143 protein-coding genes and 2 tRNA genes are annotated in these 175,879 nt (G+C 40.6%); 38 read left to right on the forward strand and 107 right to left on the reverse strand.

Annotation, left to right across the window (positions count from 1 at the left end; all coding sequences use genetic code 11):
* Positions 1 to 773 precede the first annotated feature (773 nt).
* The 3 genes from csrA to recA all read right to left on the reverse strand — a co-directional run bounded on the left by csrA (position 774) and on the right by recA (position 5,723).
* Positions 774 to 974 (reverse strand): carbon storage regulator CsrA, encoded by a 201-nt coding sequence (gene csrA / locus LMH66_RS05895; RefSeq protein WP_102526966.1) that lies wholly within the window; start codon positions 972 to 974, stop codon positions 774 to 776.
* A 485-nt stretch (positions 975 to 1,459) separates the two neighbouring features.
* Positions 1,460 to 4,084: an alanine--tRNA ligase gene (gene alaS, locus LMH66_RS05900; RefSeq protein ID WP_229368911.1), complete on the reverse strand. Its 2,625-nt coding sequence runs from the start codon at positions 4,082 to 4,084 to the stop codon at positions 1,460 to 1,462.
* Positions 4,085 to 4,664: 580 nt separating this feature from the next.
* Complete coding sequence (recA, locus tag LMH66_RS05905) at positions 4,665 to 5,723, reverse strand: recombinase RecA (RefSeq protein WP_102526964.1); 1,059 nt, start codon at positions 5,721 to 5,723, stop codon at positions 4,665 to 4,667.
* A 412-nt stretch (positions 5,724 to 6,135) separates the two neighbouring features.
* Here recA and mutS point away from each other — a divergent pair, with 412 nt between their 5' ends.
* Entirely contained in the window at positions 6,136 to 8,715 is a 2,580-nt protein-coding gene (gene mutS, locus LMH66_RS05910) for a DNA mismatch repair protein MutS (RefSeq protein ID WP_229368912.1), read from the forward strand.
* Between the two features lie 81 nt (positions 8,716 to 8,796).
* Here the strand turns inward: mutS and LMH66_RS05915 are convergent, their stop codons facing one another.
* From LMH66_RS05915 to rlmD, 14 genes are all read right to left on the reverse strand, one after another.
* Positions 8,797 to 9,204 carry a hypothetical protein gene (locus LMH66_RS05915; protein WP_229368913.1) on the reverse strand — a complete coding sequence of 136 codons (408 nt, stop codon included), beginning with the start codon at positions 9,202 to 9,204 and terminating at the stop codon, positions 8,797 to 8,799.
* Between the two features lie 76 nt (positions 9,205 to 9,280).
* Positions 9,281 to 10,258 (reverse strand): RNA polymerase sigma factor RpoS, encoded by a 978-nt coding sequence (gene rpoS, locus LMH66_RS05920; RefSeq protein ID WP_102526961.1) that lies wholly within the window; start codon positions 10,256 to 10,258, stop codon positions 9,281 to 9,283.
* Positions 10,259 to 10,335: 77 nt separating this feature from the next.
* On the reverse strand, positions 10,336 to 11,208 hold the full coding sequence (locus LMH66_RS05925; RefSeq protein WP_229368914.1) for a peptidoglycan DD-metalloendopeptidase family protein: 873 nt from the start codon (positions 11,206 to 11,208) through the stop codon (positions 10,336 to 10,338).
* A gap of 55 nt (positions 11,209 to 11,263) precedes the next feature.
* Positions 11,264 to 11,899 (reverse strand): protein-L-isoaspartate(D-aspartate) O-methyltransferase, encoded by a 636-nt coding sequence (locus LMH66_RS05930; RefSeq protein WP_102526959.1) that lies wholly within the window; start codon positions 11,897 to 11,899, stop codon positions 11,264 to 11,266.
* Positions 11,896 to 12,645, reverse strand: coding sequence for a 5'/3'-nucleotidase SurE (surE, locus tag LMH66_RS05935; RefSeq protein ID WP_229368915.1), 750 nt, complete (start codon positions 12,643 to 12,645; stop codon positions 11,896 to 11,898). Before surE ends, LMH66_RS05930 begins: the two co-directional genes overlap by 4 nt.
* Positions 12,642 to 13,805 (reverse strand): tRNA pseudouridine(13) synthase TruD, encoded by a 1,164-nt coding sequence (gene truD, locus LMH66_RS05940; protein WP_229368916.1) that lies wholly within the window; start codon positions 13,803 to 13,805, stop codon positions 12,642 to 12,644. Before truD ends, surE begins: the two co-directional genes overlap by 4 nt.
* 108 nt (positions 13,806 to 13,913) lie before the next feature.
* Positions 13,914 to 14,396: a 2-C-methyl-D-erythritol 2,4-cyclodiphosphate synthase gene (ispF, locus tag LMH66_RS05945; RefSeq protein WP_102526956.1), complete on the reverse strand. Its 483-nt coding sequence runs from the start codon at positions 14,394 to 14,396 to the stop codon at positions 13,914 to 13,916.
* Positions 14,397 to 14,477: 81 nt separating this feature from the next.
* The gene (gene ispD / locus LMH66_RS05950) at positions 14,478 to 15,212 is read right to left on the reverse strand and encodes a 2-C-methyl-D-erythritol 4-phosphate cytidylyltransferase (RefSeq protein ID WP_229368917.1); all 735 of its coding nucleotides are present in this window, start codon (positions 15,210 to 15,212) and stop codon (positions 14,478 to 14,480) included.
* 5 nt (positions 15,213 to 15,217) lie between these two features.
* The gene (gene ftsB, locus LMH66_RS05955; RefSeq protein WP_102526954.1) at positions 15,218 to 15,520 is read right to left on the reverse strand and encodes a cell division protein FtsB; all 303 of its coding nucleotides are present in this window, start codon (positions 15,518 to 15,520) and stop codon (positions 15,218 to 15,220) included.
* Between the two features lie 94 nt (positions 15,521 to 15,614).
* The gene (gene eno, locus LMH66_RS05960; RefSeq protein WP_229368918.1) at positions 15,615 to 16,916 is read right to left on the reverse strand and encodes a phosphopyruvate hydratase; all 1,302 of its coding nucleotides are present in this window, start codon (positions 16,914 to 16,916) and stop codon (positions 15,615 to 15,617) included.
* 233 nt (positions 16,917 to 17,149) lie between these two features.
* On the reverse strand, positions 17,150 to 18,787 hold the full coding sequence (locus LMH66_RS05965; protein WP_102526952.1) for a CTP synthase: 1,638 nt from the start codon (positions 18,785 to 18,787) through the stop codon (positions 17,150 to 17,152).
* A gap of 251 nt (positions 18,788 to 19,038) precedes the next feature.
* A complete protein-coding gene (gene mazG, locus LMH66_RS05970; protein ID WP_229368919.1) occupies positions 19,039 to 19,878 on the reverse strand; it encodes a nucleoside triphosphate pyrophosphohydrolase in 840 nt (279 codons plus the stop codon).
* A gap of 99 nt (positions 19,879 to 19,977) precedes the next feature.
* Positions 19,978 to 22,185, reverse strand: coding sequence for a GTP diphosphokinase (gene relA, locus LMH66_RS05975; RefSeq protein ID WP_229368920.1), 2,208 nt, complete (start codon positions 22,183 to 22,185; stop codon positions 19,978 to 19,980).
* A gap of 302 nt (positions 22,186 to 22,487) precedes the next feature.
* On the reverse strand, positions 22,488 to 23,870 hold the full coding sequence (rlmD, locus tag LMH66_RS05980; RefSeq protein ID WP_229368921.1) for a 23S rRNA (uracil(1939)-C(5))-methyltransferase RlmD: 1,383 nt from the start codon (positions 23,868 to 23,870) through the stop codon (positions 22,488 to 22,490).
* 101 nt (positions 23,871 to 23,971) lie between these two features.
* Here rlmD and barA point away from each other — a divergent pair, with 101 nt between their 5' ends.
* From barA to recN, 4 genes are all read left to right on the forward strand, one after another.
* Positions 23,972 to 26,800: a two-component sensor histidine kinase BarA gene (gene barA / locus LMH66_RS05985; protein WP_229368922.1), complete on the forward strand. Its 2,829-nt coding sequence runs from the start codon at positions 23,972 to 23,974 to the stop codon at positions 26,798 to 26,800.
* Positions 26,793 to 27,404 carry a YjaG family protein gene (locus LMH66_RS05990; RefSeq protein WP_229368923.1) on the forward strand — a complete coding sequence of 204 codons (612 nt, stop codon included), beginning with the start codon at positions 26,793 to 26,795 and terminating at the stop codon, positions 27,402 to 27,404. The genes barA and LMH66_RS05990 overlap by 8 nt, the downstream gene beginning before the upstream one ends.
* Positions 27,405 to 27,749: 345 nt before the next feature.
* Positions 27,750 to 28,715: an AEC family transporter gene (locus tag LMH66_RS05995; protein WP_229368924.1), complete on the forward strand. Its 966-nt coding sequence runs from the start codon at positions 27,750 to 27,752 to the stop codon at positions 28,713 to 28,715.
* A gap of 138 nt (positions 28,716 to 28,853) precedes the next feature.
* The gene (gene recN, locus LMH66_RS06000; RefSeq protein ID WP_102526945.1) at positions 28,854 to 30,512 is read left to right on the forward strand and encodes a DNA repair protein RecN; all 1,659 of its coding nucleotides are present in this window, start codon (positions 28,854 to 28,856) and stop codon (positions 30,510 to 30,512) included.
* Between the two features lie 152 nt (positions 30,513 to 30,664).
* Here the strand turns inward: recN and LMH66_RS06005 are convergent, their stop codons facing one another.
* From LMH66_RS06005 to LMH66_RS06050, 10 genes are all read right to left on the reverse strand, one after another.
* The gene (locus LMH66_RS06005) at positions 30,665 to 31,156 is read right to left on the reverse strand and encodes a phosphatidylglycerophosphatase A (protein WP_102526944.1); all 492 of its coding nucleotides are present in this window, start codon (positions 31,154 to 31,156) and stop codon (positions 30,665 to 30,667) included.
* Positions 31,156 to 32,112, reverse strand: coding sequence for a thiamine-phosphate kinase (thiL, locus tag LMH66_RS06010; protein WP_229368925.1), 957 nt, complete (start codon positions 32,110 to 32,112; stop codon positions 31,156 to 31,158). The genes LMH66_RS06005 and thiL overlap by 1 nt, the downstream gene beginning before the upstream one ends.
* Before the next feature lie 93 nt (positions 32,113 to 32,205).
* On the reverse strand, positions 32,206 to 32,610 hold the full coding sequence (nusB, locus tag LMH66_RS06015; protein WP_076543020.1) for a transcription antitermination factor NusB: 405 nt from the start codon (positions 32,608 to 32,610) through the stop codon (positions 32,206 to 32,208).
* 14 nt (positions 32,611 to 32,624) lie between these two features.
* Complete coding sequence (ribE, locus tag LMH66_RS06020; protein WP_055023789.1) at positions 32,625 to 33,104, reverse strand: 6,7-dimethyl-8-ribityllumazine synthase; 480 nt, start codon at positions 33,102 to 33,104, stop codon at positions 32,625 to 32,627.
* Positions 33,105 to 33,225: 121 nt separating this feature from the next.
* Positions 33,226 to 34,329 carry a bifunctional 3,4-dihydroxy-2-butanone-4-phosphate synthase/GTP cyclohydrolase II gene (gene ribBA, locus LMH66_RS06025; RefSeq protein ID WP_229368926.1) on the reverse strand — a complete coding sequence of 368 codons (1,104 nt, stop codon included), beginning with the start codon at positions 34,327 to 34,329 and terminating at the stop codon, positions 33,226 to 33,228.
* 55 nt (positions 34,330 to 34,384) lie between these two features.
* Positions 34,385 to 35,041 carry a riboflavin synthase gene (locus LMH66_RS06030; RefSeq protein WP_102526941.1) on the reverse strand — a complete coding sequence of 219 codons (657 nt, stop codon included), beginning with the start codon at positions 35,039 to 35,041 and terminating at the stop codon, positions 34,385 to 34,387.
* A 96-nt stretch (positions 35,042 to 35,137) separates the two neighbouring features.
* Positions 35,138 to 36,283, reverse strand: coding sequence for a bifunctional diaminohydroxyphosphoribosylaminopyrimidine deaminase/5-amino-6-(5-phosphoribosylamino)uracil reductase RibD (gene ribD, locus LMH66_RS06035; protein WP_229368927.1), 1,146 nt, complete (start codon positions 36,281 to 36,283; stop codon positions 35,138 to 35,140).
* A gap of 56 nt (positions 36,284 to 36,339) precedes the next feature.
* A complete protein-coding gene (nrdR, locus tag LMH66_RS06040) occupies positions 36,340 to 36,789 on the reverse strand; it encodes a transcriptional regulator NrdR (RefSeq protein WP_102526939.1) in 450 nt (149 codons plus the stop codon).
* Positions 36,790 to 37,029: 240 nt separating this feature from the next.
* A complete protein-coding gene (gene glyA, locus LMH66_RS06045) occupies positions 37,030 to 38,286 on the reverse strand; it encodes a serine hydroxymethyltransferase (protein ID WP_229368928.1) in 1,257 nt (418 codons plus the stop codon).
* 322 nt (positions 38,287 to 38,608) lie between these two features.
* The gene (locus LMH66_RS06050) at positions 38,609 to 40,372 is read right to left on the reverse strand and encodes a DUF3943 domain-containing protein (RefSeq protein ID WP_229368929.1); all 1,764 of its coding nucleotides are present in this window, start codon (positions 40,370 to 40,372) and stop codon (positions 38,609 to 38,611) included.
* Positions 40,373 to 40,634: 262 nt separating this feature from the next.
* Here LMH66_RS06050 and ettA point away from each other — a divergent pair, with 262 nt between their 5' ends.
* From ettA to LMH66_RS06085, 7 genes are all read left to right on the forward strand, one after another.
* Positions 40,635 to 42,302 (forward strand): energy-dependent translational throttle protein EttA, encoded by a 1,668-nt coding sequence (gene ettA / locus LMH66_RS06055; RefSeq protein ID WP_102526936.1) that lies wholly within the window; start codon positions 40,635 to 40,637, stop codon positions 42,300 to 42,302.
* A gap of 554 nt (positions 42,303 to 42,856) precedes the next feature.
* Positions 42,857 to 44,044: a hypothetical protein gene (locus LMH66_RS06060; RefSeq protein ID WP_102526935.1), complete on the forward strand. Its 1,188-nt coding sequence runs from the start codon at positions 42,857 to 42,859 to the stop codon at positions 44,042 to 44,044.
* A 307-nt stretch (positions 44,045 to 44,351) separates the two neighbouring features.
* Positions 44,352 to 45,536: an efflux RND transporter periplasmic adaptor subunit gene (locus LMH66_RS06065; RefSeq protein WP_324295159.1), complete on the forward strand. Its 1,185-nt coding sequence runs from the start codon at positions 44,352 to 44,354 to the stop codon at positions 45,534 to 45,536.
* A complete protein-coding gene (locus LMH66_RS06070; protein ID WP_229368930.1) occupies positions 45,536 to 48,640 on the forward strand; it encodes a multidrug efflux RND transporter permease subunit in 3,105 nt (1,034 codons plus the stop codon). The genes LMH66_RS06065 and LMH66_RS06070 overlap by 1 nt, the downstream gene beginning before the upstream one ends.
* Before the next feature lie 79 nt (positions 48,641 to 48,719).
* Entirely contained in the window at positions 48,720 to 49,193 is a 474-nt protein-coding gene (locus LMH66_RS06075; protein WP_229368931.1) for an NYN domain-containing protein, read from the forward strand.
* A 254-nt stretch (positions 49,194 to 49,447) separates the two neighbouring features.
* Positions 49,448 to 53,200, forward strand: a complete 3,753-nt coding sequence (locus LMH66_RS06080) for an EAL domain-containing protein (RefSeq protein WP_229368998.1) — start codon at positions 49,448 to 49,450, stop codon at positions 53,198 to 53,200.
* A 141-nt stretch (positions 53,201 to 53,341) separates the two neighbouring features.
* Positions 53,342 to 53,770, forward strand: a complete 429-nt coding sequence (locus tag LMH66_RS06085) for a thioesterase family protein (RefSeq protein ID WP_267869098.1) — start codon at positions 53,342 to 53,344, stop codon at positions 53,768 to 53,770.
* A 62-nt stretch (positions 53,771 to 53,832) separates the two neighbouring features.
* Here the strand turns inward: LMH66_RS06085 and LMH66_RS06090 are convergent, their stop codons facing one another.
* Together LMH66_RS06090 and LMH66_RS06095 are read right to left on the reverse strand one after the other, a co-directional pair.
* Positions 53,833 to 55,341 carry a putative bifunctional diguanylate cyclase/phosphodiesterase gene (locus tag LMH66_RS06090; RefSeq protein ID WP_229368932.1) on the reverse strand — a complete coding sequence of 503 codons (1,509 nt, stop codon included), beginning with the start codon at positions 55,339 to 55,341 and terminating at the stop codon, positions 53,833 to 53,835.
* 75 nt (positions 55,342 to 55,416) lie between these two features.
* Positions 55,417 to 56,259, reverse strand: a complete 843-nt coding sequence (locus LMH66_RS06095; RefSeq protein ID WP_102526929.1) for an HDOD domain-containing protein — start codon at positions 56,257 to 56,259, stop codon at positions 55,417 to 55,419.
* 231 nt (positions 56,260 to 56,490) lie between these two features.
* Here LMH66_RS06095 and yegQ point away from each other — a divergent pair, with 231 nt between their 5' ends.
* Both yegQ and LMH66_RS06105 read left to right on the forward strand, forming a co-directional pair.
* Positions 56,491 to 57,888 (forward strand): tRNA 5-hydroxyuridine modification protein YegQ, encoded by a 1,398-nt coding sequence (gene yegQ / locus LMH66_RS06100; protein WP_229368933.1) that lies wholly within the window; start codon positions 56,491 to 56,493, stop codon positions 57,886 to 57,888.
* A gap of 5 nt (positions 57,889 to 57,893) precedes the next feature.
* Positions 57,894 to 58,145 (forward strand): YfhL family 4Fe-4S dicluster ferredoxin, encoded by a 252-nt coding sequence (locus tag LMH66_RS06105; protein WP_229368934.1) that lies wholly within the window; start codon positions 57,894 to 57,896, stop codon positions 58,143 to 58,145.
* 127 nt (positions 58,146 to 58,272) lie between these two features.
* Here LMH66_RS06105 and ubiT read toward each other — a convergent pair whose 3' ends face one another.
* Positions 58,273 to 58,794 (reverse strand): ubiquinone anaerobic biosynthesis accessory factor UbiT, encoded by a 522-nt coding sequence (gene ubiT / locus LMH66_RS06110; protein WP_229368935.1) that lies wholly within the window; start codon positions 58,792 to 58,794, stop codon positions 58,273 to 58,275.
* A 136-nt stretch (positions 58,795 to 58,930) separates the two neighbouring features.
* Here ubiT and ubiU point away from each other — a divergent pair, with 136 nt between their 5' ends.
* Together ubiU and LMH66_RS06120 are read left to right on the forward strand one after the other, a co-directional pair.
* On the forward strand, positions 58,931 to 59,932 hold the full coding sequence (gene ubiU, locus LMH66_RS06115; RefSeq protein ID WP_102526927.1) for a ubiquinone anaerobic biosynthesis protein UbiU: 1,002 nt from the start codon (positions 58,931 to 58,933) through the stop codon (positions 59,930 to 59,932).
* Positions 59,933 to 59,942: 10 nt separating this feature from the next.
* Entirely contained in the window at positions 59,943 to 60,830 is an 888-nt protein-coding gene (locus tag LMH66_RS06120; protein ID WP_229368936.1) for a U32 family peptidase, read from the forward strand.
* A 23-nt stretch (positions 60,831 to 60,853) separates the two neighbouring features.
* Here the strand turns inward: LMH66_RS06120 and LMH66_RS06125 are convergent, their stop codons facing one another.
* Positions 60,854 to 61,561 carry a hypothetical protein gene (locus LMH66_RS06125; RefSeq protein ID WP_229368937.1) on the reverse strand — a complete coding sequence of 236 codons (708 nt, stop codon included), beginning with the start codon at positions 61,559 to 61,561 and terminating at the stop codon, positions 60,854 to 60,856.
* A gap of 511 nt (positions 61,562 to 62,072) precedes the next feature.
* On the opposite strand from LMH66_RS06125, the gene LMH66_RS06130 reads away from it, so the two are divergent.
* Together LMH66_RS06130 and LMH66_RS06135 are read left to right on the forward strand one after the other, a co-directional pair.
* A complete protein-coding gene (locus LMH66_RS06130) occupies positions 62,073 to 63,350 on the forward strand; it encodes a YjiH family protein (RefSeq protein WP_102526969.1) in 1,278 nt (425 codons plus the stop codon).
* A gap of 292 nt (positions 63,351 to 63,642) precedes the next feature.
* A complete protein-coding gene (locus tag LMH66_RS06135) occupies positions 63,643 to 64,002 on the forward strand; it encodes a PilZ domain-containing protein (RefSeq protein ID WP_229368938.1) in 360 nt (119 codons plus the stop codon).
* 31 nt (positions 64,003 to 64,033) lie between these two features.
* On the opposite strand, the gene LMH66_RS06140 is transcribed toward LMH66_RS06135, so the two are convergent.
* Together LMH66_RS06140 and radA are read right to left on the reverse strand one after the other, a co-directional pair.
* Positions 64,034 to 64,885 carry a hypothetical protein gene (locus tag LMH66_RS06140; protein WP_229368939.1) on the reverse strand — a complete coding sequence of 284 codons (852 nt, stop codon included), beginning with the start codon at positions 64,883 to 64,885 and terminating at the stop codon, positions 64,034 to 64,036.
* Positions 64,886 to 65,113: 228 nt separating this feature from the next.
* The gene (gene radA, locus LMH66_RS06145) at positions 65,114 to 66,487 is read right to left on the reverse strand and encodes a DNA repair protein RadA (RefSeq protein ID WP_229368940.1); all 1,374 of its coding nucleotides are present in this window, start codon (positions 66,485 to 66,487) and stop codon (positions 65,114 to 65,116) included.
* Positions 66,488 to 66,695: 208 nt separating this feature from the next.
* Between radA and LMH66_RS06150 the strand changes: the two genes are divergently transcribed.
* Positions 66,696 to 69,092, forward strand: coding sequence for a PilZ domain-containing protein (locus tag LMH66_RS06150; protein ID WP_229368941.1), 2,397 nt, complete (start codon positions 66,696 to 66,698; stop codon positions 69,090 to 69,092).
* Between the two features lie 49 nt (positions 69,093 to 69,141).
* On the opposite strand, the gene LMH66_RS06155 is transcribed toward LMH66_RS06150, so the two are convergent.
* Together LMH66_RS06155 and serB are read right to left on the reverse strand one after the other, a co-directional pair.
* Complete coding sequence (locus LMH66_RS06155; RefSeq protein ID WP_229368942.1) at positions 69,142 to 70,044, reverse strand: alpha/beta fold hydrolase; 903 nt, start codon at positions 70,042 to 70,044, stop codon at positions 69,142 to 69,144.
* 273 nt (positions 70,045 to 70,317) lie between these two features.
* Positions 70,318 to 71,304 (reverse strand): phosphoserine phosphatase SerB, encoded by a 987-nt coding sequence (serB, locus tag LMH66_RS06160; RefSeq protein ID WP_229368943.1) that lies wholly within the window; start codon positions 71,302 to 71,304, stop codon positions 70,318 to 70,320.
* Between the two features lie 87 nt (positions 71,305 to 71,391).
* Here serB and LMH66_RS06165 point away from each other — a divergent pair, with 87 nt between their 5' ends.
* Complete coding sequence (locus LMH66_RS06165; protein ID WP_229368944.1) at positions 71,392 to 72,264, forward strand: AhpA/YtjB family protein; 873 nt, start codon at positions 71,392 to 71,394, stop codon at positions 72,262 to 72,264.
* A gap of 119 nt (positions 72,265 to 72,383) precedes the next feature.
* On the opposite strand, the gene deoD is transcribed toward LMH66_RS06165, so the two are convergent.
* From deoD to prfC, 9 genes are all read right to left on the reverse strand, one after another.
* Positions 72,384 to 73,094: a purine-nucleoside phosphorylase gene (deoD, locus tag LMH66_RS06170; RefSeq protein WP_102526917.1), complete on the reverse strand. Its 711-nt coding sequence runs from the start codon at positions 73,092 to 73,094 to the stop codon at positions 72,384 to 72,386.
* A gap of 125 nt (positions 73,095 to 73,219) precedes the next feature.
* Positions 73,220 to 74,434, reverse strand: a complete 1,215-nt coding sequence (locus tag LMH66_RS06175) for a phosphopentomutase (RefSeq protein WP_229368945.1) — start codon at positions 74,432 to 74,434, stop codon at positions 73,220 to 73,222.
* Positions 74,435 to 74,446: 12 nt separating this feature from the next.
* Entirely contained in the window at positions 74,447 to 75,778 is a 1,332-nt protein-coding gene (gene deoA, locus LMH66_RS06180; RefSeq protein WP_229368946.1) for a thymidine phosphorylase, read from the reverse strand.
* A gap of 185 nt (positions 75,779 to 75,963) precedes the next feature.
* Positions 75,964 to 76,737: a deoxyribose-phosphate aldolase gene (deoC, locus tag LMH66_RS06185; RefSeq protein ID WP_229368947.1), complete on the reverse strand. Its 774-nt coding sequence runs from the start codon at positions 76,735 to 76,737 to the stop codon at positions 75,964 to 75,966.
* Between the two features lie 451 nt (positions 76,738 to 77,188).
* Complete coding sequence (locus LMH66_RS06190; RefSeq protein WP_229368948.1) at positions 77,189 to 78,049, reverse strand: outer membrane protein OmpK; 861 nt, start codon at positions 78,047 to 78,049, stop codon at positions 77,189 to 77,191.
* A gap of 363 nt (positions 78,050 to 78,412) precedes the next feature.
* On the reverse strand, positions 78,413 to 79,675 hold the full coding sequence (locus LMH66_RS06195) for a NupC/NupG family nucleoside CNT transporter (protein ID WP_229368949.1): 1,263 nt from the start codon (positions 79,673 to 79,675) through the stop codon (positions 78,413 to 78,415).
* A 182-nt stretch (positions 79,676 to 79,857) separates the two neighbouring features.
* On the reverse strand, positions 79,858 to 80,619 hold the full coding sequence (locus LMH66_RS06200) for a TatD family hydrolase (RefSeq protein WP_229368950.1): 762 nt from the start codon (positions 80,617 to 80,619) through the stop codon (positions 79,858 to 79,860).
* Complete coding sequence (locus tag LMH66_RS06205) at positions 80,612 to 80,872, reverse strand: hypothetical protein (protein WP_229368951.1); 261 nt, start codon at positions 80,870 to 80,872, stop codon at positions 80,612 to 80,614. The genes LMH66_RS06200 and LMH66_RS06205 overlap by 8 nt, the downstream gene beginning before the upstream one ends.
* 120 nt (positions 80,873 to 80,992) lie before the next feature.
* The gene (prfC, locus tag LMH66_RS06210; protein ID WP_102526909.1) at positions 80,993 to 82,576 is read right to left on the reverse strand and encodes a peptide chain release factor 3; all 1,584 of its coding nucleotides are present in this window, start codon (positions 82,574 to 82,576) and stop codon (positions 80,993 to 80,995) included.
* 262 nt (positions 82,577 to 82,838) lie between these two features.
* Here prfC and LMH66_RS20465 point away from each other — a divergent pair, with 262 nt between their 5' ends.
* A complete protein-coding gene (locus tag LMH66_RS20465) occupies positions 82,839 to 83,504 on the forward strand; it encodes a LuxR C-terminal-related transcriptional regulator (RefSeq protein ID WP_229368952.1) in 666 nt (221 codons plus the stop codon).
* A gap of 8 nt (positions 83,505 to 83,512) precedes the next feature.
* Here LMH66_RS20465 and LMH66_RS06220 read toward each other — a convergent pair whose 3' ends face one another.
* The 8 genes from LMH66_RS06220 to pnp form a co-directional block, all read right to left on the reverse strand.
* Positions 83,513 to 84,424 (reverse strand): hypothetical protein, encoded by a 912-nt coding sequence (locus LMH66_RS06220; protein WP_229368953.1) that lies wholly within the window; start codon positions 84,422 to 84,424, stop codon positions 83,513 to 83,515.
* Complete coding sequence (locus LMH66_RS06225) at positions 84,414 to 86,870, reverse strand: fimbria/pilus outer membrane usher protein (protein WP_229368954.1); 2,457 nt, start codon at positions 86,868 to 86,870, stop codon at positions 84,414 to 84,416. Before LMH66_RS06225 ends, LMH66_RS06220 begins: the two co-directional genes overlap by 11 nt.
* Positions 86,871 to 86,872: 2 nt before the next feature.
* Complete coding sequence (locus LMH66_RS06230; RefSeq protein WP_229368955.1) at positions 86,873 to 87,682, reverse strand: hypothetical protein; 810 nt, start codon at positions 87,680 to 87,682, stop codon at positions 86,873 to 86,875.
* Positions 87,683 to 87,742: 60 nt separating this feature from the next.
* Positions 87,743 to 88,480, reverse strand: coding sequence for a hypothetical protein (locus LMH66_RS06235; RefSeq protein WP_229368956.1), 738 nt, complete (start codon positions 88,478 to 88,480; stop codon positions 87,743 to 87,745).
* Positions 88,481 to 88,535: 55 nt separating this feature from the next.
* Entirely contained in the window at positions 88,536 to 89,024 is a 489-nt protein-coding gene (locus LMH66_RS06240; RefSeq protein WP_229368957.1) for a hypothetical protein, read from the reverse strand.
* A gap of 97 nt (positions 89,025 to 89,121) precedes the next feature.
* Positions 89,122 to 89,625 (reverse strand): hypothetical protein, encoded by a 504-nt coding sequence (locus LMH66_RS06245; protein ID WP_102526902.1) that lies wholly within the window; start codon positions 89,623 to 89,625, stop codon positions 89,122 to 89,124.
* A 584-nt stretch (positions 89,626 to 90,209) separates the two neighbouring features.
* A complete protein-coding gene (gene nlpI, locus LMH66_RS06250; protein WP_102526901.1) occupies positions 90,210 to 91,118 on the reverse strand; it encodes a lipoprotein NlpI in 909 nt (302 codons plus the stop codon).
* Between the two features lie 269 nt (positions 91,119 to 91,387).
* Positions 91,388 to 93,490 (reverse strand): polyribonucleotide nucleotidyltransferase, encoded by a 2,103-nt coding sequence (gene pnp / locus LMH66_RS06255; RefSeq protein ID WP_229368958.1) that lies wholly within the window; start codon positions 93,488 to 93,490, stop codon positions 91,388 to 91,390.
* 383 nt (positions 93,491 to 93,873) lie between these two features.
* Here pnp and LMH66_RS06260 point away from each other — a divergent pair, with 383 nt between their 5' ends.
* Positions 93,874 to 95,913: a putative bifunctional diguanylate cyclase/phosphodiesterase gene (locus tag LMH66_RS06260; protein WP_229368959.1), complete on the forward strand. Its 2,040-nt coding sequence runs from the start codon at positions 93,874 to 93,876 to the stop codon at positions 95,911 to 95,913.
* Positions 95,914 to 96,028: 115 nt separating this feature from the next.
* Here the strand turns inward: LMH66_RS06260 and rpsO are convergent, their stop codons facing one another.
* The 14 genes from rpsO to rlmE all read right to left on the reverse strand — a co-directional run bounded on the left by rpsO (position 96,029) and on the right by rlmE (position 109,489).
* Positions 96,029 to 96,298 (reverse strand): 30S ribosomal protein S15, encoded by a 270-nt coding sequence (gene rpsO, locus LMH66_RS06265; protein ID WP_055023715.1) that lies wholly within the window; start codon positions 96,296 to 96,298, stop codon positions 96,029 to 96,031.
* Positions 96,299 to 96,424: 126 nt separating this feature from the next.
* The gene (gene truB, locus LMH66_RS06270) at positions 96,425 to 97,369 is read right to left on the reverse strand and encodes a tRNA pseudouridine(55) synthase TruB (protein ID WP_229368960.1); all 945 of its coding nucleotides are present in this window, start codon (positions 97,367 to 97,369) and stop codon (positions 96,425 to 96,427) included.
* A complete protein-coding gene (gene rbfA / locus LMH66_RS06275; protein ID WP_102526898.1) occupies positions 97,369 to 97,809 on the reverse strand; it encodes a 30S ribosome-binding factor RbfA in 441 nt (146 codons plus the stop codon). The genes truB and rbfA overlap by 1 nt, the downstream gene beginning before the upstream one ends.
* Positions 97,810 to 97,870: 61 nt before the next feature.
* Positions 97,871 to 100,519 (reverse strand): translation initiation factor IF-2, encoded by a 2,649-nt coding sequence (gene infB / locus LMH66_RS06280; protein ID WP_229368961.1) that lies wholly within the window; start codon positions 100,517 to 100,519, stop codon positions 97,871 to 97,873.
* Positions 100,520 to 100,544: 25 nt separating this feature from the next.
* Positions 100,545 to 102,044 (reverse strand): transcription termination factor NusA, encoded by a 1,500-nt coding sequence (nusA, locus tag LMH66_RS06285; RefSeq protein WP_102526896.1) that lies wholly within the window; start codon positions 102,042 to 102,044, stop codon positions 100,545 to 100,547.
* Between the two features lie 29 nt (positions 102,045 to 102,073).
* Entirely contained in the window at positions 102,074 to 102,529 is a 456-nt protein-coding gene (gene rimP / locus LMH66_RS06290) for a ribosome maturation factor RimP (RefSeq protein ID WP_102526895.1), read from the reverse strand.
* Between the two features lie 170 nt (positions 102,530 to 102,699).
* Positions 102,700 to 102,776: transfer RNA gene (locus tag LMH66_RS06295), tRNA-Met, on the reverse strand.
* A gap of 82 nt (positions 102,777 to 102,858) precedes the next feature.
* A tRNA-Leu gene (locus LMH66_RS06300) sits at positions 102,859 to 102,943 on the reverse strand.
* 100 nt (positions 102,944 to 103,043) lie between these two features.
* On the reverse strand, positions 103,044 to 103,376 hold the full coding sequence (gene secG, locus LMH66_RS06305) for a preprotein translocase subunit SecG (RefSeq protein WP_102526894.1): 333 nt from the start codon (positions 103,374 to 103,376) through the stop codon (positions 103,044 to 103,046).
* A gap of 4 nt (positions 103,377 to 103,380) precedes the next feature.
* Positions 103,381 to 104,163 (reverse strand): triose-phosphate isomerase, encoded by a 783-nt coding sequence (gene tpiA, locus LMH66_RS06310; protein ID WP_102526893.1) that lies wholly within the window; start codon positions 104,161 to 104,163, stop codon positions 103,381 to 103,383.
* Between the two features lie 169 nt (positions 104,164 to 104,332).
* Positions 104,333 to 105,757, reverse strand: coding sequence for a phosphoglucosamine mutase (gene glmM, locus LMH66_RS06315; protein WP_267869100.1), 1,425 nt, complete (start codon positions 105,755 to 105,757; stop codon positions 104,333 to 104,335).
* Positions 105,758 to 105,826: 69 nt separating this feature from the next.
* A complete protein-coding gene (gene folP / locus LMH66_RS06320) occupies positions 105,827 to 106,666 on the reverse strand; it encodes a dihydropteroate synthase (protein WP_229368962.1) in 840 nt (279 codons plus the stop codon).
* Positions 106,667 to 106,846: 180 nt separating this feature from the next.
* Entirely contained in the window at positions 106,847 to 108,814 is a 1,968-nt protein-coding gene (gene ftsH / locus LMH66_RS06325) for an ATP-dependent zinc metalloprotease FtsH (protein WP_324295160.1), read from the reverse strand.
* A 45-nt stretch (positions 108,815 to 108,859) separates the two neighbouring features.
* Positions 108,860 to 109,489 carry a 23S rRNA (uridine(2552)-2'-O)-methyltransferase RlmE gene (rlmE, locus tag LMH66_RS06330; RefSeq protein WP_102526889.1) on the reverse strand — a complete coding sequence of 210 codons (630 nt, stop codon included), beginning with the start codon at positions 109,487 to 109,489 and terminating at the stop codon, positions 108,860 to 108,862.
* Between the two features lie 90 nt (positions 109,490 to 109,579).
* On the opposite strand from rlmE, the gene yhbY reads away from it, so the two are divergent.
* Positions 109,580 to 109,879, forward strand: a complete 300-nt coding sequence (yhbY, locus tag LMH66_RS06335) for a ribosome assembly RNA-binding protein YhbY (RefSeq protein WP_055023703.1) — start codon at positions 109,580 to 109,582, stop codon at positions 109,877 to 109,879.
* Positions 109,880 to 110,032: 153 nt separating this feature from the next.
* Here the strand turns inward: yhbY and greA are convergent, their stop codons facing one another.
* The 9 genes from greA to dnaK form a co-directional block, all read right to left on the reverse strand.
* Positions 110,033 to 110,509 (reverse strand): transcription elongation factor GreA, encoded by a 477-nt coding sequence (greA, locus tag LMH66_RS06340; RefSeq protein ID WP_102526888.1) that lies wholly within the window; start codon positions 110,507 to 110,509, stop codon positions 110,033 to 110,035.
* 266 nt (positions 110,510 to 110,775) lie between these two features.
* The gene (carB, locus tag LMH66_RS06345) at positions 110,776 to 114,000 is read right to left on the reverse strand and encodes a carbamoyl-phosphate synthase large subunit (protein ID WP_229368964.1); all 3,225 of its coding nucleotides are present in this window, start codon (positions 113,998 to 114,000) and stop codon (positions 110,776 to 110,778) included.
* 27 nt (positions 114,001 to 114,027) lie between these two features.
* On the reverse strand, positions 114,028 to 115,185 hold the full coding sequence (carA, locus tag LMH66_RS06350; protein WP_102526886.1) for a glutamine-hydrolyzing carbamoyl-phosphate synthase small subunit: 1,158 nt from the start codon (positions 115,183 to 115,185) through the stop codon (positions 114,028 to 114,030).
* A gap of 180 nt (positions 115,186 to 115,365) precedes the next feature.
* Positions 115,366 to 116,178, reverse strand: coding sequence for a 4-hydroxy-tetrahydrodipicolinate reductase (gene dapB, locus LMH66_RS06355; RefSeq protein WP_102526885.1), 813 nt, complete (start codon positions 116,176 to 116,178; stop codon positions 115,366 to 115,368).
* A 52-nt stretch (positions 116,179 to 116,230) separates the two neighbouring features.
* On the reverse strand, positions 116,231 to 116,845 hold the full coding sequence (locus tag LMH66_RS06360) for an FKBP-type peptidyl-prolyl cis-trans isomerase (protein ID WP_102526884.1): 615 nt from the start codon (positions 116,843 to 116,845) through the stop codon (positions 116,231 to 116,233).
* 101 nt (positions 116,846 to 116,946) lie between these two features.
* Entirely contained in the window at positions 116,947 to 117,744 is a 798-nt protein-coding gene (locus LMH66_RS06365; protein WP_229368965.1) for a M48 family metallopeptidase, read from the reverse strand.
* A gap of 187 nt (positions 117,745 to 117,931) precedes the next feature.
* The gene (locus tag LMH66_RS06370; protein ID WP_229368966.1) at positions 117,932 to 119,173 is read right to left on the reverse strand and encodes a DEAD/DEAH box helicase; all 1,242 of its coding nucleotides are present in this window, start codon (positions 119,171 to 119,173) and stop codon (positions 117,932 to 117,934) included.
* A gap of 143 nt (positions 119,174 to 119,316) precedes the next feature.
* Positions 119,317 to 120,450, reverse strand: a complete 1,134-nt coding sequence (gene dnaJ / locus LMH66_RS06375) for a molecular chaperone DnaJ (protein WP_102526881.1) — start codon at positions 120,448 to 120,450, stop codon at positions 119,317 to 119,319.
* A gap of 87 nt (positions 120,451 to 120,537) precedes the next feature.
* Positions 120,538 to 122,457, reverse strand: coding sequence for a molecular chaperone DnaK (gene dnaK, locus LMH66_RS06380; RefSeq protein ID WP_229368967.1), 1,920 nt, complete (start codon positions 122,455 to 122,457; stop codon positions 120,538 to 120,540).
* A gap of 274 nt (positions 122,458 to 122,731) precedes the next feature.
* On the opposite strand from dnaK, the gene LMH66_RS06385 reads away from it, so the two are divergent.
* Both LMH66_RS06385 and LMH66_RS06390 read left to right on the forward strand, forming a co-directional pair.
* Positions 122,732 to 123,655 carry a DMT family transporter gene (locus tag LMH66_RS06385; RefSeq protein ID WP_229368968.1) on the forward strand — a complete coding sequence of 308 codons (924 nt, stop codon included), beginning with the start codon at positions 122,732 to 122,734 and terminating at the stop codon, positions 123,653 to 123,655.
* A 96-nt stretch (positions 123,656 to 123,751) separates the two neighbouring features.
* Entirely contained in the window at positions 123,752 to 124,102 is a 351-nt protein-coding gene (locus tag LMH66_RS06390; protein WP_229368969.1) for a hypothetical protein, read from the forward strand.
* Between the two features lie 173 nt (positions 124,103 to 124,275).
* Here the strand turns inward: LMH66_RS06390 and LMH66_RS06395 are convergent, their stop codons facing one another.
* The 4 genes from LMH66_RS06395 to LMH66_RS06410 form a co-directional block, all read right to left on the reverse strand.
* The gene (locus LMH66_RS06395) at positions 124,276 to 125,544 is read right to left on the reverse strand and encodes a glutamate-5-semialdehyde dehydrogenase (protein WP_229368970.1); all 1,269 of its coding nucleotides are present in this window, start codon (positions 125,542 to 125,544) and stop codon (positions 124,276 to 124,278) included.
* Positions 125,534 to 126,673 carry a glutamate 5-kinase gene (gene proB, locus LMH66_RS06400; RefSeq protein WP_229368971.1) on the reverse strand — a complete coding sequence of 380 codons (1,140 nt, stop codon included), beginning with the start codon at positions 126,671 to 126,673 and terminating at the stop codon, positions 125,534 to 125,536. The genes LMH66_RS06395 and proB overlap by 11 nt, the downstream gene beginning before the upstream one ends.
* Positions 126,674 to 126,965: 292 nt before the next feature.
* Complete coding sequence (locus LMH66_RS06405; RefSeq protein WP_229368972.1) at positions 126,966 to 128,255, reverse strand: NCS2 family permease; 1,290 nt, start codon at positions 128,253 to 128,255, stop codon at positions 126,966 to 126,968.
* A gap of 845 nt (positions 128,256 to 129,100) precedes the next feature.
* Positions 129,101 to 130,633, reverse strand: a complete 1,533-nt coding sequence (locus LMH66_RS06410) for a M17 family metallopeptidase (RefSeq protein ID WP_229368973.1) — start codon at positions 130,631 to 130,633, stop codon at positions 129,101 to 129,103.
* Between the two features lie 238 nt (positions 130,634 to 130,871).
* Here LMH66_RS06410 and LMH66_RS06415 point away from each other — a divergent pair, with 238 nt between their 5' ends.
* Positions 130,872 to 132,332: an aminoacyl-histidine dipeptidase gene (locus LMH66_RS06415; protein ID WP_229368974.1), complete on the forward strand. Its 1,461-nt coding sequence runs from the start codon at positions 130,872 to 130,874 to the stop codon at positions 132,330 to 132,332.
* 97 nt (positions 132,333 to 132,429) lie between these two features.
* Here LMH66_RS06415 and dinB read toward each other — a convergent pair whose 3' ends face one another.
* Positions 132,430 to 133,506: a DNA polymerase IV gene (dinB, locus tag LMH66_RS06420; protein ID WP_229368975.1), complete on the reverse strand. Its 1,077-nt coding sequence runs from the start codon at positions 133,504 to 133,506 to the stop codon at positions 132,430 to 132,432.
* A gap of 259 nt (positions 133,507 to 133,765) precedes the next feature.
* On the opposite strand from dinB, the gene LMH66_RS06425 reads away from it, so the two are divergent.
* Positions 133,766 to 135,676, forward strand: a complete 1,911-nt coding sequence (locus LMH66_RS06425; protein ID WP_102528442.1) for a methyl-accepting chemotaxis protein — start codon at positions 133,766 to 133,768, stop codon at positions 135,674 to 135,676.
* A 148-nt stretch (positions 135,677 to 135,824) separates the two neighbouring features.
* Here the strand turns inward: LMH66_RS06425 and bfr (LMH66_RS06430) are convergent, their stop codons facing one another.
* From bfr (LMH66_RS06430) to LMH66_RS06495, 14 genes are all read right to left on the reverse strand, one after another.
* Positions 135,825 to 136,292 carry a bacterioferritin gene (bfr, locus tag LMH66_RS06430; protein ID WP_102528441.1) on the reverse strand — a complete coding sequence of 156 codons (468 nt, stop codon included), beginning with the start codon at positions 136,290 to 136,292 and terminating at the stop codon, positions 135,825 to 135,827.
* A gap of 12 nt (positions 136,293 to 136,304) precedes the next feature.
* Positions 136,305 to 136,775, reverse strand: coding sequence for a bacterioferritin (gene bfr, locus LMH66_RS06435; protein ID WP_229368976.1), 471 nt, complete (start codon positions 136,773 to 136,775; stop codon positions 136,305 to 136,307).
* Positions 136,776 to 137,168: 393 nt separating this feature from the next.
* On the reverse strand, positions 137,169 to 137,390 hold the full coding sequence (gene nqrM / locus LMH66_RS06440) for a (Na+)-NQR maturation NqrM (protein ID WP_102528439.1): 222 nt from the start codon (positions 137,388 to 137,390) through the stop codon (positions 137,169 to 137,171).
* A gap of 72 nt (positions 137,391 to 137,462) precedes the next feature.
* Positions 137,463 to 138,476 (reverse strand): FAD:protein FMN transferase, encoded by a 1,014-nt coding sequence (locus LMH66_RS06445; RefSeq protein WP_102528438.1) that lies wholly within the window; start codon positions 138,474 to 138,476, stop codon positions 137,463 to 137,465.
* A 136-nt stretch (positions 138,477 to 138,612) separates the two neighbouring features.
* On the reverse strand, positions 138,613 to 139,860 hold the full coding sequence (gene nqrF / locus LMH66_RS06450) for an NADH:ubiquinone reductase (Na(+)-transporting) subunit F (protein ID WP_229368977.1): 1,248 nt from the start codon (positions 139,858 to 139,860) through the stop codon (positions 138,613 to 138,615).
* Positions 139,861 to 139,906: 46 nt separating this feature from the next.
* Positions 139,907 to 140,515 (reverse strand): NADH:ubiquinone reductase (Na(+)-transporting) subunit E, encoded by a 609-nt coding sequence (gene nqrE, locus LMH66_RS06455; protein ID WP_102528436.1) that lies wholly within the window; start codon positions 140,513 to 140,515, stop codon positions 139,907 to 139,909.
* Positions 140,516 to 140,520: 5 nt separating this feature from the next.
* A complete protein-coding gene (locus LMH66_RS06460; protein WP_102528435.1) occupies positions 140,521 to 141,153 on the reverse strand; it encodes an NADH:ubiquinone reductase (Na(+)-transporting) subunit D in 633 nt (210 codons plus the stop codon).
* Positions 141,153 to 141,947, reverse strand: coding sequence for a Na(+)-translocating NADH-quinone reductase subunit C (locus LMH66_RS06465; protein ID WP_229368978.1), 795 nt, complete (start codon positions 141,945 to 141,947; stop codon positions 141,153 to 141,155). The genes LMH66_RS06460 and LMH66_RS06465 overlap by 1 nt, the downstream gene beginning before the upstream one ends.
* On the reverse strand, positions 141,937 to 143,139 hold the full coding sequence (locus LMH66_RS06470) for an NADH:ubiquinone reductase (Na(+)-transporting) subunit B (protein ID WP_102528433.1): 1,203 nt from the start codon (positions 143,137 to 143,139) through the stop codon (positions 141,937 to 141,939). The genes LMH66_RS06465 and LMH66_RS06470 overlap by 11 nt, the downstream gene beginning before the upstream one ends.
* A complete protein-coding gene (locus LMH66_RS06475) occupies positions 143,139 to 144,473 on the reverse strand; it encodes a Na(+)-translocating NADH-quinone reductase subunit A (RefSeq protein WP_229368979.1) in 1,335 nt (444 codons plus the stop codon). Before LMH66_RS06475 ends, LMH66_RS06470 begins: the two co-directional genes overlap by 1 nt.
* 430 nt (positions 144,474 to 144,903) lie before the next feature.
* Positions 144,904 to 146,979 (reverse strand): TonB-dependent receptor, encoded by a 2,076-nt coding sequence (locus LMH66_RS06480; RefSeq protein WP_229368980.1) that lies wholly within the window; start codon positions 146,977 to 146,979, stop codon positions 144,904 to 144,906.
* A gap of 195 nt (positions 146,980 to 147,174) precedes the next feature.
* Positions 147,175 to 147,684, reverse strand: a complete 510-nt coding sequence (luxS, locus tag LMH66_RS06485; RefSeq protein ID WP_102528431.1) for an S-ribosylhomocysteine lyase — start codon at positions 147,682 to 147,684, stop codon at positions 147,175 to 147,177.
* Positions 147,685 to 147,991: 307 nt separating this feature from the next.
* The gene (locus LMH66_RS06490) at positions 147,992 to 148,291 is read right to left on the reverse strand and encodes a BolA family protein (protein WP_102528430.1); all 300 of its coding nucleotides are present in this window, start codon (positions 148,289 to 148,291) and stop codon (positions 147,992 to 147,994) included.
* A gap of 153 nt (positions 148,292 to 148,444) precedes the next feature.
* Positions 148,445 to 149,083, reverse strand: coding sequence for an alpha-ketoglutarate-dependent dioxygenase AlkB family protein (locus LMH66_RS06495; RefSeq protein ID WP_229368981.1), 639 nt, complete (start codon positions 149,081 to 149,083; stop codon positions 148,445 to 148,447).
* A 333-nt stretch (positions 149,084 to 149,416) separates the two neighbouring features.
* Here LMH66_RS06495 and LMH66_RS06500 point away from each other — a divergent pair, with 333 nt between their 5' ends.
* Positions 149,417 to 151,132, forward strand: coding sequence for a sensor domain-containing diguanylate cyclase (locus LMH66_RS06500; protein ID WP_229368982.1), 1,716 nt, complete (start codon positions 149,417 to 149,419; stop codon positions 151,130 to 151,132).
* A 70-nt stretch (positions 151,133 to 151,202) separates the two neighbouring features.
* Here LMH66_RS06500 and LMH66_RS06505 read toward each other — a convergent pair whose 3' ends face one another.
* Entirely contained in the window at positions 151,203 to 151,580 is a 378-nt protein-coding gene (locus LMH66_RS06505) for a winged helix-turn-helix domain-containing protein (RefSeq protein ID WP_420709406.1), read from the reverse strand.
* A gap of 164 nt (positions 151,581 to 151,744) precedes the next feature.
* Between LMH66_RS06505 and LMH66_RS06510 the strand changes: the two genes are divergently transcribed.
* On the forward strand, positions 151,745 to 152,566 hold the full coding sequence (locus LMH66_RS06510) for a PH domain-containing protein (protein WP_229368983.1): 822 nt from the start codon (positions 151,745 to 151,747) through the stop codon (positions 152,564 to 152,566).
* Complete coding sequence (locus LMH66_RS06515) at positions 152,559 to 154,187, forward strand: PH domain-containing protein (protein ID WP_229368984.1); 1,629 nt, start codon at positions 152,559 to 152,561, stop codon at positions 154,185 to 154,187. Before LMH66_RS06510 ends, LMH66_RS06515 begins: the two co-directional genes overlap by 8 nt.
* Positions 154,188 to 154,405: 218 nt before the next feature.
* Here the strand turns inward: LMH66_RS06515 and LMH66_RS06520 are convergent, their stop codons facing one another.
* Entirely contained in the window at positions 154,406 to 154,837 is a 432-nt protein-coding gene (locus LMH66_RS06520; protein ID WP_102526158.1) for a universal stress protein, read from the reverse strand.
* 490 nt (positions 154,838 to 155,327) lie between these two features.
* Between LMH66_RS06520 and LMH66_RS06525 the strand changes: the two genes are divergently transcribed.
* The 4 genes from LMH66_RS06525 to LMH66_RS06540 all read left to right on the forward strand — a co-directional run bounded on the left by LMH66_RS06525 (position 155,328) and on the right by LMH66_RS06540 (position 160,008).
* On the forward strand, positions 155,328 to 156,752 hold the full coding sequence (locus LMH66_RS06525) for a coniferyl aldehyde dehydrogenase (RefSeq protein ID WP_102526157.1): 1,425 nt from the start codon (positions 155,328 to 155,330) through the stop codon (positions 156,750 to 156,752).
* Positions 156,753 to 156,893: 141 nt separating this feature from the next.
* Positions 156,894 to 157,583 carry a TetR/AcrR family transcriptional regulator gene (locus LMH66_RS06530; protein WP_102526156.1) on the forward strand — a complete coding sequence of 230 codons (690 nt, stop codon included), beginning with the start codon at positions 156,894 to 156,896 and terminating at the stop codon, positions 157,581 to 157,583.
* 129 nt (positions 157,584 to 157,712) lie between these two features.
* Positions 157,713 to 158,807 carry an alkene reductase gene (locus tag LMH66_RS06535; protein WP_229368985.1) on the forward strand — a complete coding sequence of 365 codons (1,095 nt, stop codon included), beginning with the start codon at positions 157,713 to 157,715 and terminating at the stop codon, positions 158,805 to 158,807.
* Between the two features lie 112 nt (positions 158,808 to 158,919).
* Positions 158,920 to 160,008 carry an alkene reductase gene (locus LMH66_RS06540; protein ID WP_229368986.1) on the forward strand — a complete coding sequence of 363 codons (1,089 nt, stop codon included), beginning with the start codon at positions 158,920 to 158,922 and terminating at the stop codon, positions 160,006 to 160,008.
* A gap of 169 nt (positions 160,009 to 160,177) precedes the next feature.
* Here the strand turns inward: LMH66_RS06540 and LMH66_RS06545 are convergent, their stop codons facing one another.
* Entirely contained in the window at positions 160,178 to 160,561 is a 384-nt protein-coding gene (locus LMH66_RS06545) for an MAPEG family protein (protein WP_229368987.1), read from the reverse strand.
* 519 nt (positions 160,562 to 161,080) lie between these two features.
* Here LMH66_RS06545 and LMH66_RS06550 point away from each other — a divergent pair.
* From LMH66_RS06550 to LMH66_RS06560, 3 genes are all read left to right on the forward strand, one after another.
* Positions 161,081 to 161,539, forward strand: coding sequence for a hypothetical protein (locus tag LMH66_RS06550; protein WP_102526152.1), 459 nt, complete (start codon positions 161,081 to 161,083; stop codon positions 161,537 to 161,539).
* Between the two features lie 140 nt (positions 161,540 to 161,679).
* Positions 161,680 to 162,633, forward strand: coding sequence for a DUF692 domain-containing protein (locus tag LMH66_RS06555; protein ID WP_229368988.1), 954 nt, complete (start codon positions 161,680 to 161,682; stop codon positions 162,631 to 162,633).
* Positions 162,630 to 163,427, forward strand: coding sequence for a DNA-binding domain-containing protein (locus LMH66_RS06560; RefSeq protein ID WP_229368989.1), 798 nt, complete (start codon positions 162,630 to 162,632; stop codon positions 163,425 to 163,427). Before LMH66_RS06555 ends, LMH66_RS06560 begins: the two co-directional genes overlap by 4 nt.
* A gap of 88 nt (positions 163,428 to 163,515) precedes the next feature.
* Here LMH66_RS06560 and LMH66_RS06565 read toward each other — a convergent pair whose 3' ends face one another.
* From LMH66_RS06565 to LMH66_RS06610, 10 genes are all read right to left on the reverse strand, one after another.
* The gene (locus LMH66_RS06565; RefSeq protein WP_229368990.1) at positions 163,516 to 163,962 is read right to left on the reverse strand and encodes a DUF3291 domain-containing protein; all 447 of its coding nucleotides are present in this window, start codon (positions 163,960 to 163,962) and stop codon (positions 163,516 to 163,518) included.
* A 30-nt stretch (positions 163,963 to 163,992) separates the two neighbouring features.
* Positions 163,993 to 165,333 carry an ATP-binding protein gene (locus LMH66_RS06570; protein WP_102526148.1) on the reverse strand — a complete coding sequence of 447 codons (1,341 nt, stop codon included), beginning with the start codon at positions 165,331 to 165,333 and terminating at the stop codon, positions 163,993 to 163,995.
* Positions 165,334 to 165,380: 47 nt separating this feature from the next.
* On the reverse strand, positions 165,381 to 166,748 hold the full coding sequence (locus LMH66_RS06575) for a sigma-54-dependent transcriptional regulator (RefSeq protein ID WP_229368991.1): 1,368 nt from the start codon (positions 166,746 to 166,748) through the stop codon (positions 165,381 to 165,383).
* 171 nt (positions 166,749 to 166,919) lie between these two features.
* Positions 166,920 to 168,128, reverse strand: a complete 1,209-nt coding sequence (locus tag LMH66_RS06580) for an ABC transporter permease (RefSeq protein WP_229368992.1) — start codon at positions 168,126 to 168,128, stop codon at positions 166,920 to 166,922.
* Positions 168,129 to 168,150: 22 nt separating this feature from the next.
* Positions 168,151 to 169,464 carry an ABC transporter permease gene (locus tag LMH66_RS06585; RefSeq protein ID WP_229368993.1) on the reverse strand — a complete coding sequence of 438 codons (1,314 nt, stop codon included), beginning with the start codon at positions 169,462 to 169,464 and terminating at the stop codon, positions 168,151 to 168,153.
* Between the two features lie 20 nt (positions 169,465 to 169,484).
* A complete protein-coding gene (locus LMH66_RS06590; protein ID WP_229368994.1) occupies positions 169,485 to 170,234 on the reverse strand; it encodes an ABC transporter ATP-binding protein in 750 nt (249 codons plus the stop codon).
* Between the two features lie 91 nt (positions 170,235 to 170,325).
* The gene (locus tag LMH66_RS06595) at positions 170,326 to 170,559 is read right to left on the reverse strand and encodes a hypothetical protein (protein WP_102526143.1); all 234 of its coding nucleotides are present in this window, start codon (positions 170,557 to 170,559) and stop codon (positions 170,326 to 170,328) included.
* Between the two features lie 46 nt (positions 170,560 to 170,605).
* Positions 170,606 to 171,865, reverse strand: a complete 1,260-nt coding sequence (locus LMH66_RS06600) for an efflux RND transporter periplasmic adaptor subunit (protein WP_229368995.1) — start codon at positions 171,863 to 171,865, stop codon at positions 170,606 to 170,608.
* Between the two features lie 338 nt (positions 171,866 to 172,203).
* Positions 172,204 to 173,010 (reverse strand): cobalamin-binding protein, encoded by an 807-nt coding sequence (locus tag LMH66_RS06605; RefSeq protein ID WP_324295161.1) that lies wholly within the window; start codon positions 173,008 to 173,010, stop codon positions 172,204 to 172,206.
* Positions 173,011 to 173,247: 237 nt separating this feature from the next.
* A complete protein-coding gene (locus LMH66_RS06610) occupies positions 173,248 to 174,285 on the reverse strand; it encodes a DUF2235 domain-containing protein (protein WP_229368996.1) in 1,038 nt (345 codons plus the stop codon).
* Between the two features lie 285 nt (positions 174,286 to 174,570).
* Here LMH66_RS06610 and LMH66_RS06615 point away from each other — a divergent pair, with 285 nt between their 5' ends.
* Complete coding sequence (locus LMH66_RS06615; RefSeq protein WP_229368997.1) at positions 174,571 to 175,113, forward strand: hydrolase; 543 nt, start codon at positions 174,571 to 174,573, stop codon at positions 175,111 to 175,113.
* The last annotated feature ends 766 nt before the right edge of the window (positions 175,114 to 175,879 follow it).

The raw sequence follows: 175,879 nt of genomic DNA on the forward strand, positions 1-175,879 counted from the left end.
AAAGCCCATACTCCCTTAGCAGGGGAGCGCCTTCGGCCACTCGGCCACCTCTCCGTTTCTTGGGCGGTATATTACTGTTTGAAGAAAATAAGTCAAACCCTTTTTCAGAAACATATATTCATTTGAACTGTTTTTAATCATATTGCCGACTTAAGCCACAAATATTTTCAATTCACCCTACCGATTTTTGTTTTTTTGCTTTAAAACAATTCATCACTATTTAAAGTCGTGACGTTTCAGTTTATCCACTTCTGCAATCGACAACGATTTTATTGTCCTTAAAAGTACACTTAGCCACATCATGATATTAAGCCTTCTTTATATAACAGCACCAAAGCATGCAACGTGAGAATAACCATGAATTGAAGAGTGAATTGAAGAGTGAATTGCAGAATGGATAGAAGAAGGAATAGCGGAGTGGATAAAAGAAGGAATAGTAGAATGGATAGAAGAAGGATTAGCGGAGTGGATAAAAGAAGGAATAGCAGAGTGGATAGAAGAAGGAATATAAAACGAGTACAACGATGAGAGAATCAGCAAAACCTGAGTAAGCTTTGGGGGACCTAAAGTGCTATACAGTATAATCGAATCATTAAAAGATTGTTCATGGCATACAGAAGTAACACAAACCGAAACACAACGAACTCATTCAATAATAGCTGGTTCGGTTTTATTCAATGCTCATAATCAAAGGTTGGTTCATTTTTGTGTCAGACACAAAAAAGCCAGCTTTCACTGGCTTAAATGGTATAACGCTGAACAATTCTGATTTATCAGAAATTGCCACCCTCAGGGGTGCTATTTCCAGATTTTTCAGACTGGATACGTTGATAAATTTCTTCACGATGAACTGATACTTCTTTAGGTGCATTCACACCGATACGTACTTGGTTACCTTTAACACCCAGTACAGTAACAGTCACTTCATCACCTATCATTAATGTTTCGCCTACACGGCGAGTCAAAATCAGCATTCGATTGCTCCTTTAGTCCAATCAGCATACACCAGCTTCTATCCGTAATATGCGCGTTTAATAGTGTTAGCTTAATACAAATCATTAGTGACGACACTAAATCAATAAAATTTTTAAGCTTTTTAGCGTAAAAAATCGAAAATCAAAGAATTTTGGCATTTTAAAAGTCTGCTCGTATCAAGCTGTTAACATTTGCAGACCATTCTTTAGACAAAGCTAAAACAGAACTTTCGCATCAAGTTGCTGCTTTTATCATCAAATTAGCATAAAAATCTATAACCAATTAATTTGTAGTGCTTTGAACCAGATTATACAAAATATTGATGTTGGTTAACTTATTAACCAACATCAATAAATCTACTATGCCAAACCTTAAACAATCACTCAAGCCATAAAGCGACTGAGATCAAAAGATGATGAAATAAAACAGTTTAATCTCTTAAATCATCACCTAAACTATCCGTTAGAACAGTTTTGGTTCATTACTAGCTTAAACGTTCTGTTAACCATGGTTGTACTAACGCTAACGCTTCATCAAGTTTCTCAGGCTGAGTACCACCAGCTTGAGCCATATCAGGACGCCCACCGCCTTTACCGCCAACTTGCTGAGCAACCATAGCAACTAACTCACCCGCTTTCACTTTACCTACAAGATCTTTGCTCACACCGGCAATTAAGTTCACTTTGCCTTCGTTTGCAATACCTAATACGATAATCGCTGAATTAAGCTTTTGTTTTAATTCATCTTGCAAACCACGAAGTGATTTAGGGTCTGCACCTTCAAGTTTTTTAACTAATACTTTAACGCCGTTAAGATCAATGGCTTCGCCAGCAATATCTGCGCTCGCTGCTGCCGCCAACTTGTCTTTAAGCTGAGACATTTCTTTTTCAAGCTGCTTCACTTTATCAAGCTGTGCTTTTAGTTTTACAACCACAGAAGCTGAATCAGACTTAAGTAATGAAGCCGCTTTATCAAGCTGAGCTTGTTGCTCTGCTACATAAGCCATTGCTGCTGCACCAGTTACTGCTTCAATACGACGAATACCCGCAGCAATACCACCTTCTGATGTGATTTTGAATAAACCAATATCACCAGTGCGGCCCACATGAGTACCACCACAAAGCTCGATAGAGAAATCGCCCATGGTAACGACACGTACTTCGTTGTCGTACTTCTCACCAAATAACGCCATAGCGCCTTGCTCTTTGGCTTCATCAATCCCCATTACTGCGGTTTTCAGTTGATGATTACGACGAATTTGAGTGTTAACCATTTCTTCAACTTGCTTAAGTTCTGCTGCAGTAACAGCTTCAAAATGTGCAAAGTCAAAACGTAAACGTTCAGGGTTTACTAATGACCCTTTCTGGTTAACATGGGTGCCCAATACATTACGTAATGCAGAATGTAATAAATGCGTCACTGAATGGTTTAATTGAGTACGATGACGTAGTTTTTTATCCACTTCAGCGTTAACGGTTTGACCAAGGGTTAAGGTTCCAGCAGTTAACTTACCTTCATGACCAAAAGCCTGACCGAAAATTTGAGTGTCAGCGACAGTAAATACCGTCTCATCAACAGACAGTTGACCTTTATCACCAACCTGTCCACCAGACTCAGCATAAAACGGCGTGTTATCTAATACGATGACAGCGTCTTGTCCTGCGACAAGTGACTCTACTGCAACACCTTCAACGTAGATTGCTGTTACAGCACCTTGACCATTTAATTCGGTGTAACCACAGAATTCAGTCTCACCTTCGATTTTCAGGCCGCTGTTATAATCAGTACCAAAGTTACCAGCTGCTTGTGCACGGCTTCTTTGCTCTGCCATTGCTGCTTCGAAACCTGCTTCATCAACAGTAATATCACGCTCACGACAAACATCTGCCGTTAAATCAACAGGGAAACCATAAGTATCGTAAAGTTTGAATGCGGTTTCACCGTCTAACACATTAGTGCTTAACTCGTTTAATGCAGCATCTAGAATGCCTAAACCACGCTCTAGAGTTCTTGCAAACTGTTCTTCTTCCGCTTTCAACGACTTTTCAATAATCGCTTTCGCTTCAACAAGGCCTTTACCCGCATCGCCCATCACTTCGATAAGTGTAGGTAATAACTTGTAAAAGAATGTCTCAGTCGCCCCTAGCTTATTACCGTGACGAACTGCACGGCGAATGATTCGGCGTAGTACGTAACCACGACCTTCATTTGATGGCATAACACCATCAGCAATCAAGAATGAACAAGAACGAATATGGTCGGCAATAACGCGCAATGATTTATTTTCTAAATCTTGTACATTGATAATTTCAGCGGCTTTTTTGATTAAGGCTTGGAATATATCGATTTCGTAGTTTGAGTGTACACCTTGCATAATTGCTGCAATACGCTCAATGCCCATACCAGTATCAACTGAAGGTTTTGGTAACGGCTGCATTTCACCATCAGCTTGACGGTTATACTGCATGAATACGATATTCCAGATTTCAATGAAACGATCGCCATCTTCTTCAGGTGTGCCTGGGCGGCCGCCCCAAATGTGCTCACCGTGATCATAGAAAATTTCAGAACATGGACCACAAGGGCCAGTGTCACCCATTTGCCAGAAGTTATCTGAAGCGTAAGCTGCGCCTTTGTTGTCACCAATGCGAATAATATTTTCAGCTGCAACGCCGATTTTCTTATTCCAAATTTCAAATGCTTCATCATCAGTATCATAGATAGTGACGCATAATTTTTCTGTCGGTAATTTCAATGTTTGAGTTAAGAAGTTCCATGCAAATGAAATGGCTTCTTCTTTAAAGTAATCGCCAAAGCTGAAGTTACCTAACATTTCAAAAAACGTATGATGACGAGCGGTATAACCGACATTGTCTAAATCATTGTGTTTACCACCAGCACGAACACAGCGCTGTGATGTTGTCGCTCGAGTATAACCACGGTTTTCCAAGCCAAGAAAAGCTTCTTTAAACTGGTTCATACCCGCATTAGTAAACAATAACGTTGGGTCGTTATGCGGCACTAATGAGCTACTGTCGACAACTTGGTGTCCGTTGTTACCAAAATACGCTAAAAATGCGCTTCTTAATTCTGTGGTGGTCTGAAACATGAAATCGCCCTAAATGGATAAATTCTATTTATCTTGAAGCTGTATAACAGCTCGAATATTGGCAACATTATATACTTAAACAAACTGAAGGTGCGAGAATCTAGCGGCTTAGATTAGCGATTTTCTTACATTTGGGAGCGATTATGTTAATCGACAATTCAATTTTATGGCCTAAATAGTCCAAATCAAAATTGAAAGGAAGCGTTATGACAATATTGCGATAACTTAAATAGTCTTTATTTCACGAACCACATGATAACCAGCCTTCATCAACCTTGACCAGGGAATCATTTGTAATTCACTAATTACCCTAGCGATTTGATGGTGATAGCAAGATCTTAGGGTTATATTCTGAATAATTCATAGCAGTTCGAAAAGGCAATACTCTGTTCTAGTTTTAAAGCATTTTTACTAATGACTTACACGCATTACAAACTATTTCAAAATATAAAAAAATCGCGATTGGCAAAACCAATCGCGATTTATTAATTTCAAGTAAGCTGTAGAGAAACTCGTTTAACGATAATTTAGTTTATAGCTGTTCGAGTTAGCTTCCTGCTACTCAGGATTTAAACTCGATTTAAAAAACTTCACCTGTTTCTAAATCAATATTTTCATCAGACTCTGCAGGAGCGGCTTCTTTTTCTTTGCTTAATAGCATTTGACGTAAATTAGTTTCAATTTCTTCAGCTATTGCTGGGTTTTCAACTAAGTATTTACCAGCATTAGCACGGCCTTGACCGATTTTATTGCCTTGGTAGCTGTACCATGCTCCCGCTTTTTCAACAAGCTTATGCGCTACACCTAAATCAACTAACTCGCCAGTACGGTTAATCCCTTTACCATAAAGAATTTGGAATTCAGCTTGTCTAAATGGCGCAGCAATTTTGTTCTTAACCACTTTCACGCGTGTTTCATTACCCACAACAGCATCACCATCTTTAATCGCACCTGTACGGCGAATATCAAGACGAACTGAAGCGTAGAACTTAAGTGCATTACCACCCGTTGTGGTTTCTGGGTTACCAAACATAACACCAATTTTCATGCGGATTTGGTTAATAAAGATAAGCAGTGTGTTTGATTGCTTAAGGTTACCAGCAAGTTTACGCATTGCTTGGCTCATCATACGTGCCGCTAAGCCCATGTGCGAATCACCAATCTCACCTTCGATTTCCGCTTTAGGTGTTAATGCAGCAACCGAATCGACAATAATTACATCAACAGCGCCAGAGCGTGTTAATGCATCACAAATCTCAAGCGCTTGCTCACCCGTATCAGGCTGAGAACATAAAAGGTTATCAATATCTACGCCTAAGTTTTTCGCATAAATAGGGTCAAGTGCATGTTCAGCATCAATAAAGGCACAAGTTTTACCTTGGCGCTGCGCTGCTGCAATCACTTCAAGTGTTAAGGTTGTTTTACCAGAAGATTCAGGACCGTAGATTTCTACGATACGTCCCATCGGTAAACCGCCAGCACCTAGTGCAACATCCAATGAAAGTGAGCCAGTAGAAATTGTTTCAACATCCATTGTGCGATCTGCGCCCAACTTCATGATTGAACCTTTACCAAATTGCTTTTCAATTTGACCTAATACGGCATTTAACGCTTTCTCTTTATTTGGATCTGCTTTCATTCTCTTTATCCCTTTAAGGTGACTCAATTCGACATGCGAACTTGGTAACGAATAAATTTGTCTGTCTAACAATATGAGCTCAGTATACTGTATAATCATACAGTATCAATAGTCACTGTATACTTTTTTGACATTATTTCATTCTTATAATATTTTTATCTTATTAATCAATAACTAATAACCAAAATAAGTTTTAAAACCTCAAAGACCTCATTAAACAAACTACTGTATACACTAGTATGAGCGAATGTAAATTATCGAGTTTTCAAAGATTTAATTCGTAATAAATAACAGTACTTGTCTTTCTAAAAGTCACTGTATGAACATCGCTTATTGGGAATCAAACTAAATATTGTTAAGATGAGCCCCGTTTATTATTCCGTATTAAAGCCAGATTAAGAGCAACTACTTAATGACCGTAAATGAAGACCCAAGTTTAGAAAAGCATACCCCAATGATGCGTCAATATTTGACGCTAAAAGCACAGCACCCAGAGATGCTTTTGTTTTATCGTATGGGAGACTTTTATGAATTATTTTATGAAGATGCCAAACTGGCTTCTGAACTATTAGGGATTTCACTTACTGCTAGAGGCAAGAGTGGCGGCAATGCAATACCTATGGCAGGTTTACCCTATCACGCCGTTGAAGGTTATCTCGCCAAGCTAGTACAGATTGGTCAATCAGTCGCTATTTGTGAGCAGATTGGCGATCCCGCTACCAGTAAAGGTCCAGTAGAACGAAAAGTCGTTCGTATTGTTACCCCTGGCACCTTAACTGACGAAGCCTTATTACAAGAAAGACAAGACAACTTACTCGCTGCGGTTTACCAAGGTAAAAATGGCTATGGCTACGCAACCTTGGACGTGTCATCAGGTCGATTTGTCATTGTTGAACTTGAGAATTCAGAAACATTAGAAGCTGAGTTGCAGCGTACTAGCCCTGCAGAGCTTTTATACAGTGAAGATTTAGCTGATAGGCATCTTATCGAGAACCTTAAGGGGATTAGACGTCGCCCTGAATGGGAATTTGATTACGACACTAGTATCCAGTTATTGTTGGAACAGTTTGGCACAAAAGACCTTCATGGCTTTGGTGTTAGCCATGCGCGTTTATCTTTACAAGCCGCTGGCTGTCTTATGCAATACGTAAAAGACACCCAAAAAACAGCTCTACCCCATATCAGCAGCATTACCATGTTTAACCAAGCTGATACAATAATTTTAGATGCCGCAACTAGGCGAAATCTTGAGTTGACCGTTAATCTTTCGGGTTCTCGTGATAACACTCTTGCTTGGGTATTAGATAAAACGGCTACGCCTATGGGCAGCCGAATGTTACAGCGCTGGATCCATCAGCCTCTTAGATATCAGCAGCACATTAGTCAACGTCAGCAAGCGGTTTCTGAGTTAATAGAAACAGGCTTATTTGCTGACTTACACCAACAATTAAAAGCCTTAGGCGATATCGAACGTATCATGGCTCGCCTTGCTATTCGTAGTGCTCGTCCTAGGGATTTTGCACGCCTGCGCCAAGCCTTAGATTTGTTGCCTGAAATCCAACAAACACTCAGTCACTGCAAACAAGCAGAAATGCAACGCTTAGCAGCTTTATTAGGTGAATTTCCTGAGCAACAACAATTGTTGCAATCAGCCATTGTTGATAACCCGCCAATGCTAATCCGTGACGGTGGCGTTATCCGTTCAGGATATAATGCTCAGTTAGATGAGTGGCGTGGCCTTAGCGAAGGTGCCAATGATTATTTAGTACAAATGGAAGCCCGTGAAAAAGAACAAACTGGCATTAATACGCTAAAAGTTGGCTATAACCGAGTGCACGGCTATTACATTGAAGTCAGCCGGTTACAATCTGATCAAGTACCATTAAGCTATCAACGTCGCCAGACTCTTAAAAATACTGAGCGATATATCACCCCTGAGCTTAAGGAATACGAAGAGAAAGTACTTTCAAGCCAAGGCAAAGCTTTGGCAATTGAAAAGCAACTTTGGGAAGAATTGTTCGATTTACTTTTACCCAAGTTACATGAATTACAGCAATTTGCTCAAGCTGCATCGGAGTTAGATGTACTTAGTAATTTTGCTGAGCGTGCAGAAACATTAGGGTATAACTGCCCACAAATTAGTCATGAAATTGGTATCCATATAGAAGCGGGTCGTCATCCAGTCGTTGAACTAGTCAGCCAAAGTCCATTTATCGCCAACCCAGTTGCACTGGCACCAGAGCGACGTATGCTGATTGTCACTGGGCCTAATATGGGCGGTAAATCAACCTATATGCGCCAAGTCGCGCTAATCACGCTTATGGCACATATAGGCAGTTTTGTGCCTGCGCAAAAAGCTGTGATTGGCCCCATTGATCGCATATTCACCCGTATTGGCGCATCTGACGATCTGGCATCTGGGCGTTCAACTTTTATGGTTGAAATGACTGAGACAGCAAACATCCTTCACAATGCGACAGCGAAAAGCTTAGTATTAATGGATGAAATTGGCCGAGGAACATCAACCTATGATGGACTATCGCTTGCGTGGTCTGCAGCTGAATACTTAGCTGAAAAAGTGGCAGCGCTAACCTTATTTGCAACTCACTATTTTGAGTTAACTCAACTACCTGAACAAATATCAGGCGCTGCCAATGTGCATTTAGATGCCGTAGAACATGATGACACCATCGCCTTTATGCATGCTGTGCAAGAAGGCGCAGCAAGTAAAAGTTATGGATTACAAGTCGCATCACTTGCAGGCGTACCAGCTCATGTCATAAAAGCTGCCAAGCAAAAACTGCATATGCTTGAAAGTCGTGATTTAGCGAATACACAGAATGTCCCTATCCAAGAGGCACTTAATCTTACCATGCCTGAGCCGCTATCATCAGCTGCGACAAAAAAGCTCGCACAGATTAATCCTGATGATTACAGCCCTAAACAAGCTTTAGATATGCTGTATGAACTAAAGCGATTAACTAATCTGTAAGACGCTATTGGTTAACTATTCGATGATAAGCCGCAACAGTAAAATGTAGCGGCTTTTTAATCTGAAGATTTGCTTTAACTATTAGTTTTCAAGTGATTTTAATCCACTCGTATCAACACCTTTCATAACTTCTCGCTCTAGCGCGTGTTGCTCAGCTAGCTCATTAGTCTTTCTCTGCTGCTGTAAATTTTGTTGCTCAATGCTCATTCTTACCTGACGCTGTATCGATTCTTGCTCAGTTTCACATTGACGAAATCCATCAGACCAACCTTGAGCATAATCTGTTTCACTATTAAAACGGGTTACATCCTTTTTAAATTGATCAAATAAACTGCCCCCAGCTTTATTTCCGCTATCACAACCATCCTGAAAACCATCGGCATAAGCTAAAGGGTAACCTTGCTCGACCATACTATCGCGAGTACTTTGACAAGCTGTAATAATTAATAAGCTCAATGGAATTAATAATAGAATAATTTTACTTTTCATCTTAAACCTCCAGTTTCTGAACATTCAGGCAATAAAAAAGGGCATTAATGCCCTTATTTCACTATATTTCAAAGCACTAGCTTCTAAATAATGCTTCTACTGACAAGCCTTGAGCCCCTAATACGTCTTTCAATCTTTTTAATGCTTCTACTTGAATTTGACGCACACGCTCACGCGTTAAGCCAATTTCAGCACCCACATTTTCTAGTGTAGAAGGTTCATAACCCAGTAATCCAAAACGTCTCGCTAATACTTCTCTTTGTTTAGTATTTAGCTCGTTTAACCATCCTACAATTGAATGAGATAAATCTTCATCTTGTACTTTATAATCTGGCCCAACTGAATCATCATCAGCAATGACATCAAGTAAGGCTTTGTCATTATCGCCACCTAACGGTGTATCTACTGAGGTAATTTTTTCGTTCAGCTTTAACATGCGGCTTACATCGCTGGTAGAGACATCTAAAGTGTCAGCAATTTCTTCTGCCGTTGGCTCATGATCAAGTTTTTGAGCTAGCTGTCTCGCGGTACGTAAGTACACATTAAGCTCTTTAACGACATGAATAGGTAAACGAATGGTGCGGGTTTGATTCATGATAGCTCTTTCGATGGTTTGTCTAATCCACCAAGTCGCATAAGTTGAAAAACGGAATCCTCGCTCTGGGTCAAATTTTTCGACCGCGCGAATAAGCCCAAGATTACCTTCTTCAATAAGATCAAGTAACGCTAAGCCTCGGTTGTTATACCTTCTGGCAATTTTGACAACCAAGCGTAAATTACTTTCTATCATGCGGTTACGAGACTTCTCGCAGCCTTTGAGTGCTTTACGTGAAAAGAAGACTTCTTCTTCTGCACTAAGCAAAGGGGAAAAACCGATCTCACCTAGATATAGCTGAGTGGCGTCAAGATTCTTTTGCAAATCATCTTGAACTTGTTGATCAATATCGGATTGCTGCCCTTCTTTGGCTTTTCCTGCCTTCGGCGCAACCTCTTGTGGTTGTGTGGCTAAATCCATAAGCTCTACTGCGACTGCAGCATTGTTTTTTTGGCTCATATGGTGCTCTCCCAAACCTGGTAAATTTAAGTAACTAGTGCACTTGCCTATCCTCCGTTTTAATGTGAACTAAACAGTTAACGTTTAGGTAAATAGTTTAATGGGTTTACTGACTTACCATGGAGACGTATCTCAAAATGAAGCATCACCTGGTTGGCCCCTGTACTACCCATTTTCGCAACTGTCTGTCCGGCATTTACATATTGCTTTTCTTTGACCAATATTGAATCTGCATGAGCATATGCACTTAAAAAATCATCGTTATGTTTGATAATCACTAAATTGCCATAACCACGAAGCGCATTACCAGCATAAACAACTCTTCCATCAGCAGCGGCTTTAATGATATCGCCACGTGTACCTGCAACCTTAATACCTTGGTTGCCCTGCTGCGTTGTAGAGAAATACCCTATTATCTTGCCTTTATTCGGCCAGTTCCACTTACTTACTTTATCAGGTAAGCCTGAAACAGGATTTTTCGCTACTTGAACCGTCTTTTCTGGGGTAGTTTTTACAGAATACGCAGGCTTCGCTTTGTGATCAAGCTCTTTTTTTGTACTGTTTTTGTTAGCTGTGCCATTAGCTTGTTTTGTTACTGTGGTTTGTTTTGGCACAGTTTTCTTTACTGGCTTGGGTTTGGCGTTCGCTACAGCAACCGATTTAGATGTGGATTTAACTGTTGTAGGCTTGTAGAGTTTTAAGGTCTGACCAGGGTAGATGGTATATGGCGCTTTGAGCTTATTATAAGCCGCAATATCATTAAAATCTTTACCCGCTCCCCATGAGATAGAGTAAAGAGTATCACCTCGTTTGACTTTATAGCTTCCAGAAGTAATTGAGCCTTTATTATATTTAGGGCCTGCAGAGGAGGAAATGCTTTGCACAGGCGCAGGTGTATGAGCTTGAAAGCTACAGCCTGATAAAAAACTCACGAATAAAAAGACATACAACCAATTGTGATACTTCAATCACTCTCTCCAGCTAAGATGGGAAATATCACCCTAATTAAGCAAGTTCACCATTAATTAATGGCACAAATTTAACAGCTTCAATGATTTGCGAGTTAAACTCATTATTTTGACGGGTTATTTTTAATAGCTGCTGTGAATCCTCACCTACTGGTATCACTAACACACCGCCTTCAGATAACTGGGTTAATAAAGCCTCAGGTACTGATGCCGCCGCAGCAGTAACCATAATCGCGTCAAATGGCGCTTTATTTTGCCAGCCCTTCCAACCATCACCGTATTTAAACGATACGTTATGTAAGTCTAAGCGCTTTAATCTTTGTCGCGCTTGGATTTGCAGTGCTTTGATCCGTTCAATTGTACATAGCTGCGGTACAAGTTGGGCTAAGATAGCCGCTTGATAACCAGAACCCGTACCAATTTCCAACACTTTAACGGGATTATGTTGCAGGAGTAATTCGGTCATTCGCGCGACTATATATGGCTGAGATATCGTTTGCCCTTGGCCAATTGGAAGTGCTGTATTCTCATAAGCTTTATGGGCAAGAGCACCATCTAAGAACAACTCTCTTGGCGTATTAGACACAGCCTCTAATACGGCGCTATTGCTGATGCCTGCTTCATGCAGTTTTCTCGCTAAATTGATAGCTACAGTTGAGGCTACCTGACTCATAATTTGTTTATCCAGTTCTCTAGACCAGCAAGCTGGTTATATGCAGTTAAATCGACGGTTAGCGGCGTAATGGACACGTAACCTTGTTCAACTGTACCAAAGTCAGTATCTGCGCTCGCATCTTGTTCTTTTCCTGGCGGGCCAAGCCAATAGATATCACGCCCAGCAGGATCTTGGGCTTTGATCATTCCTTCAGCTTTATGTCTTGAACCTAAACGAGTGACTTTCATGCCCTTTATTTGCTCTAAAGGTAAGTCAGGAACATTTACATTCAAAATCTGATCGCTATCAATCGGGTGTTCAAGTAGTCCTTGGACAATTTTAGCGGCATATATTGCGGCGCTTCGATAATGGATAAGTTCTTTACCCACAAGGGAGACTGCAATAGCAGGTAACCCCAAGAAACGACCTTCAGTTGCTGCGGCAACAGTGCCAGAATAAAGGGTATCATCACCCATGTTAGCGCCAGCATTAATGCCTGAAACAACAATATCAGGCTCAATTTCGCACAGCTCTCTAATCGCTAAATGAACACAATCAGATGGCGTTCCATTAACTGCAATATAACCATTCTCTAAGTTATTAATTCTTAATGGATTAGTCAAGGTCAAAGAATTACTTGCGGCTGAACAATTACGATCAGGTGCGACAACCGTAATATTCGCAATTTGGGCTAATTCTTCAGCTAACGCTTTAATCCCTGGTGCTGTTACACCGTCATCATTACTGACAAGTATATTAATCACGAGTTAGACTCTTGGTTCGTTGCTGTAGCTTCGGCAAGTTTTTGTTGCTGTATCAGTGCATTTTGCTCAGCAACCATCTGTTGACGTTGCACTTCTTGCACATCTTGATAATCCAGTAACTCTCGAAGAACGGATGTCGCGTAACTTCCTGCAGGTAAAATAAATTCGATAACTAAACTGTCCTGTTCAAATCGATACTTCATTGCTTGTGGCTTAAGCAATAATGGGCGGCGTTCCTGTTCTAAACCTGCTTGTTCAAGACCGGTTAAATCTTGGGTTAGCTCTGCTAATGCAGTTTGTTCTACTAACGCTGCATCAGCTTGAGGAAGTACCGAGCCTCGTCCCCACAATGGCGCAGATAATTGAATATCATTATCAGACAAACGCTTTAACGTTGCTGGATCCCACTTTTCAGCCACAAAAAAGCTTTTACTACCTGCAAGCATAACGCAATCTCCCGTAAGGGGCGCAACACTGTGATGGTGTAATCGATAAGAAACTACCTGATTAAATACATTCGATCTTACAGCCGATAAATAGATACTACGCTTTTTGCGATCCTTCACTTTTTTACCAGCCAGCATTTGTTGACCAAAGATTAAGTTTTTACCTTGATGGCCAAAACGTTGTTCACCAAAGTAATTAGGAACGCCAGTTTCCATGACTTGTTGAATGCGCTTTTCAAGGGCATCTTTATCTGACACATTACGTAATGTCAGCTCAAAGCGATTACCTAATAATGCACCGATGCGTAATTTTTTACTGTGTCGCTGACTAGACAGAATCGTCAATCGAGTTTGATTCTGATGAGTTTCATCATTGACATTCCCAACAGAAACTTCATCAACAGGCGTTGATAACGATTGCCAATCTGGGGTTTCTTTACCTGGTATGCGCGCACCAAACCACTGCTCAGTCACTGCATTTCTGTCTTTTTGACCTGCATAAGTCACTTCTTTTTGATGCACTTTGGCAAACTTTGCTAGAATTTCAGCGACCTGATTTGTATTCAGGCCTTCTTTGCGAACATGGATCATATGATGCTCACCTTCGCCTGTTGGGCTAAAAGGCAGCATTTCCTTCACGATAAAATCACTATTAAAAGTGCGTAAATCTGCAGTGCAGGTGGGTTTATCAAAAAGGTAATGTAACGAACTCATGTTTTATTCTCAAAGTATGAAATCAATTTATAGTAAGCGGCTAACTCATCAAGCAAATGGCTAACTTACACAGATAAAAGTTTAAAAGGTAAATCTTAACGGGCAGGTTTATACCAGTTTATTCATTAAGACGACAGACTCAACCGCTATACCTTCTTTACGGCCTGTAAATCCTAACTTTTCTGTAGTCGTGGCTTTAACGTTAATATTTTCAATATCGGTTTCTAAATCTTCTGCTAAACACATTCTTATCGCTTGAATATGCGGTAACATTTTCGGTGCTTGGGCAATAATAGTGACATCGAGATTACCAATAACAAACTGTTTCTGTTTGGCTAGATTAAAACAATGCCTTAGTAATACACGGCTATCAGCTCCTGCAAATTCCGCATCGGTATCAGGGAAATGCTTACCAATATCCCCCATTGCCATCGCCCCTAAAATAGCATCTGAAATAGCGTGCAAAACAACATCACCATCAGAGTGGGCTATTAAGCCTGTCTCATACGGAACTGTAACGCCGCCAAGAATCAGTGGCTTATCACCTCCAAACTTATGTACGTCAAACCCATGGCCAATTCGAATATTCATTATCTTAGATTACCGTTTATTATATGACTGTTATTGCACAATATTTTTATGAATTTACTATTATTAATTAACTCACCCTATTTAAAGCGACTGAATGTTGGCTAAAAACAACTTAGCCAATTGTAAATCGTCAGGATGTGTAACCTTTATATTATCAGCTCTACCTGATACTAACCCAGGATTTACACCCGCCCATTCCATAGCACTGGCTTCATCAGTAATTTGTACGCCTTGCTCAAGTGCTGCTACTAAGTTGTTCTTAAGTTGCTGACAAGGAAATAACTGCGGTGTTAAGGCATGCCATAGGTTTTCTCGACACACAGTTTCTGCAACTTGAGCTGAGTTGGCCTCTTTAGCAACGATACTTCTTTTCATCGTATCTCGAACTGGCATGGCCAATATTGCACCTTGAGGGTGATGCTGGCGAGACTGTAGAAGCTTATCGATATCAGTTTGAGTCAGGCAAGGTCTTGCTGCGTCATGCACTAACGCCCATGTATCACCCGTTGCATTTACTTGATTAACGCTTAGTTCGTTTAAGGCTGCAAGAACAGAATCAGCACGTTCATTACCACCAATCACGGTCATGACTTTCGCATGATTAGCTTGGCTAAGGTTGGCAAAAAACTCGTCTTCGGGATGCAGTGCTACAATGACTTTACTGATATTTGGATGCGAAATTAAACTGTCTAACGTGTGGGCTAAAATAGTTTGTTCACCGAGCATTAAATATTGTTTGGGAATAGATGCGCCCATTCTGGCGCCAATACCTGCAGCAGGTACAATTGCTACAACTGATTGCTTTGCAGAATTCATATAAATTACTGACCGAAAGTTGAATTATTACGAGGGTTATTTCCAACAACGCGATAAAAAGTCTCACCTTCTTTGACCATACCCAGCTCGTTACGAGCACGCTCTTCAATGGCTTCTGTGCCACTTTTTAGATCGATAATTTCGGCTTTAAGCACTTGGTTACGGGCGATGAGTTTATCGTTGCTTTCTTGCTGACTGGCAATCTGCTTTTGCAGATTCATATACTGGGAAAGATTGTTCTCGCCTAACCAAAGTCGATACTGCAACAAGCCTACTAAGATAATCAGTAATAGTAAAAGTCGTTTCATAAATCGGTTATCAGCGATAATTATTAGTAATAGTAACGCTATAGTACAACAAAAAAGGCCACCTAGTGGTGGCCTTTTTAAGATTTAGTAAAGATTAAGCTTGGCCTTTCACTTCTTTAAGACCGTTGTAAGGTGCTTTTTCACCTAATGCTTCTTCGATACGAAGTAATTGGTTGTACTTAGCAACACGGTCACTACGGCTTAAAGAACCCGTTTTGATTTGACCTGCAGCAGTACCAACAGCTAAATCAGCAATGGTTGCGTCTTCAGTTTCACCACTACGGTGAGAAATGACAACAGTGAAGCCTGCATCTTTAGCCATTTTGATTGCTGCTAAAGTTTCAGTCAGTGAACCGATTTGGTTGAACTTAATTAAGATTGAGTTAGCAATACCGTTATCGATACCACGTTTTAAAATCTTAGTGTTCGTTACGAATAAATCGTCACCAACCAATTGGATTTTGTCACCCATCAATTTAGTTTGATGCGCAAAACCTTCCCAATCAGACTCATCTAGACCATCTTCAATAGAAACGATTGGGTATTCTTTCGTCAAATCTTGTAAGAAGTAGTTAAACTCTTCTGAAGTGAATTTCTTACCTTCACCTTTAAGATCGTAGATATTGGCTTCTTTATCAAAAAACTCTGATGCAGCACAATCCATCGCTAAGGTGATGTCTTTGCCTAGCTCGTAGCCAGCATTAGCAACAGCCACTTTAATTGCAGCTAAAGCAGATGCATTTGATGGAAGGTTTGGTGCAAAACCACCTTCATCACCCACAGCTGTAGAGTGACCATCAGCTTTAAGTACTTTCGCTAAACTATGGAATACTTCAGCACCCATACGTAAACCTTCGCGGAAGTTAGCTGCGCCAACAGGTTGAATCATAAATTCTTGGATATCTACGCTGTTATCAGCATGCTCACCACCATTGATGATATTCATCATAGGTAATGGCATAGAGTAAACACCTGGAGTGCCGTTTAAGTCAGCAATATGTGCGTATAAAGGAACTTTCTTTGAAATTGCTGCTGCTTTAGCTGCAGCTAAAGATACTGCTAAGATAGCGTTTGCGCCAAACTTAGCTTTGTTTTCAGTGCCATCTAGGTCAATCATGACTTGGTCAAGTTCAGCTTGAGCCAATGCATCTTTACCTTTTAACGCTTCTGCGATTGGGCCATTAACGGCTTCAACCGCTTTTAATACACCTTTACCTAAGTAACGCGCTTTATCGCCATCACGTAATTCTAACGCTTCACGAGAACCAGTAGATGCACCTGATGGTGCTGCAGCCATACCGATAGAACCATCTGCAAGATGCACTTCAGCTTCAACCGTTGGGTTACCGCGTGAATCCATGATTTCGCGACCAATGACATTAATAATGTTAGCCATAACTTCCTCGATAAATGTAAGATAAAATTAAAATAGAAAATCAATACCATTAATCAGCAACATTCTTAGTATTGAAGATTGATTATTGGTATTTCACTTTCAGTTTGGTAATTAACTGTCAACTTGATACATAGCATAGACCTATTATCTTGATGCTTCAACTATCAAAGTACCAAGTTGGAATCTGCCATGAAAAAAAAGCCATTGATGGAGTCATCAATGGCTTTCGTTATTTAGCTTGCTTCACCTTTTTGATGCGCTGCAGCTGCTGCTACAAAGCCTTCAAATAAAGGGTGACCATCACGTGGTGTTGAGGTGAACTCTGGGTGGAATTGACCAGCAACAAACCAAGGGTGGTTTGGTAACTCAATCATTTCGACTAGCTTGCGATCAGATGATAAACCACTGAATATCAGTCCCGCTTTCTCTAAACGCTCAACGTAGTTGTTGTTCACTTCAAAACGGTGACGATGACGCTCAACACAGGTATTCGAGTTATAAGCTGCAGCAGCTTTTGTGCCTTCAGCTAAATGACATAGCTGGGCACCTAAACGCATTGTGCCGCCTAAGTCAGACTCTTCATGGCGAGTTTCAACATTACCTTCTTCATTGATCCACTCAGTGATCAAACCAATCACTGGGTGCTCAGTTTTAGAGTTAAACTCAGTAGAATGGGCATCTTCAAGTTTAGCAACATGACGAGCAAACTCGATAAGCGCAACTTGCATACCTAAACAAATACCGAAGTAAGGAATGTTGTTTTCACGTGCGTACTGAGCCGCAAAAATCTTACCTTCAACACCACGCTCACCGAAACCACCAGGAACCAAAATGCCGTCTAAGCCAGTTAAGACTTCTGCACCTTTGGCTTCAACAGTTTGTGAGTCTACATATTGAATGTTTACTGTAACGCGGTTTTTTAGACCTGCATGTTTTAATGCTTCATTAACTGACTTATATGCATCAGGTAATTCAATGTATTTACCCACCATACCAATGGTGATTTCACCAGTTGGGTTAGCTTCTTGGTAAATAACATTTTCCCATTCTGATAAATCAGCTTCTTTACAATCAATGCCAAAACGCTTGATCACTAATTCATCAAGGCCTTGTGAGCGAAGTAAAGCTGGGATCTTGTAGATACTGTCTACATCTTTTAATGAAATAACCGCTTTTTCTTCTACATTACAGAATAACGAGATTTTCGCTTTTTCGTTTGCAGGAATTGCGCGGTCACCACGACAAACTAAAACGTCTGGTGCGATACCAATTGAGCGTAACTCTTTTACAGAGTGCTGTGTTGGCTTGGTTTTAATTTCACCCGCAGCGCCCAAGAATGGCACTAAGGTTAAATGCATGAATAAAGTGCGATCACGTCCTAGCTCAGCACTTAATTGACGAATAGACTCTAAGAAAGGTAGTGATTCAATATCACCCACTGTGCCACCGATTTCTACGATAGCAACATCATGGCCTTCACCACCTTCAAGCACTTTTTCTTTAATCGCATTAGTAATATGCGGGATGACCTGAATAGTTGCGCCTAAATAGTCACCACGACGTTCTTTACGAAGCACTTGCTCATAAATTCGGCCTGTAGTGAAGTTATTACGACGATTCATTTTGGTGCGAATAAAACGTTCGTAATGACCTAAATCTAAATCAGTTTCAGCACCGTCTTCAGTAACGAAAACTTCACCATGCTGAGTTGGACTCATGGTTCCTGGATCAACGTTAATGTATGGGTCCAGTTTCATAATGGTTACATTGAGGCCACGCGCCTCTAAAATTGCTGCTAGAGATGCTGCTGCAATGCCTTTACCTAGTGATGAAACAACGCCACCAGTTACGAAGATATACCTTGTAGTCATGCTGAACCTGAGAATGTGAGTTTGAAAAATACGTGCTTGTAAGAAAGCACTAGGACGGGGCGACATTCTACCAAATTAGCCCGATAACAACAAACAATAAACTCATAAAATTGCGTTAATAACGTTTAATTAGCCAACAGCTTCATTCAATGCGATTTTTAGATTAATAACATAACCGCAGTTATCGCTACAATGCGATTAAACCAACTAACAATGAAGTCACCATTAGCATCAGCTTTACTTTGCAAAAGTTATTTTGCTTTTTCCTGCTGTTTAACCTTGTCCCAGTATGCATCTAGCTCTTCTAAAGAATGTTCATCGATTGATTTACCACTTTGCTCGGCACACGCTTCTACGCCTCGAAAACGTCGTTCAAATTTTTGATTAGCTTGTCTTAAGGCTTGTTCTGGCTCTACGCCTAAATGCCTTGCCATGTTTGCAACGGCAAATAACAAGTCGCCCATTTCATCAACCACTCGCTCGTGGTACTTTTCTGGCTCAGTATTAAGGTGCTTTGCTTCTTCCATCACCTCACCTATTTCTTCGTGCACTTTCGCCACCACAGGCGCTAAATCAGGCCAATCAAACCCGACCTTGGCCACCCTTTTTTGAATCTTAATTGCGCGGTTCATTGCGGGTAGAGTGACAGGAATATCAGCCAATAATGAAAACTGCTGTTTTTGCTCTCGCTCAGACTGCTTTATCGCATCCCAAGATTGTTTAACCTTTTCAGCACTTACAAGAGCAGAATCTGTATTATCAGTAGGAAACACATGAGGGTGACGCCTCGTCAGCTTGTCACAAATCTTCTCGACCACGGTTGAAAAGTCAAACATGCCCTGCTCTTTCGCTAACTGACAATAAAACACCACTTGAAATAACAAGTCACCTAATTCATCAGGTAAGGAGTCAAAGTCAGCTTGTTCGATTGCATCTGCAACTTCATATGCTTCTTCGAGGGTAAAAGGCACTATCGTCTTAAAGTTTTGCTGTTTGTCCCATGGGCAACCAGTTTCAGGATCTCGCAGCTTTTCCATGATGGTTAAAAGCGGTTGGATAATATTGTCAGTTTTCGATTGGCCTTTTGGCATGGGGAAATATCCAATTAATGAGCGGGATTAAACAAAAAGGTGGTAAACCTAATGATTTACCACCTCAATTAACAACGAGCTTATTACAAGCTTTAATCTTTATAGACGTCTTGCTTCTATTACGCCTTCAATTTGGCCAAGCTTAACTAATATACGGGACAAGCCATCGAGATTATAAAGTTCAAGCTCCAGATCTACCGCTGCAGTTTGATTCTTTTCATCTGATGTAGAGCTCATCGCCATCACATTCGACTTTTCTGCTGCCAACACGGTAGTCACATCACGTAATAAACCGCTTCTGTCATGGGCACTGACTTGAACCTTAATCCGATAACCACCAGAATAATTCTCGCCCCACACCACTTCAACACTTCTTTCTGGATGAGCGCGCATTAACTCTTTCACTTGTGCGCAATCACTGCGGTGAACCGACACGCCGCGTCCCATTGTTATATAGCCGAAGATTTCATCACCAGGAACCGGTTTACAACAGCTGGCAATATGGCTGAGTAGATTACCCACACCATTCACTTCAACTTGCCCCTTACCTTTACGAGGCGCTCTGGTATGCGAGCGTTTAATGATTTCTTCAACAATTTCTTGCTCTGAATTTGGCTCTTTACGCAAGCTGGTTTCAATAAAGTTAACCACTTGATTAAGACGTAAATCGCCACCGCCAATTGCTGCTAACATGTCGTCCATGCTGTTCATGTTAAATCGTTCTACCGCGACTTGAGCATCTTTAATTTTTAACGATACTCGCGTCAATTCAGCTTCAAGTAATTCTTTACCTGCAACCATATTTTTATCGCGATCTTGTTGCTTGAACCAATGTTGGATTTTAGAGCGTGAACGCGACGACTTAATGTAGCCTAAATTAGGGTTTAACCAATCACGTTTTGGGTTAGGATGCTTTGAGGTAATAATTTCAATGCGTTCACCCGTTTCGACTTGATAAGTAAACGGCACGATACGACCATCCACTTTAGCGCCAATGCACTTATGTCCCACATGCGAGTGAATATAATAAGCAAAATCAAGCACCGTTGACCCTAGCGGTAAATCAACCACTTCGCCATTAGGGGTAAAAACATATGCTCGGTCCTCAAAAACCTGACTACGTACTTCTTCAACTAAATTGCCGGTTTCAGCAACATCTTCTTGCCAGAGTAAAATTTTACGTAACCAGTTAATTTTCTCTTCATAGCCACTTTGCTTACCACCAGCTGTGCCTTCTTTATACTTCCAGTGCGCTGCAACGCCAAGCTCAGCATCTTGGTGCATGGCTTCTGTACGGATTTGGATTTCGACCGTTTTACCTTCAGGGCCTACGACGACGGTATGAATTGACTGGTAGCCATTGGGTTTAGGATTAGCCACATAGTCATCAAATTCACGTGGGATATGATGCCAAAGCGTATGAACGACACCTAATGCGCCATAACAATCCTGAAGTCGGTCTGTGACAATACGCACTGCACGTACATCAAACAGTTCATCGAACTTAAGATCTTTGCCTTTCATTTTGCGCCAGATACTGTAGATATGCTTTGGACGGCCATAGACCTTAGCGCGGATCTGATCAGCATCTAATCGCTCTTGTAACTGGGTCACAAATTTATCAACAAATACTTCCCTGTCGACACGCTTACCGTCGAGCTGTTTCGCAATATCTTTATAGACAACGGGGTGAAGATAGCGAAATGAGATATCTTCTAACTCCCATTTAAGTTGACCTATACCCAATCGGTTTGCCAATGGCGCATAAATGTCTGCGACTTCACGGGCTACAAGCACACGCGTTTCTTCATCGACATTTTTAATTTCTCGAAGTAAACGCAAACGCTCAGCAAGTTTTATCACTACAGCACGAACATCCTCTACCATTGCCAAAAGCATTTTTCGAATATTGTCTATTTGCGGCTCTGCAGTACGAGAATCTTGGCTGACTTTTAATGCCCCAATCGCTTCCATTGTCACCACACTGGCGACAAGCTTACTTAAATTTTTACCGAATTTTTCTTCAATATCTTCAATCGACAAAATGCCTTCATCATGAACGATGAATAACAAAGAGGCTTGGAGCGTTTCGATGTCCATGTTTAAAGGCGCAAGGATTTCGACCATTTCGCGAGCACGATCTAATAAACCGCGATGTACATCAGGTGAAGGAGTTGGCAGCGCATCTAACTGTTTAATAAGATCCAGCAACATTTGGGCTTCCTCGGCATTATCAATATAACGCGTCACCCATTCGTCGATATTGAAATCGGCTGAATTAAAATGTGCTTCTCGAACTGAGACCATAATTAACTTCCTTATTGGTACCTAATTGCTACCAGTACTAACAAACCAGCTTAAAAGTTCAATAAACTGGTTATTGCAGATGCGCTCTACATTATTACAAAAGAATCATCTTGAATGTTCAGTAATCTATGTCAAATTATTATTAATCATTTTACAAATTCTTACTGAAAAAACCGATATCAGTACAATGTTTCATCGTTTTCTAGTTAAAACAAGATTAGCGTATATCAGATATCAATAATAAAGCATCAAGTTACTAACGAATGTTCTACAGGCAACACATAGTACACCTAAGCGATGATTCACTTTATTTCGAACAAGGCCATGGCTTCAATATGATGTGTTTGAGGAAACATATCGAGCATCATCAATTGTTTTAGTTTATAGCCTTGATCTATCAATACTTGACTGTCTCTGGCTAAACTTGCTGGATTACACGACACATAAACGACCTTCTTAGGCTTCATTTTAGAAAGCCATTGTAAACTTTCATATGCCCCTGCTCTGGCAGGATCAAGCAGTAACTTATCGATACGTCCAAGCCACGATGCTTCTGATAAATCAGCGCTCAAATCGGCATGAAAGAAACTTAAATTGGTTAAATTATTATCCAGTGCATTTTGTTTTGCTTGAGCCACCATTTCAGGTACGCCTTCAACACCAATAACATCTGCAGCTTTGGTAGCCAGTGGCAAACTAAAGTTACCAACACCACAAAATAAATCTAAAATACGCTCATTCGCTTGGGGGGCTAGCCATTCAATAGCTTGCGCAACCATTCGTTGATTAATATCGGCATTAACCTGAACAAAATTACCTGGGCTAAAGCGGCAATCCACTTGCCCATCAGCTAAACTGTATTGCGGCAATTCAATTCCTGCTTGGTCTGATGCTGTATCATCTGAAACTGTATTTGACGGCACTGAATATAACCCATGAACTTGACTATCATTATCTTGCACAAGCAAGTTAATGTTATGCGATGCAGCGAAATCAATCAGTAATTGCTCATCAGCGGGTTTTAATGCTTTAGTTATTCGCAATACAGCAAACAAACCGTTCTCAGCTTCTGTGAGTTCTAAATGGCCTAAGGTCGTTTTAGCCTGTAATTGATTGAGCAGTTTTGTAAACGGCGTAATTAATGCTGATAGAGGCTTAGCAAGTACGTCACACTGCTTAATTTGAACAATGTCACTGCTATTAGCAGCCCGAAACCCTAGTTGTAATTTCTTGGTTTTTTTATCAAATAATGTCGCTAAACGAGCACGACGTCGATAATGCCACTCTTCACCGATGACAGCGTCAGCTACCATCGTTGAATCGACATTAATGGCCAATTTACTCATTAAATTGGTTAACGCTAATTGTTTATGGTCACGCTGTGCTTCTATGTCCATATGCTGTAAATCACAGCCTCCACATTGCTGATAATGTGGGCATTGAGCGTTTACGCGATGAGGTGCTGGTTTATCAACCTTAAATAATTTGGCCTTGGCATATTTTTTCTTTTGCTCAGTCAATTGAGCTGTCACTGTTTCACCAGGAAGCGCACCCGGTACAAACACGACTTTCCCGTTATGTTGTGCAATACCTGCACCGAGGTGATCGAGTTGTGTTACCGTTAAACTCAACTTTGCTGATAACTGCTTAGTCTTGTTTGGTTTTGCTTTAAAAAATTGCGCCATTTTGGCCTCTGGTTTTGAATAAATCACTAGTCAAGAGTGCTGTATTTCTGGCAATCTAGACAACATAATGAATAAAAGTCTTTAGGAATAATAACTTCACGATGAATACTGCTAACAACATGACCAAATACAGCCTCCGTTCTTGGGTGCTCGTACTTGCGTTAGCGCCTACTGTTATGGTGGGTATTCTACTTGGAAGTTACTTCACCATAAACCGTTTTTATGAACTTGAAGAAACCTTAATAGCCCAAGGTCGAAGTATTGTCGAACCTTTGGCCATTGCCAGTGAGTTTGGCTTAGCGACTGAAGACAGAGAAGCCAGCAAACGATTACTGGCAGCATCGCAGCTGAGTAACTCATCTTTAATTCATTCAATTGCGATTTTTGACAATGATAACCAATTATTCGTCACCTCCCATTATCACAAAGATTTTGAAAGTATGCGCTATACCAGAGCGCTTGAGTCACTGATTGCTAGTCAGTACGAAACCATTGATGACACTATGGTGATCCGTGTACCCATTATTTCCCATACTGGCATCAATCAACAAAATACCAATTATATCGCTACAGCTTCTCCAGCAAAAACCGTCCCCCCTACGATAACCAATGCTGAAGGTCAGCAGATCTTGGGTTATATCTCGATATTGTTGAATAAGGAAAACGCCTTACTCGAGCAGCATCGCGCTGCGATAGCGGCATTTGTCATCGTTTTGATTGGTGTGCAGTTGAACTTATTTTTCACGTTTAGATTAGTAAAACACGTTAACTACCCTATTACTGAAATGGTACGAGTGGTGGCTAAAATTCGCGAAGGCAAACTTGATACTCGATTAGATGGCCAGCTTATTGGCGAGCTTGATTTATTGAAACGTGGTATCAATGCCATGGCGAGCTCCTTATCTGAATATCATGATGAAATGCAGCAAAATATCGATCAAGCAACTTCTGATTTACGTGAAACCTTAGAACAAATTGAAATTCAAAACGTTGAATTAGACTTAGCTAAAAAACGCGCATTAGAAGCCAGTCGAATAAAATCAGAGTTCTTAGCAAACATGTCTCACGAGCTACGCACACCGCTTAATGGTGTGATTGGTTTCTCTAGGCAGTTAATCAAAACCCCTTTGCATTCAAGTCAGCTTGACTACATCAAAACCATTGAGCGCAGTGCCAGTAACTTACTCGGTATCATTAACGACATTCTTGATTTCTCTAAACTTGAAGCGGGTAAAATGGTGCTTGAGAAAATGCCATTTGCATTAAGAGAAACCATTTCTGAGACGGTCAGTATTGTATCGGGTAGCGCTCAAGAGAAAAAAATCGAATTAGTCATTGATATAGATGATAACGTACCAGAAAGTGTCAGCGGCGATGCCATGCGTGTTGGCCAAATCATGACAAACTTAATCGGCAACGCGATTAAATTTACCGACCAAGGTAGTGTGGTATTAAAGATTCATCTTGTTGGCCAAAAAGATGAAAACATTACCTTGCGTTGTGAAATCATAGATACCGGCATCGGTATTGATGAAAGCCAGCAAGAATATTTATTCCAGGCATTTGGTCAAGCTGACTCTTCAATCTCGCGACGCTTTGGCGGAACTGGGCTTGGGCTCGTCATTACCAAGCGCTTAATAAACCAAATGGGCGGTCAAATTGGGTTTACATCCACGCCAAACAAAGGGTCCACGTTCTGGTTTATGCTGCCGCTAGAACTTAGCCAATTCCATATTGGCGAAGTGATTCATTTAGACTCCCTTCGTGATAAAACGCTATTATTGTTTGAAGCTCGTGAATTGACCCGAGATATGTTCAATCGTCGCTTTGAGGCATGGGGCTTACATTTAACTTCTGTAGGTCAAGTTAACCATTTAGCGTCAACACTTTCGTCAAGCAAAATTCACTACGACTATATTTTGATTAGTTGTCATGGCTTTAATGATAACGAACAATTACTCGAGTTCTTAAAAATTGCCAGAGAAAAAACGGCTTGCTTAGTTTTGCTCCATGACTGCATAGAACAACAAGAAATACTCAATCAGGCATTACGCCCTAATACTGATATTTTGATGAGCATGCCAATCAGTGACTATGATTTAGCCAATCAGCTTATCCATCCGCCAACCCAAACGGCGTTATTAACAGAAGTTAGCCAAGAGGTTGTTTTCGAGCGCAAGAATTTAAGCGTGCTCGCTGTTGATGACAACATTGCCAACCTAAAACTCATCGACACATTGCTAAAAGAAATTGTCGTTAATGTCATTTCTGTCAATAACGGTGATGATGCGGTCAAATACGCTAAACAACAATCCTTTGATGTCATCTTTATGGACATTCAAATGCCTGGCACCGATGGCATTACTGCAACCAAATATATTCGCCAAGAGTCACAAAATAGAAATACGCCAATTATTGCGGTCACAGCTCACGCCATTGCGGAAGAACGAGAATTGATTTTAGGTAGTGGTATGGATGGTTATTTGCCAAAACCGATTGATGAAGCAGCGCTAAAGGGGGTGATTAATCGCTGGATCAATAAACCTAAGTTTACCCACTTTGATATGCACACCTTGAATTGGGAACTATGCTTAGCTCAAACCAATCAAAAACCAGACTTGGCAATTGAAATGCTGCAAATGCTTGTGGACTCATTACCTAGCACTATCATAGACATCGAAACCGCCATCAAAAATGCGGATCATCAACTCATGATACAAACGGTACACAAGTTACATGGCGCCAGTTGTTACTGCGGCGTTCCCAATACCCAAAAGCTTTGCCAAGAGATAGAGTCATCACTGAAGAAAAAAATCAGCCTTGATGATCTAGAACCGGAAATACTAGAGTTACTTGACGAGCTAACTAAGGTAGAATCAGCAGCAAATCAAGTGATATCACAGTTATCAGCGGATGTTCCCAATGAGTAATCAACCCGGCTTTTTTAAACGTTTAAAAGCGTTATCTTTACCTCAAAAGCAATTATTTGCGACTGCACTTTGTCAGCGTATGCTGCCAAACTACCAACTTTTTTCTGAAGTATGTGAATTTGGCGAGCCAAAAATGCTCAGCACTGTATTAGATTTGCTTTGGCAATCTCAGTACGATAAAAAACTTAAATTTAACTACGATATCCATTTACAACGTCTTGAAGACAACACGCCTGAGCCAAGTGACTTTGAAGCATACGGTGTCTATCCAGCAATGGACGCAGCAGTGGCATTAACAACGCTTCTAGGCGGCATTCAAGGTAAAATAGAAGAAGATATTACTAACATCAGTAAACTGTCTTCAAGCACTGTAGCCAATTATATCGAAGCAATCAGTGTTGAAGAACTTCAAGACGAGCTAAACGAAGAAGTAGTCGAAGAGTTTGTTTTCAATCATCCTGTTATGAAAGAAGAGAAAGAGCTTCAAGGGATGTTGTTGGATATTGTTGAAGCTAATCCAAAAATATCTGCTGAATTTATTAAAGAGTTACGCAAAGAAATTGTCGATGCTGGTGTATCAAATATTGGCATTAGCGCTCAGTAAATAGCTAAAAGGGACGCTGTTTAATCAGAGTTAATAGTGGGAGTGATGCCAGCAACACTCCCTTTACTTCTTTGAAGGTTTTTATCATCTAAAGTAAGACCTTAATCGCATTTTCTTTTACGTTATTTCAAGTAGACTCATTTAATAGAATCGAAATTAAAGGCTATGACTCATTCAACTTACAGCCAAAACTTCTTGTATTACCTACAAGCTATTGAAGGTTGCGCTCGATTAGTTTCACCTTAATATTTACAACATTATGATTGAGTATTTTATGCTTGAATCGCAAAACACTCACGACTAGCGCCTATCATTATCACTTTACTCATTAACAAGGATTGAGGGATGCCCAGTATTCTTACCCCTCTTATTGCCGTTTTCGGAATCATGCTTTTAGGCTTTATTATACAAAAGCTTAAAGTCTTGCCACATGATACTGACTTTACCCTTAATGAATATGTTTACTATGTTGCCTTCCCTGCAATACTGTTTATTGCCTTAGCCGAAACTGACATTGATGAAATTTTACAATGGGGGTTTATTGCATCATTTGGCATTACAATGCTCGTTACCTATTTTGTCACAGCTGTCATCTCGTTATCAGCTGATAAAAAGCAACCTGCATTAGCTGCTATCAGGGGGCTTAATACCAGTTTTGGTAACACAGCCTTTATCGGTATTCCTCTGATGATGATGCTCTATCCAGGAAACAACCATGCAATTACAGCAGCTGCGATTGCCAGTTTATTATCAATTGTCATGTTTGCCTTTGTGATGGTAAGCATGGAGCTCGACATTAATAAGCAGCAAAAACGTCATCCCATTATTATCATGCTAAATGCACTCAGCAGTAATCCAATCGTAATAGGCTCTGTACTTGGGGTCGCAGCTTCAGCGCTTAAGCTCCCTATTCCTGACAGTCTAAGCGTGATGATGCGACTTATCGGTAATACATCTAGCCCGTGTGCGCTGTTTGCAATCGGTATGGTGTTAGCCAAAGCCATGCATGGCGGCGAAGAACCCTCAGAAACTAGACACCACATTGCTATCGAAATGACCGTGCTAAATATGTTAAAGCTGGTATTTCAGCCCATTATCGCATACGCCTTGTTACGGTATTTTAATGTTGATACTGAGTTGCTTATCATGGGCGTTATTTTGGCGGCGCTTCCTACTGCAGCGAGTGTTTACTTACTTGCCCAACGCTATCAAACCTATGGCTTAGCCAGTGCTAAATGCATTTTAATCAGTACAATCGCCACCTTTATTACACTGCCTATTATTGAGAAGTTACTCCACAATATAAACTGAGCCAGCTTATATTATTGTTTACATGGAGATTAAAATCCTCATAACAGAAATCAACAACCAGTACTTTACTGTATAAAAAAACAGTGTAAACTGTTTATAAATACAGTGGTTTGATGATTATTCACACAAGGATTGATTATGCTTTGCCAATTAAGCATTAATAATTTCGCGATTGTACGTTTTCTTGAACTCGACTTTAAAGCCGGCATGACCAGCATTACAGGTGAAACAGGTGCGGGTAAATCGATTGCAATAGACGCCTTAGGTTTATGCTTAGGTAATCGCGCTGATGCCAATACAGTGAGACCTGGTGCCAATAAAGCTGAAGTGAGCGCACGCTTTACAATAGATGATGTGCCATTTGCCAAACGCTGGCTTGAAGATAACGATCTTGATGTCGAAGATGAATGTATATTACGTCGAACCATCAGTGCCGATGGGCGCTCTCGCGCTTACATTAATGGTAACCCTGTACCACTTTCGCAGTTAAAAACACTTGGACAACTATTTGTTGGGATCCATGGGCAACACGCACACCACGCAATGCTAAAAAGTGAACATCAACTCACACTACTCGATAGCTACGCCAATCATAAGTTATTGCTTGATAGCGTGACTAAAAGTTATCAGCGCTGTAAAAATGTTGAAAATGAACTCAAACAATTACAACAGAATCAACAAGAGCGCATCGCACGAAAACAACTGGTGCAATATCAAGTTGAAGAATTAGATGAGTTTGCTTTAATACCTGGCGAGTTTGAACAAATAGAGCAAGAACATAAACGCTTAGCAAACGGCACCGACTTAATTGAAAGTTGTCAAAGCGCACTCCAATTGCTCAGTGAAGATGACGAACATAATATTGAATCTTTGCTTAACCGCGCTGTGACAGTCGCTGACAGCTTACAGAGCTTTGATCCTACACTTAAAAACATTGCTGAAATGCTCAATGAAGCTTTAATACAAGTCCAAGAAAGCACTAGTGAAGTGCAGGATTATCTCAGTAGAATTGAGTTAGACCCTGAACATTTTGCCTTTCTTGAGCAGCGAATATCTAAAGCAATGCAACTGGCTCGCAAGCATCATGTGCAGACCGAATATCTAGCTGAGCACCATGGGCAGTTAAAAGCTGAACTATCAGAGCTCAGTAGCGATGCAAGCCGTCTAGATGAGATTCAGCAACAATTAGATGACAGTAAACTCGCTTATATTAAAAACGCACAGAAACTCAGCCAAAGCCGCCAACGTTATGCCAAAGAGCTCAATAAACTGGTAACTCAGTCAATACACGAGCTAAATATGCCTAAAGGCAAGTTCAATATTGCGGTTAACTTTAATCCTGAGTCACAGTCATTAATGGGCAGCGATCAAATAGAATTTCAAGTAACCACCAACCCAGGCCAGCCCTTACAACCTATTGCTAAAGTGGCATCAGGTGGTGAGTTATCTCGAATAGGCTTAGGTATTCAGGTCATCACGGCTAGAAAAGTTTCAACCCCAACATTAATATTCGATGAAGTTGATGTGGGTATTTCTGGCCCGACAGCAGCGGTTGTCGGTCGAATGCTTCGTAGTTTGGGGGAATCGACCCAAGTTATCTGTGTGACTCATTTACCACAAGTTGCCGGTAATGGTCATCAACATATGTTAGTGAACAAGTTTACCAAAAGTGGTGGCACTGAGACTCAAATGAAACCGCTTGATAAAGAGCAGCGCATCAGTGAGTTAGCAAGGTTACTGGCGGGTGATGTTATCACTGAAAATGCACTCGCAAATGCGCGAGAGCTTTTACACTGATTAAGTCAATCTTGCTCGATAACAAGCCGCAATTAGCACTTATTTATCAAACAAAAAAGCCACTTAATGTGGGCTTTTCTATTTTTTACTTATTGAAACGAAATTTTAATTTACTGAAAGTAATGTTGCTTTCAATAACTGTTTAGATGGCTCTATACGAAATAATAAATCGCCTGCAAACAAACTAGAGCAAAGATACCAGCTAAGACATCATCAATCATAATCCCAAATCCGCCATGAACCTTTGCGTCTAACCAACGGATAGGCCAAGGTTTAAGGATATCGAAAAAACGAAACAATGCAAAACCGATGACAAGCCATATAAGCCCAGCAGGCGCAGCTATCATGGTAATCATTAAGCCTGCAACTTCATCCCAAACAATGGCGCCATGATCATGTACGCCCATATCTTTTGCAGCTTTATCACAAATATAAAAGCCCACCAGCGTGCTGATGAGAGTAATAATAATAAAAGCAGTCAAACTTAAGTGGCTCATTAAATAAACCAATGGCACAGCGGCAAGGGTGCCAAATGTACCCGGTGCTTTCGCAGCAAGACCACTACCAAAACCCAGCGCCAAGAAGTGTACTGGATTTTTTAAAGACAGCTTTAATACTGCCGGATCAGTAGATAAAAATTTCATTAAAAATGCTCAAAGTTTTTCGCGTCTAACTCAAAAGGTTGTCCATCAGATACAAGTCGTAATTTATCACCGGCACAAATTTGGCCTATTTTGACAAACTTAACCCCGGCGTGGAGTAAGGCTGTATCTAATGCGCCTCGCTGGGCTTCTGGTACTGTAAATAATAGCTCATAATCTTCACCGCCTGTGAGTGCGTAATTAATTGCTTCATGTTTACCTACAGACTCAAGAAGTGATTTGGATAAAGGCAATTCATTGACATCAATAATCGCACCGACATTGGAGGCTTTTAAAACATGCTTTATATCTGAATTTAATCCATCAGATAAATCAATGGCACTGGTAGCCAATGAACGCAGAGCTTGACCGGCAATAATTCTAGGCGTTGGATGATAATGTCGGTTTATCAAAAATTCTTTATATTGCAGATCAACTTCTTTGTTGCCCAGCAATACATCTAAACCTAAGGCTGAATCGCCTAACGTGCCTGTCACATAAATCCAATCACCGATTTTTGCGCCACTACGGGTTAATGCTTTACCGGTAGGTACTTGACCGTGAATAGTGATGTTAATACATCGAGGGCCACGAGTGGTATCTCCACCAATTAAGCTGACGCTATAATATTCTGCAGCTTCAAATAAGCCCTCACTGAATTCTTGTAACCATTGGTTATCAACATCAGGTAAAGTGAGCGCTAATGTCATCCATGCAGGGTCTGCGCCCATTGCGGCTAAATCTGACAAATTAACAGCCACAGATTTATAGCCTAACTCGTGAGCTGGCATGGTTGGCAAAAAGTGAATATTTTCGACGAGAGTATCGCAAGAGATCGCGATGGATTTATTTTCTGCTGGTTGCACTATGGCGCAATCATCGCCAATACCGATATGAACATCACGGCGCTGTTGGCCTTTATCACGGAAAAATTGTTCAATAATTTGGAATTCTTTCACGATAAATCTGGTACGGTTGCCCGCCCACCTATATGTTTTTTAGAAGTATCTGAGTGATACAAAAACGGTATCCGAAGATACCGTTTTCATTTATTACTTGCGAGTAACAAGCTTATCTAGCATACCATTGACAAACTTATGGCTGTCGTCGGCACCAAACGCTTTCGCTAACTCAATACCTTCGTTGATAGCCACTTTATATGGCACATCTTTACGATAAGTTAATTCATATGCAGCTAAGCGCACAATGGCTTTTTCAACTGGGGATACATCTTCAATATCACGATCTAAGTGAGGTTTTAGAAGATCATCAAGTTGAGTTGCTTTCGTGGCTACACCTGATAGCAATTCACGAAAATAAGCTACATCAACACCGTTAATGTTTTGCTCAGTTAAAAATTCATGTTCAACATCAGCAACGTTATTCTTGCTTAATTGCCACGAATAAATAGCTTGAACAGCTAAACGGCGTGCCTTACGGCGCTCTGAAGGCTTCATTACTTTTCCTACTACTATACCAACTGTTGTTCTAATTCTTGCAGAACGTTAACCATTTCAAGTAGGCCAAGGGCAGCTTCTGTGCCTTTATTACCTGCTTTAGTACCAGAGCGCTCAATTGCTTGCTCAATAGTATCTGTGGTTAACACGCCAAATGAAACTGGGATATCAAACTCTAAAGCAACTTGAGCTAGACCCTTGTTACATTCACCTGCAACTAAATCAAAATGCGGAGTACCACCACGAATCACTGCACCTAGTGCAATGATACCGTCAAACTTTCCACAAGCAGCAACACGACGTGCAGCAAGTGGTAATTCAACAGCGCCAGGAACACGAACAACAGTAATGTTGTCATCTTCAACCTGACCAAAACGTTTTAGTGTATCTATTGCGCCATCAAGCAGACTTTCAACTAAAAAACTGTTGAAACGCGACACAACGATCGCCACTTTGGCATTTTTTGCTTCGATATTACCTTGAACTACGTTCATTATCTTACCTAAATTAGCTAAAGCACCCAGCTCTGGGCAAAAGTGGCGATATAATACCACAGCAAAATGCCCTGAGTCCTGTGCAATTAATGATAAATGTTAACTTCACTAAATTAGTGAATTATTCTGCAATGTAATCAGTAACTTCTAAACCAAAGCCTGATAACGAATGGTAATGTTTCGGTGAGCTCAATAGGCGCATTGTGCTAACACCAAGACTAGATAGAATTTGTGAGCCGATACCGACTTTACGAGAGGTTCCTTCCCATTTAGCCGCTGTGGGTGCTTGACCATTATCTTCAGCTTCAAAGGCTTTGACTTTGGCTAGCATTTCACTTGAATGTTCTTCATGGCCTAACAAGACTAAAACGCCGCCTTCTGAAGCTATACGTTCCATGGCCTTATCAAGTGGCCAACTGCGCTTTTGATCTCGTTCTGAATGTAATAAATCGTTAAACGTATTCTGTAAATGAACGCGTACTAAACTGTTCTCTTCAACGTTTCCTTTAACTAACGCATAATGTAATTGGTTATCGATGGTATCTCTGAAAGTCACCATGTTAAATTCACCAAAGCGTGTCGGCAATTTACATTCTGCTTCGCGCACAACTGTGGTTTCTTTGGTATTACGATATTCAATCAAATCAGCGATAGTTCCCATTTTGATACCATGCTTTTCACTGAATACTTCTAAATCAGGACAGCGCGCCATAGTGCCATCATCATTGAGGATTTCAACAATCACTCCAGACGGCTCAAGTCCAGCCAAACGCGATAAATCACAGCCAGCTTCTGTATGGCCTGCGCGAGTTAACACACCGCCATCTTGTGCCATCAATGGAAAAATATGTCCAGGTTGAACTAAGTCAGCCGCTTTAGCCTCTTTTGCCACTGCTACTTGAACTGTCACTGCGCGATCGTGAGCTGAAATACCTGTTGTAACACCGGTTGCCGCTTCAATTGACACGGTAAAGTTTGTCGAGAACTGAGCGTTATTATTGGTCACCATTAATGGCAAGTTTAGTTGCAGGCAACGCTCTTTAGTCATAGTTTGACAGATTAGACCACGGCCGTAAGTCGCCATAAAGTTAATTGCTTCTGGCGTCACCTTTTCGGCAGCCATAATCAAATCGCCTTCATTTTCTCTGTCTTCATCGTCCATCAAGATAACCATTTTACCTTGGCGAATGTCTTCGATGATCTCTTCTATACTATGTAGTGCCATGTTAAGACCTTTGTGTTGTTATTCCCGATATTTGCAATAAAGGGTAAAAATAGGGTTATCGCATAAATCCAGCGTTGGCGAGCATTTCCATAGTGACCCCACCACCTGAAGTTGTTGGCTTTTCAGGATTCATTAAGCGCTCTAAATAACGAGCAATTAAATCAACTTCAATGTTGACCTTATCACCCGCTTGTAATGCTGTAAGTGTTGTTTCAGATGCTGTATGCGGCACAATCGTTAATCGAAAGCGGTGCCCATCTATTTCATTCACTGTCAGACTAACGCCATCGATGGTAATTGAACCTTTATGAGCAATGTAATGAGCAAGCTCAGCTGGCGCCGCTAACCAAAATTCAATCGCTTTTCCGCGGACACTTCTTTGCTCAACAGCGGCTATGCCATCTACATGACCACTGACCATGTGACCGCCAAGGCGAGTTGTCGGCAATACCGCTTTTTCTAAATTAACTTTTTGACCAACGTGATAATTAGCAAAGCCTGTCAGTGCCACGGTTTCTGCCGAAATGTCAGCAACGTATCCGTCAGCAAGGCATTGGACCACGGTTAAACACACACCGTTAGTGGCAATACTATCGCCTAACTTCACATCAGATAAATCCAGATGACCACTTGCTACGTTTAGGCGTATATCATCACCTTTACGCTCGATTTTTCTTAATGTGCCTAAGGCTTCAATAATGCCGGTAAACATAATGACTCACTTGTATTAATTTCGGTTCAATTTAATCAACTTGGCCAGTGCTTGCTCATGCCAGCAATTACAGCCTATTTAAGCAAGTTGATTCTGCTAGAGACTAAATATCATACGTTGATCTGCACCTATGCGGCGCGAATCGACTAATTGTAGCTCAGGAATTTGTTCCATACTTTGATAGTCATTCAGTTGTAATAAATTACGCCCGTGACTACCTAAAATTTTCATTGCTTGATAAAGGTAGAGTTCATCAGCAAGCTTTGCATCTAACACGCTACCCGCAAGGGATGCGCCTGATTCAATCAAAACTGAGTTGCATTGTTTACCTAAGTAAGTAAATAACGCATGTAAATCAACGCGTCCATCTTCATTTGCGGCAATAGTGATACAACTAACATGATTGTTAAATTTTTCTCTTGCTTCTGCGGCATAGTCGACACAAGAAACCAACAGGATAGGCGATGGGATATCAAATAATTTGAATTCACTTGTTAGCCTTGCGCGGCTATCTAAAATCACCCTAAGAGGTTGTTGTAGATCTGCGGCCGAAACTGAGTTTTTCAAGCTGCCAAGTTGTTCATAACGCACATTCAATGAGGGGTCATCAGCCAATACCGTTTCAACGCCTGTCACTAAGGCACAATGACGAGCGCGAAGCTTTTGAACATCAGCGCGCGCATCAGGTCCAGTGATCCATTTGGAAACACCATTTGAAAGCGCTGTTTTGCCATCAATACTGGCTGCCAGTTTAATCGTAACTCTAGGCAGACCCGTGGTCATTTTCTTGGTGAAGCCTAAGTTTAATAGCTTAGCTTGCTCAGTTAGCAAACCTATGTCGACTTGAATGCCCGCTTCTTTTAATAAACGGATTCCATTGCCAGCCACTTGTGGGTTCGCATCCACTTCAGCAATCACAACCCGTTTAACCCCTGCCTCGATTAAGGCTAAAGCACAGGGCGGCGTTCGGCCATAATGACTGCACGGTTCAAGGGTGACATAAGCAGTAGCCGATGATAGTTTTGTTTGATTTTGCTTCGTCTGTACATCTTGAAGCGCATGAATTTCAGCATGTGGGCCACCCGCTTTAATATGGTACCCCTGACCAATAATGTGATCGTTTACAGCAATGACACAGCCAACATTTGGATTTGGACGCGTGGTATAGCGCCCTTTCTCTGCCAATGAAATGGCAAGGCTCATCATTTCAACATCAACTACTGACCACTGAGACATAGACACCTACTTGAAATAGCCGCAGCAAATGGCCTCTGCGGTATAAAAAATGGAAACAGGAATTACTTTTGTAATTTAGCGATGGCTTCGCCAAACTGTGAAACGTCTTCAAAGGCGCGATAAACAGACGCAAAACGTATGTACGCTACTTTATCTAATACCATCAATTGTTCCATCATCAGGTTGCCAATCATTGCAGAGTCAATCTCGCGCTCACCTGTACCACGTAAGGTCGATTTAATCTTAGAAAGTGCTTGTTCAATTTGATCAATCGATACCGGACGTTTTTCAACCGCACGCAGCATACCGCCACGTAGCTTATCTTCATCAAACGGTTGACGGGTGCCATCTTGTTTAATGACCCGTGGCATGACTAATTCTGCACCTTCAAAGGTGGTAAAGCGTTCATGGCACAATGTACATTCCCGACGACGACGGACTTGATGGCCATCAGCCACAAGACGAGAATCAATCACTTTGGTATCTGTCGCGCTACAAAATGGGCAATGCATATTCGCTCCTGAAATAAAAATAAAATGGCCGTAAGCACAAAGTACTTACAGCCATTAAAGTTTATCCTATTTACTTTATAAGGTTAACCTTATCATTAAGATTATCCTACTTAGTTCATATGGATGATATGTCTAAGCTGATGTTGAAATGCTCGCTAATATTATTTAACAACATACAAGCATCTTTGCTAGACAAAAATGCAGCAGTACTCCTGTTAACAGCACTGCCTGTAAACAGTATTACCCGTAAACAGGATACTTAGCACATAACTCAAGCACTTGGTTTTTAACGCGCTCGATTGTACCTTCATTAGTGATGTCATCTAACACATCACACATCCAGTTAGTCAGCTCAATAGACTCAGTTTCAGTAAAACCACGACGGGTGATTGCTGGAGAACCAATACGTAAACCAGAAGTAACAAATGGTGAACGTGGATCATTTGGTACTGAGTTTTTGTTAACTGTGATGTTAGCTTTACCTAGTGCAGCATCGGCATCTTTACCTGTCATATCTTTGCTGATTAGATCTAGCAAAAATAAGTGGTTGTCTGTACCACCAGAAACAACATCATAACCACGCTCAATGAAGGTTTTTGCCATCACTTTTGCATTCGCAACAACTTGCTCTTGGTAAGTGGTGAACTCAGGATCTAGTGCCTCTTTAAATGCAACCGCTTTAGCAGCAATAACGTGCATTAAAGGACCACCTTGACCACCTGGGAATACTGCCGAATTTAACTTTTTGTAAATGTCTTCATCATTCACAGCAGAAAGGATCAAACCACCACGAGGACCAGCAAGCGTTTTATGAGTTGTCGTTGTAACAACATGAGCGTGTGGCAGTGGATTCGGGTAGATACCTGCAGCAACAAGACCTGCAACGTGCGCCATATCGACAAATAAGTAAGCACCGACTTTGTCAGCGATTTCGCGGAATTTACCCCAATCGATAATCCCTGAGTAAGCAGAAAAACCAGCAATGATCATTTTTGGTTTATGTTCAACGGCTAAACGTTCAACTTCAGCGTAATCAATCTTACCTGTGGTTTCATCGATACCGTACTGAACAGCATTATATAACTTGCCAGAAAAGCTAACGTGAGAACCATGAGTCAAGTGACCACCATGGGCTAAACTCATACCTAAAACAGTATCACCGCCTTGAAGCAGTGCCATGAAAACAGCTGAGTTTGCTTGAGAACCAGAATGTGGTTGTACGTTAGCGTATGTAGCGCCGAATAATTCTTTTGCACGAGAAATAGCTAACTCTTCTGCAATATCCACATGCTCACAACCACCGTAATAACGCTTACCAGGGTAACCTTCTGCATACTTGTTAGTTAGCTGCGAACCTTGAGCTTCAAGAACACGTGGGCTGGTATAGTTTTCTGATGCGATTAATTCAATGTGCTCTTCTTGGCGACGAGTCTCATCTTCAATTGCTGCAAATAGTTGTGGATCATAATCTGCGATATTCATAGCTTTCTTTAGCATTGCTCACTCCAGCTGTTAATTCTTATAGTAGGGTTGCGCGGTATGATACAGCGCAATTGATCACAATCCCAGCATTTGAAACATGAAATTACTTGCAATTCATTATGAGTACCATTTGCCATCTAGAAATTTTCAGCTGCAGCAGCTTTCAGTAATTGTATTTCATAGAAAAATCCAAATTAACTCTTAGTTTCATAACCTTGTGACAATTTTAAGAAAACTCTTTTCTAAAAAATTAATCAGCAAAATATTTAAGCTCTACAGCTCCATTTATCACAAAAACTAGATAGTCTAGTCTATGATACAGGCAATGATTTATCGGCTAGTATTGATAAGTAAAGTGAATGCTACTGCGACTTTCTGTTTCATCATTTCGATTGGCAATGGCCAAGTTTTCAATTCCGGTTAATGTGCCACTTCGATCGATACGTTCATGGTGAATACTGATACTCATAGTATTCGTTAAAGGAACATCGAGATAAACTTCATACCTATCACGTGCATCTTTAAAATCTAGGTCACTGACGTTTGGATTCCAATCACTGCTTCGATTAAACTCATTATCATCTATAGAGTCCCAGCGTTGACTTTGAAACTTAACCCCGAGCAACAATTCTTTATAATTCGCCTCTAGTGCTAATTTGGCTGTATGGCCTAAAGCATATCCATAGCCACCTTCCCAAAGCACCGATTTCGCCCCCCAAAAATGGCCTCCATTTTGGCGATAATCTTTTGTTGCAAAGGGTTTCACCATACTAAAATCACCAAACAGGTCGCCTCTGATACTTATCGAAACATCATCAACAAACCATTGCGTTCCAGCAGATAAACCAATCACATTGATTGCAGCGTAAAAATCTTCCTCTTCATCTTGACCCAGACTGCTATATTCCAGCCCCATGGATGGGCCAATAAACCAAGTCTTGCGTCTATTTTCAGAATCTAATATGGTATTAACATCGCTCGTCCAGCCACCTAAAAAAATCGAAGAATCCATTTGCCAATCTTCAATTCCTTCGTTAGAAATCCCCAGTTCCATGTTTAAATCGACCTGACTAGGTGTCGCAGATAAAGCATCATATTTACCTTGAACGCTATCAACACTCGCCTCTAATCCCAATATTAAAGAAGTAGTAGAAATATCAGCCTGCTTTTTGCTGGAGTACATTGCACCTGTATAGATGTTGAACATATCCTTGGCGTATGTTCGATTAAACCGTTGTGGGTTATCATAACCAAACCAACCTTTAATTGTTTTTGCCGGATTAAAAACACTACTAAAAGCCGTTGGGACCCAACCTTGTTTTGAATCTAACATTTCAGATATTTGAAATAAGCTTTCACCCAATACTGCACCACCAAATGTTGTAACGATTTGATCATTCACACTTACCACTTCTTTATATTCAGCAAAGACTTCCCAGACTGCCGATGCGATAAAATTACCCGCCAAAGATTCATAATAATTAAAGTTATAATTACGAAACGCTTGATAATACAGTGCGCCAGCATAGGTATGTCCCCAATTCATGCCTACCTTGTTGTCATCAAGTTTCCAAGCATCAGTTGTCACAATTCTATCTGCAAAATATTGCCCTGCATTGCCTTCAATTTCGTAATCAAAATCTCCTTCCATACTTTCTTCACTGGTCAGGTAAAGTACCTCGCCAATGACTAATACCGTAGAAATTTCAATTAATGCTCCCCACCAGTCTTTATCTATTAGCTCAATATCTGTGATAAGAGTTTCACCTTCTTGTAAATCAGGCCCACTAATACTTCTAATGTCTTTTCCTGCAGCGATAGAACTTATGACTAAACCTGATGGCTCATAATTAAGTTGATTAACTTCATTTGAATATGATTGATTAACTGCTGCTGAATAAAAAGATTTAACTGAACTTTCATCTTTGCTGTTAATGGCGAATACAGCGGTTGGTTGGTCTTTTTCAATGGATAAAGACCTGTATTCTTTTGCTTGGAGCTCTTGGGCATTAACTTGACTACACAAGTAGAATATTGAAACAGAAAACAACGAATTACACAGTAATATTCTCTTTAAAGCCTTCCTTTGTATCGTGCTCACTTTAATCCCTTAACATATTTTGAAAAATTAACCTGATATCACCAACAATCAGTGATTGTCCCTCTTTCTATCCATAAATCGGGTTATTACAACTATGTTATAGACGATTATTACTTTATTCGGTTGTTTTTGTTAAGTAGTTTTTTGACCTATCGGTGTGGAATAAACCTTCAATGACAAAAGTTCGATTTTCAGTTACGGCGAGATTGAAGTAGAATTAATTAAATTTCCTAGTCCGAATCTTAGTCAAAGAGATATAAATATGGCTCAGTTTGTATATAGCATGCTTAGAGTGGGCAAGATTGTTCCACCTAAAAAACAAATCCTTAAAGATATTTCCCTTAGTTTTTTTCCTGGCGCCAAGATTGGTGTACTGGGTTTAAACGGTTCAGGTAAATCTACTCTGCTTAGAATCATGGCAGGGTTAGATACTGAAATCGAAGGTGAAGCTCGCCCGATGCAAGATTTAAAAATCGGCTACCTTCCTCAAGAACCTAAGCTGGATGAATCTCAAACCGTCCGTGAGGCTATCGAAGAAGCCGTAAGCGAAGCTAAAAATGCACTTACACGTTTAGATGAAGTGTATGCACTTTATGCTGAACCAGATGCCGATTTTGATGCGCTTGCAAAAGAGCAAGGGCAGCTTGAAGCAATTATTCAATCTCAAGATGCTCATAATCTTGATGTGGTATTAGATAGAGCAGCCAATGCACTGCGTCTGCCTGATTGGGATGAAAAAATCGAAGTACTTTCGGGTGGTGAACGTCGCCGTGTCGCGATTTGTCGCTTACTGCTTGAAAAGCCAGACATGTTGCTTCTCGATGAACCAACCAACCACTTGGATGCTGAATCAGTCGCTTGGCTTGAACGTTTCTTACAAGACTATACTGGCACCGTTGTGGCTATTACCCATGATAGATATTTCTTGGATAATGCTGCAGGTTGGATTTTAGAACTCGACCGTGGTGAAGGTATTCCTTGGGAAGGTAACTACTCATCTTGGTTAGAGCAAAAAGATGCTCGTCTGCAGCAAGAGTCTTCCACAGAAAGTGCTCGCCAGAAAACCATTCAAAAAGAATTAGAATGGGTACGCCAAGGTTCAAAAGGTCGTCAATCAAAAGGCAAAGCCCGTATGGCTCGCTTTGAAGAATTGAACACCAATGATTACCAAAAACGAAATGAAACCAATGAGTTATTCATTCCACCTGGGCCACGTTTAGGTGATAAGGTTATTGAAGTAAATAACCTGACCAAATCATATGGTGACCGAGTATTGATTGATGACTTAACTTTCGCTGTTCCAAAAGGCGCGATTGTCGGTATCATCGGCGCCAACGGTGCAGGTAAATCGACACTATTCAAGATGATTTCAGGTGCAGAGCAACCGGATAGCGGCAGCATTGAAGTCGGCGAATCAGTGCAAATAGCCTCAGTTGAACAGTTCCGAGATTCAATGAATGATAAGAACACCGTTTGGCAAGAGATTTCAGACGGTCAAGATATCATGCGTATCAACAATACTGAGATCCCGAGTCGTGCATACGTAGGCCGCTTTAATTTCCGCGGCGGCGATCAACAAAAAATCATTGGCACTTTATCAGGCGGTGAGCGTAACCGTGTCCATCTTGCTAAATTATTGCAAGCTGGCGGCAACGTATTATTACTCGATGAACCCACCAATGACTTGGACGTTGAAACACTGCGTGCATTAGAAGAAGCCCTTTTAGAGTTCCCTGGTTGTGCCATGGTTATTTCACATGACCGTTGGTTCTTAGACAGAATCGCAACCCATATTCTTGATTACCGCGATGAAGGACAAGTTAACTTCTATGAAGGTAACTACACTGAATATACAGCTTGGTTAAAAGAACACTTAGGTACCGAAGCCATTGAGCCTCATCGCCTGAAGTACAAGCGCATCGCTAAATAAGGCATCACAAAAAGTGTGCAATTTAATTGTTGTAAATTGAGTTGTTCATACGATATTAAAGCCCCATGTAATAATGCTCTCTCACTCGAGGTATTGTTAAACAGGGGCTTTTCTATGTTTAGCACAAAAATCAGGCTGTAACGGCTAAAAATATAAGTTCAAATAAGGCAATGTCATAAAAATGACTTTTGGCGTTAAGTTAACATTTTAGCTGCAACCACTCATTAACCTCATGTTTTAGACCTTGAACTCACTCCTATCATGCTCAAGCTATAAACTATTCTCATCTTGTATGATAAAAATAAAATATACTCAACATTAATAGTTACTTAAGTAACATTAAAAGGTAACGACCAGCATCAAGCAAGTGCCGTAACTGATTCATCTTGCTAAACAGTTTGAGGGGGTTGTAAAAAAGCGTCAAAAATCCACAATCTATTTGTAAAGACAAATTAACTTAAGTACTATAAAATTATTGACGGATCACCTAACTGTTGACCAATTGTTATAGCGTAAGCTATACACCAAAAAATCAATTAAAAATGGAGGAATCAGTGAGATATAGTCAAATTACTTTTATTTTATTATGTTTTTATGCAAGTAGCTCATTTGGTTTAGAGATCATTTCTAGTAGTGAGACGCAAAAACTTCAAGAAATTGAGCAAAAGTATAATATTGATAGTTTACTTATTTCTGCGAACGATAAATTATCGACTCATAAGAAGAAAGAATCTGATTATCATGCATTGAGCGTTGAAATTAAGAGTAAGCAAACAGAATATGAGCATTTAGTTTCTAAATTGCCAACAAGAATTTTATCTCGCGCTAATCTCGATTCCTTTTATAAAGAGCTCGAAACTTTAGTCCTTAAGGTCGATCAACTTGAAACTAAGTATGATATTGATGGCAAGTCTCTAAAACGAGAGTACAAATCAATCATGGCTGAGTACGATATCATCAACAGTACTCGTACTAATAAAGACGAACAGCTAGCCGCACTCAAAAGTGAAATAACCAAACGTGTTATTGCAGATGTCTCTAAGCCAGATACTGTGCAATCTGTCGATTTAGATGGTTCAACTTTATGTTCTAAGTTTCAGTCTATTAATGATTGTTTAAAAGACTCAGAAAATTACATTGTGACCAATACAATTAAAACCGACCCGTTTTTAAATGAACGGAGTGTGCTGTTGTCCTACGATGTTGTTGATGCCAGTATGAATATGAGTGGCAATCTAAATTACAAAATTAAAATGGCATTCAAACCATCTTATAACAGTAAAATCGACTCATTAATCAATGAACAACTTGGGCTCAAATCTGCGATGATAACCTTGGTCAGTAATGTTGCTGCCGATTGGTTTATAGATGGGGTTAAAATTGGTACTGGTCGTGAACTGTTTCATGAAGTGCCATTAGGCCAACATGGCATTTTAGCGTCTTATCATTCTGAAGATAAATCTAGTGTTGAGTTTATTCAGGGCAACGGTGTGTTTAGCTATAACTTTAATAGCAATTCTCATAATAGTGACATGGTTACTTTGCCGGATAACGAGCATAAAAAGCAAACCATGAAGATGAAGCCAAAGCAGCCTAGCTTAGTTAACAATCAAGCTAACGCTACTGTAAATAAACCTAAGAAAACCCTACAAGACAAAGGGTATGAATACTTCATGGGAATTGAACCAACAACGACAGAGCAAAATAAAAGCTTTGATTCAACGCCTTCTGAGAAACTGTAAAAACCAGTTACTAGCATCAAGCCACCTTATCTAAAAGGTGGCTTTTTTATTGGAACAGAATAAATTACCCAATACCTTTCAAACACGACTTATTGACTAACAAAAAGATTCAACTGTATATATTTGGTAACAAGTAAGATCGGCAAACAACATTTAAGATCATTTTGATAAACACTTATGTTATCAGCATGTTTCCTTACAATCTTATATGTTTAGCTTTACATTCCTTTACCCTTATATGACTTTTTTTCATTAAAATAGACCATAATTCAGCAATCGGTCTGTTGATCTTTCTTAGAGTCAAAAAATGAAAAAACTGGCATTTCTTATCATAGTAAGCAGTCTTATCGCTGCTGTTGTGTCTTTTAGTGGTTTATCTCAAGCAGATAAAGCCAAGCCTCATGCAAAGGGAAAAGCCCAAAAAACTATTCCTGTTGTGACAGGTATTGTCGATCAACATGAACTATCACAATCACTGTCGTTAATTGGCAAACTTGATGCTGAACAATCTGTTTTTATTTCTTCTCAAGTTGCCGGGAAAATTAGTGACATTTTGATAAAACCCGATCAAGACATTCAAGCTGGACAAGTGATGGTTCAGCTAGACGATTCAAAAGCCAAAGCAGCAACAGCAGAAGCTGCCGCTTATCTTGCTGATGAAAAAAGAAAGTTAAAGGAATTCCTTAAACTCATTTCAAGCAATGCCATTACTCAAACCGAAATTGATGCTCAACGTGCCAGTGTTGATATGGCTGCGGCAAGATTGGCTGCAGCCCAAGCTGATTTAGATTACCACTCACTTAATGCCCCATTTTCAGGTTCTGCAGGCTTAATCGATTTTAGCGTTGGCAAGATGATTTCTGTCGGTACCGAATTACTGTCTTTTGACAACCTTTCAACCATGAGACTCGACTTACAAGTTCCTGAGCATTACTTATCATTATTATCTAATGGTATGAAAGTGTCAGCACAAAGCCGTGCATGGCCATCTCATGAGTTTAACGGTGAAATAGTCGCAATTGATTCGCGTATTAATCAAGACACCTTAAACTTACGTGTGCGAGTAGAATTTGCTAATCCAGATAACAAGTTAAAACCTGGCATGATGATGGCCGCCACGCTTAGCTTCCCTGCGGTTTCTGAACCTGTTATCCCAGTTCAAGCCATTGAATACTCTGGCACCAAAAGATTTGTGTATCTTGTTGATAGCCAAAACATTGCTAAGCGCACTGAAGTCAATCTCGGCGCCCGTATTGATAATGAAGTCCTGATCTCTGAAGGGTTAAGCGTCGGTGATATTGTTGTCGTTCAAGGTTTAGTTAATATGCGTGATGGCGTCTCAGTAGACGTATTAGAGCAACAAGGTACTGCGGAAAAGCTAGCCCATGAAGAAGATGATTCAATTGTTGATTCAGACATGCATTCAGAAAATGGATCAATCTTAGGATCTTTGAGTAACCCAACAGCTGAAGTTCAACAGGAGAAAAGTTAATGTGGCTTTCTGATGTGTCAGTTAAACGCCCTGTTGTTGCGATTGTTCTGAGTTTGCTATTAGGGGTATTTGGCCTTGTTTCACTGTCAAAATTATCAGTGAGAGAAATGCCAGATGTCGAAAGCCCTGTCGTTACAGTCATGACCACATATAGCGGCGCTTCGGCAACGATTATGGAAAGCCAGATCACCACTACCATTGAGGATGAACTTACAGGCATCAGTGGCGTTGATGAAATTGAATCTGTCACCCGCAACGGTATGTCACGTATTACAGTGACCTTTTTATTAGGCTGGGATTTAACTGAAGGTGTCAGTGATGTACGTGACGCTGTTGCGCGCGCTCAACGCCGATTACCTGATGAAGCAGACGATCCTGTCGTATCAAAAGATAATGGCTCAGGGGAGCCGTCTATTTACGTCAACTTGAGTTCATCCACCATGGATAGAACTCAGCTGACGGATTACTCTCAGCGAGTACTAGAAGATCGCTTTAATTTAATTACAGGTGTGAGCTCAATTTCATTATCAGGTGGCTTATACAAGGTAATGTACGTACAGCTAAAACCTGAGCTAATGGCGGGTCGTAATGTTTCGGCCAATGATATTGTCTCAGCACTTAATACTGAAAATGTAGAAACCCCAGGTGGTGAAGTACGTAACGACACCACTGTCATGACAGTAAGAACGGCAAGGCTTTATAACAGCCCCGACGATTTTGAATATTTAGTGGTTCGCACTGCCGATGACGGTACGCCTATTTACTTAAAAGATGTTGCAGATGTATTTATTGGTGCAGAGAACGAAAACTCAACGTTTAAAAGTGATGGTGTCACTAACATCAGTTTAGGCATTATTGCTCAGTCTGATGCTAACCCGCTTGATGTAGCCAAATTAGTCCATAAAGAAGTGGATAGAATCCAAGACTTTTTACCTGATGGCACAGCTTTAGTGGTCGATTACGACTCCACCATTTTTATCTCTCGCTCAATTGATGAAGTTTATAACACGCTTATTATCACCGCCATTTTAGTGATTTTAGTGTTATATATTTTCATTGGCCAAGTACGTGCGACCTTAATCCCAGCTGTAACAGTGCCAGTGTCACTTATTTCAGCTTTTATCGCGGCAAATACCTTCGGTTTTTCTATTAACTTATTAACCTTAATGGCCTTAATATTATCCATTGGTTTAGTCGTAGATGACGCCATCGTCGTCGTCGAGAATATTTTCCATCATATTGAAAAAGGCGAACCGCCAATTTTAGCGGCCTACAAAGGCGCACGGGAAGTTGGGTTTGCAGTCATGGCAACCACTGCCGTACTGGTAATGGTATTTCTACCTATTTCCTTTATGGAGGGCATGGTCGGGTTACTATTTACTGAGTTTTCGGTAATGCTGGCCGTATCAGTGCTATTTTCCTCGCTTATCGCCCTCACCTTAACCCCTGTACTTGGCAGTAAATTACTTAAAGCCAATGTTAAACCTAACCGTTTTAACCTTTGGGTTGATGGAGTATTTGATAAGCTTGAGCAGCAATACCGCGCTATCGTCTCAAAGGCAGTTCAATACCGTTTCGCGGCGCCTGTTGTGATTATTGCCTGTCTTGTAGGTAGTGGCTGGTTATTGAATCAAGTTCCAGCTCAACTTGCCCCACAAGAAGACCGAGGAGTGATTTTTGCCTTCATCAAAGGCGCTGAAGGCACCAGTTATAATCGCATGGCTGCCAATATGGACATTGTAGAGCAAAGATTAATGCCGATGCTGGGTAATGGTCTTATTAAGTCATTCAGTACTCAGGCGCCCGCTTTTGGTGGTCGTGCTGGTGACCAAACGGGCTTTGTCATTATTCAATTAGAAGAATGGAAAGATCGCTCTATCAATGCCCAACAGGCACTCGGTATTGTAGCTAAGTCTCTTGAAGGCATTCCCGATGTGATGGTTCGCCCTATGCTGCCTGGTTTTAGAGGTAAATCTAGCGAGCCAGTTCAATTTGTTTTAGGTGGTTCTGACTACAACGAACTATTTGACTGGGCACAAAAACTGCAACTTGAGGCCGACTTAAGCCCAATATTAGAAGGTGCAGATCTTGACTATGCAGAAACAACACCTGAGTTATTGGTCACAGTTGATCGTGAACGTGCAGCAGAGCTTGGCGTCAGTGTTACAGAGGTATCTGACACCTTGGAAATCATGCTAGGTGGCCGCAGTGAAACGACCTTTATTGAGCGTGGTGAAGAATATGATGTTTATCTTCGCGGTGATGAAAACAGTTTTAACAGCGTCGCTGATTTAAGTCAGATATATATGCGCACAGCAACGGGTCAGCTGATCACCTTAGATACCATTACTCAAATTGACGAGGTCGCTTCAGCACAAAAATTAAGTCATCTTAATAAGCAAAAATCGATCACCCTAAAAGCAAACTTAGGCGCTGGACATACTTTAGGTGAAGCATTAGATTTTCTTGACGCTAAAGCCATTGAAATGCTGCCAAGTGATATCACAGTGTCATATACCGGTGAATCAAAAGACTTTAAAGAAAACCAAAGCAGCATCTTTATTGTATTCGGCTTAGCCTTGTTAGTCGCTTATTTAGTTCTTGCTGCGCAATTTGAGAGCTTTATTAACCCATTAGTGGTTATGTTTACCGTACCAATGGGAATATTTGGTGGATTCTTAGGCTTATACCTGACTGGACAAGGCCTTAATATTTACAGCCAAATCGGCATGATTATGTTGATTGGTATGGTGACTAAGAATGGTATCTTGATTGTTGAGTTTGCCAACCAGCTTAGAGACAAAGGTCTTGAATTAGAGCAAGCTATTATTGATGCTTCAGCTAGACGTTTAAGACCTATTCTAATGACCGCATTTACCACCCTTATTGGTGCAATCCCATTGATTATGTCAACAGGTGCAGGGTCAGAAAGTCGAATTGCAGTCGGTACAGTAGTGTTCTTTGGAATGGCATTTGCTACTCTAGTGACCTTATTAGTGATCCCTGCCATGTATCGATTGATATCTGGTGCGACTCACTCTCCAGGGTTTGTTGAACAACAACTCAATGATGCTATTGAACTTCAAAAGCAAAAAGGCGCGTAGTGAATTTTAGGGTTGCTACCGACGATATCCGAGCAATCACTGACTAGCCAGTCTTTATAACGGAATAACAGGTGTAATAATGGAAAAAATCGCGGTATTTGTTGATGTACAAAACATCTATTACACCTGTAAACAGGCTTATGGTCGCTCGTTTAATTATCGTGCGCTTTTTAAAATGCTGAACCAACAAGCTCAAGTAGAGTATGCTTTTGCTTATGCCATCGCCCCAGCAGATGATGGCCAAGTCAAATTTCAAGATGCACTGAGGCACATTGGTTTTGAGGTTAAACTCAAACCCTATATTCAACGTAGTGACGGCAGTGCAAAAGGCGATTGGGATGTCGGGATAACCATCGACGTTTTAGATTATGCTGAGCACGTTGATAAGGTCATTTTGCTTTCAGGTGACGGTGACTTTGATTTATTGATGGCAAAGGTAGCGCAGAAATATGCTTGCGATACACAGGTGATCAGTGTCGCTGCTCTTACAGCGAAATCATTGCTGGATGTGATAGGCAGTCATATCCCTATCGAATCAAACTTATTGCTCTAGTTTTCTGTTAGTTAATTTCAGGTTTAATTTGCATGATATGAGTCCAAACATTGAAGATATATTGCTCAAGCTATTGAATAGTATTTAAATCATCATTAAAAATTTAACTTTAAAATATTTCTTTTAAAATCAAATGTTAACATCAGGTTAACAAAGCGAGTTCGAACAAAGTCATCTGCTATACAGGATTCCATAGAGCATTTTTTTATGTAACAATTACGTAATAGTAATCACCCTAAATAGCAGAGAAGTTGATGTTTCTACGGGCAAGCACCCTACATAGCTTTATCATTGCTATTTGTGTCAATTTCGGCATATTTTCACTAGCCTACGCTGAGCAATTCCAGCTTGAGACCCTCAATGTAAGTGATGGCTTACTTTCCTCTAGTATTACTACTATTCACCAACAACGAAGCGGTTATATGTGGTTTGGCACTGACAGTGGTGCAAGCCGATACGATGGTATCAACTTCACTCATTTTCAGTTTTCGCCTAATGAAAAGAATCACATTTCAAACAACTATGTCACCGATATTTATGAAGATAAAGCCGGCAATATTTGGATCGGTACTGAAGATGGACTCAATCAGCTAACACCTGCTAATGAAATGGTTTTGCACAATATGCAGACCAGTCAAAATAATCTTGGCTCTAGTTGGGTAACGCGAATATATGAAGATAAGCATGACAATATCTGGATAGGTACAGGTGCAGGAATTAGTTTATATAATTCGCAAACAAACACCTTCACGGGTTTTTCACTTTTTGACGAAGATGGTCAGCAATACGATACTTCCATTTACAGTATTTTTAGTGATTACAAAGATACACTGTGGGTTGCTACAGACTATGGACTCACGACAGTCAACTTGGACACCCAGCGGTTAGATTTAGTCACATCTTCAGATCCTGATACCAATAAAATTATGACAGGATCAATCAATGCCGTTGAAGTGATATCTGACGAGCAAGTTTGGTTAGGAACTTATCAACAAGGTTTAATCGATTTCAACCCTAAAACCATGGAAGTGGTTGCCTATGTAATCGATGAAAATAACCCTTCTGTCGATCAAATTATATCAAATACGATATATGACCTCACCCTTGAAAATGACAATACCCTTTGGCTAGCCCATGACAAAGGCGCTACAAAAGTCACATTAGACACAATGAGCTATACCCACCTACAACATCAAGCGTATAACCCTAGTTCTATTGCTGATAATACTGTCAGTGAATTGCAGGTTGATCAATCAGGCGGCATTTGGTTCGCCACGACAATGGGGGCATCGTACTACTCCCCGTTTAAGCACGGCACTCGAATTTTTAGACCCCACCCATTTTCACCTGAATTATCTAGCCCTTTCACTTATTGGATTAATACCGATAAAAGCAAAGATGTCTGGGTAACAACATCAGAAAAAATAAATCTCATCATCGATAAAACAGAAGCGATAAAATTAAACCCAATTGAAGACGCATCAATTTCGTCGCCATACAGTGCAATTAAAGACGATAAAGAAAATCTTTGGATTGCCAGTGCAAATGGTTTGTCGGTATTTAATACACTTAATGAAACCTTAACCCACTATAGTAACGCGCTAGATAATCCTCATGACTTCCCTAATAGCCCTTTCTATTTGGCGTTGCCTGATAATAACGGCGATGTTTGGATCACGGGTTACTTAGATGTGGGGCTGATCCTGTTTAATCCTCAAGAAGGAATTAAACAGCAATTACTGACAGAACATGACTTTTCTTATGCCGCAGGAGGCAACTTCACTTTTGATAAGCAATTTATCCATAATGGCGAATTATGGTTAGCAACAACCAATGCCATTTACAGAGTGAATCCTGAGACTTTCGAGGTTAAGCATTTATCGCTTGGCTCAGAAACAGAAAACATAAGAACCGTTAAACTTTATCAAGATGAAAATAACCATATTTGGGTTGCCACCCAAGGGTTGGGTCTCGCACGTATCGAAATGGGAGAAATGTGGCAAGATCCTGTTGAAATTAAATACTTCAATAAAGAGCAAGGGTTTACCAGCAACACCTTAAGAGGAGTTACCGGTAATCGAGATGGTTTTGTCTGGGTTACTTCGCAATCCAAATTCGCCAAAATGAATATTGATACCTTTGAAGTAACACAGTACCCAAGTGCGACTAACGAAAAAGGCAGCTCATTTACTGATTCTGCGATAGCGATGAAAAACGATAATTTATACCTAGGCTCTAATAATGGCTTGTATAAAATTAACACTAAAGCCATCAAAAGTAATCGCTTCAAACCCAAAGTCCATATCACTTCTGCGCTGATTGCCAATGAACAGTTTTTAGGCCCTAACAGCAACCAAAAAATCGGTGATGTTCAATTAGACTATGAACAAAATATTGTCCAATTCTCCTTTGCATCAATGGACTTTACCGCCCCGTATAGGAATCAATATCGTTATCGATTATTGGGTTTTGATGACGAATGGATCTATGCAGGCAGCCATACCTCAGCGACTTACACCAACCTTAATGCAGGTCTCTATTCTTTTGTTGCCCAAGGCAGTAATAGTGATGGTCGCTGGAGTCCAAATGTCGCTTCGTTTGATTTTAAGGTCAAACAAGCTTGGTGGTTCTACGCCATTATTATCTTAATCATTATTTGTGCTTTCCTCGCGATTCTTTATCTATATACCCGTTATCAAAAAATTACCGAACTCAGTAACCGAGCCAACTTTGACAGTTTAACTGGCCTATCAAATCGTTTTCGTTTTAATGCCAAACTCGAATTAACAGTCAATGATATACAAAAACCTGCGGCAGTCGTGTTCATAGACTTAGATTATTTTAAAGAAGTGAATGATACTATGGGCCATGATATTGGCGATGAGTTGATTATTGAAGTCAGTAAACGTTTATCAAACACCCTTAAAGAAGAGGATTTACTGGCAAGATTAGGCGGGGATGAATTTGCTATCATTATTCAACATCCTGGCACTCAAGCTAAACTCATCAATATTATTGAGCAGATCCGCTCCAGCATTAATACAGGTTATCAAATAAAGGAACACTGGATAACGAGCTCAGCAAGCATAGGGGTCGCCTGCTTCCCTGAAGATGGCGTTGACTGTAAAACATTGTTAAAACATGCAGACACAGCCATGTACGCCGCTAAACATGCTGGCCGCAATGGTGCTTATTTTTTCAATGAGTCGTTATCACAAGCACTACTTGAAAAAACCACCATTAAGCAGCAATTGAAAAATGCTCTCATCAATAAGCAGTTTCAAGTTCACTATCAACCTAAGGTCAATATGGTTAATGGTGAAGTCTGTTCGTTTGAGGCTTTATTAAGATGGTATCACCCAACGGAAGGGCTCATATCACCAGTGAAGTTTATCCCTGAAGCTGAAAGCAATGGCCAAATTATTGAAATTGGCTATTGGGTACTTTTACAAGCGTGCACGGATGGGCAAAAATGGCATCAACAAGGATTATTAAAAGATAATATTTCAGTCAATATATCGCCAATACAACTCTCTCAACCTGATATTTGTGAGCATATCGCCGAAATTTTAGCTCAAACGGGGTTTCCAGCTGAAAAACTCGAATTAGAAATAACCGAGTCCTTATTGATTGAAAACTTCGACACCGCTGAAGTCGTGCTTAAGCAACTCAAGAAACTCAACGTACGAATTGCTTTAGATGACTTTGGCACAGGGTTTTCATCATTAAATTACCTTACCCATTTCCCGATAGATACCTTAAAAATTGATCAGGGTTTTCTCAAAAATTTATTAGACAACCAAGCTACTGAAATAGTATTAAAAAATATCATTCAATTAGCTATTGAGCTTAATATGGATATTGTCGCAGAAGGTATTGAAGCAGACTTGCAAAGAGCCAAGCTTATTGAATTAGGCTGCCTGACTGGTCAGGGATATTTATTTAGCCCTGCGGTAACCGAGCCAACAGCTAGCGAAATCCTCGTCAATAGACGCAGCCTAAACTAAATCACCTAAACTAAGTCATCTAAACTCGCGGCTGTGGTCTGATGAGGTTGAATGACAACAATCCTTATTAATTAGCGCTATAGAAACCGACTCAAATAAGCGACAATAGCATTAATAAATTCTGACATTGCAATGATGATGATGACTCAAAAAATAATTGAATACAGCCCTACCTTCCATTTCCCTGTGCAAATATATTACGAAGATACTGACTTTTCAGGGGTGGTATATCATCCCAACTTCTTAAAGTATTTTGAACGGGCCAGAGAACATGTCATTGGCGCTAATGTGCTTAATATTTTATGGCAAGAGCAGCAACTAGGGTTTGCAGTTTATCGAACAGATATGCTTTGCCATGATGGGGTTGAGTTTGCGGATATTATCGATGTCAGAACTAAATATTACTTTGAAAGTAAGTACCGCACTGTGTGGCAGCAAGAGATTTGGCGCCCTAATGCGAAGAAGCCTGCAGTGACAGCAACCATTGAAATGGTTTGCATGAATCAGCAGCGTCAAATGGCACCAATGCCAATCAAGTTAATTGAACAACTCACTGAAAAGTTTAGCTAAACTTAAGATAAATTACGCTAAATGACGTTAATAACTTTGATGATATAAGCTCAATAAATCGATTAATGGGTGATTGGAGCTGTCACAAAAGGTTTTTGAATGAGCTGCGAGAAACGCAGCTCTAATTCAGAGGCAATAAGAGGTTTACTCACATACTCACCTTGAATGGTATCAGTACCGAATTCAATCAAGGTATCAAAAACATCTTTGGTTTCAACCCCTTCTACCGTCACATCGAAGCCAAGGCTTTTAGCTAAATCAATACTTGTTTTGACGATTTTGTTCGCTTGTAAATCACAATTAAAATCATCTAAGAAAGCTTTATCAATTTTAACTTCATCGATGGGTAAGTGACGTAAGTAGGCTAATGAAGAGTGGCCAGTACCAAAGTCATCAATAGCAATTTTAACTCCTAACTCTCTAATTTCTTTTAGCGTCTCAATGGTTCGAGCTAAATCAAGCATCAAGGCACTCTCAGTAATTTCAATCATCAAGTTCTCTGCTGGCACCTTATACTGCATCAGCAAATTACTTATATCGATGGGTAAGTGTTGATTCTCTAAATCTTTGGTCGATAAGTTAACAGCGACTTTTATATTAATCCCTTGCTGCAGCCATTTAACTTGTTGCTGAAGTACCTGCTCTAATGCCCACTGACTGATTAAGTTGATCACGCCTGTATGCTCAGCTAGTGGGATAAATTCCGTTGGTGAAATATTACCTAAACCTTCATGCTCCCAACGAATTAACGCTTCAACTTGCGAGCAATTTCCCGTGCTAATGTCGAGTTTAGGCTGATAAACCATATGGAGCTGGTTCTGCTTTAAACTTTTAGGGAGACTATTAATGATCATTAATTCGCGATACTGCGCTTTATCATCATCTTGATTATAAAAGGCAATGTCTTGGTGGCTAATTTTGGCTTTTTTTAGTGCTAAATCTAATCTTCGAAGCATCAAGCTCACATCCGCATGGTGCTCATGTAACTCAAGTACGCCTAACTGAACTTTAATGCTAATGGGGGTTTGCTCGATCTCAAACGACTTTTGTAGATGCTGTTTGACGTAGTTTAATTCAGAAATGGAAATGGCTTTAGGATAAAACAGTAAAAACTCATTACCGTTCATACGCGAGACAAACTGAGGGGGGTTAGGTAACAGCTTAATTCTTCTGGCAAAAGATTTCAGTAACTGGTCACCAAAAATAAAGCCGAATAAATCATTCACAAACCGAAACTGCTGGATATCCACCAGCACTAACATCCCTTCTGTCGCTGGCATTTTGGCAAACATTTTTCGTTTAAAGCCAACCCGATTCGATAGACCCGTCAGCTTGTCTCGCTCAAGAGTAATAGGGTTACTTTGCTGAAACAGATTCAGATTACGTACTAGAGGTTTAAATGCTCTTGGGGTATGTTTGAAATTTAATGGTGAATGGTCAGCAGAATTAGATTCTAAGGTTTGCGTTAATTCAGCAATAAACTTTCCTTGCTGAAAATAACCGCCTAACACAACTCCTAATAACAGAATAAGTGCAATAAAAAGCACAATGATAATTTCAATGCTTAACACAATTTACCGCTCCTTATATAAGTTATTGTTAATAGTCGAGTGTATCGCTTTTAACTAACACACGTAATCGCTTTTTTATTGATAGCTTTGCTTAATGGAATGATAAACTTCTAAAAACTCATCACTCTCTAAATCTTCTGGCGTCACAGGTAGCCCACGAGTTGCGAAAATATCTAAACGCTGCTCAAGTTCCACCCCTGCTCTTAATTCACCAGTGTAATATGCCGCTGAGCGAATAAAGTCTAAGTAAGTCACATTCTCTGGCATGTAATGTAAATCAGCCCAACGCTCTACGACCTCCATGACCTCAGGGGCAAAATCCCATGTTTTTAAAATTGCACGCCCTATAGGTCCTTGCATTTTACGCACTAACCCACGTAATTGTTCAATACTGGTAAATGCATCAGGCTTGGATTCAGCTTCCGACAACACAGGTAACGCACCAATATTATGAACAAGGCCAGCAAGTGTTAACGTTTCAGGATCTAACTTCTTAGTTGGATTGCGCTTATTATAAATCGCTAACATTGCCCCTGAGGATGCGGTCACCTCAATAGAGGTTTGCCATACTTCATCCATCACTTCCCAGACCATTTCATTGGTGGAGATAAATAACTGCTCAAGTGCCACAGAAGTCACGATAGATTTGATTTGTATCAAACCAATTCTATTCACTGCTGCACTGATATTTTCAGCTTTGTTACCTCGGCTATATAAGGCGCTGTTAGCCACTTTAATAATACGAGCTGAAATAGCAGCATCTTGGCCAATAATATCGCCAACTTGCTTCAAACTTGAGTCTGGCTGCGCTACAACTTCCTGCACCCGCATGGCCACTTCAGGCAGTGTTGGAAGCACAAGAGCGTCATCTTTAAGCTTCTTTAATAGCCCGACCAGTAGTTGGTGTTCCGTTGTCATGCATACCGCCTGTAGTTTTTTTGTTATTGCTTTGTGTGGAGTATATCAGCTATGTAATTTATTAGAATAAAGAAAAAGCACTAATCTTTATAATGCTTGTCAATTGTTTAGCCTTCCTTAATTTAGACAAACCCCACAATCACAGAGGAATTATTTGCATTAACCAACCATACTTAAGTAAAATGCCGCCCCCCGCGCTATGCGTGAATTTCCATCAAATTGAGAGTGATTATGTTTAGACCAGAGCTATTGTCTCCAGCAGGAACATTAAAGAACATGCGTTACGCCTTTGCCTATGGTGCAGATGCGGTTTATGCAGGTCAACCTCGCTATAGCTTACGCGTTAGAAACAATGACTTTAAAATGGAAAACCTCGCGATGGGGATCCAAGAAGCGCATGCATTAAATAAAAAGCTATATGTAGTGAGTAACATTGCTCCACATAATGCAAAGCTAAAAACCTATATCCGCGATATGGCACCAGTGATAGATATGAAACCCGATGCGGTCATCATGTCAGATCCAGGTCTTATCATGATGGTTCGTGAAGCCTTCCCAGATCAAACCGTGCATTTATCTGTTCAAGCCAATGCGATTAACTGGGCGTCAGTTAAATTCTGGCAGCAGCAAGGTATTAAGCGCGTTATTTTATCTCGTGAACTCTCTCTTGATGAAATTGAAGAGATTCGTCAGCAATGTCCTGATATTGAATTAGAAGTCTTCGTTCATGGTGCCTTATGTATGGCTTATTCAGGCCGCTGCCTATTGTCAGGTTACATCAATAAGCGCGATCCTAATCAAGGAACATGCACCAACGCGTGTCGCTGGAAATATGATGTCCATGAAGCCAAGCAAACTGAGACTGGCGATATTATTGCGGTTAACCCGCAAGGTATTGTCGATCAAAATGGTGTGCAAATAGAAACGCCGACATTAGGCGCTGGCCAGCCTTCTGATGAAGTAGTATTGCTACAAGAGCCAGGCCGCCCAGGCGAATACATGCCCGCTTATGAAGATGAGCATGGTACATACATCATGAACTCAAAAGATCTTCGCGCGATCCAACATGTTGAACGTCTAACTAAAATGGGCGTTGATTCATTGAAAATTGAAGGCCGTACCAAGTCTTTTTATTATGTGGCACGTACTGCTCAGCTTTATCGTCAAGCAATTGAAGATGCGGTTTCAGGTAAAGATTTTGACCGCACGCTAATGCATAACCTTGAAGGATTAGCGCATCGTGGTTACACCGAAGGCTTCTTGCGTCGCCACGTTCATGATGAGTATCAAAACTACGACTACGGTTACTCTATTAGTGACACACAGCAATTTGTTGGCGAGTTTACCGGAAAGCGCAATGAAGCCGGTGCTGCTGAAATTGATGTTAAAAATAAATTCTTAGTCGGTGACAGTGTTGAAGTGATGACACCACAAGGTAATTTAACCTTAACCATTTCAGAATTAACCAACCGTAAAGGTGAGTCTGTTGAAGCCGGTCTAGGTTCTGGTCACTTCGTATTTTTAGCCGTACCGGACGAAGTAGAATTAGATAAAGCAATTTTGATGCGTAATCTTCCTCAAGGGCAAGATTCTCGTAACCCGCATCAAGCGTCAGCACCTACAGAGTAATTATCATGGCCTTATTAATTGACGACAGCTGTATTAATTGCGACATGTGTGAGCCAGAGTGCCCAAATGAAGCCATTACTATGGGTGAAGAAATATATGAGATAGACCCTGCGCTTTGTACCGAATGTGTAGGGCATTATGACAAGCCGACTTGTATTTCGGTTTGTCCGATTGATTGTATTGATCCTGATCCTGCTCATGCAGAAACGCCGGAAGAACTTAAATATAAGTACCAAGTCATTACAGGTAAGGTTTAACTTCATCTCGCTCAATTAATCTTGACGGCGAAACAATTTCTCCAGCATTAGATATAAAAAAGGCGCTTAGATAGCGCCTTTTTTATTGCTCAAATTTTATCATTTATCATTTATCGATTGGTTCGTTTTATGCAGTTGCAGTGTTGCTGCCATCAGAATAGCTTTGCAAGGTTTGCAAAGTAATGGCTAATTTTTCAATGCTTACTCTCACAGGCTGAGGCAGGGCCTCTAACTCGATACCTAATAATAAGTTCTTCACTTCTAAGCCTAGCTCGGTATCGCCTTCAATCCGTAATTTACGCTGAAAAAATAAGGTATCAGGATCTTCTTTGGCTGCAGCAACCAGTAATAACTCAGGAACATTAGCAGTAAATGTAACATCAGCCTTAGTTAATGAACGTAATAATAATTGGCCATCAAAACTGAGCTCAAAATGTAAGCCAATGTCTTGCACTGAAATCGCAACCCACTTTCCTTTTAAAAAGTCTAATTCGCCAAACTTAATTTGCTCAGATAACGTCAATGTTAGCAACTTAGCTAACACATCCATTTTGAGTTTTTCAGGAACAATTGATAATGATTGAGTGGCCACTTTGGGTGCTAAACCAAGTACATTTTTCGCGAGCTTACTTGAGAAACCGAGAGACATTAAAACTCCTACACTGCCTAGATTTAAATTTAAGCTAGTTTACTCACATTTTATCAATTGAAACCTGTTTCAAATCAATTCATGTGACGTCATTCAACTTTACACTCCCTTGCAACAGCAATTTGAGAGAGAGAAAATGGAACTCTTGTGCCCTGCAGGAAATTTAGCTTCATTAAAAGCCGCTTTTAGAGCTGGTGCAGATGCGGTTTATCTTGGTTTAAAAGATGATACCAATGCCCGCTCATTCGCGGGACTAAATTTCACCCCTGAACAAATAAAACAAGCCACTAAACTGGCACATAGCCAAGGTAGAAAGGTGTTTTTAACATTAAACACCTTCCCAAAACCTGGTGAAGAATCCCGTTGGTATCAAGCGATTGATTTAGCAGCCAACATAGGGATGGATGCGCTGATCACTGCCGATATCTCATTATTGGATTACGCCAGTCGACGCTACCCTCATTTACCCTTGCACCTGTCAGTTCAAGCCAGTGCAACCAATCTAGCCGCATTAGACTTCTATCAGCAGGCTTTCAATATTGAGCGAGCAGTGTTGCCACGGGTGCTATCCATAAAGCAAGTTAAAGACTTAGCTAAAAATAGTACCGTTGATCTTGAAGTTTTTGCCTTTGGCAGCCTATGCATTATGGCCGAAGGCCGTTGTCACTTATCTTCATATGTCACAGGTCAATCACCCAATACGGGTGGTTCGTGCTCTCCTGCAAAACATGTGAGATGGCAAGAACAAGGTGATAAATGTTTAACACGCTTAAATGAAGTACTCATTGATACCTCTGATGTTGATCAGCAATTAGGTTACCCAGTTGTGTGTAAAGGCCGCTATATCGCTGAAAATCAAACACAAGCCAAATACTTACTTGAGTCACCTACAAGCCTTAATACCCTTAGCTTACTGCCACAATTAGCATCAGCAGGGATAAAGTCTTTAAAGATTGAAGGAAGACAGCGCAGCCCTGCCTATGTAGAGCAAGTCACCCGAGTTTGGCGAGAAGCGATTGATAGCTTTTTAACACACCCTGAGTCATTTACAGAGCAAGCTAGATGGAATCAAGTACTCGCTAAAGTTTCTGAAGGGCAAGTCACCACGTTAGGCGCATACGAACGTCAATGGCAGTAAGGTAATAATAATGAAAATATCTCTCGCGCCAGTAAGCTATTGCTGGGATAAAGCCTCTATTGAAGATTTCTATCAACAGGCTGCGAATAGCCAGATTGATACTGTTTATCTTGGTGAAACAGTATGCAGTCGCCGCCGCCTTTTAAAATTCAAAGATTACCTTGAATTGGCACATATGCTCAAAAGCCATGGCAAAAACGTGGTGTTATCGACTATGGCTTTAATTGAAGCACAGTCAGAGTTAACTGAACTTAAAAAGCATATTGATAATGGTGAGTTTAGTATTGAAGCCAATGACATGGCAGCCGTACAACTTGCTAGACAAGCTAATATTCCTTTTATCTGCGGCCCTACGATTAATAACTATAATCGTGCCAGTTTAGACATTTTACAAACCATGGGTATGAAGCGGTTTGTCATGCCCTATGAATTATCAAAAGCTTGGTTAGAAAGTGTCATTAGTGAGCCAACCAAGGCAAGCTTCGAAGTCGAAGTCATGGGCCATGGATATATTCCACTCGCTCATTCGGCTCGTTGTTTTACCGCAAAACATTTTGGTTTGAATAAAGATAACTGCGAAACAATTTGTCAGCAGCACCCTAAAGGGATTTTAGCTCAAACCCAAGAACAACAAGCGCTATTAAGGTTAAATGGTGTACAAACTCAGTCGGCTGCGAATATTGATTTGACCCAAGAGATAATATCGATGCAGCAAATGGGGGTCGATTACTTTAGAGTGTCGCCAAGTAGTCTTGCATGCCTTGATCTTGCCAATGAGCTAACAAACGCACTATCTCATGATGTGGTTGACGATAAATACGAACTGCCTTTCAGTCATATCAACACTCAACAATGTAATGGCTACTGGTTCGGTCAAGCTGGATTAGCGCAAGTGTAATAAGCGCTTAATCGTCAACAGTATCAATTAGCCTTCATTTGTCGGTGGGGTAGAAAATACCACCGGCAAATACTCAACATCCATAGCCACATCGTCACAATACTGCACCAAAATAGAATTGATAACCACCACACTTCCGGTTTGGGTGATTGAGACACTATCGCTTGAAACAACATGCCATCAGATATGGGCTTAGCACCCAAACTTTCACGCCAATACTCATGGGATAAAATGGCGCCATGGATCAGTAAAACAATACCGCTGAATATAAACGGCATGCTCAATGCGGCTTTTCGTTTTATAGCACATTCGATAATACATAAAGCCGCGCTGAAAAATCCAAAGTAGATATAAATAGAAACAGCTTGGATGTGTAAGTGATGCACATTGAGAGGAAATAAGCCGATAGCCGCAAGAGAAATGAACGTGATAATTAAGGATAACCATAATAAGCCACCACTTAACCGATGGCTCATCTGTAAACCAAATATGCAACTCATGGTTAAACTCAAACTGCCAAAAAACAAACCGCCATTAATCAATATCGCAGTGGATGAACGATTATAAGTACCGAGTTCACTCAGAGAAAACTGCAATAAACTGTACTTGTCACCGTACTGTATGTATTCAACTAAAACCGATATTACAATACCCAGAAAAAGACCGAACAGACCAAGCAAACCAAATAGGTAAGCTAATCTAGCAATCTTTTCCGTTTTATTTATTATCACAACTAGGTAAGTTCCTTGTAAATTCGGCTCTATCATACTTAATCATAATTGATAAAACCTCTATCCACGTCTAATGTTTACTAACTTAATTTAATAAAATATCGTAAATCTGCCGAAGTTGAAAACACTTCAAAGTTAAAACAACCGCGCTCAACCTAAATAACACCCACAAAACCCACGCAAAACAATGCTGCAACATTATGATTACAAAGGAATTAATACGTGCATTTACCAACAAAAGCTATAGAATATAGATAAGCAAAATAACTCAATAACTATTCGTTAAAGTGAATAGTTTTACATAGGCTAGATAAGCAGGTAACCTTGCCTCGCTTAACGCATCTTTGAATGGACATTCAGCAGTTTCCCCACCGGACGGTTAGACATAATCAACCATAAAAATTTGGTCAATGGGTAAGGCATATATAAAGTGACTCAAGAAAAACAAAAACATAACATAAAGACAATACTGACCTTTATCATTCCGTCACTGATCGGTTTGTTATTATTCATGACACCGATAAGCTATAACGACGCAATTACGATTCCAATTGCTATCATGTCTAAAGCGGTTCAGAGCCAATTTGCTGAGATTTTACCGCTGATTGTCACCTGTATCGTCGTGTTTATGGCAATCATATCGGTACTTTGTAAAATCATTAAACCTAAACTGGTTCAAGAAAGCGCCTTTTTAAATACCCTACTCAACGTGTCGCCATTTTGGTTAATCGTACGTATTTTGGGTGCTGTATTTATTGTACTGACCTATTTAGAAATTGGATCTGAGGCAATCTATTCTGCTGATACTGGGGCATTAGTACTGAACGACCTTCTTCCAGTGCTATTTTCCGTATTCATTTTCGCTGGAATGTTATTACCTCTGTTACTGAACTTTGGCTTATTAGAATTTTTCGGCACTATGCTGACCAAGCTAATGCGTCCCATCTTCAACTTACCAGGAAGAAGTGCTATCGATTGTATGGCGTCTTGGTTAGGTGATGGCAGCGTTGGTATTTTAATGACCAACAAACAATACGAAACACGTTTATACACTGAACGTGAAGCTGCCGTTATCGGTACGACCTTCTCTGCTGTGTCAATTACCTTTAGTTTAGTCGTAATTTCACAAGTTCAGCTTGAACATTTATTTGTGCCTTTTTACTTAACGGTTTGTTTAGCAGGTTTTGTTGCGGCCATTATTGTGCCTAAATTGCCTCCTTTATCCTGGAAAAAAGATTTATACATAGATAACACGCCTCGTCACCCTGATGATGAAATGATCCCACAGGGACATGGGGTAATGTCTTGGGGCTTTGAGCAAGCACTCAATAAAGCATCTCGTGCTGGTGGCGTTAAACATGTTCTACAAGAAGGTGTTAAGAATGTCGTCGATATGGTGTTTGGTATTATTCCTGTGGTCATGGCCATTGGTACTGTTGCCTTAGTTTTAGCAGAAAATACGCCTATTTTTGATTATTTAGGCATGCCATTTATCCCGTTACTTGAACTGCTACAAATACCTGAAGCTGATGTGGCTTCAACCACCATCGTTGTGGGTTTTGCAGACATGTTCTTACCATCAATTTTAGCCAGCTCTATTGAGTCTGACTTAACCCGCTTTGTGATTGCGGCCCTATCTGTTACTCAGCTCATTTATATGAGTGAAGTTGGCGCGTTATTAATTGGCAGTAAAATCCCAGTAAACTTCTTTGAGTTGTTTGTGGTATTCATTCTACGTACTTTAGTCACACTGCCAGTGATTGCACTGTGTGGTCATTTGTTAGTTTAGTGGTTAACGCCATAATTGACTCAGCTCAACAATCAAATTGAGTATCAGCTAAACACCTTGCTTTAGATAATTAGCAGACTAAAAAGGAGCCTTAGGCTCCTTTTTTACGTTTGCAATAAAACGGCAAACGAGCCATTTGCCTCATGACTATGTTCCAACATAGCGCGTTAACTAAGTCATTATTGGCATTCATTTTTAGATAGCGTATTCTTTATAAATCAAAACAAATTACTGATGACTGTTTACTTCAGCATCTACAATTTGTGAGTTCAGTAAGTGGGTGGAATGTTTTATGGATGAAAGAAGAAAGTTCACACGTACATTATTTGCGGCTACAGCTTCAATCAAGATTGAAGATAAAAGCTATCGTACAGATATTCTAGATTTAAGTATCAAGGGTGCCTTAATTTCAACACCTGATGGACTCGATGCAATAAAGGGGCAAAAAGTGGCATTAAGCTTTTTATTACCTGACTCTGATATCGTGCTAAGCATGGACACGCTCCTTGTTCATAAAGAGGCCAAGCATTTAGGGCTTGAATGCCAGCACATTGATCTAGACAGTATTAGTCACCTTAAACGCATTATTGAACTTAATATTGGCGATGAAGAATTACTGCAACGAGAGCTTGCTCAGCTTGTGAGCATATAGCTCAAAAGGTTCAGCAGATGACTAAGCTTATCTATAACCACCAGCTAGTATCTATTGGTTCTGTCTGTGGGTAATCTTGGTTATCAAGGTAAATAATTTGCCGCTCAGATAACCTCGCTTTCAAAATAGAGTCACTGTAATACTTTAAAAATAACTCTTGGAAAGACAAATCATCCGTGGCTTTATTCAGCCCTTTCTCAATTCTTTCAGCTAATTCTGGTAGCTCTTTATTCACAAAGACATACACTGGTAAGTTATATACAAGCGCAATATTCGGTTCAATCATTAATTCCGGCAACTTACTACTTATGCGTTGTTGCTCTTGCCATACTTCATTGATTCCGCGAGGAAAGTAATCGAAACGTTTGGCATGCAACATTCGATGTAAACTACTTGCAGTGCCAATATCCTGTGTCGGTAATGCATTATGACGTAATACATCGATATCTGCCCAATGGCTGCCAAAGCCTGCGACAAATGATTCACCTAAGTCATGAGTGTTTTTTACCTGGAGAAATTTTTGTTGATTATCTTGATGAATTAACAAAAGCCTGTATCCAAGTAAGCCTTTCAATAATGGAATTTTAACCGGAATAAAGGTTTGTTCACGCTGTTTGCTGGACGCTAGAAAAGCCACATCGACTTCACCCTGCTCCAGCATTTTTAAACCGCGACCTTGAGTGACCTGCTCAGTGAATTGCAAACTTGCTTCAGGATAATCGGCGGCAGTTTTATCAAGTGCCATTTTAAGAAGTTCAATATGATACTGAAAATGGTAATCAGTTTGATATAAACGTAATACTTGGGGAGAAGAGGATTTGGCAGAGGCTTCTGTAACAAAAAAGCAGATAAGCGCAATCAACAATAATTTAAAGTTAAGCAACAACATCATAATCCATTAGTAAAAGTATCCCTTCACGAGTATTCGTTTTCTCAATTGCTATGTCATCACAATTGCTTGCTCACCCTAAAGAGCATGTGTTGAACATGCTGTCACAAGATCAAATATGATTTAGACAGCAAAAGCTCACGTCCTAACGGGTACAATAATTAGGCAAGGAATAATATCGTTTCTGATGTCGCTTGCCTAGTTAAAATTCAAACAAGTGTATTAATTTATCAGTTCAAGTAATTCATGAACCGTTTTAATCGGGTGAATTTTAGCCCCTAAGTTTTCCATCGACTTATGATAATTTCGATGAGGAATATAGATTTCGGTAAAGCCATGTTGCACTGCTTCCTTAACTCTTGGAACACCGCTATCAATTGGCCTGACATCACCATTTAAACTTAACTCACCCATGATACAAGTGGTTCGTGGTACGACAAAATCATTCAGACTGCTTAATAATGCTGTCACAAGTGCTAAATCGATACAGGTCTCTGACTCATCAATTTTCAAACCACCCACAAGGTTAAAGTAAGTATCATGAAAGATTTTGGTACGGGTATGCTTTCGAAGCACCCCTGTGAGCATTTTTATTCGGTTCATGTTCAACCCAACACAGACACGCTGTGGAAACTCGCCTTCAGTTTCAGTGGTCAAACATTGAATCTCTAACAATAAATTACGGTTACCCTTTCGAATACAGGTAATTGCGGCTCCAGGTGACTCAGTACTCGAGCCCGAAAGAAATATTTCACTGGGGTTATCGACACTTATCATACCGCGCTCTGTCATCTTAAAAATACCGACAGTATCGACATCGCCAAAACGGTTTTTATTAGCCCTTAAGGTTCTTATCTGGCCGTCATTGCATTCAATATGGGTGAGACAATCGACAATATGAATTAAGGTTTGCGGCCCTGCGGTTTCATTATTTTTGTTAACATGGGCAACCAAAAACATGGTGACGTTATTTTGTTTACAGTATTGAGTTAACGCTTGGGCACTGCTTTTAACTTGTGATGGTGAACCTGGACTACCATTGGCTAAGTCTGAGACCACTGCTTGGATAGAGTCAATAACAGCAAACTTAATTTGCTTGGCTTCTAACTCTGCAATAATGGCTTCAACATTGGTTTCCGCCATTAGATATAAGTTATCATCGTTATAATTAAGCTTTAAGCGATTCACACGATTTTTAAACTGCGATAGTGACTCTTCAGCAGTACAATAAAGCGATGGCATAACTTGAGACATACGTGCAATCAAATCAGATAAAAGCGTTGTTTTACCTGCGCCAGGATCGCCAGAAATAATATTCACTGAACCCGTCGTTAACCCGCCACATAATACTCTATCGAGTTCGCCAATCCCGGTTAATCGCTTTTGCGCTTCAAACTCTTCAACCTCGGCTAATTTTTTAGAGCCACCACCTACTGAGCCAGCATAGCCAGCAACAGAAGTTGATGATGATTTCACAGCAGCAATACGCACCTCTGAAATCGTATTCCATTCTTGGCATGCACTACATTGTCCTTGCCAACGAGGAAAGTCTTGCCCACATTCATTACACACAAACGCTGTTTTATTCTTTGCCATGCTTCACTGTCATTAAATTAATCAAAAGAAGAGTTTTAGGTCAATAATCAACCAAGCCACATTAAAATGGTATTTTAATAGTTTTATTACTTGCTTTAACAGACACATAAATTAAATTTGTATAAAGTAAGTATTTCGCTAGCCGATAAGACTACCAGTCAGACTTATATTTAGCACCTAGTTCTCGCACCAAAACTGAAAAGAGCCAATGAGCATAGAAGACCATAGTCAGCTAATAGAACAACTCAAACCGCTACTGATGGAACCAGATTTCAAAGGTGTCTTTGAAAAGCTGACTATCGACGAATCTAATTCGACTCGATTTTTGCTCAAAATGGAACTGAATCGCCTTTCTGCTATATGTACCCGAATAATTGATTTACGCGATAAAACAGAATTGCACTGCGAAGAAGTCAGCGTGGCTAAACAGCGTCACTTTCTTGATGAGCCTGCAAAAACTTCATTAGCCCAAGCACTACAAATTTATCGTAACAAGTACACAATCGGTGTTTATGAGCACGTACTTAATGAACATAGACATCGCAAAGAACAATTACGCCTAAATAAGCAAGAACCTGCCATAGAGAGTTCAGAGTTAGTGGTACCTGGTGTTGTCATGGGAAGTTACTTTAATCGCAGTGAAGAACGAATGAACTACTCTATTCGTATCTCAGCTTCTCAAGATGGCGGTGCAGACGTTATCGGTGCGAGCTTAGATCTATCCGTTGGTGGAGCCAGAGTTCGACTGCCAGCTAAGCATCGCTTTGACCAAGACAAACCACTGCGAATTAAGCTATTAGAACTTAACGAAGAATTCTTTTTTGAAGACCTGCAAAACGGTGTCGACTATCAAATTGTCGATATCCAGAATAAAGATGACAGCGCTATTATGCGTTTACGGCGCATGGGTGATAGCGTTGAATTAGATAAAGTGCTCACCCAACTTATCCGTGGCTATAAGTTTCGGTATAAAGTGGATGTTAATGATGTCATCGTTAATGCTACGGGATTAGGTTTTGAGCGTCACTACTTGCCTATGCTGGCACACATGCCGCTGTATATATCAGTAGCTGACGGTAAGCCTTTTATCAGTCACAAGCTGCTAAGTCGTGGCAACCAACCCATTTTGCAGTATTTTCTTGACGAAAAAGAAGTGAGTCAACTCCCCAGCATGTTGACCAATAATCGATTAGTTAACCTACTTAAATACCCCGAAGAAACTGACCACAGTTTATTCTTTTGCTTTACCCACCAAGCCAAAGGTGTGACCCAGTATTTTTCAGCTTCATTGCATGAGCTGAAACAACATAATGCCATGCAGCTATTCTTTGGGTTTGGCGCAGCAAAAGAGAGCTGGCGGATCTATAAGGTCGCGCAACAAAAGGTTGATCATAAATTAAATTATAAAACCTCTACCCTTCCTGGCGATGAAAGCCAGTATTCGGCATTGACCGAACAACAATTGGCAAGGTTTAGTTATATCTTACAGATCGTTGATTTAACTAATGAAGATGTCAGACCTAATTATCGTGCATGGTTTAATGAAGGCGACAACGTCAATTCGCTTAAAATATTTAATCAGCTAAAACTGAAAAAAAATACCGTTAAGCGTTTATCTATGCCATTTAGTGAGCGTAGAAGAGAAGCTCGTTTTGCATTTAAAACCATTATCGAAATTGAGCAAGAAGGCCAAAAGAGCCGTGGTATAACCCATGATATATCCACTCGAGGTTTGCAGTTTACCCTTGAAGATAATACTCAATTTACAAGTCCTGCTGAAGTCAGTCTACACTTTCCAAAGCTGCAAGCTATCGCGGGTAAAACAGAATTAAAGAACCTGCCATATCAATTAATCCGTAGTCGTAATAATCATCAAACATTACATTTATCAGCCATCGTTGGCCACGAGCCTCATGCTGGTGTTGAGTTTATCAATAAGCTTATTAACCACAACCGAGATAAGTTTGAGCAACTATCGGATGATGAAGGTGAGCTTAAAGAGCTCGCTGACGGAATGAAAAATTTACTATTAAGACAACTTGTTGGTGTGCCTTATTTCGTTGAAAAAACCAAAAAATCGGCACAACTGGCTTGTATTGGTATTGGTACTAAAAACGATGAAATTAGCCACCTTTTTGCTGCAGGTTCGACGCAACCACTTAGCTTTAACCTCACACCATTATTTGATGAAGCCCAGTTTAAACAGCACATTATCGACCCTATCAGAGCCATGAAGCCTATTGATGGTGTGGAATACTTTGAAATATTCATGCAAATATCTCGTCAAGGAAGAGGTGCTATTAATATTCAGTCGCAACTGATGAATGATTTTAATAGTCGCAATGCACAAATTAGTTTCATTCACCATGCCCAATCAGTTGGACGTTTTATGGCATTACGCGTTTACTTCGGTGCTACAGAAAAAACCGATATGAGCTATATACGACGTGAAATGGAATATATCACTATCCATGCAAAACATAGAGCTAAGCAACTTGAAGAGCGCCTATGGCAGGTCATCGGCAGCGGAGAACTATTAGATATTACCGCTGAAGTAGAGGTTCGCTTCCCTGAGCTACATATAGAAAATTCAGTTAATAATTAAACTTAACAATTTCTAAGTGTAGCTAAGCTCTGCATAAAGCCTTTTAAACCTAAAAACGGTTATACCAATCACTCACGAGCGGAAAGTGATCTGTCACAGCAGATTTATCGGTGAGCATTCCTGCGTGGGTGTAATCCTGTTTGAAGCCTTTATCCTTGGCAAGCAAAGTATAATCAGCATGCTCCAGTCCACACTCACTCATCATGTCTTTAACGTCTGAAGGATTGCCCAGAACAAAGTCTTTTTTACCTGCAATAAACCAGCTTTTCGGCCACTTAATATTTTGTACCGCCTCGCTATAATCAAACTGATCTTCTGCATCAATCCAGTCGCCTCTAACCCAATCAATAGTTTGCAATAACGATAACCGGCTTTCATTATCCATTCCCAGGCGATACTTATCGGCAGCAAGATAGCCTTGATACTTAGTCATTAGCGGCGCGAGGCGATTCCAAAACAAATCTACCATCATGGTTTTTCTAAATGACGACACTTTAATGGTTCTTTTACTACCAAATGTAACAAATGACGCCACTTCATCGCGCAAAGCAGCTAAACGAATATAACTACTGGCCATTAACACCCCACCCCATGAATGGGCACACCAATGCACCTTTTGTGCTTTAGCATGCTGCAGCACGAACGCGTGGGCAATGGGCAACTGCTCTAAAATCACTTCTGTTTGTCCCATGTGATAATCAGCATCAATTCTTGGCTCGCTCGCCCCTCTACCCGCTGTATCCAGTACATAAACATCATAGCCTTGCTCAGCAAGATAACAGCCTAATCCTTTACCTGAAGGGCTATAAAAAACCCGCCCATTAGACATAGCACCATGAAGCATCAAGATGGGGGTACGACTATCGCTACCCGGCTGAGATAAAGGGCTTGCTTTGATATGGCGAAGATGAAGTTTTCCATTTCGGTAAGGAAGGTAATGAGAGTGCTGCATACAAGTCTTGATATATCCGTCATCATGAATATAACCACGGTAAACACAGCGAGTGTTAATTACAAGTCAATTAGAGTAATAAATCTAATCAGCCAAATAGATTTAATCAAATCTATTTGAATTAAGTCGCTCATGCTAGAGAGCGACTTCACCAGCAAGAGCACACCAGTTTTCCTAACAAACTCATTGCCAAGCAAACCTCATCACAATAAAAAGCACCATCGCGACAAGTTCAGTTTATTGTTTAGTTTATTGTCTAGTTTATTGAATAGCTTAGCCTTGTAAGTAAAACACTAAACAACGTAAGTCTAGTTTTTGAATACTGGCATCAGCGGCCGCAAGCAGTTTAGGTTTAGCATGAAAAGCGACCCCAAAGTCTGCCGCATTAACCATTGGGATATCATTTGCGCCATCGCCAATGGCCATTCGTTGACCTGCTGCTATTTGCCACGATGCGCTGCTTTTATCAATCACATCGGCTTTATATTGCGCATCTACCACTTCACCAGTGACTTCACCTGTTAACTTGCCGTCTTTAATTACCAGTTCATTCGCATAAGCTGCATCAAGCTTTAACAGCTCTTTTAAGTGGCCTACAAAAGGCGTAAAGCCGCCAGATGCTAATACTAACTTCCAATCATTAGGTTTAAGCTCAGCAACTAAGCTTTCAAGCCCTGGCATTAATGGCAAGTTCTGACATAGTGTCGTAATAATCTCTTCACTGGCACCAGCAAGTTTACCGACACGCAATCGCAGACTTTCTTCAAAGTCCAACTCACCCTGCATTGCTCTTTCTGTGACTTCTGAAACAGCATCGCCCACACCCGCCATTGCTGCTAGTTCATCTATGCATTCAATTTGAATCGCCGTTGAGTCCATATCCATGACCAATAAGCCCGGCTTAAAAAAGCTTGGTAATGCTTGAGTCACTTCAAGTATCTCGGCATTTATGTCAGCAGGAAACTGTTCAATTAATTGGGTTAATCGAGAAGATGAAGCAATCTCAACTCCTTTCAGGCTGTTGTGGCGCATTAACACCGCAATAGAACAATCTTGTTCTAAACCTTCAAACCACTGACTAATCCCATCAAATGCCGACTCATCAAATATCACCCGAAATCGATGCGGCTGTTTTATCTGAATATTATTAATAAACTCATCTTCAAAATAACGAGTCAGTGTTATATCACTATGAGTAAAAGACGCATCAAACCCTGAGAATAACCAAGTTAAAGCTTGTATATTTTTCTGACTTTCCATCGACTGCATTTCCTCAATGATTGCGACTATCTACTATTAAATATTTCGATTAGTATTAATTAAATAGAAAAAATACCAAGGATTAAAGTGATTTTTGTTAAAGGTCTTAAGAAAAGTCAAAAAATCAGTAGGCTAATTCAAATCGTCTTGGCGATTATTTTGCTGATAGGGCTAACACACCTGTGGAAATCCAGTCTCAATAACGGCCAGCAATTGCTTAATTCGCAAACCCAGATCATGGCAAGGCTGCTAGCGCAACAGGCTGCTAACGGAGCTGCGCCAGCAATGTTTTTGCAAAATGATGAACAGCTTCAATGGCTTGCTAATGCACTGATTGATGATCCTAAAGTCATGTCAGTTAATATATATGATGCCCAAGGCGTTAGACTCGCCTTTACTCAATCTGTTTCAGAAGATGACTTAGACGCCGATGACAAGGAACTTAAGCAACTTCTCTCCCCTTACCCGCCACTGATTGAAAACGTGCTTCAGGGCGAAAATAACTTAGGTTATATTGAAGTACGGTTAAATCTGCGCATTTTCTTTGATGAAATTAAAACCTTATATCAAGAAAATATGAAGTTGCAGCAAACAATGTTGATTGTAGCGGGCATTATCGGCTTATTACTTTCAAGAGCCTTATCTTTTAAACGTGCAGACTTTGATCGCCGTAAAACCAGAGCTAAGCAAGGGCGCAAAAATAGCAACTTGCTACAAAATAGTATGATTGAAAATACCGCTGAAGATGAGCTAAATGACACTGACTTAAATGACAGTGACTTAAATGCAAGCGACTTTAAGGACAGTGACTTAAATGCAAGTGCCTTTAACGACAGTGGCTTTGACAAGAATGACATTAGCCAAGACGAAGCAGTAAAACTAGAGTTTCAAGAGCTATCTGACATCAAAGAAGAACAAGCTGAAGATACCAGCAGTAAGAATAAATCTAAAACTCGATAGCCTGTATTAAGTTGAATAGGCTACAAACTTTAGCTAAGTATTAGGGTATAGTCTAAAAAGAGACATCAAAAAAGGGATAACGCTGACGTTATCCCTTTTTAGTGAGCAAAGACTTTACATTAAAGAGTAATTGCTGCATCCAATGTCATAACAATCATGTCATTGAACGTAGTTTGACGCTCATCAGAAGAGGTCTTTTCGCCAGTTCTGATGTGGTCAGAAACAGTTACGACACATAATGCTTTAGCACCAAGTTCGTGTGCTACGCCATAAAGGCCAGCAGCTTCCATTTCGACGCCTAAAACACCCATTTTTTCCATTGTGTCGAACATAGAAGGATCTGGAGTGTAGAATAAATCAGCAGAGAAAACGTTACCAACACGGATGTTAGTACCATGAGCTTTAGCTGAATCAACAACAGCGCTCATTAGGCCATAATCTGCAATAGCAGCAAAGTCTTGACCTTTGAAACGTAAACGGTTGGCTTGTGAGTCAGTACAAGCACCCATACCAATAATTACGTCACGTACTTTTACGTCAGTGCTGATCGCGCCACAAGTACCAACACGAATCAGGTTTTTAACACCGTATTCTTTGATTAACTCATGAGCATAGATTGAACAAGAAGGAATACCCATACCTGAACCCATAACAGAGATGCGAGTCCCTTTATAAGTACCAGTGTAGCCAAACATGTTACGAACATCAGTCACTAGCTCAACGTTTTCTAAGAACGTTTCAGCAATGTATTTTGCACGTAATGGATCGCCTGGGAATAAAACTGTTTCGCCAAAAGCACCGTCAACAGCATTAATATGTGGTGTAGCCATGAAAAACCCCTATATTTTTATCTTAAATCTTTAAAATGAGTAATTAAGTCATCCCCTTAATTACTCAAACCGATTCTACTATATTTATTAACAATAATATCGTTAGAAGACAGTAAGTTTCATTGTTAAATGAAAGATTCACCATATTCCATTGGCTCAAGCTCAAAGTAACTCGCAATTGACTGACCTATATCAGCAAAACTATTACGACGACCTAATGAACCTGCAGCTAAACCAGCGCCTAATGCCAACACAGGCACTCGCTCACGAGTATGCTCAGTACCTTGCCAGCTTGGGTCGCAACCATGATCCGCTGTAAATACAATCAAATCTTCAGGATTCAGCAAGGCTAATAGTTCAGGTAAGCGTTGGTCAAAATACTCTAACGCTTTGGCATAACCTGCTATATCACGACGATGGCCATAATGAGAGTCAAAATCAACAAAATTGGTGAACACGATAGTGTTATCACCTGCACGCTTAACTTGTTCAAGCGTTGCATCAAATAACTCTTCAAGCCCAGTGGCCTTAAACTTTTGCGTAATACCGCTGTTGGCATATATATCGGCAATCTTACCAATACTCACCACTTCACCACCGGCATCTTTAAGTTTATCTAATACTGTTGGAGCAGGCGGTAATACCGCATAGTCATGACGGTTGCCTGTTCTAGCGAAATCATCAGGGCCAGTGCCCACAAATGGACGCGCAATAACACGGCCAATATTATAAGGCTCTAACTCTTCACGAGTGATTTCACACAAACGATAAAGGTTTTCTAAACCAAAAGTTTCTTCATGACAGGCAATTTGAAATACCGAATCAGCAGAAGTGTAAAAAATTGGCTTACCAGAACGCATGTGTTCTTCACCAAGCTCTTCAAGTATTGTAGTACCTGATGCGTGGCAATTGCCTAAAAACTCGGTTAAACCAGTACGAGCTAAGATTTTATCAGTTAACTCTTGTGGGAATGAATTTGTTAAATCAGAAAAATAACCCCATTCATAAAGCACAGGTACACCTGCCATTTCCCAATGACCACTCGGTGTATCTTTACCAGAGCTTAGTTCATCAGCATGGCCATAGGCGCCGATAACCTCGACATTATCGCCAAACGCATCAGCAAATTTACCCGTGCTTTCAAAACCAGCATGGCCTAAACCAAGCTTGGCTAAGTTAGGTAGCTTTAATGGTCCTTGACGACCAATATCCGCTTTACCTTCGGCACATGCTTGAGCAATATGGCCAAAAGTATCTGAACCAACATCACCAAATTTATCAGCATCCGTTGCAGCACCTACACCGAACGAATCCAACATCATAATAAATGTACGTTTCATAATCTCACTCCCTTATAAATCTGAAGCGCGGATATAGCGATAAATTTCAGGCGTTTTCTCTGGCGCTGAATCTTTAATGTGAATCGCTTTTTGTACCGCGGCTGAAGCTTCTTCAAATGCCGCTTCAGATTGTGCATGTATCATGGCGATAGGTTTATCAGGTGTAATCTGATCACCTAAAGCACAAACTTCTGTTAAGCCAACACTGTAATCTAATTTGTCACCAGGCTTTCTGCGTCCGCCACCAAGTGTGACAACGGCTAAACCTAACTCACGAGTATCCATACTATGGGCAAAACCTTGTTCGGTTGCATACACAGGACGAATGATTTGCGAATGAGGTAAATATTTATCATATGACTCGATAAAGTCAGTCGGCCCGCCAAGACCTGATACCATACGACCAAATATCTCAGCAGCTTTACCGTTATCTAATACGGTATTTAACTTATTACGTGCATCAGAATCATTTTGGGCAATTCCACCCAATACCAGCATTTCAGCACATAAACCCATCGTGACTTCATAAAGACGTGGATTACGGTATTGACCCGTTAAGAAATTAATCGCTTCACGCACTTCTACTGCATTACCTGCACAAGACGCCAGCACTTGGTTCATGTCTGTGAGTAGAGCGGTCGTCTTAGTGCCTGCACCGTTCGCTACCGCAGTAATGCTGCGAGCAAGCTCTTCAGATGCTTCATAAGTTGGCATGAAAGCGCCACTACCTACTTTAACGTCCATCGCTAAAGCATCAAGCCCTGCAGCGAGTTTTTTAGAAAGAATAGAAGCGGTTATAAGCGAGATTGACTCAACGGTAGCGGTATTATCTCGAATTGAATAAAAGCGTTTATCAGCAGGGACTAAATCACCTGTTTGGCCAATAATAGCCACACCCGCTTCTTTAACAACTTTACGGAATAATTCACTAGATGGTTCGGTTTGGTAACCAGGAATTGCATCGAATTTATCTAGTGTGCCGCCAGTGTGACCTAAACCACGACCTGAAATCATCGGCACATAACCGCCACAGGCAGCAGCCATTGGGCCAAGCATTAAACTAATAACATCACCCACACCGCCAGTGCTGTGCTTATCGATGATAGGGCCATTTAATGACAATGAATCCCAGTTTAATACAGTGCCAGAATCGCGCATGCCTGTGGTTAAGGCAATACGTTCATCCATGTTCATATCTTGAAAGTAAACAGCCATACCGAAAGCGGCAATTTGACCTTCTGAGACAGTATTTTGAGTAATACCATCTACAAAAAATTGTATTTCAGCTTTGCTGAGAGCTTCACCATTACGTTTTTTACGAATAATTTCTTGAGCGAGAAACATACTATTTCCTCCAACATCATGTATAAGCCCTAATCATTTAGAGTCTGTACAATCCGCCTTAACAAGATGGCACCAATCACATGAATGCGATGGTGATCGATGCTATCAATTAAAACCGTTAAAACAAGTTTGGCTAACTAATGACGAGATTAATCAACTTGAAGTCTTTAATTAGCCACTCTCTATTAGTAGCCTTGTGCGCCTTGAGGAGCATCAGACAGTTCAAGCGTATGCAATAAGCTTGTTAATAGGCTTGAAGCGCCGAACCTAAAGCTTGCAGGGCTAATCCAGTCCGCGCCAAGTAAACGCTCAGCGACACCTAAAAATTCAGCAGTTTGCGCTGCATCACGAACACCACCGGCAGGTTTAAAACCAACGTTGCGGTTCTTTTCACTGATGACTGTCAGCATGATTTCAGCGGCTTCTAGCGTTGCATTAACAGGCACTTTACCTGTTGATGTTTTAATGAAGTCTGCGCCAGCATCAATTGAAAGCTCTGAAGCTTTACGAATAAGAGCTGGATCTTTAAGCTCGCCAGATTCAATGATGACTTTTAAAATTGCTTCATCGCCACAGGCTTCTTTACAGGCTTTAACAAGTTCAAATCCTAAAGATTCATTTCCTGCCATCAGCGAGCGGTATGGGAAAACAACATCAACTTCGTCTGCGCCATAAGCAACAGCAGCGCGAGTTTCTAATACTGCAATTGCAATATCATCATTACCATGTGGGAAGTTAGTCACTGTTGCAATTTTGATATCTTCACAATTCAGCTCATTTAACGTTTTACGAGCTATTGGAATAAAACGAGGGTAAATACAGATTGCAGCAGTATGGCCAGCAGCTGTGTTAGCTTTGTGGCATAAATCAATCACTTTTTGATCAGTGTCATCGTCATTTAATGTCGTTAAATCCATTAAAGAGATACCTAATTGTGCTGCTTTTTTTAAATCACTCATGTTTGCTCTCCGAAACAAAAACCTAATAAAATCTTGTTTTGGCAATGCGTAAAGCTGGCAGTAGATTAATTGTGAGGCCGGGCCTTCGAGCATTGCCAGTAAATTAATTCATAAGTTACTGAACTAAGTATTCAATATGATAACGAGTACCACGACTTGAATCCTTGAAGACCGGAAGAGGTGAAACAATGACATTGTCCCATCCATTCCGCGAAAAATCCCTTTTAGCGCGCAAATCAATCCAAACTATTAAGTTGAACCATATATGACGAAATCATCAAAAGTTAGTTCAAATAAACCACTGTTTGGACGTTAATATTTATTTAAATACATTCTAACAAACTTTTCGATGTACTTAAGTAAAGACTAACATATTTTAAGATTTTTTTGGATATTTAAGAATAAATTTGGAGCCACTATTTCAGTGGCTCCAATCGCTTACAAGTTTAATTTAGAACTTGTAAGTTGCAGTGAAGTAATGTGCGAAACCTGTAGTTTCTAGGCCAACGATTCCGCCGCCATCTTCAAGTAAGTAAACGTCTTGGTATGCTTTAAGACCGTAACCTACAGCGTAGTTATCTGAATGCCAGTGCAGACCGAAGTATGCAGCACCACCACTAGTAGTTTGTGGTACAAAGTCATTACCGTACTTTTCATCAGCACCAAATTGGTAATCTACGTAACCCTGGAATGATACAAAAGAACCATTATCAAAGTTCATAACTGGCTTGAACCAGTTTGCTGAGAACTGGTAACCATTCCACTCTTTTAGGTTCAAGTCGTAAAAACCGTATAAGTTCATGCCAGTTTTACCTAACCATGGAACCATAACGTCAGCACCGATACCAACTGAAGCGTTGTTTACGTCATTTGTCTCATTACCATTCACATCTGTACCACGGATAGCGCCGCCACCCCAGTTAAATAGAGTAGAGATGTAAACTTCTTGAACAGGGCCAAATGATAAATCTTTACCTGTAATTGCGTCTAAAGAGAAACGAGGAGCAAACTTCATGAACATTTTGCTTGCGCCGTTATTCTTATCACCGTAATCGCGGTTTGTGATGTTGAACACATCAACATAACCGTATAAATCAACAACACCAGCGCGACCACCAAATTCCATTTCTAAGTAATCATGGCCATTATCAGTAGAACCATCACGCGGAAGTTCATTTACTGCGTACATTGCATTGAACTGCATCCAGCTGTAATCACCAGCACGAAGATCAGTTCTGTCAGCAGCCATTGCAGGTGCAGACATTGCAGCGATAGTTGTAGCAGCTAAAGCTAAAGTTTTAACGTTTTTCATTATCAACCCCATTGATATATATTTATTTACCACCTTCGAGGGTGGCGATTTTTATAAACGTTCGCATTGTACATCTATTGGATAAAAGCTCAATAAGAATTGGCAAAAATACGAATACTTAATCCCAAAACGTGAACAATATCTCTACTTTTCACTAACAACTTATAACGTTTCTGTCTAATAAACTGCATTATTTGATTAAATTAATATAAAACACTACTTAAAACCGTGAGCAACCTACATGCCATAGAATCAAATAAACAGATTAAACTTTCATTACATACATAAAAAACGTAAAAAAAGGCCGTTATTACCAAGGTAATAACGGCTCTTATTTAACTCATTGTGGCATTAGCCTTAGGATTAAATCGCTAAGAATAAACCAGCTAGAGTTGCACTCATTAAGTTAGCTAATGAACCGGCAATAACTGCACGGATACCCAGTCTAGCCAAGTCATGGCGACGGCTAGGAGCCATAGCACCTAAACCACCTAATAGAATAGCGATTGAAGATAAGTTAGCAAAACCACAAAGTGCGAATGAGATAATCGCTTTGGTTCTGTCAGTCATCATCAAACCGGTTTCAGCTACTACTTGGTAACCTTCAGCTGATGCATCAAGTAAGTAAGGAGCAAAGTTAAGATATGCTACGAACTCGTTAACAACAATCTTCTGACCGATGAAAGAACCAGCAACAAGTGCTTCGTTCCAAGGCACACCGATTAAGAATGCTAAAGGCATGAAGATGTAACCAAGGATCAGTTCTAAAGTAATACCTTCAAGACCGAACCAACCTGTAACACCACCGATGATACCGTTGATCATTGCGATTAGACCAACGAATGCAATTAACATTGCACCTACGTTAAGCGCTAAATGCATACCTGATGAAGCACCTGCAGCAGCAGCGTCTAAAACGTTAGCTGGCTTGTCAGGATCTTCAGGAAGCTCAGACATTTCGTTCTTAGCTTCTTCAGTTTCAGGATGCATTAGTTTAGCCATCATAAGACCACCAGGAGCAGCCATGAATGATGCAGCAACTAAGTACTCAATTGGTACCCCCATCTGTGCGTAACCAGCTAATACTGAACCCGCGATTGATGCAAGACCACCAACCATGATTGCGAATAATTCAGAGTTAGTCATTGTCGCGATAAATGGACGTACAACTAGAGGCGCTTCTGTTTGACCAACGAAGATGTTAGCAGTAGCAGACATAGACTCAGTACGGCTTGTGCCTAATGCTTTTTGTAAACCACCACCGATAATACGGATGATCCACTGCATAATGCCTAAGTAGTATAGAACTGCAATTAGAGAAGAGAAGAATACGATAACTGGTAAAACGTTAACTGCGAAAATGAAACCAACTTTAAATTGGGCTAAATCGCCAAATAAAAAGTTAATACCACTTTGTGCATAACCAATAACGCTAGATACAGCATCAGAAACACCTTTTAAGATGTCTTTACCTACTGGAACATATAAAACAAAACCCGCAAAGAACGCTTGGATAGCTAAAGCACCACCAACAGTACGGACATTAATTGCTTTTCTATTATTTGATAGTGCATAACCGATTGCTAGTATGGTAACCACACCTACTAGACTCATTAGTATATCCATTAATCATCACCCTTTATTTATGTTAACGATTTGTATATTTGTTGTTAACTCACCTATTTTCCGTTAATGATTATAACTGAGGAGCAGATGAAAATCGTGGATTAGATCATACTTTTAGAGTTTAATTTCAGGATCTTATGCAACATTAACATTAATTAATAACCGTGTTTAAAAAAAAAGAATTATAGCTCAAACAGTTGGGAGGCGTTTTTATTCAATCGTTCTAAAATAGAAACAGTTGTTTTTTTCTGTAAATTTGCGATCTCTGAAACGAACTTTGGCAAATAAAGCGGCGTATTTCGTTTTTCAAGTGCATTATATGGCGTCATACTCGGTGAGTCTGTTTCAATTAAGAAATGTTTGATGTCTATTTCTGTGATCGTTTTGCGTAATTTTTTAGCATTAGGGTTCATCAATAATCCCCCTATTCCCAATTTATATCCTAAATCAATATAGCGCTTTGCTAGCTCAGGCCCACCATAAAAACCATGTATCACACCGCCTCGAGGGTTGGGGTTACGGATTAATAATTCAATTAACTCTTGATGACATTTTACCGCATGCAATATGACAGGAAGATGAAACCTGACAGACATTGTTAACTGCCCAGAAAGTAACTCTAATTGCATAGGAAAGTGTGGCTTTAATTTATCAAGACCACACTCGCCGAGCGCAACAAAACGAGCATTATCTTTATGTTCGATTATTTTTTGTTCTAATAAAGTTAATGAATCATCAATATTGTTAGGGACATACCAAGGGTGAATGCCTAAGGCGTAGTAGCAATTAAATTCAGCGGCAATCGCAATTTGTTTGCACCATTGCGTTTCACTAATACCGGGTATGATTGCGTTAGTAATGCCATGGGCTCGCATTTCGTTAAATAACGTATCGCGATCATGATCAAAATCCTCAAGGTCAAGGTGTGCATGAGTATCAATCATGCAGGTTCTCCTTCAAAGACTCAGTCCCCTCATCATTGTTATTACAATCCAATTGGGTTCTTTCAGGTTTTATTCGATTTTTTTTCATGTAAGCAAGAATATCAACATTCAGCTGGGGCTCTTCAATTCGAGGGGCACAACTTCTTTTATTCTCTAGCGTCAGCCCCATCTTGTCACACCAGCGAATATAAGCCTTCCAAGGTAAGAAAAGGTAGCGCAATAAAATCAGAGTTTTATTTGTGTTCAATGGCATATCGCTCCCTTATAAAAACTGATGGCATACATTCACTGGCTATTGGCTCACTTATTAAAATTCAGGCAATAAAAAAGGCGGTTACCCGCCTTTAAAATTATATCAATATTGAATTAATGCTTAGTTCTCACGAGTCTTAGCAAATTCGATATCTGGATAACGTTCCATTGATAAATTAAGGTTTACCATGGTTGGCGCAATATAAGTTAGGTTATCACCACCATCTAGTGCAAGGTTAGTACTGCACTTACGACGGAATTCTTCTAACTTACGCTCATCTTTACAATATACCCAGCGAGCAGTCGAGACACTAATGCCTTCATAGATTGCTTCTACGTTATATTCACTTTTAAGACGACCAACAACGACTTCAAATTGTAGTACACCCACTGCGCCAACAATAAGATCATTGGTATCAAGTGGTCTAAAGACTTGAACTGCACCTTCTTCAGCAAGTTGCACTAAGCCCTTCAGTAATTGCTTTTGTTTTAATGGATCTTTCAAGCGAATACGACGGAACATTTCCGGAGCAAAGTTAGGAATACCGGTAAACTTAAGCTTCTCACCTTGAGAGAAAGTGTCACCAATTTGAATAGTGCCATGGTTATGTAAACCAATGATGTCACCTGGATAAGCTTCTTCAACTTGCTCACGATCACCTGCAACAAAGGTCAATGCATCTGAAATACGAACATCTTTACCGGCACGTACATGATGCATCTTCATGCCTTTCTGGTATTTACCAGAAACAATACGCATAAATGCCACACGGTCACGATGCTTTGGGTCCATATTCGCTTGAATTTTAAATACAAAGCCACTGAATTTTTCATCTTCAGCTTGAATCACTTTTGCTTCAGTCGCACGCGGCTGTGGCTTAGGTGCCCACTCTGTTAAGCCATCTAATACATGGTCAACACCAAAGTTACCTAATGCAGTACCAAAAAATACTGGTGATAATTTTCCGCTAAGAAACGCATCTAAATCGAACTCATGAGAAGCACCCACAACAAGTTCAAGCTCTTCACGTAAGATTTCTGCAAGCTCACTACCAATTGCAACATCTAGTTCTGGGTTATCAATACCTTTCACTGTGCGAACTTCTTGGATCATATGACCTAAGCCAGACTGATACAAAACAGCTTCATCACGGTGAATATGGTAAATACCTTTGAATGATTTACCACAGCCAATAGGCCAAGTGATCGGAGCGCAGGCAATTTTCAGCTCATTTTCAACTTCATCCATCACTTCCATAGGATCGCGGATATCACGGTCACATTTGTTCATGAAGGTCACAATCGGCGTGTCACGTAAACGGGTCACTTCCATTAGCTTACGGGTACGGTCTTCGACACCTTTAGCGGAGTCAATGACCATCAAACATGAGTCAACAGCAGTTAAGGTACGGTAAGTATCTTCTGAGAAGTCTTCGTGACCAGGAGTATCGAGTAAATTTACCAGACAATCGCTATATGGGAACTGCATGACAGAGGTCGTGATAGAAATACCACGATCTTTCTCCATTTCCATCCAATCTGACTTAGCATGTTGCTTAGAGCCACGGCCTTTAACGGTACCTGCAGTTTGAATAGCTTGTCCGAATAAAAGTACCTTTTCGGTAATAGTGGTCTTACCGGCATCTGGATGCGAAATAATCGCGAAGGTACGACGTTTATCGACCTCTACTGTGTGAGCTGACATGAGTTACTTTGCCCTAGCATGATAAAAATGGCGCAAATTATAGCTTTTCCAAGGATAGTTGGCTAGGTAAAGCGTACCCTACATAAACAAAGTCTATCTAGGTTTATTTTTTTCCCTAAGTATCATGGTAATTTAATATAAATAAGATATTTTTAGCTCAAAAAAACAACTATAATCACTCTTAGGTTAGAGGATATTACTTCTGTTGGTAATTTAACACTTATAGAGGATATGACTCATTCGACTAATCTATGATACTTAAGTGAAATACAAAATTAAGACTATGACTATCTATACCTTAACCTTAACCTTAACCTTGCTGGGCTCCGACAATATTCAAAATAGAATATTAAGCCAATTTATTAAAGATAACCTTAACCAAGTAGTTCGTATCTCAAAATGTGAATTGCTTTTGGCTCAATCGTGCCCTGAAAACAGCTTGTTATTAATTGATGTCAATAACTTAGATGAAGACGAAACCCTTCACTGGCAAAATATTCTAGCCTCTAACACTGGCAACATTTCAACAATTCTGCTCAATACTGATGATTTCCATGACAAACAAAAAATCTTAAGATGGCCTAATTGCTGTGGCGTTTTTGCCAATAATACCCCTCTTAAAGAGTTTATTATTGGTATGGAAAAAATTCTCAATGGAGAATACTGGTTGCCACGTAGTGTCATGACAGAGCTTTTGCAACACTATAGAACTGACTTTAAACCATCCGCACAACCAACAACGGCACTCACATCTCGAGAGCTTGATGTATTGGCATTACTACCAACTTGCAAATCCAATATTGAAATAGCTGATATTCTTTTCGTAAGCGAACATACTGTGAAATCTCATTTATATAAAGTCTTTAAAAAAATTGATGTAAAAAATAGACTGCAAGCAATGAGTTGGGTCAAAGAGAACTTACAGTAAGCAAAGTTTTATTCTGCAAAACCGCCAGGACTAATATATATATGTATTTCATCAGTATATATACCACCTAATTTATCTTCGGTCTCACCAATGACAATTTTCAGAGGTAGACGTTCACCTTGGCTTACCGTTGCTGAGTTAGCATAAAATTGATTTTCATTATGAGATAAATCTATCTCAATATTGTTCAATGTAAGCTGATAATCAATATCCCATTGGCTTTGTTGATTTTGATGTTTCAAGACACCCTTATTCATAGATTCAAAAGATAAAGAATAGTCAGTCGTACTTTTGACAAATAAATTAGGTGAAGCATTGATGACTTTCCCTGTTGATAAATAACCAAGATCAAGATGATAGGTATTATCTGATACGCCATAAAAGCTCACTTGTGCAGCCTGTTCAATAGAAGCGGCAATCAACTGTTGCAGTTCATCGATCACCTGACCACCGTCAGGTAATTGATGAAGTTTGGCTTCCAATAATGCGTCATAGTTACCATATGTACCAAATTGATGACTTGGAAAGCGTAATTGAAATCTAAAGCGGTCACTTGCGGGTGACACTTTGCCAAACCATCGATTATTTTGGACGCCACTGTCTAATGACTGAGGAACTGGCTCAAAAAATAAACTTTCATTCTTTAAGGAAGTTAATTTAGTTGTTGAATCAAAAGTAGATGCCGAAAAATAAAACAGACATTCCTCCCCTTCTACGACATCTGAAAAAAGCACCTTGGCTTCATATTGTTGAGTTAACCCATATGCTTCTGAGGTAAAAACATCGTAATCATCATAACTTCCAGCTTGAAGGTCTAATGATTGAATCTTCGCAGTGCATGCTAAAACCGCGACCGGACAGCATAGATATGAAAAACATACCAATAACAGATTAAAATTTTTAAATTGCTTAATCGACATAGAGTTTCCCTAAGCGCAATAACGCGCTGCTATCTTCATCAATAACCAGTTCGAAGTATCGTGGTGTAGGTGTATTTAATTTAATCTTATATGTGCCAGGCCTTACACCGGAAATAGCAAAACGACCCGTTCTATTCGTAAAAAATTGTAATGGTTCAAGATCATCACGCCCGACCAAAGCCGCTTTTCCTGCGACTAATGTAATCGGTTGCTGAGTTTCTTTATCAAGCAGTGTCCCCATCAAGGTAATTGCTGCCTCTGAACCAATTTGTAAGTTGTAACCTTGACCATTGCCTGGGTAGACAGGAAAAACACCCGCACCTAAATCATACCCTGCAGGTAAATCTTCAACCTCATAAGAGATAACTTGTTCACTGTATGCAGCAAGATCTGGGATAAGTATTGGGCCTAGCCCATCACTATATGCTCTAGCGCCCATTGAAGAAGGAGAAATTTCTGTTCGGTTATCTTCAATGCTTTTATGCTGCTTTATCACTGCAAAACTTTCTCTAACTGGGCGACCAAAAGCCAATTGACCGCCAGAGAACGCAATACCTGTAGCGAGCTTAGCTTGAGTAACATGATTATTGGTATCTTCTGAGAAATCGTTATAACGGCTGACATGTTGAGCCCTCAAGGTAAAGCGATTAGCATCGTAATCAATTCCGACATCACCATCAATATCATTAGTTTCGGAGTGAGTGGCCCCAGCAAACATAGAAATTCCGCCACTGTTACCTACATTTTTACGGTAAGAATATTCTGAACTAATTTCTTTGTTATCGGTTTTATAGCTTGAAATAACCCTAGATTCACTACCAAATGGCCAACTCAAGGTCAGTAGCCCTGAGAATTCGCTACTATCATCTAAAAACTCTTTGTGGGTAACTCGTGCACTCCAAGTCGCACCTGTATCAAAGATAGAACCAGATAATGAAGGACTCAAAGTCCAGTAGCGTTGAGCGCCATCATAAGCATGAACATAATTGCCAGTAAGTGAAACTTTTAAAAACGGGTTGAAAGTATAATTAATACGGCTGGACAAAAAATGTTGATTAGCGTTAATTGGGGCTTCTGGTGTAACCAGAATATCATTCCTCGCACCAATGAAATATTGCGAGTAATAATCGTAATAAATACTAAACTCAAAAGTACTGTCGGTACTCGCACTACCAATTAAGTCATACCCAACACTTGCTGCAAGTCCTTTACCTAACACATCCTGATAACTGTAAGTTGTTTTAATATCGAAAATACCAATACCTGTAGCAAATAAACTCCTATGACCTAGTTGGTAACTGTTATCCCCAACCTGAAAGTTACCACCTAATGTATAAGCAGGAGTTATCCCGTACTCTAACTCACCATTAATAAGGTATTTTTCTCGTTCATATTCTGGTTCAGCATCACTAATATTACTTTTTATACCGCCATTAAAATTATATTCAAACTCACCTTCTTTTAATAAATCCATCCCTGTAGCGATAGAAAAACTGATCCTTTCTTCTTTTCCTGATGCATCTGTAATGATGAGTTCTAAGTCACTGACTCCTTCAGCTAAAGGAATATCTTGTAAGTTGTAAGAACCTGCGCCCAGGGTTAATCGCCGTACCACAACACCATCAACCAGTAGATCTACAGTAGACGCACGTTGAAGGGTGAATTGTCTTGCTGCTGTCGGTCTAACATTTTTGGTTGGAATAAGAGAAAAATCCCTAGCAATCCCTATCCCAAGCATGTCGCCTCCATCTTGAAAAGTAGCACCACTGGAATAGAAATCTCCGATGGTCAGTCGGGTTCCTTGCTCAGGAAAATCATAATTAATTCGGGTTCCTTGCCTTGAATAGAGTCCTTTTTGATTTTGATAATCATTATAAATAGATTCATATTCTAATACTGCACGCTCATAATTGAAGCCAGCATCGAGTGTGTGACTATACTGCACACCCACATCATTCTCGGGAGTGTTATTCTCGAGTCTTGAAGCTCCAGCGGATAAATTAATATAGCCACTGAATAAGGAGGGCGTTAAAAATGAACGTTGTGTTGGTTTATCTCCAAAATCAATTTGCCCTACTTTTAAATCTTCAGAGTTTGCATCAAGCACTAACTCCAGCGAAGACATTTCAAAGCTCAACCCTATATTTAGCTTGGTAAACATAGCTTGGCTAATCATGCCATCTAACTGTTGCTCAGACAGTGAACTCAGAACCTCATCCGATAAAGTTGCATTAAGCAATGTGATTGTTGCTTCTGCAGGCATTAAAATGAGCTGTTCTTTGGTTATAGTCACTTCAACTTCACCAATCACAGTATCATGCAACCTTAATAAACTCGTTAAGGTAATATCTCGACCTGTGGGGTTTATTATTTCAGAGCCCATAACTGATGTAGTTAATAAACAAAGCAACATGATTAAAATTGAGATAACGGATGACTTAAACATTCCTAATCTCTTTGTGAATTATTGATTTTGAGTTTAGTACCTTGAACCCATAATTTTTCATAGGGAATAGATACCTTTTTAATCATTTGAGGAGGAAAGAATATATCCCCTAACTGGCTAAAAGCGGCTTCATTTAGTAATGGAGTAGTCGAGCCATCTGAGTTTACTACTGCTAAATGGTATGGTTTTAAATAACTGTAGCGCTGACCATTATTTTTCACATCAAAAGCTAGCTTGTGTTCTTGTTCATTGAACTCTATTGAACCTTCAACAACGGTTAAATCAGCTAACAAATCATTCGCACTCAAATGAACAACCGCATTGAAATGCACAAAAACCTTAACTCCACTTTGCGTATTTTCCTGAGAATTATCCTCTGACATAGGCAGCGATAAACTCGGTTGACTAAAGCGCACGAAATAACTTACTGACTGCTTCACAGCATGTGTCCCTATCCATTGAACTCTTACTGACTTTACTTCTCCTGGCTCTAATACTAATGCTGGGGGGAAAACCAATAATTCACTATCGTTTTCTACAGCTAACAGCGAAAAGGAATTACCTGTTGAAGCAGGACCAAATACAATTTGGTTTAAATTTATTTCAACAGGAACCGTCTTATTTGAAGGGTTTCTAACAAAAATTTGTTGATATTGAGGCCTGGAGTCTGACTTTAACTCAAGTGTCAGTGGGGATATTTCTAATGCAAACGAGTGACTCATCATAAACAGTGATATCACCAAGCATAAAAAAGTGATTGAGGTGGAAAACGTATTAAGGTTAATCATCTCATCACTCCGTTTAGGGTTCATTACTACTGCTCTTGTGTTATCTAGATCTATGATCTATTTTTGAAATTCTTGAGATGACAATTACTGTTGTAACCATTTAATTTTTACGCTGGCATTACCCATATCAATTTTATCTATTTGACTGACTTTAAAAATTCGAGACGCATTAGGCATCACCATTTTGCCTACAACAAAGTCCTTAATATTGTCGCGATCTAACGTCACTGAATGGTTACCATCTGAAACGACCCACTCCATTTCAGTAATTTTTGCAAAGCGGTTACCACTATTGACAACTTCAATGTTCCAGGTATCTCCGTGAGATTGGAAAGACTTTGCGTTTAACTCAGCCTTTGAGTCATCAGGGGTGACATTCAGCATCGTTTTAAAGTTAAATGCGATCCCAAGTTCAGACGCTGAAACATCTTCCATCGCAACAGTAACTTGGTTAATCTCAATAGAATAAGTTTGTGATTGCTCTATCACAGGCTCACCTAAGTAACGAACCATAATAGTTTGTGACTTTCCTGGCTGGACAACCGCTGTCATAGGTATAACGAGTAAATCATTATCTGCAGGAGATAAGGTATTTTTACCAAATTCATCTTGTGTGACTAGCCATGGAATAAATTCTAATGAAACAGGAAATGAATCGGTATTATCAACACGAAGAGAATACTGTGATTGCTTTCCAAAAGGTTTTATTTCAGCAGACATAGGCTGAACCTGATAAGCAAGCGCGTAAGGATTGGCAAGAAACAAAGAAGTAAAGAGAATGAATATACTGAGTATTAACTGTTTATTTAATAACTTTTCCATAAGTTTTATTCCGTAATAATGCGGGAGATGTTCTCCCGCATAGGTTGTTAAAGTCTTAAATTGCTGAGATTTGAATTGTTAACTGATCATAATATGCACCAGCCCAAGCACCAGTACCTGTAGTTAGCGCACCAAAGTTAATTTCCAATGTTGCTGCTACGCCGTTAAGTAGCTGTGGACCAGTATAGGAAAGAGATTCGGAAGCATCATTAGCACCGGTGTTACCACCAGTTGTTAAATCCAAGATTATGTCACCAAAACCACCTACAGAAAGTGTCGCTACATAAGGGATAACGAGATCTTCTGAGTCAATTCCTTGTAATCCACCTTCAGCACTTGTAATCGTAACTGTCGCACCATCACGGTCATTACACTCAAAATAAAAGCCTGGTATTGTAGTCGTTGACATATCGTTAAGTGCTGTAGTGCTAGCACTCGCTTCACAGACTTCTTGAATGTTGCCGCTTAGGTTAACTTCTACTGCGCTTGCTGAACCTACAAATAAAGTTGCTACAGCAGCTGCTGCTAAAGTATACTTTTTCATGGTAAAACTCCTTTTTAATATTCAGATTGGTTTTTTGCTACACCGATTTGTTCTCACCAACAAATCGGTGGTTTTCTTCTCTTCATTAGAAGAATTCTTATATTCCGCTATTAACGAAATTCGGATATACATCAATATGCAATGTATCTTGATATTCACCTGCAAACTTCAATGGCTCAAATAAACTCACTTTGATCATTCCAGATGTATTAAATGGAATATCTGCTCCGGTGATAAATCTTTGTTCATCTATTAACTCTTTAGACTTTTGTTTCAATGAAAAATTTAAAGAGTCGATATTAAGTTCAACTTGGTATTCAGCCACTAAGCTTGTTTCAACTGAACCGTCTATTAACTCCAGTCCGCCATAATCAGAGCGCAATGCTATGAGCATAGGCAAGTTACATTCAATTGATAGATTCGCTGTGTGAGATAGCTCAATGCTAAAATCAAAGGGAATTGAATCTACAATTCCAACGACACAACGTTCTTCAATTACACCGCTCATGCTTAAAGTTAAAGAGTCGTTAGCGTAAACATTAGTTAAAGATGTAAGTAGTGCGATCAAAAAACAGATTACCGCTTTAACACACCTTTCCATTTTTACCTCTAGCTAATAAGCAGTAGAAACATCACGTTTAACTCAACTAGAACTTAATAGTCCTTCAATTTGTCATTAACAAGCTTTGTAAATAACTTGTGAGAATTTTAATATAGAAAATCCAAGCTTAAGTCTGATTTAAGGTATGAAGTATTCAACACACTTGTTGGCAAACTTTTCAGCCACATTCTTTTACTGCTAAAACTTTATTTCCAAAAGCAAAGAAAATTTATCTTTCAAAATTTGAATGATTGTTCAGATTTTAGTTTCTTGCTCATAACCAAGGTAAAGAAAAGCATAAACCACTGATTATTAATACCTTATTCTGACTCCAACGATTAATGATGGTTTTATAAATTCAGAATAAGAGAAGGTAAATGCAAACTTAACTGTAAGTTTGACATGAGGATAATGAATGGAAGTATGACAACTTTTTGGTGAACGGACTGAAGTATGATCATACTTTGCCTATAAAGTATGATCATACTTTTCGCATTATTAAATGACATAAAATAAAAAAGCTAGCCCCTGTATAGAGACTAGCTTTGTTTCTGACGTTAATACGCTGGGTTTAACGCATATAATTAAGGCTGCTTAGCTGCTTGCTCAGCTAACTTTTGCTGTGTTTGTGCAAGCTCTATACGTGCATAGCGATGTTCAACAAAATCATAAATGTTAGTTGCTAGCGTTAATCGATAATAATCAATCGCTAACTCATAATCCTGTTGCTCGACTGCTTTTTTAGCTAAGTAAAAGTAAGTTTCGCATAAACGCTCTGAGTACTCTTTAGGCTGAGATAAGTTCTCTTTCGCTGCCTCAAAGACCTGTTCTTTAGTCAGTGTACCTAAGTAGTAATCCACTAATACCGTTGACCAGGCTTGTTCGTTCAATGCTTTTCTGTTTTCAACTAATGCGAGTTGTGCAGTTTCAGTGTTTCTAGGCGAGTCAACTAAATATAGCCACAGCGCACGGTAACCATCAGAAGGCTCTTTGCGTAAAAAGTCTTGCATATCTTGCGCGGCTAATTCGTAACGCTCACCGTAATACAATGCAATACCACGATTCAAATACGCATAGTCGTATTCAGGTGATAATTCGAGTACCCCATCAAAAGACTCATATGCACTTTCAAACTCACCTTCTTGGGTATAATAAATCCCTAAGAAGTTATAAGCATCCGCTAAGTTAGGCTGAAGTTTAATCGCTTGATGAAAGTCTATTCGGGCAAGTAAACGCAAACCTACACTATCGTAGATAACACCACGGTCATAATGGAAACGAGCTCGTTGCTCAGGGGTTAACTCCATTGTGCCTAAGATTTCATTTAGCTTAGCCAAGGTGACTTCTAATTTATAATCTGGGACATTCGGTGCAACCATCACCTTACCGCTAGTTGCGCTGTCAGCACTTCCAGATAAAGAAGCACAACCTGACAATAATAAACTGGCACCCACACATAATGCGACGACTGTGGTACGTAATTTCTGTTCCATTTAAATACCTTATCAGGTTCTATAATTTCTTTGCATCATATCAACCTATCTACATTAGGGCTATGCAGATGCTGATAAAATTTCATTTACTGAATTTACACTAGCTTCAATTAATATAAAGCGAGCGAAAGTTGCAGCAAAAGCGATTCAACTAGCATTTTGACAAGTGAAGTAACATTAAGTGCCAATCAGCATAAAAAGATTACTCTATGTCACAAAACAAAAAAGAGACCCTAAGGTCTCTTTCTAAGTTGAACTGATGTCAGAATTTATTCTGCAGCAGCTTCTTCTTTCGCGTTAGCTTCTTTGATAGAAAGTCTTACACGACCTTGACGGTCAACTTCCATCACTTTAACGTCGACGTCTTGATTCATTTCAAGATGATCAGAAACGTTAGCAACACGCTCTTCACTGATTTGTGAAATATGCACTAAGCCATCTTTACCAGGTAAGATGTTAACAAACGCACCGAAATCAACGATACGGATAACTTTACCTTTGTAGATGCGGCCCACTTCAACTTCTGCAGTGATTTCTTCGATACGACGGATAGCTTCTTTCGTTGCTTCACCGTTTGAAGATGCAATCTTCACTGTACCATTGTCATCAAGCTCGATAGTTGTACCAGTTTCTTCGGTTAATGCACGGATAGTCGCACCACCTTTACCGATTACGTCACGGATCTTCTCAGGATTAATCTTGATAGTCGTGATACGTGGAGCGTGGTCAGAGATATCTTCACGTGCGCCACCAATTGCTTGGTCCATAACGTTAAGAATATGAACACGTGCGCCGTATGCTTGCTGAAGCGCGATGTCCATGATCTCTTTAGTGATACCTTCAATCTTTATATCCATTTGAAGCGCTGTAATACCGTCACGAGTACCAGCAACTTTAAAGTCCATGTCACCTAAGTGATCTTCATCACCTAAGATGTCAGAAAGAACAACGAAATCGTCGCCTTCTTTAACTAGACCCATTGCAATACCTGCAACTGAAGTTTTAATTGGTACACCCGCATCCATTAATGCTAATGAAGTACCACAAACAGAAGCCATAGAGCTTGAACCGTTTGATTCAGTAATTTCAGATACTACACGAACACTGTATGGGAATTCTTCTGCAGAAGGCATAACAGCGTTAATACCACGCCAAGCTAACTTACCGTGACCAATTTCACGACGCTTAGGTGATCCAACCATGCCTGTTTCACCAACAGAGTATGGAGGGAAGTTATAATGAAGCATGAAGCGGTTAGTACGTTCACCCATGATGCTATCAATCTTTTGTGCATCACGTTCAGTACCTAAAGTACAAGTTACTAGTGCTTGAGTTTCACCACGTGTAAATAATGAACTACCGTGAGTACGTGGAAGTACGCCAGCTAGTACATTCAATGCACGGATCATGTCAGGCTCACGACCATCGATACGTGGCTTACCACTGATGATGCGACCACGAACAACTTTCTTCTCAAGGCTGCCAAGTAAACCATCAACTTCGCGAGCATCAACATCTGGGTTATTAGTCATTAGTGCTTCTTTAGCAGCTGCTTTAACAGCGCCAACTTGAGCATAACGATCTTGCTTAACTTCGATTTGGTAAGCTGCAGTCATGCCTTCTTCAGCTAGCTCTTTAATTTGAGCAACTAAGTCAGCATCTTGAACAGGTGCAATCCAATCCCAAGCTGGTTTACCCGCTTCAGCTTTAAACTCAGCAATGGCTTGAACAACAACTTGTTGTTGATCGTGACCATAAGTCACAGCGCCTAGCATGATTTCTTCAGCTAAAGATTTAGCTTCTGATTCAACCATAAGAACAGCTGAGTCAGTACCTGCAACAACTAAGTCAAGGTCACTTTCAGCAACTTGATCAACTGTTGGGTTTAATAAGTACTCACCATCAATGTAACCAACGCGTGCTGCGCCGATAGGGCCATTGAAAGGTAGACCTGAGATAGATAGCGCTGCTGATGTACCAATCATAGCAACCATATCAGGCTCAATTTGAGGATCAACAGAAACGACTGTGATGATCACCTGAACTTCGTTTTTAAAACCATTCGGAAATAAAGGACGAATTGGACGGTCGATTAGACGAGCAATAAGCGTTTCGTCTTCATTTGGACGACCTTCACGCTTGAAGAAACCACCAGGGATTTTACCTGCTGCATAGGTTTTTTCTTGGTAGTTTACTGTTAATGGGAAAAAGTCACGGCTAGGATCAGCTACTTTTTTACCAACGACTGTAACTAATACAGTTGTGTCGCCCATGCTCGCTAAAACTGCAGCGTCTGCTTGACGTGCAATAACACCTGTTTCTAAGGTGACGGTATGTTGACCATACTCAAAACTCTTTACTATTGGATTCACTTGACCCATTCCTTAATTATTGACCTTTAAATTACGCGCATAAGTATACTGCAATTTTTTACAATAGTTAAAGCGCATCGCAATATACCGCTAAAAAATAATTAAAATTAATCTTCTATCAGCCGATAAAACAGCTAATCACTCAATGAATAGATAACCTAACAAGATTCCACTGTTTGAAACACCATTTTTGTTTGAACAAAAATAGCCTATTGATATAAGTTGTAACAGCTATAATTAATGACTTTTAATGTTATTTTGTCTACAGTTAGTTGTTGTTGTCCCTAAATAAAAATAACACATTAAATGAGTTCAACATGTTAAATGCACCAGTTACCCATAAAAGCTGTGATTATTTAATAAAAACAAATGGAATCGTTTGAATGACGCAAAGGTTTAAGTCACTGACATGGAAGCAAACAAACTTAGTTGTATTTACTGCTTTGTTTTTTGCGATTGCCATTTTTGTCGTCGAAATTGCATTAGTTGTTGTCACGACTAAGCAGCAACTTACCGCTTCGCAAGAAGAGTTACTCAACTCAGTAGAACAAACTGCCTCTAATGCTGTCTGGGCGTTAGACGATAAACAAACCGAACAAACACTCGAAGGTATTATCAAGATTGATAATATTAGCTCAGCTGTAATTACCCTTGATGACGGCAGTTTATTTGTCACAGCTAGCAATAAGCCTAAGTTGTTTTCAGAAAACTATGACAACTTAAGCCATTTCCTGTTCAATGATTTAAACGAAATATCACGTCCTTTATATAGACCATTCTATTTCGAAGGGAACAAAAAACAGCAGCTTATTGGTACATTAACCATCTTTTACGATACACAAGAGATGACTAACAACCTGTTTAATCAACTTCAATTAGGCTTTATTGCTACTCTCGCTCGCGCCTTATTGCTGACGTTGGTACTGACCATTGTATTCCATCGGTTCTTGACTCAACCGATTGCAAGGATCAGTGAAGCCATAGATAAAATTGATCCTGATTTACCTGATGAAAACTTATTACCTATGTCTGCAGCCCATAAAGATGATGAGCTAGGGCTAGTTACATCGAAGTTTAACCAAATTTTATTACAGTTTAGCCAAACACAAAATAAACTTAGAAAGATGGCAACCAGAGACCCGTTAACCAGCTTACCTAACCGTACCTTGTTACTGGAAACTCTCAATGTCACGATTCAGCGTGCTAGAGTTCACAAAAGACATTTCGCATTATTGTTCATTGATTTAGATCGCTTTAAAAACGTCAATGACTCATTAGGTCATGCGATTGGTGATCAGTTTCTTGCCCGCGTTGCCCGCATATTAGAAACTGTTGTCGGCGATAGAGGCAGTGTTGCCAGGTTAGGCGGTGATGAATTTGTCATTGTGGCTGATGATATTGAAACCCCAGATCAAGCTGCTGACTTTGTCGATAAGCTCCTACTACAACTCAATACCCCAGTGCAGCTCAATGAACATGCGATACACCCTGCGGCTTCCATTGGTATTTCAATCTATCCTGAAGATGGCCCGGGCGCAGAAGATTTAATTAGACACGCTGATATTGCCATGTATAGCGCTAAAGCGGCTGGTTCAAACCAATGGGCCTTCTTTAAACAACAGATGACAGAAAATGCCGCTGTTAGGTTAAAGACCGAAGCATCACTTCATGACGCGCTAAAACACAATGAATTCTTGCTCTATTTTCAACCTAAATTAGATTTAAGAACCAATCGAGTCATTGGCTGTGAAGCGCTTATCCGCTGGCAAAAAAATGGTGAGCTTATATCACCAATGTCATTCATCCCCATTGCCGAAGAAACTGGGATTATTATCCCAATCGGAAGATGGGTGATTGAGCAAAGCTGTAAAGTTATCCGCGAGTGGGAAAAGAAATACAACTACGCTATCCCAATAGCGGTGAACGTCGCTTCACAACAATTTGCTGATGCCAGCTTGGTTTCTGACATCAAGCAATTAGCTTTACGCTACCAAATACGCCCTGAGCTACTTGAGATAGAGATAACAGAAACATCTTTGATGAATGATGTAGATCAGGCAATTGCTAAGCTTGAGCAGCTAAAGAGCGCAGGATTCGGTATTGCCGTGGATGATTTTGGTACCGGTTATTCATCCTTGTCTTATCTTAGACATTTACCAATCACAACCATGAAAATTGATCGTGGTTTTGTTTCCGACTTACCCCATGATGCAGCAATTGCATCAACCATCTTAATGTTAGGTCAGCAGCTCAATTTAGATATTGTTGCTGAAGGTATTGAAAACGAAAAACAGCTTGAATGGTTACAACAACATAACTGTCAAATCGGCCAAGGATTCTTTTTCAGTAAGCCTTTGCCGCTGGAAGAGTTTGAATCTAAATACCTAACAGAAATGCCGATACAGCAACTCGAGCAAGTTTAAGCACTTTCACGCTAAACATTTCGGTAAATTATACCTAATAAAAAAGGAGGCATAAGCCTCCTTTTTCACGGTTTGAATTTGAGTATGTTAACCATGCCCAAATTAAACGTCGATATTAACGACGTAAACCTAACTTCTGGATAAGAGCAGTATAACGAGCTACGTCTTTACGCTTTAAGTAAGCAGTAAGTTTACGACGTGCGCTAACCATACGTAATAGACCACGACGTGAATGGTGATCATGGATGTGCTCTTTGAAGTGACCTTGTAGATGGTTAATCTGCGCAGTCAATAAAGCTACTTGTACTTCAGTAGAACCAGTGTCATTTTCGCCACGGCTATATTCAGCTACGATAGCAGCTTTTTGTTCATTACTTAGTGACATATTTATCTCCAGAAAAAATTAAATTAACTCTAGCCAATCACTAACTCAGCCAGAGGGGGCGACATTCTAACTATATTCAGACACTATCGCAATAAAAAACACAGAACAGTTAATAAAAGCTGTAAACTAATCTGCGCTATGATCAACAACCAAACGTTTAGGCGCTAATAAACCATCATCATTCATGGTGCCGATGCCGATAAACTGACGGTCTTCACCAGATGTCATCCGCACTAATACATCAGGTTCTAACCCTGATGCTTGTACAGGTTGACCTTGCATAATGTATTGCACACTTTCCTCAGCTAAATTAACCTCAGGGAAGTTCGCAACCGCTGTATCCATTGGCAGTAACAGCTCATCAAGTACGGTAAAAGTAGACTCATCTTCTTTATCCGTTCCTTCAGCAAGCTCTGTTAACTGATCAATCGTAACCATTTTGGCATAAGGATATTCAGCGACTTGGGTACGTCTTAACATGGTGACATGCGCACCACACCCAAGCATTTCACCTAAATCATCAATGATTGTTCGAATATAAGTGCCTTTAGAGCAATGAATATCAAGAGTTAAATCATCACCTTCAAGGCTCACAAATAACAATTCAAAAACCGTTATAGGTCGAGCTTCACGCGGAACTTCTATCCCTTCACGCGCATATTTATATAAAGGCTGACCTTGATATTTCAAAGCTGAAAACATTGAAGGCACTTGCATGGTATCACCACGAAAATGCTCTAATGATTCATCTAATAGTGCTTGAGTAAACTTAACCGGACGGATCTGAACCACTTCACCATCTGAGTCACTGGTATCAGTTCTTTCACCTAACTTAGCAGTTACCAAGTAACGCTTATCAGCATCGAGAAGATGCTGTGAGAACTTTGTCGCTTCACCTAAGCAAACTGGCAGCATGCCAGTAGCTAAAGGATCAAGCGCACCTGTATGACCCGCTTTATTAGCGTTATAAAGACGTTTGACCCGTTGCAAAGCATGGTTAGAACTGATGCCAGTACCTTTATCTAACAGTACAATGCCATTAATAAAACGACCTTTGCGACGACGAGCCATTAATCTTTATCCTCAGGTTTTTCTTCAGATGCGTCAGCATCGTCAGTTCCAAACTCTTCATGTCTTGCTTTGTCTTGCTTAGCTTTGTCTTGTGTAATCACTTGGCTAACTAAGTTAGACATGCGCATCCCTTCAACAAGCGAGCTGTCATAGACGAAACGAAGCTCAGGCATAACACGCAATTTCATGCGACTAGCAACCAAGGTTCTTACATATGGTGCCGCAGCCGTAAGCGCTTCAATTTTTTGATCGACTAATTCTTGATCTTCTTCGAAAAAAGTAACAAATACTTTCGCAAAGCTTAAATCACGAGAAACATCAACATCGTTAACAGTAACAAAACCGATACGTGGATCTTTCATGTCACGCTGTAAAATCATCGCTAACTCTTGTTGGAGTTGCTGTGCAATACGGCGAGTACGACTAAATTCTTTTGCCATAACATTAATACCTTATAGCTTTGTATAAATAAAAAAGGCGGCTAACGCCGCCCTTTCTGTGTTACAGCGTTCTGGCCACTTCGACCGTCTCGAAGACCTCAATCTGATCGCCAACTTTGACGTCATTGTAGTTCTTCACACCGATACCACATTCCATGCCGTTACGAACATCGCTAACGTCATCTTTAAAGCGACGTAGCGACTCAAGCTCACCTTCGTAGATTACTACGTTTTCACGTAGAACACGGATAGGAGCACTACGTTTGATGGTACCTTCGGTAACCATACAACCCGCAATAGCACCAATCTTAGGCGACTTAAATACATCACGTACTTCAGCAAGACCAATGATTTGTTGCTTGAATTCAGGAGCAAGCATGCCCGTCATTGCCGCTTTAACTTCATCAATCAAGTCGTAAATTACGCTGTAGTAGCGTAAATCAACACTTTCAGCTTCGATGGTCTTACGCGCTTGTGCATCAGCACGAACGTTGAAACCAACCATAATTGCATTTGAAGCAGCGGCTAATGTCGCATCTGTTTCAGTTAATGCACCAACGCCACGAGCAATAATGCTAACTTTAACTTCGTCAGTAGACAGTTTAGTTAATGAATCACAAATTGCTTCAAGTGAACCTTGAACGTCTGCTTTAAGTACAATGTTAAGCTCTTGTACTTCGCCTTCAGTCATGTTGGCAAACATGTTTTCAAGCTTAGATTTCTGCTGACGTGCTAGCTTAACATCACGGAATTTACCTTGACGGTAAAGTGCAACTTCACGCGCTTTACGCTCATCACGTACAACAGTCGCTTCATCACCCGCTGATGGCACACCAGAAAGACCTAAAATCTCAACTGGAATTGAAGGACCTGCTTCAGTGATGCTCTTACCATTCTCATCTTTCATTGCACGGATTTTACCGTACTCAAGACCACATAGAACGATATCACCTTGGCGTAAAGTACCTTCTTGAACAAGAACAGTAGCAACTGGGCCACGACCTTTATCCAATTTAGATTCAATAACAACACCTGCTGCCATACCTTCACGAACAGCTTGAAGCTCTAATACTTCAGCTTGTAAAAGAATGCCTTCAAGTAACTCATCGATACCAGTACCCGCTTTAGCTGAAACGTTAACGAACATATGTTCGCCGCCCCAATCTTCAGACATAACACCGTGTTGAGCTAGTTCACTCTTAACACGTTCTGGATCAGCTTCTGGCTTATCCATTTTGTTAACGGCAATGATTAACGGTACGTTACCGGCTTTAGCATGTTGGATTGCTTCAATCGTTTGTGGCATAGCGCCATCATCCGCAGCAACAACCAATACAACGATATCTGTCGCTTTAGCACCACGAGCACGCATTGACGTAAACGCCGCATGACCAGGAGTATCTAAGAAGGTGATCATGCCATTGTCGGTTTCAACATGGTATGCACCAATGTGCTGGGTAATACCACCGGCTTCACCGTCAGCAACTTTTGCACGACGAATATAATCAAGTAATGATGTTTTACCGTGGTCAACGTGACCCATGATGGTTACTACTGGAGCACGAGTCTCTAGTACAACATCATCTTCATCACGATCGCCCAGTACTTGATGCTCTAATTCGTTTTCACGAAGTAGTACCACTTTATGGCCCATTTCTTCTGCAATCATTTGCGCAGTTTCTTGGTCCAAGATTTGGTTGATCGTTACCATTGAGCCCATCTTCATCATTTGCTTGATGATTTCAGTGGCTTTAATTGACATACGTGATGCCAATTCTGCAACAGAAACGGTCTCACCGATACGGATCTCGCCTTTTACTACAGCAACAGGCTTGTTGAAACCATGTGCCATTGATTCAGGAGCAGTACTCTTGTTACGCGCATGGTTGCTACGGTTATCACGACCGCCTTTACCACCACGTTTCTTATTGTTGCTCTTGTTACGAGCACGACGTCCACGTTTCTCATCAGCAGCATCTGAAGTATCTTCAGCTGCACGAGCCGCTTTCGAAGTAGTGATATGGTGGTCACTATTTTTCTCAGCTTCAATACGTTGACGTTCTTCTTCAGCCCAACGCTTAGAGTTTTCTTCAGCAAGCTTACGAGCAGTTTCTGCAGCTTGCGCCGCTTCTTCTTTCTGCTTTTTAGTCATTGCTTCTTCTTGCGCGGCTTTAATGCGTTCAGCTTCAGCTTTTACAGCTGCAGACTCTGGGTCTTCAGCTTTAGCTGGTTTAGCTTCAGATTTGGCTTTAGCTTCAGCTTCTTTTTTAGCTTTCGCTTCTGCGTCTGCTTTAGCCTTAGCTTCTGCTTTAGCTTTATCTTCAACAGCTTTCGCTTCTGCAGCAGCTTTTGCTACAGCTTCAGCTTCTTGTTGTTGCTTAGCTTGTTCTTCAGCTTCAGCAGCTAGCTCACTATCATCACGTTTAACAAAAGTACGTTTTTTACGTACTTCTACTTTAACGTCTTTAGATTGTCCGCCACCTGCATTTACACTTAAAGTAGATACGGTTTTGCGTTGCAGAGTCATTTTTTGAGGCTCTTTATCGCCGCCGTGCTGCTTCTTTAAATGGTCTAGCAAAGTTTGTTTCTCAGTTTCAGAAACATTGTCAGCTTTACTTTTCTTAATTCCTGCTTCGGCAAACTGTTCAATCAGTCTGTCTACATTCTTGCCCACTTCCGCGGCCAATTTATCTATACTTGTATCTGCCATCAATTAAATCCCCCTGTTGATCGACTTATGCTTCTTCGCCAAACCAACAGATATTACGGGCAGCCATGATGAGCTCACCTGCTTTTTCTTCTGTCAATTCTTCAATATCGATTAAATCGTCAATTCCTTGTTCTGCTAAGTCTTCTAAGGTCGACACACCTTTACTTGCAAGAACATATGCTAAATGCTTTTCTAAACCATCTAACGCTAATAGATCAGCAGCCGGTTCAGCACCATCTAGTGCTTCTTCCGTTGCTAATGCTCGAGTCGAAATAGCTGCTTTTGCACGTTCACGCAATGCAGCAACAATATCTTCATCAAAACCGTTAACTTCTAACAGTTCTGCTTCTGGTACATAGGCAATTTCTTCTAAAGAGGTGAAACCTTCTTCAGCAAGAACAGTTGCAAAATCTTCGTCAACATCTAAAGTTTCAACGAATAAGTTTACAATTTTAGCGCTTTCAGCTTGATGCTTAGCATTAAGCTCTTCCACTGTCATGACGTTTAGTTCCCAACCCGTTAACTGAGTTGCTAAACGAACGTTTTGACCATTACGGCCAATAGCTTGCGCTAAACTGTCAGCTTCAACAGCAATATCCATTGAGTGGTTGTCTTCATCAACAATGATAGAAGCAACGTCAGCAGGAGCCATTGCATTGATAACGTACTGTGCTGGATTATCATCCCACATTACGATATCGACACGCTCACCGCTTAATTCGTTAGATACAGCTTGTACACGTGCGCCACGCATACCAACACAAGCACCAATTGGATCGATACGCTTATCATTAGTTTTCACTGCGATTTTAGCGCGAGCACCTGGGTCACGAGCAGCGCCCATGATTTCAATCATCTCATCTAAAATTTCAGGTACTTCAACTCTGAATAATTCGATGATCATTTCAGGCTTGCTGCGAGTTAAGAATAACTGTGCACCACGTGCTTCTGGACGTACTGCATATAGCAATGCACGAACACGATCACCAGGACGGAAAGATTCGCGGCTGATGATGTCTTCTTTGTAAATAACGCCATCAGCATTATTACCTAAATCAACAACGACACTTTCACGGGTGCTTTTCTTAACAACACCAGTAACAATTTCGCCTTCACGTTCAATGAACTGTTCAACGATTTGTGCACGTTCAGCTTCACGTACTTTTTGTACGATAACTTGCTTAGCTGTTTGCGTTGTAATACGGTCGAAAACAACTGAGTCAATTTCATCTTCGATGAATTCGCCAGGTTGAATTTCTGGTTCTTCGTAACGTGCAGCTTCTAACGTAATTTCGCTGTATGGGTTTTCTAAAGCTTCACCTTGGTCATCGACAACCATCCAACGACGGAAAGTGTCGTAGTGGCCAGTTTTACGATCGATAGCTACGCGAACTTCAATTTCGCCTTCATACTTTTTCTTAGTTGCTGTGGCTAGAGCAATTTCTAGCGCTTCGAATATTTTTTCGCGTGGGACGGCTTTTTCATTTGATACCGCCTCTGCGACTAGCAGAATCTCTTTATTCATTATGTCTTGCCTCGTTCACCTTGAAACTATCAAAACTTCGCAATAACGTTGCCTTTACGCACATTATCTAAAGCCACAATCAAATCTTCACCATCTACATTAATCGTTAGCATTTGCCCTTCGATTGATGTGATAGCACCTTTTAAATTACGACTACCTGCAACAGGCATCGTTAACTGTACTTTTGCATCTTCGCCGATATATGCGGCGTATTGCGCAGCCGTAAATAGTGGTCTATCTACACCTGGCGATGAAACTTCTAGTGTGTATTCTGTCGAGATTGGGTCTTCAACATCTAGAACAGCACTAACTTGGCGGCTGGCTTCAGCACAATCTTCAATATTGATACCACTTTCACCATCAATAAATACACGTAATATTGAATGACGCCCTGCATGGACAAACTCAATACCCCAGAGTTGAAAACCTAGCGCTTCAACAGGTACTGTCAGCATTTCTGTCAGTTTAGTTTCTAATGTTGCCAAAAATGACCCCCAAAAACGAAAAAAAGGGCAAATAGCCCTCGAAAAGTCCGTAAAATCACGGAGTTACTAAGCTCCATATAACAGAAAACCCCGTAATAACGAGGTCTTAAATATAGAACCTTTTAATTGCCTTTACATTGCACTAGTGCAAATAAGTAAAAACAATAAGCTGGTTGCGGGGGCCGGATTTGAACCGACGACCTTCGGGTTATGAGCCCGACGAGCTACCAAACTGCTCCACCCCGCGACAACTTGCGCAATTATATTAACTTACGTCTTTGCTTGCAATATTTAATCAAATTAACTTCAAAATGATTAATAAAATTTAGTGGTGCGGATGGTGGGACTTGAACCCACACGACCTAAGTCACCAACCCCTCAAGCTGGCGCGTCTACCAATTCCGCCACATCCGCTTACTACTAAATTTTTGCAGTCGTTATCATATTTAATTGAGGAAATTAAGATAACTCAATGACTGCGATCTTACTTTATTTGCTTCTTTTAAGAGGCAAATTAATCAGGGATTTCAGTCTCTGATGTTTCGGCCTGTGTAGGAGCTTGTTCAACTTGCTCTACCGCAGAACCTAAATCGTTCCAAGCATCATCTTTTTTAGAATTGTTTGCGCTTAAGTTACCTAAAGTAAGGCTTAAAGCGAAAAAAGCAATAGCTAAAACAGCTGTGCTTCGGGTCAGGAAATTACCTGCACCGTCGGAACCGAATAGCGTCCCTGATGCACCAGCACCAAAAGAAGACCCCATATCAGCTCCTTTACCTTGTTGAATTAAAATTAGTCCTACAAGACCAATTGCTACAACCAAGTAAACTACAATTAAAACTTCATACATAATATTAAGCGCTCATCGCAATGGAACATAAACTTAAAAACTCGCTAGAATTTAAGCTAGCTCCGCCAATCAATCCACCATCGACATCTGGTTGGGCAAATATATCTGCAGCATTTGATGGAGTCACACTACCACCATATAAAATGCGAATATTTTCTCCAATAAATGGAGACACTTCAGAGAGTCTATTACGAATAAACGCATGAACTTCTTGCGCTTGCTCTGGAGTTGCACTTTTACCAGTACCTACAGCCCATAAAGGCTCGTAAGCGATAATGGCATTATCAAAAGCCATGGTGCCATTCTTTTCGATAACAATGTCTAACTCTTCTGCAATCACTTCAAAAGTTCGTCTTGCTTCACGAGCTGGACCTGATTCTCCAACACAAAGAATCGGCGTTAAACCATGTTTTTGTGCTGCAGCAAATTTCTCTGCAACGATATTACTTGTTTCGCCGTACATACGACGACGCTCGGAATGGCCGATAATCACATATCGACATCCTGAATCTTTTAGCATTTTACCGGAAATTTCACCAGTATAGGCACCGAAGTCGTGTTGACTCAGGTTCTGTGCGCCCATTCTTACAAGCGCACCATCTAAGGTTTGCTTATTTGCTTCAAGCAGTTGTCTAACACTTTCAAGATAAATTGAAGGTGGACATAAAACTACTTCTGCAGAATCATTTTGGAGCTTAGTAGCAAACTTGGTGAATAATTCTTGCGCTAAAGGCGCACTACCATTCATTTTCCAGTTGCCAGCTACCATAGGACGTCTAAGTGCCATTACTGTCTCCTTTGAAAGCGGCGTGAATAATAACGAACCGCCAAACAAGTTACAATAGCTAAGTCAGGAATATTTGTCATAACATGACAGAATGTTGCTTTTTTACGCGCTGACTTTAGATATTAATAAATAACCAAATAATAAATAAAAACTGCTGTCGATTGTATATTCAACTTTGCTGCAAGCCTACCTTTTTAACTACATCTGCAATTTGATTTGCATAGGATGTGACAAGGTCAATATCTTGGCCTTCAACCATGACCCGAATGAGTGGTTCAGTTCCTGATTTTCTTAATAAAACACGGCCAGTTTTACCGAGTTTAGTTTCGACATCATGTTTTATTGATAACACAATTTCTGATTGAAGTGGATTTGATTCACCTTCAAAACGCACATTGACTAATACTTGCGGTAACATTTTTAATGGCGAAACTAATGCAGCGATAGAAGCTTGTTGATTTTGCATCGCAGCCAGCATCAAAATGCCTGCCACAATCCCATCACCTGTTGTGCCGTGATCAAGGTTTAATATATGACCTGAATTTTCTCCGCCTATGCGCCAATCATGTTGTCGCATTAACTCCATCACGTATCGGTCACCAACGTTAGAACGAACAAAAGGCACATTAAGTTCTGCCAAAGCTAATTCTAAGCCAAGATTTGACATCAAAGTGCCAACTACACCGCCTTTGAGTTCATTGTTTTTTATGGCATCACATGCAAGTACATAGAGAATTTGATCTCCGTCAATCACATTGCCTAAATGATCAACCATCATGATCCTGTCGCCATCACCATCTAATGCAATACCCACATCAGCCTGATGTTTTAGCACTTCATCGCAAATAGCCTGCATTGAAGTCGCGCCAACATTGTCATTAATGTTCAAGCCATTAGGTTGAACACCTATGCATATTACTTCAGCACCGAGTTCTTGAAAGACACTCGGCGCAATATGATAGGTCGCGCCATGAGCACAATCGACCACCAACTTAAGGCCATTAAGGGTTAATTCAGCAGGGAAGTGCCCCTTACAGTATTCAATGTAACGTCCTGCAGCGTCATCTATTCGAGCAGCTTTACCTAATAGGTGGGATTCAACACAAACTAGCGGCTTAGTGAGTTCTTTTTCGATTTCAAGTTCGAGTTGATCATCAAGTTTACTGCCATTAGCAGAAAAGAATTTAATACCATTATCATAATATGGGTTATGAGAAGCACTAATGACTATGCCTGCTTCAGCTCTAAAAGTGCGAGTCAGGTAAGCGATAGCCGGTGTCGGCATCGGGCCAACCAATAGCACATTAAGTCCTGCAGCAGACAATCCCGCCTCTAGTGCCGATTCAAATAAGTAACCAGAAATGCGAGTATCTTTCCCAATAATGACTTTCTGGGTACCACTGCGTGAAAGCACCCTGCCCGCAGCCCAACCTAGTTTTAAAGCAAGCTCTGGCGTCATCACTCCAGCGCCTACTTCCCCCCGAATACCATCGGTGCCAAACAGGTTTCTTTGTTGCTGTTCTTTATCTCGCTGCTCTTTATCTTGCTGCTCTTTATCTTGCTGCTCTTCATTTTGTTGGTTATGGTCCTGCATTAGTACCTCACATTAAGTGAATCAACACTAATTTAACCTATTTAAATCGACAACGCTTAAACCGAAACTTTACTGATGTAAACTGGCCATGGTCGCTGACATAACCTTAAGTACGTCAACGGTTTCTTTTACGTCATGTACACGTAAGATCTGTGCACCTTGCTGCGCTGCAATCATTGCCCCAGCCAAACTCCCAGCTAAACGTTCATTAGTATCGCGTTGCAGTAAATCGCCAATCATGCTTTTTCTTGATAAGCCAATTAATACTGGTAAATGTATACTGTGAAGCTCAGGCAGTTTCGCTAACAGCTGATAATTGTGTTCAAGTGTTTTACCAAAACCAAAGCCAGGATCTAAAATAATATTTTCTCTCGGCATACCTGCGGCAAGGCAATAATCCACTCGTAAGGATAAAAACTCTGTGACTTGTTGCATCACATCCTCATATTGAGGCGCATCTTGCATGTTTTGTGGTTGACCTTGCATATGCATTAAACACACTGGGACATCTAAACTTGTTGCCATGGCTACTGCACCTGGCTCTTGTAATGCACGTACATCATTAATTAAGTGTGCACCCGCAGCAACTGCTTTTTCCATCACTTCAGGTTTACTGGTATCGATTGAAATCCAAACATCATGCTGTTTAGCCGTGTATTCAATCACAGGGATAACGCGAGATAACTCTTCCTCAACAGATACAGCTTCTGCACCCGGTCTTGTTGACTCACCACCGATATCAACAATCAATGCGCCTTCTGAAACCACTTTATCAATCTGAGCGCAAGCTTGCTCTACGGTGGCGTGCTGGCCCCCATCAGAGAAAGAATCAGGAGTCACATTGATAATGGCCATAACCACAGGGCTAGTTAGCGATAAGGTTTTATCACCAGATTTAATTTCAAACACACAACCTCACTCAAATATTTTCAATACTGACTCTTCATAGAGCGCTATCTCAAATAATACGGCTATACAAAAATTACACACTAATAAGTCTCTTTATAGAAATATGACTTATATATGACACTAGTTCAACAAATATAAAAAAACCCCTTTCGGGGCTTTTTAAAACTTCAAATCAGCAACTTACTTTGCAGGTGATTCGTCAGTTTTCGGTTCCGTGTCTGGCTTTTCAGCAGATGGCTCTTCAGTCGTTTCTTCAGTTGAAGCCGCTTCAGGCGTTACCGGAGTGCCTTTGTCTTGATCGTCCATAGAGTCATCAGCTTGCCAATCAGCAGGTTGACGCACTTCACGGCGATTCATTAGATCATCAATTTGCTCTGAATCAATGGTCTCATACTTCATCAATGCATCTTTCATTGAATGAAGAATATCCATGTTATCAGTCAAATATTGATTTGCACGTTCATAGTTACTGTCAATTAACTGTTTAACTTCTTGATCGATTAGACCAGCAGTTTCATCAGACATATTCTTAGATTTCGCCATACTGCGACCTAAGAATACTTCGCCTTCATCTTCTGCATATAAAACAGGGCCTAATTTTTCAGAGAAACCCCATTGCGTAACCATGTTACGTGCAATTGACGTCGCATACTTAATGTCTTGCGATGCACCGGTAGAGACTTTCTCGCCGCCGTAAATCAATTCTTCCGCTAAACGTCCGCCATAGGCTACTGAAATTTGGCTTTCAAGTTTACGTCGGCTTTGGCTAATTGCATCCGCTTCAGGTAAGAAGAACGTCACACCTAAGGCGCGGCCACGTGGAATGATTGTCACTTTATGCACAGGGTCGTGCTCAGGTACTAAACAACCAACAATGGCATGACCTGCTTCATGGTAAGCAGTCATTTCTTTTTCTTCTTCAGACATCACCATAGTACGGCGCTCTGCACCCATCATGATTTTGTCTTTAGCACTTTCAAACTCTTCCATACCGACTACGCGGCGGTTACCACGAGCAGCAAACAAAGCAGCTTCGTTAACTAAGTTAGCTAAGTCAGCACCAGAGAAACCTGGCGTGCCACGCGCAATAACGCTAGCTTTAACGCCATCACCTAATGGTACTTTGCGCATGTGAACTTTAAGGATTTGCTCACGACCACGAACGTCTGGTAAGCCTACGACTACTTGACGGTCAAAACGACCTGGACGAAGTAATGCAGCATCTAATACGTCTGGTCTGTTTGTCGCAGCAATGACAATAACGCCTTCATTACCTTCAAAACCGTCCATTTCAACCAACATTTGGTTCAATGTTTGCTCACGTTCATCGTGACCACCACCAACACCAGCGCCACGTTGGCGACCTACAGCATCGATTTCATCAATGAAGATAATACAAGGTGCAGACTTTTTAGCTTGTTCAAACATGTCACGTACACGAGATGCACCGACACCAACAAACATTTCAACAAAGTCAGAACCAGAAATAGTAAAGAACGGTACTTTTGCTTCACCCGCGATTGCTTTTGCAATCAGAGTTTTACCAGTACCTGGTGGACCCACGAGCAGCACACCAGTAGGAATACGGCCACCCAGTTTTTGGAATCGAGTTGGTTCTTTTAAGTAATCAACTAATTCTTTAACATCTTCTTTCGCTTCGTCACAACCAGCAACATCAGCAAAGGTGGTTTTAATTTGGTCTTCGCTCATCAATTTGGCTTTACTCTTACCAAATGACATTGCGCCTTTACCGCCACCACCTTGCATTTGACGCATGAAGAAAATCCATACACCAATCAGCAGTAACATTGGGAACCAAGAGATAAATATCTGGGTTAAGAAGCTAGACTCTTCAGCTTCCTGCCCTTTCATTGAAATCCCTTTACGATCAAGATCATTAATTAAATCTTGGTCATACATTGGCATAATAGTGGTGAACTTCTCTCCAGAACGTTTGATTCCTTCAATAGTTCGCTGGTCACTTTTGATTTCAACCGAATTGATATTGCCATTTCGGACGCTATCTAAGAATACGGAATAGTCCATCTTCGACGATGACGAAGAAGAGGGGGAGTAACCCTGAAAAACTGACATCAGCACAACGGCGATGACAACCCAGAGAATTAAATTTTTTGCCATGTCACTCAAATTTCTAGACCTCTTGAAGACCCACGATAATTAATCGTTAGACTACTATAACTTGTAACCAGTCGCCACTATATACACTTCACGTGAACGTGGTCGCGATGAATCTGGTTTTCGTGTTTTAACTGTAGTGAAAGCTTGTCGAACTGCTTTCATATATTCGTCAAAGCCCTCCCCCTGAAAGACTTTAACCGCAAAGCTACCATTAGGTGCCAAAACTTGATGACACATATCTAGTGCTAACTCTACAAGATACATCGCCCTTGGTTGATCCACACCATCTGAACCACTCATATTAGGCGCCATATCAGAAAGTACAACATCCACTTTATCCTCACCTACACGGTCAAGTAAAGCATCTAGCACTTTCTCTTCACGGAAATCACCTTGTAAAAAGTCAACTCCCACGATCGGATCCATTGGTAAAATATCACAAGCTACCAATTTGCCTTTTTCACCCACTAACTTAACAGCGATTTGTGACCAGCCACCCGGCGCGGCACCTAAATCAACCACTGTCATGCCTTGTTTAATCAGTTTATCTTTCTGTTGGATTTCTTCCAACTTAAATGCAGCACGAGAGCGTAAACCTCGCTTTTGAGACAATTTCACATAGTGATCGTCAAAATGCTCTTGCATCCATCGGCTTGAACTTGCCGAACGTTTTTTCGTTGCCATTTAAATTCCGTAACGATTTGGAGTTACATAAAGCTTATATAAGGGTAGAATAGCCGTTTTTCAACAGTAACATTCAAAAAGTTGGTACAAATGAACTTAACAACCAAACAAAAACAGCATTTAAAAGGCCTGGCGCATAACTTAAAGCCAGTAGTGCTGCTTGGTGCTAATGGTTTGACCGAAGGTGTGCTGGCTGAAATTGATAGTGCACTCACTCATCATGAACTAATAAAAGTGAAAGTAGGCTCTTCTGATAGAGAGCTTAAAAATGCTGTCGTTGACGCGATTATTCGCGAAACTCAATCAACCAAAATACAGCTTATCGGACACACCTTAGTTATTTTCCGTCAGTCTGCTGAAATGAAAGTTGCCATTCCAAAAGCAAAATAATTTCGTCAAACAACTTAAGGTCTAGGGTTCATCTTGCAGTCAATACGATTCAAATGTTCATTCTGACCTAAAAAAACCACTGTTTAGCAGTGGTTTTTTTATAACTATAAAATATCAATCTTAAGTCGTAATTAATATTGATATTAAATGCAGTTAGATATATTCAACCGCAGTAATTTCATACTCAGCTGTGCCGCCTGGCGTAGTGATAGCCACTTCGTCATCAACACTTTTGCCAATCAGACCGCGAGCAATAGGAGAATTAACTGAAATTAAATTCTCTTTGATGTTAGCTTCATCGTCACCAACAATGCGATAAGTCGATTCAGCATCAGTATCAACATTTAAAATTGTCACTGTAGTACCAAAAATCACACGGCCAGAATTTGGCATTGAAGTCACATCGATGATTTGAGCGTTCGATAACTTGCCTTCAATATCGCGAATACGAGCTTCACAAATACCTTGTTCTTCACGTGCTGCATGATACTCAGCATTTTCTTTTAAATCGCCTAATTCACGCGCTTCAGCAATTGCAGAAGTAATTGACGGGCGACGCTCAAATTTTAATTCATCTAATTCTTTACGAAGCTGCTCAGCTCCAATAATCGTCATAGGGACGGTATTCATAATGTCTTATGTCTCCTTTAAAAACAAAAGCACCCCGTGCCAACCTAAGTCAGCACAGTTAAATCTCGATTAATTCGCATAGCGCACGATCTTTACAACATAAATGTTTTAATGATGTGGTGTCTTGCGTTGAGGATGCATCTAATGATGATGGTCTAAGCTTACATAAGCTTGAGTTTAGTTACTAGTGACTGTCAAAAAATAGTAATAAAAAAGGCTGCACGAATGCAGCCTTTTTAATCAAATCAGCAATAAATTAATCAAAATTAATTTTTAGCGATTCTTTCATGTAGTTCTTGTACAGAACTCACGTTATTTCTGTCATCAGCCGAATGCGCCATACAAGTAGCAAAGGCAGCATTTAGCGTCGTTGTGTAGTTCACTTTGTAACGTAGTGCACCACGACGAATTTGACGAGAATCTTCAATCGCTTGACGCCCTTCTGTCGTATTGATGATGTAAGTGTATTCACCATTCTTAATACGGTCGAGAATATGTGGACGGCCTTCGTGTACCTTGTTAACTAGACGAGGGTTAATACCCGCTTCGCCTAGAATAACTGCAGTACCGTGAGTTGCATCAATTTGATAACCCAACTCAATCAGCTCAGCAGCAAGTTCAGCGACACGTGCTTTATCACTGTTACGCACAGAAATTAACGCACGGCCAGACTTAGGCACTTCTGCTGTAGCACCAAGCTGTGCTTTAGCATAAGCTTCAGCGAATGTGTCACCTACGCCCATTACTTCACCCGTTGAGCGCATTTCAGGGCCAAGCATTGGGTCAACACCTGGGAACTTGTTAAATGGCAATACCACTTCTTTCACTGAGAAATACGGTGGGATGACTTCTTTAGTAAAGTTTTGCGACGCTAAGCTTTGACCCGCCATAACACGAGCGGCAATTTTCGCTAACGGAATGCCAGTTGCTTTAGACACGAATGGCACTGTACGTGCAGCACGCGGGTTAACTTCAATCATGTAGATTTCGTCATCTTTAACCGCAAACTGAACATTCATCAAACCAATAACGCGTAATTCCATTGCTAATTTTGCAACTTGCTCACGCATACGGTTTTGCACGTCTTCACTTAAGCTGTACGGCGGTAATGAACAACCTGAGTCACCTGAGTGAACACCGGCTTGCTCAATGTGTTCCATGATTGAACCAACAACCACGATTTCACCATCACAAACAGCATCAATATCAATTTCAATCGCGTTATCTAAGAAGCGATCAAGCAATACTGGTGAAGAGTTCGATACGCTAACAGCTTCATTGAAGTAGCGACGTAGATCTTGCTCGTCATAAACGATTTCCATCGCGCGGCCGCCCAGTACATACGATGGACGAACCACTAATGGGTAACCAATACGCTCAGCTGAAATTACCGCACCTTCAACTGTTGTCACAGTATCATTTTCTGGTTGCTTCATTTCAAGACGCTGAATCGCTTGCTGGAAACGTTCACGGTCTTCTGCGCGGTCAATTGAATCTGGGCTTGTACCAATGATAGGCACGCCTGCAGCTTCAAGTGCACGAGCAAGTTTAAGTGGAGTCTGACCACCGTATTGAACAATCACGCCTTTTGGCTTTTCAATACGTACAATCTCAAGTACATCTTCAAACGTAACCGGTTCAAAGTATAAACGGTCAGATGTATCGTAATCAGTTGATACAGTTTCTGGGTTACAGTTAACCATAATAGTTTCGTAACCGTCTTCACGTAATGCTAATGCAGCATGAACACAACAGTAATCAAACTCAATACCTTGACCAATTCGGTTAGGGCCACCGCCAAGAATCATGATTTTGTCGCGCGTTGAAGGCAGAGCTTCACATTCTTCTTCGTACGTTGAATACATGTAAGCGGTATCTGTAGCAAATTCAGCAGCACAAGTATCAACACGCTTATAAACAGGGTGCATACCGTAGCTATCACGAATTTTACGCACTTCAGTTTCACTCACACCCAAGATTTCAGCTAAACGTGAATCGGCAAAACCTTTACGTTTGAGCTTAAGTAAGAATTCTTGGTTAAGACCAGACATGCCCACTTCTGAAACTTTTGCTTCTTGAGCAATTAAGTCTTCAATTTGAACTAAGAACCAATGGTCAACATTAGTCAGTCTGAAGATTTCATCACGGCTTAGCCCAGCGCGGAATGCATCGGCAATGTACCAAATACGGTCACAACCAGGCTCTTTCAATTCATGACGAATTTGCTGCATGCTTTCTGGCAATGAAATATCAACAACAGAATCAAAACCGTTACGACCGACTTCTAAGCCACGCAGTGCTTTCTGTAATGACTCTTGGAAAGTACGGCCAATCGCCATCACTTCACCAACTGACTTCATTTGCGTAGTTAAACGGTCATTAGCGCCAGCAAATTTCTCGAAGTTAAAACGAGGAACTTTAGTCACAACGTAGTCAATTGCAGGTTCGAATGATGCTGGAGTGCGACCGCCAGTAATATCATTCATTAATTCATCAAGCGTGAAGCCTACAGCGAGCTTCGCAGCAATTTTAGCAATCGGGAAACCAGTTGCTTTAGAGGCTAATGCAGATGAGCGAGAAACACGCGGGTTCATCTCAATGATGACCATACGTCCTGTATTTGGACAAATACCAAACTGAACGTTTGAACCGCCGGTCTCAACACCAATTTCACGTAATACTGCTAAAGAAGCATTACGCATTAATTGGTATTCTTTATCCGTCAATGTCTGCGCAGGCGCAACTGTGATTGAATCACCAGTGTGAACTCCCATCGCATCGAAGTTTTCGATAGCACAAACGATAATACAGTTATCGTTACGGTCACGAACCACTTCCATTTCGTACTCTTTCCAACCAATTAGCGATTCATCAATCAATAATTCGCTAGTTGGAGAAAGCTCAAGACCTTGAGAACAAATGTCCTCAAACTCTTCTTTGTTGTATGCGATACCACCGCCACTGCCACCCATGGTGAAAGATGGACGGATAATACAAGGGAAGCCAACTTGGTCTAATACGCCGTGTGCTTCTTCCATTGTATGAGCAATACCAGCACGAGGACATTCAAGACCAATGGCTTTCATTGCAGTATCAAAACGACTACGGTCTTCAGCTTTATCAATTGCGTCAGCTGTCGCACCAATCATTTCAACGTTAAATTCTTTTAGTACGCCTTCAGCTTCTAGCTGAAGAGCACAGTTAAGTGCAGTCTGACCACCCATGGTAGGCAAAATCGCATCAGGTTTTTCTTTAGCGATAATATTGCGAACCACTTCCCAATGAATCGGCTCGATATAAGTTGCATCGGCCATTTCAGGATCGGTCATGATCGTGGCAGGGTTAGAGTTAACTAAGATAACTCGATAACCTTCTTCACGAAGCGCTTTACACGCTTGAGCACCCGAATAGTCAAATTCACACGCTTGACCAATGACAATTGGTCCAGCGCCTAGGATTAGAATACTTTTAATATCAGTACGTTTTGGCATTGCTTCTATCTTCTCCGAGTGACCTAACTATTTAGCGTTTGAACGAGATTGCTCAATCAATTCAATGAAATGATCAAACAGCGGTGACGCATCGGTCGGTCCAGGGCTCGCTTCAGGATGGCCTTGGAAACTAAACGCAGGTTTATCAGTAAGGTGAATACCTTGAAGTGAACCATCAAATAATGACTTGTGTGTCACTTTGATGTTCGCTGGTAGTGTAGCTTCATCAGCAGCAAAACCGTGGTTTTGGCTGGTGATCATCACATTACCTTTTTCAATATCGCTCACAGGGTGGTTAGCACCATGATGACCAAACTTCATTTTCAAGGTTTTAGCCCCTGATGCTAATGCCAGCAACTGGTGACCAAGACAAATACCAAATACTGGAATATCCGTTTTTAGTATTTCTTGAATGGCAGTGATAGCGTAATCACATGGCTCTGGATCGCCAGGACCATTTGATAGGAAAATCCCATCAGGATTCATCGCTAATACTTCTGCCGCTGATGTTTGCGCTGGTACTACTGTCACATCACAACCACGGTCAACTAACATACGTAGGATGTTACGTTTGATGCCGTAATCGAAAGCGACAACTTTATATTTAAGTTCTGATTCTGGAGTCTCATCAGGTAAACCACCGACTAAACGCCAGCTTGCTTTACGCCATTGATAAGTAGACTCGGTAGTGACTTCTTTTGCTAAGTCCATACCTTTTAAACCAGGGAATGCCTTCGCTGCAGCTAATGCTTTAGCTTCATCGATATCGCCGACCATAATACAGCCGGCTTGCGAACCTTTTTCACGTAAAATACGGGTCAATTTACGTGTATCAATATCCGCGATACCCACAACATTATTCGATTTTAAATAATCGCTTAATGACTGTTGGTTACGAAAGTTGCTGGCTAATAGAGGTAAATCTCTAATGATAAGACCACAAGCATGAACTGAATCAGATTCTGTATCTTCATCATTCGTACCGGTATTACCAATATGAGGGTAAGTTAAAGTTACGATCTGGCGAGAATATGACGGATCCGTTAAAATCTCTTGATAGCCTGTCATTGAAGTATTAAAAACTACTTCACCAACAGTGAGTCCATCGGCACCAATTGCTGTGCCAGAGAATACGGTTCCATCTTCGAGTACGAGTAAGGCAGACTGTGTCAACGCGACCTCCAAAAAAAAGAGCCAAGCCACTGAAATTATTTGTATTTAATTTTTACAAATCTACCAATTTACGAAATTTTGGCAAATTCCAGCGATTTTATATGAATTAAGTTAAAGCGTCTATGCTTAGTTATTTTATTTTGGGAAAATTTATTTCCAAAAAAAAACCACCGAAGGTGGTTTTTTTAAATATTAATTGAGTCCTAACACTTGCTGCATGTCGTATAAGCCTGAATCCTGATCGGATAACCAATAGGCTGCACGCATGGCACCATTAGCAAATGTCATTCGACTGGTCGCTTTATGAGTTATTTCAACTCGCTCACCGATATCGGCAAACATCACCGTATGATCGCCAACAATATCACCAGCACGAATAGTAGAAAAACCTATGGTATTTCTATCACGCTCGCCAGTCATACCTTCACGACCATAAACTGCGCACTCTTCAAGATCTCGGCCTAGGGTATCAGCAATCACTTCACCCATTTTTAACGCCGTACCAGAGGGGGCATCCTTTTTAAAACGATGATGCCCTTCAGTGATCTCAATATCAGTGTAATCGCCCATGACTTTCGCGGTTAGCTCTAATAGTTTCAGCGTTAAGTTAACGCCTACAGACATATTAGGAGCAAACACAACAGGTGTTTGCTCAGCAAACGCATTAATCATCTCTTTTTGAGCATGATTAAAACCTGTCGTACCAATCACAATCGCCTTATTATTTTTTGAACACCAATCAAGATGCACAAGCGACGATTCTGGAGAGGTAAAATCAATTAATACATCAAAATGTTCTGATGCTATGTCTAATGAATCTGTAATCGCAACATTCATAGTACCCACGCCAGCCAACTCACCAGCATCAACACCAATCAGTGTAGAACCTGTGCGTTCAACTGCGGCACCTAAATATATCATGTCATGTTGCTTAGCAGCTTCAATCAATGTGCGACCCATACGGCCACTGGCACCAACAACAGCGACTCTTACTTTTGCAGTCATGTCTTTCTCCCAGTGATACAAAAACGCCTAAGTTAAACTTAGGCGTTAATCATTAAACGATTTCTAACAATTCTACTTCAAATACCAACGCCGAGAATGGCGGGATTGAAGCACCAGCACCACGTTCGCCGTAAGCTAAGTGTTGTGGCACGAATAATTTAAGCTTGGTACCAACTGGCATTAGTTGTAATGCTTCAGTCCAACCAGCGATAACACCAGAAACTGGGAATTCAGCTGGCTCGCCACGAGCAACAGAACTATCGAATACTTCACCGTTGATGAAAGTACCGTGGTAATGAGCACGAATTGTTGAATCAAGAGTTGGTTTCTCACCTTCACCTTGAGCGATAACTTCGTACTGAAGACCAGACTCAGTCACAGTAATACCGTCACGTTTAGCATTTTCAGCAAGGAAGTTTTCGCCTTCAGCTGAAGCAGCTGCAGCAGCTTCTTCTTGAGCAGCTTGTAAACGACGGCTGATTTCAGTGAAAGCCACTTGTAAGTCTTCCATTGCAACAGCGCTTTCTTTACCTGCAAACGCATCCGCTAGACCAGCTTGTACTGCAGGGATATCGATACCTTCGAAAGAGTTAGCAGCTAGTTGCTCACCCATTTGACGACCTACACCGTAACTTGCTTGCTGTTCCATTGTGTTGAACTCTGACATAACGTATTTACTCTCAATTCATCAGTTAAAATTTGCGGGGCAGTTTAGCACACTTTATAACGCTATGGGCGCTAATCTGCGATGATAATGACTATTTTTCATTAGCCTTTTTTACATTGTGTTGGGGACTGTTTTTTTGCCGCTTGATATAAAGGGGTCACCTTAGTTTGTAGCGCTTGTAAATCAGATATACGGCTTGAGTGAGATGGATGAGTAGAGAACAATTCCGGCCCTTGCTCACCGCCAGCTTTCGCCATGTTTTGCCATAAAATAACACTCTTGGCTGGATTGAAACCTGCCTTGGCCATTAACTCTAAACCGAGTTCATCCGCTTCACTTTCTTGATCTCGACCAAAAGGTAATAAAATCCCTACCTGCGCGCCAAGCCCTAAGCCTGCCATATACATGTCTTTATTTGAAACACCACCAGCGCCTAGCGCTACATCCGCTAATTGCATGCCAGTATTGGTCATTTGAGCACGAGACACTTGCTCATTACCGTGTCTTGCCAATACATGTGCCACTTCATGCCCAATAACCGTTGCTAGCTGGTCTTCATCGCTTGCAACAGTTAACAGGCCTGTGTACACCCCGATATGACCGCCAGGCAACGCAAAAGCATTGACTTGTTCAGAGTCAAATACCACGACCTCCCATTGCAAGGATTGATCAGGAAGCTCTGCGGTTATCCTGTCAGCAATGCAACTTACGTAAGCGACTTTCTGTTTATCTGTACTGACCTTTTGCTCTTTTTTCATCGCAGCAAACGATTGCCCGCCCATTTCTGTCATTTGTGTTTTATCAAATAACAGTACCTGACTTCGCCCCGTGGGTGACTTTGTCGTTGCACAACCTGCTAATAACACTGGAAGCAGTAATGTCAGAACTAGTTTTTTCATATTACATCCCTTTAAATATCTTGTTTACGCGTTAAGCCTATCTAATTGCAATTATTTTAAACTATTCCACCCGTTGATTGCACCTTTAGCCATTCCAGCTTTAGCCAGTTGCAGTTACAGCTACAACTACAGTTACAGCTACAGCTACAGTCCATTGCAATATTACAGTCCGCTTTCAAATTCAGTATCAGCGTACCTGCTTCTTACTAAATTGACTGGCACTGCGTTTTTTAGCCGTCCGTCGATTAGCCTGTTTATCTTTAGGCGGCCTTTTACTATTAGGATCGATGGGTTTATCCGTTACGGGAAAGCCTTCGAGTTCACTTACCGGCACGGATAACTGGCTTAATTCGCGAATAGCATTAAGCCTTGGCATTTCAGCATGACATGTCAGAGATATTGCACAGCCGCTTAACCCTGCTCGTGCAGTACGACCTATTCGATGAATGTACACAGCTGCTTGCTCGGGTAATTCAAAATTAATCACCACAGGCAATGCGTCAATGTGGATCCCGCGAGCCATGACATCGGTTGCCACTAATACCGTTAACTGCTTTGCCTTAAATTGGTTCAAAGTATCTGTACGTAATGCTTGGTCTTTATCGCCATGTAAGGAAGCCGCTGTCAGTTTTGCTTTATGTATCTTCTTACATAAAGCATCAGCGTCACCTTTAGCATTCACAAACACCAACACTTGAGACCATTTATTACGTTTAATCAGATCAATGACTGCTTTTGCCTTACTGCCCTTATTGATGTGATAAATGGTTTGAGTAATATCTTCAACCGCTGTATTAACCACATTAGCTTCCAGCCTAATAGCATCTCTAGCTAATACCTGCTGAGTAAATTGCAGCAAAGGTTCTGGCATGGTGGCTGAAAACAACAAGGTTTGTCTTGTCGGCATAAGTGCAATAAGTGACTTAATATCGGCGAAAAAGCCCATATCTAATAAACGGTCAGCTTCATCTAGCACTAGGTGTTCTAGTGCTGCAAAGTCCACAGCACCTTGATTAACTAAAGCCAGTAGTCTTCCTGGCGTCGCAACAATCAGATTTGCAGGCGTTGATAAGCGTTCAATTTGTAGTTCTGTATCTTCGCCACCACATACCACCTCGACTCGAAGATCTAAGTCTGCACCTACTCTAGATAAATCCCCAGCCACCTGCGTGGCCAACTCTCGGGTTGGCACAACAACTAAAGCCAATAGTTTCTGGCTCAGTTTCTGAATTGGCTTTTGACTCATACTGTGCAAAATGGGTAAACCAAAAGCGTAGGTTTTGCCACTGCCAGTTTGCGCTAATGCCATTACATCCTGCCCTTGGATGATTTTAGGTATTGCCTGCTTTTGAATCTCACTGGGTTTCAACACTGAAGCAGGTAAAGCATCGACGAGTTTAGGGTTAAGTGAAAATGATGAAAACGACATATGATTACGCCTAATTAAACATGTGAACTCATTGAATCACGCTTTTAATAAGTGCTCAATAAGGTGATTTTATTGCAATAAAAAAGGCTGTTTACCATAGGTAATCAGCCTTTCAAAATATCAGCGTAATGTGTTTACAACGATTAACTGTTTAAATCGTGAAAAAACTTTTTAACGCCATCAAAGAAACCTTCAGCTTTAGGGCTATGTTTCTTAGATTCGCCTGTCAACGTTGCTTCGAATTCACGCAGTAATTCTTTTTGCTTTTCATTCAGGTTAACTGGTGTTTCCATCACAACCTTACAAAGCAAATCACCGACTGCATGACTGCGAACTGATTTAACACCTTTACCGCGTAAACGGAACATACGGCCAGTTTGGCTTTCTGCTGGGATCTTTAAGTTCACTTTGCCATCAAGTGTTGGCACTTCAATTTCGCCGCCTAAGGCTGCTTTACTGAATGAGATTGGCACTTCACAATATAAGTTGTTGCCATCGCGAACGAAGATATTATGTTCGCGTACCGTCACTTGTACGTATAAATCGCCTGGAGGTGCGCCAAATTCACCCGCTTCACCTTCACCAGATAAGCGAATACGGTCACCCGTATCAACACCAGCAGGAATTTTAACTGATAATGTTTTGCTCTTCTCAACGCGACCTTCACCATGACATTTCTTACATGGGTCTTTAATGATCTTACCGCGACCATGACAAGTCGGACACGCTTGTTGAACAGCAAAGAACCCTTGACGCATTTGCACTTGGCCTTGGCCATGACATGTGCCACAAGTCGTTGCAGAGGTGCCTTTTTTAGCGCCGCTGCCATCACAGGTATCACATGATGCGAGTGTAGGGATACGTAACTCTTTTGATAGGCCACGTACCGCTTCTTCAAGCGACAGCTCAAGGTTGTAACGTAAGTCACTGCCTCTAGCTGCTTGACGTTGACCACCGCCACGACGACCGCCACCAAAAATATCACCGAACACATCACCGAAGATATCACCGAAATCGCCAGCGCCACCATGACCACCGCCACCGCGGTTAGGGTCAACACCAGCATGACCAAATTGGTCATAAGCGGCTTTTTTATTGGCATCGGTTAGAATTTCGTAAGCTTCTTTAACTTCTTTAAAGCTTGCTTCAGCTTCTTCATCACCTGGATTACGATCCGGGTGAAACTTCATCGCCAAACGTTTATAGGCTTTTTTGACTTCTCGTTCACTAGCATCGCGACCGATACCTAGAACTTCGTAATAATCTCGCTTTGACATAATCTCAGTTTTCTCAAGCAGGTATTGTACGAACGGGCGTTAGAGATTTCTCTCAACGCCCGCCTGAAAGTTAACTAACTAATTAGTTTACTTTTTGTCGTCTTTTACTTCTTCAAACTCAGCATCAACAACGTCATCTTCAGGCTTAGCTTCTTGTGCATCTTGTGCAGGAGCTTCACCTTGTTGCGCTTGTGCATTCGCTTGAGCAATTTCCATTAACTTAGCTGACGCTTCCATTAATGCTTGAGTTGCTTTATCAATCGCTTCTTTGTCGTTACCTTGAGTTGCAGTATCAACTTCAGCCATTGCAGCTTCAATTTTCTCTTTTTCTTCAGCTGGTAGTGCTTCGCCAGCTTCTTCGATTTGCTTCTTAGTCGCATGAACCATGCCATCAGCTTGGTTACGCGCTTGAACTAGCTCTTCGAATTTAGCATCTTCGTCAGCATGTGCTTCAGCATCACGTACCATTTGCTCTACTTCTTCGTCACTTAGACCAGAGTTAGCTTTAATAGTGATGTTTTGTGCTTTACCGGTTTTCTTGTCAGTTGCTGATACGTTTAAGATACCATCTGCATCGATATCAAAAGATACTTCAACTTGTGGTTGGCCACGTGGAGCAGGCTCAATACCTTCAAGGTTGAATTGACCTAGAGATTTATTGTAGCTCGCTTGCTTACGCTCACCTTGAAGTACGTGAATCGTTACCGCACTTTGGTTATCTTCAGCAGTTGAGAACGTTTGGCTCGCTTTAGTCGGGATAGTGGTGTTCTTCTCGATAAGCTTAGTCATTACGCTACCCATGGTTTCAATACCAAATGATAGTGGTGTAACGTCAAGTAACAATACATCTTTTACGTCACCAGAAAGAACACCAGCTTGAATTGCCGCGCCTACAGCTACAGCTTCATCAGGGTTAACATCTTTACGTGGCTCTTTACCGAAGAAATCAGTTACTGCAGCCTGTACCTTAGGCATACGAGTTTGACCACCAACAAGAATAACTTCGTTGATATCAGAAACTGATAAGTCAGCATCAGCTAGAGCAACTTTTAGTGGCTCTAAAGAACGTTGAATTAAGTCGTCTACTAAAGACTCTAACTTAGCACGAGTGATTTTAACCACTAAATGCTTAGGACCTGTTGCATCAGCAGTGATGTAAGGTAGGTTAACTTCAGTTTGAGTAGTGCTTGAAAGTTCAATTTTCGCTTTTTCTGCAGCTTCTTTAACACGTTGCATAGCTAGCGGGTCATTACGTAGGTCTAGACCTTGCTCTTTTTTGAACTCATCAGCTAAATAGTTGATTAGACGGTTATCAAAATCTTCACCACCTAAGTGAGTGTCACCGTTAGTTGCAAGTACTTCGAAAGTTTGGTCGCCATCGTTGCTATCGATTTCAATGATAGAGATATCGAAAGTACCGCCACCTAAATCGTATACAGCAACAACATTGTCGCCTTGCTTCTTATCGATACCGTAAGCTAATGCAGCAGCAGTTGGTTCGTTGATGATACGTTTAACATCAAGACCAGCAATACGACCAGCATCTTTCGTTGCTTGACGTTGTGAATCGTTAAAGTACGCAGGAACAGTAATAACTGCTTCTGTTACTTCTTCACCTAAGAAGTCTTCTGCAGTCTTTTTCATCTTTTTCAAGATTTCAGCAGAAACTTGTGGTGGTGCCATTTTCTTACCGTGAGCTTCAACCCATGCATCACCATTGTCTGTACCAATGATTTTGAACGGCATGATGTCAACATCACGTTGAACTTCGTCATCTTTAAAACGACGACCGATTAAACGCTTAATCGCGAAGAAAGTGTTAGTTGGGTTGGTAACAGCTTGACGTTTAGCTGGTGAACCCACCAATGTTTCATCTTCAGTGTATGCGATGATTGATGATGTAGTACGTTCGCCTTCAGCGTTCTCAATTACGCGAGCTTTGTCGCCATCAAGGACAGCAACACAAGAGTTCGTTGTGCCTAAGTCAATACCAATAATTTTGCCCATGAGGATCTCCGAAATATAAATTTTAGTGTTTCTAAATTTGCTTATGGTTGTTGATATGGGGTCAGGATTTGTAATTTCAAGTCCTAATTTTTTAGCCTCTCATATCAGCCTTACTGCATATATTGGGACAGCGATCTAAATTACAAGGGCGAGATCGTAAATTTTATTAAAAATATCTTAAGCAATGAGAAAATAAGTAGTGCACCCACTTTGTATATTGCATACAATATCGGAAATTATTAAGCCTACGTTTTATTTTCAATTAGGAAAGACAGTGTCGAATACTTCTCTAGCTTATATTTATGGCCTATTGGCCGTATTGTTATGGTCAACTGTCGCGACAGCTTTTAAAATAGCGTTGGGTTATTTCACCCCATTACAGTTAGTTTTTGTTGCCGTCATCACCTCTATTTTCGCCTTAGGTATCATTGTTATCGCCCAAGGTAAATTTGGCTTAATCGCTAAGCAATTTATCAAACGCCCTCTCTTTTATTTATTCACTGGCCTATTGAATCCGTTTTTATACTATTACGTATTGTTTGAAGCTTATGATTTATTGCCCGCTCAACAAGCCTTATCCCTGAACTACACATGGGCTATTTTATTACCCATTTTAGCCGTACCTTTACTTGGCCATAAATTAACTAAGATAGATGTACTTGCAGCGATTATTGCGTACAGCGGGGTTTACGTTATTGCTAGCGGCGGGAACCTCACCAGTTTTAATTTTGACAGCCCTACAGGTATCGCATTTGTGTTAAGTAGTACTGTTATTTGGTGCTTTTACTGGGTGATTAATACGAAAGATGACGGCGATGCGATTGTTAGTTTATTACTGAGTTTTTTAATCGGCTTGCCTTTTGTTACAGCCGCAATGATGCTACACCAACCCATTGAAGCGATCAGTTGGTCAGCGCTCGTGGCTGGGATGTATGTTGGCTTATTTGAAATGGGTTTAACATTCGTGCTTTGGTTAATGGCACTTAAAACCACTGATAAGACCTCCAATATCACCACGCTGGTTTTCCTCACCCCAGTATTATCTGTCGGGTTAATATCAGTCATATTAAAAGAGCAAATAACTGTGAGCACTTATATTGGCTTGTGCTTTATATTATCTGGCTTAATGCTACAAAAAATATTGCCAAAACTGCTGCCTAAATTGAATCGTTTCTCAAAAGTAAAATATGCCAGTTAGCTGCTAATATATTGCACTATCATGCATATACTCAATAAGCTGGTTGTCAGGCAGCAGATTAATTGTTATTAATATGTTACAAGCAAAAAGAAAGCAATGGAGATATTGGCAATGGGAATGCCGCGTTGGAACTTTAGTGATGCCGTCGAAACCAGAATACGTATTACCTGTCTATTGATAACGGTAGGGATTATGGTTTATGAATATTTCAACGGTGACAGTTCAACACAATACCCAGCAATGTATATTTGCGTTTTCATTTTTCCAGCGGTCTATTTTACTAACCGCATTCAAACCAAATACTTCCCATTTATGAAGGAATATGTCCAAGCGACAAGGATTGCTGCAATAATAATGACACTCAGTAGTTTTGCCGTTTGGTGCTATGCCACGTATTTACGTTTATCAATTCCACCTATGCCAAGTCATCTCATTTTTACTCAATAACAGCTAACCTGATACAACATCCCTAATGGCTTGTAGTAAAACTTACTAATTGGCAGATGGCAGAAAGCAAAAAAGCACCGAAGTGCTTTTTAACTATCAATCACAAACGTTAAGTAATAATCTCAAACATTAAGTATCTATCTCAAACGTTAAGTAAAAAAGAAGCAGACTAACTATCCACGCGCAGTGTAGTCACCTGTTGCTAACCATTTGTATGTGGTTAACGCATCAAGTGCCATTGGTCCACGAGCATGTAACTTCTGCGTACTAACAGCAACTTCAGCGCCTAGTCCAAATTGCGAGCCATCAGTAAAGCGTGTACTTGCATTCACATACACTGCAGCTGAATCGACTTGATTCATAAAATGACAAGTGGCATTAATATCGTCAGATAAAATCGCTTCAGAGTGACCACTAGAATGCTGGCGGATATGTTCGATAGCCTGATCAATGTCATTAACCACTTTTACACCTAAGGTCAGTGATAACCACTCTGTTGAGTAACTCTCATCAGTAGCTGAATGGATTTCAAAGGCTTGAGTATCCACTAAGGTTTTGGTTTTATCACAAGTATAAAAACTGACACCTAATGCTGACATTTGCTTGAACAAGATTGGCAAAAATTCAGCAGCAACATCTTCATGTATCAATAAAGTATCTAACGCATTACATACTGTTGGGCGCTGAACTTTTGCGTTAATAATCACTTCTGCACTGCGGCTCAGGTCGGCCATTTTATCTAGGTATAAATGACAAATACCAATACCACCTAGGATCACCGGGATACTGGCTTTTTCAGCACATAAACGCTGCAGCGTTTGCCCACCACGCGGGATAATCATATCGACGTATTGATCTAAGGTTAATAAACCAGTTACCAAATCTCTGTCGGTTGAGTTAATAAGTTGAACCGCATTCTCAGGTAAGCCTTGTAAGGTTAATGCTTTACGAATGACGTCGCTTAATACCTGGTTTGAAGTTAGTGTTTCTTTACCGCCACGCAAAATAACTGCGTTACCCGTTTTTAATGCAAGTACTGCGATATCAACTGTCACGTTTGGTCTTGCTTCGTAAATCACTCCCACAACACCTAGTGGCACGCGGCGTTGAGTTAAGCGTAAACCGTTATCTAACAGCTGGCTAGCTGATTCACTGCCCACAGGATCGGCAAGATTAATCACATTTTCAATATCAGCAATAATGCCGCTTAATCTATCGTTATCTAATAACAAGCGGTCAATCATGGCATCTGTTAAACCATTTTCTCTAGCCGCTGCGACATCTTTAGCATTGGCAGTAAGAATAGCTTCGCTATTAAGTGATAACTGCTCACTAATACAATGCAATAATTCAGATTTCTTTTGACTAGATAAATTCGCTAGGGCAAAACTTGCCGCTTTTGCTTGCTTGCCTAATGTGTGTAAATATTCTTTATGAGGCATGTTTGCTTCCTTTAAATTGTTCGCAGTCTAATAGAACCATATCGTTTCGATGTACTATAGAAGCGCCATAGTCGTAACCAATTAATTCTTCAATTTGGTTAGAATGTTTGCCGGCAATAAGCTTCAGCGCACGTGAACAGTAACGGCTTAAGCCTTTAGCTATTTCATTGCCAGATTGATCGGTCAATAACACAATCGCACCACGCTCGAATTCGCCTTCAACACTGACTATACCTTTCGGTAATAAGCTGCTGCCAGTTTCAACCACCGCATGACATGCACCGTCATCAAGTTTAAATCGGCCTTCTGTTGCAGGTCCTACCAAAATCCATTGTTTACGGTAACTTAGTGGGTTTTTAATCGCACTAAAATGAGTGCCAATTGCTTCTTTTTTAGCAATTTTAGTCAGGACTTCTGGATGATGGCCTGAAGCAATTACAACCTCAACACCAGCTCTTTTAGCGATGTCTGCGGCTTCTAATTTAGTCGCCATGCCACCAGTGCCAAGCCCAGATACAGCGCCGCCAGCTAACTGACGTAAGTTTTCGTCAATGGTGGCTACGGTAGTGATTAATTTGGCATTGGGGTTTGATCTCGGATCTGCATCGAACAAACCTTTTTGATCCGTCAGTAGCACTAACAGATCGGCTTCGCATAGCAATGCAGCTCTGGCAGATAAATTATCATTATCCCCCACTTTGATCTCACTAGTCGCAACCGCATCATTTTCATTAATGATTGGAATGATGTTGTTTTCTAACAAGACGTTAATCGTATCGCCTGCATTCATGTATCTTTCAAGATCATGTAAATCAGCGCCAGTAAGCAACAGTTGACCGACATGCAAACCATAAATGCTAAACACTTCACTCCAAGCAAGAATTAACTGACTTTGGCCTACTGCTGCAAGAAGTTGTTTGTTGGGTATGTCATCGGGGAGTTCGGGGTATTGGAGGTGCTCTCGTCCTGCTGCTATTGCGCCTGATGTGCAAAGCACAACTTCAACGCCTGAACGCACTAACGCTGATATTTGTCGCGCTAATTCAACCATGTGCGCTTTATCAAGCTTATTACTGCCTGATGTCAGCACGCTGGTGCCTAATTTTACTACTACCCGCTGGTAAGACATTGGTACCTTTCCAAACAAAACATTTTTAGTGGAAGATTTTTATACCTAATTAGACTAAAGAATAATAGCAATGCTTAACTATGTTAAAAGAAATTCATGACATAGATTATGATCCTGCATAAAAAAGGGCTATGCAATGCATAACCCTTAACAAAAAATCAATAAATCGATTTATTTTAGCTAACAAGATATATTTAATGAAGCCTGTAAAAACAATAGCTGAGGATTAAAATCCAAAGAAAACGAGTAAAATCAACGCAAAAAGTTAACTTAAACCCAACATCTCAACGGTTTAACCATATATAAATTTAACTAAGAATAAGACCGCAATAAATACAATGCCTAGATTCAAATCTTTAAAGCGACAAGTCAATACTTTAATGACAGCGTAAGAGATAAATCCAAAGCCAATTGCGTTAGCAATAGAAAAAGTCAGTGGCATCAGTAAACAAACAATTACCACAGGCGCTGCTTCAGTGAGGTCTTCCCATTCAACATTCACCAAACCAGACATCATCAAAATAGCCACATAAAATAATGCACCGCTTGTTGCATACGCAGGCACCATACCCGCGAGTGGCGCAAAAAATAATGCAAGGATAAATAAAATACCGACCACAACCGCTGTTAATCCCGTTCTGCCACCAGCGCTCACACCCGCAGTACTTTCAATATAACTGGTTGTTGTAGAGGTACCTAAGCTCGCACCTGCAATAGTTGCCAAACTATCAGCACTTAATGCACGCTTCACTCTCGGTAAACGGCCTTGTTCATCTAAGAAACCACCGCGCTGAGCCACTGCAACTAATGTCCCTGAAGTATCAAAGAGATCGACAAATAAGAAAGCAAATATCACTGAAATCATGCTGATTTCTAATACGCTAGATAAGTCCATTTTCATGAAAGTGGGCGCAATAGATGGCGGCATTGATACAATGCCATTATAACTAACGTCGCCAAACGCTAACCCCAGCGCTGTGACGATAAAAATACTTAAAATTACTGAAGCTTTTAACCCTCGCTGAACCATAGCAATAATTAAAAAGAAACCGAGTGCAGCCATCACAGCTGGAAATGCCGTAATGTCGCCCATGGTCACTAAGGTTGCAGGACTTGCAACAACAATGCCTGCAGCCTTAAGGCCAATAAAGGCAAGGAATAAACCAATACCAGCAGCAATACCCAAACGTAAACTCATCGGAATACTATTGACAATCCACTCTCTAATTTTCACTAAAGACAGAATAAGGAAACAAATACCCGACATGAATACCGCGCCTAATGCTGTTTCCCAGCTATAGCCCATTTCACCAACAACGGTGTAAGTGAAAAAAGCATTTAATCCCATTCCAGGTGCCAACGCGATTGGATAGTTGGCAACAAAGCCCATCACTAAACAACCTACTGCAGCCGCTAAACATGTCGCCACAAAAACAGCGCCTTGATCCATGCCCGCATCCGCCAACATCATCGGATTAACAAAAATGATATAGGCCATGGTTAAAAAGGTCGTGATACCTGCAACCACTTCTTGTTTTATATTTGATTGATTCTCTTTGAGTTTGAACAGTTTCTCTAACATGAAACTTTAATCCTTGAAAAAGGGAATGGAACGGCTGTTGTCACGCCTTACTTGATCAACTCACTATGATAAGGAACTGATACAGGTGACATTTTAGTGACAAGGATTATAGGTATTTATAGGGAGCTTAGCCATATTCACAATATAAACACTCATATTCGCTAGCAAGACAATTTAATAAACTGATTACTGAGGGAAACGTGAAATACAGGCAAAAAAAAGCCTACTCAATGAGTAGGCTGACAAGTTTAATCGTTTTCCGGTATGGGGATAGGAAAACTGAATCACCATTAAGTGATAAAACTTCAAAATAAACTAGCAATAGAGAACTAGCTTACTGTTGTCTAAGATCGCCGTGAGGCGACAGAAAAAAGGGTTGATACGGGTAAAACTTCAATCAAGGATGGGTTAGCCCTTGAATGTCATGGCATATAAACCACCTGATAAAGCATCTGAACTTAACCAAGTGTTTTGCCAATAAATATATTGATTGCCTGTATAAGACATAGTACATACTCCAAATAAAGTTGTTTAAAACCTAGTCTTGCTGGGCTCGGTTCCTTGGAACTTACTTTTCTCAATCCATTGAGACAACTTACTTACTCGATTCCTTGGAGACTTTATCCTTCCTGGATGAACTAGAATTGAAAAGCACCGTGCTCTTCAACGAGATAAATAATACCAAAATGTAATTTTATTACAAGTATTATTTGAAATTATTTAAAATATAGCTAAAAAAGTAACTAAATTACATTTGTATGACTATATAAATACAAGCGGCTTTGTTACTTTCGCAATAAAGCCACTATATATTGTGCTCGGTTATTTTTTAAGCTACTAGAAGCTTACTTTATCGCATTATGTAATAAAGTTACCAAAGGTGATGCCGTCGGTTTTCCATACAAAGGGTGCCCTTCCGTTGCACTACCCGCAATGTCGATATGGGCAAATGGTAGCGGTGCAGCACTGTGACTGCCATGATCGCCTAAACCAGAGGCATTAATAAGGAAAGCTGCAGGGTATTGATGACCACGGGCAGTAATGGCTGATGGGCCATTATTAGATGACAGTAACTCACCTTGACCAGAAATGTTATTTACCTTAGCGAAATCATCATGACGTAAACGAGACAACTCAACCGATTCACCCCATAACTCAGCGACATCAGCAATTCCAGCGCCAATGCCCTGTGCTTTTGACACCGCATTTTCTACCACTGCAGTGTAACCACCGTAACAGCGCACCACATGGCCAGTTAAGGTAGCCACTGAAAATAATTGAGGATTAACTGCAGATGTGGCTTTTATTCTTAAATGCGATAATAAATCAGCGAGTACTAAACGCCCTTCTGCATCAGTATTACCAATTCTTACGCGCACACCTGCGTGGCTATTGATGATTTCATCAGGTACAAACGCATCACTACCAATGCTATTTCTGACTAAACCTAATTCTGCGATAACCCGAATACCTTTTGGTTTTAATAGAGATAAGGTTTTCATTAAGCCTGCAACTGCTGCAGCGCCGCCCTTATCACGGCTCATCCCAGCCATACCGCCAGCGACTTTGATATCTGCACCACCGGTATCGTATATAACCCCTTTACCAGCGAATAAAAATGTCTTCTCTATTTCACCTTCGCCAACGTATTCAACCTTTACAACACGAGGCTGATGCCTAGGTACACAAAATGATGCTCGACCAACTGCGCATAATAGCGGGTAGTCTCGTTCTAGCTCTTCTTGCTCATCCACCACTGAAACTGATAAACCACTGCCGTTAAAAGCATCGACACAATAATCAGCAAATGCAGGAGCTGCCATTCTTTCAGGTTCCGTGCCACATAAGTCACGAGCCAGCACCTTACCCGCTTCAACAGCATTGAGTAATTCACTGCAAGATTGAGTTACCAATAAACCAATCGCTGTCATTGCAGGCAATGTCTGTTCAGCTTCTCGGTACTCAAGGGATTGCCATAACTCTTGACCACATGCTAATGCCGAGACCTGTTGCGCATATTGATAACGCGTATCGCTATGTTGGCTTACCACCAATAATGGTTTTACCGCACCAGCAGCTTTTGCAATCGCAATCCCCTCACGTGCTGCCTTAGCAAACACAGTTACATCACTGTATTCGTTTTGTGCATTGAGCACTGGCGACACAATCAAACGCCCGCCAGCTAAACCTGGCGCTAATAATAAGGTTGCGGTTTTACCAATTCTTTGATCAATTTGTTTGGCATGATTTGCCAGTAATTTGATTTCATCTTGTGCGATGACATCTAAATCTGAAGCAACAACAATAACGGCATCCCAGCCATTACCTTCGAAAATCGCATCATCACTTTGAACGTCTACTAGATCCACTTGAAACATGAGCCTTCCTTTTTAATCATTTTTATTTAGCTATGAACAGTTTGCCATTAAGCATTAAATAATAGCCAGTTTGCGCGGCCTAAGTATATAAATTTCAAATGACGACAGGGTTAATATTTATTTACATATATTTGCTATAACACAAACAATCAAATCGCCTCAGATCACAGTCTAACAGGCTTGATATGCTAGACTGTTTGCCATCTATTCCCACCTCAAAAACAATAAGGGAGTCTTCGTGACAGCGATCAATCAATTATATCCTCAGCCTTTATGGCAATGGTTTGAACAAATTTGTTCAATTCCACATCCATCAAAATTCGAACAAGCATTAAGTGAACACATACAACAGTGGGCTAAGTCAAAAAACTTAAGCGTTGTAGAAGATAAAGTGGGCAACCTCATCATTAAAAAACCCGCTTTTCCTGGCATGGAAAACCGCAAGGTTGTAGTTCTTCAGGCTCATATTGATATGGTTCCGCAAAAGAATGCTGATAAAGAGCATGATTTTGAAAAAGATCCGATTGAAGCTTATGTTGATGGTGAGTGGGTAAAAGCTAACGGTACAACGTTAGGTTCTGATAATGGTATTGGTATGGCTTCTGCTCTAGCAGTACTTGGCGCTGATGATATCAAGCATGGTCCATTAGAAGTATTACTGACCATTGATGAAGAAGCAGGAATGACTGGCGCTTTTGGTCTAGAAGCAGGCATGCTTGAAGCAGATATTTTAATTAATACTGACTCTGAGCAAGAAGGCGAAATCTACATGGGCTGCGCAGGCGGTGTTGACGCTCAATTAAGTGTGCCAATGTCATGGCAAGCTCCTGAGCAAACTAATGCCAGCTTTAGCCTAACTTTATCTGGACTAAAAGGTGGCCATTCAGGTGTAAACATCCACTTAGGTCGTGGTAATGCAAACAAGTTACTAGCACGCTTCTTATTTAGCTACGCCGATGAGCTCGCACTTGAGTTAGTTAACTTTACTGGCGGCTCACTACGTAATGCTATTCCACGTGAAGCCAACATCAGCTTTATGTTGCCTAGTGAAAACCAAACTAAGCTTGAACAAGCCATTACCGAGTTCCAGGCAATAGTGCGTGCAGAGTTATCGATTGCCGATCCTGACATGTTACTCACACTTGCTTCAATCGAGACTCCAGAAAAAGTCATGAGTGAAGATGCACAAAACACCTTGATCGACTTACTTCATGCTTGCCCTAATGGGGTAATGCGTATGAGTGATGAAGTTGAAGGCGTTACTGAAACATCATTGAATACTGGGGTTATTAGTACTGAAAATGAATCTGTTGAAGTGCTTTGCCTTATCCGTTCATTAATCGACTCAGGCCGCGTTGAAATTGAAACACAATTGACAGCACTCGCTAACCTTTCAGGTGCTAGCATCGAGTTATCTGGCGCTTACCCAGGCTGGAAGCCCAACAATAACTCTCCAGTGATGGCAATTGTTCGTGATACTTACAATGACATTTACAAAAAAGATCCAACCATCATGGTAATTCATGCGGGTCTTGAGTGTGGATTATTTAAAGAGCCTTATCCAACAATGGATATGGTTTCTATTGGCCCTACCATTCGTTACCCACATAGCCCTGATGAAATGGTTAACATCACAACCGTTGGTCAATACTGGGAGCTGTTGCTAGCGGTTCTTGAGCGTATTCCTGCAAAAGACTAATCATTGAAATTAAGACACTAGTCTTTATCTGAAAAAAGCTGCCTTATGGCAGCTTTTTTGTTGGCAATAATGTTTGATAATAGCCTGTTGATATAGATTAAAAGTTTAAATCCAATTGCTCATTATTATGGGATAACTCTGGAGCTTCTAGCGCTATATCCGCTAAGCCAACCGATACACCGACCAATCTTATCCCACGGCCATTTGCTCGCTCTAATGCCTGAGCCAACAAGTCCTGAAACAAATTAATGGCTATCTCGTCACTGCGATGTTCAATGGTGGTTTGTTTAAAATCATTAAATTTAAGCTTCACCACTTGTTTATGTATTTTTCTATCTTTCGCACTGCGGTTGACTCGCACAAGCAACTCTTGGATCAACTGTGGCATCACATTATTACACTGCTCTAAAGTAAAAATATCTTGAGCAAGTGTGGTTTCGACACCGACTGACTTGCGCACTCGATTAGGGCTAATAAGACGATTATCGATACCTTGGGCTCGCTCGATTAGCACCCGACCAAATTTTCCAAAGCCATTAATTAGCTTATCATTTGGGTAGCGCTGCACATCTTCGCATGTGTTGAGCCCTAATGCTGCAAGCTTTGCAGAAGTGACTTTACCTACTCCAGGTATTTTATTTAACGAGAGTGGTTTTACAAATTCAGCAATGGCGTCAGGCGGGATCACATATTGGCCGTTTGGTTTATTCAAATCGGAGGCAATTTTGGCTAAATATTTGATAGGGGCTACCCCAGCAGATGCCGTTAGACCTGTAACATCAAAAACCTCTTGTCGAATAGCCTGTGCAATCAAGGTCGCACTCCCCTTGCACTCGTCACAATCAGTAACATCAAGGTACGCTTCATCTAACGACAAGGGTTCAACCAAATCAGTATAGCGATGAAAAATCTCTCGAATTTGTACGGACACAGATTTATATACATCCATTCGACCGGGGACTAAGATAAGGTCGGGGCAAAGCTTAAGCGCATGGTAACTCGACATTGCAGAACGTACGCCAAACTCACGAGCCTCATAATTACAGGTGCTAATAACCCCTCTGCGATCGCTTCGACCACCCACAGCAAGCGGTTTGCCGAGCAGCTCAGGAAAATCGCGCATTTCCACTGCGGCAAAGTAACAATCCATATCGATATGAATAATTTTTCGCATAGACAAAAAACTAAATAGCAAATACACATCCCAATAGTACTGTATATAAAAACAGTACACAAGAAATCAAGCCACCTCAACGTAAAAGAAACGATTACATCCCTATCATTGAATCGATTTCAATTGTTTAAACTCATAAAGTAACAATAAAAATGTTCAATTAATGTCACTAGAAGTTAAAATAATTGAGCAAGATATCATTTTTACCTCCACCTAATGATTATCATATAAACCTATAATAATACAAATAGGTAACCAAATGAAACAATTAGGTTTTAAAACAAGTATATTGTCTGCCATGAGCTTTCTATTGGTGCTTTCACTGTTGATTTATGGCTGGGTTGCTCATAGCTTACTTAAAGATCAAATCACTAGCGCACTCACCCAAGAAATTCATAATACCTTAAAGCACAAAGTTTCAGACATTCACACAGCATTTAATCGAACTACTGAGGCTGTGACTGAACTTGCACATCTTTATAGTCAAGGTGAGATAGGTGATAACCATGTTGCAATGACAAGGTACACCGCTCAATTAGGTGGGGTATCTAAAGTCATAATCGGTTTTGATGATGGCTCATCATTTGTTTCCAAAGAATCTGAGTCGTTTCCGAATGGTGTTGGGTTGTTAGATAAATATGATCCAAGAACACGCCCTTGGTACCAAACAGGAAAAGGTAGCTCATCATTAACTTTAAGTGACATTTTTTTTACTCGGACTGATGCTGTTCCAATGCTTGGTGTCATGCATGCGATAGATAACGGTATTATTATGGCCGATCTCAGGTTTGATGAACTGCAACAAGAATTAGATGATTTACATAAAATCAATGGGGCATCTGGATTCATTATTGATAAGCAGGGGTTAGTGCTGGCATCTAACTCGATTTTGATTGAACAAAAGCAGAACATTAATGATGTCGCAGCACTACAATCACTCTACTACACGATAACCGATAAGGCTGAAGCCGTAGAAAGTAGCATGATAAATGGTCAAACAAGTTTAGTTGCAAGCCAACGCATTGAACTGCTCGATGGTAAGGAATGGTACGTTGTAATTACCGTAGATGAAGACATAGCCTTTGCGCCTCTGGTTAGTGCCACTTTGCAAATGGCCATGATCATCAGCGTAATTCTTATTATTTCAATCGTTATCTTACTTACTCTTCTGAACAAGCTTTATCAACCGATTATTGAATTACGAGATCTTGTTATAGGTCTCTCAGAAGGTAATGGCGATTTAACTCGACGATTAACCATTAAAAGTGAAGATGATTTAGGTAAAATTGCCTTAGGGATAAATCAATTTATTGCCCAACTTCAGTCAATGCTGGTAGAAATACATCAATCAACTGTCAGCCTTTCTGAAGGAGTAAGCAAATTACAAGAATATAGCGCTCACAGTGATAATATCTTGGAGTCACATACCTGTGAAACAACACAGATTGTAACAGCGATCGAAGAGCTATCTAACACTGCTGAGATGGTTGTAGAAAACACCTTTAACGCTGCACAACTTACTACGCAAGCACATACTACAGGTGAATATTCACTTAAGACAATCGAATCGACTCAAATAGGCATAACAGCATTAGCTTCACAAATTAATGAAACAGCTCAAAAAGTAGAACATATGAATAATGAAACCAGCAGTATTCAAAGTATTGTGTCTGTGATTGGGAGCATTGCTGAGCAAACTAACCTACTGGCGTTAAATGCATCTATTGAAGCAGCTCGTGCTGGCGAACAAGGTCGAGGCTTTGCTGTAGTGGCTGATGAAGTAAGAGCACTAGCAAGTCGAACTCAAGCAAGTACCAGTGAAATTGAAGTAGCCCTCGCAAAGTTAAAATCAGAGGCAACCAATGTTGTCTCTTCTATTACTCATACTGAAACCGCTTGTACTGAAACAGTTACAAACGTAGAAGCTACATCATCTAGCTTGCAGGAAATGAGTCAATTCATGACACAAGTAAATGACTTAAATAATCAGATATCAACATCAGCCAATGAACAAAACCAGGTTATTCATGCCATTAATAAGAATATGCATAAAATACACGACATGGTAGAAACACTCAATAATGAGGGCAACTTACAAAGAGCTGAAACCAACAATATTATCGACATAAATAACAAACTCACCAATATGATTGGCCGCTTCAAACTATAATGGATTAAATACAGAGTAGATAAGATATATATCTAATTAATATATTTAGATTTTTACCTTATTAGGGCGTAACTTTAATTAATAGAAACAAAAAAGCCCAAGCTGTTATTAACCAGTTGGGCTTTAACAATAAAACAATTTAAATAGATTACATTTTTGTTTGTAGGTAGTTTTGTAAACCAACGCGATCAATAAGTCGAATTTGCTTCTCTAACCAGTACATGTGATCTGATTCAGTATCGTCTAATAACACTTCTAAAATTTCACGAGTTTGGAAATCTTCTTTAGCTTCACACAAAGCGATAACTTCACGTAAATGGTCAGCCACGGCATATTCGTAGTTCAGGTCGTTTTTCAGCATTTCTTCCACATCTTTACCAATGTTTAATGCTTCACGACTTGCGACATCTGGCGTTCCCTCTAGGAACAAAATACGCTGAACTAGCTTAGCTGCATGGGCTTTCTCATCATCAGACTCATGAAGGATGCGAGTATAAAGCTCGTCAAATCCCCAATCTTCATACATGTGAGCATGTACAAAATACTGATCCATTGCCGACAATTCACCGGTTAATAGTGCATTCAGCGCTGCAATTACTTCTGGATTACCTTTCATGTTAATTTCCTATTAATCTTTAATTTGTGATTGAAGGTAGTTTTGAATACCCGTTTGATTGATTAGCTCTTTTTGAGACTCAATCCAATCTAGGTGCTCTTCTTCATCTTCGAGTAAATCTTCTAATAAATCGCGGCTAACATAATCACGTTCAGCTTCACAAAGCTTGATAGTCTCACGCAATACCACTAACTGTTCTGTTAGCGCTTGCTCATCACAATCAAGCATTTCTTCACAATGCTCACCAATCCGTAATTTATCTAACTGCTGAAGGTTAGGTAAGCCTTCTAAAAACAAAACACGCTCAATCAACTTGTCAGCATGTTTCATATCTTGAATCGATTTTTTGTATTCCTTTTCATTAAGGTGTTCTAAACCCCAATGTTTAAACATGCGTGCATGTAAGAAATATTGGTTGATTGCAGTTAGCTCGCAAGTCAAAACACGGTTTAACTGACTAATTACTTTTGGATGGCCTTTCATGATTTTGTCCTTTAAATGCAAGATTGATCTGGATCAATTTCCAACAGAATAGTACATACAATAAAAAAATACAAATATCCTTTAAAATCATAAGCTTAGTTAGTGATAATCATTATCGTTACAACTTAGGTTATTAACTAGGTTTAACTATGCGTAAGTTACGTTAACTTCAATAGAATCACCCTTCTAGCTAAATAGGTAATATATTTCACCTGCATCAAATCACAAAATTAGTCGAAAATGTTACCTCAAAAGATTTTTGTAAATTTTGTATCTAATATAATAATGCCATTATATTGGCCAATGATGACAACAAAAAAGCCCAATGAATTATTTATTCAATGGGCTTTATTGATATCAATTTAAGAGCAAGCTGACGCTCTAATCAGATGTTTAAATAATCCGATTTTGATTTAGTTTAGCTTCACGTTCTGATTCAGCCATTCGGCGTTTACGCTTATCACATGGGTCATCGCAGTCACAGGCTTTTTCAATACCTAATACACCTAAACCACCGCAACTACCTTCAACCGCTTTTCTTTTAATAATATAGCCAATAGACATCAATAGAAAAAATAATAACAACACAACGAACGCTGCAATAAAGGTACTCATAATATTCTCCAACAATTACTTCTAATCGGCAAAAATCGCTAAATAATCCACAAACAACGCATAATAAAACGCTTACTGAATATACGGTGCATAAGCTTCACTGTAAAAAACTTCGTATTGATCGCCATCTTTTTCAATTAACATCACAGGCAAATGCTCATCATGGGCTAACGCTAATGATGCTTCAGTGCCTAACACCATCATTGCAGTCGCATATGCATCCGCTGTCATGCTGCTTGGATGTAATACTGTCGCTGAGGCTAGTTTATGCTTAATTGGATAGCCAGTACGTGGGTCAATTAAGTGCGAAAAACGCTCGCCATTCTCTTCATAATATATACGGTAGTCACCCGATGTCGCCAACGCCATGTCACCAGGCTCAACAACTTGCTGAACAGAGGCTCCTTCTGACGACGGCTTCTCAACCGCTATACGCCAAGGCGCACCGTCATCTTTAACGCCTTTAACGCTAATTTCACCGCCAATCTCAACAAGATAACCTTTAACTTGATACTTATTTAAAAGTTGCGCTATTTTATCAACACCGTAGCCTTTTGCTAATGAGGATAAATCCACATATAAGTCAGGATTGGTTTTTGTTAGTTTTAAACCATTAATAGTAAAACCGCTAATATCAGCTTTTGCTTTCACTCTATCAATCGTTTCTTTACTCGGGATCTCGGTTGGACGCTTATTAGGACCAAAGCCCCATAAATTAACCAACGGCCCTAATGTAATATCTAAAGCGCCACCGGTCACATCATAAAGTCTTAACCCTTCTTTAAATACAGTCATCGTATCTTGTGAAACGGTAATACTCTGATTAATCCCTAGCTGATTAAATTTAGATAATTCAGATTTCGGTCGGTATGTCGACATTTGGTCATTGACTAGCTCAAGCGCAATATCGATTTCAGCTTGCAGTAATTGTGTCGTTGGTAATTGCTCATTTCTAACGACTTTAATATGGTAAGTCGTGCCCATAGTTTTACCGGCAAGCGATACCATCTTATCTTCAGTCCCGCATGCTGTGAGTAAAAATACAACGAGGGTAACTGCAATCGAATTTATAGAAATCTTTATCATCTCAAACTTAAAAATTAGTAATATCTAAAATAAAAAATTGCAGCTTACTAACTAGAGTGACCTCCGTGTCAGCGAGCTGCAATTCATGACGTTCAATGTCTTATAGTGTAATTGCTAATCTATGTTGATTAACGCATTAGCCACCAAAGTCATCGAGTAAGATGTTTTCATCTTCAACACCTAGGTCTTTAAGCATACCAATTACGGCAGCATTCATCATTGGAGGTCCACACATGTAGAACTCACAGTCTTCTGGTGCATCATGGTCACGTAAGTAGTTTTCGTACAATACGTTATGAATGAAACCAGTATAGCCATCCCAGTTATCTTCATCTTGCGGATCAGATAATGCAACATGCCATTCAAAGTTTTCATTGGTCGATGCTAGTCCGTCGAAATCTTCAACGTAGAACATTTCACGTTTAGAACGTGCACCATACCAGAAACTCATCTTACGCTTAGAGTTTAAACGCTTAAGTTGATCGAAAATATGTGAACGCATTGGGGCCATACCAGCACCACCACCAACGAACACCATTTCAGCATCAGTCTCTTTAGCGAAGAACTCACCAAATGGGCCCGAGATAGTGACTTTATCACCTTCTTTAAGACTCCAAATGTACGATGACATCTTACCACAAGGTAAGGTTAAATTACGCGGAGGTGGCGTAGCAATACGCACGTTCAACATAATAATACCAAACTCTTCAGGGTAGTTAGCCATTGAGTAAGCACGAATCGTCTCATCATCAACTTTTGATTCTAAGTTGAAGAAACCAAAGTGCTCCCAGTCGCCACGATATTCAGCAGGAACATCAAAGTCCGCATACTTAACATGGTGAGCAGGTGCTTCAATTTGAATGTAACCACCGGCGCGGAAAGGAACTGATTCATCACCAGGAATTTGCAGCTTAAGTTCTTTAATGAACGTCGCTTTGTTATCGTTAGAGATAACTTCACATTCCCACTTCTTAATACCGAAGATTTCTTCATCAAGTTCGATATCCATGTCAGTTTTTACATTTACCTGACAGGCTAAACGACAACCTTGACGAGCTTCACCTTTACTAATGTGATCAAGTTCTGTTGGAAGAATATCACCACCACCAGACTTAATATTAACGCGACACTGACCACATGAGCCACCGCCACCACAGGCACTAGATACGAAAATACCGTTATCAGCTAATGCGCCAAGTAACTTACTGCCCGCACCTGTTTTAATTGCTTTTTCGCTATCATCATTGATTGAGATAGTGATATCACCGCTTGCAACCAGCTTAGATTTAGCGAATAGAATCACTAAAACCAAGATTAAAACGATTGCAGTAAACATACTCACACCTAGATAAACATCTATTGGAGTAGCGTTAAGAATATCCATTAAACTTATCCTTTAAGGTTCAAAGTAATACGTCGCTGGGTATCTCTTAAAGAGATACACCTGAGAACGACATGAAACCTAGCGCCATTAAACCTGAAGTGATGAAGGTAATACCTAAACCACGAAGACCATTTGGCACATCAGAATACTTCATTTTCTCACGAAGACCGGCTAGCAATACAATCGCTAATGCCCAACCAATACCAGAGCCAATCCCGAATACTAAACTTTCACTTAGGTTGTAATCACGCTCAACCATGAATGAAACAGCACCAAAAATTGCACAGTTTACGGTGATCAAAGGTAAGAAAATACCTAACGCGTTATACAAAGGTGGAAAGTACTTGTCTAAAGCCATTTCCAAAATTTGTACTAATGCTGCGATAACACCAATGAAGGTAATGAACTTCAAGAAGCTCAAATCTGCATCAGGAACACCAGCCCAAGCAAGTGCGCCTGGCGCTAATAAACCTTGATAGATGATTTGGTTTACAGGTACTGAAATCGCAAGTACGAAAATAACTGCTACACCAAGGCCCATCGCAGTTGTGACTTTCTTAGATACAGCTAGGAAAGTACACATACCCAAGAAGAAGGCCAACGCCATGTTCTCAATGAATATCGAACGAATTAACAGACTAATATAATGTTCCATTGCGCTTACCCTTTTGCTTCTACTTGCTCTGGCTTATAAGTACGGATAACCCAGATCAAAATGCCGATCAAGAAGAACGCACTAGGAGGAAGAAGTAACAAGCCATTAGGCTGGTACCAACCACCGTCAGAGATTTTGCTTAGGATTTCCACGCCAAATAATGAACCGTTACCAAATAGCTCACGGAAGAAGCCAACTGATAATAGGATTGCACCGTAGCCTAGGCCATTACCGATACCATCCATGAAGCTCATTAAAGGTGGTGTTTTCATCGCATAGGCTTCTGCACGACCCATTACAATACAGTTAGTAATAATCAAACCAACGAATACTGATAATTGCTTCGCAACGTCATAGGCGTAAGCTTGCAATACTTGGTCAACCACAATTACTAACGAAGCAATAATGGTCATCTGCACAATAATACGAACACTGCTTGGAATGTGATTACGTAAAATCGAAATAAATAAATTCGAGAATGCGGTAACCACTGTCAATGCTAATGTCATTACGATGGCAGTTTCCATTTTAGCGGTTACTGCTAGCGCACTACATACACCCAGAATTTGCAAAGCAATCGGGTTGTTATTAATGATAGGTCCGGTCAGAACCTGTTTAAGTTCTTTAGCATCAGCCATTAGCTAAGTCCTCCATTGCGTGCTTTTTCAATAAAGCGTGCAAAACCTTCTTCACCTAACCAGAACGTTAGTGAGTACTGAACACCGTTACTCGTTAGTGTCGCACCAGATAATGCGTCAACACCGTGGACTGAAGATGCGATAGTAGGGATCTTTGTCACTTGAATGGCTAGCTCGCCATTGTCGTCATAAAGTTTCTTACCTTGCCACTTAGCAACCCATTGTGGGTTTTGAACTTCACCACCTAGACCTGGGGTTTCACCAGAACCAGTAAAGTCGTAATACACTAAGCTACGAATTGTATTCATATCAGGTTCAACGGCTAAGAAAGCAAACATGGTTGACCATAAACCGTAGCCTTTAACAGGAATAATCACGGTTTGTAGTTCGTTGCTGTCATCTTTAACAAGATAAACAACACCCTGGTTTGCTACGCGCTTAACTGATGCAATATCGTTTTCAGGTTTGAAAGACGTTGCTGGAGTACGTGCTGCTTTTTCAACATCAAAAGTATCCGCATCACCTTCTACGAAGTCACCTGTTTTTAAATCAACAAGGCGAGCTTCAACGTACTTATTGTACTTTTCGATGATAACGTCTTTCTCTACTTTGCCAGCCTTAGTGTCAACTAAACCAGCAGCTTCAAGAATGTACTTTTGCTTATCTAATAACTTATTTTGCTGTTGAGTCGGCTTTAATAACACTGCTGCCGTCGAAACGAACATTGAGCAGACAAAGCACAGACCGACAACAACAAATAATGTTTTGCCGATTGATTCTTTATTACTGGCCACGTGAAATCCTCCGCTTAACATTTGCTTGAACCACAAAATGGTCAAATAATGGTGCGAATAAGTTAGCGAATAGAATTGCTAACATCATGCCTTCTGGGAATGCTGGGTTAATAACACGAATAAAGACAGCCATGGCACCAATCAATAAACCATAAGCCCATTTCGCATTGTTAGTAAATGACGCTGAAACTGGGTCAGTTGCCATAAACATCATACCGAATGCAAAGCCACCTAAAACAAGGTGCCAATACCAAGGCGTTGCAAACATTGCATTGGTGTCACTTCCGATGACATTAAGCAGTGTTGACACTGCAATCATACCGAGTAAAACACCTGCAATAATGCGCCAAGATGCAATACGAGTATAAACAATCACCGCGCCGCCTAATAAGATAGCGAACGTAGAAACTTCACCGACAGAACCTGGAATGAAACCAAAGAAAGCATCCCACCAGTCTTGAGTGATACCGTATTCTAATGTGCCCTGTGCAGCTTGACTCAGTGCAGTTGCACCAGAGTAGCCATCAGCAACAACCCAAGACGTGTCACCTGACATGTTTAATGGGTAAGCAAAGAATAGGAAAGCACGACCAGCTAGTGCAGGGTTTAAGAAGTTACGACCTGTACCACCGAACACTTCTTTAGCAACAACAACACCGAAGGTAATACCTAGTGCAACCATCCATAAAGGAATTGTTGCTGGCAGTGTGAGCGCAAAAAGAATCGAGGTAACAAAGAAACCTTCGTTAACTTCATGGCCACGTACAGAAGCAAATAATACTTCCCAGAAGCCACCAACCGCAAAGGTCACAGCGTAGATAGGTAAGAACCAACAGGCACCGTACCACATCAAGGCCGCGATGCCAGAGTCTGCTGTTAGCTCAGTACCGAATAAGCTAAATAGGCTGACTTGCCATACATCAGGAGTAGCAAAACCAGCAATAAGCGCATCTTGAGCTTGTAAGCCAACGTTGTACATACCAAAGAACATTGCAGGGAAAGTACACGCCCAAACCGTAATCATCATACGCTTAAGGTCAAGGTTATCACGCACATGCGTGCTACCTTTGTTTACTTTACCTGGAGTGTAAAACACAGTCGCAGCCGCTTCATAAAGGGCGTACCACTTTTCGTACTTACCGCCTTTTTCAAATTGCGGTTCAATACGCTCGATAAAATCTTTCAAGCTCATTAGCCTTCCCTCTCGATCGTATCTAAACAATCACGCAGGTATGTACCGTAGTCATACTTGCCTGGACATACGAAGGTACATAATGCCAAGTCTTCTTCGTCTAGCTCTAATGCACCCAGTGCAGCTGCACCATCGTAATCACCAGAAACTAAATCGCGAAGTAACATTGTCGGTAAGATGTCTAACGGAACAACACGTTCATAGTTACCAATCGGTACCATTGCACGGTCAGAACCACCAGTACTTGTGGTCATGTTGAACAGACCAGTACGGTTTAAGTGACCTAAGAATGCACGAGTGATAGAGAACTTATCGCTACCAGGCATAGCCCAACCGAATAATTCTTTTTCATTACCTTCAAGCAACAAACTAATTTGTTGATGGTAACGACCAAGGTAAGCGTGAGGACCTGCAGCTTGACGACCACTTAATACTGAACCTGAGATAACACGAACGGTATTACCTTCAATTTCACCAGCAGTAAGTTCGTTAGTGCTTGCACCTAAAACCGTACGAACGAGACGAGGGTTCTTAGCTTGTGGGCCACCAATAGCAACAACACGTTGAGTGTTAAGTTCGCCTTGGGTAAATAGCTGACCGATTGCAATCACATCTTGATAGCCAACATGCCACACAGTACGTGTTGCAGATGCAGGAAGTAAGTTATGTATATGAGTACCCACAAGGCCTGCCGGATGTTTACCAGCAAACTCTTCAACTTGAGCATTCCCAGTAGGAATATCTGCACCAGGCGCTTTAGCAATGAACACTTTGCCTTCAGTTAATTTTGCAAGCAGGGTTAAACCGTTTGCGAAATCTTCTTTATGCTCAGCAATCACAATTGCAGGATCTGCAGCTAGTGGTTGGGTATCTATAGCGGTGACGAAAATACCAGCGGCGACAGAGTCAACTGCAGGTACTTTACTGAAAGGGCGAGTACGCAAAGCTGTCCATAGACCTGATTCAATCAAGTTCTCTTTGACAACAGCTGCATCTAACGTGTTTAACGCGTCAGCACTGTATTGAGTAAAGCTGACTTTGTCGTCACCTTCCACTTCAATAACAACTGACTGAAGTACACGTTTAGCACCCCGGTTAATTTCTAATACAGTCCCACTAGCTAAAGCAGTATATTTTACACCTAGGTTTTTTTTATCTTCAAAAATAACCTGGCCTTTCTTAACTTTTTCGCCAACCTTGATTTTCATCGTTGGACGTAAGCCAATATACTCTTCACCCAAAGTGGCGACATTCTTAATGGCTGGGCCATTATGGATAACTTGCTCTGGGCCACCTGCTAGAGGTAGTTCCAATCCTTTCTTTATTGTAATCATATCCACAAGCACTACGTTTGAAGGAAAGACAATGCGCCGCGTTCCTACCCAAAAAATACAAAGTGTTAACAAACACTTCAGTGTTGAGCTAGCGCAGATTTATCACGGAAATGCGATCGCAATCACGCTGGTCGCGCGCATTTTACCTCAAAATGTGCGCTATCGCCACGAAAATAATAGGTGATTGAAATTTTTGATTGTTCATTTTTAAACAATTACACCTATTTAGGGTGTGGAATAGACTGATATCACGCGATTCGATGCAATAATCCAGCAACATGAGCACTATAGCATTAATTTTAAAAGAATTAATAGAGGAAGTGGCTTATCTATTTGTTAACATTTGTAGCAGTTAGTATGGGCTAATTAAGCCCATACTAAAGCACTTTTAAAACAGTAAGCTAGGTAATATAGAAGGGATTGTATTTTTTTAGAAACGTGCTTGATAGCCGAAATATGTCAACATTTCACCTTGAGCATTAATGCCTAAAGTAGACTGTTGACTCACTAAATCCTCATCAAGTACATTTTCTATACGTAAATACACTTCATGCACTGTAGAAATATGATAATTAGCGGCAATATCGACTTTCCATTGCCCGTCAATTTGTTCTCCACCATTAAATGCTGTCGCATATCCTAGCTCTGACTGATAAAGCCCTTGGGCCATAAAACTAAACGCTCCAACAATAACACCACCACTAATGGCTAATTGCTGCTCAGGCACCCAAGGCAATTGTTCGCCTTTCACATATAAACCAATTAAGTCGTTAACACCTGATTCACCAAATTCAGCCTGGCTATACTGGTATTGAACGCTCAACGGTATGGAGAAACTCTCGAAAGCAAATTGGTAATCGGCAGATAAATCGACGCCATTAACACTCACGTCTTCAATATTTTCTTGCACATAACGCTGAGAATAGTCACATGCCATACTCCACATACAGCTAATGTGCTGATTATCGAAGTCTTGCATATAAAGATTTACACCGAGATTAAGCGAGTCTGTCTGGTAAGTTAACCCAAGTTGATAATGCATTGACTCTTGCGCTTGTTGACTGGCATTGCCTGCAGAAGCTGCACTCCATGCTTGTTTCGCTGCAAGTGCCGCTTTCCAAGCGCCTGTAGTATAGGCAATTTCAAGTGATGGTATCCAACCGTCATCAGAGAAGTCTGCGGCTTCAATGCCATATGCTTCAACACTGACTTCACGAGTGGTACTGACATTTTCAAACGCCAACCCTAAGTTAAATGATAAAGCGCCATAATTTAATTTAGCATCGGCTGTGGTGGTAAACACATTCACATCATCAACATACGCCATTACAGCTTTATCTACATTGACACTGGAAAGACTTCTATCGTCACTCCATAGCCAATCTTGTTGACCAAATTTCATTTCAGCTTTATCTGAATGATACAGGGCACCGTAAGTTACTTGATGCTCACCATACTGACTTGTTCCTTCAGTTTGCAGGCCGTAACCTGCATAGTGGTTATCTTCTAACATAGAAGAAAGATTATTGCTTCCAACTGGATTGGCATCAAAGTCAGCGATGGCTTGTAACTCAGTCAAACCAATAAAGTTACCGTCTAATGTATTAAACTGCGCTTTTTTCTCATCATAGGACTGGTAATAAAAGTCTGACACCATTTGAGTGCCACCGGTTAAATCAACGATATGGCTAACTTGGTACTTGTGACGCTGGCCTTCTTGCTGATCATTTTGCGTCGCAGAATATCGAGTACCTGGATTCGTTCCCCAGTCTTGCGCTGTTAAGCCCACATTTGAATAACCGCTATCAGAGTCAGTGTACTGGTACATAAATTCGGTTTGCTGCGGATTACGCGCGCCAACTAAGCTATCAGCATTAATTTTAAACATAATGTCAGTTTGCGTTTGCTCATTATCAAAGCCGCTAACAAAACCGACTTCTTCAGCTGTGTTTTGATAATCCACCGCTAACATCATGCCGTATTCTTTATTCAATCCGCTGGCAATTGCACCTACGTGGCCATCACCATTTTCATTGATTTCAATATTTGCCTTACCGCCCAATTCATTTGGACTAATCTGCGCAGTCGTGTAATTAACATGACCAAAAGATCCCATGCCGCCTTTGGCCACATCTGTGAGAGTTAAAGCTGATATTTTGCTTTGTAGCGCTAAATTAGGCTGAAGTACAAGCTGAGGTGCTGCATAAGGAGAAGGAGAAAAACTAACACGATCTTGTGTAACAGCAATACCACTCATTGCGCCGCGGTGAGTAACTGCTGTCGCCTGTCCTTGACTGCTAGGCAACACTGTCATTCCTGAAAAAGCTAGCGGAATGGTGCTATCTCGATAATGCAGCGGAGCCGTCTGAGGCTGGGTTAGCACAACAGTATTGTTCGACTCATCCATTGAGGCAGTAACGGATGTTCCAGCAAAACTAGAACCTGAATGGCAAACAAAAAGCACAGCTGAAGCAATTACAGACAAGCTGAATTGGCTTTTAGACATGATTAACTCCCAAAATACATCATCAGCATCGTTATATTCGATGCTTTATTGTTATAAATAACGTCCTATTATCAACTGATAACAATAACGTTTTCACACAAATAAGAACAGTATTTTAATAATTAATTAACCTCATAAAAACAAAGCGGCCGAAGCCGCTTTTGATAAATCTATGCTGTTTGCAAATTAAAACCGTTAAAGCGTTCCTAAAATATCATCGCTTAATTTCAAATCATCGTTACGATTGACGCTGACGCCTGCTGCGATAATAGCGCGAGCTATATCTTGAGCTTGTTCAAGTGAATGCATCTCAAATGTACCGCATTGGTATTCATTTAATTCAGGAATTTCAGTTTGCTCAACCACATTAAGCACATCTTCCATTGCAGCTAACCACGCATCTGCAACCATACGCTCTGATGGCACACCAATTAAACTCATGTAAAAGCCAGTACGACAACCCATTGGCGAGATATCAATAATCTCAACACTGTCACCATTTAAATGATCACGCATAAAGCCTGCAAATAAATGCTCTAAGGTATGAATGCCACGTTCACTCAAAATATCTTTATTCGGCGCACAAAAACGTAAGTCAAATACCGTAATGGTGTCACCTTTAGGTGTACTCATATGCTTAGCAACACGAACAGCCGGCGCGTCCATGCGTGTATGGTCAACGGTAAAACTATCAAGTAAAGGCATTACACATTCCTTAAGGTTGGCAAATAATCTGCTTGGCATCATAGCATCAAAATAAAATGCGAACAGCTAAGCAAACCATTGAAGATATCCATGCATATCACCTTCCAATGACAAGCTTATGACAATCGGTCAAACTTGAACCGCCCCATGGCTATTCATTGTAATTATTGATTGGGGTGATGCCGTCAAAATATAAGGCAATTAATGTGGTAATTGAAGAAGGTAAATTGGAGGCAATAAAAAACCCCATCCGCTGATGAGGTTTAAGAATAACTAACGTATTTTCACTGTATGACACAGTAAAAAATTAGCCTTTACAGTTCGGCGTTTTAGGCACTGTATCAAGGGCCTTCCACTCTTCTTGAGTATAAGCATTAATTGATAATGCATGAACACCATTGGCTAACTCTTCAGCTAAAACGCCGTTTACCGCGCGATGACGGGATATAAGACGTTGAGATTCAAACTCATCACTCACGACTACAACTTTAAAGTGTGTCTCAGAGTTTGGTGGTACATGATGACGATTACTTTCATTAAGTACGTCTAAATGGATTGGGCTAAAAGACTGGTTCAGTTTTTGGGTTATCACTTGTTCAACTGACATAACAAACTCTTTTTATCTACAATCTGAAAGGTTGAAGACTACTGTTTAACGTTTCAAAAATCAAACCGACATAAATTCAATAAGACATGTTTGGCAAAAAATGCTGACAATGCAAGCTTGCTCACTTTTTAACCCTAATTATTAACTTGAAAATTACTCATGAAAACCAACAACTAATTTGCGAAATGTAAGATTAATTCTCGGTTCAGACACTTTTAGGCGTTTTGGCACACTATGCTGCCAATTTTGCTGCATATCACCATGCATGATTAATAAATCACCAGAGTGCAATGTGAGCGTAAGCTTTTGCTGAGTAGCTTTATGCCTTAATACAAAATCTCTACTTGCACCAAGGCTTATCGACACTATGTCACTATTGGGCTCGATTTCTGGCTCATCATCACTGTGCCAACCCATGCTATCTGAACCATTTTGATAGCGATTTACTAATACGCCATTAGTATTCACATTAAGTTGCTGCTGCAATTGGTTTCTTAAACTCAATAATTCTTGTGGCCAAGGTGTTGGGGTTATCAGTAAGGATGAATATTGATAGGCACATCCATCATCAGCAAACCATACCTGTTTACGCGGAATAGGATGCTGTTTACCAAATACAGTAACCATAGGCTGTGCAAAAGGATACGTTAACGATTCAGTTAATAGCGCTTGCTGTTGCTGCAAGTTCAAAAACGTTTTAATTAACGTTACAGGTGCGATAGCTTGCTCAGACCTAGGACTGACATTTTTAAGCTCTTCTTGTGGTAATAGCCCTAAACCTAGCTGTTTCATCTCACTTTACCTTTTGATTTATCGCATGTTTAATTTTGACAAGCTCACCTTTGTGACTAATCCTTAAGTATGCAAACAAGGTTTATTACATAATTTTAATATTCAGTATCACTTTATTATGAGAACCTAAAATCAATAAAGCATTGAGCTATTCTAGTTGTAAAATATACAATTAAACGAAGCTTAGCCTTAACAGAGCGTTATGAACAAACAGCGCTTAATAAACAGCTCTTAATACACAGCTCTTAATAAACAGAACTCTAGCTAAATCGCACTTTGCTAGAACATGGATTTCAGCGTTAACAAGATAAATAATGGTATTTTATCGCACTTATGAAATGGATATTTACGTTAGCTATTAGTTTAATTCTTGGGTTGAACGTCTGCATAGTTCAAGCTGACGCCCTTCATTTATCTGAAAACCATCCAGAACCCATCGGCTACTCTCTGTCCCAATATGTTGAAAATGACAGGCTGAATGCTTCTCAAGCTTTTGAGCTTTTAAAAAAAGGAAAGTTTAGTCCCGTTAATCAAAGTATCAGTAACTACGGTATTAATGCCAAACCGGTATGGCTGCATCTCACTATTAATAATGATGCCTCAGAACCCTTGAATCGAGTTTTGCATATTGATAATTATTGGCTCGACGAAGTCAGCGCCTTTTGGATTGATAACGATACAATAGTCCACTTTGAGCACCAAGGCGACTTGTCACTTTACTACCAACAATCGGCAATGCAGCCGAGTTTTAACTTTAATTACAGCTACCCGATAGGCAAAACTGATGTGCTTATCAGAGTACAAACACCCGATCCGATGGCAATTCCCGTTTATTTGTTTAACCAAAAAGAAATGCTTCAAAAAAGTGCTTTCAATAATTATAGTTACGGGTTTCTCTATGGCGCGATCACCGCTTTATTAATCTACAACTTCATTTTATTCATTGGCCTACGGCTCAAAAGCTATCTTTTTTATAGTTTGTATCTTGGTAACTTTTTACTGCTCCACTTTGCCTACAGTGGTCATGGTTCTTTATGGCTGTGGCCTAACTCTCCCTTATGGCAACAATGGTCAATTCCCCTGCTGATGGTGACGTTTTGTACTAGCGGGATTTTATTCGCTTGCCACTTTCTACGATTAAAATTTCAATTGCCTACACTTAATCGGATTTTAAAAAGTTTATGCATCATTTTCCCAGTATTAATGCTGATGGCAGTAATGCTACAAGATAGAGTATTAGGACTCATATTTGCCTTTGATCTTATGCTGTTATTTAGTGGCCTAATGATTGTATTAGGTGTTTTGTCACTTAACTTTGGCAATATCTCTGCACGATTCTTCTTAATAGGCTCCATTTCTTCAATGTTGGGCATCGCTGTGACTTGTTTAGCGGTTTGGAATTATATCCCCTTTAATCATTTCACTTATCGCGCTGCAGAAGTCGGCTTTTTTATCGACGTATTATTGTTGGCCCTTGCCTTAACCGAACGATTTAGGCGAGTAGAAAATGAAAAAAACATCGCTGAAAAAATGGCCAATATGGATCCGCTCACCCGACTTAATAATCGTCGTGCATTCTACCAACTAGTCGAGCCGATGTTTGCCGAAGAAAAAATTCAAAAATCCGCTTCTATTTTAATGATAGATATTGACCGGTTTAAAGGGGTTAATGATACCTATGGACATAACTTTGGTGATGAAGTTTTGGTTAAAGTCGCTACTTTAATCAGAGATACATTGCGAAAAGATGATGTACTAGCACGCTGGGGCGGTGAAGAATTCATCATCTTTTTGCCCCACACACAAGAACAAGAAGCCAATACGCTTGCAGCAAGATTGTGTGAGAATATCGCTAAACTGCCATTCACCCAATCACAACGTAAAATCAATGTCACTGCCAGTATTGGTATTGTTACAAGCTGCAGTGCGATCAATCAGTTGCCCATGTTAATTGAAGTTGCCGACAAACATTTATATCAAGCTAAACGCTCAGGGCGAAATCAAATCTGTGGCGGACTTTCACCAGATGTAAATCGTGCCGTGAGTTAATGTCTAAGGTTATGGTTATGGCTATGGCTTATGGCTTATGGCTTATGGCTTATGGCTTATGGGTTATGGGTTATGGAATGTCGATATCAAGTTGCTGACAAATATCTGCGATATTAGCTTCAACCCATTGATAGTTGATCGGGCCCCAATCTTTTAATTGATAATACCCTGCATTATGTCGTTCACCATCCTGGATAAATGTAATCTTTACGCCAATATCTAACATGGCAGCTAAGGTATCTTGAATGGTTCTACGGGGCATTTTTGATATCTGATGTAACGACAATAAGTTTTGCTGTTGCTGAGAAATTAAATAGCACAGATACAGTTTACGTAAAAAAGCTTTATGCGCCTTTGAAATGAGTTTAGGTTCTGCAGTGTCGTTAACGATTGAATTACTAGAAGATGCCATAAATACTTTTTCCATGTTTAGGTATAGGTTTTCCATACGCAGATATCAATAAGCTATAAGATTGCGTATTGATTAGAAAGCATTTTATAGATTTAATTCTATATAAATAAGCGATTATTCATGCTTAATTAACAAACATATAATGCTAAGTTTCACTGATTAAAAGTCGCAATCGCCTATTGGCACAATAAGGACAATTAATGACTTCAACGTCTGATTTATCAAGTAATGCATCAACTGCGGCAGCAACTTCTCAGCAGCTAATTGAACAAGGTTCTGAGCACGCAGAAACGCCGACAGATAAAACATTGCTGACCCAGTCACAGTGGCAACCCTATAGCGATTTATCCTTATCTGCTGTTGATAAAAATTATCCAAAACAAATCGCAATACAAACATCAGGGCTTGTTGTGGTTATCATTGCCATCATTATGTTCATCATGAATATCGACAACCAAGCAGAAATATCTCATTCACTAACCGTTTTCACCGTATTAAGCTTATTAGGCGCAGGCTTGGTAAGCCTGAAACATAAAGCCGCTAAAAATCTTGGCTATGGCGTGCTAGAACATGAACTTGTTGTTCGAAAAGGACTCTGGTGGATATCGACAACGACCCTGCCTTTCACTCGTCTACAACATGTCAGTTTGTCACAAAACCCACTGCAAAGAAGGTTTTCTCTGGCAACGCTAAAATGCTTTAGTGCCGGCAGTGGCGCCGCTGAAATCTATTTACCAGGATTATTATTTGATACCGCTGAACACCTAAGGCAGCATTTATTGCATCAAGCCACGGCGTACCAATCAAAACAAAGCTCAGACACATCGCTACAAACAGAGCAAACAAACCAGCATTTAACACCAAATGACAATGTCATAGAAAGTGAACATGACATTATGAATCAAGATCTAGATGTGGATGTGGATGTGGATGTGGATGTGGATGTGGATGTGGATGTGGATGTGGATTTAGCCTCTGAGACTAGCTCAAAAAAAGCACAAGGCGATAAGCAAGATGACTGAGTCTAAAGATGCGACTTCAGTCAATAAACCACAAAAAAGTCACGGCGATTTTAGCCAATGGCAATCCCTTTCGCCTTGGTCAATGCTCAGCTTTAGCTTTGGCACCGCCAAAGCTATTTTATCCAACGGTTATGCCATTATCCCTATTGTTTTTGCCGGCTGGAAAAATGGGTTTGATTTACAGTTAGGGCTACTAGCTGCCATCGTTTTGATGATTTTGTTGTCTGTATTTGCCGTTATTCAATGGCGTAAATACCGCTTTAAACTCAATGGTCAACAACTCAACATTAAACGAGGGTTATTGTTTACCCGCAAAGACGAAATCCCATTCAATAAAATCCAAAATATTCGATATGAACAGCCCTTTTACTTCAAGCCATTAAAGTTAGGTACCTTAGTCATCGAAACTGCTGGTTCAAAAGAAGATGAAGCTCACTTAGCAGCACTGAATGCTAGTGATGCAAACTTAATAAAACAGCAATTATTACAACTCCAATCAAGCTCAAACGAGCAGCTTGGAGCAGAACAACTCGAAACTGGTCAACTCAATAGCACCACTGCCAATGAAAATAGAATTGAAGACAATCCGCTAGAAGCTCACCGCCTTGATAGCGCACAAGTATCACAGTCTACAAGGCTTATTATCAAACGAGATTTAAAGCAGCTAATCCAGTTTGGTTTTTATCAAAATAATTTAATTTGGCTCGCGGTTATTGCCGGGCCCATCTTGGGGCAAATCAAATGGGAAGACATTGTTGAAATTCCGCTGGTGCAATATATCTGGACGAACATAGTTAGTTTTAGTGGCGAAAATCTCACCCTTCAAGTTATCTCAGCAGTCATCATTTTCGCTTTAATCTATAGCTTGTTTTCTCTTATCTCTATTATTGCAGCTGTGCTGAAATACTACCCCTATCGCCTGGAAAAAAGACTGAAAACTCTGCAGCGCAGTGGTGGCGTGATATCGCATCAGCAAGATGCTTTAGCGATTAAACGCGTGCAGTTATTACATTTCAGCCAACCGATTCTTGCTAGGTTTTTTGGCGTATGGACGGTTTACCTAAAACAAGTAAAAGGCCAAGAGGTCGAGCAAAAAGCGGCGCAACATATGTTGATCCCCACTGTAAAAACCGCTGAAACAAGCACGATATTACAGCATATCCCTGAGCTTTCAGGAGGATGTAATAGCATCCCCAAAACCTACCAAAGCATTGCGTTTGCCTGGTTCACTAGACGTGGGTTTATTGCGTTTATCCCAGCGGCGCTGTTAACCGCAATTGAAGGGCTCGATATCTTCACAGGGATACTTTGGTTAGTAGCTTTCCTAGTGATGGGGTTAATCTATTTAAGATATAAACAATGGGGTTATGTCATCGAAGATAATGTCGTATGGCAACATAGTGGGCTTTTCAGTCGTAACTGGAAAAGAATCCCTTTCGAGAAAGTCCAACATGTATCCATAATTCAAACGAAGGCACAAAAGAAAAAAGGTTATGCCTATCTCAAACTCGGATTAGCCAGTGGTAGCTTAACCTTGCCTTATATAAAGCAACTTGATGCAAACTTTATTGCTGAAAAGGCAATGGCACGTACTAAGTATGACTCGAGTAACTGGATTTAGGCTAGGGCGTATTGATCTTTTTGGTTGAGTTTTGTGCGCCAAAAATTCGCTGTAAAAATAACCTTGAAAGATCAACACGCGCTAGTCATCAAATGAGTTGTCAGTGATATCCTGACAGCTCATTCCACTAACTAAACCTTGAAAATAGCCTTTAATCAAAGGCACGATTATCAGTGTATGATCTAAGTGTTCCGCACCACTAATAACTGCTCAGTTAACTATTTGACCACTAATACTGGGCAATCAGCTTGATTAGCCACTTCTTCAGCAACGTTGTCATGTAAAAAATGAGCTAAACCTGTTCTTCCGTGGCTGGCAATCACCACCATACCAATATCGCCACTATTGGCTTCTGACACAATTTCTTCAATTGCGTCACCGCGCCTGATCACGGTTTCAACAGGCAGATCAGTTTTAAGCTCTGCTAGTAAACTGCGCATTTTATCTGCGGCTGCTTGCTCCATGCTTTTAGCCAGTTCTTCGGGGGTAATCGCAAGGATCATGTAATTTTCATCACCTAAAGGCTGGTCAACCACATGTAGAATACGGATCCCTACTTGGTATAAATTCGCCATTTCAATGGCATAACGTAAAGCATGGGATGCTGTTTCAGAAAAGTCTGTTGGCCATAAAATATTACGTGTACGCATAATGATTTCCTCCTGCAGATTGAAAACAAATAAATAACTCATCTATATTGTTCAGATAACTCATGGTTACCGATACTGCTTAAACCTTTATCAGGTCGACGATACTCTCATTGAATATACCAAGTTTTTTTTAATTTATACTTAATATTTTTGCACTGATGACATGAGTAATGATTAAAGGATGAGCAACTTATCACACTATTACCCAGGCTGAGTTTGACCTTAGGAACATAGTTAAACACGTACTTGAGCACTTATTTGAACACTTATTTGAACACTTATTTGAACACTTATTTGAACACTTAACTTCAATCCAATTTTACCCACTAATAAAAGTGTAGTGTAAATCCATAATCACCTCCTTGATACAGCTCAAATTTCAAACTACTTGCTATTTATTCAATACTAGCCCATAGTAAACCGACTAATCAGTCGGTTTTATTTTATACATAACAGCAATCATGAAACATGGTTGATGCTAGGAGAATTTATGAATATGGCAGTCAGTGACAATCAGCAAACATCATTGCAGCTTTTACTGGAGCAGCAACGCAATGCATACCTTTCTATGCCAGCACCTAGCTATCAGTCACGTATAGAAAAGCTTAACAAGTTGAAAGCGGCATTACTTGAGCACAGTGAACAGTTCGTTAGTGCATTAGCCACTGATTATGGTCATCGTTCAGGCAATGACACCATGATTTCTGACATTATGCCGTGTATTAATAATATTAATTACTCGATTAAACACCTTAAGTCTTGGATGAAACCAGATAGACGTCATGCTGGTTTATTACTTGCTCCGTCTTCTGTCACCGTTCATTACCAGCCATTGGGTGTTGTAGGCATTATCGTACCTTGGAATTTCCCTGTGATGTTAGCGGTAGGGCCTTTAATTACCGCTATTGCAGCAGGTAATCGTGCGATGCTTAAAATGTCAGAATTTACCCCTGCCACCAATCAGGTTTTAATTGCTCTATTGAGCGATATATTTTCCCAAGATGAAGTTGCTGTTGTAGAAGGTGAAGCAGATATCGCTGCTCAGTTCTCATCATTGCCATTCGATCATTTATTATTTACTGGCTCAACCACAGTGGGACGTCACGTTATGCGTTCGGCTGCTGATAACTTAACGCCTGTGACATTAGAGCTCGGTGGTAAATCGCCTGTTATCGTCGCGCCTGATATTGACATTCCAACAGCTGTTGAGCGATTAATCTATGGTAAGTGTTTAAACGCAGGTCAAATCTGTGTCGCACCAGATTACATATTATGCCCTGAAGATAAAGTCGATGCGTTCATCAGTGAGTATCAAAAACGTTTCAATAAGATGTATCCAGATTTTGCCAATAACCCAGATTACGGCAATGTTATCAATGAACGTCAGTATTCGCGTTTACTCGCTGTATTAGAAGACGCCAAACAAAAAGGCGCAACAATTCACCCCGCTGCAGAATATGCCATTGATGCCAATGTGCGTAAGTTACCGACGCAGCTGATCACATCTACAACTGATGACATGACTGTCATGCAAGAAGAAATTTTCGGGCCATTATTGCCGATCATTAGTTATCAAAATATTGATAAAGCCATTGGCTACATCAATAAAAATGAGCGCCCTTTAGCGCTTTATGTCATGAGTTTTGATAACGCGACCCAGCAACACATCATTCAAAATACTCATTCTGGCGGAGTGTGTATTAATGATACCGTTTTTCATGTGGCAGCAGATGATGCACCATTTGGTGGTATTGGACCTTCAGGTATGGGGCACTATCACGGTAAAGAAGGCTTCTTAACCTTTAGTCACGCTAAAACAGTGTTAAAAAGCGGTAAATTCAACTCGGGGATATTTGTCCATCCACCTTACGGCACAAAAATCCAAGCATTATTGATGAAAATGTTTTTACGCTAAGTTATCTTACGATATAACAACTAGTTAGTGTTTTACGTAAAAATACAACGTAAGTAATGTTTAAAATAGAAACTGGAGATTGCTAGATCGTTTCAGCATCTCCATTGACTATATCGTTAATGAAATAAGTAAAGGTCACCAATGGAAAGTAAAGCGAAGTCGAGTAAGACGGATAAAAAACAAGCGATTTTAGACGCCGCACTTATTCTGTTTGTTGAACAAGGTTTTCATGGCACCTCTACAGCCTCTATCGCCAAAAAGTCAGGTGTCGCCACTGGCACCTTATTTCATCATTTTCCTTCTAAAGAAGCCCTGTTAAACCATCTATTTGTATCAGTTAAACAAGAGTTTGCGGACTCAATCACAGCATCGATGGCCAAACTTGCAGCCGACGAAGTGAGCATAAAGCTGAACGATAATACGATCACGGGTTCAGCTGAATTAAACGTGACTCATTCTATTTCTGCCGACGTTAATAACGCTGCGACCCTCAAACATAGTGCCAACAGCTTATGGCAACACGCTATCGACTGGGCATTACTTTACCCGATAAAACAGCGCTTTTTCTTGCAGTTCTCACTATCTTCAGAAATCGATGCCACCATCAGAGCGCAAGCAATGAATAGCATTTTGCATTTTATTATTGAGCTTATCGCCAAAGGCCAACAACTTAATATCATCGCTAATTTTCCGTTAGCATTGATGCTTGAAAATTGTCACGGCCAATACCTCGCCGCGATTCGATACTTCACCGACAACCCTCAATGGGGTCACGATATAACTCACCGCGAAGCCAGCTTTGAGATGTTTTGGCGTTCCATGAAAGCGTAATCTTGTCGAAAGAAAATTCAAATCTACACTTTTGCAATTTTAACAAAAGTAATTTGTAATAATTGCTATTTTTGTAACGTAACCGATTAGCTAACATAGCCTCAATTCGCAAATCATTGAGGACTTATCATGACCGCTGCACTTTTTAATCCCATTAAACTCGGCAAACTCACGCTAGCTAACCGAATTGTCATGCCACCAATGACGCGCTCTCGTGCCAATAACACAGATGACAGCGCCACTGACATCATGGCAACCTATTATGCTCAACGAAGCAGTGCTGGGCTGATTATCAGTGAAGGCAGCCAAATTTCTGCTATGGCTAAAGGCTATGCTTGGACTCCCGGGATTTATTCAGATAAACAACTATCCGGCTGGAAAAAAGTCACTGATGCAGTTCATGCTAAGCATGGCATTATGTTTGCTCAACTCTGGCATGTTGGCAGGGTCACTCATCCTGAAAACATTGGTAATCAGCAGCCAATATCGTCATCAGCAATCAAAGCTGAAAACGTCAAAGTATTCATCGATGATGGTAAAAATGGTCCAGGTTTTGTTGACGTCGTTGAACCAAGAGAAATGACACATGCGGACATTCAACAAGTGGTTGAACAATTTAAACAAGCCGCACTCAATGCCGTTAAAGCGGGTTTTGATGGTATTGAGTTGCATGCTGCTAATGGTTATTTGATTAACCAATTTATTGATTCTGAATCAAACCTACGCACTGATGAGTATGGTGGTTCACTAAGCAACCGTTTACGCTTTCTAGATGAAGTGATCACAGCAATGGCAAGCGCTATTGGCGCTGATAAAATTGGGGTCCGCTTAGCGCCTTTGACCACACTTAACGGTACAGTCGATGCTTCACCAGAACTCACTTATACCGCTGCAGCTAAGTTACTCAATCAACATGATGTTGCGTATATCCATATCGCAGAAGCTGACTGGGATGATGCCCCAGTAATGAGTATTGAGTTTAAACAAGCGCTCAGAGCGGCTTTTAAAGGCGTGTTAATTTATGCAGGAAAATACACAAGCCAAAGAGCTACTACAGCTATTGAATCAGGTCTTGCTGACATGATTGCATTCGGTCGACCTTTTGTAGCGAACCCTGATTTACCATCAAGAATTAAACATGGCCATACCTGGGCAAGTCATAATCCAGAGACATTATTTGGTGGTGATGAAAAAGGCTTAACTGACTATCCAAGTTATACATAGCTCCGTTTTCACAATGCCGTCAGACAGTAAGTTTGCTTTGCAATATCACTATTAACACAGGTGCAGATGTGCTTATTAACAGCACATCTGCTCAGAAGAATTAGGAATTGTTATGTTATTTTCAGAATTTCCAATGGCGAGCGGCACACTTGCCAATCGTATCGTCATGGCGCCAATGACACGTTCACGTACCACTCAACCAGGTGATGTACCTAATGATTTAATGGCTAACTACTATCAGCAGCGCGCTTCGGCAGGACTTATTATTGCTGAAGGTACGCCAATTTCAGCTGTGGCACGTGGCTACTCGTTAACACCGGGAATTTATAGCCAACAGCATATCGAAGGTTGGAAAAAGACGACGACAGCAGTGCACAAACAAGGCGGCAAAATTTTCTTGCAACTATGGCATGTCGGCCGACGTTCGCACACTGATATAGCAGGCCAACAGCCAGTAGCGCCATCAGCAATTAAACAACCGGATCAGGTTTACGGTCCTTTAGCTGATGGAAGTTTCGGCATGGTTGAAACATCGATTCCAAGAGCCATGACCATTGAAGATATTGAGCAAACCACCGCTGATTTTGTTCAAGCGGCACGTAATGCAATTGAAGCTGGATTTGATGGTGTAGAACTTCACGGTGCTCACGGCTATTTACTGGATCAATTCATGCGTTCTGTAAGCAACCAACGCCAAGATGAGTATGGCGGCAGTCAGCAAAATAGACTACGTTTCCCACTTGAGGTGATCAATGCTGTTAATGATGCCATTGGCGCTGACAAAGTGGCTATCCGTTTATCGCCATTAGTGGGTGAAGGATTTAAAGAGGTTGATAGCGATATCATTGAAGTCACGGAGCTACTACTGAAGCAACTTGCGCCAATGAAACTTGCCTATGTGCATTTTTCCGAAAACATCGGCGATTACACCGAAGCAACTGATAGCTTTAGACAGAAAATTCGTGATATTTATCCAAACCCGATAATGGTTGCAGGTAAACTCAATCAACAAAGTGCACAAGCTTTGCTTGAAAAAGGTTATGTAGACTTAGTCGCCTTTGGGACGCCTTACGTGACTAATCCCGATTTAGTCCAGCGATTTAAGCAAAATATGGCACTTACAGAGTTTGATGCAGATGCCAGATTAACCCTCTATGGCGGAGGCGCTGAAGGTTATACAGACTATGCAGCTCATACTTAAATAAGACTGGTTTATAACATACTAATTTATAACAGACTGATTGATAAAACTAAGTCATATAATCTAATTATTAAAAGTAGAGTGATATGAATTAGCCTAGAGTAATCACTACAAAAAAGCGCTTATCGTTTATATAAACGGTAAGCGCTTTTTATTCATTCAAGCATATTTAAAAAGCTTGAAAGAAAATCCCAAAGGCACTAAATATTCCGACAAACCAAGCCAGTGAACGCATAGTGGCAATGCCTTTTAAATAAAGTAAGTGATAACTAACCCTTGCGGTGACATGTACGATCGCCAAGGTCGACACTAGTGGGGTGACATTATCGGTAGCAAGCACTACAAGACAACTTATGCCAAAAACAATCAATGACTCAAACGCATTCTGATGCCCAGCTAATGCTCTAGCACCAACCCCAGTTAACTGTGCTTGTTGCGAACGTGGGTGAGCATTGTCATAACCGCCCAGTTTTGCCATAGCAACTGCCACAGGGCCTTTAGCCAAATAAGGTAATAATATAGCGATAAATAAACAGATAAGTAGAGTTTGCATTAATGCTTCCAAGCTTGCAGAGGACAATTAGCCGACAGTAAATCACTTTTTAGTGGCTTTAAAAAGGACTTTTCTACTCTCTAGATTTAAATCTTCAATTGTCTAGATTTAAATTTTCAACTGTCTAGATTTAATTTTTCAATTGTCTAGACTTAAAAATAACCGCTTATGAAGTGATAAATAGGCTCAGTTAGCTGAAATCAGAAATTCATTTCATTAACATAAAACTGAATTTAAATTGTTTTAAATCAACTGTAAAACGCTATTCTCGCCCCGCTTCGTTGTAACATTTTGTTTACCTCACACAACTAATTTGAAATATCCCAGCCACCCTCACGGTCAATATAGTTACCTGCTATTAAGACAGATAACCGCGGACAGTATCTTTTAAGAGCAGCATCTTTTAATTAGTAGGAGCACATGTAAGTGTCTACTTACTCACTAATTAAGCTTACAACTCAATTGAACACTCAATAATATTGATTCACTTGAACGTTCAAATTTAAGCAAGGAACTATCATGAATACGAAAGCACAAACAGCACTTTCAGGTGCAGCACTTGCAATGGCAATGGCTGGGTTATCAGGTCAAGCAGTGGCAGGTGAATCTAATACTGCACCTTTAGCTGCGGGTGAAACCGATTTAGTCCACTGTTATGACGTCAATGTCTGTAAAGGACACAACGATTGCGGTACAGCTGATAATGCCTGTAAAGGCCAAGCAAGTTGTGAAGGAACTGGGTTTGTTGCTATGCCATCAAAGGCCTGTGGTGATGTTGGCGGTAAAGTCAAAGATGACTGGGTTGGTAAAATAACGAAGGCAGATTTGGTCCATTGTTACGGCGTCAACGTATGTAAAGGCCATAATGATTGTAAAGGCGCTGATCATGCGTGTGGTGGCAAAGCGAGCTGTAAAGGTTCAGGTTTTGTCAATACAACGGCTAAATCATGTGCTGACATCGGCGGTAAAACGGGTTAGTGATCATTTGAGCGAACATTCCAATAAGTGTTCGCTACTGTGAAAAAAGTAAAAAGTGATAGCTTGGTAAGATTCATCCCCCTAATTGCCAAGCTATTAACGTCCCCCATCATGCGATGCGTTCAATAAGAGGTAAGCCAATGTCAGAACAGAAAATCACACAAGACTTTATTGGTTTTGGCTTAGGGTTACGCACGGATCATTTCGAGTATATTTTGCAGCACCAACCTGCTATTGATTGGTTTGAAGTCTTATCTGAAAACTACTTAGTTGCTGGGGGTAAACCTCGATACTATTTAGAGGCAATCGCAGAGCAATATCCGGTAGTCATGCACGGCGTATCAATGTCAATTGGCAGTGCTGACCCATTGGATATGGACTACCTTAAATCTCTAAAAAAACTCAGTAATGATATTAATCCTAAATGGATCTCCGATCATATTTGCTGGACGTCAATTCATGGCGTTAACAGTCATGATTTATTACCTTTGCCCTACACAGAAGAAACCGTTAAACATGTGGCTGAGCGAGTGAAAATAGCCCAAGACGTTTTGGGAAGAAGGCTGCTACTTGAAAACGTATCCAGTTACCTATCATATAAAGACTCAACCATGGATGAATGGGACTTTTTATCACAAGTTGCAGAAGAAGCTGATTGCCTTATTTTGCTGGATATCAACAATATTTACGTCAGTGCTCGAAACCATTTTTTTAACCCACTAGATTACTTAAACAAAATTGATCCTCGTCGTGTACAACAATTTCATTTAGCTGGCCACTCAGACTACGGCGAATATGTGATTGATACTCACGACCACGATGTACCGCCCAGTGTGTGGACATTATATCAAGCAGCGCTTGAGCGCTTTGGCCCCATCAGCACCATGATTGAACGAGATGCCAATATTCCAGATTTTCCAGTGCTATACCAAGAGCTGCTAGAGGCGCAGAAAATCGCTGAACTCACCTTGCCAGGACATCCTGCATTAAGCCAATCATCACTCGCCCCAATGGGAGCGATATCGCCAATGAGTACTAATGAAGATCTTATTCAGCACCCTTATCAGTTACCCAGTAAAAAGGTGGCTGTATGAGTCAACTAAGACAAACCCAACAAGCGTTTATGCAATATTTATTATCAGCCAAAAGCGATAATAACCTTGTTGATATCAGGGAGCGGGTTTCGGATCAAAAAGGGATTTCTGCAGACCATCGACTACAAATCTATGCCAATGCATATCGAATTCGTCTGAAAGAAACCATGGAAATGGATCATCAGATTTTAGGCCAATATTTAGGTGATGAACTATTTGATAAGCTAGCCATAGAATATCTCGACGCTCACCCCTCTTCAGCAACATCTCTGCGACAGTTTTGCGATAATTTACCAGCGTTTTTGCGCACAGATGACTTCTTTTGCCAATATCCTATTTTAGCTGATATCGCCCAATTTGAGCGTTTGTTACTCGCTGCTTTTGATGGCGCTGAGTCTACTCGAGCTGACTTTACAGCTTTGCAGACTTTAGCACCTGAGTTATGGCCTGATTGCAGTTTACGCTTTCACCCAAGCTTACAAATGTTTAGCTGCACAAGTAACGCTGTAGAAAGCTGGCAAGCACTTAAAGCTGAAACGGCTCCTGACGCCCCATATTATCAACAGCAAAGGTATTGGGCTTTATGGCGTAACAGTGAAAGGTTGACTCAATTTGAATCATTAAATCAAAGCCAATACGCACTATTAACAGGTTTTATTGAAGGAAATGATTTTGCCCATCAATGTGAGGCAATGCTGAATTGGTACGATGAACAGGCCGCACCTATGATGGTGCTGCAGACATTACAATCTTGGTTCAGTAAAGGCATTATCCGCGAGTTAGTCATTACTTAGAAACGAGTGCTTAGAAACTAGTACTTAGAAATTAGTGCTTAGTGCTAGTGCTTAGTGCAAAAATTGGCTTTTAGTTTTAGTCCTAAAATCAGGCCATATCGCTTTCGGTAAAGTTACTTTTAAACGTAAAAGCGTATGCCGAGTCACCATTTTCTCTTAAGTGCATTAACCTTTCTTTTGCTTCGTGAACATCAGGAGTATGCCCTTCAGCGACCCACCACAAAACATAACTGTCTTCAGATAAGCGTTCAAACCATTCGCCTTTTCGGCGCATAAAATCGCGATGATGGGTGCGAAACATAAAGTTTTTTAGCGATTCAACATCTTCCCAAACGGACATATTGACAATCAAGCTCGGATCATCGAATACTTGAATTTGGGTGGCATCTCCAGACTCATCTTGCAGTCGCCATACAAAACCTAAACTCGCCTCTGCAATGCCATTGACCTCATCAAGATTATCAACAAAATCTTTCATCTCTGGAGCTTCTAGTGGGTATTTACATTTTGCGATATTTAACTGTGCCAGTTTCATTTGCAATCTATTCCTTTAGCCTTCTATTTTTTAAATAACCGATTCTTTTGGCAGCCACAACTTAACGCTAAGTCCACCTTGTGCACGGTTTTGCATGGTAATATGACCGCCGTGGGCTTCTACTATTTCACGACATAAAGGCAGGCCAATTCCGGTACCTGACTGTTTAGTTGAATAAAACGGTAATAACGCTTGAGACAGCACTTCACTCGACATACCGCTACCATTATCTTCGATAGTGATAATAATGCCTGCTAGAGGATGATTTACCTGTTGAAAGCTTAAGCTGACTTTATCTTTATCAGCTCCCGATTCATGGGCATTTTTAAGTAAGTTAATCAGTACTTGTTCAAGCTGAACGCAATCTAATTCAATTGCCATTGTTGGTAAATCTGAATTCAATTTAAAAGCGTATTGCTCAGCTAATTGCTCAATCAAGTTATCCCAATTGACAATGGTTTTTCGAGGTAAGGGTAATTTGGCAAACTCTGCATAATGAGAGATAAATTGGCTTAAATGTGCCGTACGATTTTCGATGGTGTCGAATATCAACTCAAGCTTGTCGTTATTAACGTCCTTAGTTAACACTCTTCCTGAATTCACCATAGACGCTATAGGTGCTACTGAGTTGTTCAATTCATGGCTGATAATGCGGATAACCTTCTTCCACACTGCCACCTCTTGACGATTAAGTTCTTTGGTCAGCTGCTTGAGTAATATTAAATGGTGCTGTTGATTGTTTTGGCTGAACTTGCCCCGTGAGATATGCCAGGTCTCAACGTCATCATCACTACTATTTGGGTTGTCACCATCAATTGAAAATAGCCCTTCATGCTCGCTATCGAGTGCTTGCTTAAGCGCATGAGGTAGCTCTGCAATCAAATCAGATAACAACATACCTTCAATGCGTACACCTTGGTTAAATAAGTGTCTTGCAGCGTCATTGGCATAGATAATTCGTTGATTGTCATCCACCAGCAACATAATGTTGGGTGAGTTTTGAATAACTTTATCGAGCATCAATTCACGTTGATAGATGAACTGCCGTTCATTACGCAGCTTTTGCGATGCTTGGTTATACAGCTCTGCAATGGCGTCTAATTGTGGTTCGCCATAGCCATGTAACGATACGCTAAATTCATTATCTTTAAAGTTGAGTAAACCCACTTCTAATGCACTTAAACTATCGCTCAACGTTTGAGTAAGCCACATACTGATTAAGAAACAAATTCCCGCACTAATGACAATCGCCAGCCATAATTGTTCAGGGCCAAATGAAAACCAAATACTCCAACCACATAGTCCGCTGACAGCCAGGCTTAAAAGATTACCAAGCACTAACTTACTTCGAAGTTGCAGCGTATTTTTCATTATCTATGTTCACTTTTATTCGCATTTAATAAAGTCATCGCCATGGGCTACTTAGCAGAAAGGCCGTATTTATCCATACGGCGATAAAGTGCTTGGCGGCTTAAACCTAAAGACTTAGCCACCCTCGCAATCACACCATTATGAGCGATAAGCGCTTGTTCAATTTGCAACTTATCGGGTTCAGATACTGGCATATTCTTAGTTGATACAGGCGTAATCTCTTGAACTGTAGTATTGACGATTACAGATGTCAGCCCTAAATCAGCGCTGGTTAATACGGCATTTTGTGTCAGTAAAACCGCCCTTTTGCAGACGTTTTCAAGTTCTCTGACATTGCCAGACCACGGGTGTGATAATAATGCTTGCTGAGCAGGTTTATCAAAGCTAAACCCTTCACCAACAAAATGCAGTGCTAACGGTAAAATGTCATCCACGCGCTGATTAAGTGGTGCTAATGGCAGCTCAATCACGTTTAAGCGGTAGAATAAATCTTCTCTAAACAGGCCATTGGCAATATCATCTGCTAAGTCTGCATTGGTTGCACTGATCACGCGGACATTCACTCTTCGAGTTTGATGACTTCCAAGACGTTCAAATTCACCAGTTTGCAGCACGCGTAATAGTTTCACTTGCCCAGATAACGGCAAGTTACCAATCTCATCTAAAAATAGTGTGCCGCCGTCAGCGGCTTCAAAACGGCCTATGCGAACTTTGTTTGCACCAGTGAACGCGCCAGCTTCAGCGCCAAATAATTCGGCTTCCAGTAAATCCATTGGCAATGCGCCAATGTTCACTTTGATAAATGGCTTATGACTTAATAATGAGTTGGCTTGTAATATATCAGCAATTTTATCTTTACCTGCACCATTAGGGCCTGTAATCATCACGGACACATCAGACTTGGCCACTTGTAATGCTAAATCAATACAGCGCTGCATTACGCCGCTGCCAAATACCATACCGCACAAGTCAGCATTGTTAATGGCACTCATGCGATCAGAGTCCACGCGGGTCAGTTGATTATTTTGCTTAGAAAGGTGATAAATCGACAATAGATTATTGATGCTGGTGAGCAGCTTGGCGTCATCCCAGGGCTTGCCCATGTAATCGGCAGCGCCTGCTTTAACCAATTCAACAGCGGTTTCTAATTGTGTCCATGCCGTCATTAAAATAATCGGTAAATTGGGCTGCTGCTGGCGTAAGGTATAAAACAACTGCTTACCTTCTTCACCAGAAGTCGTATCTTGAGTAAAGTTCATGTCTTGAATAACAAGACTAATATCTTGTTTAGATACAATATCTAAGGCTTGCTCTGGCGTTTCACAGCTCAATGCTCGATAGCCATGGATGTCTAACATCAACGTCAGTGCGCTGCATATAGCATGGTTGTCATCAACCACTAAAATACTATCCATGTGTATTATGTGTTCTCTTTGTATGTTCTGGCGTTATGTAATCCAGATAACGTTACTGTAAAAAGGTCTCTTTTGCGAGAAGCTTAAGCATGTATCAACCTAAGTTAGCATAAGGCCATAGGATTATTTTGAGGTTAATGGCGACGACTCACCATTAACCTCTGATGTTAGTTAAACGCTGCGAGTTGCCATTGCAGGTGATATTTTTGCCGCCTTCAGCGCGGGGAAAATCACTGCCAATGTCGTCACGATTAATAAGCCAGCAATAGCAGCAATAGGATAAGTCATGGGTAACATGGGTAAACTATATAAACTCATTAATTGTTGACCTAATTGTAATGACAATAAGCCACCAATCACTCCACCAGCAAGACAAATCATGTAGTTTTCAACCATAAAGAAGTTAACAATATCGCGTTTTTTCGCCCCTAAAGCACGGCGAGTACCAATCTGCTTAGTACGACGCTGAATATTGAACATCACCATCCCTGTTAACCCTAAAGCAGTAATCAACAGCAATAAAATCACCATCATGCTGAGTAAGGTTGCCATTAATCTGTGGTTGCTATAAGACTCTTTCTTCATATCGAGAAGTGATGAAAAACCATCAATAACGCGATTAGGGTTTTCAGCATGAAACGCTTTGACAATGGCTTCTTCTAGAGCGGGAATATGTTCAGGTAAAGCACGTACCATATAGGTTTTATTCTTCAACCCACCGCCAAAATCAATATTTTGAATCACGCTATATTCAAAATTCTCATGATTAACCCAAGCCCCTTGTAGCTTTTCAATCACGCCAATAATTTCGATAGTTTGTGCACCTTGATACATGATTTTGCCAACGGGAGATTCATCCCCCCAAAACTCTTCAGCGAGAGGTTTCGATACCATCGCTACCATGCCGCTTTGATCAAGTTGAGTATTGATTTCTTCAGGACGAAAATTACGCCCTTCGATAAGCTTAGCGCCCATCACATTGAGTAAATGTTCATTACCTAAATACAAAGCAAAGCCAGGCATACTTTTGGCGGTGTCTTCATCGGCACTATCAACATAGCGATCCATCCAACCGCTTCCACTGAGTGGCATCATGTTGGTTGAACTGGCATCAATGACATTGGGTAGGCCACGTAATATTTGTTGGTCGATAATATTTTGCTGAATGTTATCGATAGCTGGGTCAAAATTATAAACGTTAAAGCTTAAAACTTGCTCTTCCATTAAGCCCGAATCACGCTGCATCATAGTTAAACGTTCATGAATAATAAAGCTGGCATTAGCCACAATCGCAACTGACAAAATAATCTGTAACAGCAACAACACAGGACCACTTTTGCTGCGCATTAAACTCGATAAAATAGGTTTGATATGTAACATGTTGAATTCCTTTCTTTGCTCACTACTGCGCTTTTAAATACACGCTAGGCTTAGTGCGGCACACTACCCAAGCAGGATACACTCCTGCTAGTACTGCCGTTGATATGGCAATTAGTGGTGTGATAATCCACATGCTGGTATCTAACCCTGTGACACTCGGGTCGACATTAAACTCGGCATGCAGCACAGTTAATGCCCCCCAAGCCCACAACAACCCTACAATGCCGCCAATAAAACCGATTAAGCCCACTTCCACCATATACTGGGAAAATATCTGCCCACGGCTGGCACCAATGGCGCGGCGAACACCCACTTCTGGCGCGCGTTTTAAAAACTTAGTTAGCAATAAACCTAAAATATTGACCAAACACACACTCAAAAACAGTACGCTGAGGCCGACTAAAATTTTGTTATCTCTTGGCACGACATCATTATTCTCAAGCCATAGCGCCACATCACTAATTTGAAAAGACTCTTGCGGAGTTTTAGCAGTATCAGTGAAACGACCAAAGCTGCGTTGTTGTTCAACATACTGAGCAAGCCAAGTTTGCAACTGTTGCTTGTCGGCAGCCGTTGGTAATAACGCCCAAAACTGAATCCAGGTTTTTTCAGAATTTAAGCGGTCTTGATAGGTCAACATTGGCTCAAATTTCCAGCCACTGGTATTGCCCCAAACATCAAACTCTTCTTGCTCAGTCAGTGAGAATGGAATGAACACCTCTTCAGCATCATTGAATGCACCGTTCAGAGGATCATAGTATTTAGGTTGTGGATTCCATTCTTTAATCACTCCCACCACTTGGTAAGGCTTACGATTAAGGTAGATGGTTTTACCGACACTGTTTTGTCCATCAAAAAACGTTTGATTGAGTTTCTCACCGATCACCACTTGATAAGCAGGCTGACTATCGACCGTTTTACTCCAACGCTCACCATATAAAAATGGCACCTCGAAAATGCTAAAAAAGTCTCTGTCTGTGATTCGAATACTTTTTAACACAGGCTCAATATCTTGATTATCAGATTGCATCGCCAGCCCAGTACGAAATGATGCAGCCTTAAGCGCTAACTCGTTATTATTACGTAGATTAATGACATCTGTGTAAGTAATATTCGACTGAAAATCATCCCAGGTATCTAAGCCTTGGCTCCAAAGCTGAATGGAATTGATACTATCACTTCTGTCTCCGGCAGGATTATATGACATGGTTTTGTAAACATTGAGCGTAGTAATCGTAATCCCAATACCAATTGAAATCGCTAAAACCATTAGCATGGATAGCATTGGGGTTTTCTTGATGCTGCGCCAAGCAAGATCGCAATAATATAAAAACATAAGCTTATCTCCTACTCAGATTATCCATTGCTACTTGCAGCTTGTTGTAAGCCAGCAGCTTGCTGTAAATCGGTTACAACAGATTGTTCGGCTTTTTGATACATAGAGAAGTCACACACTTGGCCATCAACGATTTGAATATTGCGCTGGGCACGTCGAGCCAATTCTGCATCATGGGTCACCATAATAATCGTGGTTCCCGTTTGATTGATGTTTTCTAGTAGCTCCATCACTTGGCGCGCCATTAAGCTGTCTAAATTACCCGTTGGCTCATCGGCTAATAAAAACCTTGGCTCGCCAGCTAAGGCTCTAGCAATCGCAACACGTTGCTGCTGGCCACCTGACAATTGTGACGGTAAATGCTTCATACGCGCTGCTAATCCTACTTGCTCTAACGCTGATTCCACCCGGCGATTACGCTCAGCGCGATTAAAACCACGATAACGTAAAGGCACTTCAACATTTTCAGCTAAATTAAGGTCTGGGATAAGGTTAAAACCTTGGAAAATAAAACCAATTTTCTCATTTCTGACTTTAGCGCTGTGGTTATCGCTTAAGTTAGATACATTGACACCATCAAGACAGAATTCGCCAGAGGTAAACCCTTCAAGTAAACCTGCAATATTCAAAAAGGTGGTTTTTCCTGAGCCTGATGGCCCTGTAACCGCGACAAACTCCCCTTCTTCAACTTCAAGATTAAAGTCACGTAAAGCATGAGTTTCTACTAAGTCCGTTTTAAATACTTTGCTAATATTTTTCATTGATAACATGTGTTCTTTCCTTGTTTAACTAGCTAATGCTTTAGCGCTAGTTATCATTATTTATTCTATAAGTTGGTTAATAAAATGGTTATTTACAGTGCTAAAACTGCACAATAATCTGTATAGCAGTGGCAAAATCTAATTCAAATAGCACCTGCACTATGTCGCTGCTTAATCCATAACTAACCTGATCTGCGAGTTGATCTGTTAGGTCAATAATTTGAAAACTAAATGACAACCAGTTAAAGCTTTCATCTATGCGATAACTCACCGCTAAACTCAAAAACATCAACGCGATAAAGCCAGTGATTGGTTTTGTTTGAGATAATTTCATTGTGGTGTCCTTACTTAATGCTGTTGTAATCCAATAGGGTTAACATTTATCTAATTTGAATCTGTTCATCGTTTCTAAATGCTTCGGTGCCAGACACCACCCATACATCACCTTCTTTACCACCGTCGACGATTTCAACTTGGCTCATGCTTCTAGCGCCTAGTATCACTGGCGTTTTAACTGCCATATCTTGATTCATCACAAATGCAGTTGAACCACCACGATTTAAAAAGTCACCACGTTTTACCATTAATACATTCGGGCGATTCTCTAATAACACCCTTGCTGATAAACGTTGGTTTTGACGTAGTGATAAGCTCGGTTCAGGATTAAACCTAACTCGCGCGGTTACCTCACGATTTCTTACTTCAGGTGAAATAGAAGACAAGTGACCCATAACATTGACGCTGCCAAAACTCAGTTCCACTTCCATGCCAATACCTAAATCGTCTGCGTAAGACTCAGGTACAGCAAGCTCTGCTTCAAAGGCGCTTAAATCCACAACCGTTAAAATAGGCTGACTGGCACCAATTCGTGCTTTTTGTTCAACCAACCAGTTACCAATAATGCCTTTAACCGGTGCCTTAACTTCTAATGCTGAGATCTGACGAGCAAGCTCAGTCACAACCAAGGCTTGTCTATCGACTTCCAAAGCGCGATTTTTCAGTTCGAACGTTAAGGTATCGCGCATCAAATCGACTTCTTGAATCGCATGCTGATGCATTAAATTAGCTTTGCGTAACTCATCTTTACCTTTCTCAAAATCAATTCGGCTAATCAAGCTGTTTTGAATCAATTGATCGCCTCGGCGGCTTTCTCTGTCTGCGGCTTCCAAATCAACTTTCGCCATATCCAGTATTTGGGTGACTCGTAATTGCTCACGGCGTGCATCTAACTTGGCGCGCTCTAAATCACTTTCCATTGAGGCATATACCGATTGCTCTTGTTGAAAACGACTGCGTAATTTAGGGCTATCGATTTGAGCAACAACTTGGTTGGGTTCAACTTGATCACCAGGCTGACTCAATAGCGTCACGACACCTTGTTCAGTGCTATACAAAATAGGCGCATTGGCCGCAACGATTTTACCTGTGGTAGCGATATCACGAACCAAAGTGCCACGAGTTACCGTGGCTAAACGTAAGTCTTTGCTTTCAATTGAACGAATCGATGAATCATGTCCAATGCTTGCCCACACTAAGGCGCTCATTAACACACCTACTGTGCCAATAATGACTGGCATACGGAGTTTTTTAGAAGCACTTGGCTTAACGACAGTATCTTGTCCGCTGGTATCTTTAATCATCTCAGTTCCTTGAAACTCGCTAGATAATGTCCGTTAGATGGTTATCTAGTCCGCTAATTCGATATTGATACCTAACAGATAGCACAGGGCGTGCCAGAAAATTAAAAACAATTAAAATCATAAACTTAATTAAATTGTAGTTCTTTTAACGCAATAGAATGTGTCCGCGGACACACTGAAAAAGTGTCCGCATAAAAGGAAAGTGTCCGAGCGGACACTTTATTGGCAATAGGTGAATCACAACAGGAAAGGTTATGTCTTATACTTTAGAGCTTGGATCTTATCTCGCTGTGTTTTGATAACAGCTAAACATATAGCTTGTGAGTATAAGTCAGATGTCATTGCGCTCTGACGTTATCTAAAGCGTCACAAAGTGCTTGCACACCTAGTATGGCTCTTGGGGAAGCGCGATGCAGTAAATCCGCATTAAGCTGATAGATATGATTATTTTTTACTGCGGGTAATTCAGGCCACGTTGACCAATCGACACCAATCACATTACCTTCATCTTGGCTTTGAAGAACCACTTCTGCACCGGTTAACAGTACATTCTCAACGCTTATCTGTGGGTATTCACTGGCAGCATCGATAAATACATTCTCGCCATGACAAGCACTGATAATATGCTCTATCCAACTGCCCTTTGATACCGTCATTAATGGCGTTGACCATAATTGATAAAAGACTTTCACAGCAGGCTTTTGTTGGTTTTCACTGCGAATGAGCGATAACTGTTTGCGGTAATCATTAGCCACTCGCTTAGCTTGCTGTTGATTCCCTGTTAGTTCACCTAATTGTTCTAGCTCTTTGGCCACATCATCTAGGCTTTTAGGATCGCTATTAAACACATTAAAACCTAGCTGTTTTAATTGACCAATGTCTTCCATTTTATTGCCACTTTCCCACACCACAATAAGGTCTGGATTTAGCTCAATCACTCGCTCCATCTGAATGCCATAATAGCCGCCAATACTCGGGATATTCTTAGCTTGCTCAGGAAAGTCTGCATGATCCGTGGTAGCAACAATCGTCTCGCCTGCACCTATGGCATATAGCATTTCTACTGCATGAGGAGATAACGCAATCACCCGTTTAGCAGGAATGCTTTTATCTACTAAAGCTTTGTTTACTATATCTTTGCTCACTAAAGCTTTCGTTGCTAACACTTCTGTAGCCGCTGCATTGCCACAAATGCCTAGTACCGATAACGCTAAAGTGAAACTTAAGGTGAATATAAATCGATGAGCAACAAAATGAGCCACTAAAAATCCTTTGATAAGTGAAGTCACGGTTAATGTAACCAATAACGTAAAAATGAATCCAGTTTTAATAAACCAGCGCTAAAACGCTATTCTAGCAATTTATTAAGACTATTGAATGCGTTATAACACGAGTTCACTGGGCCAGCCATATTGCTTTATTAAGTCTTGAAGATTCTTAGGTCGGTATTTGGGGTCATTATCCCAACGATCTTTTACCGATTGATGGATCAACATTGGCAGACCCATTGGGGCCATATCTCGATACAGTTTACGTTTAACACGATAAAAGCTACGTCGCGAGTTATGCAATTTAGCTAAAGGGGTTGGTGAAACCTGATTAATTAAATGTGCCTCAATACTTAAGCTATTCGCTCGAGCTTCAGACAACATCCATAACAAAGCATTATCCGATAACATCTGCCCATTCTTGTCAGCTTGGTAGCTGCCACCAATATTACTGTGGGCCCCCGCAAACCAAACTTGTTTCATATCCATGGTATTTTTAGGTTGCCAAATTGTCGGCTCGAAATCTTGTCGAAGCTCATCAATCGCTAGTGCATGGCGAGCCACTTTGACATTGCTGCCAATTTTCGTGTCATAAAACTCATCTTTATCTTCAAACAAGCCTAAAAAAGAGCTGGGGATCCCCATTGCGCCCACCGTGTCCCATACACCAACAAACTCAATATCTCGCGAAGGATGCGAATGCTGCTGCCTAAATGCCAATGACTTCGCGCCATCTGGTGCATATGCTGAAGCTTGGGTTTTATAGTGGTCAAAAGCTTGTTGAATGAGCTTGGCATCAGGGCGTTTTACGATGCCGCAGTTATTAATCAGTCCACACAAGCAGCGCATGGTATAAGAGCCTCGGCTGAAGCCAAATAAGTAAATGGCGTCACCCGCTTGATAATTTTGCACGATATATCGGTAGCCATCGACAATATTTTTATGCAGACCTCTTCCAGTTGCGCCACCAATGATGCCGTCGTAATAAGAGCCTACTCCCCAGTCATAAAATACCTGTTGGGGAGTGCCATCGGCAGCGACGGGGCTAATGGCTCTCGCTAGACGCAGCACATTGGTCGCTTGATCTTGGTTAATGTCTTCTTCAGGTCGGTTCCAAGTACCGTCGGCACATATAATAATTCGCTTGTTCATTACTCTTCCTTGAAGGCCCAGTTGCAGCTCTATCTCTTTATCGATATCTATAGCAATAGCAATAGCAATAGCAATAGCAATAGCAACGCAGTCATAGCTGCTTAGCCATAGTCATATCCATAGCCATAACCATAACAGCATCACCGTATTAGATTTACAGGATAACTCACTTACCGTTTAACGCTGATTAAGCTTGTTCGACTTTTCGACAATAGTCATTAGTGCAAAAGTATCGTTTACTCAATATGACTCATACACCTAATTCTCCAGTAGTAAGGAATGGCCATGTTAACCACAGATAAATCGGTATTAGTGATCATTGATGTTCAGGGTAAACTTGCCCAAGTCATGCAACAATCTCCCGAACTCCACAAACAACTGGGCATTCTTATTCAAGGAGCGCAGCTGTTTGATATTCCAATTTTATGGGTTGAGCAATTGCCCGATAAATTGGGCGGCACCACAGAGGAGTTAGCTGCACTACTGAGTAAAACGACTCAAGTTATTCCTAAGTCATATTTCAGCGCTTGGCAAAGTCCAGAGTTTCAGCAGCAGTTAGCCAGACTTAATCGCACAGATATTATTCTTGCCGGTATTGAAACCCACGTTTGTGTTTACCAAACCTGCCAAGATTTACTCTCTAATCGCTATAACGTCCATCTTGTCGCCGATGCGGTATCTTCACGCACTGTTGAAAACAAACAACTGGGTATTCAAATGATGACGCAATTAGGCGCACGAACAACCAATACTGAGTCATGCTTATTTGAACTACAGCATCAAGCCAGTGGCGAGCGATTTAAATCACTGCTAAAGCTGATTAAATAGCCGTTAATAAATATAAAAACGCCAATATATGACTTTTGTCATCTGAACCCATGACAGTTCTCACTTATTTAGATTCACCTTCTTTTCTACACTGGCTGCATCTGAAAAAACAACGTGACAGCCGTTAAGTTGGAACAAAAAGGAGCTAAACATGGGTTGGGAATATGTCGCAATATTAAGTCTTTGTGTTGGTGCTATTAATCAAATAGTGCCAGTGATTTTAGCCTTAATCGAAAAAGACAACACGGAGAGATAAACTTACTATATTTGTTTGCTAACAATCGTTAATAGCAATTGTTAATAACAATCAATAGCAGTCGATAGCAGTCGATAGCAGAATTATTTGTTAGGAATAGCTAGTCGATAAAGCTAGTCGCAAAAGCCAGTATCGGTCGCTAAGATACAATATAAAAGAGCACCATGAGGTGCTCTTTTTTATTTTCAAAAGCCTAAAAATGAGAATAATTCAAAGCAACTGTCAGCCAAAGTGGACATTCAGATTATTAATTTTGTATTATTTTTATTCAATTTGAACATCTGAATTTTGTAATAAGCTAAACTAGTTGATAGTTTTATGGAAATGATTGTATTTCTGTTATTATTTATACCCATGTTACCTCAAAATGCTTTGTCAGGCACAAGCTCGGATAACAATGCAAGGCGTAAGCTGAGGTAATTGTTATTCACTTTTCAAAGCTTACAACGTAGCAATGGTTTTCGAGCTTGCGCCCCGTAGGGCAAGGCAAATAGCACCAATCTGCGTTGT

Origin of the sequence: Shewanella sp. 10N.7 (genome assembly GCF_020806285.1) — a bacterium.
Classification (GTDB): domain Bacteria; phylum Pseudomonadota; class Gammaproteobacteria; order Enterobacterales; family Shewanellaceae; genus Shewanella; species Shewanella electrodiphila.

Excerpts from the sequence above, each read along its gene's own strand:
- truD (WP_229368916.1), bottom strand. The coding sequence starts at position 13,805 with ATGAGTTCGTTACATTACCTTTTTGATAAACCCACCTGCACTGCAGAT.
- carB (WP_229368964.1), bottom strand. The coding sequence starts at position 114,000 with ATGCCAAAACGTACTGATATTAAAAGTATTCTAATCCTAGGCGCTGGA.
- LMH66_RS06570 (WP_102526148.1), bottom strand. The coding sequence starts at position 165,333 with ATGAAAAATACGCTGCAACTTCGAAGTAAGTTAGTGCTTGGTAATCTT.
- LMH66_RS06615 (WP_229368997.1), top strand. The coding sequence starts at position 174,571 with ATGTTAACCACAGATAAATCGGTATTAGTGATCATTGATGTTCAGGGT.
- LMH66_RS06195 (WP_229368949.1), bottom strand. The coding sequence starts at position 79,675 with ATGGATATACTAATGAGTCTAGTAGGTGTGGTTACCATACTAGCAATC.
- LMH66_RS05965 (WP_102526952.1), bottom strand. The coding sequence starts at position 18,787 with ATGACTACAAGGTATATCTTCGTAACTGGTGGCGTTGTTTCATCACTA.
- truB (WP_229368960.1), bottom strand. The coding sequence starts at position 97,369 with ATGGCTCGTCGTCGCAAAGGTCGTTTTATTAATGGCATTGTACTGTTA.
- LMH66_RS06235 (WP_229368956.1), bottom strand. The coding sequence starts at position 88,480 with ATGGAAAAGTTATTAAATAAACAGTTAATACTCAGTATATTCATTCTC.
- mutS (WP_229368912.1), top strand. The coding sequence starts at position 6,136 with ATGACCGTAAATGAAGACCCAAGTTTAGAAAAGCATACCCCAATGATG.
- LMH66_RS06490 (WP_102528430.1), bottom strand. The coding sequence starts at position 148,291 with ATGTCAGTTGAACAAGTGATAACCCAAAAACTGAACCAGTCTTTTAGC.
- LMH66_RS06370 (WP_229368966.1), bottom strand. The coding sequence starts at position 119,173 with ATGTCGTTTTCATCATTTTCACTTAACCCTAAACTCGTCGATGCTTTA.
- ubiU (WP_102526927.1), top strand. The coding sequence starts at position 58,931 with ATGGAACTCTTGTGCCCTGCAGGAAATTTAGCTTCATTAAAAGCCGCT.
- LMH66_RS06080 (WP_229368998.1), top strand. The coding sequence starts at position 49,448 with ATGTTTCTACGGGCAAGCACCCTACATAGCTTTATCATTGCTATTTGT.
- nqrM (WP_102528439.1), bottom strand. The coding sequence starts at position 137,390 with ATGAGTACCTTTATTGCAGCGTTCGTTGTGTTGTTATTATTTTTTCTA.
- proB (WP_229368971.1), bottom strand. The coding sequence starts at position 126,673 with ATGTCTTACCAGCGGGTAGTAGTAAAATTAGGCACCAGCGTGCTGACA.
- LMH66_RS06555 (WP_229368988.1), top strand. The coding sequence starts at position 161,680 with ATGTCAGAACAGAAAATCACACAAGACTTTATTGGTTTTGGCTTAGGG.
- LMH66_RS06520 (WP_102526158.1), bottom strand. The coding sequence starts at position 154,837 with ATGCGTACACGTAATATTTTATGGCCAACAGACTTTTCTGAAACAGCA.
- LMH66_RS06030 (WP_102526941.1), bottom strand. The coding sequence starts at position 35,041 with ATGTTTACCGGCATTATTGAAGCCTTAGGCACATTAAGAAAAATCGAG.
- LMH66_RS06580 (WP_229368992.1), bottom strand. The coding sequence starts at position 168,128 with ATGTTACATATCAAACCTATTTTATCGAGTTTAATGCGCAGCAAAAGT.
- bfr (WP_229368976.1), bottom strand. The coding sequence starts at position 136,775 with ATGAAAGGCCATCCAAAAGTAATTAGTCAGTTAAACCGTGTTTTGACT.
- LMH66_RS06395 (WP_229368970.1), bottom strand. The coding sequence starts at position 125,544 with ATGCCTCATAAAGAATATTTACACACATTAGGCAAGCAAGCAAAAGCG.
- LMH66_RS06445 (WP_102528438.1), bottom strand. The coding sequence starts at position 138,476 with ATGATAAAGATTTCTATAAATTCGATTGCAGTTACCCTCGTTGTATTT.
- LMH66_RS06535 (WP_229368985.1), top strand. The coding sequence starts at position 157,713 with ATGACCGCTGCACTTTTTAATCCCATTAAACTCGGCAAACTCACGCTA.
- LMH66_RS06540 (WP_229368986.1), top strand. The coding sequence starts at position 158,920 with ATGTTATTTTCAGAATTTCCAATGGCGAGCGGCACACTTGCCAATCGT.
- LMH66_RS06595 (WP_102526143.1), bottom strand. The coding sequence starts at position 170,559 with ATGAAATTATCTCAAACAAAACCAATCACTGGCTTTATCGCGTTGATG.
- mazG (WP_229368919.1), bottom strand. The coding sequence starts at position 19,878 with ATGCCAAAAGGCCAATCGAAAACTGACAATATTATCCAACCGCTTTTA.
- secG (WP_102526894.1), bottom strand. The coding sequence starts at position 103,376 with ATGTATGAAGTTTTAATTGTAGTTTACTTGGTTGTAGCAATTGGTCTT.
- LMH66_RS05930 (WP_102526959.1), bottom strand. The coding sequence starts at position 11,899 with ATGAGTCAGGTAGCCTCAACTGTAGCTATCAATTTAGCGAGAAAACTG.
- LMH66_RS06005 (WP_102526944.1), bottom strand. The coding sequence starts at position 31,156 with ATGAAATTTTTATCTACTGATCCGGCAGTATTAAAGCTGTCTTTAAAA.
- ftsB (WP_102526954.1), bottom strand. The coding sequence starts at position 15,520 with ATGAAACGACTTTTACTATTACTGATTATCTTAGTAGGCTTGTTGCAG.
- LMH66_RS06475 (WP_229368979.1), bottom strand. The coding sequence starts at position 144,473 with ATGATTACAATAAAGAAAGGATTGGAACTACCTCTAGCAGGTGGCCCA.
- nqrF (WP_229368977.1), bottom strand. The coding sequence starts at position 139,860 with ATGGATATTCTTAACGCTACTCCAATAGATGTTTATCTAGGTGTGAGT.
- bfr (WP_102528441.1), bottom strand. The coding sequence starts at position 136,292 with ATGAAAGGTAATCCAGAAGTAATTGCAGCGCTGAATGCACTATTAACC.
- LMH66_RS06525 (WP_102526157.1), top strand. The coding sequence starts at position 155,328 with ATGAATATGGCAGTCAGTGACAATCAGCAAACATCATTGCAGCTTTTA.
- LMH66_RS06405 (WP_229368972.1), bottom strand. The coding sequence starts at position 128,255 with ATGTTAGAGAAACTGTTCAAACTCAAAGAGAATCAATCAAATATAAAA.
- LMH66_RS06175 (WP_229368945.1), bottom strand. The coding sequence starts at position 74,434 with ATGAAACGTACATTTATTATGATGTTGGATTCGTTCGGTGTAGGTGCT.
- deoC (WP_229368947.1), bottom strand. The coding sequence starts at position 76,737 with ATGAGTGATTTAAAAAAAGCAGCACAATTAGGTATCTCTTTAATGGAT.
- alaS (WP_229368911.1), bottom strand. The coding sequence starts at position 4,084 with ATGTTTCAGACCACCACAGAATTAAGAAGCGCATTTTTAGCGTATTTT.
- LMH66_RS06390 (WP_229368969.1), top strand. The coding sequence starts at position 123,752 with ATGGAGATATTGGCAATGGGAATGCCGCGTTGGAACTTTAGTGATGCC.
- dnaJ (WP_102526881.1), bottom strand. The coding sequence starts at position 120,450 with ATGTCAAAGCGAGATTATTACGAAGTTCTAGGTATCGGTCGCGATGCT.
- LMH66_RS06095 (WP_102526929.1), bottom strand. The coding sequence starts at position 56,259 with ATGACAACGGAACACCAACTACTGGTCGGGCTATTAAAGAAGCTTAAA.
- LMH66_RS06360 (WP_102526884.1), bottom strand. The coding sequence starts at position 116,845 with ATGTCAGAGTTCAACACAATGGAACAGCAAGCAAGTTACGGTGTAGGT.
- serB (WP_229368943.1), bottom strand. The coding sequence starts at position 71,304 with ATGGAAAGTCAGAAAAATATACAAGCTTTAACTTGGTTATTCTCAGGG.
- ribBA (WP_229368926.1), bottom strand. The coding sequence starts at position 34,329 with ATGGCACTACATAGTATAGAAGAGATCATCGAAGACATTCGCCAAGGT.
- ettA (WP_102526936.1), top strand. The coding sequence starts at position 40,635 with ATGGCTCAGTTTGTATATAGCATGCTTAGAGTGGGCAAGATTGTTCCA.
- dinB (WP_229368975.1), bottom strand. The coding sequence starts at position 133,506 with ATGCGAAAAATTATTCATATCGATATGGATTGTTACTTTGCCGCAGTG.
- nusA (WP_102526896.1), bottom strand. The coding sequence starts at position 102,044 with ATGAATAAAGAGATTCTGCTAGTCGCAGAGGCGGTATCAAATGAAAAA.
- ubiT (WP_229368935.1), bottom strand. The coding sequence starts at position 58,794 with ATGTCTCTCGGTTTCTCAAGTAAGCTCGCGAAAAATGTACTTGGTTTA.
- LMH66_RS06460 (WP_102528435.1), bottom strand. The coding sequence starts at position 141,153 with ATGGCTGATGCTAAAGAACTTAAACAGGTTCTGACCGGACCTATCATT.
- LMH66_RS06365 (WP_229368965.1), bottom strand. The coding sequence starts at position 117,744 with ATGAAAAAACTAGTTCTGACATTACTGCTTCCAGTGTTATTAGCAGGT.
- LMH66_RS06425 (WP_102528442.1), top strand. The coding sequence starts at position 133,766 with ATGAAACAATTAGGTTTTAAAACAAGTATATTGTCTGCCATGAGCTTT.
- LMH66_RS06510 (WP_229368983.1), top strand. The coding sequence starts at position 151,745 with ATGACTTCAACGTCTGATTTATCAAGTAATGCATCAACTGCGGCAGCA.
- eno (WP_229368918.1), bottom strand. The coding sequence starts at position 16,916 with ATGGCTAACATTATTAATGTCATTGGTCGCGAAATCATGGATTCACGC.
- glyA (WP_229368928.1), bottom strand. The coding sequence starts at position 38,286 with ATGCTAAAGAAAGCTATGAATATCGCAGATTATGATCCACAACTATTT.
- infB (WP_229368961.1), bottom strand. The coding sequence starts at position 100,519 with ATGGCAGATACAAGTATAGATAAATTGGCCGCGGAAGTGGGCAAGAAT.
- dnaK (WP_229368967.1), bottom strand. The coding sequence starts at position 122,457 with ATGGGCAAAATTATTGGTATTGACTTAGGCACAACGAACTCTTGTGTT.
- LMH66_RS06530 (WP_102526156.1), top strand. The coding sequence starts at position 156,894 with ATGGAAAGTAAAGCGAAGTCGAGTAAGACGGATAAAAAACAAGCGATT.
- LMH66_RS06410 (WP_229368973.1), bottom strand. The coding sequence starts at position 130,633 with ATGTTTCAAGTGGATCTAGTAGACGTTCAAAGTGATGATGCGATTTTC.
- LMH66_RS06545 (WP_229368987.1), bottom strand. The coding sequence starts at position 160,561 with ATGCAAACTCTACTTATCTGTTTATTTATCGCTATATTATTACCTTAT.
- yegQ (WP_229368933.1), top strand. The coding sequence starts at position 56,491 with ATGTTTAGACCAGAGCTATTGTCTCCAGCAGGAACATTAAAGAACATG.
- LMH66_RS06495 (WP_229368981.1), bottom strand. The coding sequence starts at position 149,083 with ATGAAACAGCTAGGTTTAGGGCTATTACCACAAGAAGAGCTTAAAAAT.
- LMH66_RS06225 (WP_229368954.1), bottom strand. The coding sequence starts at position 86,870 with ATGTTTAAGTCATCCGTTATCTCAATTTTAATCATGTTGCTTTGTTTA.
- rbfA (WP_102526898.1), bottom strand. The coding sequence starts at position 97,809 with ATGGCAAAAGAATTTAGTCGTACTCGCCGTATTGCACAGCAACTCCAA.
- rpsO (WP_055023715.1), bottom strand. The coding sequence starts at position 96,298 with ATGTCACTAAGTAATGAACAAAAAGCTGCTATCGTAGCTGAATATAGC.
- nlpI (WP_102526901.1), bottom strand. The coding sequence starts at position 91,118 with ATGGAACAGAAATTACGTACCACAGTCGTCGCATTATGTGTGGGTGCC.
- LMH66_RS05990 (WP_229368923.1), top strand. The coding sequence starts at position 26,793 with ATGAGTAATCAACCCGGCTTTTTTAAACGTTTAAAAGCGTTATCTTTA.
- recN (WP_102526945.1), top strand. The coding sequence starts at position 28,854 with ATGCTTTGCCAATTAAGCATTAATAATTTCGCGATTGTACGTTTTCTT.
- LMH66_RS06105 (WP_229368934.1), top strand. The coding sequence starts at position 57,894 with ATGGCCTTATTAATTGACGACAGCTGTATTAATTGCGACATGTGTGAG.
- LMH66_RS06075 (WP_229368931.1), top strand. The coding sequence starts at position 48,720 with ATGGAAAAAATCGCGGTATTTGTTGATGTACAAAACATCTATTACACC.
- ispF (WP_102526956.1), bottom strand. The coding sequence starts at position 14,396 with ATGAATATTCGAATTGGCCATGGGTTTGACGTACATAAGTTTGGAGGT.
- relA (WP_229368920.1), bottom strand. The coding sequence starts at position 22,185 with ATGGTCTCAGTTCGAGAAGCACATTTTAATTCAGCCGATTTCAATATC.
- dapB (WP_102526885.1), bottom strand. The coding sequence starts at position 116,178 with ATGACTGCAAAAGTAAGAGTCGCTGTTGTTGGTGCCAGTGGCCGTATG.
- LMH66_RS06590 (WP_229368994.1), bottom strand. The coding sequence starts at position 170,234 with ATGTTATCAATGAAAAATATTAGCAAAGTATTTAAAACGGACTTAGTA.
- LMH66_RS06500 (WP_229368982.1), top strand. The coding sequence starts at position 149,417 with ATGAAATGGATATTTACGTTAGCTATTAGTTTAATTCTTGGGTTGAAC.
- tpiA (WP_102526893.1), bottom strand. The coding sequence starts at position 104,163 with ATGGCACTTAGACGTCCTATGGTAGCTGGCAACTGGAAAATGAATGGT.
- LMH66_RS06200 (WP_229368950.1), bottom strand. The coding sequence starts at position 80,619 with ATGATTGATACTCATGCACACCTTGACCTTGAGGATTTTGATCATGAT.
- rlmD (WP_229368921.1), bottom strand. The coding sequence starts at position 23,870 with ATGGCGCAATTTTTTAAAGCAAAACCAAACAAGACTAAGCAGTTATCA.
- LMH66_RS06130 (WP_102526969.1), top strand. The coding sequence starts at position 62,073 with ATGACACCGATAAGCTATAACGACGCAATTACGATTCCAATTGCTATC.
- LMH66_RS06220 (WP_229368953.1), bottom strand. The coding sequence starts at position 84,424 with ATGTCGATTAAGCAATTTAAAAATTTTAATCTGTTATTGGTATGTTTT.
- ribE (WP_055023789.1), bottom strand. The coding sequence starts at position 33,104 with ATGAACGTAGTTCAAGGTAATATCGAAGCAAAAAATGCCAAAGTGGCG.
- glmM (WP_267869100.1), bottom strand. The coding sequence starts at position 105,757 with ATGCAGGACCATAACCAACAAAATGAAGAGCAGCAAGATAAAGAGCAG.
- LMH66_RS06260 (WP_229368959.1), top strand. The coding sequence starts at position 93,874 with ATGACGCAAAGGTTTAAGTCACTGACATGGAAGCAAACAAACTTAGTT.
- csrA (WP_102526966.1), bottom strand. The coding sequence starts at position 974 with ATGCTGATTTTGACTCGCCGTGTAGGCGAAACATTAATGATAGGTGAT.
- LMH66_RS06550 (WP_102526152.1), top strand. The coding sequence starts at position 161,081 with ATGAATACGAAAGCACAAACAGCACTTTCAGGTGCAGCACTTGCAATG.
- nqrE (WP_102528436.1), bottom strand. The coding sequence starts at position 140,515 with ATGGAACATTATATTAGTCTGTTAATTCGTTCGATATTCATTGAGAAC.
- LMH66_RS06245 (WP_102526902.1), bottom strand. The coding sequence starts at position 89,625 with ATGGAAAGGTGTGTTAAAGCGGTAATCTGTTTTTTGATCGCACTACTT.
- barA (WP_229368922.1), top strand. The coding sequence starts at position 23,972 with ATGAATACTGCTAACAACATGACCAAATACAGCCTCCGTTCTTGGGTG.
- LMH66_RS06600 (WP_229368995.1), bottom strand. The coding sequence starts at position 171,865 with ATGATTAAAGATACCAGCGGACAAGATACTGTCGTTAAGCCAAGTGCT.
- LMH66_RS05995 (WP_229368924.1), top strand. The coding sequence starts at position 27,750 with ATGCCCAGTATTCTTACCCCTCTTATTGCCGTTTTCGGAATCATGCTT.
- LMH66_RS06240 (WP_229368957.1), bottom strand. The coding sequence starts at position 89,024 with ATGAAAAAGTATACTTTAGCAGCAGCTGCTGTAGCAACTTTATTTGTA.
- prfC (WP_102526909.1), bottom strand. The coding sequence starts at position 82,576 with ATGTCAGCTCACACAGTAGAGGTCGATAAACGTCGTACCTTCGCGATT.
- LMH66_RS06065 (WP_324295159.1), top strand. The coding sequence starts at position 44,352 with ATGAAAAAACTGGCATTTCTTATCATAGTAAGCAGTCTTATCGCTGCT.
- LMH66_RS06135 (WP_229368938.1), top strand. The coding sequence starts at position 63,643 with ATGGATGAAAGAAGAAAGTTCACACGTACATTATTTGCGGCTACAGCT.
- LMH66_RS06505 (WP_420709406.1), bottom strand. The coding sequence starts at position 151,580 with ATGGAAAACCTATACCTAAACATGGAAAAAGTATTTATGGCATCTTCT.
- LMH66_RS06120 (WP_229368936.1), top strand. The coding sequence starts at position 59,943 with ATGAAAATATCTCTCGCGCCAGTAAGCTATTGCTGGGATAAAGCCTCT.
- LMH66_RS06480 (WP_229368980.1), bottom strand. The coding sequence starts at position 146,979 with ATGTCTAAAAGCCAATTCAGCTTGTCTGTAATTGCTTCAGCTGTGCTT.
- greA (WP_102526888.1), bottom strand. The coding sequence starts at position 110,509 with ATGAATACCGTCCCTATGACGATTATTGGAGCTGAGCAGCTTCGTAAA.
- radA (WP_229368940.1), bottom strand. The coding sequence starts at position 66,487 with ATGGCAAAGAATAAAACAGCGTTTGTGTGTAATGAATGTGGGCAAGAC.
- luxS (WP_102528431.1), bottom strand. The coding sequence starts at position 147,684 with ATGCCTTTACTTGATAGTTTTACCGTTGACCATACACGCATGGACGCG.
- deoD (WP_102526917.1), bottom strand. The coding sequence starts at position 73,094 with ATGGCTACACCACATATTAATGCTGTTGACGGTGCTTTTGGCGAAACA.
- LMH66_RS06515 (WP_229368984.1), top strand. The coding sequence starts at position 152,559 with ATGACTGAGTCTAAAGATGCGACTTCAGTCAATAAACCACAAAAAAGT.
- LMH66_RS06085 (WP_267869098.1), top strand. The coding sequence starts at position 53,342 with ATGACTCAAAAAATAATTGAATACAGCCCTACCTTCCATTTCCCTGTG.
- nusB (WP_076543020.1), bottom strand. The coding sequence starts at position 32,610 with ATGAAGCCTTCAGAGCGCCGTAAGGCACGCCGTTTAGCTGTTCAAGCT.
- rlmE (WP_102526889.1), bottom strand. The coding sequence starts at position 109,489 with ATGGCAACGAAAAAACGTTCGGCAAGTTCAAGCCGATGGATGCAAGAG.
- LMH66_RS06610 (WP_229368996.1), bottom strand. The coding sequence starts at position 174,285 with ATGAACAAGCGAATTATTATATGTGCCGACGGTACTTGGAACCGACCT.
- LMH66_RS06470 (WP_102528433.1), bottom strand. The coding sequence starts at position 143,139 with ATGAGCTTGAAAGATTTTATCGAGCGTATTGAACCGCAATTTGAAAAA.
- recA (WP_102526964.1), bottom strand. The coding sequence starts at position 5,723 with ATGAAAGCAGATCCAAATAAAGAGAAAGCGTTAAATGCCGTATTAGGT.
- nrdR (WP_102526939.1), bottom strand. The coding sequence starts at position 36,789 with ATGCATTGCCCATTTTGTAGCGCGACAGATACCAAAGTGATTGATTCT.
- LMH66_RS06190 (WP_229368948.1), bottom strand. The coding sequence starts at position 78,049 with ATGAAAAACGTTAAAACTTTAGCTTTAGCTGCTACAACTATCGCTGCA.
- deoA (WP_229368946.1), bottom strand. The coding sequence starts at position 75,778 with ATGTTTCTCGCTCAAGAAATTATTCGTAAAAAACGTAATGGTGAAGCT.
- LMH66_RS06205 (WP_229368951.1), bottom strand. The coding sequence starts at position 80,872 with ATGCCATTGAACACAAATAAAACTCTGATTTTATTGCGCTACCTTTTC.
- LMH66_RS06585 (WP_229368993.1), bottom strand. The coding sequence starts at position 169,464 with ATGTTTTTATATTATTGCGATCTTGCTTGGCGCAGCATCAAGAAAACC.
- LMH66_RS06230 (WP_229368955.1), bottom strand. The coding sequence starts at position 87,682 with ATGAACCCTAAACGGAGTGATGAGATGATTAACCTTAATACGTTTTCC.
- LMH66_RS06565 (WP_229368990.1), bottom strand. The coding sequence starts at position 163,962 with ATGAAACTGGCACAGTTAAATATCGCAAAATGTAAATACCCACTAGAA.
- LMH66_RS06575 (WP_229368991.1), bottom strand. The coding sequence starts at position 166,748 with ATGGATAGTATTTTAGTGGTTGATGACAACCATGCTATATGCAGCGCA.
- rpoS (WP_102526961.1), bottom strand. The coding sequence starts at position 10,258 with ATGAGCCAAAAAAACAATGCTGCAGTCGCAGTAGAGCTTATGGATTTA.
- LMH66_RS06150 (WP_229368941.1), top strand. The coding sequence starts at position 66,696 with ATGAGCATAGAAGACCATAGTCAGCTAATAGAACAACTCAAACCGCTA.
- LMH66_RS06155 (WP_229368942.1), bottom strand. The coding sequence starts at position 70,044 with ATGCAGCACTCTCATTACCTTCCTTACCGAAATGGAAAACTTCATCTT.
- LMH66_RS05915 (WP_229368913.1), bottom strand. The coding sequence starts at position 9,204 with ATGAAAAGTAAAATTATTCTATTATTAATTCCATTGAGCTTATTAATT.
- ispD (WP_229368917.1), bottom strand. The coding sequence starts at position 15,212 with ATGAATTCTGCAAAGCAATCAGTTGTAGCAATTGTACCTGCTGCAGGT.
- yhbY (WP_055023703.1), top strand. The coding sequence starts at position 109,580 with ATGAACTTAACAACCAAACAAAAACAGCATTTAAAAGGCCTGGCGCAT.
- LMH66_RS06560 (WP_229368989.1), top strand. The coding sequence starts at position 162,630 with ATGAGTCAACTAAGACAAACCCAACAAGCGTTTATGCAATATTTATTA.
- LMH66_RS06070 (WP_229368930.1), top strand. The coding sequence starts at position 45,536 with ATGTGGCTTTCTGATGTGTCAGTTAAACGCCCTGTTGTTGCGATTGTT.